The sequence below is a fragment of the Lacibacter sp. H407 genome (assembly GCF_037892605.1).
Taxonomy (GTDB): Bacteria; Bacteroidota; Bacteroidia; order Chitinophagales; family Chitinophagaceae; genus Lacibacter.
In genome coordinates this window covers 3,056,194-3,286,879 of sequence record NZ_JBBKTU010000001.1, presented here as the reverse complement: position 1 = coordinate 3,286,879, position 230,686 = coordinate 3,056,194, and the positions used below count along the sequence as shown (strand labels likewise).

Genomic DNA, 230,686 nt, shown 5'->3' with positions numbered 1-230,686 from the left:
TGTGTAGTAACACGTGGCGATTCATAATTCACCGATGCCTGAAAATCCAGTTCTTTAAAAAAGGTCATTTTAGAAGTGGTTCTGTTTGTCCACGAAACAGTTTTGCTTTGCAGAATTGTAGTATCATATCTTCCATTTGCAACTGCACGGAAAAAATTGACCGTACTGTTTACACTCCACCATTCTGCAAGCTTTATGGCAGCTGTCATTTCAAGTCCGAGTTCCCGTTGTGTAGAAAGATTTACAGGAATAATAATACTTGTGTCAGATTTGACCCTGCGGATCCGTTCTACCACACCTGTTTTATAACGGTAATACACACCCGAAAGTAACGACCCTGAACCCCAGTCAACTAAATGACCTGCTTCCATTGAATGTGTGAACTCAGGATTCAAATTTGGGTTTCCAACAAAATAAACGAGTGGATCAGAAAAATCTGCAAACGGTGTCAGGTTTCTGAAATTGGGTCGGTTGATGCGATAACTATAACTGAATTGAATTGTATTTTTTTCATTCAATTCATACGAAAAACTGGAAGATGGAAATACATTGAAGTAAGTGCGTTCATTTACTTCATTGGTTTTGGTTAAGCCGGTACGCATGGCTGTTAACTCGGCACGTAACCCCAGCTGATACGAAAACTTCTTCACTTTATTTCCAAGCAAACCATACACTGCGTATACCTGCTCCGTAAATTCCATGTTATTATCAAAGCCTGTAAGTGGCGACCAAACTGATGATACACTATCCTGTCCTTCCACTAAAAACTCATTAGTAATGCGACGCATTGCACCCTTCAAACCAGTTTCAAATTTTCCATCTTTCCCAAAGCCATGGATGTAATCAGTTTGCAAAAGCACATTGTCCTCGTAAGCCGGATTTCCTGAACGTTGCAACGAAGGTTTTCTGCCATCGGAAAATGTTTGCAGATAGTCAGAGCTCTCCGTTTCACCACTATTGGTCCATTTAAAATCGGTGATCCATTCACGTTCATGATCGCCGGGAAACTTGCGGGTTAAATTCAACGACACTTCTGTATCACGTTCATTCGCAGTTTCAAGATCTGTTCGCAAGCTACTGCCTGTTAATAAACCAACCTCATTGAAGTTTTCATACAACAGATTCGTTGTATTATTTTCTTTGCCGCCATCGATCAAGAAAGAACCGGTAAAGGTTGTGTTGGTAGAAATATAATAATCGATCCCTGCCATAAAGTTCACCGAAAAATCTCTTCGTGTACGGTTGTTGGTTTGATTATAAATAAAGCTGGTATCGCTATTGTTAATTCGTTGGGTGGATGATCCGTTGCCGGGATTCTGACGATAGTTGCTTCCAAAACTGGAGAACAGATTCATTTTCTGTGTACGGTAATTGATGCTGTATGCGCCGCTGAAATTTGAAGGGAAGCCTGCAGTACCTGTAAGATTTCCGTTGAAACCTCTTGTTTTATTTTTTTTGAGAATGATGTTGATGATCCCGGTTTCGCCTGCAGCGTCGTAACGGGAAGATGGGTTGGTGATCACTTCTATACGTTCGATCATAGCTCCCTGTAAATTACGGAGTGCATCTGTACTTCGTAAACCCGTTAAAGCAGAGGGTTTGCCATCAATCAAAATACGAACGCCCTGGCTGCCACGTAATGCCACATTTCCATCCACATCAACCGTAACAGAAGGAATGTTTCCAAGGATCTCCGATGCATTGGCACCAATATTACTTACATCCTGATTTACATTATACACCCGCTTATCCAGCTTCAACTCCATCATCTTCTTTTCGGATGTGATCACGATCTCTGACATTTCTTTCGCTCCCTGTTTTAAAACAAGCTTTCCAACATTACTATTTTTACCATCCACAGAAATATTATCAACCCTTAATTCATCGTATGATAAAAAGGTAACAGCAATTGAATAGATGCCTGATACAACAGCCAATTCAAATTTTCCTTTTTCGTCTGTTGCTGTAGCAGAAACGAACGACGAATCGCTCATTTTATAAATACTGACAGTAGCAAGTGCGACGGCTTTCCCTTTTTCATCGGTTACAGAGCCATTGATACGAAAATTCTTTTCTGCATTCGTCTGCGCATGGAGTACTCCTGTCAAATGAATCAATAGAATCAATATCGGCAAACACTTCATAATCCGCTTTTTTTATACATTTCTGTTACAACATGCTTTCAAAAGGATTGGCAAATTACCCAAAAAACAAGGAAGCTTTTTTTACACATCCGCAAACTTTAACTTTCGTAAGCATTCCTAACAACACATCTATAAATATGTTCATTCTGCAACAAATCAATCATTTACAGATGTAAAGCGTTGAAGAAACGTGCTTCGGGATATCCATTTTTATTCAATTCCGAAAATCGACTGCTTGTTCAGAATAAATTTTTTTGACGACACCGGCACCCGTTTCTTGCATGAGATCGCCAAATGATACTGCCCGCATCCATTTCAATTGCCGGCATCCGAAACTAACGATGGTTTTGTGAATTACTTGTTGTACCCCGTGGAAAATTCGCTGCTCCCCAAATGAAACACAATGCTTAAATTGCGAATGCATGAAAGCCTATATTTCCATCAGCTATCACAAAAGGCAAAGCTTAAACACCGCACTTACAGCTATCGTTAGCGTGCTGGATGAGTTGAGTATTGAACCATTTGTATTTGTAGATCATTATAAATTTGATACAACCCAGGAAGAAGAAATGATGGCGGCTGCTATTTCCGAATTAGACCACTGCCAGTTACTCATTGCAGAAACTTCACACAAAGGAATTGGTATTGGCATTGAAGCCGGTTATGCAAAAGCATTGAACAAACCAATTGTTTATATCCGTCATAAAGAAGCAGAACATTCCACCACTCTTTCAGGCATCAGCGATTACAGGATCATTTATAAAAGTGCAGACGATCTGCAACAACAGCTTGACCTCATCATCAAGGAAATTATTGCGCCTGTAACTGTTTCAACGCCGCATAGCAACTAACTCTAAGTACTTTCTACTAGTATTCTGAATAAAGGACAAACAATGTCTGGAAAATGCATGTTGCTGTTGCATCAATTCAGGATTACACTTATCTTGAGGTTTGCTATCAAACCAATATGAAGAAACAGAAATTTTTGTTGTTGCTGACCATTCTCCTCGTTTCACTATTGTTGATTGTTACTAATTATTACACCATAAAAGTGCTGTCGGCTGTAAGGGCCTATATAAACGGCGAATCGGAGTATTCCAAAGGGCAAAAAGATGCAACACTATACCTGGTCACTTATGTTGAATCAGAAAACATTGCTTATTGGCATGCATTTAAAAAAGCGATCGCTGTACCAAAAGGAGACAATATTGCACGCAACAGTATGCTGGCAAACAAAGAAGACGAAATTGCAAAACAAGGCTTTCTTACGGGAAGAAATAACATCAGCGATATTCCAAATATGATATGGCTGTTCAAAACGTTCAATAATGTATCGTTTATGAAACGGGCTATTGACATCTGGGCATCGGCTGAACCGCTGATCAATAAACTCGATACAATTGGTGAGAATATTCATTTACAAATTCAGGGCGAGAAACTTTCAGCAGATGCACGGTTGAACAATGTAAAAGAGATCAACTACATTTCATCGCAATTATCAGAAAAAGAAAGTGCTTTTTCAAATGCACTTGGTGAAACCGCCAGAGATATCAACGGATATCTGCTGTTTGTAAATATCTTTTTGATCCTTTTACTCTTAAGCGTGATCGCTGTGTTTACTGTAAAAATGCTGAACAATCAGATCGCTGCTGAAAAAGCATTAACCGCAAAAAATACAGAACTCAATGCTACCAATAAAGAGCTGGAGCAGTTTACCTATGCAGCTTCACATGATCTGCAGGAACCTCTCCGGATGGTATCGGCCTATATGGGATTGCTGCAAAAACGATATGATGGACAGTTGGATGAAAAAGCCCAATCGTATATTCATTATGCTGTTGATGGCGCTAACAGAATGAAAGTGTTGATCAACGACTTGCTTGAATATTCACGAACAAGCAGCAGTACCGTTGCTTACAGCGATGTACTCGTTACGGGTGTATTGGAAGATATTCAAAAAACATTTCGAGAAGATCTGCAAGAACCGGGAGCAGGTATTTTCTTTTCTGAATTGCCAACGATCAAAGCAAACAAAATGCAGATGCTGCAGCTATTCCAAAACCTGGTTGGCAATGCGATCAAATACAGAAATGAAGCAGCACCGCAAATCCATATCTCTGCAACAACTACAAACACCCATTGGATCTTTTCTGTAAAAGATAATGGCCAGGGAATTGATCCAAAATATTACGAAAAAATATTCGGCATGTTTCAGCGCCTGCACAGTAATACAACGCATAAGGGAACAGGAATTGGTTTAGCCTTGTGTAAAAAAATTGCTGAACGTCATGGCGGCGATATCTGGCTTACATCAGAACCCGGTAGAGGAAGTAATTTCTTTTTCTCCGTTGCAAAACCTGCCTGATCGTTATAAATCCGCAGTAGGTATGTAAGGGATGCGGATCACTTTTACAAAACGCTTTCTGTAATGTTCATTTAAAGTAGTGATGGTTACGCCAAAGGCCTTACCCGACGTTGAATGTATAAATTCCAACAACTCATCGCCAACTGCTGAAACAATACCCATATGGCCAACTACTTCAACCAACGTGTCGGTACCGGTAAATAAGATCAAATCGCCTGGTTTTGCTTCAACCGTGCTGATGTTTATTCCATAATTTGTAAAATCAATTGACGATCGTGGCACTTGTATTGAAAAATGATTGAATACATGGGTGATGAACCCGGAACAGTCTAACCCTTCAGCGGGATCAATGGAAGCATATTTGTAGGTCGTACCAATTAAAGTTTTAGCATAAGCCAACAGTTGTTCCGGCGACACTTCCTCTACTGTATCAGCTGACTTATCGGCATCATTCCTAACTATAACAGGATCAAAAATGGTTGTATCATTTGCTATCTCTCCAGGTAAAGGTTCAATGATAACAACGGAATCACTATCACTTTCAACCAATGTATCATTGCTTGTAAAATAGCTACAACTGCCAATAGCATAACAAAGAAAAGCGATGAAATGAAATACAAAGATGGTACGTAGCACAGATCAAGGTAATCCTTTCCCGGTTCAATTGAGTTTCTATTTCCCATAGCTTGAATCCATGTCTTTAAAAGAACAACCTCAATAGTACTGATTGCGATCAAAGAGCACCTTTTTTACATACGTGTAACACGCAGGCTTTTTAGTTGTGAACAATCAATTACCGAAAAGTTATGAATTCTTAAAAGAAGCGATTATTTTAACAATCGAAATGCACACTATACCAGAATAGTCCGCACTAAGCAGAGGTTGACAAGGCCCATCAATTGTAATTAACGTCGGCTACACGCTGGCATCACCATAAACCCAAACAACCAATCATGCGCTATTCATTCAAAATTGCAGCAGCTGTATTGCTCTGCTATTTATTCATCAATGCCTGTAACAACGAGGCAACCGAAACAACAGCAACTACTCCCACAGCTCCAAGCGCTGAAGACAACATCAAAGAAGGGCAACGCTTAGTTGCAGCTCTCGACTGTGAGATCTGTCATTCACCCAAACGTATGGGACCGAAAGGCCCTGAAATAATTCCTGAGCTTCGGTTCGGCGGTCATCAGGCAGGGACGCAACTTCCTCCTTACGATGAAAAAACAGTAAAAGCAGGCTGGGCATTGTTTGCACCTGATTTCACTTCTATTATCGGCCCTTGGGGGCAATCGTTTGCAGGCAATATCAGCAGCGATTCAACCGGTATTGGCATGTGGAGCGAAGAGCAGTTTAAAAAAGTACTCCGTGAGGGAAAGTATAAAGGATTGGATAACACAAGACCCATCTTACCGCCTATGCCATGGGAAGCGTACAAAAATTTAACGGATGAAGAGATCAGTAAAGTATTTGCTTTTCTTAAATCAACATCACCGGTTAAGAATGTAGTGCCAACGGCGATCATAAATCCTCCGCCGCCAATGTAACGGAAGCAAAAAAAGCCGACTATAAGTCGGCTTTTTTTATATCACAAAGTGAGAGAACATAACCACTGCTGAATATTATTTTGATATATTTATTCTATGAATGAAACAGTTGAAAAGAGCCTCAATAAAGATCTTATACTTCGGGAACGGCTCGCCATTCAACGTACAAAAATGGCGAATCAAACAACACTGCTTTCGTTTGTACGCACGGCTCTGTATTTTCTCATCGCAGGTTTAAGTATCAACAGCCTGCTTAAACTTGAACACAGTTACATCTTTGAAATTTCTTTTTTCGTCGCTTCGTTTGGATTATTTGTTACAGGTATTATTAATTATTTCCGTCAAAAGAAAATGATTGATGACAGCGAAAAGAATATTGGCAATTACAAGGTTGATTATCTGAATTGATCACATCAAATAAAAAAGGGGTCAGCAAAGTTTGCTGACCCCTTTGAAATAAATAGCTGTTACTTACTGACCTGCCTGCTTCACCATCAGCGCCTGTATCTGCTTCATGGTTGCTTCCATTCCACTTGCACTGCCATCTAAGAAAATAATATTCCCTTTTCCATATTCTGCAAAGTTCTTCACCGCTTCAGTCCACATACTGAAAAGGATCACATTGGTATCAAGATTGGCTTGTTTCATTTGCTCCGCTGCTTCCGTCATACCCTTGGCTACTTCCTGACGGAAAAGTGCTACACCTTGTCCACGCAAACGGGCGGCTTCACGTTCTGCTTCTGCCGAAATTTTGATGGCATTACCTTCTGCTTCAGCACCTTTTGTTTTGGTGATGAGCAATGCCTGTCCTTCGTTTTCAGCTGCTGCTTTTAAATTATGACTGGCTACTACCCTGCTCATACTTTCCATGATCACCTGATCGAATGTAATATCATTGATCTGCAAATCCTGTAAATGGTAACCCCACTCTTCCAATGAATGATCGATCTCTGCTTTTACATAATCAACGATCTCACGACGCTGACCCAGAATTTCTGCCTGGCGCTTGGTAGCAACATAGCTGCGAATATTTCCTTCAATGGTTCTTACCAACGCCTGCATCAGATCCTTATCACTAAAAAATTTAAACGCTACTTTTTTGATGGTTTCTTCATCTGCATTTTGTACGCTGTACAACAACATGCTTTTGAAATACACATTTGCCTGATCAACGGTTACTGCCTGAAACTCCAGTTCCACTGAACGGTTCTGAATACTGATTCTACGAAACACCTGCTCCACCAATGGTATTTTAAATTTTAAACCCGGCCCGGCAACCCGGCGGTATTTGCCGAACATGGTTACCACAGCAATTGTACCCTGGTTAACAGTGTACAATCCGCCAAAGAAAATAATCAGGATAACAAGAACAAACCAATAATTAGCAAGAAAATCCATAGTTGTAAAATTTATTACAAATTACCATATTCCATTTGATAAACGGATGAAAAACCGACAGAAGATTCAGTATCTTTCTGAAAACAACCATCATGTCACGCTCAAAAAAAGTAATTATCGGCATACTTGCCTTTCTGCCCCTTGTGTCGGCTGCCGTATTTATGATTTATTTCTTTGCAACACTTTTTCCTGAAATACTTCGTATGGAACAGGAGCATGGCGATGTGCCCCCTGAGTTTTTCTTCGGCAATATGATGGGCTTTATAGCATCTATCATCATTCTGGTGTTTGTGCAACTGGCACTCATGATCTATTTTATTATCCATACCATTAACAACAAACGGGTAAAGAATGAAGAACGGATCATTTGGGTACTACTTTTCATTTTTGTAAGTACGATTGCCTATCCTATTTACTGGGGTATCCGCATTTGGCCCGAAGAGAAACCGGAAAGTAATTTTGTAAAAATGTAAAAGAAGCTTCCGTAATAAACGCTTCATTTCATTTTTCGGCTAATTTGCATAAAATATCATTATATGAAAATTGCACTGCTCAGCTTTTTTCTTTCACTTGCAGTTGTATTTGAAAGCAACGCATTTACATCGGCTCCTCTTGCTGCGTCTGTTGTAACAACTGAAACCGTTAACGAACCCGTTACAAGAAACGAAAAACCGGCGTCGTTCAAAAGTGTTCGCAAAGCCACAGAAAAAAAGCTGGGTAGAAAATTGAAGTTGATGGAGCGGCTTGGCCTCTGGTATTATACAACTCTTCCCAATACAGATCCTGATCAGAAAAAGACAAACACGAAAGCCGTTCTTGGTTTTGCATTCGGAATAGCTTCCTTAGTAATATTTCCATTACTGTCAATCCCCGGTTTCATTTTTTCAAACAATGCATTAAACAAAGAGAAATTAGCGCCCGGCACTTTAGAACCAAGTAACAAAACACTTGCGAAAATAGGCCTCATTTTAAGCATAGTCGGCTTTGTGTACCTCCTGCTTGTTATTGCGTATCTCGTTATTGTGTTTAGTGCCTGGGGATGGGGTTGGTAAAAATAAATTAACCAGCTTTCTCTTCCCACACTTGCACCAACTGTACTAACATGGCAGCACTTTGTTCCATGTCGTATACGCCGATCCATTCGTGTTTGCTGTGAATGGCCTGCATACCTGTAAATAAATTCGGGCAAGGCAATCCCATATAACTTAAACGGCTGCCGTCGGTTCCGCCACGGATCGGCTCTTTTACTACGGTTAAGCCACACCGTTGGTAAGCTTCCACTGCATTGGCAACTATTTCGGGATGCTGATCCAGTATCTGTTTCATGTTACGGTATTGTTCCTTCACCACAAACTCCATGGTACAGTTTGAATATTGTTTCAGTATACCTTCTGCAATAGCTTTGAGTTTTGCTTCGTGGGCCAATAAACCTTCTACGGTAAAATCCCGGACAATGAATTCAATAGTTGCCTTTTCAGCAATGCCATTGATACTAAGCGGATGTACAAATCCTTCCCGTTTTGTTGTTGTTTCAGGACTCCACTCTGTTTTTGGAAGAGCCGTTAAAATTTCTCCGGCGATCTTTAATGCATTCACCAGAATTCCTTTTGCATAACCGGGATGTGCACTTACGCCATGCACAATGATCTTTACGCCATCTGCACTAAACGTTTCATCTTCCAAGGTACCCAGCTCGCCACCATCCAAAGTATAAGCAACGGTTGCTCCTAATTTTTTGAGATCAACTTTGTCGGTACCTTTTCCTACTTCTTCATCGGGTGTAAACAATAGTTTAATTGTACCGTGTTTTACTTCAGGATGTTGCACTAGATAATTGGCCATACTCATTATAATGGCTACACCTGCTTTATCATCAGCACCTAACAATGTATTACCGCTGGCTGTAATAATATCTTTGCCGATATGTTGTTTGAGATAACTGTATTTAGATAAACTGATGATCTGCGTAGGATCATCGGGCAACACAATGTCTTCTCCATTATAATTCTGATGCAGAATTGGTTTTACATTGGTGCCGCTGCAATCAGGTGCGGTATCAACATGACTGCAAAAACAAACAACCGGCACATCTTTGTCGGTTGTGGGAGGAATGGTTGCGTATACATATCCGTACTCATCCATGTGGGCATCTTCAATTCCCATTGCCAGCAATTCCGCTGTTAATAGTTTGGAAAGCTCTTTTTGCTTCTCCGTTGTAGGCGAACTGTTGCTTTCCGGATCACTCTGTGTATCGATCTGTACATAACGCATCAACCGACCTGCTGCTCCAAACTTGTTTTCTACTGCCATACGCTTATTTTTGAAGTTGTAAAATAACAGCGTTTCATCGCACATACCAAAACCAACTGCATGCAAACATCTCCTGTGGTACAAAAAGGCTGGCTAAGGGTTCTGCTTTTTATGATCGCTTTCTTGTTGTTTATTTTCTTCGGCAACAGCATACTTGGATTATTGATCGTACTGCTGGGACTGAATGAAAACAACGAAACACTCTTTTACAGCAGCATTCTGCTTAATTTTTTTATTGCGTTGGTATTAGTTTCCACCTTCCGGAAAGTATTTGACCGCAGATCGTTCAAAAGCCTCGGTTTTACGTGGGACGGTTTTGGAAATGAACGGGCTGCAGGTTTTCTTACCGGCATTTTACTCATTACTGTAATGGCAACTGTTTTATGGAGCATGGGACTGCTGCAATGGTTCTTTGCAGAAGTACAATTGCCCGATCTTGTATTGGTAACAGTGATCATGATGGTTGTAAGTATTGCTGAAGAAATGGTGTTTCGTGGGTACATTTTAAACAACCTGATGCAATCGATGCCCAAACAGGCAGCGCTGTTTACATCGGCATTATTGTTTGCAGGATTTCATTCTCTCAATCCCAACTTTAATCTCATTGCATTCATCAATATTTTTATTGCCGGCGTATTGCTTGGCTGCAATTATATCTACACACGCAATCTTTGGTTTGCGATCTTTTTTCATTTCAGCTGGAACTTTTTCCAGGGCCCTGTATTGGGTTTTGAAGTGAGTGGATTGGAACTTCCAACACTGCTCGAACAAAATATCAAAGGTTCGATATTACTTACGGGTGGCGACTTTGGTTTGGAAGCTTCGTGGCTGGCTACATTTACCATGGCATTGATGACGCTTGTTTTATTCAATCTGTTCCAACGCAAGTACAATGGAACTGTTGAATAATTGTTGATAAGCGGCTTGCAATTAGTAAACAGTTTGTCTACTTTACTACTTCATCAAAACCAACGAACATGAAGAAGATTCTTATTGGCGGCCTTGTAGGCGGCATTTTACTGTTTGCATGGCAAACAGTTTCTTTCGCAATTGCTAATCTTCATGACAAAGGACAGGAATACACCTCAAAGCAAGACAGTATTCTGCAGTTTCTCAACAGCACCGGTTTAGAAGAAGGCACCTATTACATGCCCCGTCTTCAAAACGAAAATTCATCGGAAGAAATGGAAAAGTTCATGAAAGAAGTGGAAGGCAAACCATGGGCACGACTTAGTTATTACAAAGCCTGGAACATGAACATGGGTATGAATATGGCCCGTGGCGCATTGGCTGATATCATTATTGTTTGCTTTCTTGTATGGATCTTTTCAAAAATGAGTACGCAAAGTTTCGGCACCTACTTCATTTCCAGTATTCTGATCGGCATTATTTCGTTTACCCATACTGTTTATACAGGGCATATCTGGTATCCAATGCATGATATTACTGCATACTTCGTTGATGCTATTGTCTCCTGGGGATTGATTGGATTATGGTTGGGATGGTGGATGAGGAGGAAGTAGTTTTTTTGAGTTGTAAATTGTGGTTACTGGCAACAGTGCAATTATGTTGCTGTGTTGGCGTCGCACTCTTGTACAAGCTGAATTCTATTCAACAAAAAACGGTTCGCAAAATGCGAACCGTTTTTTTTAATTGCTGCCAATTGAACTTATGTACAAGAGTGCGACGCCTTTGAAGCTGATCAACGAAACGATGCCAGGCTCACAACTCAAAATTTACAACTGTATTACGGCATAATGATCAATCCTTTGGAATCGATCTCGACCATTTCAATATCAAACACCAATTCTTTACCCGCCAACATATGATTTGCATCCAACACTACAATTTCTTCCTGTACTTCTGTAATGGTAACAGGAAATTGCTGACCGGCACTGTTGTTCATCATTAACTGCATCCCAATTTCCGGCGTCATATCGTCGGGGAAATTTGTACGTGGAAACTCAATGATCATTTGCTCATTGCGTTCGCCATATGCCTCATTAGGAGGAATGTTGATTGTTTTTTTATCTCCGATAACCATACCTACCACGGCATCATCAAATCCTTTGATCATCATACCGGCACCCACTTCAAACTCAAGCGGCTCACGACCCGCACTTGAATCAAACTGCTCACCTGTTGTCAATTTACCGGTGTAATGCACACGTACGGTATCACCTTTTTTTGCCTGCTGCATAATTTTAAAATTTCCGCCAAAATTACTGGCAAATGCCAGCCCTGCCAATAAATTTTTTTTACCGCACTATTTGTGCAACTTTGAGCTACAAACCACTTGTAATGAAGCAACTCCTATTATTATTGGCTTTTTCGGCGGTGTTGATGGCCCAGGCGCAACAAAAAAACAAACGATCCGGCTACAACCGTGGTTCCATCAAAAACAGGGAATTCCAGACCGGTGCCGAAAATATGGGGCAATACCTGCATTTGTTGAAAGGTAAAGGCGTTGCCATCTTTGCAAATCAAACTTCAATTGTTGGCAAAACACACCTGGTGGATACGTTGCGAAAACTGGGCGTAAACATCAAAGTGATCTTTGGACCGGAACATGGTTTTCGTGGTACGGCAGATGCCGGTGAAAAAATCGGCAATTACAAAGATCCAAAAACAGGCATTCAAGTAATATCGTTATACGGCAGCAAACGCAAACCATCCAAAGAAGATCTCAAAGATGTGGATGTGATGCTGTTTGATATACAGGATGTAGGTGTGCGGTTTTATACATTCATTTCATCGCTGGAATATTACATGGAAGCGGCAATGGAATATGGCAAGTATATGATCGTGCTGGATCGTCCAAACCCCAATGGACATTATGTTGATGGCCCTGTGCTTGAACCTGCATACAAATCATTTGTAGGTATGCAGCCCATCCCGATCGTGTATGGTATGACGATTGGCGAATATGCACAAATGATCTTTGATGAAGAATGGATCGATCCGAGATTGTATGAAATTGCAGGCAAGCATGGCAAGTTTGAATTAAGCGTAATTCCCTGCAACAATTACACACATAATACAAAATACGAACTGCCCATCAAACCTTCACCCAACTTACCCGACATTCAATCCATTTACCTCTACCCTTCCACTTGTTTTTTTGAAGGCACTGTGTTGAGTGAAGGGCGTGGCACGAATATTCCATTTCAGATATTCGGACATCCCTTATTACCGAAAACATTAAAATCGTTTACACCACGCAGCAGAGATGGCGCAAAAGATCCGAAGCTGAAAGATCAGCTATGTTATGGCTGGGATTTGAGCGGACCAAAGGACAAAGTATTTTATACCGCAGGAAGTAAAGTACAGGTGAAATGGCTACTGGAAGCTTATCAACTTTTTCCGAAAAAAGATGAATTCTTTCTTGCGCCAGCCAGTGGCAAACCCGTTGATTTTTTCTTTAATAAACTGGCCGGCAACAGTACGTTGATGCAACAAATCAAAGAAGGAAAAACAGAAGAAGAAATTCGCAAAAGTTGGGAGCCGGGCTTACAGAAATTTAAAGCAATACGGAAACGGCATTTGATCTATAAAGATTTTGAATAACCCTCAAAAATTGGAAGCGTATTGCAATGGAGTTTTATTGATCAACATTCGTTCAAAGCGTTTGATTTCAAACTCGCCAATTTTAGTTAAAGCATATCCAACAATAATCACTAACCTTCCCTCTGCGATATCTTTTGCAGTCATAGTTTGCGCACCACAGATCACATAAAAAGAGTTGCTTGTTTTATCGCCCAATAAAAAACCGGCCTTCCAAAATTCATTCAGAATTTCAGAAACGCCTGTTTTGATTTTTTTTATAAATAGAGCGCTTTTATCGGCGGTAGCAACCATTGAATCAAGAAAGTGATGAATACGCCCATAGATCCTTTGCGAAGTTGTTACAGGTAATTTCGCAATAGAAGCTGATGATAAAAGACGTGTTTTTTGTGATTCTAACAGTTTAATAGGTTGAACAGTGTCCTGTGCCAAACTTGCAACAGGAACGCTAAACAACATTATCCAAAATATCCATTTCATGGTTACGCTAATGTATAATTAAAGAACAATTTCTGTTGTTTTAAATTTAGCATATACGCTAACTGTCACTCTACAAAAAAATCATCTGTTTTATAAATGCGCCTCCCCTTTTTACAGGATTTTTCCTTCGGAATATCATCGTTTTCAGGGATACCTCACCCTTGTGTTTATAAATATATTTGTTTACTAAAATGAAGCACATGAAAAAGATACTTGTACTTTCTGCCCTTCTGTTCAGTTCGGCACATGCCCAAATTACCACTATCAAGACTCTCCCCACCAATACTTCAATATCTTTCGCAGGAATTTGGACGGGCGTGCAAACAAACGATCTGGGCCAACGAACTCAAGCAGTAAACTTTGAACTAACTGCCACTGGAGAATTTATTATGGGATCTGCTGCCAAGGGGAAATATGTAATTAACAACAATACTATAGAAGGAACCTTTAAACAGTTCAGCAATAATGAAACATATTCCTTTTCCGGTTCTTTTGATGCCCCAAGCAATAAACTTACATGTACGTTAGGTGCCGGGGCAAACGTAAAAGGCCAAGGAATATGGGTTGTTTCAAAACAAAGCACCACCTCTTTAAAAACTTCAACCATTCAAAATACTACTCGCATTACTCAAACAAATGTGCAACCACCAACTACGAATAACACAACTTCTACCACGCCTCCGCCATCGGCCACAAAAAATCCACCGGTGAAAAACTTCAGATGCGATAGAACTGATTATGAAGAATATTATCTTATTTCCACGAAGCTGATTTTTTATACAGGCAATGACAGTAAAGAAGCACCATCAATGGTTTCAATAAATTGCTCAATACCAGGAGCAGCTTCTTTGTACGAGAGCAGCAACCCTTCTTTAATTGGCAGCACAAATGGTCAACAATCTGACCTGAAATACGAGTTCAAAGCAAATAGCAATGTAACAGTGCCTGCGGGTATGATCTACTATCCTTGTGGCAACGGAAAGGAAGCAGATTATATGCCAGATGAGGTTTCACTTAACAGAATAACCCGCTCAGGTCTTATAATTGATGTTTATTATTCTCCGAATTTCTTTATGGATGCATGGAAGGTGGAGCGAATTGATGTTATACTGGAATTTAAACAACCAGACGGAACACTACATAGCACACATGGAACCAAAATCATTCCTTATTACAATTTAAACAAACTATTCACGGCATCAAACAATAAATTGACCTTAAAATCAGACCGGTTTCTGATGCCAATAAATTGATAAGATTCAGTTCAATGATTTGATAAGAATTTGCAGGAAAACATGGAAGTCTGCTTCTCTCCTATCGAAAAAAACATCCTTATTAATTGTCCGTTTTGAAAAAGCAGTGCAGAGTTTCTTTGCACTGCTTTTCTTTTTACCATCCATTTAAAAACTCCCTAACTTCGGCATTAGAAAAAATTGCTCATCACTTCATTACTCAGTATATGATCACAGTTCTTCATCCCTGGCATGGCGCTCATTATGGTCCAAAAGCTCCTGAGCGTGTAAATGCACTCATTGAAATTTCGCAAGGAAGTCGCAGTAAATATGAAATTGATAAAGACACCGGTTTGCTTCGCCTCGACCGGGTGATTTATTCATCGTTCATGTATCCGGTCAACTACGGTTTTATTCCACAAACACTTGGTCAGGATAGTGATCCGTTGGACATTTTAGTGTTGTGTTCGCAAGCTATTCAGCCACTTTGTTTGGTAGAAGCAACAGTTATTGGTAATATGCAAATGATTGACCAAGGCGAACATGATGATAAAATTATTGCCGTAGCAAGTAACGATCCGATGGTGAAACACATCAAGGATGTAAGCGAAATGCCCGAACATTTTTTCAATGAACTGAAACAATATTTTGAGCAATACAAAGTACTGGAGAACAAAGTAGTTGAAATTGATAAGTTTCAACCAAAAGAAGAGGCTTACAAAATTATTAATGAAGCCATCGAGTTTTACAAAGAGAAATACCGAGAGAAACTTTAATTCACCATGCAAACAAAAAAAATGGATACAACAATCATTATTGCAGTGCTCATTATTGGGCTCGCCGCAGGTATTCTTGGTGGCATGGTGGGTGTAGGTGGTGGCTTAATTGTAGTGCCGGCATTGGTTTACTTTCTGGGCTTTAGTCAACACTCAGCTCAAGGCACTTCATTGGGCTTATTGGTATTACCCGTTGCTTTGTTTGGTATGATGAATTATTACAAAGCAGGCCATGTTGATTTTAAAGTAGTGGGATTACTGGCAATTGGATTTGTAGTGGGAAGTTACTTCGGCAGTAAGTGGAGTTTGAGTTTACCACAGGAAACAGTGAAGAAATTTTTTGCGATTCTTTTATTTTATACGGCGTTTAAAATGATTGGCTGGGAGAAAGTTGTAGTCGGTTGGTTCAAGAGTTGACCGTTGATGATGTGATAGTGAATGATGCAAATGATGATTATTGCACAAGAGTTTCTTCTATTCGCTCACAGCTCGAAGCTATTAGCTCGTAGCATTCTTACACTCTCTTTATCACCCGGAGCCGATGCGTTCGCTCACCCGTTTGGCTATGAAGAATTCCTGCACCATCGATATTATCAACACGCACTTTACCTGCTGCATGTACAATTTCATGATCGTTCAGCAACAGGCCAACATGAATGATTTTCCCTTCTTCATTATCAAAAAAAACAAGATCGCCGCAACGGGCTTCCTGTAAAAATCCAAGATCTTCTCCCATCATCGACTGATGTGCAGCATCACGTGGCATTTTCTTTCCAACAAAGCGCATCAGCCCCTGTACAAATCCGCTGCAATCAATTCCAAACACCGAACGTCCGCCCCAGAGATAAGCTGAATTCAAATACGTAAAAGCCAACTGACGAATACTCTCTTCATCAAACACATGCGCTCCTTCCATTACCAACTTACTGCTGCTTTTTATTTTCGTGTCGCCCCACATGGCTTCGCCGTTTTGTAAACCCGGAACTGCACTGCCAAAAGGCACATGCATGGGAAGATCATTCACCATCATTACCCCACTCCATGTACTCACCAATGCAACCTGATCCTGCAACGCAATCGCTTCGCTTACTTCGGTGAGTTGGTTCCGCATACAATAACCCGTATAACCGTCGTAGAGGCAAACCAGTTCAACCCATTCGCCATGGGATGCCAGCAGTTCTACGGCTTCGCCAAATAATAATTGGGATGTAATTTCCGCTTCATGCCGGGGCTCCTTACGGAGTGGGGCAACCGGAACAACACAAAGGGCGTTATTCATTTGAAAAACATTTGAATGAATATATGGAATTTTATGAGCCTGTGCATCTCTTGAGTAAAATAACTAACTTGACCGTACAATCCTGTTTGTGAACGCATCCTACTCCACCATACCCGACCAGGAATTACTCCAACGCTTTTACCATGATGGCGATAATAAATGGCTGGGCCTGCTCCTGCAACGTTATACCCTGCTGCTGTTTGGTGTGTGTATGAAATATTTAAAGAATGAAGAAGAAGCCAAAGATGCGGTACAGCAAGTGTTTGAAAAAAGTATTAAAGAGCTTGGTAAATACAAGGTAGATTATTTTAAAAGCTGGATCTACATGGTGGCCAAAAACCACTGCCTCATGCAACTGCGGGATAAAGGCAAACTGCCCAAGGAATTAAAGGAGCAAATGATCACCACTCCCGCCGAAGACATTAACCATACAGAGCATTGGCAGAAAGATGAACTGCTGGAACAGCTACGCCAGGCCGTTAGCGAACTGATACCTGAACAACGCATCTGCATTGAACAGTTTTACTTAGAGAAAAAAAGCTATACCGATATTGCAACCGGCACCGGTTTTACACTGATGCAGGTAAAAAGCTATATTCAAAACGGAAAACGTAACTTGAAAATGGTTTTGCTCAAACAACAAAAACATGAGCGATAAGTTACTCGACATATTAAACGAGCGGGACGACCTCACCGAACAGGAATTACTCCAATACCTGCAGGGAACACTTACGCCCGAAGAACGCAATGCAGTAGAACAACGACTGGCCGCATCGGAAATGATGAGCGATGCCGAAGAAGGTTTGCGCATGGCCGATGAATCAAAAATGAACCATGCTGTTGCCGATCTCAACAAAAAACTTTCGCTGCAACTCCAGCAGCAACGCCGCAAACGGAAACACAAGCCCGTGCCAAATCAATCATTGATCATCATTACAACTTTTTTGATTTTGGTGTTGATTGTGCTGGCTTTTCTGGTGATTTATAAAATGAGGAACGGGTGATAAATATCGTCGAAGCGAAATCGATTGCCTTTTCCTGAAAAACGATACCTTCAACTAATCACTCTGTAAAAATTCGTGTGATACTCAGCAATAAAAATCCACAAGGTTTGTAAAGCATAAAGACATCAAAATGAAACAAATAATTACTGTATTGATCCTTCTTTGCTACCTACAGTTACACGCACAGGATACAAGTTCTTTCAAATTTGCATTTAACCACCTGGCCTTATCGGTGAAAGATGTAAACCGTTCAGCTACTTTTTATAAAGAAGTTTTACGACTAAAGGAAATCACCAACCGCTCGGCTATTGAAGGTATCCGCTGGTTTGCCTTAAGTGATGATAGAGAACTGCATCTTATTTCGGTAATTAAAGAACCGGTTATTACCAACAAAGCCATTCATGCAGGTTTAACGAGTGGCAACTTTGATGCGTTTCTTGAAAATCTCAAGCGTTTAAAAATTCCGTATAGCGATTGGCCGGGTAAATCAAACACAGTGAACATACGTGCTGATGGTATTAAACAAATATTTTTTCAAGACCCGGATGGCTATTGGATAGAAGTGAACAATGTAACAATGCAATAATAACCGGCTCAAAACCTGTTGGATCAAACGATAAACATTACTACCAGCACCTGCAAACGGTATTTCATTTTAAACTTAGCGAATAAACAAAACCACAAACATTATTGGGGGCTTATTGCCGAGCAACCTGCTAAGGCTGCAAAAGCATTCCTGTTATGTGGCATTTCGCAGAAAATCTTATCTTTCCAACATGAAAACGCAACACTATAAAGGCAATCTGCTCCTCATTATATTATGCTTTCTTTTCAGTTGCGAAAAACCGCCCACGCCAAATTCATTCAAAGAGATTGTTTCATTTGATTTAAAAAAATCGGATGGCACATCGTTCCAACCGGGTGAAGTTGCTATTAAAATCTTTCAGGATTCAGTAATTGTAACAGTTCCATACAACACCAACAGGAACCCATTAACGCCCTATTTCACAATTACAGGTTTAACCATACTTCCCGCAAGCGGTGTAGCGCAAAATTTCAATGTACCGGTACAATACACGGTTACTGCTCAGGACCAAACGAAAAGAATTTATACGGTGGTTGTTAAACCAAATAATCCCCCGCCGGGATTTGTCTATTTTGGGAATGATAATACGTTTTACGCATTGGAAGCTGTAACCGGAAAACTTGCGTGGAAATATGAAAGCAACGCATCCTTTGCTTATTCAAGTGCCACTTACTCAAATGAAACAATTTACGTTGGCGGTATCGACAACAAAGTATATGCTTTTAATGCTAAAACGGGAGCGGTGAGATGGGAAAAAACAATTGCCACAACGGGCATTGAATCAGATGCAGTTTTTGTTGATGGTACAATTTATGTTGGCACAAACGATGATTATTTATATGCCTTAGATGCAGCCAATGGAAATGAGAAATGGCGTTTCCGCACTGGCGCAAATGTGAGTGCAAGTCCCACTGTTTGGAATGGAGCTGTTTACTTTGGAAGCTCCGACGGAAAATTGTATGCATTGAATGCATCAACAGGAGAACTGAAATGGCAGTATCAAACCGGGGCTATGATTAATCAATCGGGGCCTGCATTGGTTAATGGCGTTATTTATGTCGGCAGTCGTGACAGTTACCTGTATGCTATTAATGCATCAAACGGAAGCCTTGTATGGAGATTTTACGCAAACGAAATTTCACTTGAGCAATCATCGCCAACAGTTGCAAATAACATTGTTTACATAGGTGCATGGTACAATATTTCAACTTCGGAAAAAGGTTGCTTCTATGCAATAAATGCAACTACCGGGCAACTGGTTTGGAAACAATTGAGTAATACAGGTGTAAGTTCAAGTCCAACAGTAGCAAACGGAATTGTCTATATTACTGCTGATGATATGAAGATTCATGCGATGAATGCTGCAACAGGCACAAGCATTTGGCAAAAAGAAATTCTACCAAACTCTGCGAGCCCTGCGGTATCGGACAACATTGTATATGTAGGTGGTGGTGGCACACGTTACTTTTATGCATTTGACGCAGCCAATGGAAATGAGAAATGGCGTTTTTTACTAAATGGTGTTGGCAGAACGTCTTGCCCATTAATAATTAAAGTTAACGGAGATCCGGATTACGCCGGAGATTCCGGATTGCTGCAATAAAGCTCCCCCTCACTTGATCATTTCATGATTGTAATTGAGAATAGCTGTCCCATTTTTTCAGATCGCTAAAACACAATATTTAAACCCGAAAACAAAGCGATCAGCAAAGTGTGTATGCTGTGCGAACGAAAACTATTTGGTGTGCCCACTTCTTGAAACACGCTTCATTCGTAAGGATACCTGCTGAATCATTAAGCCGTAACTACATCAACTTCATGCATCTATCCCTCATTAGCAAGCAACAATTGAACTATTCTATACAAAGTGCTCCGTATCGCTGGCAAAGCATTTCGGCACAATCGGCTTAATAAGCTTAGCTTGTGAGTAAAGCGTTGCAAAATGTACGCCATTCAAACAGGTAAAACAAATACTTTTCAGTAAGTAAGGGAAAAACGACAAATGATCATTTATGTAAAGAATATGGCTTGCGAAAGCTGCAAAGTAGTTGTAACGCAGGCATTGGAAGAATTAGAAATTGAAACATACAAAGTTGAGTTAGGAGAAATTCAAACAAAACATGATGTATCAGACGAAGACAAAGAGCGTTTGAGCAAAAAAATTAAAATAGCCGGACTTGAGTTACTTGATAAAAAAAACGGTGTGCTTATTGAGAAGATCAGAACTGTTATGATCGATTATGTTTACAACAGTGATGAAAAGCCTGTGAAAAATTTCTCTACAATTTTGAGTGAAAAACTAAATCACAGCTATGGCTATCTTGCCAACTTTTTTTCGGAAGTGGAAGCAACAACAATTGAACAATACCTGATCTCTTTAAAAATCGAACGCATCAAAGAACTGATCTTATTTGATGAAGCTACACTTTCAGAAATTGCGTACAAATTACATTACAGCAGTGTGGCGCACCTCTCAACTCAATTTAAAAAAGCAACCGGTCTTACTCCTACCCACTTTAAACAGCTGAAAGAAAAGCGAAGAATGACCATCCAGAATTTTTAACATCCTCAATCTTCGATAAACAAAGGCTTTGATCAATTCCGTATGCAAAATACAGGTTCGATCAAAGCCTTCCCTTTTTATTATCATCACCTCAACTACCGGACGATTTGTCCCCTAACAATACCACCAGGAAAAAAATTGGAGTGTGCATTTACATACGCAGCGCCCTCCGTAATTAATGTGTACTGCATATCATTTAACTGGATCACTTTATTAATTCCAAACTGTGAAGCGTTATCGGCAAGACCAATACGTACAGGCCCATTCATACCAGCCATTCCTGCGTGTACGTGAGCGAAACGTAACGCATCACCTTCTGCCAATTTCTGGATGATGATCTTGGAATACAATTTCTTACTTTTTGAAACACGTAAAATAGCAATTCCTTTTGTATCTGTTTGTACAGCGGGAACTTCCTGTGCGCCCTCTAATTGCACTACTTGTGTAAACACAATGGGATCATTGTCCATTTCATGACTCCCAAGATTGGCTTCTGCTGAAAGCTGGCTTTCACTGAGGCTTGCTTTAACTTCTGATTTTTGATCGGCATACTTAGAGCAGGATGCAACGATAAAACCTGCACTCAAAAAGAGTGCAATGGCTTGCAAATTCTTTCTCATAATAATGTTTGTTTGATATATTAACGAATTAATGAGAAGAACGGTTGTCTTTTATCAAAAAAAAATCAAGCTAAAAGCTCACCTGCACAACTGTTGAATCCAATGCTGGTATTGCGGATATATCTTCAACAATTCTTCTTGTTTCGCCATTTCAAAATCAGCAAAATCAAAGCCTGGAGCAACTGTGCAACCAACCAAAGCAAAACTTTGTTCGTTTGCGGGTTTTGATGCAAACCAGCAACCTGCTTTTACCAGTTGCTGAAAACGATAACCGTTGTTCAGATCATTACCGAGCAATAAGATCTCTCCTTTCCCATCGGGATGTATCACATATATCTGCAACCCGCCACCTGCATAAAAATGCCAGAGCTCATCGCTTTTGATACGATGAAAAGCAGAGTAATCAGTTCCTTCCAACAGGAAATAAATAGCAGTTGATATCAATCGATCTGCACCAAACCGTACAGGCAATGCAGCAGCAGGTATCTGTTCTTCGCTTTCGTAGGTGCGACTGTAAAAACCACCTTCCGGATGTGGTTGCAATTTTAATTGCTCAACATAATCAGCAGCTGACAAACTCATACCTGTATCCATTGAAATTGTTTTGAGTTGTATTGAAACAAAGCACGGCGGTTACCGCTGTGATGAAGAAATGTCCAATCCATTTGTTGTATCGTTGTTTCAATAACGCAGAAATTTTTCCAAGCAATATCAATCAGTTCCGGCTCTACTTGTTTTTGATTGAGATCAATCAACTCTGGTGTTGAAAGAGTTGTACCCGAAGCTGACGATGTAGTATACGTTAATCTGCTGGAGAGCCTCGACTCTTCCCATGCTTTGTCAGCAACCTCGTCATCCAGATGAACAATTGCCGTAGCATTTAAGCGAAGCTGCATCCGGATGTCTTTATCATAAAACAACCAACTCATTTGCGCCTGCTTCTGCAACTGATGCACTTTTGGAGAACGTATATCGGTATGGAAAAACAATTTCTTTTGCGTGGCATCTGCATGTCTCAATACAACCGTCCGTACTTGTGGTTGTTGTTGATCCATCGTAGCTACTACACCTGTATGAAAGGGAGCTTTAAAAGATGAAACTGACTCCTGCAACAACTCCCACACCTTGGTTTCAATTGCATGCAGATCATGTTGTAAAAAAAGATAGTCCATACCGCAAAGAAAGAAAAAAGGCTGCAATGTGTTGCAGCCTGTTGAACGATTTAAACGCCGGGGTTCTGTTTCGCTGGCTCATCATCGCCATCAAACTTATCTTTTACTTTGTCCCAAAGCCCGGTGGCTTTTTCTTTCAGATCATCCACCACATCTTCTGCCTTATCCTTGAATTCTTCAAATTTATCTTCGGCTTTGTCTTTCAGTTCTTCAAGCTTGTCTTCCGCTTTATCGGCATACTCCGACGCTTTTGCTTTCAGGTCCTGTAACGTATCCTGTGCTTTGTCGGTCCAACTTTGCTTTTCAGAATCGGTTGTCTGGGTGCTTTTGTTCTCTTCCATTGTTGTAAGTTTTTATTGTTAAAAAAGGCGTTGGTTAAGTTACAACAATAAAACGGTTTCATTCTTACCATTTTGTTATCAAAAAGCCGATGACGGCTGAACATTACAACCGTCCGCTTCTTATCTTGCAGCTGATGTTGTTTCTGAGATCCATTGCACTTACACAATTTAAAAACTACAGCCATCAACGTTTTACGTTTGATGCGCCGATTGTTGCAATAACAGGCGCAAACGGCATTGGCAAAACCAATTTACTGGATGCCATTCACTATCTCTGCTTTACCAAAAGTTATTTTAATTCGGTTGATGCCAACAATGTGCAGCATGGTGTAGTTGGTTTTCGTGTAGAAGGTTTGCTGGATGATAACGGACAGGATATTCCGGTGAGTATTGTACTACGTGAAACAGGAAAAAAAGAAGTGAGTTGTAATGGTGCTGCATATGAAAAATTTTCACAGCATATCGGCAAATACCCCTGCGTAGTTATTGCACCAGACGATGTGGAACTGATCATTGGAGGAAGTGAAGAGCGTCGCAAATTTTTAGACACACTGCTGTCGCAAATGGATGCTGCTTATCTGCAACAACTCATTATCTATACAAAAGTGATGCAGCAGCGTAACAGCTTCCTCAAATCTTGCGCACAAACACAAACAAGAAATAATGCACTGCTTGATGTATTGGATGAACAATTAATCACTGCAGGCAATGCTATCCACACACAACGAAAAAATTTTTTGCCGGAGTTTAATGAGCAGGTCATTCGTTTTTATCAAGCAATTGCAGGAAAAGCTGAACCTGTTTCAGTGAAGTATGAAAGTCAGTTATTGCAACAGTCGTTTGATCAGTTGTTGTTACAAAACAGGGAGAAGGATTATTTACTGCAACGCACTTCTATTGGTATTCATAAAGATGATCTTTTGTTTGAATTGAACGGAGAACCATTTAAGCAAACGGCTTCACAAGGGCAACGAAAGAGTTTGCTCTTCAGTTTAAAACTGGCAGAAGCAGAAGAACTGAAACAACACAAAGGCTTTGCCCCGCTTTTGTTGCTTGATGATGTGTTTGAGAAATTAGACGACAGCCGAATGCACAACTTATTGGACTATGTGTGTACGCAGTTTGGCGGACAGGTATTCTTAACCGACCCTCACCCCAACCGTATTACAACAGCGTTTGAAGCACTGGGCAAAAAGGTGCAATTGATCGAACTTGTTTAGAATAAAACAGGCAATATGCAATCGGCAAAGAACAACAAGCAACCTGAGACTTCATTTTTGCCTATTGACCATTGCCCATTCACCACTCACCAATTTCAATTACCTTCGTACTATGGGCGAGATGAGTTTACAGGAAGCAATGCAACAGTTTTTGAGTCAGAGCAAACTCAAGCAACGGGTGCGTGCACTGGAAATTAAAGACGTGTGGGCCGAGTTGATGGGCACCACCATTGCCAAGTACACCGACGATATTAAACTCATCAATCAACAGCTCATCATTACCACCAGCGTAGCTCCACTCAAACAGGAACTTCTTTTTCAAAAAGAAAAGATCCGTAACCGCATCAACGAAATGTTCGATGAACATGCGGTGAAAGAAGTGATCATTAAGTAACAGGTACACAGCTCATTCACCTTCTCACTGAAAACTCTCATCTTTTCTGCTGACTTCCATCATTTTTTAGTTGCCTGATCTGACGAAACTTTGAAACCGTCAACAGATACAGAAACAATTAAAACGGAATCCCATGAGCTATACTTCAGTACCACATCTCAGCACCGAGCACCAGGATTGGTTAAAAGCAATTGACTTTTATGACAATGAACTTGACATTCTGGAAAAACGACTGACAGAGGTAGCAACAAAAAATACCGGCATCGATGCCATGAAAGGCGTTGAACATTTTCAAAATCAATTTATCATTCAGCGAAATACCATTGATGAGTTACGGCATAACATCAATGAGCATGTTCATAAAACCATGCTTGATGCCAAAGACCACGGCGGAAGAGTTGAAACGAAACAAATACTTGAACACGGAAAAGTAAAAGAAGAGTTTGATGTATTTGAAAAAGTGATCAATGAATTAAGAGATGAGTTCAAACTCTATCTCACAAAATGGATGTGATCCACATAAAAATACTGGCTGTGCAATCGGTCAGCTGTTAATCGTTAAAAGAGCTGCCTTTCCAGGCAGCTCTTGAATTTTATAGAGGCAGCAATCAGAATCTGCCTTCATCTACATCTTTAATAAAATCGATGACACCTGTCATGAACACATGTTGATCGTCCCACATTGCTAAGTGACTTCCGTTGGGGCAATAGAGATAGCGGCCCTTCTGCACCAGCTTACTTTGCTCTTCCATGGCCGCCGGATCCATTGTATCATGTTTTGCTCCGATCATGAGCGTTGGCACTTTTATTTCTTTTAACCTTGCTTTGATATCCCATTTTGCCAATCGTCCACCAACACCAAACTCACTTGGGCCTTGCATCATCGTGTACACTTCACCGTTCACATGCTTCATGGTGCGATTGAATCCATCGGGCCATTCTTCCAGGCGACATAAGTGCTGCTTATAAAAATTCGGCAACAACAATTCCATGTAGCGAGGATTTGCAAAATCAGCTTTTGCTTCAATTGCCCGTATCTCCGCAAGCACAAAAGAATCCATTTGCTTTGCTAATACTTCCTGCGCATATTTTCCATACTCGGGTGCACTCGCCATCATATTGGCGACCAGCAAACCTTTTAAATGTTGTTGATACTTGAGTGCATACTCCATTGCCAGAATACCACCCCATGAATTACCGAGCACATAAAAATTCGTGCTATCAGCACCAATAGCCTGACGTACCTGTTCCACTTCTTCAACAAAGCGCTCGGTGGTCCAAAGACTGCTATCTTTTGGTTGATCGCTGTAATAAGAACCCAATTGATCATATTCATAAAACTCAAAACCTTCTTTCGGAAAAAAACTTTCAAAGCATTCCATGTATTCATGCGTCATTGCCGGACCACCATGCAATAACAATACTTTAATGCGTGGATTATTACCGAATCGTTTTGTCCACACCTTGAATTCACCTACAGGTGTTTTGATGGGAATCATACGTACCCCGGCAGTTTGTACACCGCTGTCGCCGTAATTAAAATAGTCAGCAACGGTTGGCGCTGTTGGCTTTTCCGTGCAGGAAAACAAGCAAAGAATGAATGAAGAAAGCAGAATTGAACGCATATGGTTTTGTTTTAAACTTACAGTTTCCAAATATCCATCTGTCGGAGTGTGCGTACATCGTACATATAACATCGTACATATCATCACCCTACTCTCACTCTCGGATCAACAACTGCATACAACACATCTGCCAGCATATTGATCAACACAAAAATAAACGCACTGATCAGCACACTACCCATCACAACGGGATAATCTAATTTCTCTAATGCTTCCACAGTTACTTTTCCAATGCCCTTCCATCCAAAAATATATTCAACAAAAAAGGCACCAGCCAGTAATTCCGCAAACCAACCTGTCACCGCTGTTATAACCGGATTCAATGCGTTGCGTAATGCATGTTTCCAGATCACCGTTTGTTTGCTCAATCCTTTTGCATAAGCAGTACGCACATAATCCTGGTTGAGCACATCCAGCATTGAACTTCGTGTAAGCTGTGTAATGATTGCCAATGGACGAATGCCCAATGTAATAGCAGGTAAAATGAGATTTTGCAATGTATAATAATGTTCGCCGGTTTGTACATCAATATCAAACCAACTGCCCGTCATGTTAAGCCCGGTGTACTTACTCAATAAAAAACCAAACACATACGCAATCAAAATTCCCATAAAGAAAGAGGGTGCAGAAATACCGATGATGCTGGTAAACACAGCAGAGGTATCCATCCATGTATCTTTTTTAACCGCAGCAACTACACCAAGAAACACTCCCAATATAGTTGCCAGCAACATGGCCGCTACCGCCAGCATAATGGTGCCCGGTAGTGCTTCCATCAACAACTCACCTACTTGTTTTTTTGTTTGATAACTGCGACGCAGGTAAGGTAGCTTAATTGCTAAATTCCTTTCTCCGCCAATAAACAAACCTTGAAGTTGTTTTTTTTCAATTTCTTCTTTGCTGTGTACGGCAATGGGCGACACATCATTTACATACAACAGGAACTGTTTCCATTTGGGTTGATCGAGGTACAGTTCTTTTTTGATATTGGCGATGGTAGCACTATCGCCGGTTTGTCCCATCACCAAACGGGCAGGATCACCAAAGCCCTGGAACATCCAGAACACAACGGTAACCACGCCCATTAAAACGAGCAGACCATAAAATAATTTGCGAAGAAGATAAGCACCCAAATGATCGGTTGTATTGATTAGTTCAATTTGTTGAATGACGCTGCACTCCATTTCTTCATCACCACCGGTCCATTCATTTTATACAATGTTGGAATAGCCCGTGCTGCTGTTTTGATCGCTGTTACATCGCATGTAATAATATCCAACTGACCCAATATAACATCTGATGCAAAAAAATCTTTTGCTGCATCAGGCACACTGGTAACAAGTAATAATTTTTTTGTTTTCGCCAGCTCCGATACTTGCTTTATCCATTCATCAGTTGTTTTCAAGTCATTAAAGCTTTGCACAAATAACAAATAGTATTCGCCTTTTTGTTCCAATATGTCGCCCGATATATCAGCGCCATCCATCGTCTTCAGATCAAAATCTTTGATCTTCGGCTCATTGTTTTTTCCTTTCGCTACCAAAGTTTGTTTACGTTCAACAAATTCCCATGTGCTATCCGGCAGGTTACTCATTGCAAACTCCTGCTCCTTCCCGTCTTTTTTGTATTTGAACTTGTATTCGTATTTATCAGGTACCGCATCAGCCGGAACTTTCCGTAATTCAAGAATGTTATTACCTTTTTTAAATGGCAGACAATCCACTACCGGCAAATATTTCAACGTGAACCATTGAAAAGCCAATGAAAGCACCGCTGCATCTAAAACAAAAATGAAGTTCATGATCTCCTTTTTAAACATTGGCTGAATGCTATTGCGATGTTTGAAAATATAACCAATCAGAACCAAGAGTAATAGATCTTTCAAAAACGATTGTTGTGGTGTAAGTGGAAGGCAATCGCCAAAGCAACCACAGGAAGCAAACTTGGCTGTCCCGTCGGGATTGGTAGCCAGCCATGCATAGCCCGTTAAGAATGTGAAAAACACGATCAGCAATAACAACAACCAGCTGAAGAGTTTCATGCGCCATCCAACAATTACAGCAACACCTGCAATAATTTCAAACGCATTCATGAGGATTGACATTCCCAATGTATAATCATGAAAGCCTGATAATTGCCATGCTTCAAAAAACTCCTGCATCTTATAACTCAATCCAAGTGGATCATTGGCTTTTACCAATCCGGAAAAGATAAACAGAATACCAACGAACCAACGGGCAAGTGTAAGCGATTTATTCATGTTGTGAATTGTTGTAGTGAATAGCAGTTACCAATTGGCAATGGTCAACAGTTAATAGGCAAATAATCTGCAATCGCCAATCTAAAATCCGAAATCCTACATCAGACATCATCTCTTGTGCGTTCCTTCTTCAATCAGGATCAAACCAAAAATTGCATAGTTGATGATGTCGTAATAGTTGGCATCAATTCCTTCACTCACCAAGGTTTTGCCATCGTTCTGCAATATCTGGCGGATGCGTTGCAGCTTGGCCAGCATCAGGTCAACAAAACTTTCCTGGCTCATCTCACGCCATGCCTCACCGTAATCATGATTCTTATCGAGCATGAGCAATTGGGCCTTTGCAATTTTATCGTTGTACAGCTCCATTACTTTTTCAACAGATAACTCATCATTTTCACTGGGAGGAAGCTCCAACTGGATCAACCCCATCACCGCATAGTTCAAGATACCTTTAAATTCAGAAGCAATGGTATCACCGATCTTCTGTTCCTGTTTTTCCTGGATGGTGCGTATACGTTTGGCTTTGATATAGATCTGATCAACAATGGAAATAGTTCGATAAACCCGCCATGAAGTACCATAGTCACTCGTCTTTTTCTTAAAGATATCCCTGCACTGATTTACTGCCTGCGTATATTGCTCGATCGTATTCATGAACGGTTGAAAATTGTTTCGTTAATTCGTGCTGAACTTCAGCTAAGTTCCCAAAAATACAATGTACACACTCAACTGCAAAGGAAGATTATTGGTGCTGGATAAACCGGTGGTAATGGGCATTCTCAACATTACACCCGATTCATTTTACAGCGGAAGCCGTGTGGAACAAACCGATGTGTTACAGAAAGCAGGACAAATGATTGACGAAGGTGCCACAATCCTGGATATTGGCGGACAAAGCACAAGGCCGGGCAGCGATCGTTTAACAGCAGCTGAGGAGTTGAACAGAGTACTGCCCGCCATCAAAAGCATCAAAGAAAATTATCCATCTGTTTTTTTATCGATCGACACCTATCATGCAACTGTAGCAAAAGAAACCGTTGCTGCAGGAGTTGATCTGGTAAACGACATCAGTGCCGGTGATATGGATACAAACATGCTTTCAACAGTTGCTTCTTTAAATATTCCGTTTATTGCCATGCATATGCAAGGCACACCTGATACCATGCAGGACAAACCCACCTACGATAATATTGCAAAAGAAGTGGTGGATTATTTCATTCAAAAAACAGCGGCATGCAAAGCGGCGGGTATAACAGATATCATCATCGATCCGGGTTTTGGTTTCGGCAAAACTATCAATCATAATTTTCAATTACTGAAGCAGATGGAAGTGTTTCATCTGTTTCAGCTACCGGTATTGGCAGGGCTAAGCCGCAAATCAACCATCTGGAAAACATTGCATGTTACACCGGAAGAAGCATTGAACGGAACAACAGTACTAAATACACTTGCGCTGACAAAAGGTGCATCTATTCTACGGGTGCACGATGTAAGGGAAGCAGTAGAAGCTATCAAACTATACGAAGCTTACAGTAACGCATAGCCGAAAAAAAACCGATCAACTATTTCAGAAAATAAGAAAGGAGACAGTAAACTGTCTCCTTTCTCTATTCATTTAAGATCGAATCTTATTGTTGTCCGTTCGGGTTTTGTTGAGGCATCTGCTGTGGAGCAGGCGGCGTTGGAGCACCAATGCTCAACACTTCAATTTCGAAGATCAGGTTATCGTAAGGCTTGATCTTGGGAGGTGAGCCCTGCATTCCGTAAGCAAGCATAGAAGGGATATAAGCTTTCACTTTACCACCAACAGCTACTTGTTTTACTGCATCTTCAAAACCAGGAATACTTCCCTGCTGACCAATTACCAATGGCAATGGATCAACGTGACCAAAACTTGTATCTACGTTTGAATCAAACTTAGTTCCGTCGAAATTCATTCCGGTATACTTTACCATTACCTGCTGACCGCTGTCTGGTTTTGCGCCAGTACCTGCATTCAACACTTCAACATAAGTACCCAAGGCAGTTTTAGTAGCAGTTACATTCTTCGATTTCAGGTAAGCTTCTACATCCTTAAACTCTCTTGTTTTCTGCGCTTCCATCTCAGCGTTAAATTCATTCTGCGCTTCAGTAATGTCTTTCATCACCTTTGTAATGCGGATGGTGATGGTGATCTTATCACCTTTCTTCATACCCGGAGGCATTTGACCCATATTCAATTTTGCAATTGAATCGGCACTTTGCACAATTACAGCACTATCGCCTGCTTTCATCATTGGAATAATTTCAGAAAGATCATACGGACGACCTGCACTGTCAACAGCTGTAAACGCAGGGATCTTACCATATGAATTATAGGTAACAGAATCTTTTTGTTTTACAATAGCGTTGAATTTGATGAATGTACCCGCTTTCAACGGTGCACCTTTTCCATCAGAAATGATCTTGTACAGCAAACCGCTCTTTGCTTTTTTGAAAGAGCCGCCACCGCAACTTGCCAGCACCACTACCGCCAGCATGGCTACAAAAATTGATTGAATTGTCTTCATTGTTTGTTTTTAAAACGTTTCTAACTGCGATTTATATTCTTGAATAACATCTTTGAATTTGCGTAAGGTTGTATCCAGGCTATCATCTGTTTCCCCGCCTGCTGCGTTGAAATGCCCACCCCCGTTAAAATATTGCCGGGCAAATGTATTGCAATCAAAGTCACCTTTGCTGCGGAAGCTCCATTTTCTTTTTTCGTCCCTGTCTATCACAATACAGGCCAATTTAATGCCTTGTATTCCCAACGGATAGTTCACCAAACCTTCTGTATCGCCGGTTTTGATCTGGTAGCGAAGCAAATCCTGCTTGGTTACCCAAATAAGTGCTGTATTCAACTGGTAGTCGATCTCCATCCGGTTGGTAAGCACATGCCCGATAAAGCGGAACCGGTTTTCGAGGAAGTTATCGTAAATATTTTCGTGAATTTGGGTATGCTCCAGGCCACGACGCTTAAAATCGGCCACCATTTCAAACACACTTGCAGATGCAGCGGCAAAACGGAAACTACCGGTATCGCCAATTACACCGGCATACAGGCAGCGCATCATGTCCATGTTCAACTTATCAGCATGTCCGCTTTTTACAATAAAATCGTACACCATCTCACAGGTGGAGCTTTTCGTTGTATCACTAACGCCATAAGCAAACACTTCTGTTTGCGGTTCACGGTGGTGATCGATCAAAATACGTTGCCCCTTTGCCTGCTCAATTACCTGCGCCATGCGTTTAACACGGTTCAGGGCATTGAAGTCGAGACAAAAGATCAAATCTGCATCATTTATAATTGTATTACTCTTATCAATGGTGATCTCGTAATTCAACACTGTTTCACAGCCGGGCATCCAGTCGAGAAAGGCCGCCCAGTTGGTAGGTGATATCACCTGAACTGTATGACCGAGTTGCGTTAATAAATGGTAAAGACCCAGCGACGAGCCCATTGCATCAGGATCGGGCTTTTGGTGGGTGGTGATCACAACCTTGGCGGGCGTGCTCAATAATGGATATAATTCGTTGATTTCTTGCATAAAGACGGTTGCAAATGTAGGGGAAATGGATAAGTTATGAGGTAAGAGTTATGGGTTACGGGTGTCTTGTGCCTTTATCCTTGTGCCTTACTCCTTCTCCCTTATCTTTGCGCCGCAAAAACAAAGAAAATCATGAGCAATCGTACGTTTACAATGATCAAGCCCGACGCAATGAAGAATGGTCATGCCGGTGCTATTTTAGACAAAATTATTAAAGCAGGTTTCCGTGTAGTAGCATTGAAACAAACAAAACTTTCGGCTGAAAGAGCCGGCGAATTTTACGCAATACATAAAGAGCGTCCGTTTTACGGAGAGCTGGTTGAGTTTATGAGCAGCGGTGTTATTATCGCAGCTATTCTTGAAAAAGACAATGCTGTGTCTGATTTCCGCACACTTATTGGTGCAACTGATCCAGCAAAAGCAGATGAAGGAACCATCCGTAAATTGTTTGCAACATCTGTTGGTGAAAATGCAGTACATGGAAGCGACAGTGATGAGAATGCAAAAATTGAAGGAAACTTTTTCTTCAGTGGATTAGAACAAAATTAATCGTTGAGTTTTTCAGTAGGTGATCCCTCTTATTTTACAAGAATAAGAGGGATCTTTTTTTAAACATATGAAGGCTTGTTGGTATTGTTTTTTTATACTTGTAGTATAATTGAAACCACAATCAACATGAGAACCCTTTTCACATTGCTGTCAGCAATCTTCTTTTGTTTACAATCCAACGCACAAAAAATTCCTTCGTTCGGAAAAATTGATAAAGCTGAATTTGAATCGAAAGAATGCAGCTATGATAAAGAAGCGATTGCAGAATACCTGCTTGATGTTGCGGAGGTGAGATATTATTTCACATCATCTGATTTTGTAAACGAAACTACCAATCGCATCCGCATTAAAATATTGAATGAAAAAGCGGTGGACCTTGCCAACGTACGCATTCCCTATTACAGTGTTGGAACTGCACAACGTATCCGCAATATTGAAGGCTATACCTATAACCTCAACGCAAATGGTGAAGTGGAAACCACCAAGCTGGAAAAGAAAGCGGTGATGGAACAAAAGCTGGGCAGTGAATCAGAGATGATGGTATTTACATTGCCCAATGTAAAAGTGGGAAGTATTATTGAATACAGATTTGAAGACAGCAAACGTAATTCAATTGAAATTGAAGACTGGACCTTTCAACGTGCCCATCCTGTTCGTTACAGCGAATACAATGTAGAAATTCCGGAAGTACTTGAGTTTACGTATCTCATCCGCAGAACATTACCTGTAAAAGAAACTACCGAAGGCATCAACAAAGTGAAACGATTTGTAATGACCAATATTCCCGGATTGGATCGTGAACCTTATATGAGCAGTGCAAAAGATTATTTGCAGCGAATCGATTTTCAGTTACGGGCTATTGACGGCAAACCAAGAATGACTACATGGCCGCAGCTAACCGAACAACTGCTGGAGAACGAATACTTTGGTGCACAACTACGCAAAAATGTATTTAAAGGAACCAGTTTGCAAAGCGATCTGAAAACGATCACCGATCCGTACCAACGCATGGTCACCGTTTTAAATTTTGTAAAAAAAGAAGTAACGTGGAACGGACAAACAAGCAGATGGAGCGATGCAGGTGTAAAAAATGCATTGGAAAAACACAGCGGTAACAGTGCAGACATGAATTTATTATTGGTAAACCTGCTGCGTGATGCAGATATTAAAGCCTATCCTGTGTTAGTAAGCACCCGTACAAATGGAAAAGTAAATACAGCCTATCCATTCCTTTATCAATTCAATGATGTGTATGTATATGCAGAAGTAGATCAAAAACCGTACATATTGGACGCTACTAATTATACCAATCCTCCGTTTATTACGCCATGGGATGTTCAGTTTACAGAAGGATATTTAGTTGATAAAGACCTGGCACAATTCATTGTAATGGGCGATATGAAGCACCGCTTCCGTTTAATAACATCTGTATTAGGTGAAATTGATGCAGAAGGAAAATTAAAAGGCAGTGCCAATATTATTGCACATGACTATGCAAAAAATGAACGGATGCGTTCACTCCGCCGAGGCGAAAAACAATACAAGGATGATTATTTCAACAACCCGCATCCGGAGTTTAAGTTTGATTCACTCACGTATAAGAATGAGAAAAACGATAGCCTGCCATTAGAAAACCTTGTACAATTTCAAGGTACACTCAACAGCAGCGGTGAATATCTTTTCTACTCCCCTAACTTTTTAATGGAACTCGAAACGAATGATTTTATTTCAGACAAACGATTTACAGATATTGAGTTTGGATACACGCAGTACTACAACATGTTTACCACCATACGTTTTCCGAATAATCTTGTACCGGAAGAATTGCCGAAAAATATCCGGATGATCATGCCCGACACCAGTATTGTTCTACAGCGCTTCGTAAACAAAAATGAGAACACTGTTTCGATGCGTTATACATTGGAAATAAAACGTCCAACCTATTATGTGGATGAGTATCTCGATTTCAAAACATTCTACGCCAAACTGTTTGAAATGCTGAATGAGCAGATCGTATTCAAACGCAAAACAATCCCCAAACCATGAGAAACCTACTGACACTTCTTTTTATCGTTTTGCTGCAGTACACAGCAGCTTCTCAATCACTTCTAAACTACTCGTCCATCACATTGCCGGATAGTTTAAAGAAAGATGCCGATGCAGTCTATCATTTAGAAGAAAGCGAGATCGACATTGAATCGCCTTCCAAAATGACAATTCGTTCTCACAACATTGTTACTGTGCTTACAAAGGCAGGCTTACGACATTCGGTTGTGCGTATTGGCGTTGACAAATTTCGTAAGCTGGAAGAAATAACCATTAAAGTGTATAATGAACTGGGCATTGAAGTTTCCCGGTTCAAGAAAAAGGATTTTAAACTGGAAGGCACTTACGATGGTATTACACTTGCATCAGATAACAAACTGTATGAACTTGATTTTCCTGTACCCGGAACCCCCTGTACCATCGAAACAGAATATGAGATCAACTGCACAGGAATCCTTGACCTTCAACCATGGTTTTTTGGAAGTACTACAGAATCGTATAAAAAAAGCAGGTACGTAATAAAATCTGCCATCCCTGTTAAATACAAAGTTTACAATTTTAAGCAGGAGCCAACCCTTACAAAAGAGGATAAAAAAACGGTTTATACATGGGAGCTGAATAACAAACCTGTGCCTGCAAAAGAAACATCATCGTATGGCGCCTGGGTTTCACTTCCATGGGTAGATGTATCTCCTACTCAATTCAGTTATGATGGTTATCCCGGCTCATTGGAAAACTGGAAAGAGTTTGGCAAATGGACCTACCCGTTTTATGAAGAAGAAAACCCGTTTAAACCGGAACGTGTTGAATTTTTTAAATCATTAATAAAAGATGCAGCCACAGATCAGGAAAAAATTGCGATCCTTTACCGGTATATGCAAAAAGAATTCCGTTATGTGAGTATCCAATTTGGTATTGGTGGTTTTAAACCTTTTCCGGTTTCGTTTGCCGAGCAGAAGAAATATGGTGATTGCAAAGGCTTAACACATTACATGAAGAACATGCTGAATGCAGTGGGCATTAAAGCATATGCTGCATTGATCAATGCAGGCACGAATGAATTTCCTGTAGATCCAACGTTTGCATCAAGCATCTTCAATCATGTAATACTTTGCGTGCCGTTGAAGAACGATTCTGTTTGGCTGGAGTGCACCAGTAAACAAACACTGCCGGGTGTATTGGGAACATTTACAGAAAACAGAAACGCCTTACTACTTACAGAAAACGGAGGTGTGATCGCTAAAACGCCAAGAAGCAAAAGCACGCTCAACCAATGGCGTGCCACTACCAACGCAGAATTGTATGATGATGGGAGCGCCATCTTACTTAGCCGTGTATACGTTACAGGTGAAATGTGGGAAGCTGTAAATGCATACTTCGACGGTCAAAATAAAGAACAGGTAAAAAAAGCATTGGTCAACGCTTTCGGCTACAAAACACCCGACGACCTGGAAGTAAAAATTCTTGCTGATTCAGCTGATGGTCATTTGGTGGATATTAAACTTGCTTACTCGCAGTTCTTCGATTTTAAAGCCGGCAGTAAATATTTTTATCCGCAGCGGCAATACAAACTAAACGACGAAACCATTAAACCTGCAGAAAGCAGACAGTTTGATTTTTTATTTGATTACCCGTATCTGAAAACCGATAACATCACCTACAAACTACCGGCGGGGTTTGCACGGGAAAGTATTCCTGCCACAAAAGAAGTGACAAACGATTATGTACGGTATAAGAACACGATCAATGTAAAAGAAGACAGTAATGAACTGCATGTGATCACCGAGCTGCAACTGCACAAACACATCATTCCTCCATCGAAGTTTAATGAAGTGGCCGAAAGTTTCGAGCTCATTAAAAAAGATGAGTTGCAAAAACTGGTACTGAAAAAACAATAACTAAAAATGCCTCCCGCAAACGGGAGGCATTTTTTTGAACAGTAGGTTTTGGTTTCGGCCTTTTACTGCAACAGGCAGCAATTATTTATATGCACTGATACACATACTCAGGATGAGTGCCAGCGAAAAAAATACAATAAATAAAATAAGTGGAACGTCTTTGCGATTGTAAACCGGAAGTGTTTTTTCAAATCGTTTCATAGAATTATGTTTTTAATAGTTATTGGAATAATGCTAATATAAAGCATTTTGGCTGAAATCATTGTATTTACAGGGGTTTTCATAGACTGTACTACAAACTCCCGTAGAAATACGATGTATTACAGCGGTTTTTTCAGTAGCCAATCTGTTTGCAGATCTGTACCCAACAAGAACTGGTGATCTCCAAAACGTTCAAAGCCCCAGCGTTGGTAAAAAGCAATGGCCCGTTCATTGTGTTCCCACACACCCAACCAGATCGACTTCATCTGCAACTCATTTGCTTTGTTGATACACTCCTGCATCAACGCCTTCCCCACTCCTTTGCCAATGGCTTTATTTAGTGCATAGATGCGTGCAATTTCAATAGCCTGCTCATGTGCAAGGTTATTCTTAACACGTAACCGTGCATAACCAACCGGTTCTTCATCAATATAAGCAAGCATAAAAATGCCTTCACTTAATTCCACCTCTTTCATCAGCTCCTCTTTGGCAAACTGCTCGCTCATGAAAATATCCATGTCTTCTTTTGTATTGTCTTTTGCAAATGCTTCGTAAAAAGAAGTGCGGCTCATATCAGCGATCAGCTCGGCATCAGCGGCATCGGCATATCGTATTGTGATTAAACTCATGGCTTTTTGTTGAGAAGTTAAGTTACAGGAATACATTTCAATCAGCAACAAAAAATTATCTTTAGCGAAAGACTCATTTATCAAATGGACAGAAATTATTGGGAACGCATTGCACCAAATTACAGTGAAGAAATTTTTGATGTACTTAAGAACGACACCAGTGGCAAGATCGTTGGCGCTATTGAAGAAGTGGCATCAAAAGAAAAAACAGTTACCGACATTGGCTGTGCCATTGGCAAATGGATCCCTTTACTGGCAACTGCATTCAAATATGTTGTGGCAACTGATATCTCAGCCATTAATCTCGACATTGCCAAAGAGAAATGCAAAGACTATCCCAACGTGGAATACCAGCGCATGGATATGAGCGCTTATACGTTAACCGTTACTCCGTGTGATGTGGCCGTATGCATCAACGCCATCCTTACTGATAATTTAAAAAAACGTATCAACTTTTTTCAATCGCTCAATATATGTTTGAATCAGGGCGGCACATTGATCCTTGTTGTTCCTTCACTCGAATCAAAACTCTACAGCAACATTATTGCACACCGCTGGAATGTGGATGATGACAATAAAGAAAAAATTGAATCGGTGGAGAAAGCCTATGCGCTTGCAAAAAATATCAAACAAGGTGTTACTGATATTGATAACGTTCCTACCAAACATTATCTGAAAGAAGAACTTGAACTGCTGCTGACGCTTGACGGGTTTACCGTTGACCGGGTTGAAAAGATCAACTACACCTGGAAAACTGAATTCAACAACCCACCCAAATGGTTGGCAGAACCATATCCATGGGATTGGATGTGTGTAGCCAGAAAGTTATGACTTATGGTTTAAAGGTTATGAGTTTTCCTACCTCTGCTTTGCATCTTGTACCTTATGTCTTATAGCTTGTACATTCATTCTTTTCTCTTGTGCTTTGTATCTTCCCTTCTCAACCTGTTGCTTACCGTTAGTGAAACGTTTCCCGTTCCATCTTTACGAAATAATGCAAATCTTTCTCCTTTGATTTGGCTGGGAATAGCTCTAACTTAATGTCAATTCCCATCCTATCTCAACACTACCCTCTCTTTATTTACATTTTAAAACAACAAAACATGAGAAAGATCTTCCTTCTCTGCCTGCTTGTTCCTGTTATTGGAATGAGCCAGAACAACGTGGTTAGTACATTCAGAGTTTTCCCAAAAACAGACAAATTACTGGAGTTTGAAAAAGCATTAACGTCGCATGTGCAGAAGTATCATAGCGGCGACTGGAAGTGGCGGGTGTTCTATATTGAAACGGGACCAGATGCCGGTGGTTTTCATGTAACAGAAGGGCCGTTGAGTTGGGACCAGTTTGATCAACGTGGCGACCTGAGTGCAGAACACACACTTGACTGGGCAAAAAATGTTTCGCCACATACAAGCGAACGTGGTACAACCGGCTATTCCGTTTACAACACCGAACTGAGTAACGTTGCCATCACGGATTACAGTAACAAGATCATCATCACACATATGTTCATTAAACCGGGAATGATCAGAGAAGCAGGCGACCTGGTACGAAAATTAAAAAAAGTATGGGCCGCCAGTAATGAAAGCGTGGCCGTTTACAATGTAAGTTTTTCCGGTCCGCCCCAAATTGTAACGGTTAACCGATTAAAAAATGGATTGAAAGAATTGAGCCCGGGTTTTCGTAAACCAATGGCAGAACGTTTTGATGAAGTACATGGCGCAGGAGCCTGGAATTATTATCTGGCAGATTATGCGAAAGCAATCGAAAGCCGCTGGATTGAAATGTTGAGCCTGCGTGCAGATCTCAGTTCAAAATAATTTTTGCGCCCCTTTTCATTATAAAAATCAACGATCCCTTTTTATCAAAAAAATAAACAGCGATCGCTGCATTTTTTTCCAATCACATTTTAAATAAATAACAATGAGAAAGATTTTTCTTATTTGCCTGCTTATTCCTGTTATTGGAATTAGTCAGCCAAAAAATATCGTAAACGTCAACCGTGTGTTTCCAAAAGTTGACAAGGTGCTGGAATTTGAAAAAGCATTAGCTACACATGCTCAAAAATATCATACAGGCGATTGGCGCTGGCGTGTATTTGAAATTACAACAGGGCCCGATGCAGGCGGCTATCATATCACAGAAGGTCCAACCAGTTGGGAAGCAATTGATGGCAGAGGTAACCTTGGAACAGAACATAATAATGACTGGAACAGAAGTGTGGCCATTCATTTAACCGATAGAGGTTCCAGTGCTTATTATGCTTTTATTGATTCACTGAGCACAGTTGCCATTGGTGATTATTCCGATAAAATTAACATCACACATTATTTTCCAAAAATCGGTTGGGGAGGCAAAGTATATGAAGGCATCAGAAATTTAAGAAAAGCCTGGCTGGCAGGTGGCGAAACAATGGCTGGCTATTCTTCTAGCTCATCGGGTTCAATGCAATTTGCTGTAGTTACACGTTACAAACAGGGTCTGAAAGAAAGAGCGCCAAATTTCCGTAAGCCAATGAAAGAACGTTATGAAGCCATTAATGGTTCTGATTCATGGGATAGCTGGGTAGATGTTCAAAGAAACTATCTGGATAAAGTATGGAGTGAACTATTAAGCTACAGAGCAGATTTAAGTTCAAAATAATGAACCGTTTTTTCCTAAACAATTTTCTTTTATTAAATAATCAATACAATGAAACAGATTTCTTCCATATACAAAACGACCTTGTTAAGTTTACTACTATTTGTATTTCTGATCACTTTGCAGCAACTGCATGCACAGGTATCAGTATATCAATACCGCCATGTGCCTGCTGATAAAGTTGAAGAATTCATTAAACGGGAAACAACTTACTGGAGCAAGGTTGCACAAAAAGCCATTGATGCAAAGAAGATGAACTTCTGGGGTTTGTTTGAAAAAGTGGGCGGATACGATTTGACTAATTCTTCCAATTTTTTATTCATTAACGGATTTTCCAATATTGATTCTGCATGGAGTGGCGATACATTTGATCCTTCAAAACTATTTCCAAAAATTTCAATGGCACAAATGGAAACCGGTTCGTTTACAACCGTAACCAGTCAGATCTTTTTAAAAACAGAAGATTGGGCAGAAGCAAAAGGCGTGAACCCGGAAAAAGATTTTAATTACGTAGTGATGAACTATCACCTCTCTGAAAATCCGGGAGCTTTTATTAATGCAGAAAAAACAATCTGGAAACCTTTTCTTCAAACAGCCATGGATAAAAAACAAACCCAGCAAATTGGCTGGGGTAATGCCAGCGTACTTTCTCCAACAGGTGGCGATATGAAGTTCAATACCATTTCATACGATCTGTTCCGCACGTTACAGGATGCATTGCTTACGCCCTGGGCTACCGATCTTGTAGTGCCTGACAACCTTGACATGATTGACAAAATGAGAACGCACCAAAGTGCAAGGGTTATTTACAGGATTGTGAAAGTAGTGTCGAATTAAAAACCCTCTCCGTCTCTCCAAGGAGAGTGTCTGCTGTACAGCCCTCTCTAAATACAAGTGTTTACAAATAGAAAGCTCTCCGAAAATTGGAGAGCTTTCTATTATAGATACGTTTAAACAAGATAAAACTGTGTTTTGCAAGTTTCGCTTTAAGGAGATTTAGAGGGTTGTATTTTCTATCACCATTGCACTGGCACCACCCCCACCGTTGCAAATGCCTGCCGCACCATACTTGGCGTTATTTGCTTTCAATACATTAATGAGCGTAACAATGATCCTTGCACCACTTGCTCCCAACGGATGACCCAATGATACTGCACCACCATGCACATTTACTTTAGCTGGATCGAGCTGCATACGCTTGCTGTTTTCAATACCAACCACTGCAAATGCTTCGTTGAGTTCCCAATAAGAGATATCACTCATTTGCAAACCGGCTTTGGCAACTGCCTTGGGCACCGCTAAAGACGGAGTGGTTGTAAACCATTCAGGAGCCTGTTCCGCATCAGCATACGATTTGATTTTTGCAATTGGTTTCAATCCTAATTCATCTGCTTTTTCTTTACTCATCAACAGCAAGGCTGCTGCGCCATCGTTCATCGTACTTGCATTGGCAGCAGTTACAGTTCCATCTTTCTGGAAAGCCGGATTGAGTGTTGGTATTTTATCAAACTTTACATTGTAAGGTTCTTCATCTTTTGCAAACACAATGGGATCGCCTTTGCGTTGTGGGATTTCAACAGGAACAATTTCGTTATCAAACAACCCTTTTTCCCATGCAGCCTGTGAACGTTTATAACTTTCAATCGCAAACGCATCCTGGTCTTCACGGCTGATGCCGCATTCCTTTGCACATAATTCTGCAGCATTGCCCATGGCCTTACCATCGTAAACATCTGTTAAGCCATCTTTTGCCAAGCCATCGATCATGTTGGTATTGCCGTATTTATTTCCCCAACGCATACTATCCACATAAAACGGCACATTGCTCATGCTTTCCATACCACCGGCAATTACAACATCTGCATCACCGAGCATGATGCTTTGTGCAGCCTGCGCAATGGCTTTCATACCACTAGCGCATACTTTATTTACTGTTGTACAATTTACTTCGTTGGGTAAGCCGGCAAATTTTGCAGCTTGTCGTGCAGGCGCTTGACCCAAATTGGCCTGGATCACACAGCCCATTAATACGTCCTGAACTTTGCTTGCATCAACGCCTGCTTTTTGCAAAGCACCTTTAATGGCAATGGCTCCTAACTGTGTAGCGGTTAAACTTTTTAAATTGCCGCCGAAACTACCCATTGGTGTGCGAACGGCGGAGATAACATATACTTCCTTCATTTGGCAAATTAATTTGAGGAGCAAAGATAACGATTGTAAGTGTCCGACGTTTCGCAGAGCGTTTGATCCATTTGAACTACGAAATACTAAGTACGAGGTACGGCTAAGGCTACGTGCCTGACATCTCGCAAAGAGTTTGACACATTGGGGAGAACGGCTGGCTACTGGGTCGGTGATCTTTATTTGTTAAGAGGAACAGGTAAAAAATGAAAAAAGAATTACCACGAGACCAATTCCCCAACTTATAAAGACATCGTATCGCCGTTTGGGCAAGGTATGTTCAGGATATGCCACCAGCCATTTCCCTTCTTTCGCTGATTGCAATAACATTCTTGGTGTAACCGGAATATGCAGTACTCGTTCGTAAGGTGGCTTAAAGAAATGCCGTCCTATATTGCCTAAATGTGCTTCATCTTCAGAATGAAAATACCACAAATATGAATCCATTTGAACATTGAAACGGCTGGAGTATTCAGATAACAACTCATCAAGATCATCGCCGACGCAACCCAGATCATCTACAATATCACAATCAAGTGTAACGTCCTCTTCATTACAACCCGTTTTACTTACAACCAAGTCCTGAATATTTTTGAAAGAATAGTTTGCTTCAACCATTAACTGCAAAAATTTAGTAAAGTTAAGGCGGATGACGCCGATGCTGATACAGGGTTGCCAACCTTTTCTTACTCCCCGCTATTTGTTTTACAGCTTGCAGAAGGTTGGCAACCCTTACGCCCCTTTTACTTTGGCTGCAATGCTTCTTCATCAAAGCCTATACCTTCCCAACCTGTCATCATAAAATTGCGGATGTTGGCATGATTGGTTGCATCAGGATGTTGCAGCACATCCACCCGATAGTAATCACCAAAGCAGGCCAGCGTTTCATCCTTGCTTAACTGTTGCAATTTAGCAAATGAAAATAATTTACATGAACCTGAATTGGCGCCTTCTTCGTTTACAGCATTACCGTTCGTAAAACGAACCGGAGTAAACTCATAATTCGCTTCAATTGTTTCCATGGTATCTGTAAACAAAATGCGTTCGGGTTGTGTACGGAGTTTGTGTAGAAAATCTTCGATGTGCATGACAGAAAAAATTTGAATAATAAAATAGCTGCGAAGATGAAAAGAAATGCGTGAATACGGATAAGAAAAATTTGAGGTTTTGATTTTCATGGCACAAGCGGGACGCTTGCGCTAACAAACCGGAAAAACGTGGGAAACATGTAAATCTGAACCATAGTTATACAACAACGGTTTGCCGAAAATCAATCAACTTCAACCCCTGTATCTGTTACACAAACAGATGAAAAAAACAGATCAACTAAAAAAACAAACATGAATTTTCTTAACCCGAAGTTGGCAGGTAAATTATCGTTCCTGGTAACTTGCCTTGTAATGACCGTTTTCAGTTTTGCACAGGAAACCAAAAAACTGGATATCGACATTAATACAAAAGGAAATGATTCCAATTTCTTTACACAGCCGTAGGTGTGGGTTGTTGGTGGCGCCGTATTTATTTTATTATTGGTTGCCCTTCTCAAAAGCGGAAAAGGCAAATCATAAATCGTTGAAGAAGGAACATTGCTTCTCTTTCCTACGCCCCGGATTCGTGTCTCACGAACCGGAAATATTTTACAAAGGTTCGTGGGTACACGAACCTTGGCTTGAATCGTAAATCGTTGAGCAGGGAAAGCTATGTTGGCTTTCCTGCTCATTGATCATTTCCTGCAATTGATCCATCGTTTCTAACGTTACATGCATCCTCCTGTTTTGCCGTTGATAAGCGCAAACTAGTTTTGATGAAAAATAAAACATCATGAACTACTCGTTGCCTCACACGATTAAAAATATTCACGGAGAAAAACTAGTGTTTCTCTCTACCGAAAAAGGAAAAGAAGGTGATAAATTAATCGTTGAAAATTTTGTTGGTCCCGGCTTTGGGCCAATCATGCATACACACTGGCTGCAAGACGAATGCCTCACAGTTGTAAGCGGACGTATCGGTTATATTGTAAAAGGAGGCACCGAACAATTTGCCGGACCGGGTGAAAGCGTTCTCTTCAAACGTGGTGTATCGCATCGCTTCTGGAATGCAGGTAATGATGAACTGCATTGCAAAGGATGGATCTACCCGGCACATAACATTGTATTTTTTCTTTCGTCCATTTTTGCGGCACAAAACAAATCGGGGAAAGCACAGCCCGAAGTATTTGATGGTGCCTATCTCATTACCCGTTATAAATCTGAATTTGATATCGATAGTATTCCTTCGTTTGTAAAAAAAGTGATCATGCCAGTTACCTGTTTCATCGGCAAACTGTTGGGCAAATACAAACACTTTGAACAAGCACCTGTGCCTGTTCGTAAATAATTTTTCACTCAATTTTCAAATGCGCAGGTCTTCCGACCTGTGCATTTGTGTTACTAAATTTAGCAGTGTGAAGGATTGGTTTAGTAACGGATGACAACAGGTCAGAGACCTGCGCCAGAAAAGGTAAGTTCCACCTGGCTTTCTGTAGAAAAACCACTCTAAAACGACAAAATAACGTTTCCACCAATCTGTCCACTTTTATAACCCGCATCTCCTTTTCCATCAATAGTTCCATTACGATTTGAATAATCAAATTCTGTTTCAACACTTAATGCTATTTTTTTGAATGGAATAGTATAGCCAACGCCGCCCATCAAGGATGTTCCGATTGCGTACTGATGTTTGTATAAATTACTTGCTTCATTAACCCGCTTGGTTGTAAACTGACCAAAACCAAAACTACCACGTACATAAATACCTTTGTTAAATTGACCGCTTATGGCATAATACTTTGCGCTAACTGCAAGGTTATAATAATTGAAAATATAACTATCGTCATTATCGCCTTTTACAGAAGTACCAAACGTTCCCTTAATTCTTGAGCCAATACCCAAGCCCTTCCAATGAACAGGTGAAATATAAAAACCCATCATTAAATTGTTACCTACACCCGGGTTAAAGCTGCCGCCATACGACTGTGTAAGTTGCGCTTTCATATCACCAAAAAAGAGCGTCTGTCCAAAACCTAAACCCAACTCTCCATACACAGGGAATTTTGTTTTTGAGGTAGTTGACATCTGCGCATTTGCAAATTGAACAACAATGCAGGCTATGCTCACTGCAAGAGCTACGAATGACTTTTTCATTTTTGTAATGCTTATTTTTTTCACTACAAAGATGTTTCGTCTATTTCCTTATAACGTTCACCCAGGTTAAGAAATCACTTTGCTTCAACAATTCTTTTTCGAATACGGCTTAAAGAAGGGGGCTTTATTCCTAAATACGAAGCGATGTAATGTTGCGGAACTCTTTCAAATACTTTCGGCCGCTCTTTTATAAGGTTGAGGTATCTTTCTTCTGCCGTTTGATTCGTTAACATCTCATTTCTGTTACGCAAACCCAAAAAAGCATTTTCAGCCATGATGCGGCCAAACTTTTCAAACTTTGGTATATCATGAAACAGCTGCTGCAAATCAGATTTTGCCAGGAGAATTATTTCTGATTTTTCTAATGTTTCAATCGTTTGCTTAGAAGGTTTTCCTGAGAGGTAGCTATCGTAATCTGTATACCAACTATTTTCAAAGAAAAACTGTCCGGTATTCTCTGTGCCATTGATATTGTAAAAATATCTGAAACAGCCTTTGTTTATAAAGAAAGAAAACTTACAAATAGCCCCCTCTTTTAAAACGATCTCTTTTTTTTGAAACTGTTTTATTTGCAGCTTGCTTATAAAATGTGATGTCTCACTTTTATCAAGATTAATTAATTTTATCAGTTGGCTGGTAACTTGTTCGTACACAATTTTACTGTATTAAGTTTATTAATCAGGCCTTTCTAAATGATCCCTTTGTGATTACTATAATTTGGCCAGACATCTCGCTTGTGACTCAAATTAAACTTATTCGTAGTTATTCTCCTGAAAGGGATGTTACGTTTTGCACCGTAGTAAGCAATGTGCCCTGCGGGAGACATTGCTTAGAAAAAAGAAGACAGCACTTCATGTCATGATAGATTTGTTTTGAGCTTTTAAATTGACAGTTTTTAGTTTTAGACTAAGTCCCACTACAAAAGCTGTCAAACAATAAGCGATTGTGATGTCTTGACTCATGCTGCCTTTGATTATTGTCATTGTTACAAAAACACCCAGAACAGCTATTCCAACTAGTATTAGTTTAGAAATAGTCGAACTAATATTATATTTTGATAAGATATAAAAGCTTGTCAAGTAAACTATAAAAGTTGGTAAAGAGAAAAGAATACTAAATATTAAAGTAATTGGATAAACTTCTAATAGTCCGACTACTTGACGTGGGTTTGTCCCCCAGATGTAGAGAATGGCTTGTGATGTAAATGGCGCAAGTAAAAGTGTCAAACCCCAATGCAAAAAAATATATGTTCTTCTCATGAATTAATAAAGTGTCAATTGATATGGTTAGTGATTGTCATTTCATTTAGGCGGTAATGTCGAACTGTATTGCCTACAATGTTCACAGCTTTGCGGTAGGGGGCATTCTTTTACGTCGCATCTGGCGACGAGTGCTGAACTCTGACACTAAAGATAAATTTTTATTCAAAAGCCAAATAGATAAATGTCAACCGTTAAAAAAGCTAAATAGAATTACAGGTGATGACCGACGCTTTGCGTCGCCCCCGCTGCTGCAAAACTGCTTGTTGTATGCCGCTTTTTGTCATCAAAGTTTACTATGCATATCGAAATAATATCGTCGTTTTGTCCTAACGAAATAATAAATGAAAAACCCGATTGCAGCAACTAAAGTAACAAGAAAAACACCTGATAATGATTGTTGGTATTTTTCAAAGTCAACTATAACTATGTCGCCTTTTGCTAAATGGCTTATGTCTCTTGCCTTTTTCATTCCAAAAATTCCCCACAGTTTTTTCTTTGTAAAAATATGTACTGTGTCGCCTATTGAAACATTGCCTGTAATATAACCAAAGTCTTTTGTCGTTATAGAAGTAAAGTATTTGTTATCTGTGTCAATTGTTAGTCTCAACTCTTTTGTGATTTCTTTGAAAAGTGGTTTGTCCTTAACCCTCGTAATCACACTGTCAATTTTCACTAATTGTCCGCTGTGTTTAGTCAAGTCTTCAAAACGATAATTAATGTCATCCAGCAATCCTATTGTAAACCATAAAAAAACCAATGAAGCAAGTAATGCGATTGTGTCTTTATGAAAAATTAGCCTTAGAGTTTGTCTTCTTGTCATTTGTGGGGTGTCCGATAAAGTGGCATACAACGAGCAGGTATTGCCAATGGTGGGGAATTTTATATTCGTCCGCCTAGAACAACTGCCTTGCTTTTGAGAAAGTTAAATATTAAGAACTAAAGCTGGGCTATATGGTCATATCCCGAACAAATGTACGGCATAATTACCGCTGCTGATTGTTCCAATGTCAAGCCCCACTATTGGCAATACCAATGTTGACTGATGTTATTCTTCGTTCACCCAACCGATGAGATTTGAAAGCCAAGGAATGCTTATTGTCGTCCATTTATTTGTTTGTTTTGACCAAGTCATAAATCCTTTTGGATATGCAAGATTAGAACCAATGTCACCAAACTCTACAGCAATTACATCTTCACCGACTACTTCATTTGAACACCAAAGTTTACCTATGTCTATGTTATTGTATTTTAGAACCGTTCCGTCTTGTTCTGCTTTATTGGCTGTCGAAAATCCAAAGCCTAATTCATAAAAAGGATAATCTATTAAAAGTCGATTCACTGTATCTACTAAATGATAAGACCATCCACTACTTCTATAAATTAATTGTCCAACATTGTCAATAAAAAATCTTCCATTTGTTTTTCCATTGCTGACTGAATCCAGAACAAAGAATACTTGGTCAGAATTAGTGGTTATGTCATATTGACGAAATGTAACTTTTGAATAATCTTTTTTCTCATCGTCAAACTTAGTCTCATGTACGGCATAGAGAAAAGCATGATTGTTTAGCCAAGTTGTTTCTATTGTTGGGAACTGACTTGAGTACATTATGTTAGGTCCGTGTCCAGCATCCTGAACTACCAATTTCTTTTTACTGTTGGAATTGTATAACCATATTTTGTATGGAAGTTTTGATTGGTCTATTGAGAGATAATGTAATTTGTCTGGGGAACTTCCCCTGTTTTTGTCTTTATCCAATTTATCTTGATTGATAAATTTGTATTGTCTTGATTTTAAATCCAGCATTAAGTAACCAGTACCAGTAAATATATTATCCCTGTGAAAAATTAAAGTGTCGCCCTGTGCTGATATAAAGTCGTCGCTTTCTTCCATGACAAACGACTTAGTTTTAATGTCAATTACATTTCCTATACCTGATATTACATACCTATTTTTATAAATAAAATTTATTCCAAGATCATACCTAACATATGAGCCTGCAATACCTTTTCTATTGGTAGGCACGCCAAGTATTGTGTCTTTTGAAAGCAAAATTCCATTCGAAAAATTGTAAGAAACGAGATAGGTAAAGTTTCCAATTCGTGGACTGTCTATTCTATATTCTGCGACAATAAGTTTTTGGAGCTTTGTCTGTCCAAAGCAATTTGCACAGAGTAGGAAATATGATATTGATAGCAGGGTTTTCATAATATCAGCCAACACTTATATTTCTGCTATTATACGCAACATCTCCCAATTAACAAAACCTGTATATCAATTACTTATTATTCAATTTTTTGTATTGTTGTTAGTACAACCACCAACATCAATAACTGTGTTTTGATAGTTAATAGCCACTTATTCATGGTTGACAACTCAGTTATTATACTCAATATTCTTGCCCTAAACACCCACCTCCCCACAATTGATTACCTTCGCCGCTATGCAACAAAAACCGGTTTGGCTGGAAGAGGTCCTGACAAACGTAAAAATCAAAGCGTTAAACGAAATGCAGGTGGCTTCCATGGAAGCACAGGCATCAGAAAAAGACATTATCCTGTTATCTGCAACAGGCTCAGGTAAAACACTCGCCTTTCTGTTACCCCTGGTGGAACAGTTACAGGCGGCAGGCAATCAAACAAAAGCAATGATCATTGTGCCGTCACGTGAGCTGGCCATCCAGATCGAGCATGTGTTTAAAAGCATGCAGCTCAATCTGAAAGTGAGTTGTTGCTATGGTGGTCATAAACGGGAGATCGAAGAAAACAATTTAAAGCAGGCGCCCACTTTGCTCATTGGTACACCCGGCCGTTTGGCTGATCATATCCGCCGTGGAAATATTACCGTGGCCAGTATTGAAACATTGGTGCTGGATGAATTTGATAAATCGCTGGAGCTGGGTTTCCAGGAAGAAATGAGTTTCATTATCGGTTCACTGCCTTCCATAAAAAAACGGGTGCTGACGTCGGCCACCAACCTGGAAGAAATTCCTTCGTTTGTTGGTTTGAACGAACCGGTGAAACTTGATTTCCTCAGCGGCAACGAAGATTCGGATACCGGACTTGCCATTAAAACATTACACAGTCCGGAAAAAGATAAACTCGAAACATTGTTTCGCTTAGTATGTATGTTGGGCAACCGTTCAACGATCATTTTCTGCAATCATCGTGAATCAGTAGAACGCACCAGCGAACTGTTGAAAGAACGTGATATTCTCAATGTATTTTATCATGGTGCCATGGAACAACAGGAACGTGATGCGGCCTTGTGTAAATTCAGAAACGGCACATCGAATATTTTGGTTACCACTGATCTTGCTGCAAGAGGTTTGGACATTGCACATATCCGTTACATTGTTCATTATCATTTACCACATACAGAAGATGCGTTTACGCATCGCAACGGACGTACCGCACGGATGGATGCAAGCGGCACTGCTATTGTAATTCTTGGTCCGGATGAAAAAATGCCGGCGTATATTCCTGCTGATGCAGAACAAATTGAATTACCTGAAACTGCAGAAATTCCGGAAAAACCAAAATGGAGTACGTTGTTTATTGCTGCCGGTAAAAAAGATAAGGTGAACAAGGTGGATATTGTTGGCTTCCTGAGTCAGAAAGGTGAATTGAAAAAAGAAGATATCGGTTTGATTGAAGTAAAAGATTTTTTTGCCTTTGTTGCCGTGAAAAAAATAAAAGCCAACCACACACTTCACTTAATTAAAGATCAAAAGATCAAAGGGAAGAAAGTGAAAATTGCAGTCGCAAAATAAGGTTGAAGTTGTAGGGCTTAGGGCAAATACCCTGAGCCACTCTGCATTCTCTTAACCATCAACCATTAACCATGAACTTGTTCACTACTCCCTCCTCCATCATCATCACTTGCCATAAACGCATTGCTCCTTATCTTGAAAATGAAGTAAAGGAATTGGGCTTTGCCATTGATGAAGCATTTGTTACCGGTGTAAAGTTGACGGGCACCATCAACGATTGTATTAAACTCAATTTGAATTTGCGTTGTGCGAGCCAGGTGTTGTACAGTTTAAAACAGTTTGAAGCCAATGATGGCGATGATGTATACAAGAATTTGAAAGATTACGCATGGGAAAACATTTTACCTGATCCCGGTTATTTTTCGGTGACGAGTAATGTAAACAATCCAACCATTAACAACAGCATGTTTGCCAACCTGCGGGTGAAGGATGCCATTGTTGATCGTCTTCGTGACATCAGAGGTACACGTCCATCAACAGGTGCTGAGTTAACCGGCACTGTGATTCATTTGTTCTGGAAGAATGAAGATGCCGAAGTGTTTGTTGATACATCGGGTGATTCATTGGCGAGGCATGGTTACCGAAAAATCCCCGGTCTTGCACCAATGTTGGAAGGGTTGGCATCAGCTACGATTTATGCAAGTGTGTGGGATCGTGTGTCGCCATTCATTAATCCGATGTGTGGTTCGGGTACGCTGGCGATCGAAGCAGCGCTGATCGCTACAAACCGCAGACCGGGTTTGTACCGCACCAATTATGCATTCATGCATGTGCAGGGTTATGATGAGAGTGTGTATGTGAAAGAAGATGCGTTGCTGGAAGAACAGATCATTGATGTGCCTGATTTGAAAATTATTGCGACTGATTATAGTCCGAAAGCAATTGAGAATGCAAAGAAGAATGCGATCGCAGCAGGCGTGCAAAAGTTAATTGAATTTGCTGTTTGTGATTTTGCTGATACAGAAGTTCCTGCTGATGCAAAAGGCATCATGATGGTGAATCCGGAATATGGTGAACGACTGGGTGATATACAGGAACTGGAAGCCACCTATGCACGCATTGGTGATTTTATGAAACAGAAATGCGGCGGTTATTTCGGTTATGTATTTACCGGTAATATGGAACTTGCAAAAAAGATCGGACTGAAAGCGAAACGCAGAATTGAATTTTACAACAGTACCATCGATTGTCGTTTGCTGGAATATGAATTGTATAGTGGCAGCAGAAGGGAAGCGAAGGTTGTGGAGTAGACCAATCCTACCCTGCCGTATATTTGTTGTTCATGCAAACAACACATTATCCCATCATCATCATCGGCGGCGGGCCCATTGGTTTGGCCTGCGGCATTGAAGCAAAGAAAGCAGGTATCCCCTATCTTATTTTAGAAAAAGGATGTTTGGTGAATTCGTTGTACAACTATCCTTCCAACATGACGTTCTTCTCCACTTCTGAACGTTTGGAAATCGGGGATGTGCCGTTTGTATCAGTAAATGCAAAACCAACAAGAGCAGAAGCATTGGAGTATTACAGGAGAGTTACAGTTGCTTACAAACTCAACATCAACTTATTTGAAGAAGTAAAACAAGTTGAACGATCAGCAAATAATTTTTCTATTCAAAGTACCAAACAAAACTATACTGCTGATCATATCATCATTGCATCAGGCTTTTATGATATTCCTTATTTACTCAATGTAAAAGGCGAAGACTTACCGAAAGTAACACACTACTACAAAGACCCTCACTTTTATGCCTTTCAAAAAGTAATGGTTGTGGGTGCAAATAATTCGGCAGTGGATGCTGCTTTGGAAACATGGCGCAAAGGCGCTGATGTTACAATGATGATCCGTGAAAAAGAAGTGGGCGAACGTGTAAAGTATTGGGTTCGTCCTGATGTAGTGAACCGTATTGAAGAAGGATCCATCAAAGCTTATTATGATTCATCGATCATTGAAATAAAAGAACACGAAGTGATCATTCAAACACCTGATGGTATCAAAACAATTCCAAACGATTGGGTAATTGCGGCAACCGGCTATCAACCCAACTTGCGTTTCTTAGAAAAGATGGGGATTGCATTATCAAATGATGATGTACGCAAGCCTGATTACAACGAAGAAACCCATCAAACAAATGTGCCCAATATTTATCTCGCCGGTGTTATTTGCGGCGGCATGAACACTTCCCGTCTGTTTATTGAAAATTCACGGGAGCATGCATTAAAAATTCTGCGATCCATTCAAGAAAAAAACTGATACTCCGGCTGAATGGGCCTGTTTCATTTTCCACTCATCACATTCTGCAATTCCGGGCTTTTCCATCGGCCATCATTCCTTATTTTCGGGCTATTCATTACTAAATTTCAACTGTATCAACATGATCCGATTATTATTTGCGTTGCTGCTGCTCAGCACTGTTGGCTTTGCACAGCAAAAAGATTCTGTGATGGTGAGCCGCATTATCAAAGAGGCTACCGACAATTCACATTTAAAAAAACTGGGACAGGAATTAATGGATGGCATCGGGCCACGTTTGGTGGGTAGTCCGCAAATGCAACAGGCGCATGATTGGGCAGTAGCCAAATACATGAGCTGGGGAATAACTGCACGCAACGAAAAATGGGGCGAGTGGCGTGGATGGCAGCGTGGTATTACACATGTGGATATGATTCATCCACGTGTAAAAACATTGGAAGGCATGCAATTGGCATGGAGCCCCAACACCGGCGGTAAAACTGTTACGGCTGATGTAGTATTGATTCCGGACCTCGCCGATTCAGCTGCGTTTCAAAAATGGTTACCAACTGTAAAAGGAAAATTTGTATTGATCTCCATGTTGCAACCAACCGGCCGCCCCGATTATAACTGGGATGAGTTTGGTACAAAGGAATCGATTGAGAAAATGAAAAAAGAACGCACTGAAGCGTCATCTGCATGGAGCAAACGAATCAGCAAAACAGGCTACACTACAAGAACATTACCTGCAGCGTTGGAAAATGCAGGAGCTGTTGGCGTGATCATGAGTAACTGGAGTGCAGGCTTTGGTGTAAATAAAATTTTTGGTGCCAACACAAAAAAAGTTCCCACCATTGATATTGCACTGGAAGATTATGGCTTACTGTATCGCCTAACCGAAGCTGGAAATATTCCAAGGCTGAGTGTACGTGCCGATTCAAAAGAAAATGGTGTAGTTCCCACATACAATACGGTTGCTGAAATAAAAGGAACCGAAAAACCAAATGAATATGTGATGCTGTCGGCACACTTCGATTCCTGGGATGGTGGTACAGGTGCAACCGATAACGGAACCGGCACATTGGTGATGATGGAAGCGATACGTATCCTGAAAGTATTATATCCAAATCCAAAACGTACGATCCTTGTTGGCCATTGGGGAAGTGAAGAACAAGGTTTGAACGGTTCACGTGCATTTGTAGAAGATCATCCTGAAATTGTTCCGAATATTCAGGCACTCTTTAACCAGGATAACGGAACAGGACGTGTAGCGAATATTTCCGGACAAGGTTTTTTGCATGCATACGATTATATCGGTCGTTGGTTGGCAAAAGTGCCCAACAATATCCGTCAGCAGATTGAAACAAGATTTCCCGGTAATCCGGGTGGTGGCGGATCTGATTACGCATCGTTTGTTGCAGCCGGTGTTCCTGCTTTTTCATTAAGTTCACTCAGTTGGTCGTATGGTTCATATACATGGCATACTAACCGTGATACTTATGACAAGATCGTGTTTGATGATGTGCAAAGCAACGCCATCCTTACTGCTATACTTGTGTACATGGCTTGTGAAGATGAAACTAAAACCTCACGTGAGCGAATTGTATTACCGGTAAATCCAAGAACAGGTGAACCGGGCAGATGGCCTGCGCAAACCAAACCAACCCGCAGAGGTGGTTTAGATTAAAAAAGATCATAAAGAAAACATCCCGCAACTGCGGGATGTTTCTTTATAACACTATCTCAGTTTGAAAATTTCTAATTCAACTTTTCACGCTCCTATCGCTTAGATATTTATCGTAACCGCATTACTATTTCTTTTCCTTTTTTCAGTAACATGCTGTTATTCTCAACTTCGTACCCATCTACTTCTTTCAATACTTCCAGAAAGCGATTTTCAAATGCCTGATCGCCACACATCATTTTTGTAGAGATCACATTTGAAAATGTAATACTTCCTTTCTTTGGTAATGTATAACTGCCTGAAATGCGGTTGCAGCCTCCGGTGCCGTTGAATTGTTTTTGTGAAGGGACAAATAAGAGATTCGCATCTTTTTCGGTACCGCTCAATTGAACAGGTACAGTTTTGAGTTCATACAAGGTCCACCGTTTCATATCCCAATTATGATCGGGAGCAAGTTTCGGGCTGCAGGAAATAATGGCTAACAACAGAACAGAGAGGATAGATAGTTGCTTCATACGCTTCACTTTATTGAGTTAAAAAAACAAAGTAACAGGAAATCAAAACAATCATCAACTATAAAAGTTTAACACAATGCCTTGCAACTTTTTGTATGAAATTATGATTGTCGTCAGCTTAATTGCTATTTATACTCATTCCAACCTTATAACGTCAACTGTACGTTTGTCGACAAATCAAGATCATGCACCCAAACACCAACCATTTGAATCTGTCGAAATATGGTTCCGCCTTACTCATCACCTGTATTTATCTTACGCTCAGTATCATCTGGATACTTTGGAGCGATGCATTGGCCGAACAACTTGCCCACAACAATGCTACCTTATTGGTTCATCTGCAGAATCAAAAAGGAATTGCTTTTGTTGTATTGTCAAGTATCCTTCTTTTCATCATCAGCTACAGCCTCTTCGAACGTTTGCGGCACTCCGATAAAAGAAAAACAACCTTAGAGCAAAAATTTGAAGCGCTCAACGTTGCAGCACGTGGCGGAATGATCGATTATGATACTGAAACAAATACGGCGATCATCAACGAAAAGATGAGCTTCTTTATTCCGGGCAAAAAAACCACGATTGATAATTTCTATGCGTTGTTCCTTGAACGTATTCATAAAACTGATCGTGCACGCATCACTGCAGAGTGTCAAACAGCTATCGAGTCCAGCCAGGATATATGGACAACAGAATACAAGCTACTTGGAATTGATGGAATTTATTATTCTGTGATCAGCAGTTTGTTTCTGTTGCGTGATGCGAAAACAAATAAGACCCAACGTATGGTTGGCGAGATCCAGGACATTACACAGTTACGGAATTTGCAGGCTGATTATTTCAACCAGCGGTTAAAACACAAACAACGTTTGGCCAGCACCATTATTAAAGCACAGGAAAATGAACGGAACCGTTGGGCCGAAGAACTGCACGACAATGTATCGCAACTGCTCACAGTCGTGAACCTGTACCTCAGTAATACAGTAGTAACGCAGGAGAAAAATATCTCCATGATCAGCCAGGCAAAACAGATCGTTACCGAAGCACAACAGGAGATCAGGATGCTGTCGGCTACCATCAAGCCGCCCCAATTTTCATTGATGACTCTACAGCAATCGATCGAAAAACTGATCGCTGATATCAATCGTGTAAAAAACACGTCCATTCATTTTGCATCTGCTGAATTCAACGAAAGCGAACTGAAAGATGAACAACTGCTGATGATCTATCGTATTGTGCAGGAACAACTGAACAATATTTTGAAATATGCTGAAGCAAAACAAATTGACATCAAGCTGCAAACAATCAACGAACAGGTTCATCTTTCTATACGGGATGATGGAAAGGGATTCGATAAAAAACAAATGAAAGCAGGGCTTGGCTTCCGGAATATGCAAAGCAGGTTACAACTTTATAACGGACACATGGAGCTTTCCACATCGCCGGGCAAAGGGTGCAGCGTGAATGTTTCATTTCCTGTTTAGATACACATTAACAACCCTTGTTTAGCGATCAAAACATGTGTACGAACAAACGCTTAACAAAAAAAAATTCATAACAGCATTACTTTCTTTGGTTTGATTTTTGATATTTTCTAACAACGATACATCATCGTCCATCTTACATCTATTCAACGTGAAAATCAACCACCGATCATGAAACTTACCAGCTATGCAGTTGTGTTCGTATTGCTTCTAGGCAACACCGCCTGCGAACGACAAAACAATCCCAACAATGAAAGCGATGGCTCAAGTCCCGTATTTCTCATCATTGATGAAGAAAGCATTGACAACGGCAATGAGCCCAATAATTTTTCAGCCAATGATGTGAACGATCAACTGGCTACTGTTGGTTTGCGCCAACAGCTCCGCTACTTCCAGAATAATGTTGGAAAAACAATTGATCTGTACACCGGTCAGGTTGGTGATGAAGGATGGCATGCACTCAAAACAATTCCTTCGAGCTGGATCAGCACCGGACCCACACCCAATGGAGCACGCAATTTTTTACAGGCAGGTCCAAAACTTGGCGGCGGTGAAGATGATAAAGAAGTATTGCTGGATAAAATTCCTGACATAACACCATTGCGTGCAACAGGGTTAACGATGTTGATTGGCAAAACAGTGCTGGCAGTTGTATATGATGGCGACATCAGCACCAACTATTCACCATTAACCGGAAATTTACAAGGTGCCAATCTCGGCATTGTAGCATTTGATGTATTGGCAGTAACAGAACGCACCGACGGTTCAACATCATCGTTACCAAAAATAACCGTGCGTATTCGCAATGCTGCACAAACGGCAAACGGAACGCTTCAGTTGTTTTCCAACGCACCGGTACCGCAATCATCATCTGAACCATTTGATATTGCACCTCCTGCTTCAGCACCTGCTGCAACATTTACAGCAGCACAATAAGCGTACAAAGCTTCTTTCTCTATACTCCCGGCTTATCGACATGAAAAACTGATACAGCCGGGATTTTTTATTCGCCGGATCGTGCTGATTGCTTTAAAAATACCATTCGCTGAGTTCTTAATCGTATGTTAAGAGCAGCATCATTCAGTTTGGAGTTGTTAAAACAAATCAACAACAGTGCCGCTGAAAATCAGGTAGTTTTTATTCATTTGCAAGATTTCATTAACAATTTCAAATTTTTCTGGCATGCTTTTTCTATTGTACCCGGTATGGTTCGAAACAATTTTTTAAACCTGAAAAGCCAGAAATTATGAAACAAGTATTTACTCTTTTATCGTTCGCAGTGATCATGGTATCCTGCAAGTCAAAAGTTGAAACAACAGATCAAACGAAAGTATTATCTGCCTTAGATTCAGCCGAGTTTGCTGCTTTCCAGGAATGGAAAGAAGAACAGGAAATGAAAAAGATGCAGGCCGCAAATACTGTTCGATATGTTGAACGCAAACAAACAACCGCAGCTCCTGTTGTTTATCAAAATACAACTCCTGCTAAAAAGAAATGGAGTAATGCCACAAAAGGCGCTGTTATTGGTGGTGCAAGTGGTGCCGTAATTGGCGGTGTTGTAAGTAAAAAGAATCGTGTTGCCGGTGTGTTGGTAGGTGGTGTATTGGGAGCCGGTGGCGGTTATGTTATTGGTAAGTCTATTGATAAGAAACAGGGCAATTAGAAAGCTGCCTGTACGTTAATACCAGCGGAGGTCACTTGTATTCATGTTGATCTCCGCTTTTTTATAGCAATCTATTTTCTATGAACGCAGTTGATCTGTTTTTAGCAACATTATTACTACTGTCAACTTTTATCGGCTACCGGTATGGAGCCATGCGTTTATTTTTTGAATTGATCAAATGGGCAGGTTCGGCTGCTCTTGCTGTATTGTTCTACTCAGTAACGGTGAATGAAATGCTGCAACAGGTTCCTGAACTCAAAGAGTGGTACTTACCCATCAGTATTCCGGTCATCTTTATCCTTTCCTATTTACTGTTGTCATTTATACAGCGATTGATGCTAAGAGGCAACTCCAATATTCATCTTGCCGATAAAATCACAGGACTGATCCCCGGTTTGTTAACAGGAATTGTTGTGGTTGCCATTACAGCCCGTTTACTTTCACTTTCTGTTTTTGAGAACATCAGTGCAGAAGCAGACAAGAGTAAAATTGCTGCCGCTCTTTCGCCTTACACAAGCGATGCAGAAACAATGATCACTCCGCTTCTCAATAATTATTTGCCTGCTATCATTCATGATTCAAAAAAAGCAGCAACTGAAAATACAGTTCATGCAACTGAGTATTTTTCTGTTCGACCAGATCTGGAATATCAAATGCTGCTGCTGGTTAATGCCGAACGAAAAAAGAAAGGGTTGAAATTATTGAATATTGACGAAGACCTCAAAAAAGTAGCAAGAGCACATTCGGCCGATATGTTGACGAGAGGATATTTTTCGCACATGACACCTGAGGGTAAAGATCCGTTTCACAGGATGAGGCAGGCGGGCATTACCTATAAAAAAGCAGGTGAAAATCTTGCGTATGCTTCCACCCTTACAGAAGCACACAAAGGATTGATGAATTCGCCCAGCCACCGTGGAGCTATTCTCAACAAATCATTTGGCCGAATTGGCATCGGTATTGTTGATGGTGGAAAAAATGGCTTGATGATCTCGCAGGAGTTCAGGGATTAACTATTGCAGACTGTTCCTTTTTCATCAACGGAAATGTTACACAAAACCTGTTTGTTTTTGTATCGGCCTCGCTGAAATGTATCACTCCATTCATACTCACAACACGATAATACACGATATTACTGATCAGATCTTTCTCCCGTTGTTTTACAAAACGTTTGCTTGCATCATCTTCAATACAAATTTCGATTTGATTTGTAATATGTAACCGGATCGTAACATGCCGGATCTCGTTATCGGCCTGTAATACCTGCAACCATGATTCAGCAATTTTCGCACAGTTCATTGACTGGGCAAAATCAACTGTTTCTGTATCGCCAACTATTTTCAGCTGAACGGTAAATGAATATGTTTCCTGTTTTTGATACAGAAAGTCTTCCATCAGTACACGTATCGGTACTTGATTCAAAGTAGTAGGGCTGATGTTGTACGATAGATTTTTTACATCGTTCAACGCACTGGTGATCGCATTGCTTGCTTCCTGAATATTTTCCAACCTGTTATTTTCACTATCGGCTGCCATATTCAGATACAATCGCCCGGCAGCAAGTTCCTGCGCAATATTTTCATGCAACTCTCTCGCAACCGATAAATTTTCTTCATCCTGCTCCCGTATGAGATGGCTCATGGCCTGGTTTTTCAGTTTGATCAATTCAGCAGAGCGTTGTTCGATCACTTTTGATTTTAACCGTAACTCCAGTAACATGGTTACCTGGTTCGACAATAGCTCCAACGCACGTTCCTGCATTGGGCTGAGTGTACGGGGCTTGGTGTCAAGCACACAAATGGTTCCGAGGTTTTGTCCGGTGGGTGAAACGATTGGAGCACCCGCATAAAAGCGAACATTCATTTCACCAGCTACAAATGGATTGTCGAAAAAACGTTCGTCTTTTGACAGATCGTCAACGATCATTACATCTGTATTTAATATCGCATGTGAACAGAAAGAAAGGTCCCGGCTTGTTTCGGAAATGTCATTATCAATTCCTTGTTTTGATTTGAACCACTGTCGGTCTTTATCGATCAACGTTATCAACGATACAGGGCAATTGCAGATCTGCGCTGCCAGTTCACGCAATTCATCAAATGCAGTTTCCGGTTCTGTATCAAGGATATCGTACAACTGAATATCTGCAAGTCGTATTTCTTCCGAACGGGGTATTTGAGCGATGATCATAGTATTCATATTGGGCACGGAGATAATTAATTCAATCACTTACGTACACTTTTTTGTAACAGGATTTCTGTTATAGCTTACTTTTTCAGGTTCTAAGGATTTCTACTTAGTGCCGGTAAAAACAGTTGGTTCAGGTGGGATTGTTCTACAGGAGAGAAGATCAAGCAACGATCGATGCAGCTTATTTCCTTTCTGTACTGCAAAACTCGTTGTTTCAACAACCATTTATTGGTGCTGGAGGATACTTCACATATATTTTTTTGATTAGTACATATTTCTACTTACAAAAACTGTGAGAATAATCTTTTATTGACAGCATTCTGTTGCAACACATCTAAAATATGAAACAATGATACTATTGATGTTACGGAATAGTTTCTCTACCTTAAAGGAGTAAACCAATTTTAAACATCAAAAAACTTACAGCTATGCCAATTGTTAAAGTAATTGAAGTGATCGCTTCATCTGAAAAAGGAATTGACGACGCCATTCAACAGGCCGTTGCCGAAGCATCTAAAACCGTTCGGAATATTGATTCGGTGTATGTACAGGATATTAAAGCACATGTAAAAGACGGGAAAGTAACAACGTTTGGATGCGTTTGTAAAATATCGTTCAGGCTTGAGTAAGATATTATACAACTGAAAAGCAAAACACTGAGCAGTTACTCAGTGTTTTGTTTTTATAACATGTTTTCGTTTCATTAATCAGTCAGTTCAGTAGAATCTTCCGGTAAATGATCGTACTCACCTTTAAATGCATACCATCCAAAGATCACGAGCCCAACTACAATCGGTGAAAAAATAGTTATGATAATGATCCACGGAATGGGCTTGTTAATATCCTTTGTTCCTGCACTGTCAATATTATACCAGGCTGCGAGTAACAGTAATACAAAAACAGCAGGACCCATGATCATCCAAACTATACCGGCATATCGTTTCAAGTTGTTCATATATTAATCGTTTACGTTGGGATCAATTTTATTATTAAGATATAAAACGCCAATTACAAAACACAAGGCCGCTACCCCAATCGGATACCAAAGCCCCACCAACGGATCAGCAGGAAAACTTGTGGTGAGCAGCAAACCAATGAACGGCACCAATCCACCAAACACACCATTGCCGATATGATATGGTAACGACATTGACGTATAACGGATCTTGGTTGGAAATAGTTCTACCAGAAATGCGGCCACAGGTCCGTACACCATCGTTACAAAAAATATCTGCACAAATACCAGCCACACAAATTTCCAAAACACTGGTGATGGCAAATGCCTGTCGCTGTAGGTTGTTGTGGGTTTGTTGATAATAAGATCCCCTTGCTGTTGTACGGTATCTTTTACTTTTTCTGTATATGCCCAGCCATTAGCTGACGCATACGATGTAGTAACAGAGCGAACAAAACCATTTGTACCGGCAATTGGTGCTGCTTCAATTATTGGTTTTGCTGTAACCTTCAGATCAACGAATTCAATTTTTGTATGATCAACACTATCGAGAAAACTTTGATAGATGGGCCGGTAAAAAATTACACCCAGCAACATACCGATCAACATGATCCACTTTCGGCCGATCCTGTCGCTCAACCAACCAAAAAACACAAAGAAAGGTGTTGCAAACAAAATAGCCCACAATAAAATGGTACGGCTCTGTTCAAAATTGAGATTCACTTTTGTTTCCAGAAAACTTTGCGCATAAAACTGGCCTGTGTACCAGATAACCCCCTGCCCCATTACAGCACCAAATAACGCCAGCAATACCATTTTAAAATTTCCTTTGTGACTGAAACTTTCCTTCAATGGATTTACAGATGTTTTCCCTTCATGCTTCAGCTTTTCAAACAGCGGCGATTCTTTCATCTTCATACGGATATAAATAGAAACACCCACCAACACGATCGATAACCAGAAAGGATAACGCCAGCCACCCCACTCTGCGTCAAAAGCCGCATCACTCATACTTGATTTTACTAATAGTATAACACCCAATGCAACAAATAAACCAAGTGTTGCAGTGGTTTGTATCCAGCTTGTATAAAAACCACGTTTGTTCGACGGCGCATGTTCGGCCACGTAAGTAGCAGCACCACCATATTCTCCACCCAAGGCCAATCCTTGAATCAAACGAAGTAACAACACAAGTATGGGAGCCAGCACACCAATTGTTTTATAACCGGGCACAAGGCCGATCAAAAATGTAGAGGAGCCCATCAGTACAAGTGTTAAAAGAAACGTGTACTTACGTCCGATCAGATCGCCGAGCCGTCCGAATAGTAACGCACCAAACGGACGTACTATAAAACCGGCAGCAAAAATGGCCAATGTGCTGAGCAACGCAGCTACATCATTTCCTTCGGGAAAAAACTGTACAGATATTGTTTTAGCCAGCATACCAAAAATGTAGAAATCGTACCATTCGATCATAGTACCCATCGAAGAGGCGGCAATCACTTTCCAGATAGATGAGGAAGCATTCGTTTGATTCATGTATTCGTTATTATTGTTTTTGCTCCCGATAGTTACCGGGATTATCCGCCAATGAACAGTTCAGTTGGTATCAACATTTGTTATGGCTCATTTCATTCGAGGAAGATAAGAAAATGAATTGTACTACAAAAATGATCTGTCTGGCTTCTGTTCTGCTATTGATTGTTCGTTTTCTTTAGAAACTCATCAATCAAACGGGCTATCATCAAACACACATAGCATCATCACTACAAAAAAAACATTGTTACCGGCAAACATGTGAATTGTGTAACCGATCAGTTTAATTGTGTAACATGTGTTGGGTGTATATGCAGCACCTTTGCAAAGTATTTAAGCTGTTAGTCCGTACAAACGAATAAGCCCAACACTACACAGTAAAATGCAACAAACCACTTCTACCTCTTTTGCTTTAATGCACAGGCAGATTCTCTTTCACGTAAATAACAAGTAAAGTATATGATTCGTTTTTTAAGTTTAGCCCTCATGGCTGTAGTAATTTCAGGTGCGGTTAATGCACAACACATGAACATTGGTATTAAAGCAGGATTAAACCTGTACAATATTAAGAACAGCAACGATGTTAAATACGACCTGAAGCCGGGCATCAATGCCGGTATATTTAGTCATATTCATCTCAGTGATCAATTTGCATTTCAACCGGAAATAGTTTTTTCTGGCCAAGGCGCAAAATATACCACCGGTGGTGTTGAAACCAAATTAAACCTCAACTACATCAATGTACCGTTGATCCTGCAATACATGTTTGATAATGGTTTCCGTTTACAGGCAGGCCCTCAGTTTGGCTTTTTGATGAGTGCAAACTCCGTAACAAATGATGTAAAGACGGATATAAAAGATAATTTAAAAGCACTTGATGTTACCATTGGTGTTGGTCTTGGTTACATACACGTTCCATCAGGATTTGGTTTGAATGCACGTTATAACCATGGATTAACCAACATCAATGAAAACAGCAGCAGTTCGAAATCATTTAACAGAGGTTTTCAACTGGGTGTGTTTTATCAATTCCAGCATAAAGATTAATCAACTAACTATATTTACTGCAAAGCCCCCCGAAATATCGGGGGGCTTTTTTGATTCCTGATGTAGATAACCTCTGACTAGTTCTTTTTCTCCGATGCGGTTTCTTCTTTGGAAAATCCACTTCCAAGTGCACGTATAAAATTCGATAAGGGACCTTCCATTTTATTGGTACGATCGTCCAATGTATTATTATGTAACAATTCGCCCATTTGCAAAACCGCCGGCAGGTATGGAAGTATATGGGGCAGTTGACTGCTCATATACCGCTTTACATGGTGCATGCTTGCATCTTCCGGCAACTCTTGCTTCCAGATAATACCTACTGCACAAGAAGCTATGGTATTTAATTTCTCCGTTACATTTTCTGTTGTGTAGTTTGCATACTCCGCAATGTGTTGTACAATGGCAGTTCTGTTATCGGCAAAGATCTTATCGCCCCAAAGTGTTGCGGGATCGGCTTCCAGTATATGCGTGGCACCTACGTCGCTACAACTGTAATTATACAAAGCAGTAAGCACAGCCGGTATACTTGCCTGGCTGAACCGATGTTCATCAGGTGTTGTATCATCTTCCTTTACAACTTGTGTATTCGGATCAATTTTTTGTAACGGCGGATAACCTAATTCAGCTTGTACTGCTTCCAGAAGAGTGAGTGACATAAAGAATGACGTTTTGTTTGAGTGATAAATAGCAATCACCATTTCAAAACGTTTGTTTGAAACGGCTGTCAATTTGTGTTACGCAGTATATACTCGCTGAACACATACAAAAAGCCGGAGATCAACAGCGCCGTGATCATGATCACAACTACCGCAATGCCCAGCTTTGAGATGTTTTTCATTTTGTTCATACAACAGTAAAAAATACTGTTCATGTAAAACCATTATTAAAAGTAGTTGGCCAGTCCCTTATACACGGATGCTGCCAATAGAACCAAGTAATCCAAATGCTTTTAACAGCCAGATCACGATCGCTATTACAACTACAATATTGAGGATGTTCTTGATCTTACGATCCATCGGGATATAGGTGTTTATCAACCAAAGAAGAACTCCTGCTACAATCAATACTACAACAATGGTCAGCAACGGCATAAACGTATTTTTTATTTGTTGTAAAGATGGGCTGCTTTGATATGGCTTTCGTTACAAAAGTTGCAGAATTGTTTACATGATTCACAGGTTTCAAAATTTTCGGATTCGTTGTGGTAGTTTGAGGAGTGAAAAACAATGTCTGCTTTTGGCTACAGAGGTTTTTATTGCAATCGACAGCAGTAACTAACCATTGTTGCCGGGCTGTCTGATCTGAATCATAAAATGAAGCAGCCGAAAGCGGTAAAATTAGGACTACCTTTATAAGATTACAGAGGTGTGGCTTAGCAGACCAGCTTACCAGGTATTTAGCAAAAAAGTTAAACCAAAACACAGGCAGGTCTATGAAGTTGTATATTAAAAATATGGTTTGCATCCGTTGCAAAATGGTGGTGAAAGAAGAACTCACCAAACTTGGTATCCAATACACAACTGTCGACTTAGGTGAAGCAGATATTACTACTGAATTCACGACCGAACTTCATGATCAATTCAGAGATGCATTATTACGATCAGGACTTGAACTGATGGACGATAAAAAAAGTGTGCTCATTCAACGTATTAAAAATGTGATCGTAGAATTGGTTCATTACTCAGAAGAACCATTGATCGTAAACTTTTCTGTATACTTAAGCGATCAACTGAAACACGATTATACCTATATGGCCAACCTGTTTTCGGAAGTAACAGGCAGTACCATTGAAAAATTTATTATTGCACATAAAATAGAACGGGTAAAGGAATTACTCGTATACGACGAACTCAATCTTACCGAGATCGCCTATCTTATGCACTACAGCAGTGTGGCACATTTAAGTGCACAATTCAAAAAAGTAACCGGCCTTACCCCCTCCCATTTCAAGAAATTAAAAGAAAAGCGACGCAATATGCTGGAGGATGTGTGAATTTTACAACACTACATGTGCATTCTGTAAACAAACTGCCGGCAAATAGCTCCACCTTTACTACGGCATCTACAAGCTTGTTTTGAGGTTATCCATAGCTCTGAACTGATGAAGAAAAGAGCTGGTGGCTTCCAAAAACAACTAAACAGATCTTTTGAAATTTTACATTAAGAACATGGTTTGTATTCGCTGCAAAATGGTGGTGAGAGATGAACTGACTAAACTTGGAATTTCATATGCATCTATTGAATTAGGAGAAGCTGAAATTGTGGGAATGGTAACCGAACAGCAACGGCAGGAGTTTCGAATTGCACTGTCGAAATCAGGGCTTGAGTTGATGGATGATAAGAAGCGTATCCTGATCGAGCGCATAAAAAATATAGTGATTGAAATGGTGCATTATTCAGAGGAACCGTTGACTGTGAATTTCTCGGTTTACCTGGCAGGAAAATTACAACTTGACTATACATATATGGCTAACCTGTTTTCGGAAGTACAGGGTGTTACTATTGAGAAATTCATCATCATACATAAAATAGAACGGGTTAAGGAATTACTGGTGTATGATGAAATGAACCTCACAGAAATTGCTTTTCTTATGCATTACAGCAGCGTAGCACATTTAAGTACTCAGTTTAAGAAAATAACAGGGCTTACACCTACACATTTTAAACTGCAGAAAGAAAAGCGCCAGGTAGTCAGGAAGGAGTTATAGGAACAGTTGGTTACAAAATTGGAACTATTTAATTCAGTAGTATGCTTAATAATATTCTTCTTCTCGCCTTCTTTGTTGTATCAACAGCCTTATTGATCTGGTACATGCTGCGGCGTAAAAAAAGCAGCTCGGTAAAACTGTTCCATGCAGCATTACAAGATGAGAACAGTGGAGAATTTGCTTCAGCTATTGTACAATACGAAACAGCATTGAATGAAGCAGAGAAAAATGGTTTTGATGAGCACCTGCGCAGCCGCATCATTGAAAAACTGAAAGTGCTGCATACCATTACTGAATACGAAAAAGATATGCGTCAGCAGGCACGCATCTTTCAACTTGACCCGGCAATAAAAAAATCATTATAAAATTGTTCATCTTTTTTAATCATTAAAAACAATCACATCATGGGAAATCTTCTTTATATCATTGCCGTTATCCTCATCATTGGATGGCTCGTTGGTTTTTTTGCCTTCAATGCCGGTGGCATTATTCACGTATTACTGGTTATTGCGGTCATCGCCATTCTCATTCGTATTATACAGGGCAGAAAGATCCTTTGATCGTTACCGGAAATACGGGTGTGAATTCTATAATTTTTTGCAGAGATCGTATAACAGAATAACGTAGAAGAGCCTGTAGCTTTACAGTAATGTTCTATTAAAGATAAGATAATCTTCACCCTTTTAGAGTAGGTTTTGGTTAAAGCCTTTGCGTCTGCAAAGGCTTTTTTCGTTTGCATACCCGTCTGAAATTCCTAAAAGTATGAATGATGTAACCCCACCACGGGCTTGTATAACATAACCGGCGTTGTTTTACAGAACTTTAGATGTTGGCTACAGGACACACCACAGCAACAATCAACGAAACAGCAACTTGCATTTAACCCATTTAAACGCCAACTATGAGCACGGAAGAAATCAACAACAAGGTCGACATTTCGGAACTGGAAAAATCGAAAGCCCACATAATTGTGGAAATTATTGAGTACATGCCCAACTCAGTGGTGATCAAAACCATTATTAAAAAATCAACCGGCAACATCAGCGTAATGTCGTTTGACAGTGGCGAAGGTTTAACGGAGAAAACATCACCTTTCGATACGTTTGCACAGATCATTGAAGGCAAAGCGGAAATCGTAATTGATAACATATCACATTTACTTACTTCGGGCGAAGGCATCATTATTCCTGCGCATTTACCCAACTTCATTCGCCCGAATGGACGGTTTAAAATGATCCTGACCATTATAAAAAGCGGATACGAATAAGTGAAGCTATTAGAGCTTCCATTTATTTCAATTAACCCCTCGTTTATATGAACGATCAGCAACTTCATCCTTCTGCCACCCAAGGCCGCACAACTAACAGCAACAGTAAATCAACCATTGCAACCACTACCGTACGGGAAATTCTTACCAATGGTTTTATTGCAGTAGATCAAAATTGGAATGTGATCGAATGGAATACTGCGGCCGAAAAACTGTTACGGGTAGAAGCAAAAAATATAATTGGTCATAATTTCTGGAAAACATTTTCAGGACTACTGCCAGTTGAATTTTATGCGAACTATTACAAAGCATTTCAATTAGAAACACCTGTTCGATTTGAAGAGTATTGGGCAGAGATGGGCGCCTGGTTTCAGGGAGTTGTGTATCCGCAGGGAAAAACAATTTCTATTTCGTTTACCTGCAGCAGTCAACCTGCCAATCCCGAACAGAAGTTGAAAGTGTTGCGGGATCTGTATCTGTTTGTTACAGAAGTAACCAACGACTGTTTATGGGAATGGGATCTTCAGGCGAAACAATTGTTTTGGATCGATGGCGGCCATAAACGCATTTTTGGTTACCCGATTGAAAACGCAATTATTCCGCAGAGTTATTGGGAGAGCCGCATCCATCCCGACGACAGCAATGGCTTACTCAGCAGATTACAAACAATCCTTACAACAGGCACAGAGGAAAAATGGGAAGATGAATATCGCCTGCGGAAAATGGATGGCAGCTATGCGATTGTACACGATTGCGGACATATTTTTTACAACGAGAACAACGTAGCCATGCGAATGATCGGCGCTACACAGGATATTACCGCCCGAAAAAAATCAGAACAACTACTGCTGGCGAGTGAGCAAAAATTATCGCTTATTGCAAAGCAAACAGTGAATGCTGTGATTGTAACAGACGCAGAACAACATATTACCTGGGTAAACGATGCCTTTACAAAAATCACCGGATATTCGAAAGATGAAGCAGTAGGCCAAGTGCCAGGCCATTTTTTGCAAGGAAAAGAAACCAATGCAGAAGTTGTGGCAGCGCTCAATGAAAAAATAAAGAATCAACAGCCCTTTGATTGCAAACTCATCAACTATACGAAAGCCGGTGAAAAATTTTGGGTTCATCTGGAGGGGCAAGCCCTTTTTGATGAACAGGGAAACTGCAACCAGTTTTTTGCGATCCAGGCCGACATTACTGAAACCATGGAGCTTGAATTAAAGTTGATCGAGGAACGCATTACCCGGCAGCGGGAAATTACAGGTGCTGTTATTTCTGCACAGGAAACCGAACGTGCAGAAATTGGCAAAGAGTTGCACGACAATCTTAACCAATTGCTCGCTGTTGCAAAGCTATATATTCAAATGGCAAAGAAATCGGAAAGCAAACGGGATCAATACCTCGATCGATCCTGTGACCTCATCAAAAATGTAATTGATGAAGTACGTCGCATTTCAAAAGCATTGGTAGTGCCGGGTATGCACGAAATTGGCGTGTTGGAAAACATACAAAATCTCATCAACGATCTGTCCGATATCCATCCTGTTAAATTCACATTTTACAAAGATGAAAACCTACACACACTGATTGACAAAAAAATTCAACTGACCATTTTCCGTATTGTACAGGAACAGGTAGCTAATATTTTAAAACATGCCAATGCTACCCGTGCGAACATTGATCTAACCTTACATGACGGGCAGGTATTCCTGCATATCTCCGACGATGGGGATGGCTTTGATCATCAACATCCGGTAAATGGGGTGGGCATACTCAATATTAAAAGCAGAGTGCATGTAAACCATGGCAGCATGCAAATCACTTCTTCGCCCGGGAATGGCTTTACACTCGATGTAAGCCTGCCTCTTCACTATTCTCCGAAAGATTAAGAGCGTTTGCTCATTTAAAAAAATCAGAGAACAGCTGCGTCCTCTTTGCCTCTGCGTGCCAATCAATCACTTTGTATGCAATAAGATTCGGACAGATGTTATCTTTTGCTACATCCTATTCATTGCGCATCGTCAAATTCCTCAACATTTTTTATAGATGCAAAGCACAAAAAAAAGCTCCTGATCAGGAGCCTTTTTGATTGAGTAAACAGCGAAGGGTAATTCCTGCCTATCAATTCTTTGAAACAATAATTTTGGTGGTGGTTTGTTCACCGCTTTCACGTGCAATTACTTTCAATGTATACATACCTGTAACAAGGTTATCAATTTGAAGCGTATTATCAGAAACACCTCTCCACTGCCGCACTTGCTTTCCATACATATCCACTAACAGCATATCACGGATCACTTTGCTTTCGTCAAACACAACCATTACCCGTCCATTGGTACTTGGGTTAGGATAAACGATCATTTTTCCACTCTGCCCATCACCACGAACAACTCTTGTTTCGCTTATACTGGTTTTTCCATCATAGTCAATCTGTTGAATACGGTACTGTGTCAATCCTCTGCTGGAATTCATATCAGTAAACGAATAACTAAGTGGCAGGCTACTGCTGCCGGCTACTGATTTTGAAGGAACAAAAGCCGACTGTTTCCATGCTTCGTTGCCTTGTTTGCTTTGTACAATAAATCCTCTTGTATTTTCTTCTGTAACCGTTTCCCATTTCACTATCACATTCGATTGATTCATTCTGTTGGCAGAAACTGCACCAAAGGTTACAGGTAATGGTCCACATGGTGCCTGTTGCAACATAAATACTCGGGAAGCACCCGATGCTGCACCGGTCGTTTGCGTTACAACAATAAAGATGTTTTGATTTTTATTCGCCTCCGGAATAGCACCCGAAATCGGAATGGTTCCCATTGCTGCAATTGAAAAATCAGTATTTGTAATGAGCAGTGTATCTGTATTGGGAGTGAAATAGCCATCGTTGTTTACATCTGCAAACACACGATAGTAACCATCCAACTGTGCCGCTGTATTATTGCTGATTGCTCCGGTGAACGAATTCGAAAAACAATTCACAAAACCAAATACAGCAAAATAACCGGCAGTTGAACGGATGCCACAATTCACACAATGTGCACGTTGACCACTTGCTGCCTGGCTCGACCAAAGATCAACCACCACAACTGAAGGAGTTGTACAAGCTACAGGCGATGTAGCAATCACCCCATACAAGGTAATCGTAGCTGTTCCATCAGGTAACACCACTTTGCTTGCTGAGTCGATTGCTGCCATTGGCACTGTAGCATCTGCTGGATAAGATGTAAGGATCACGGGTGTTTCACCAAGGTTATCTAATCCAATGTTGAGAAATGATTTTACAAGATCTGATTGCATTGGCGCTGCGATGGCACCATTCTGTGTAGATTGACCATTCTCGCATTTAAAATAATTAGGATAATCATTTTGCAACCATGCATGGATAAAAATGAATTTATTTCCGTTGTTGTCGGCAATATTAAAGGTTACATCAAATTTTACCGTACAGGAAGTTGCAGTTCCGGAAACAACAGTGATGTTCTGTACAATAATGTCGCTCACGGTACACTGTGCCTGTGTGCGGTTACTCGTCACTAAAAAAGTCGCTAAAAAAAGGGCAGAAAGTAAAAAAGTTTTCATGTGTTAAATGATTAAGATGAAAGAGAAATTTCTTTTTTCAGAAGGAATTGGAAGCTTTCATCTATATACATTCAACACAGGTTATAATGTATCAAGGTGCGGTAAGAGCTGCAAAGATTGAATAACTTGAAGAAACCACTGTTACATGAATGAATGAAAAGATTATAACATTCACACGTTAATGCTATAAGTGAGGTGTATTGATATCTTTTGATTTGTGCAGCGTGAGCAGCGGCGGTGTATTATCGCCCATGAGAAATCCAAGCGGTTTCAGCGGATCGATCCGGTCAAATATCAATTTGATGATCGCTGTTATTGGAATGGAGAGAAACATTCCGGAAATACCCCATAACGCTGCACCTGCAATAACAGCCATGAGTGAGATCAATGCATTGAGTTTTACTTTTGATCCGATAATTTTCGGTACAATAAAATTATTATCTACAAATTGAATAACAGTGTACAGGATTGCTACATACAACATGTGCACAGGTGATTTTGTTACCAATGCAACGATCATAAAAAGGATCAAGGCAATTAAACCACCTACATAAGGAATAATGTTGAGTAAAGCACCCGTAAGCCCAAGCAGTAATGCATATTCAATTCCAAGCACTAATAAACCAGCTGTATTCAACACAGCAATGATCAAAAATTCAATAAATAAACCAACCAGGTATCCGTTAATAATAGTTTTTGTTTCAGTTAATATTTCCGTCACATCCGGATTTTGTCCCGAACCAAAAAGTTTATGGAGGAATTGCAACAAATGGGGTTGATAGAACAGGAGCATAAACATGTAGACCGGTGTGAGGAAGATGGTTGCCAAGCCGCTGCCAACACTGCTGATGGTAACTCCAATGGCAGAATTACTATTTGATAACAGATCCGATTTTGATTCTGCGATCCATGTATCAATTTTTGTTTCGCTTATGTTGAAGGTGCGTGATACCCATTGGAGCATCTGTGTAAAAAACTCATTGAACTTTTGCGTGAGTTGTGGCATCGCATCGTTGAGACGACTGGCTTGCGACGAGATCAATAACATCAACCCTGCCAGCAGCAATATCACAACAAATAGTACGATGGCAATGGCCAATGCACGATTAAGCTTTTTGTTCACCAGAAAATTTACGGCAGGACTTAATAACACAGCAATGATCATTGCATATACAAACGGAATAAGCAGGCTTCCTCCAATGTACAGCATGTTGATGAGTACATACAAGCCTACCAATAAAAGAGAAACCCTTGCATAGAAGGGTAATTTGAGAAAACTATTCATTTGCCTTTAGTGAGATTCTTCCGTTCCGTTTGATGATTCTTTTTTAAACAGTTGTTTGCCGATGCTGATCATGGTATTCCCTACCAATCGTACTTTATCGGGATTGTTACTGATCAAATTACTGACACCAAACATTAACCCACTGCCAACGAGTTTGCGAACAGGCCCTGCAGTTTTTCCGGCAAACAGTATTTTGGCAACATAGCCTGCTGCCATACCAACCGATGTGTTGAGAATATTATCTTTTAATTCTGCAGAAGCGGTTGCTTCTTTAAGTATATTTTTAATGATGTTGGCTGGTTGTACCCGCTGGAACGCCTGGTTAAACTCATCAATGATAATACGACCTTCGTGACGGTGACTGCTTTCCATTTCAGCAATCGCCAATTCAAGATCAGTTTCGTTTTCGATGTTCATAAATGCATTAGTTAAGTGTTTGCCTGATGATAAAACGGCTGATCGGTTTGCGCAACCATTTGGCAAGAACAAAATGAAGTACTACGGCTAATAAAAAATAAAACCCTGATACTGCTAAAAAGCCGTACCAGGGTTTACCTAATAGTTCGCCCAGCCACATGGCTATGCCAATGTTGAATAACAATGCAAACAGGGATAATGAGCTGATTACAATTAGTTGAGAGGTGGCTGATGTTGCAACCGGAATCAGTTTTTTAACTGCTTTTAGTTTTGCTAACTCAAAACTTGTTTTTCCATAACCTTCCACTCTTCCAAGTAATTCTTCAACGATGCTTACCGGTTGTTCCATAATTTATAGTTAATTGAATTCCGGATTCTGCACAACGTTGATCTGCTATTATATCCCTGCGTTACAGTTTCGGAAAAAATCCGCTGTTACATATTTTGTTTCGGGTGGATGATCGAATTACCCATCTGCTCTGCCTTGCGTTTTCCGTTTTCCGTCATACGTAATGCATCTTCCTTTACATTTTCATATTTCTCTGTAATGCCATCAATAAACTCATTGGCTTTTTCACCAAGCTCATCTGCATAGTCTTTTCCTTTCTTGGCAATTCTGCGTCTTGTTTCAGAACCTTTTTCAGGCGCAAACAAAATTCCTAAAGCGGCACCTACAGCAACGCCGGCTAACACGGCTGCTACAATTTTTCCTGCACTCATAGTATGTTTTTTTTATGTTGTTTGTAAAGGTCGCTTTGTTTGAACCCGAAAATCTTACACGATTTTCCGATTCATTTGCATATTTCCCACATTGCAGATCATTTACAGGTTAAAATTAAATGCATGATTTTTCTGTTCCACTACCCTTCGTATATTCCGTTGCATCTTTTCAACTGTTAAGCGGGCCATCAGGTAACTTACGGTTGACTCTGCTCCCTGGTTGAGGTTTACATAATCCTCTTCCAACCCATCATAACAACCGCCTGTACATGGGTTGTAAATGATCTGATGCAAATGATTGGCTCCTAAAAACCAATTGAACGCAATATCCATTTTGGTTTTATAATGTTTGGTCTTGAACACATCATAAAATTTATTTAACGCAAGAATGCTGTAGGCTACATCAATGGGCTGCTCTCCCCCATTCTTTTTCTTTACAACCTCAATGCCATCGTGCAGCCAGTTTTGATTTGAAATTACTTTGATCCTACTTGGACTGAATGTTTTCGACAACAAAAAATCAAACGCTTCCACAGCCACTTCTTTGTAAAGAATATTGCCGGTGTGGAGCCAGGCGTACAACATGGCCTCGGGCAATAAACTATTGGCATAGGTAAGATAACTTTCAAACCAATGCCAGCCGTTGCGCCGCTCGTGCCTGTACATTTGTAACAGGCGGTTGGCCAATTCGGTGATCAAACTGGCATTCTGTTCGGTTTTTATTTTCAGATGACGATAGTACAACCCTTTGATGATAAATGCCATGGCACGGGTTGAATGCAACGCATTGAGATGTGGTAATGAATTTTCGATTATACGATTAGCCAGCGCCGTTAGTTGTGCCGGTAAGAGCGGCCGCAAAGAAACCAGATACCCCAATGCCCAGATAGAGCGACCATTTGAATCGGCAAGATTGGTTTCATAATTCTGTGAAGTAAATTTTTTCTCCGTGTTTACGTAATTGAGAAAACTTCCATCATGTTGTTGACAAAATTCAATAAACTTTAAATAAATGTGGATGTATGGAATATCAGCTTTATCACGTGTAAGTTCAAAATGCTGGCACATGGCGATCAATGCCCTTGCATTATCATCAACTGTGTAGCCGGAGTCATGGTCAGGTTGATTGATCTTGGCAAACTGGATCATCCCAAACCTGGTCGTTAGTTTTTTTATATGCTGTAAATGAATTTCCGGCAAGTTATAAGTAAGTGCCATACTATTATCAATGATCGCTTTAAACAACCGTGCATGACAGATCGCTGCATTTTCCCACGCCGTTGATGCCATCCGGTGCAAACCGTTTGAGCTCATATTTTTTCGCAGTTCTTCATTTTGTAATAAACGATTCACTTCAATTGCGAGTTGTTCCGGAGCTTCAAAATCGATGATCACACCGGCATCGTTTTTCAACACTTCCCTTGCATGTGGAATGGGTGTAGAGATAATAGGACAACCGCAACTGATAGCATACGAAAACGTTCCGCTTACTGCCTGGTTACGATCTTTTGATGTAAAAAGATAAATATCCGTAAGCTGCAAATATTCGAGTAACTGAGGCAGCGGTAGAAATGCATTAATGAACTGCACATGCTCCTCCAATTGCAACTCCTTCACCATTTTCTCCAGTTTTTGCCGATAGGCCTCGCCCTGCTCTTTTACAACGGAAGGATGTGTTTTGCCAATGATGAGAAACAACACATCCGGGTTTTTCTGAATAATGGAAGGCAATGCCTGCAATGTAGTTTCAATACTTTTTCCCGAACTAAGCAAACCAAATGTGGAAAGTATTTTCCGGCCGCTAAGATTGTGTTTTTCTTTCAACGTTTCCTCCGCTTCATGCGGCACCAAATGTGTACCGTGTGGAATCACCAGTATTTTTTTTACCGGCAATAGATAATCGCTCACAAGAATTTTCTTTGACGACTTGGTCATTACAACTACCGATGCAGCCAGCATGCTGATTTCCTGTACAAAAAAAAGTAAGGGCTCATCAGGCGATGGTAATACAGTATGGAACACCAGTACAAATGGTTTTTGCAGCAATTTCAAAAATGCAGAAAAATCTTTTTCATTCGCAGTATAAAAACCAAATTCATGTTGCAGTACAACCAGTTCTACTACCGTGTCGGCATTTATTGTTGCCGCCATATTTTGAAACGCATGTACGGTATTGGTGTTCAAAATATACTTGATCGGCTCTGCATACGTATATTGCTCGGTATCTGATTCAAGTGCGCAGATGCTGAAATCAAATGAATGATCGAATTTGCTGCTGAGCATTTTGATCAGATCTTGCGAATAAGTTGCAATTCCACATTCTCTCGGCGGGTAGGATGTAATAAAGAGCACTTCCGGCAATTTCTTTTTTCCCGAAGCAAGATGCAGATCATTACCCCACCCTTCAAATTGTTCGTACGAAAGTGGTAACGGTCGGTGTATATACTCTTCAAATCGTTGTTTCATCTTTTTTTCGGTTTAACAGTAACTCCTCCACTAAGGCCGACAAGCTTACACTTGCACATGCAATCTTGTCATCGGCTGCACCATAATAAATGTAAAGTATATCGTTCACCAACACAGTTCCTGTAGGGAAGCAAACATTGTTTACATAACCTTCCAGCTCCCATACATTATCAGGCTTAAATAAAGCATACGGTAGTCGTGCAATTTCTACAAAAGGATTATTCAGATCGAGTAGTGCCGCACATGCAGTGTACACATATCCTTTGATGGTATCGTGCACACCATGGTAGATCAGCAGCCAACCATGTTCTGTTTCAACAGGCGGACAACCACCACCAATATAACTTACCTCGTGTTTGTATTTTGATGTCAGTACGATCCCCTCTTCTATTTTCAGGAAATAGTTTTGCCAGAATTCCTGTGTGAGATCTTCCAGTTCCTGTACAGCGGCTAACTGAATATCGGGGCGTATCCGGTGAAGAAAATGCAATTTGCCATTGATACGGCGGGGAAAAAATATTACATTCTTATCCCATACCATTATCTTCTGATCTTGTTTGGCAGGAAAACGGAAATCTTCATTAAACCGAAGGTATTTTTCATTGATGATTCCTTTTGATTCAGCCAGAAGTTTGAATGCATCATACATGATTTGCGGCGTGATGATTCCTTTTTTCTCCCATGTTTGCAGATCAGGTGAAACAGCCAATGCTCCTAATGCATTAATGCCATCATACGCTGTGTATGTGAGATAAAAAAGATCATCGATCAAAACAATACGTGGATCTTCAACACCATGTACTTCATAATCATACTGCGGAAATAACACAGGTGAATCAAATTGTTCTTCTATTTGCATTGGGCTGCTCAATCTGCAATAACCAATACTGGAGTAGTTCCCCTTTCCAACTGCCCTGTAAAAAATATGAATGAAGTTATTATAACTGATCACTGCGGGATTCAGTACACCTTCACATTCAAAATCCAATGCTCTTTTCTTAAGAATAATGCCTTCTTTTTTTACCTCAATCATATTTTAACCGGTTAGCTGTTCTTAAATGGCCAAATAGTAATCATACCTCTGTAAAGGTGACAGCTTTCATGCGGCTATTATTTATACATTCAACTGAAACTGTTATATCATTCACACATTTATGATCATAAAAAAAGGGGCTGTTATTCACAGCCCCTAAACTTCAAACCATCTATCTGTCGTTCCACTTCAAAAACTTAGTACGATGTTTTCAACTCTACACGTCGGTTTTTAGCACGGCCTGCTGCAGTTTTATTATCTGCGATCGGAGTACTTTCACCAAAACCTTTACTCATCAAACGTGATTCTGAAATTCCTTTTTCGATTAAATACTTCCGTACAGATGCACTTCGCTTTTCTGAAAGTGTCATATTGAAATCGTCTGCTCCCTGGCTATCTGTATGACCTTCGATCGTTAATTTTGCATTTTCGTATTCACGAAGAATCAAAACCAATTCATCCAATCTTGATAAAGAGGCCACTTTCAACACATCACTGTTTGTTTCGAAGAAAAGATTACGTGCAATAGTTGTGATCTTTGTTTCAACTTCTTTAGTGATCTCAGGACAACCCTTGTTTGGAATTGTTCCTTTGATCGTTGGACAACGATCATCAATATCGGCAACACCATCTCCATCTGTATCAGGACAACCTTTTAAACTTGCAGGTCCTGCTGCATCCGGGCAACGGTCTTCTTCATTAACAAGACCATCTTTATCATTATCAAGTGTGCAACCTGCTGCATCCACTTTGTAACCTGCTTTTGTATCAGGGCATTTATCATCGATATCCGCTACGCCATCAGCATCTGTATCTGCACAACCCTGGAAGGCAGCACTACCGGCCACATCAGGGCAACGATCATCTTTATCTGCAATACCATCGCCATCTTTATCCGGACAACCATTCAACAATTGCGGACCTGCAGCATCGGGACATGCATCCAGGTAATCGGGCACACCATCTGCATCTTTATCAAGCGGACAACCTGTTTTATCAACAGCTACCATTGCAGGTGTGTTCGGACATTTATCTAACCTGTCTGCAACACCGTCATTATCTGCATCTTTCTTTTTACCGAGATTAAATGTTAAACCAGCCGAATGAAAAAGATATTCATCATTTTTTCCCGCATTAACACCATCTCTTCTATCTCTGTTAGAGAATAAAAATGTTTCCTGTAAATTCAAATTTACCACAGGGCCTAATTTGATATTCAAGCCTGCGCCTGCAGTTGGTGTTGCAAAGTCAAGATTTTGTTTGGTGACCTCTAACTTCTTATCGAACAGCATTGCTCCAAATCCTACAAATCCATATGGGCGTACCGGCGAATTTGGACCTAAAACATTTACACGCAAATTCACACTTGCTGTAGTTACATCGCTCACAAAATTTCCTGAAGGACGATTAAATCCGATCTTCCCTCTTGTTCCCATGATTGTAAGATCAAGGTGCGATCCGATATAATGCGACAACGAAAGACCGCCAAAGCCATAAAAAGCCATATCTGTTTTATAGAAATCATTTCCTAAATCACCTTTGTATTGTGCAGCTCCTCCATGCAATCCAATATTCCATTTTTTGTCTTGTGTTTGTGCAATTGCTATGTATGTACAGATCGACAGTATACATAGCATTGTAAGCTTTTTCATTTTGTTGTTTAATATTAATGAACCGCAAAGTTGACCCCGTTTCATTTGGAAAACATTACACAACTACCTGAATACATTACATCATTCACACCCATATAATTCGATTACCAATAAAATAGAATGAACTGATTGTTTACAAACGGTATCTGCTGTAAATAAAAACAGGCAGGATATGATCCCGCCTGTTTTTAAATCACACGTTCTTACTTTATTTATTATCTGTAAAAATATCGTCGATCGCTTTTCCGAGTTCATTCATATCATGATTAAACTCTGATTTGAATTTTTCCCAATCTGTTTGTGTTGTTTCGTATCCTGCGATCTTTGCTCTTAGTTCTCTGTTACGCTCACGTAATGTTGCAATACGATCTTCGTACATTTTGTCTAATAACTTACCCGGCTTTTTCAGTTTCACTTTCAGTTCTTCAATACGTTTCTCATTCGCTTCTATTCGCTCTTCTGCATCTTTTTTGAAAGCGGCCCACTCTTCGGATGTAGCCACTCGAACGGTAACAACCTCTGTGGTTTTTTGCTCGATCACAACAGTATCTTTTACTTCGTTATCAGCTGCATCGTCTTTCGGCGTTGTGTCACAACTGTACAGAAGCACACCTGCAAATAAAGTTATAACGGAAAATAAATAAACGATTTTTTTCATGTTGTTTGTTTTTGATGAATGAACCGGCAGGTTCAATGTTGATTGAAAAATGTCTGTTTAAAAAAAATGCCGCATAACGAATGTTCTGCTACTACGGCATTTTATAAAGAACAAAAGCCGGACCCTGTCCGCATCTTCTGCCATCTTTTGTAATGGGTGTTATTCAAGCATAACTGTTAATGAATGTAAAGGTGCTTCTATTTTATTCATTTACTTTATACGTTTCAGCTATACTATTATAAGATTCACACATCGTGCAGAAACATAACTAAAATCAATTGCCCTTCTTTTTTTCTTCGGCAGCTTTTAATTCTGCCGCCTTTTTATCGGCCTCTCTTTTAGCGGCTGCTTTTTTCTTTCGGTTAAAATAACCTTTCAGTAAAAAATTCTCTTTTGCAGCTTCCATGTTCTCGGTTAGCCCCTGGCTGCTTGTTTTCATATTCTGCATTGTTGTGCTCAGATTATTGGCAATGGTGGGATCAGAAATTAATCGACCCAATGTACCATTCCCATTATTTACTTTGATCATCACTTCAGCCAACTGATCTGTAATAATCTCAGCATTCGCAGCTGTAATTTGCAGGCTTGCCATAATTTCATCTGTTTCAACCGGTTCTTCCGATTCAAGCAGCTGCCCTTCTTTTACAACTGGCGATTCTGAAGTTCCCTGGGAAATAATGACTAACCGATCACCAATAATTCCTTCGGAACCGATAATTGCTTTACTGTCTGCTTTAATAAATTTCCGGATATTATTCCTGATCACCATCACCACTTTTACAGTTGAATCGTTGATGATCTGAATATCATCCACCGTACCAACAGTGATGCCGGAGAAGCGGATATTATTACCTACCTGCAAACCGCTTACATTGTAAAACGTAGAAGTAATTGTAAAAACCGGTGTAAAAAGGTTGTTCTTTTTCCCAATAATAAAAAGTAATACTGCAAGCAACAGTAAACCGCCCAGTATAAAAAGACCGAGTCTTATTTTGTATGATTGTGATGCTGTATCCATAGTTAATTAGTTATTTTTCTTTATTGAAAAGAAAATGATTGAATGTATTCGTCTGTTGACTTTTTAAATTCTTCCGGTTTCCCTTCCATAAAAACAAGTCCCTCCCGTAGCATAACGATACGGTTAGCAGTATGCAACGCACACTTGATATCGTGTGTAATGATAATAGAGGATGTTTTGTATTTTTTTTGTACATCCAGGATCAAGGCACTTATTTCATCGGAGGTTACAGGATCAAGTCCGGTTGTTGGTTCATCGTACAGCATGATCAATGGATCCACTACAATGGTTCGTGCAAGGCTGATGCGTTTGCGCATACCACCGGAAAGTGCAGAAGGCATTTTGTTCAATGAATCAACCAAATCAACATTCTCCAGTACTTCATGTACTTTTTCGGCAATTTGTTTTTCCGTCAGTTCTTTCTTAATTCTTCGCAAGGGAAATTCAATATTCTGTTTTACCGTCATTGAATCATACAACGCACCGCTTTGAAAAAGGAAACCGATCTTTTGTCGTAACTCATTCAATTCTTTTCGTTGCAATGAGGTTACATCCTTTTCGAGTATGGTAATATTGCCACTATCGGGTTTTAATAAACCAACGAGGCATTTGATGAGCACCGATTTACCTGATCCTGATTTCCCCATTACCACCAGGTTTTCACCCAAGCCAAGCGTAAGTGAAACGTCTTTCAGAATTTCCTGTGCACCAAACGATTTTTTCAAATGTTGAATATCGATCACCGGACCTGCCGATGCAGCCTGTTTATCTTCACGAATAATTTCCTGTTCTGTTTCTGTGTTCATGATATGATGAGATCGGTTATTTGTACAGCAATCATATCTACTATAAATACCAGTAACGAAGCCATTACAACAGCCGATGTAGCAGCAACACCAACACTTTGTGTACCACTGCCTGCATTGTACCCTTTGTAACAACCTACAAACCCAATAACCGCACCAAAGAAGAATGTTTTAATTACAGCCGGCAATACATCGATCATGTCAACCGGTGCAAACGCCTGCGAAAAAAACAGTGTGATCGAAACATCGCCTTTAATATTTGCACCGATCCAACTGCCAAACACACCACATGCATCTGCATAAATGGTGAGTAGCGGAATCATGATCGTTGCCGCTAAAACTCTTGTTACCAATAAATATTTAATGGGGTTGATGGATGATACTTCCATTGCATCGATCTGTTCCGTTACTTTCATAGAACCAAGTTCAGCTCCCATACCTGATCCAATTTTTCCTGCACAAATAAGTGCCGTAATTACCGGTCCCATTTCACGGATCAACGAAAGACTTACCATACTTGGCAACATGGACACTGCACCAAAATCGGCCAGTACCGGTCGTGATTGGATTGTTAACACAAAGCCCATGATACCACCCGTCATAGAAATTAACGGAAGTGATTTGTAACCAACCTGGTAACATTGACGGAGAAATTCTTTGAACTCAAAATCACGTGAAAACATTTCACGCATGATACGGCCTACAAATAAAAACACATCCGCAATGTCTGTTAAGAAATTACCGGCTTCTTTTGTATTTGCAATGGCCCGTTCACTGGCAAGCAATGATTGCTTTGTAACAATGGCCGTTAATTTAGTGGCTGGGTTGAATTTAGCCATAATAGCAAACGGATGATGTCCGTTATAATAAAATTGAAATGTTATAATTAATATTTAACCAACAAGACAGCCGGATCAGTTTTGAATTTTTCAGGAAACTGTTTTGCAATACCATTTGCAAAAATGCCCGCCATTTTCAAAACATCCGAATGAGCTTTATCATAAGCAATTACATCAGCGCTGTAATTTTTCTGAATACGATATACAGCCTGATTCGTAGTTAAAATAAGTTGTTCCTTAATGATCAGTTTAATATCATCCAATGCCCAATACGGGTTGGTCTCTGCAAGAAATCCTGCTATTTCTTCGGCATTGGCATACCAGCGTTGATTAGCTTCCTGCAATGCTGTATTTTTTTCTGCTTTCGCAAGTGTGATCACTTCGGCAGAAATCGTTACATGCTCATATAACAGTTTTGTGAGTTGATCACCTGTTGCTTCTCCATAATAAGGCTTAATTGCATCTCCGATCTCAATTTTATTTTGATGAAGACGCTCTACTGCCTGATCGGTTCCGGGCAATTCATCAACAATACACAGCATTACATTTCTGTTCCATGCTACATGCTGTTCCCACAATTCCACCATCTGTGCCTCCAGCTCTCTTGTTGAAGTTGTTTGTTCCATTGGCCTGTTCAGCAAATTTTCTTTTGATTCAGGATTACCTTTTACGGCTGAATAACCAAGAAGAAAGACGACCAGTGTTATTTGAACCCACGTTGAAATACGATCCCTGCTTACATGTTTCATAAATTATATTGATGCACGCACTCGAAAAAAGAAGTTACTTTCTTCAAATGAGTTAAGTTAACAACCCGGCAATATTGCTATTGCCAGGTTGTGTATTTTTTTCCGAAACAGAATATTACTTACTGTTTCAGGGCAGATGTGACAGGATATGTATGACTGATTATATCTGTTTGAGAACAGAACAGCCATTATTGGAAGGAACGATTACAAAAGAATGATCAGCAAAATAAGGATGAGGATCAATGCACCTACAGAGATGTAGACACCGCCGCTTACTGCTTTCATTTCTTTTTTGATCTCAACAACTTCAGAACGAAGTTCTTTTTTCTCCGATTTTGTTAATGATGATTTATCGATCGCTTTAATTTCCTGCAGTCGATCCGACATTTGCTGCACCCGTATTTCATTGGTTGTTACAATAGATGAGTCGGATGTAATGGTGCTTGCACTGGCAGGCAACGTAAACAAAACGAAAAGCGATGCAGTTATCAATTTTACAATTTTCCCTTGTTTCATGTGTTTGTGTTTAATGTAATGAAGTTTTGATATGATCGAAGTTTAATAGACACATAAAGGTGCATTGCTTTCTGTTCTTGGTAATTACAGCTTTATAAGAATATGTTACAGAATTCCCACATAAGGGTCTGATATGGAAACACATAACAGTCTTCTATGCTGAATTACAACTCATCTCAGGTAAAAATCTTCTTCCTGCACTAACTAAAAAACCTGTGAATTATACAATCTTTTACCGGCAGCCTGTAATTCCTGTGTGGCGGATTTCTTTCAACTTTAGGATGTTACCTTACTATAAACATGGGTACACTTTTTATGCAACCTCTTACGAACGAATTAGAAAAAAATGCAGCAGTGATGGCCACGCTTGAATCGGCCGCTTCACGTGCAGTAAATGAATATCTGGTTGATCCGCAACAATGCTGGCAACCAACTGATTTTTTACCCGATATGGCAAGAGAAGATGCAATGGAACAGGTACTGCTCCTGCGAAAACGAACCGATGCTATTCCACCGGAAGTGATCACTTCCTTAGTAGGAAATATGATCACAGAAGAAGCATTACCAAACTACCAGGCTTTTTTCAACTTGTTGAAAGGTGTGAATGAAGAAGGAAATATGGCGAGTGAAAACGGATGGGTGCAATGGTCACGGTCGTGGACAGCCGAAGAAAACAGACATGGCGATCTGCTGAATAAATACCTGTATTTATCGGGCCGAGCCGACATGAAAGCAGTTGAGATCACCATTCACAACCTGATCGCAAATGGATTTGATGGAAAAGTAGAACAGGATCCGTATCAGGCAATGATCTATACATCCTTTCAGGAACGGGCTACAAAAATTGCACATGTAAATACAGGGAAGCTGGCTGCAAAAGCAGGCGATGATACATTGTCACGCATTTGCAAAACCATTGCCGGTGATGAAGCAAGGCACGAGAAAGCGTACAAAAGTTTTATGTCGAATATTTTTGAAATAGACCCCGATGGCGCTTTACTGGCATTTGAAAAAATGATGAAGAAACAAATTACCATGCCTGCGTTGCTGATGGACCACGCAACAACCGACAGTTTGTTTACACGTTTTTCGATGATCTCCGAAAAGATGGGCATTTACACCACATTCGATTATGCAAATATTATTCATCACCTCACTCAGCAATGGAAAATTGAGGGCATGACGGGACTGAAAGATTATGCAGCTAAAGCACAGGAGTATTTGTGTACACTTGCCGATCGATACCGCCGCATTGCGGAACGTTTGCAACCACAGCAAATGGTAATGGCACCGGTGTGGGTACGGTAACAACCGGCCTCAAGTATGTAAATGATCGAAAGTTGTAACACTATCATCAAATTGTGTAACATATCCCGTTTTATACAACGCATTTTTGTTGCAGCGAAACAAATTACTTGTCATTTTAAAATTTAAAGCAATGGAAAAACATCAAACAGTCAACGAACATAAAGAAGACACAGCAAATGCCCTCAAACAAAAGACCAATGAGGATTTCAATGGTAAAAAGCCAATCCCTGATGATCCTTCTTTAAAAGAAGAAAAGCCGGAAACAGAAGTACCGGGCATTGGCGATGATAAGAAAAAAGATTCGGGCGAAATTATAATGGAAGATGAAGAAAGAAATGATACAGATGAGTACAAGACCGAAACACCAATAGAAGAAGAACCGCTCAATCCCAAACCGCAACAAGGGATCGAAGGTGATTCAGATGCACAACAGGTGGTAAACAAAGACGATAACAAAGTTTTTTAATGTAACGGTTTATACAATCATCACTTCAGGGAAACTGGGGTGGACATTCAACAGAGAATTTATGATGAACATTTCAAATTCTATCCGCATAATGTTACTTGCACTAACCACTACCATGTTTAGTTCCTGCGCTGTAGTTGAAGGAATTTTTAAAGCAGGTATGGGAGTTGGTATTTTTATTGTTGTAGCAATTATTGCACTTCTTATTTTCATTATTGTTCGCATTGGACGTGGCAGAAAATAAGAGCTGCCTGAAGAAATAACAGAACAGCAAACGGGTCCTTGGTTTCAATAAAAAAGTGCAGTCGAAAGACTGCACTTTTTGTTTTATGCAAGCATGTTGTTATGCCATCACCTCTTCCTTCGCTACTTTACTGTATTCATCAGCAAGTTTGCGTTGTACTTCAAATGGCAATGGTTCATACTCTAAGAAATGCATACGGAACTTTGCACGGCCTTGGGTAAATGAACGAAGGTTGCTGCTGTAATCCTGCATTTCAGCCAATGGAACTTTTGCGATCACTTTTGTAAAATGGCCTTCCGTGTCCATGCCTTCTACCATTGCCCGGCGTGTTTGCAGATCACCGATCACCGCACCGGTCAAATCTTCCGGACAAAGCACTTCTACATGATACATTGGTTCAAGTATCTGGGGATCGGCCTGTTGAAATGCCTGGCGGAATGCTTGTAATCCTGCGATCTTGAACGAGATATCGTTACTGTCAACAGGATGCATCTTTCCATCAAACACACATACACGTACATCCCGTACATACGACCCCGTTAGTGGACCTTCCACCATTTTCTCCATTACACCTTTCAGAATGGACGGAAGAAACCGCACATCAATGGCACCACCAACCACGCAGTTGTAATACACTAATTTTCCGCCCCAGGGCAATTCATGCGTTTCTCTGCCACGCACATTCAAATCAGCAGGCTCCGGCATTCCTTCATGCCAGGGTTCAATACGCAGATGCACTTCACCAAATTGTCCGTTACCACCACTTTGTTTTTTATGACGATACATACTATCGGCACTACGGCGTATTGTTTCACGGTATGGAATACGTGGACGTGTAAATTTCACTTCCAGTTTATGCTGGTGTTCAATTTTCCATTTGGCAACAGCCAGATGCATATCGCCCTGACAATGGATCAATGTTTGTTTTAACTCGGGTGAGACTTCTACTTTAAACGTTGGATCTTCATGACGCAGATCGTGTAAAGCTGTTGCTAATTTTTCCTCCTCTCCTTTCTTTGTACTTTCAATAGCCATGGTAAGATTGGAAGCCGGAAATTCAATGGGCATCAATTCAATATCTTTCCCTTTGTCGTGAAGCGTATTGTTTACATGCGTATTCCGGAGTTTTAACGTAGCACCAATATCACCTGCCGTTAATTCATTTATCTGTGTGCGTTTGTTTCCTTCAACCACAAACAACTGTGATATTTTTTCCGACACACCGGTTGTTTCATTCACCAACTCCATTCCGGATTTAATTGTTCCGCTGTATACTTTAAAGAAACTCAGTTCTCCCACATGCGGCTCACTCACTGTTTTGTAAATAAAAATACAAGCGGGGCCATTCGCATCGCAGGTAAGTGTTCCTCCTGCTTTTGTTTTTTGCGGCGGCATTTCATTAGCACTCGGGCAAACGTTGTCAATAAAGCCCATCAATCTTCCACTGCCCATGTTGCGTTCGGCCGATAAGCAGAACAATGGAAACAGATCGTGATTGATCATTGCTTTTTTCATTCCGGCTTTGATCTCATCTTCATCCAGTTCACCTTTGTCGAAATATTTTTCCATCAATGTTTCATCGTTTCCTGCAACTGCTTCGATCAATTCTTTATGCAGTTTATCGGCTCTCTCTTTTTCATCATCAGGGATCGAAAGTTTTTCGGGCTTACCACCACTGTCTTTAAATTTATACATCGTCATGCGCAACACATCAATGATTTCGTGAAAGCCGGCACCTTGTTGTCGTGGATATTGCACCACGGTGATGTTTGAGCCAAAATGTGCTTTTGCTTCTGCAACTGCTTTATCAAAATCGGCCGTTTCTTCATCGAGTTTATTCACCGCAAAGATCATAGGCGTTTTAAACTGCTCGGTATAATCCCAAATAATATCGGTACCCACTTCCACACCACGAGATGCGTTGATGAGCATTACACCGGTATCAGCTACCCGCAATGCACTGATCACTTCGCCCACAAAATCATCGTATCCCGGCGTGTCAATAATATTGATCTTGTATCCACGCCATTTGCTGTGTAAGAGTTTGGAAAAAACGGAATTACCACGTTCCTGTTCAAGGTCATGATAATCGGCTACAGTATTACGTTCTGCAATAGAGCCGCGGCGGGTAACAATGCCTGCTTCATACAACATGCATTCCCCTAATGTTGTCTTACCGGAGCCGGCATGGCCCAGCAAGACAATGTTTTTTACGTGTGAGGTATCAAAGTCTGCCATAACATTCAAGTTTTAAATGTAAACAATCACCTGCCCGCATACAGTTGCAGGTACAGGTATTAACTGCACAAGGGCACAGATAGAATTGAATGGGTGGCTGGGAGGTTGTCTTTGACAGATAAGAGAAAGGCTTATGCTTTCGCTACAAAATTTCTGAAATCACTTCGAAGTTCATGCAAGGTGTGTTCAAGCACTTCGTACTGATCGTGCAGTTGTTCATGTTCATGCAATGCTTCTTCAGAAAGTTGACCGTTACGTTGTGTTTCTTCAATTTGTAAGCGTCGGTCGTGCGATTTGATCGCTTGTTTCAGATCGTGGATGTTGATCTGTTGAATGTAGAATTGGTTGTGATAATGTTCCACTTCGGTAAGGACTTCCTTGTCATTTTCGCCGCTGGCCATGAGTTGCAGCTGATCTCTCAGTTGACTCATTTCGTTGCGGTAGGAACGCAGATGCTCCCTCCAGGAGCTGCATTCCCTGTTGAGCTGTGTTGTGTCTGTTGAAACCATGGGAAACAGTTTTAAAAGTGAGTAAATAGTGTATCATCAAAGAGCTACTTAAATTTAGTCATTCATTCTCATAAAACCTATAAAAAAACAATTGAGTTTCGCACAAAAAGAAAACAGGTTTTATACAAATAATCCCGTTTCGAACGTTAATTTAGCGCTCAATTAATTTCTATGAAACCAAACCGCTTACTAACTGCATTTGCACTGTTAAGTATTTTTACGGCAACTGCCCAGCAACCACTGAAGAAACCCGGATTTATTTCCTACAATCTCAGCCTGTCTGATTACCGGTTTCCGCAACTCATCAATGATTCAACACTCAGCAAAGCCTTTACTCAAAACGATTGGTACAAGCCCGGCAATATGTCGTTTGGCTTTGGTGTGAGTTACTGGAAAGGACTAACTGAAAAAGTTGATGCATCCGGTAACCTCAACGGAACCTTCTCCAACTTTCCTGCCAATTTTGTAAAAGACGATAGCATTGGCCAGGCTGGTTTCAGTTTGCAATTAGATGCGTTGCTTCATCTTCGTGCATTCAAAGAAAAAGCAAGAGTAAATCCATTTTTAACAGCTGGTATTGGTATCGGCTACTTTCCTGATAAAGTTGCATTGTATGCTCCGCTTGGCACCGGTTTACAATTCCGGTTCAGTGAAGGCACATATTTGTTTCTGCAGGCGCAATGGCGTAAAAAACTCAGCAACGGGATCAATAACGATTACCTGCATTACAGTTTGAGTTTTGCACAACACAATCCATTTGGTAAAAAGAAAAAAGAAACCGTTGTAGCGGAGCCGGACCCTGTGTTGCCACCTGATGCAGACGGTGATGGTTTTGCAGATGCTAATGATCTTTGCCCGGATGTGAAAGGAACTGTGAACGGTTGCCCTGATACCGATGGCGATGCTGTGGCCGATAAAGATGACCAATGCCCCAATGAAAAAGGCACATTGAATGGTTGTCCGGATACAGATGGCGATGGCGTTGCTGATAAAAACGACCAATGCCCGAACGAAAAAGGAACCTTGAACGGATGTCCTGATTTTGATAATGATGGCATTGCTGATAAAGATGACAAGTGCAAAGATGTAGCAGGACTTGCTCGTTATGGCGGCTGTTTGATCCCGGATACAGATGGAGATGGCGTGAATGATGAAGAAGATAAATGCCCGAATGAAGCGGGTATTACAACCAACAACGGTTGCCCTGAAATTAAAGAAGAGATCAAACAGAAAATAGAATTTGCAGCGAAGAATATCTTCTTCCAGTTTGCAAGTGATGTAATTCTGAAAAAATCATTTGCTTCACTAAATGAGGTGGTGAAAGTGCTGGCGGAAAATCCATCACTGAAATTAAGTATTGCTGCACATGCAGATAATAAAGGAACGCCTGAACGGAATATGATGTGGAGCGAACGCCGGGCGAAAGCCGTAGCTGATTATTTTATCAGCAAAGGAATTGCAGCAGAACGGATCACCTACAAAGGTTATGGCGACACACAACCCATTGCCGACAATAAAACTGAAAAAGGACGGGCACAGAACAGAAGAGTGGAAATGAAAATAGATTATTAAATTATTACCAGTTTGTATAGAAAGGCGACGGAAATGATTTCCGTCGCCTTTTTTAATATACCCGTATTGCTGTAAAAAATTATAATTGGCATAAGGCTTGCAAACACTATATATCGAACAACAGGATGGTTCGATTCCCTCACTCTGAAGACTGCTCAACAATTTTATCATTTAAAAAACAAAAACATGAAACAAACACTTCAGCGATGCCTGGTAGTAATGGTCTCGGTATTGATACTGGGCGCCATCTCCTGTAACAAAAAACCAAAGGATGCCGATATACAGGCAAGCATTGAATCGGTATTGAGTGCAGATGCAGACATGGCCAACATGATGGTGACCGTAACTGATGGCGTTGCCACACTCAGCGGCGAATGTAAAGATGACGCCTGCAAAGCAAGATGCGAAGCAGCAGTAGCAAAAGTAGAAGGTGTAAAATCGGTGGTGAACAATTGTACCGTTGCTCCTCCTCCACCTGTTGTACCACCTGTAAGTGATGCACTTTCACAGGCAGTAGCAGATGCGGTGAAAGATTATCCCGGTGTACAAACGCAATTAACAGATGGCGTACTTACACTAACCGGCGAAATTAAGCGTACTGATTTGCAAAAACTCATGATGAGTTTAAATGCACTCAAATCAATGGGAATTACAAAAATTGAATCAGCAGGGTTAGTAAAAAAATAAACAAGGAGGAAACATCTTATGGCATTACAGGACAAATACAAAGAACTCACCGATGCTGCAACAGCTTCAGGTGTAACCAATCTGCAAATACGTGAGCAAGACAATGTATTATACATTGATGGCGAGGCAACCGGTGAAGTAAAGCAGCAGTTGTGGGATATCTATGAAAAGCTGGACCCTGATTATTCTTCAGGCGATCTGATGCTGAACATTAACAGCGTTGCAGGAGTTGCTGAAGGTGCACGCTTAAAAGTTACCACCAACAACAGCAACTTAAATATCCGCAGCGGACCGAGCACCGAAGATGAGATCGTAGGAAAAGCAGCCCGTCATGAATTGATCACGCTGGTACGAAAAGAAAACGATCAGTGGTGGTATATCAAAACAGATAATGGAGAAGAAGGCTATTGTTTTACACAATACCTTACACCTGTGGCGTAACATCCGCAGCAACTAAAACAACAAAGGCTTTCGATTGAAAGCCTTTGTTGTTTTATTGATTTTTGAATAATTGAATGGTATAATCGAGCAATGCAGTGTTGCCATAAGCTCCATGCCCCGGTACAATCAATTTCAGATCAGGATATGTTGCTTTAATTTTTTCAACTGTACCCGACCAGGCTGCAATCGTTGCATCGCCCAAAAAGCCTTTCGATGCATCCACTTCTTTGATCAAACATCCGCCAAACAAAATATGATCCGCTGAAAAATAACCCACCACGTTATCTTTTGTATGTCCTTCACCAAAAAACTTCACGATCGTTTTTTCATTACCGATGTTCAACACCACTGAATCTGTAAAACCATGCTTCGGCACTGTATAGTTCTTAGCTGCTGCCAGTTCAATTGTTTTTGCATTTGCGTACGAAGGAATTGCGCTTGTATGAAATGCTTGCAGTCCTCCCAGACAATCATCATGAAAATGCGTGGGCACAATCGCATTGATCTTACATTTTAATGAATCGTTGATCCATTTGATCAACTCTGCTGCACTTGTATCGTTGGTGGGAGTATCGAATACAATTGTTTCGTTGCTGTTTCGTATAACCAAACCGTTACAAGGCACATTCCCGAAATCGTTAGTTTGCAAATACGATACATGTACAAATGAATTTGCCGCAATTTGGGTAATGACCAAGCGCTTTGACTTGTAAACCTCTTTAGCTTGAAACGTTTCCTGTTTTGGAGAACTGCATTGGAGATTGGTAGCTGCGATGATAAAAGTCAGTAATGTTTGAAGAATAAGGCTCATGTTTTGTTGTTGTTGATGATTGATTTGGCCGATGCTGTGTGTTGAGCTGCAAATTTATTCTTTGCAGACTTCGGTTAACGTTAAAACAAGATAATAAATTTTGTTTTCCGAATTCCATGCTGCAATCTGGGCTATTTTATTATTTAACAAATGCTCCACCGAGGTGGAACACTTGCTCAAAAAAAACGCACAACTCTTTCGAATTGTGCGTTGAAGAAATTATTATAAAATAACTACAACTAAATTACAGTCCTGATTTTAATGCATTCAACACAGCCTCATATGCTTTCTTCTTTGCTCCGGAAGGATTGTAGAGAAGTGGATAGTCAGCCCCGTTTCGATAGCGCCAGCTTTGGTTATCCAGCAATCCCCAAATCGTTACACCATAACGCTGTGGTTTTGGCACATGTCGCATATACGATGTAATGATATAGTTGTACATCTCTGCCTGTGCATTTTCCAGATCCTGTGTAAACACCAAACTGGTTGCATTATTGGTATTCACACCAATGTCCAGTTCAGAAATATGTACCAGCAAACCGGTAGCCGCCAGTTTTATAAAATGATTATCGATCTGATTCTTGTTGGTATTGATGCTCACATGCATTTGCGTGCCGATGCCATCCACCTTCGCTCCCCTTCCTCTGATCTCTGCAACATATGCAATCAGCGAATCAAGTTTGGCAGCAGAAAATTCAAGGTTATAATCGTTGATAAACAATTTTGCTGTTGGATCAGCTTCCGCTGCGTAGTTAAATGCTTTCACTCCAAAATCACGGCCCAGGTATTCACTCCACACAAATACATCGTTCGCAGTAGCATTGGCAGTATTCGTATTGTTTCGGATTGCTCCTGCAGGACCATCAGCAAACATTTCGTTGATCACATCCCATCCACGTACCTTCCCTTTAAAATGCCCTGCGATCTGTTGAATCGTTGTTTTCAGCAAGCTATCCACTTTTGCATAATTGTTAGAAGCACCACCGGCAGGAATTAATTCGTTTACACTTACATCATCAATAAAATAAGTATTGCTGTTGCGTCCCATATCAAACACCACACGGGTTTGTGCTTCATTGGCAGTGATGAGCCAGGTTACCTGTTGCCAGTTTGTACCAATTGTTTGATCGCCCTGATACAACGCAGTAGGTTGAGTGGACAAACGAATGGAACCATTTGCTGCCAACGCTTTTACCCAATAGCTGATCTGGTATTGTTTTCCTACCTCAAGTGCAATAGGATCTGTTGCTACCTGCACACGCCATTGCTCGGTTGTGTAGGCAGTAGGATTTACTACTTTCAACGAGCGTGTACCTGTTCGTACTTCCGCTACGCCTGCACCAACTGATATGGTGGCTGTTCCCGCAGGATTACCGGAGTTCAACACAGTGAAATTTGTAAAACTTGTAGCGTCGCCATTTTCGAAACCGGCGTTTTGCGTAAGGTTCGTTGTACTTAGAGTGGAAGAATTCAGCAGACTTCTGTAATACGCTCCTTGTGTTTGTGCATGCCATGCTAATACATGCCCATGAATTTGAATGTTTGCCGCTTGCGCCGCAGCAACCATTGCATCAGCCGTGCCGAAATTATATCCGCCGGAACCATTTACGATAGCATTATTTTTCATTTCATTTTCAAACGTAATGCCATTAAAATCTCTCTTGAGTATTCCGGACGACAATGTATTGGTAATAAACGATCCGTTACTTGCAGCAGCAGCAATAGGAAATGTAGCTACCGATTTTAACGGAACCGTTTCCACAATGGGAGGCGGTGTTGGTGGCGTGGTTCCTGCATCGCCGGTTTTCTTTTTGCAGGAAAAAAAAAGTGTTAACAGTAAGATGAATCCACAAATTTTTTTTTTCATATCAAGCATTCTGTTTTTAAGTGTGGAGTGAATTTATGTATTATATGTTTGAAAACTACATTGTGTTGAATGATACTATGCTTGAACGGTAGACAATTGAATTTTGCAGTATTCAAATTATCCATTGCTTGTGATCACTTGCATTGAATCGTTGCATAAAACAGTTACATCAAACCTGTGAACTATGCAACAAATTTCAATAGTTGCATAACAGTTTTTCTCAAATGATGATTCACCTTTAGCGTGTGGCAACTCGATCGATCATGCTGTTGCATGTTTCGAACGTTTACCATTCGCATCAATTAACTATTAAAACAAATGAACGATGGCAACAAAATCAAAAAATGTAAGCGCCGGCAAAACTCCTGCTAAAAAAAGTGCTGCGAAAGAGTTGGAAGATCTTTTTGAAGACAGCTTAAAAGATATTTATTGGGCTGAAAAAGCACTGACAAAAGCATTGCCGAAAATGGAGAAAAACGCTACTTCCCCGAAATTAAAAAAAGTAATTGCATCACATCTTGCAGAAACAATGGAACATGTTGCACGACTGGAAGCCTGCTTTGAGTCGATCGGTAAAAAAGCAGTTGCAAAAAAATGTGATGCCATGGAAGGTTTGTTGAAAGAAGGAACAAGCATTATGGAAGAAACAGCACCCGGCGCCGTAAGAGATGCGGGGATCATTGGAGCTTCGCAGAAAGTAGAGCATTACGAAATTGCAACCTATGGAACGCTGGCCGCCTTTGCAAAAGTGTTGGGCCAAAAAACAGCGTTGAAGAATTTATTGCAAACATTGAAGGAAGAAAAGAAATGTGATGAACTACTTACTTCCATTGCAGATACAGAATTGAACACAGCGGCAATTAAAAATTAATCCTTGTAGTAGCGTTGATCAGTTTGATTGTACGCCGGAATTTTATCGAAAGGTTGTCTTGCAAGGAAGGCAACCTTTCTTTTTTTTGTAGAATGTATTTCGCTTTCGAGGTTTTATTGCACATTTAAAAGATCAAACAGAAATACAAGGCAAAACGCAAAAGCAATATAGATCGCCAGGCTTATTAAACTCACTAAAAAAGCCCTTTCGTTTTTATGATAGACTGCGCCGTTGTTGATATGATCTTGTAGTTTGTTTTCCTGCAAAAAATAAACGCATGCTGAAGCAATGGATGCAAAACAAAGCGGAAATACAATATTGGGGATCTTTTCAATAGCCGGCACAAATAACATCGCCAATGTTATGACCACCGTAAATGCTATCGTGATGATCAGCGTTCGAATATAGCTTGCTTTCTCGCCAATATGTTTAAAGTTTTCAGCTATCATATAGCCTCCAACTAAAGGACCGGCAAGAAACGCACAAATAACGATCACTCTTTTCTTGAACAATTTTGCTGTTGAAATTACCGGTAAGATGTCTTCTGTCATAATTGTGAATATAGGGCTAAAAAATACTATTTTCTTCAGGTCATTAAACAGTGTCACCAGGTGCTGTTATATGCATTGTTATTACTTGGAAACAGTTTGCTGTTGTAAATCTAGTGACGGTTTGCAACAGGTCGGGAGAGCTGCGCCAGAAATTCACATAGCATCAGCTACACAAAATCAGTTTCAAACAAAGAGAGACTGCTATAAATCAGCAGTCCCTCTTTTATCATCAATCGTTTATTCGTCATTTCTCTTTCACCTCTTCTGCATCGGTTACAGCGCCATCTGCTGCTTTTGTTTTACCGAGATAAGTTGGCAGATCCATGCCCGCCATATCAAAAATATCTTTCAACGGTGGTACCGATTTGTATAAGCCGCTCATGAAATTGGCAGTAGAACCTTTTCCATCAGCACCTTGTCCGCCACCATCCCACACCGTTATCTTGTCGATCTTGATATTCTTAATGGCTTCTGTTTGCAATCGAACCAACTCCGGTAATTTATCAACGATCAATAACAGTACTGCATCTTTCGGATCGTTCCCTGCTGATTTTACAATGCGTTCCAAACCATCGGCCTGCTTGGTTAAGATCTCATACAAACCTCTTGCCTCTGCTTCCAGTTTTGCGTAGATGGCGTCAGCTTCACCTTTTGCTTTTTCACGTAACTGTTCAGCAGCTGCCTGTGCTTCAATAATGAGTTTTTGTTTCTGAATATCCGCAGCAACTACAATGGTTGCATTTTGTGTTGCACGGTCTCTTTCCGCACGAGCTTCCTCCGATTTCTTTTCAGCGAGGTACGCTTCTTCCAACGCTTTTGCAGCCTGCACTTTTTCAGCAGCCATCGCTTTTTTCAATGCTTCTGCTTCACGCTCTCTGCGCAATGCATCTGAATTGGCGATCTCGATCTTCGATAAGTTTTCCCCTTGTACCGCAATCGCATTTGCTTCCGCTGTTTTTACACGGGTATCTCTCTCGGCTTCTGCTTTACCGATGTTTTCATCTCTGTTCGCTCCGGCAATTTGAATTTCTTTTTCTTTTACCGCCATCGCCACATTAATATCTCTGTCACGTTGTGTTTCGGCCACTTTAATATCACGTTCTTTTTCGGCCGTTGTTTTACCAATATCACCGGTACGCTCCTGCTCTGCCACACGGATCTTTGCTTCGTTGATGGCTTTTGCTGCCGCTTCTTTACCTAACGCATCAATGTAACCGCTTTCATCTTTAATATCGGTTACGTTTACGTTGATCATCTTTAAACCGATCTTATTCAACTCTGCTTCTACGTTACTCGCAATGTTGGCTAAGAATTTATCACGGTTGTTGTTGATCTCTTCAATATCCATCATAGCTACAACCAAACGCATCTGTCCGAGAATAATATCTTTTGCAAGATCGTGTACAGATGGACGTTGCATACCGAGCAAACGTTCTGCTGCATTTTGCATTACACTTGGTTCGGTGGAAATACCAACTGTAAAACGGGAAGGCACATCCACACGAATGTTTTGCTTACTCAATGCACTGGTAAGATTTACTTCAATGGAAATTGGTGTGAGATCAAGAAACGAATAGTCTTGAATAATGGGCCAGATAAAAGCAGCACCGCCATGAATACATTTTGCTGTACTCGAGCCTTCTGCATTTTTACCTACTTTACCATACACAACAAGAATACGATCCGATGGACAACGTTTGTACCTACGGAACATCGAAAAGATCAAAATAAAAGCGAACAGGATACCACCTGCTACGATCAGCAAAAAATACTCAGCCATAATTGAGGGATTAATTTATAGATCAGGAAAGAGATGAAGTAACTAAGAGAACACTATCGTTGATGATGCCGGTAACTTTTACGAGTTTGCCGGTTGCAATTTGTTCAGCATCGTCGGTGATGGCTTGCAATTCGTGTAACGAACCCTGCACTTTTACATGTACTTTACCAAAACCTCCACGACTTGCGGGAATAAACAAATAAGTTTCTGCAATTACACCTACTGCATTTTTTAATTGCAAGGTGCCGCTTTGTTTTAATTTGCTCATACTACGAAACAGAAAGGCCATCATTACTACCACTACCGAACCGGCAACCACCGCAATAGCAATGGTCAATCCTTTATTGAGTCCGCCGCTGATTCCCGCAACACCTGCCCAGCCAAAGAATGTAAAAAAAGCGATCATATTCCGGATGGTAAAAAACTGATAGCCGATGCCATCATCGCCACTTACATAATCATCTGCATCGCCGGTTGCTTCACTGCCATCGCCACCTGCAAATGAGATCACCAGTTGTACCAGAAATAAGAGTGAAAACAATAAGGCGATTGCCCAGAAAATTTTTGCGAAGAAGTCCATGCCTTGCCACCAGGAAGAAATATCAAGCAATACCATATTGATGTTTTTAAAAGTTGGAGTTCGAATATAAGAAATCTGCGGTTTCTGTTGCTATGAAATGAAGGATAAATAAATCGAGTGCAAAAGACGATAAAACCTCCGGGGTTTTGAAAACCCAAGAAGTTTATTAATACATTTGCCGCAAATACTTCTATTGCATATTCATACTTCACTCCCCTATCTTTCCCAACAGGCTGCCGCCAGACAGGACGAGAACAACCGCTTTGTTCAGTACCTGAAAGAATTAAATGAACAGGAAGTGGATGAAGAAGTACATCGTTTAAATGCTGTGATTGAGCCACAGATCGACTGCACCAGCTGTGGCAATTGCTGCAAAAGTTTAATGGTGAATATTACCAGCGAAGAAGCCGACAGAGCCTCCGCCCATTTACAAATGACACGTGAAGCGTTCGATGAGAAATTTGTAGAAAAGGGAAGTCATGAATTAATGATCATGAACAAAATGCCTTGTCATTTTCTCTCGAACAACGCCTGCACTATTTATGATGTTCGCTTTGCAGGATGCAGAGAGTTTCCTGCACTGCATCTGCCACAATTTACACAACGCCTTTTCACCGTAATGATGCACTACGAACGTTGCCCCATTATTTTTAATGTAATGGAAGAATTGAAACACTCCACCGGCTTTGAACAAACGGCGTCCTGATAGGCTTGCATCTCCGCATCTTTTTTTATACTTTTCTGCTACCAAAAACTTTTACATGAAATTCCGACTGCTTTTGTTGGCACTTCCCGCCTTTGTTACTGCTTTGCTGGCAGTACAGTTGACCTATCGTTATCAAACAACGCAGCAACTGGAAAAGCTAAAAAAATATAAACAGGAAAACGCCATTCGCTGCAGTCCCGATTGGGATGCATTAAAAGAGATGTTGGATGAAGTGGATATTCCACCTATTCCCGGAGCAGGTTCTTACAAGTGGAAGATCACGACTGCCAGCGACAGTGCACAATTCTATTTCAACCAGGGAATAAACATGTACTACGGTTTTCACATTATTGAAGCAATGGCGTCGTTTAAAAAAGCAGAGAAATTCGATCCGGCTGCTGCCATGATCCATTGGGCAAAAGCACTAGCTTATGGACCAAACATTAATGATCTTGGTTATGCAGCTTCACCCGATGCATTAGCGGCCATCCAAAAAGCAAACGAACTTTCAGCGAATTGTACAGTTGTAGAAAAAGGATTGATCACTGCACAATCCGTACGCTACTCAGCAGACAGTACCAAAACAAGGGAGCATTTGAATCAACAGTATGCAGATAAAATGAAAGGACTGTACGAACAACATGGTTCATCAGCAGATGTAGCTGCATTGTATGCAGATGCATTGATGCTGCAACATCCGTGGGATCTTTGGTTTACCAACGGTACACCTAAAGCATGGACACCGCAAATACGTACGGTGCTTGAAAAATTATTAGCTGTTGCCCCACTTCATCCCGGTGCCAATCACTATTACATTCATGTAATGGAGCCATCGCCGTACGCAGCTCTTGCTACAGCAAGTGCCGACAGATTGGGAACGCTAACACCTGCTCTATCGCACATGGTGCACATGCCATCGCATATTTATTTACGCACGGGTGAATACGGTAAAGGTGGTACTGTAAATGAAGTGGCGGTAAAAAGTTATAAAAATGTGTTGCAACTATTTGCTCCCGCCGCCGGTGCTGATTTTTTATATGTGATCCACAATCTGCACATGCAAACCAATCATGGTATCATGAGTGGAAATATGAACTATGCAGTTGAAAGTGCGAAACAAACTGCAGCCAGCATACCTGCTGATTATTTATTAATGGAAGGAGCATTGGGCAATTACATTCAATACATTTATTACACAACCGTTTTGGTTGATGTTCGCTATGCACGTTGGGATGCATTACTCGCCATAAAACAACCTCCATCAGCACAGGTGTATTCAAATGTGCTCTATCATTTTGGAAAAGGAATGGCCTATGCACATCAACAAAAATTATCAGACGCTGAGAAAGAGTACAATGCAATAAAGGAATTATTGAAAGACAATACACTTTCATTACCATTCGCTCCTTTCTCTCCTTCCATTGATGGCGCTACTGTTGCAGCCAACTTACTGGCCGGCAGCATTGCACTTGCAAAAAAGAACAATGCAGCAGCCATTGAACATTTCAGCAAAGCAGTTGCAACAGAAGAACAGATGGTATACAACGAACCAAGAGATTGGTTACTGAATCCCAAACATTATTTAGGGAATGCCTATTTGCAAATGAAGAATTGGAAAAAAGCAGAAGAAGTGTTGCTGAGTGATCTGAAGAATAACAACAATAATATTTGGGCGATGTCGGGCTTACATACTGCTTATAAGATGCAGACAAAAACGAAAGAAGCAACAGCATTACAACAGCAAATAAAAAAAGCAAGTACTAATGCTGATGTAAAAATTACAGCGCCTGTTCTTTAAGTTGTAAGATTGGGTTTTGCAGAATCGCTACGCCGGTGTTGGTCGCCTGACCAACATTTGAATAGTTCTAAAAACCAATTTTCGAAAAGAATAATGGACTATTTCAGTTCACTGTTTGCTTTTACAAAATCACTTACCAGATAACTGATCAGCTTACCGGTGGTTTCACTTTTGCGGCCATCGCTTAAAAAAGTAGCGCCTTCACAAATATGCAGGTACGCCACTTTTGCATCTACCGCAGCAAAATTGATATACTGTCGTGCATGTAGCTTGCCTATTCCCACTGGCGTAACCGCACTGCTGAGCGTGTGTTCAATACTATCAAGGTCGAGTTCAATACCGGTGTAGCTATCTTCTGTAAAGCCGGTGGCATGTGCTACTGCCTGGATGAAGTTTCGTTTCTCATGCACAAAAATATCTTCGTACGTAATCAGATCGAAAAAGGGATTGTTGACAAGATCCATCCACACATTTTGCGGAATATAATTTTCGTGTACACCAATCACACAATATTTCTGCAAATAGCCATCATCTTCTGCATAGCGAAAGGCGTTGCCGCTGTGCCGCCCTTCGGCCGGACGATAATCCGTATGTGCATCGAGGTTGATGCAGTTGATCTGCGCCAACTGAATTTTTTCTGCTTTGTGTAATCCTTTGGCTGTTCCTTTAATGAGCGGATACGCATTATTATGTCCGCCACCAATTGCAATGGGAATTTTTCCGGCTAACGTAATGAGTTTTGCAAGTACTTCCACTTCATCATCAATGGCAATCACTGCATGACGATAGGCTTCAATTTTTTCTTCGTGCCCATGCGCATTTTCTTCGATCAACGATTCCACATATGTAAAATCAAAATGACCCAGCAGTAAAATTTCATCGCCCTGCAAAAAATCATTGCTTTGAATATTTAGAAACGAAGTAAGAAACGGAAACCATGCCGTATCGGAACCACCAACACCATCGTTTGCCTTTACACCAATATCTTCAGGCACTCCAAACAGTGCATATTTTGCGTTCGATTCTTTTAACACTTTTTCAAATTGCTCCCTGCTGCCTGGTAGCTGCACCCGCTCCCCCAGTTTGGTTTCAAAGCGACGGATCTTTGTAAGCGTAAGCACATCTTCTTTATTGTAAAAACGAAACGATTGCATATGGCTGGTTTGAATTGATATGGAAGATAACTTTTTTCGGTTAACCGTTCATCAGGAAAAAAATTCTCCATCGATCATCACTTTATCAATGAGGTTACTGCCAAATGAATACGGAATGTAGGCAAGGGAAGGAATGGAACGGGTAAAGATGAGATTGGCTTTTTTACCCACGGTGATGCTACCCATTTCATCCTGCAGCCCCATTGCAAAGGCCGCATTGTTGGTGGCTGCATTGATAGCTTCTTCCGGTAACATCTTCATTGCAATACAGCTCATAGCCACCACAAGGTTCATATTACCGCTGGGCGATGAGCCGGGATTGAAGTCGCTGGCCAGTGCAATGGCTGCACCTGCATCGATCAATTTCCGGGCGGGTTGAAACGGCATCCGTAAAAAAAAAGCAGCGGTTGGTAATAATGTCCCGATGGTGGACGATTGTGCCAGTTGCTGAATATCATCATCCGTCATTGTCTCTAAATGATCAACTGAAACGGCGTTGAGTTCAATTGCTTTTTGCAAACCACCAATGCTGTTGAGTTGATTCACGTGCAACTTCGGTTGCAACCCGTACTGAAGCCCGGCTTTGCAGATCTGTTCCATTTCTGCAACAGAGAAAAAGCCTTCTTCGCAAAACACATCGATATAATCTGCCAAGCCTTCATCGGCAATTACAGGCAGCATTTCATTTATGATCAGATCAATATATCCCTGATGATCGTTTCTGTAAGCTAACGGATATGTATGAGCGCCGAGGAAAGTTGCTTTGATGGGAATGGGTGATGTTTCTTTCAGCATCTGAATAACCCGCAGCATTTTTAATTCAGCTTCTACACTTAATCCATAACCACTTTTTATTTCAATGGCGCCGGTACCCAACCGGATCAACTCTTCCAAACGCCCCCACGCTTTTCGCAACAACTCCAGTTCTGAAATTGATTCCATTTTTTGTGCTGAGTTTAAGATACCGCCGCCTTTTGCAGCAATGGCTTCATAACTCATGCCCTTCAGTTTGTCAACAAACTCATCTTCCCTGCTGGCTGTAAATACAAGATGTGTATGACTGTCGCACCAGGTGGGCAATACAAATTGTCCGCTGGCATCAACAACATTTTCTACATCATCTTTCCATGCCCCTAAGCTTTTCATTTCACCATAAGCAGCTATCAACACATCATTGATCAGCAGATACGCATTTTCAAGTACAGGCAATTCGGCAAGTGCACTGCCACGCAGCAAACTGCTTTCGTCCCGAATGCCTATTAACTGTTTGATGTTTGTAATTAGAACCGCCATGCGATAAAAGTAACGGATTCTTGTTTCAAAAAGAAAGCCCCGCCAATTCCGGCAGGGCTTTTTGTATGTAGACAGAGACCTTATTGTTTTGCTACTGTTTCATTTACAGGTTGCGCCACACCATCCACAATATGCACCAGTCCGTTAGTTGCTAAAATATCTGCATTGGTTACATAAAATGAATTACCCATTTCGTCGGTAAGCATTACTTTTCCTTCCTGTACAGTTGCTTTCAGTTTATGTCCGCTCAGTGTTGGTAATTGAATAAATCCTTCGCCTTGTTTAATAGCAGCCATCAGTGTTGTTGAAGTCCATGTTCCACCTACAACATGATACTTGAGCACCTTTGCCAATTCCTTTTTATTCTTCATCAGTTTAGCACGATCAGCGGCAGGTATTTTTTCAAACGCAGCATTGGTTGGAGCAAACACTGTGAACGGTCCGTTCAGTTGAAATGTTTTAAGTACACCTGCAGTATTGATCGCTTCCACTAACATGGTGTGATCTTGCGAACCGCTTGCAATGCCAACAATATCACTTGCAGCAACTGCTACAGGTGGCGGTGTAACGGGTGTTTCCGTTTGTGCTTTCACGGTTGCGATTGATGCAATCATGAGAAAAGAGGTTGTAGTAAATGCGAATAAAATCTTTTTCATTTGTTTGAATTTATAGTTTAATTAATCTGAATAAACATGTTAAAGGCAATAGCATCTTCTGCAATAGTTTATCAACTAAAGCAATGTTGTTACATTACATTCGCTACAGAAAAATGTACACAGCGGTACAATAAAGGAAAGTGGGTTTGACGTATTCGTTTACGAAGTTCGAAACAGGAAAAACAAGAACCATGCCAGCGGAAAATAATGTGCATTACTTTCCGCAATTTCAATTTTTCGTTTATGTTTTCTGAGGTGATTTATGCTGATTTTCTTCAGTCGCATGGCGTAACCATAAAAAATTATCTTTGCTCTTATCATACATTAACATCATCATTTTTTATCGACATGTCAATGATCCAGTTTACAGCGGTTCTACAGAAATATAAAACCATGGGCGAAAAAACTGGATGGACGTATATTGAAATTCCCGATGGCATTCCGGAACAATTAAAACCCGGACACAAAAAAGAGTTTAAGGTAAAAGGGAAACTGGATGACTATGCGTTTAAACAAATGCCGCTTTATCCGGTTGGTGGCGGCAAATTTATTATGGCCTTGAATGCCGATGTACGCAGAGCAATTGCCAAGCGCCAGGGCGCAACGGTGAACGTTAAACTTGCTGCCGACAACAGTGCTTTTCAATTCAACAGTGACCTGATGGATTGCCTTAACGATGAACCGGCTGCATTGGATCACTTCAACAGCCTTACCGCAGGGCACCAGCGGTACTTCAGCAAATGGATCGATAGTGCCAAAACAGAACCTACAAAAGCCAAACGCATTGCCATGACCGTTAACGCATTGGTGCGCAAAATGGGTTATCCCGAAATGATCAGGGAAGAAACGGCAAAAAACAAACTACTCCGTTAAGCTTATTCACATAACAGCTGTTAGTTGTGAATAAGAAGCAGGCAGCACAACATTTTTTGCGGGTTACCTTTTTTCGATTCAGGTATAAAGAGCGGGAATCTTTATTCCATGTCAACATCTGCACCACACTGCTTAACTGAAAAATGCCGGATGTTTGACAATTCACTTAAAACTATAAACAACGAAAAATGGTACAAAAAACTTACTTCAAGACAAAGGATTACTGTAAAGTGAAATTCTCTTTTAAAATTGAAGACGCCGAAACAATTGAGATTCTTGGTCTTAACAGCGATTGGCAGAATTCAATCATCATGAGTAAGAAAAAAGACGGAACCTTTAGTGCAGAGGTGAATCTTCCAAAAGAAACCAAGCACGAATTCAAATATTTAGTGAACGCTACTAATTGGGTGAATGAACCCGAAGCCGATGAAGAACAACCTAACGCATTTGGCGGCAGCAACAGCGTAATTGTGCTGTAATTATTTTTCTCCCTTTAACAACGATTGCCTTTTACATGGCAGTATTTCAACTTCGAATCACTGTACTGTAACAGGCATGTCCCTACGCAAACGAATCTTATATAAAAAGGAAAACGAAGCCCCTGCAACTTGCAAGGGCTTTATTTTTTTATCGTTTGCTTTCTTTCTTCTTTAATCGTTGTTTGATGAATTTTTCAAACTCCACTGCATGAAACACGATAGCAGAAACACCGATACAGATCAACAACTCATTTAAGGAAAGCGGTTGTGTTTTAAATATCTTATTTGCAAACGGCAAATAAATCACGCATAGCTGCAACACAAATGTCAACAATACTGCTCCCAGCAACTGCAGATTGCTGAACAATCCCTGCTTGTATAAATATTGACGGTCGCTTCTGATCGACAACACATGTCCCAACTGCGCCAGCGATAACACTGTGAACACCATTGTTTGCCAATGTGAACCGCTGTGATTAATCGCCCATGCCTGTATGCCCAAAGTAACACCCGCCATCAACAAACCCACCCACAAAATATGATAGCCGATTCCATCCGCAAATAAACTTTCATTTGTTTTGCGTGGCGGACGACTCATAATATCGGCTTCTTCCTTTTCACTTGCCAATGCCAACCCCGGTAACCCATCCGTAACCAAATTGATCCACAAAATATGAATTGGTAATAACGGAATGGGCAATCCAATTAACGGCGCAAGAAACAGTGTCCATATTTCTGCACCATTACAGGTCATGATATACTTTACAAACTTGCGGATATTATCATAGATACGTCTCCCCTCTTTTACTGCTTTTACAATGGTTGCAAAATTATCATCCAGTAAGATCATGTGCGATGCTTCTTTGCTTACATCGGTTCCATTGATGCCCATCGCTACACCAATGTTGGAAGCTTTTAATGACGGTGCGTCATTCACACCATCACCCGTCATGGAAACAAAATGATTTTTGCGTTGCAATGCTTTTACAATATTTAATTTTTGTTCAGGCGATACACGTGCATACACACGGATCTTTTCTACCTGTTCATCAAAATCTTCTGTAGAAATTGCTTTCAGTTCTTTACCCGTCATTACCAGATCATTCTTTGTTAAGATACCGATCTGTTTTGCAATGGCTGATGCAGTTGCAGGATGATCGCCGGTGATCATCACCACATGTATTCCTGCTGCTTTGCATTCCTGAATAGCGAGTTTTGCTTCTTCACGTGGAGGGTCGATCATGCCGGCCAATCCTGCAAAGATCAAATCAGTTTCCACCGATTCGTAGGTGAATGGCTCAGGCAATGCATCAACAATTTTAAATGCGTATGCAATTACACGAATACCATCCGATGACCACTGATCAGCTTCATTTAAAATGGATGTTGTATCAGTATTGGATTGCAATGATGCCGTGATCGATTCAACTGCTCCTTTTGAAATAACAAGAAACTGTTGTTGAAAACGATGAACAGTGGTCATGCATTTCCGGTCTGAATCAAATGGTAATTCTGCCACACGTGGCAAATGCTCCAACACTTGTTGCAGCGGTTGTGCAGGATGTTGCGCAATAAAATAGTCGACTAATGCAATTTCAGTTGGGTCACCCACCATTGTACCGTCTTCCGCCTCTTTTACATCATGATTCAAAGCCATTGCAATTTCAAGCATACTCATGTTTTCCAATTGCAGACTTTGTTGTTCATCGCCATGCACCTGCACCACTTTCATTTTATTCTGTGTAAGTGTTCCTGTTTTATCGGAACAGATATAGGTAACCGATCCCAACGTTTCAACGGCAGGTAATTTGCGGATGAGTGCATTCACTTTTACCAATCGCTTAGCACCCATTGCCAATGCAATTGTAATAAGCGCAGGCAATGCTTCCGGAATGGCTGCTACTGCCAGTGAAATTGAAATGAGTAACATGTTCAATGGTTCTTCACCACGCAACAATCCAATCCCAAATAACAGTAAACAAATAAACAGAATGATGTACGATAGCTTACGACCAAAATCGGCCATGCGCTTTTGCAAAGGTGTTGCTGCTTCATCTTCCTGCAACATGCGTGCAATGAGTCCGATTTCTGTTTGCATACCCGTAGCAATCACAATTCCTTTTGCACGGCCATTGGTAACCAATGTACTTTTGAAACCCATGTTCAGCCGGTCGCCAAGAGAAAGATCAACTTCTTTCATTCGCTGCTCGGTTTTTTCGGCGGGCACCGATTCACCTGTGAGCGCTGATTCATCAATTTTCAAACTAAATGTTTCGATAAAACGAAGATCGGCCGGCACCACATTTCCTGCTTCTAATAAAACAAGATCGCCGGGAACCAATTCTGCTGAAGGAAGTGTAACCGGTTTTCCATTTCGCAACACCTGCGCCTGGAATGCAGCAATTTTCTTCAACGCTTCCATTGCTTTTTCAGCACGATACTCCTGCACAAAACCAACCACTGCGTTGAGTAACACGATCACCATAATAATAATGGTATCTGTAAGATCGCCCGCAATTCCTGCAATGATGGCGGCGGCGATCAATACCAGAATCATAAAATCTTTGAACTGATGAAGGAACAATACCCAGGCCGGTTTTTTCTTTTTTACCAGTAACTCGTTAGGGCCGTATTCTGCCAGTTGTAACTGCGCCTTTTCGTTGGTTAATCCGTCAGGAGATGAACCGGTTACTTCAATTACTTCCGTTGCTTCAAGATGATGCCAATTCATAGTCGTTGGTTATGTTTGAATACAATAGAAAGGTACAACACAAATAATTGTACCAGTTACATGATATTGGTATCTGTCAAAAAAAGAGTTGCAAAAATAAAGATGTTCACTGTGGCTTTTTCAGAATGGCGACAGTTAAACGGCTGATGCAAATCAGCTTCTCTCGTTCATCAAAAATTTTGATATCCCACACATGTGTGCTGGCACCAATATGAATGGGTGTAGTGATGCCGGTTACCAATCCGCTTCGTACTGAACGGATATGATTGGCATTGATCTCAATACCAACACAAATAAATTTTTCAGGATCAATTACTTTGGCTGATGCAACACTTCCTAATGTTTCAGCCAATACACAACTGGCACCGCCATGTAACAATCCGTAAGGTTGATGTGTGCGATGATCGACAGGCATCGTTGCTTTTAAAAAATCTGTCCCTACTTCTGTAAAACGAATATCGAGTAACTCACCAATAGTTTGTTTTCCCAACTCCGTAAAATCAGCAAGCGACAGATCTTTTTTGAACCAGATAGCGTTCATACAAGTTGTTATTAGAAATTCAACACTATTTTTTTGAAACAGTGTTATTCACCACATCCGGTAAAAACGGTGATGCATCGCCACCATTGCGGATTACATCACGAACAAGCGTTGATGCGACCGATGTGTATTGCGGCAGACAGGTAAGAAAAATGGTTTCAATATCGTGATCGAGACTGCGGTTCATGTCGGCAATCGCTTTCTCGTATTCAAAATCGTTTACGTAACGTATACCACGAAGAATAAATTTTGCATTGATGCGTTTGCAGCAATCAACAGTTAATCCATCATACACGACTGAATCAACCCGTGGTTCATCTTTAAATATTTCATTGATCCACGATACCCGTTGCTCCTCACTGAACATGGGTACTTTGCCTGCATTGCGGCCAATACCGATATATAGTTTATCAAACAGATCAAGTGACCGGTAAATAATATCGAGATGACCTACGGTAATAGGGTCAAATGTTCCGGGGAATAAGCCAATTCGTTCCATGCAGTTGGTTTAGATGCCGAATATCGAACGAATAACCCATATAAACAAAGCGAAAACCGCAAATGATCGTAAATGAACGTAGAATAAACACACCGTAAAGAGGTATTTTATTTTTACGCTGTAGTTTGTATTTTTCTGCAAACAAACCTAACCATGAGTAACCGCAGTACTTCAAAAATAAGGATCCTCAGTATTGATGGGGGTGGCATCCGTGGCATTATTCCCGGCACCATCGTTCAATATCTTGAAACACGCATTCGTGCAATCACAGGTAACAGAGAAGCAAAGATCGGCGAGTATTTTGATCTCATTGCAGGAACCAGCACCGGTGGTATCCTCACCAGTATTTATTTAATGCCGGATGAAGCAAATGATGGTAAAGCAAAATTTTCTGCTGCCGATGCCGTACAGTTGTATATGCAGCATGGCAATAAAATTTTCAATAAAAATTTCTGGCAGCAATTCAAAAATTTCAATCTCTGGAACGAAGGTTTCCCCGCTGACAACCTGGAAGATTTGTTGCATGGTTATCTCGGTGAAACATTGTTAAGTCAACTGATCAAACCTTGTTTGATCACTGCCTATAATTTTTATGAACGTAAAGCTGCTTTCTTTAACAGCGCCGATACAAAACGAATTGAAGGACAGGTTCGTGATTTTAAGATAAAGCATATTGCAAGGGCCACAAGCGCTGCTCCCACTTATTTCGAACCGGCCATGATCTACAGTTTAAGTGAAGCACCTCAATTTTTAATTGATGGTGGTGTGTTTGTAAACAACCCTTCCCTTTGTGCTTATAGTGAAGCAAGAAGTTTAAACTTCAGTCAACACAATATATTACCCGGCACATTTGCAAAACCAAAGCCTGATACACCCTCTGCAAAAGATATGCTGCTCATCAGCATTGGTACCGGCAGCAGTAAACGAAAATATGAATTTGAACAGTTGCGTGATGCCGGCTTGATCAAATGGTTGCCGGTGCTCATCGATATCATGATGAGTGGCAACAGCGAGACAGTGCACTATCACCTTAGTAAAATGTGGGACACGTTAGATGACAATGATAAAAAAGATTATTACCGCCTGGAGCCTGATTTAAAAACAGCGTCACCTGAAATGGATAATGTAAAAAAGAAAAATCTGAAATTATTAAAAGAAGCAGGTGAGAGTTATGTGTTTGAACATACAGAGAAGTTAAATGAGATTGTAGATAAGTTGTTGTTGCATAATTGATGTCATCCCGAGGCACGAGGGATCTGCTTCATCTGAGTACAAAAGCCAAACAGATTCCTCCTTCGCCGGAAAGACAGCAATCCGCAACATAGAAAATAAGTCCACAAAAAAATGCCGAGGCAATTGCTTCGGCATTTTTAGTATTTATGGTTCAGGCCGCTCCTTCGACTTCGCTCAGGATTCGTCCCGACCCTGTTAATTCAAACTTCTGAAATCCACCGGCACCAGCTTACTTACACCGGCTTCCTGCATGGTAACACCATAGATCACATCCACTGCTCCCATTGTTTGCTTGTTATGCGTTACAATGATGAACTGTGAATTGTTACTGAACTGGCGGATCATATTGGTGAACTTACCCACGTTGGCATCATCCAACGGCGCATCAACCTCATCCAGAATACAGAACGGAGCAGGTTTAATGAGATAGATCGCAAACAACATCGCTGTTGCTGTTAATGTTTTCTCACCACCACTCAACTGAGAGATGCTGCTTGGACGTTTACCTTTTGGCTTGGCAATGATATCAATACCGGTGTCTGCAAGATTTTCCGGATTTTCCAACACCATATCAGCAGTATCTTCTTCTGTAAACAAGGCCTTAAATACTTTCTGGAAATTCTCCCGCACCTGGTTAAAGGTTTCAAGAAAACGTTGGTTGGCTGTTGCCTCCACTTCCTGGATGGTTTGCAACAACGATTCTTTTGCCGTAACAAGATCATTCTTCTGTTCAAGAATAAACTCATAACGCTTGCGCATTTCTTCAAATGCTTCGATCGCTGTCGGGTTTACTTCGCCCAGATTTTCCAAACGCTTCTTCATACGATCAACCTTGGCTTGTAATTCTTCCAATGGTTCTTCGCCTGTGCGTTCTTCTTCAATTACTTCTTCAAGATTTACTTTAAACTCAACCAGCAAACGTTCTTTGGTTCCGCTTAGCTGCAATTTCAGTTCAGTGAGTTTATCTTTTATTTCATTTAGCAAATGATCAACCTGCTCCTTCTCTTTTTGTTTGTGACGAAGCTCGCTTTCTTTTTCACCCAACACATTGCGCAGATTGTAGTAATACTGATCTGCTTCGTTGAGTTTGCGCTCTTCTGTTTCTTTGTTCTGTAACAACGTTACCAAACCATCCTGTGCTTCCAGCAACATCACTTCACTTTCGTTGATCTGGTTAGCAGCTTCTTCCAACGCTGCTGAATTGGTTGTGATCTGCAATTGCAAATCCTGGAATTGATTTTGTTTGAATTCAAATTCCTGTTTCAACGCTGTTACACGACTTTGCTGACGGGTAACATTCAGGTTATAATCGTTGTACGATTGATTGGCTTCGTTGTATTGTTGTTCAGCAGCAGTAAACTCTTGTTCAATTACTTCTAACTTACCGGCGAGTTCATCTAACTGTGAATTGTATTTCTGCAAATCATCACGGTACACCTGTTGATTTTCCAATACTTCTTCCTGTTGCAGTTCAAGGTCTTCCAAACGCTTAACAGCATTGGTTTCCATGCCTCGCAGGTTTTCCATACGGTTGTCAATACCATATACCTGGTTCACCAATTGATTGATAGCTGCTTCGGTTTGCTTGATGGCATTTTCTTTTAGCTGCTCATTAAACCCGATCACTTCATTGTGACGCATTTGAATGGCATGCTTCAGATCCAGCACCACTGTTTCCTGTGCTAAAATTTCTTCGTGTAAACGTTCAAGATTTTTTGCACGACCGAGTTTCTTTCCTTCAAACAAACCAACACTACCACCGCTCAATGCGTATTTACCTTTAAAGAACTTACCGCTCTTTTCCAGTACTACACCATCAAAATCGGTTGGTAAATTATTCTCATCATCTGCGATCACTACCTGACCTAACAGGTAATTGATGAGCGATTGATATTTTGCTTCCACTTCAACAACACTCAATGCAGAAATGGTTCCTGCAGGAACATTGTTCAACACTGCCTGACCATTGAACTGATCGAGCATAAAGAAATTCGCCTTTCCTTTTTGGTTGGCATGTAATAAGTGAACGGCTTTCAACGCATCACTCATATTCCCCACCACATAATAGTTAAGGTATTGTTCCAACAGATTTTCAACTGCTGTTCTGTATTCTTCTTTACAATAGATCACATCACTCAACAATGGCGATTCAACATTCCACTCAGGATTGTTGTGTAAAAATTTTACACTGTCGGGATAACCTTCCATTGAATCAACCAAACTCTTTAACAGATCATGCTCGTTCTTTTTTGAATCAAGCTTTCTGTTTTCATCAGCCAGTTGATTACGTAAACCTTCGAGTGCTTCCTGTGTTTGCAGAATCTGATCTTTGGTAAACGCATGTTGCTCCTGTAACTGTTGCAATTCTTCACGACAGTTATTCAGCTCATATTCTTTCTGCTGCTTTTCTTCCTCGAGTTGATGTAATTGCTGCTTGCGGTTCGTTTGCTCTTCTTTTAACTGGAAGATGGTACGTTGTAAGTTTTGTACCGATGTTTCGCCAACAGCCACATTCTTCTCTGCTTCAAACTGGCTACGTTGAATCGCCTGATTTTCTTTACGAATTTCATCAATGCCACTACGCTTTTCATCAAACACTTTACGTGTACTCTCAACTGAGCTGCGCAAACTATCTAATTGCGAACCAAGATCATTCAACTTCGCATCTTCTTCTGTGATCTGCAGTTGAGTAAACTCAATGCTTTCTTCAATTCCTTTTAATTGTCCACCTGCTTTTTGTAAAAAGTCGTTGAGACTTGTTTCTTTTTCTTTCAGGTAATGCAAACGCTGCTGCGCAAGATTCTTTTCGTTTTCTTTCGAGCGCAAGGTCTGAAGCATATCGTTAAACGAATGCTGCATTATTTGCAATTCTTTTTCCTTTTCAATAAATCCAACTTTCTCCTGCTCAATCGCCGCTTCTTCCGTAGCGATCTTTGCTTCCAATTCCACTTTTTTATTTACTTCAGCATCATGCTGCTCATTCAAGTCTTTCCAGGTAAGATTAAAACCTTCCAATGCAGCTTTCGCTAATTCAATACTCACTTCACGATAATCTTTTTTGATCTCGTAATACTTCTCCGCTTTCTTGGCCTGGTTCTCTAACGTTTTTAACTGGTTATTGATCTCGAACAACAGATCTTCAATACGTGCCAGATCCTGTTCGGTTGCATCCAGTTTATTCTTCGCTTCTTTCTTTCTTGTTTTGTAGATGGTGATACCGGCAGCCTGCTCCAACATGCGGCGACGGCTGTTCTCCTTATCCTTGATGATATCATCCACCATGCCCAATTCAATGATGGCATAGCTATCGGTACTTACACCGGTATCGAGGAAGAGGTTTTGGATATCCTTCAAACGACATTGCACATCGTTGAGACGGTATTCACTTTCACCACTTTTGTAAAACTTACGGGTAACGGTTACGGTACTGAATTCGGTGGGCAGCAGGTTACGGGTGTTCTCAAACGTCAAACTCACTTCAGCCAAACCCGAAGCACTTCTTGTTTTGGAACCGTTAAACACCAGGCTCTCGAGGTTTTCACTACGGAGATGACTGATCTTTTGCTCACCAATTACCCAGCGGATACTATCAATAATATTACTCTTGCCGCAGCCATTGGGGCCAATGATGCCGGTTACACCCTCATCAAAACTAACCACAGTTTTATCGGCAAAACTTTTAAAACCCTTGATTTCTAAGCTCTTTAAACGCACTATTTTTCAATTTAGGAAGGCGACAAATATAGGAGATTAAGGTTGTAATAAAATTTTACCCTTTTTGCTTCTTATCAACAGTTTTCGGTAGGTTTTCAACAAGTGAAAGCTTTTGTTTGCGATATGGCTGCTTTGTCTTAACTGGAGATATTGGAGCATTTTTTGGGTGTGAGCTGCAGGATTTTATGGCATCTTCGTTGCCACGCTCGCTTGTACTGTATCGCTTTCTGCAGCAGGTACACTTTCCACCAAAACCACGCTGCAATTTCAACCCAAACCAGAAAGAACTATTTTGCAGCACAACGGTTATTGAACATATGTATGCAGTTTTAACCATCATTCGCTATAAAAAACGCTTTATCTATTTCGCTCTGCTGGCGATGGCCATTCATCGGTTACCCCTGCTTTTCCGAAAGAATATTCACTTTTCAAAAACATTGGGGTGCGGCAAAGGCGGCACCTTCAGCAAAACGCCCGACTGGCAGCAATGGGGATTATTAGTGGTGACGAATGACGAATCATTACTCAGTACCAACGATCAGCCAACATTACAGCAAAAAGCCTACGGCAGTTTTATCCGTGGCTGGTGGAAGTTCTTTGGCTGCGAAACCTGGACGGTGTTGCTCCAACCCATCGAAGCACATGGAAGCTGGGATGGAAAGCAGGCGTTTGGTGCATTACCCGCCAAATCGGATTACGAAGGCCGGATCGCCGTGCTTACCCGGGCCACCATCCGCCCAAGCAAACGCTCCCGTTTTTGGGAACATGTGGAAGCTGTGTCGAATGATATGCGAAAAGCTGATGGCTTCCGGTTTTCGGTGGGTATTGGCGAATCGCCGTGGTTACGACAAGCCACCTTCTCCATTTGGGACAGCAAAGAACAGATGAAACAGTTTGCCTACAAAATGCCACGCCACACCGATGTAATCCAGAAAACAAGAAAAGAAAACTGGTATAGTGAGGATATGTTTGTGCGGTTTAAAGTATTGAAGAGCTGGGGAACGATTGAAGACGTTGCACCGCTTAGCTAGGCACCCACTCGCTCAAAAGCTGTAATCTTGCAGCCAATTATATGTCAGCAACTTCTCACCGTTATTTCATCATCAACAAACCATACGACATGGTTTCGCAGTTCGTCAGTTCGCATGATGTGCGGTTGCTGGGCGATCTTGATTTTGAATTTCCGGAAGGCACACATGCCATTGGCCGTTTAGATAATCATTCAGAAGGTCTGTTGCTCTTAACGACCAATAAAAAAGTGACACGCCTGCTATTTGATCCCAAGAAAAAACATGAACGTAGTTACCTCATCATGGTAAAAAATATTGTTACACCTGAATTGCTTGAACAATTAAGAACAGGTGTTTCCATTCCTGTTACAACCGGTGAAGATTATGTAGCTGTTCCTACGTCCATTGAAATTGTTGAAAATGTAAAAGATCATTATGTGCACATGGATGATGTGCGGCAGCAATATCCACATACCTGGATGCTGATGACGTTGACGGAAGGTAAATTTCACCAGGTACGAAAAATGTGTTTAGCCATTCACCGTCGTTGCCTGCGTTTGATCCGTATTTCGATTGGTAATTTAAAACTCGGTGACCTGAAACCCGGAGCCGTTAAAGAAATAAATGAGAAGGAGTTTTTTGAGTTGATCGGGATTGATTATGCGGGGTGATTCAGTTATACAACAACTGATCATATGCCTGCTAATTAACTCTCAGACTAATTTACTTTTCAAGAATCATAGTTTTAAAATCCTCGTACGTGATTGTTTGACTTAATAGTTCATAATGTGCATGTAATTTAGATCTAGCTTCTTCATATCTTTTTTGATTCTTTTGCCTACCCTTTTCTGCTTCCACGAAAGAATCAAAAAGCTTCTCCAACTTTTTTACATATTGCTTGTCAGGTTCATTCGAAATATTACCGTAAACCTTGCCATTTGCTAACTCCAATGAATGGCAGCCATGGCTTAAAAGGCCTAAATCTTTTAAAGAAAAGACGTAAGTTTTACCAACCTGATACGGACCTAAAAAGGCAAGTTTGTTTGAACTAGTAGTATCAGCCCCTTTAATCACAACCCTACTTACTCCTGCCATCCCTTTTAATACCTCAATTACCTCAACCTCCATTGTTTGAGGCAGAAACATACCTGTTTGAGACATCGATGAATTAGAAATAATCTTTCCAACGATAATCAAATCGTCTTCTTTTGAAACCTGCAAGAAACTTATCGCAGAATCTTGAGATTTCGCTGCAAAAAAGCCTAAAAAAAATACAACCAAGAGAAACAGGAGCTTGATAGGCATATTTCATCACATTGATTAAATTCAAATTACTATACAATTTTCAAATGAACAGTTAATGAACGGCTCTCTTTTGCCCTTAGGTCTTATTTCCTTATCTTGCAGTATGTTTTTACAGAAACATATCACTACAAATAACCTGCTGCCATATTTCCTCAACCTGATCGCTGCAGGTGAAGGCAGTTTGCCCGATTACTAATTCACTTGTTCCAACTTGTTTTCAGTATAACTGTGCGTAAGCATTCGTATTAATTTTTATTTAATGACCGATGACACGTTACTGGCTGAAGAACTCCCTGTTTTCACTATATTCAAGAACGAAACACTTATCATTTAAATATTTCTTTTATGGCTCAACATAATTATTACGTTGAAAACGAATTAGGACGATTGCGGAAATTAGTTATTCATAGTCCTGATGGTGGCATTGGCAAGATTATCCCGGGTACGTTTGCCGATAACCTCTACGATGATATTGTACACCTCAACAAAATGCAGAAAGAATACAATCATTATGTAAAACTCTTATTGTATTTTCTCGACAAGGAAAAAGTAAACTACATCAACCAATACCAGCAAACTGCCGACGAAGAAAAAAAGTCGTGGTGTTATATTCCCGGCAAAGATGAATATTTCAACAGCGACAAAGTACTTGACACACAACAATTGCTGGCTGAAATTATCAAAGATGAAAAAGTAAAGCTCCGGTTAATATCAGCAATATGCTCTTACGAAGAATCGAGTTACGCCATTCAGCAGGTATTGGAAAATATTAATGATGCTCCACTGCTTGCAAAAATTTTCATTACAGGCATTTTACCTGCCGAAGCAATGGGCACACAGGAAGATCAATACATCTTCCCTCCTATTCCCAACTTCATCTTTACCCGTGATATCGGCATTATGGTGAAAGATCACATTCTGCTGAGTCGCATGGCTACTGTTGCACGCAGAAGAGAATCGTTGCTCACTAAATTTTTATCGCTCTATTATTTCTTTAAAGATGAGCCGCAAAAAGTAATGGAGATCATTGAAGAAAGCGACTTCTTTTTGTATGAAGAAGAAGAACGTAAACACCGCATCATTACCATTGAAGGTGGTGATGTCATGATGATCCATCCCAAACATTTTGTGATCGGCTGCAGTATACGTACCAGCAGCAGTGCAGTAAATGAAATGGTTCACACATTATTCAGCAAACCTGAACTGGGTATTGAAAAAGTATCGGTTGTGAAAATTCCAAAGAACCGTGCACAAATGCATATCGATACCATCTTTACACAGGTGAAACGAAATGTTTGGGTGTTGTATGGTCGTTTTTCAGAACGCATTTTACGGGCTGAACATATCAGCAGACATAGTTATGTAAACAAGCTGTCACATAATCCACGTCAATTGGAAATGGAACAGGTAGAAATTCTGCAATTCCAGAAACCAACGAACGAGCCGTACATTAAAACAAAAGATTACAGTATTCACAAACGGCTTCCCGGTATTGAATCATTATTAAGACAAATAAGTGTGGAGGATTTCGGCGCCAACCCGGAAGATGTAAAAATTATTTACAGCGGCGGCAACCTGTTTCCACACGATGAGCGAGAACAATGGACCGACAGCTGTAATGTAGTTGCCGTTAAAGAAGGTGTTGTGATTGGTTATGATCGTAACGATAAAACAGCAGATGCTTTTAAAGAAGCGGGGTTCAATGTACTCACCACCACCGAAGCGTTTCAGCAATTCGAAAATGGTGTAGATCCTGAAAAAATCGAGAACACATTGATCTTACTGCCAAGTGCTGAACTTTCAAGAGCAAGGGGCGGCAGCCATTGTATGAGTATGCCTTTACTACGAGACAAGTTATAAGTTAAGCGTTACGGGTTATGAGTTAAGGACCCCACTCATAACATTCAACTCATAACCCGTAACCGTATTACTACGAACTATGAACCATTAACAATGAACCAAAATGCAAACAACATCGCATTTATTAATGATCAAACCCGTTGCTTTTGATTTCAATGCTGAAACAGCAGTAAACAATGCGTTTCAGCAAGAAGGCAGCAATGAAAATGCACAGCAAAAAGCCGAAGCTGAGTTTGATGGCTTTGTACAAAAACTAACTGCAGCTGGTGTGGATGTTACAGTTGTGCAAGACACGCCGCAACCACATACACCCGATAGCATCTTCCCCAATAACTGGATCAGTTTTCACCATGATGGCAGTATTGTGCTCTACCCCATGTATGCAACAAACAGAAGAGCCGAACGTAAACAACATGTACTCGATACCATTGCTGCAAAGTTTGACGTGAAGCAGCAGATCGACTTTACTTCAAAAGAAAACGATGATCATTTTTTAGAAGGTACCGGCAGTATGGTGTTAGACAGGGAAAAGAAAATTGCGTACGCCTGTCTTTCGCCACGCACTGATAAAACTGTATTTGAAGAATGGTGCAGCAAGATGAATTACACGCCCTGCAGTTTTTACAGCGTTGATGAAAAGGGAGGCGAAATCTATCACACCAATGTAATGATGTGTGTGGCCGATCAATACGTAGTGATCTGTTTAGACAGTATTCGTGATGAAGCAGAGCGTGACAATGTTTTTGATACAATTACCGATAGCGGCAAAAAGATCGTCGAAATTTCTTACAAACAGATGAATCAATTTGCAGGGAACATGTTGCAGGTTGAAAACAAAACCGGTCAGCGTTATTTAGTGATGAGCAGCCAGGCCTACAATGCATTGACTCCTGCGCAAGTGAAGGAATTGGAAGGCTATAACCCCATCATTCATTCCGATCTTACTACCATTGAAACAAACGGCGGCGGAAGTGCAAGATGTATGATGGCAGAAGTTTTTCTCCCGTTAAAAAAGTAATTGAAAATTTATACAGAAGCCGGTCAATCATTTTTGGTTGGCCGGCTTTTTAATTGCTTGCAACTGCTTCATCACTACTTTTTCTTTCACTTCAATATCCTTCTGCACCAAGGCAAATGCCTTATTGAATTGTTGCTTTACAGATTTCTCTTTACTGAGAAAGAATTGTCCATCCGTTAGCCATTGCTGTAAATCAACCACATCATGCCAAATACCAATATTCTCCTGCAACATGTCCAGCCTTTTATAAGCTGTAACTGTCAGCACTTTTAATTTATCCTGTTCAGTAAGCCAATGATAAGCATATAGTAATTGTTTGATCAACTTGCGCAACGCATGCCAATTGTCCTTTAAAACAATTGGCAATTGCTCTTGAAGTTTTGCTTTCAGCTCTAACGCATACCGGAGCAAATCCTCTTCCTCAACTTTTTTTAAGTACTTATCAATTTCTTCACTGACAGATTTTAGTTTTTTAAGGTGGCCGTGTTTGTTAGTAACAAATAATTCCTCTTCCTCCTTTATTTTCTGATCAAAAGATGAGTGCCGAATTAACAGCAGGAGTTTTTTCTCAGCAAGCCATTTCAAACGAAGTTGCGCTTCACGCAAAGAACCAGCTGCATGAAAAACAAGTTGAAGTTTTTTACGAGTTGACTTTATTTTCTTGGGATGGAGAGTGCGTAGGTGATCAAGAACAGCTTTTATTTTTTTAAGGCTCACTCTTAACTGGTGTAACACTTCTTCATTTGAGGCAGTGTTGTATTGTTCCAGCAGATGGAGAGCAGAACTAATTTGCTTTTCACTATATTCTCTTACCACACTCATGACCTGTTCGTTTTTCGACCGTTCAATTCATCTATTCTGCAAAGTTCCGCTAAAGTCCGAACACACGCTTCAACCCATCTTCTAATTTAACGGGCACATAACCTAACTCTTTTACCGCCTTTGTGATAATAAAACCCGTCTTCGGTGGTCGTTTCGCCGGTTCTGCAAAAGATGCCGCTGTTACTTTTTCAATCAAACTTTCATCGAGTTGTAAAAGATTGGCAACAGTAGTTGCTAATTGATAGGGCGTGCACATCTCCCGCCCTGAAATATGAAACACACCTTTTGCATGCTTCATCAACACCAACAAAATTCCTTTCGCTAAATCTTCTACATAAGTTGGTGTGCGAAATTGATCATCTACTACCTGAATGGTTTCACCTGCCGTGAGTTTATCTTTTACCCATTGTATAAAATTGGGTCGTCCGCCCGGAATTTTTCCGCCATACAACAATACTGTTCTTACAATAGCCCAATGCAAACCACTCATCTCCACCATTTCTTCGGCCAGTAATTTGCTTTCGCCGTAATCATTAATGGGATTGGGAGTTGCCGATTCATCGTACGGACCATCATTCCCATCAAAAACAAAATCGCTGCTGATGTAAATGAAATAAGATTTTGCTTTTTGTGCGGCCTTCAACAAGGTTCTTGTAGCCCCCACATTTGTTTTCCAGCAAGTAGTTTTATCGGCTGCACAATCGTTGGGTTGTGTAACAGCGGCGGCATGAATAAGAATATGTGGAGAAATTTTCTCCACAAGTGCCTGGGATCGTTTAAAATCGGTAATATCTAACTGATGATAAGTAACCCCATTCTTTTCGCCATACGATAAACGGCTGGGGCCTTTACCCGTAGCATGGATCACAAACTTACCCTCATCCACTAACTGGCGAATGAGGTGCTGACCCAACAATCCGTTTGCTCCGGTTACAAACACTTTCATAAACTGAATATAAGAAATGAATTGAAACCTGTTATTAAAAATCAATGCAATACAACCGATTCTGACTGAAAGCCTCATCAAATCGAATTGAATCACTCGAGAAAAGGCATCCGCTAACCGCAAAAGGCGTTTTGTTGTTAATTGATTGCGCTGCAAACGTTTGAAAACCATCAGCGAACAATCGTTATCATGGCATTTCCTTATTTTTGGCACTTCTTGAAATTCAGTACCATGCGAAAACGAAGAAGGCTTTCCTGACACCTGAATGACTAATTGATTAATAATGAGTAAAAAAGTAACGAAGATCGGCGTTTTAACCTCGGGCGGAGATGCGCCGGGAATGAATGCAGCCATCAGAGCTGTTGTACGCACAGGTCTTTATCACAATATGGAAGTGTTTGGTATTATGCGTGGATATCAGGGAATGATCGATGATGACATTGTTCCAATGCACAGCCGCAGCGTAGCCAATATTATTCAACGGGGTGGAACCATCCTCAAAACTGCACGCAGCAAAGATTTCTTTGAACCTGCCGGTCGCAAAAAAGCATTCGACAATTTAAAGAAACATGGCATTGATGGTTTGGTGATCATTGGTGGCGATGGCAGCTTCCGTGGTGCACAAAAATTTTCTAACGAGCACGATATCCCTTGTATTGGTTTGCCCGGCACAATTGATAAAGATATTGCCGGCAGCGATTTTACAATTGGTTTTGATACGGCTGTAAACACAGCAGTTGAAGCTATTGATAAAATTCGTGATACAGCCGATGCACATGACCGCCTGTTTATTATTGAAGTGATGGGCCGTGATGCAGGTTATATTGCCTTGCACAGTGGTATTGCCACCGGTGCAGAACATATTTTAATTCCCGAAACAAAAACCGATCTTGAGTTGGTAGTTGATTCGCTGGAAGAAAAAGAGCGCCGTAAAAAATTAGTGAACATGATCGTGGTAGCTGAAGGTGATGAAACAGGTGGTGCCAATGAAGTAGCCACTATCATCAAAAAACGTTTACCACATCTTGATACACGTGTTTGTATTCTCGGACATATTCAACGTGGAGGCTCTCCTACTTGTCTGGATCGTTTGATCGCAAGCCGTTTGGGTTATGCCGCTGTTGATGCATTGATCGAGGGCAAACACAATACCATGATCGGTATCATGAATAACAAACTTCATTTTACACCGTTGGATAAAGCTGTGAAGGCAAAACAACGCATCAGCGATGAGTGGATGAAGATCGTGAAGATCCTGGCCAGTTAAGAAACACCTCAGCGTTTTTAGTTTACAATTGAACAGGCGATTGCGCCGCACACATAACGATTACACTAAACCAAACAAACTTTCAGACTATGTCGAAGTCAGTTTCAAAATATTTGCACACCGAAATGGATAAGGAAGCAGGAAAACGACACATGGGCCATCGAACAAAGATCGTGGCTACTGTTGGACCTGCATGCGATACATACGATAAGCTTTTAGAACTGGTAAGGGCCGGTGTAAATGTGTTTCGCTTGAACTTTTCACATGGTGCACACGAAGACAAAGCACAGATCATTGAGCATATCCGCAACATCAATAAGAATGAACCGTACAACATTGCCATTCTTGGCGATCTGCAAGGTCCAAAACTCCGTGTAGGTGAAATGGAAGGGGGTGGTATTGAAGTTTCAGAAGGTGATGTATTGACATTCACCAATGAAAAATTGATCGGCACCAAAGAACGCATTTATGTATCGTATCCCGATTTGCATAAAGATGTAAAGCCAGGCAATATCATTTTGATCGACGATGGAAAACTGGAAGTAAAAGTAATTGGCATCACTCGTGAAAAAGATGTGCAGGTGCAGGTTACATTGGGCGGAAAACTTTCTTCAAAAAAAGGGATCAATTTACCCGATACAAAAATTTCTTTACCTGCATTGACTGATAAAGATCTGGCTGATCTTGAATTTATCATCGATCAGGAACTGGATTGGGTGGCGCTTTCGTTTGTACGAAACGTAAAAGACATTATTATTCTGCGTAACAAACTGGATGAACGCAAAAGCAAAAGCAAGATCATTGCAAAAATTGAAAAGCCTGAAGCTGTTGCCAACATCCGTGATATCATTATCGAAAGCGATGGTATTATGATCGCACGTGGCGATCTGGGTGTTGAACTTCCGGTTGAACAAGTACCATTGATCCAGAAAGATATTATCAAGAAATGTATCCATCGTGCCAAGCCCGTTATTGTGGCAACACAGATGATGGAGAGTATGATCGACCGTGTAAAGCCAAACCGGAGTGAAATTACCGACGTAGCCAATGCCGTATTGGAAGGTGCTGATGCCGTGATGTTAAGTGGTGAAACAGCAACAGGTAATCATCCATCGCTGGTAGTGGAGACAATGGTGAAGATCATTGAAGAAGTGGAAGGAAGTTCTTACTATCGTTACGATCGTGAAGAAGATCTGAAACCACAACCCCACTCACCTTCGTTCTTAAGTGATGCGATCTGTTACAACGCCTGCGAAATTGCAAAAGATGTAAATGCAAGTGCATTGATCGGTATGACGCTGAGCGGCTACACCGGTTTTATGTTGAGCAGCTTCCGTCCAAAAGCACCGTTGTTCATTTTTACAAAAGAACGGAAACTTGTAAATCAGTTGAGTTTAAGCTGGGGCGTTCGAGCATTTTATTATTCAGAAGAGATCAGCGTGGATGATATCATTGCTGATCAGATTAATATTTTAAAAGAGCGTGGTTTTGTACAAACAGGTGAAATTGTTGTGAACACAGGAAGTACACCGGTTCATCTGCATTTGCCAACCAACCTCATCAAACTGACCGTAGTCGAATAATCATCGTTTTATACAAATACAATTCAGCGCCCCGTTTTACGGGGCGTTTGTGTTTACTGATTTTGTACTTTCATTGTTCATGCAGGATGTTACATACATACCCGTCAACGAATCGTCGGTACTGCTTTCTTTTGGATCAACCATAGAAAGCAGTATTCATGAGCGTTTGATGCAGGCAAAGCAATTGATTGAGCAATATCCATTTGTTGGTTTTATTGAAACAGTACCGGCGTATAATTCACTGGCTGTTTATTATGATCCGCTGCAGATCGCAAAATCAGAAGAAACAATTGCAGCAACAGTCATCAAGCAATTGAAAAACATCTTACAGAACGAAAGCGTTGCAATTGATTCAGTTGTTGAACGATCAGTGATTACGATCCCCGTTTGTTACGAAGAAAGTTTCGGGATCGACTTGCAGGAACTTTCCGCATCGCTACAACTTTCCATTGAAGAAATTATTCAACTGCATCAAGGTAAATCCTATCATGTATTTATGATCGGCTTTACACCCGGCTTTCCGTATATGGGAACAGTGGATGAACGTTTGACCACACAACGAAAAACACAACCACGATTGCAGGTTCCACCCGGTTCTGTTGCTATTGCAGGAAATCAAACCGGCATCTATCCGTTTGCAACACCCGGCGGATGGAATATTATTGGCAGAACTCCTATCAATATTTTTGATCTGCAAAAAGATAATCCGTTTTTATTAAAAGCAGGTGACGAAGTAAAATTCAAAGCTATCACTATAAATGAATTTGAAAAGTATGATTCGTCAGACGACCTCATGGGACGGAATTTAACAAACAGCATCAATCATCCGAAGAGAATATCTGACAAGAAAAAACAGATTATCCATATTGAACAATGTGGTTTCTTAACTACGCTGCAAAATACAGGACGCACTCGCTACTTGCAGTTTGGCGTAAGCAAAAGCGGAGCAATGGATGAATATACAGCCCAACTTGCAAATACATTGATTGGAAACGATCCAAAAGAAGCTGTATTGGAAATCACACAATCGCCGCACCGTTTTCGTTTTTTACAGGATGCAGTCATTGCTTTTACAGGTTCCGGTTTACAACCACAAACAGAACATACCATCATTCAACTCAATCAACCGGTTTTCATTTCAAAAGGAAGTATGATCGAATGCAAACAACCCATCCATGGTTTTCGGTTATACATGGCCGTGGCTGGAGGTTTTGAGGCTGATGAGTTCTTGGATAGTTCTGCAACTGATTTGTTGGTAAAAGCTGGAGGCTATCAAGGGAGGCCATTGCAAAAGAGCGATGAATTAAAACTAAGAATAAACTTATCTCCTTTACAGAAAACATTAATGACGGTGCTGAAAGCAGGCGCTGTTGTTTCATTAAATATTACAGCGCCTGACTACGCCACGAGCAATATTCGTATCATTAAAGGTGCTGAATGGAATTATATGGATGATGCATCAAAAGCAATTTTGTCGGGAGGCACATTCAGTATCAGTCCGCAAAGCAGCCGCATGGGATATCGGTTAAAAAAAGAAGCATTCAAAACCGAACAAGCATGTGAGATCATTTCTTCTCCTGTTACACAAGGAACAATGCAATTAACTCCTTCCGGTGAGTTGATCATTTTAATGGCCGATGCACAAACAGTTGGCGGCTATCCACGTGTTGCACAGGTATGTGCTGCTGACCGTTCGATGCTGTCACAAAAAAAACCGGGTGATCAGATTCATTTTCAATTGATCGATCTGCAACTGGCAGAAGAATTATATTTGAAACAGGCTGCGCAATTATCAAACATCAAACAAACGCTGGAACAATTATATGCAGGTTGATTTGAATTGTGATTTAGGTGAAGGATTAGCAACTGATGAGCAGATCATTCCGCTCATCAGCAGTGCAAATATTGCCTGTGGTTTTCATGCAGGCAATGTTGAAACCATGAAACGAACGATCGAACTTTGCATGAAGCACGGCGTTTCAGTTGGCGCTCATCCTTCCTGGCCCGATCTCGAAAATTTTGGTCGCACAGAAATGCAACGCTCCACAAATGAAATCTATGCGATTGTTACAGAACAGCTCAATATCATTTCCGGAATCACCAATGAGCTTGGCGGCAAACTGCACCATGTAAAACCACATGGGGCATTGTACAATCAATCAGCAAAAGATAAATCGATCGCTGCTGCCATTGCAAAAGCGGTTTACGAATTTGATGCTGGTTTATTCTTGTTTGGCTTGAGCGGCAGCATTTCATTAACGGAAGCAAATGCATTGCAGTTAAAAACAGTGCACGAAGTGTTTGCTGATCGCACGTATCAGGATGATGGCAGCTTAACACCCCGCTCCCAAGCCAATGCATTTGTTGAGAATGAACAACAAGCAGTACAGCAAATTTTACAAATGATCAATGAACAAACTCTTACGAGTGTAACAGGAAAGATCGTTCCTGTAAAAGCAGATACGATCTGTATACATGGCGATGGAAAAAATGCCGTCGCTTTTGCAACAACCATTTCATCAGCCTTACAACAAGCCCGCATTGACATCAAAGCAAACTAACTGGAAACTATTGGGCGGCAAAGGTGCAGGTGCTGCTTTTCTTATGGCAACCTCTGCTATCGGCCCGGGTTTTCTTACGCAAACTACGGTGTTTACACAACAGCTCATGGCGAGCATGGGCTTTGTGATTCTTGTTTCGGTGATCATTGATATTATTGCACAGCTGAACATCTGGCAAATACTCACGGCTAATAATAAACGAGGATCGGAATTGGCCAATGAAGTGATTCCAGGAAGTGGTCATGCGTTGACTATTTTAATTTGCCTTGGTGGGTTAGCATTTAATATTGGCAATGTGTCGGGTGCAGGGCTTGGACTAACGATTCTCTTTCCTATCAGTTTAAAAACAGGAAGTTTGATCAGCGCAGGAATAGGGGTCGTTCTTTTCCTCTCAAAAGATACAGCGAAAGCAATGGACCTGTTTGTGAAACTGCTTGGAATTGTAATGCTTGGCTTAATGCTCTATGTGGTATTTTCTGCGCAACCTCCACTTGCTGAAGTAGCATACCGAACGGTTGTTCCTTCGATAATTAACTTAACATCCATTGTAACATTGGTTGGGGGCACTGTAGGTGGTTATATTACGTTTGCCGGCATTCATCGCATACTGGAGGACCGATCAACTACTGTAAGTATGAAAGAAGTAAAACGGAGTGCAGTGAGCGGTATAGTTATTACTGCATTCATGCGTGTGCTTTTATTCCTTGCAATTTACGGTGTGCTGTACAAAGGAGTTCAATTGAACCCTTCTAATCCCACGGCATCTGCTTTTCAATCGGCGGCAGGTACAATTGGCTATAAATTATTTGGAATTGTTTTATGGAGTGCCGCCATTACCTCACTCGTTGGTTCAGCATTTACATCTATTACTTTTTTAAAAACATTACATCCTGTATTCAACAGGCAACCACGCATTACCACGATCATTTTTATTTTGATCTCAACCAGTATTGTACTACTATGGCAGAAGCCTGTTTTTATTATGGTGATCGTAGGAACTCTCAATGGTTTTATTCTTCCCTTTTCGTTGGGGCTAATGTTATGGGTGATGATGAAACGAAAGCTGAAGCATTACCAACATCCTGCATGGTTGTTGTGGAGCGGATGGATTGTTGTAGCCGTTATGCTGTGGATGAGCATTGTTACATTTGTGAATGAAATTCCGAAGCTCTTCTAATTGTTTGCCACTAAGACACAAAGGCACGAAGTGCCTCGCTCCCGCCCGACGTAAATCAGAACTATAACTGTTTTTGTTGTAGCTCTTTGAGTCCTTGCGCCTTTGTGGCCACATTCATATTTAAACAGATGAACAATTCTGCAACACATAGCATGTATTTCCTCGCTGTACTTTGTCCGGCATCCATTGATGAAAAAGTGCAGGCATATAAATTATGGATGCGTGATCGGTTTGGATGTACAGTAGCACTAAAATCTGCAGCGCACATTACACTCATTCCTCCGTTCTGGATGGAAACGAATTCTGAAGAGCTACTGTTTGAAACGCTTACTCAGTTTCAAACAACCATTCCTGCATTTCAAATTCAGCTGAAAGGATTTTCGCATTTCAGTAACCGTGTACTGTTTGTTGCGGTAAACGAGAACCATCAACTGGGGAGTTTGCGTAAAGCTGTGGAAGATCATTTCATTCAACCGTTTCATGGCATCATCAAACCCGACGACCGTGCGTTTCATCCGCATGTAACCATTGCCAACCGTGATATCAAACCGGGCGACTTTATCAAAGCCTGGGATCATTTCAAACGCCTGTCGTTTGATGAAGATTTTGAAGCAACCGCTGTTTCGTTACTTAAATTGAGCCCGGGAAAATGGAATGTAATCAGTGAACAATCTTTCTGTTCCCGGTGAGCCACTATTCCTTCAACAAGCGCTGGATAAAGCCAGCAACTACCTTGTAACTATGCGTGCAACCGATTGAACAGAATCCGTGAGCGGTGGCACCCTTTTCAACCAAAATCAATACCTTTCAAACTTAAATTTCAAAGCATGAGAAAACTGGTTTTTATCCTTCTGTCGGTTTTTGTTTTTCAATCCGCATTTGCACAAACGCTCAACCCGCAGGATTCTGCGTGGATAAAAGACAACTACACAAAAAAAGAACTTTACATTCCTATGCGGGACGGTACAAAACTGTTTACAGCTGTGTACACTCCAAAGAATAGCAGTGAGGCACACCCGATCTTGATGAACCGTACGCCTTACTCCTGTGCTCCGTATGGTGAAACAAGTTTTCGTGCATTCTGGGATAATCATTGGCGCTACTACATGCGTCGCAATTATATTATCGTTTTGCAGGATGTGCGTGGCCGTTGGATGAGTGAAGGTGAATTTGTAGATGTGCGTCCTTACAACCCAAACAAGAAAGGAACCGAATTTGATGAAGCGAGTGATACATACGATGCAATTGACTGGCTCGTAAAAAATCTTCCGAACAACAATAAAAAGGTGGGCATCTTCGGCATATCGTATCCCGGTTTTTATTCAACCATGGCTGCATTGAGTAATCATCCTTCACTCGTGGCCGTTAGTCCGCAGGCACCGGTTACCGATTGGTTCATGGGCGATGATTTTCATCACAACGGTGCATTCTTTCAAATGGATGGCTTTTCGTTTTATTCATCATTTGGCAAACCACGTCCGAAACCAACAACAGTTGGCTCACCCGGTTTTCAATTCCCGACAAGAGATGCGTATAAATTTTATTTAGAAGCAGGCTCTACAAAAAAATTAGCAGAGTTGATCGGCGACAGTATTGCATTCTGGCAGGAGATGTACAAACATCCGAATCTGGATGAGTGGTGGAAAGCACGGAACGTTCGCAACTTTGTACAAAACGTTCCATCGCATACCGCAACATTGGTTGTGGGCGGTTTGTTTGATGCAGAGGATACGTATGGTGCATGGCGTACTTATGAAGCCATTGAAAAGAAAGCAAAGAATAATAACCGGATCGTAATGGGCCCTTGGCATCATGGCCAATGGAGCAGGGCCGATGGTAGCAGTTTAGGCAATGTAAAATTTGGCAGCAACACATCAACTTATTATCAAAACGAAATTGAATTGCCGTTCTTCATGCATCATCTCGAGGGGAAAGCAAACATTGATCAATTGGCAGAAGCAACGATCTTTTTTTCCGGTGAAAATAAATGGCGCAATTTTTCAAAATGGCCTGCTGCCAATGTTGAAATGAAATCGATGTACTTACAGGAGAACGGTCAACTCAACTGGAACAAACCAACCGTTGCAAAAAGTTCTACTGATTATGTGAGTGATCCTGCAAAACCTGTTCCGTATACAGAAGATGTACACTTCAGCCGTACCATTGCTTACATGACCGACGATCAACGTTTTGCAAATCGCAGAACCGATGTACTTTCTTTTCAAACAGATGTATTAACTGAAGACGTAACACTCGGTGGTACAGTTATCGCTGATCTGCTCGCCAGTATTTCTACAACCGATGCTGATTTTGTAGTGAAGTTGATCGATGTGTTTCCGAGTGATTTCAGTTATCCGGGCGCAACTGCAGCAGCCGGTCGTGTAGGTGGTGGCAGTTATCCAATGGGTGATTACCAGATGCTGGTGCGTGGCGAAGTAATGCGTGGACGTTTCCGCAACAGTTTTGAAAAACCGGAAGCATTTACTCCCAACAAAGTGGAGAAAGTAAAATTTGAATTACCGGATGTAGCACACACATTTAAAAAAGGTCATCGCATTATGATTCAGATCCAAAGCAGTTGGTTCCCATTAGTGGATCGTAACCCACAGAAGTTTGTAAACATTTATGAAGCTGATCCAAAAGATTACATCAAGAGCACCATTAAAATATGGCACGATGCAAAAAATGCATCCAGCATTATCCTGCCGGTATTAAAATAAAAAACCAATTATTCAGTAAACTAAAATAAACGTCCTCACAGATGAAAAAATTCTTAGCGATCTTGCTTGTATGTTCGTCGTTCATTACCTCCGCACAGGAGATCAACATTATTCCGCAGCCATTTGAAGTAAAACAACTGGTGAAAGGAACCTACACGTTAAAACAAACGATTACGTGGAGCAGCAATTTCCCCGACAATGAAGGTGCAAGCGCTGTTACAAGTTATCTCGCAGAATACTTAAAAAAATATTATAACATCGAAGCAGTAAAAGCAAAAGGCAACAAAGCTGATATTGTTTTCGCATCAACACGCATGCCTACCGGTGGTGCATTGGCTTATCGTTTAAACGTAAGTAAAAGCGGCATCCGCATTGAAGCAAATTTTGATGAGTCGGCATTTCATGCAGTACAATCCCTGATTCAATTGTTGCCTGTTCAACAAAACGGAACTGCGGAAATTCCTTTTGTACAGATCTACGACAAAGCACGTTTCGATTATCGTGGCATGCATCTCGATGTGGGCCGTCACTTCGAGCCTGTTTCATTCATCAAAAAATATATTGATTACCTCGCATTGCATAAGATCAATGTTTTTCATTGGCATTTAACGGAAGATCAGGGCTGGCGTATTGAGATCAAGAAATATCCTGAACTCACTTCAATTGGCAGTAAACGTAATGGCACCATCATTGGCCGTTATCCGGGCAAGGGAAACGACAACAAACCCCATGATGGTTATTACACACAGCAAGAAATTAAAGAAGTAGTGGCTTATGCAAAAAGCCGTTTTGTAGAAGTGGTTCCTGAAATTGAGATGCCCGGTCATGGCAGTGCGGCGATTGCTGCGTATCCATGGTTGAGTTGCTTTCCCAACAGAACCACAAGTATTCCATTGAACATGGTTTCACTGAAAACCGTACAGGAAGCACAAAGCGGACGTGTAAAATTTGTACAGGAAACATGGGGTGTGTTTGACGATGTATTCTGCGCAGGAAAAGATGAAACATTCGGATTTCTTGAAAAAGTTTTGGATGAAGTAATGACATTGTTCCCGTCGAAATATGTACACATTGGTGGTGATGAGTGCCCCAAAACACATTGGAAGCAATGCCCCAACTGTCAGAAGCGTATGAAAGAGCTGAAGTTGAAAGATGAGCACGAACTGCAAAGCTATTTTGTACAGCGCATTGAAAAATATCTCAACATCAAAGGCAAAACACTCATTGGCTGGGATGAAATTCTCGAAGGTGGATTGGCTCCCAACGCACAGGTAATGAGCTGGCGTGGTGAAGCAGGCGGTATTGCGGCTGCAAAAGAAAATCATTATGTGATCATGACGCCGGGCAGTCACATGTATTTCGATCATAAACAAACGGCAAATGAAGACTCCGTAACCATCGGTGGTTTTACAACCGTACAAAAAGTGTACACGTACGAACCAATTCCAAAAGAGTTACCAGAATCGCAGTGGAAGTTTGTGCGTGGTGCACAAGCCAACGTATGGACCGAATACATGAACAACACCAGCAAGATCGAATACATGATCTTTCCACGAATGGCTGCATTAAGTGAAGTGTTGTGGACTGCAAAAGAAAAACGCAATGCTGCTGATTTTGAGAAACGTTTACTTGTTCAGTTCAAACGATATGATATGTGGGGAGTTAATTACAGCAAGGCATACTTGCAAGCAGAATCCAAAGTAACTCCCTCACAATCGCCGAATGCTGTAAGATGGGAAGTGAAAGTTAAAAATCCAGGGGCCTTTCCAGTTGGAATTTTTCGGAATGTAGAATCGGAAAAAATTCCAGATACAATTCCTGTTTATAACTATCAGGGAGATATTACACATTACGAGTACAGGAACAAAAGAACTGCATTTGTAGGTTATATAGATTTAGAGAACCCTTTTATAGAAGTAACCAAAAGTGGGAGCTATGTTGCGTATGTATGCAACTATTCCAGAATTGGAGTACATTGTAAAAGCCCCAAGGATTCTGTTTCTCAAAACTTCGTGTTTACTAAATCAACAGGAACAAAAATTACACTTACGCATCAACCCTCGGAAAGTTACCCCGGTGATGGCGCTTTTACATTAGTAAATGGAATTGTAAATGAAAAAGGTTTGGAGCGTACACATGAATTCATAGGCTTTAACGGCACAGATTGTGAAGCTGTCATAGATTTGGGAAGCAAGCAACCTATCAATCAAGTTACAGCATTCTTTCTTGATCAAAAAGGAAGTTGGATATGGCCCCCCACTGCCCTACAAGTCGAAACGAGTGACAATGGTGTTCAATTTAATAAGATTGGAGAAGCAAGTAAAATGATGGATAATAAATTACAATTTACTACGCCTGAACTTTTAACCCGTTTTGTAAAAATCAATTTACGGAATCATGGCATCATCGATACTGGTTTTGACGGCGAAGGGCACAATGCATGGTTATTTGTGAGTGAATTGCAAATTGATTAGGCAACCAAAAATCTGATATAAACAAAAGCCGATGTTCGTAAACGAACATCGGCTTTTCTCTTGTGCCTTGATTCCTCTTGAAACTTGAACCTTGTGCATTTACTTCAAAATCTCTTCCAGCTTTTTTTCCAATGCCTCTCCTCTTAAATTCCGGGCAACGATAATTCCATTTGGATCAATGAGCATGTTGAACGGAATACCGAGAATGCCATATTGTTGCGATGCGGCATTTTCCCAGCCTTTCATATCACCCACTTGTGGCCATGAATATTTATCATCTTTGATGGCCTTTAACCATTTGTCTTTACTTTGATCAAGCGACACACCAAAAATTTCAAAATTCTTTGGCTTGTACTTTTCGTATGCTTTTACAAGATTGGGGCTTTCAGCACGACAAGGGCCACACCAGCTTGCCCAAAAATCAACCAACACATATTTCCCACGAAAGGAAAAAAGGGAAATAGGTTTTCCATCGGCCGTCGGTTGTGTAAAATCAGCTGCTTCAACTCCCACCATCGACTTTTTACCAATGGCAATCATTTCTGCGATCTGTTTTCCCTTTTCTGAAGTACGCAATTTTTCATTGAGCAATACAAACATGGGCTCAGCAGTTGCCGCATCCATATCCATTCCCAACGATTGCTCCACCATATACAATGAAACCGGTGAAGCAGGATTATTCTTTACAAACTTCAATTGTTCAGCAGCAACTAACACCTGCGACAAGTTGAACATCTCCATCACCTGATTGGTAGCTTCCCTGTTCTTTGCCTGGCCGTAACTGTAATACACATCACCGATCTTATCTTCCAGTTCTTTCAACAATTTGGTTTGTTGTTGATATTTATAATAATCATTCACAAGAGCTGAACCTTTTACTTCTGCTTCACTCAACCATGTTTTCGAAACAATAGTAATGGTTCCTTCATCAAGAAATAATGTGAGATTGTTACGGCGATATTCCGTCATATCGAAAGCTTTACCCGATGGAGGATTTGACTCCTGCAGCATCAATGTAGCTGTTACCGGCTCATTAATGGTTCCTTTAATTTCAAACTTACCATCAACGAGTTTTGCTTCTTCAGCACTGTTGCCATTGTTCCAGCTCAGCAACACATCATACTTTTTTGTGTTGGCAGGTAAACTTCCGCTCACTACAAATTTCTTTTCCTGTGCTGTTGCAGACAAACCGGCAACCAGCAGCAAACACATCATGAATTTATACATACAGATTATTTGAATAGTTCTTCCAAACGTAATTGCAATTCTTCGCCACGCAGATTTTTTCCGATGATCACTCCATCCGGACCGATCAATAAATTTTGCGGGATAGAAGTGATCTTGTAAATACGTGCGGCTTCATTGCTCCAGAATTTGAGATCGCTTACATGCGTCCAACGTAGCCCATCTTTTGCGATCGCCTGCAGCCAGGCATTACGGTCACGGTCAAGCGAAACACCTAACACGGTAAAGTTTTTGGCGTTGTATTTTTCGTAAGCCGCCACGAGATTTGGATTCTCCATGCGACAAGGGCCGCACCAGCTGGCCCAGAAATCAACCAACACATATTTGCCACGGAACGATTGTAACGATACGGGTGCACCCGATGTATCGGCTTGTGTAAAGTCAATGGCTTCTGTGCCGATTGCTCCAATTTTATTTTCTTTTACAATGGCACCTACCATGCGGCCATAATAACTTTTTTGTGATGCTTCGGCCAGTGTAGTAAACCGTTGATCTAAGATTTCGGCCTGTTGAAAAAAGCTATACAGAAAATAAAGCAGCAACGGTGTTACGGCTGATTGATTGTGTGCTGCAATGTACTCATCGGCACGGATATTAATTTCTGCTGCCAAACTGCGAATGAGATCATACAACGAATCCTGTTTCATTTGCATGGCAGGACTCTGCAATTGTTTTCCCAGTTGATCGAGCTTGCCAAAATACGGATCGAACAACCGGCGGAAATTCATAAACTCATCATGTGTTCGGGAGCCACTCACTTGTGCAGTTGCAATAGAATCGATATGTGCAGACACAGTTACCGCCGATGCATCTAAAAAAATACCCAGGTTTTGTTTTGCACCATCCACCGTAAGTACATGCAATGCATTCTCAATTAAATTTCCACGCAATTCAAACTTGCCGTTCTTGATCACCGATTCGGCAAGCGTTTCACTTTCCTGACTGTCGAAACGCACACTGATTTTAGTATTTTCTTTGGCACCCCTGATGGTTCCTTTAATGGAAAACACCTGCTGCGCCTGTAACTGTACAGACGTAAAGATGAGGAATAGGGCAATCAACCTGCTGTTCATATTATCGTGAATGACGTTGTTTGAGTACGTAAATAACGTCTTGCAAAGAAACATTTTTCGCTCTTAACAAAACGATAAAGTGGAAGAGCAGATCGGCTCCTTCATTTAAGAAAAGCTCTTCGTTATTATCCTTGGCTTCAATAATTACCTCCGTTGCTTCCTCTCCTACTTTCTGTGCGATCTTATTGATTCCTTTACCAAAAAGCTGTTTTACATACGACGTTTCATCGCTGCTTTTACGGCGCAGTTCAATGATCTCTTCTAAATACGATAAAAAGTCGTCGCTGTGATTTTTCTCGCTCCAGCAAGTATCCGCACCTGTGTGACAGGTTGGCCCGGCAGGCTCGGCTTTAATGAGCAATGTATCCTGGTCGCAATCGAGCAACACCTGTTTCACTGATAAAAAATTGTTACTCTCTTCACCCTTCGTCCACAGGCGCTGTTTGCTGCGGCTGTAAAACGTAACCTTGCCTGTTTCTTCTGTTTTTACAAATGCTTCTTCGTTCATAAAACCAAGCATCAATACTTTGCTCGTTTTATAATCCTGGATAATGGCCGGTAACAGTCCGTCGTGATATTTTGAAAAATCTGGTTTCAATTTGTTGATTTTTATTTTTGTTTGATAGAAACGCTGATGACGCTGATTTAAAAAGATACAACTTATCAAAATCAAATCCGTTTCATCAGCACTATCTGTGTTATCTGTGACTCTATTGTCTTCATCCGCAAAGCTAAATCCTTACTGCAACATTTCTTCCCTTCAAATAAGCTTTCAAATCAGCAATTTCAATTTCTTTAAAATGAAAAATGCTGGCTGCTAACCCTGCATCCGCATAAGCCAGTTCAAACACATCAGCAAAATGCTGCATGGTTCCGGCTCCGCCACTTGCAATTACAGGTATGGGCAATTCAACTGAAAGCTTCTTGGTAATGTCCAACGCAAAGCCTTGTTTCGTGCCATCATTGTTCATACTAGTCAATAAAATTTCACCTGCTCCCAAATCAACGCCTTGCTTTGCCCAATCAAAACATTTGATGTCGGTTTTGGTTCTGCCGCCATTCAGGTACACATACCATTCACCATCTTCTTCTTTCTTGGTATCAATCGCCAGCACACAACATTGGCTGCCCGCTGCCATCGCAATATCATTGATCAACTGCGGATTTTTAAACGCTGCCGTGTTTACACTCACCTTATCGGCACCGGAGTTGAGCAATACGCTCATATCTTCGACGGTGCTGATACCGCCACCAACAGTGAACGGAATATTTACATGACGGGCAATACGCTTTACCAGTTCGCTTAATGTTTTCCGTTTTTCAACGGTTGCAGTAATGTCAAGAAATACCAGCTCATCTGCACCCTGTTGGGCATACAATGCACCGAGTTCAACAGGGTCGCCTGCATCACGCAGGTCTACAAAGTTGGTGCCTTTTACAGTGCGGCCATCTTTTATATCAAGACAGGGAATAATTCGTTTTGTCAACATAAAATAAAAAAGGCTTCAATCTAATTGAAGCCAAGCTCGTTGCAAAGATAATGCTTATGGTCGGGGTGAACTATTTTGTAATACACGGCCTGCACCCAGCAATTTGCGGCTCCAATAGGTTTCGTTGAGATCGCTGATCATAACGCCACCCGATGTAGATGCATGAACAAACTTATTATTATGGAGGTATACACCCACATGAGATACGCCGCCTCTAGTATTAAAAAACACCAGATCACCTTCCCGTAAATCAGACAATGGTATCCAGGTAGTGGTTTCTTTTTGTTCACGTGCTGTTCGTGGCAATTGCATGGCAAACACGCCCAACATCAATGTTTGCACAAAAGCAGAGCAATCGATCCCTTTTTGCGTAGTGCCGCCAAGTCGGTAGGGCGTTCCCCACCACTCTTCAATTCGGTCGTATAAACTTTTATTTTGGAGTGTTTCGACCGGTACGTCCAACTTGATCGCATATTTAAATTGTAAAAGAGAAAATAACTCTAACGGAGAACTGCTTTCTGCATATTCTTTGGGGTGAAATAAATCCGATGAATTGTTTCCGGAAGAAGCAGCACCAACACGAACCCGTTTGTATTCAGGCTTTACCTCAGCGGTTTCTGAATTGGTTGTTGTTGATTGCGTTTGCCTGGGTTGAAACGCATTCTTTACCGCACTGCAGCTGCTGAATACACATAGAACAGTCAGGTATGTAAGCAAATGTTTCATGGTATTGAAGCTTTCAACTTCGTAAAAGTAACTTTATTGGCTCTTTTTATCAAAAAACAAGCCAAATCGTCTATGCCTTAAAGATAGTTTCTGATAAGCGACTGACAAATTTTCATTCATATTTTTTCTCATTCGTGCCATATTCTTGTCTTTCATCGTTTTAATCAAGAACGATGAATTGCAATTGTGGATTACTTTCTACCTGTTAATTAAAAGCAGAAACCGAAATTTGACGCTTCACTATGACCAAATTTTCCCACTTACACGTTCACACGCAATATTCGTTACTCGATGGAGCGGCGTCCATTCAGGCATTGTACAAAAAAGCAATTGCAGATGAAATGCCCGCATTGGCCATCACCGATCACGGCAATATGTTTGGTGCCTTTCAATTTGTTGCCGAAGCATATAAAAACACCAATGCAGATGGATCGCTGAAAGTGAAACCTGTTGTTGGATGCGAATTTTATTTAACAGAGAACCGGCATATCAAAACGTTCAGCAAAGAACAAAAGGATCGTCGTTTTCATCAGGTGCTTCTGGCAAAAAATGAACTTGGGTATAAGAACCTTGTTAAGCTTACATCACTCGGTTTTATTGAAGGCATGTACAGCAAGTACCCACGTATTGATAAAGAGCTCATCAATAAATATCACGAAGGATTAATAGCCACTACTTGCTGCCTTGGTGCCATGGTGCCGCAAATGATCTTAACCAAAGGTGAAGAAGAGGCGGAGAATGAATTCAAATGGTGGCTCAATATTTTTCAAAAAGATTATTATGTAGAAATTCAGCGGCATGGAATGGCCGAGCAGGATAAAGTGAATGCTGTGCTGCTGAAGTTTGCAAAGAAATATGATGTACGTGTGATTGCCAGCAATGATTCACATTATGTTGATCAAACAGATTTTAATGCCCACGATATTTTATTGTGCATCAACACGGGCGAAAAACAATCGACACCTGCCCTACGTGAATTTTCGGATGATGATGTAAGTATTAAAAACAAACGCTTTGCATTTCCCAACGATCAGTTCTATTTCAAGAACACGGGGGAAATGAAAAAACTGTTTGAAGATATTCCCGATGCCATCCATAACACCAATGAAATTGTTGATAAGATCGATGTGCTAAACTTGAAGAAAGATATTCTGCTTCCTGCATTTCCGATTCCAAAAGAATTTCAGGTGCATGAAGATGCAAACATGAATCAATGGGAATTCTTAAAACACCTCACATACATCGGTGCGAAAGAGCGCTACCATGAAATTGAAGAAACAACCCGTGAACGTATCGACTTTGAATTATTTACTATCCGAACCATGGGCTTTGCCGGTTACTTCTTAATTGTAAGTGATTTCATTAAGGCAGGTCGTGATATGGGCGTGTTTGTCGGGCCCGGTCGTGGATCTGCTGCAGGAAGTGTGGTGGCCTATTGCATTGGTATCACCAATATCGATCCCATTAAATACAATTTGCTGTTTGAGCGTTTCTTAAATCCCGATCGTAAATCAATGCCGGATATCGATACGGACTTTGATGATGAAGGAAGACAAAAAGTAATTGATTATGTAGTTGATAAATATGGCAAAGCACAGGTAGCACAAATTATTACTTACGGTACCATGGCGGCAAAAAGTAGTATTGCCGATGTGGCCCGTGTAATGGATCTGCCATTGGCGGAAAGCCGTGCTTTATCGAAGCTGGTTCCTGAGCGTCCGGGTGTTTCGTTGAAACGTGTATTGCATGCTCCGTTCACTGGTGAAAAAAGTTTAGCCGAGAAAGAAGCCTTTGGTCCTGATGAATTAGAGTTAGTAAAAAAGATACGTCAGATTTACAATGGTGATGATCTGTCTGCAAAAATTTTACATGAAGCAGAAATCTTAGAAGGTTCAGTTCGTAACACAGGTATCCATGCGGCAGGTATCATTATTGCACCAAGAGATTTAACAGACCTCATTCCTGTTTGTACATCAAAGGAATCGGAATTATGGTTAACGCAAATTGAAGGAAGTGTAATTGAAGATGCCGGTGTAATCAAGATGGACTTTCTCGGTTTAAAAACACTCAGCATCCTCAAGAATGCATTGCAGCTCATCAAACAAAACCACGGCGTTGAAATTGATATTGATACGATACCGTTGGATGATAAAAAAACATTTGAACTCTATCAACACGGCTCTACCATTGGTACGTTCCAGTTTGAAAGTGTGGGTATGCAAAAATATTTGCGTGAATTAAAGCCGGATCAGTTTGGTGATTTAATTGCGATGAACGCTTTGTATCGTCCCGGCCCTATTGCTTACATTCCCAACTTTATTGACCGGAAGCATGGTAAAGAAGCGATCAGTTACGATCTTCCTGAAATGGAAGAATACCTTGATGAAACGTATGGTATTACAGTTTATCAAGAACAGGTAATGTTGCTGGCACAAAAGCTGGGTGGTTTTAGTAAAGGTGATGCCGACGTATTGCGTAAAGCAATGGGTAAAAAGCAAAAGGCTGTACTGGACAAAATGAAAAAGCAGTTTATTGATGGTGCTTCTGCAAAAGGACATCCATCTGATAAACTCGAAAAAATATGGACCGATTGGGAAGCGTTCGCTCAATACGCCTTTAATAAATCACACTCTACCTGTTATGCATTTGTAGCGTATCAAACAGCTTATTTAAAAGCACATTATCCCGGTGAATACATGAGTGCCGTGTTGAACAACGCCGGTGCTATTGAAAAGATCACCTTCTTTATGGAAGAGTGTAAACGAATGGGCATAAAAGTATTGGGGCCTGATATCAACGAATCACAAACAGGATTTGCAGTGAACAAAGCCGGTGAAATTCGTTTTGGTTTGGGAGGACTGAAAGGTGTGGGCGAAGCAGCCATCGATAGTATTATTGAAGAACGTGCAAAGAAAGGACCGTATAAGAATATTTTTGATTTCATCAAACGTGTCAACCAACGCACCGTTAATAAAAAATCGTTGGAGAGTTTGGTATATGGTGGTGCATTCGATTGCTTTACCGAATATCATCGTGCACAATATTTTCATGTAATGCCGGGCGACACGGTAAATACACTGGAACGTATCATCAACTTCGGTAACCGCTTCCAGGCAAATGTGCAGAGCAATACCAATACTTTGTTTGGCGAAAGTATGATGATGGAAATTCCAACTCCAAAAATTGTCAATTGTGAAGAGTGGACACTTACAGAAAAACTCGATCACGAAAAAGAAATTACCGGCATCTTCATCAGCGGACATCCATTGGATCATTTCAAATTTGAAATGCAATACTTCAAGATCACACCGTTGGCTGATTTCAATGAATTTAAAGAAGCCATTCTGCTGCATGCCAATCCATTTCAAACATTTCGTTTGGCTGGTTTGGTAACTTCACACAATCAACGTGTAACAAAAACAGGCAAGCAGTTTGGTATTTGTATGATCGAAGATTATACAGGCAACACTGAGTTTGCATTGTTTGGTGAGGACTTTGTAAAATTCAAAGATCACTTTACACCCGGCGCCGTGGTATTCATCACCGGTGTATTTAAAACACGATGGAATAAAGACGATGATTTTGAATTCAAGATCAACCAGGTGCTGTTGCTGGAAACGGTGAAACGCACAATGACCAAACAACTCATTGTTGATATTGAACCACGTTTTCTCACCGAAGAAATGGTAAGCTTCATGGAGAAGAATGTAAAGAAGAATCCGGGCAAGAGTAATTTAAAATTCAACTTATACGAACCGAAAGACAATTGGAAGATAGGTATGTACACGGTGGAGAGAGGCTTTGAAATGAATGATGAAATGGCGGCGTTTTTACTCGACCGCCCGGAAATGGGCGTTACGGTGATCGGCGCTTAACTGAAAATTATATACATCTCACTCAATATTTAGTAACAGCCGGCCCCAAATGCCGGCTTACTTTTACTTCACAATCTGGAATAAACAGTCGAAAAGGCTGTTGAAATTACGAAGCAAAAGGATACGACACTAACTTAAATCAGTAAATGTGTCGATAAAATAGTTATACTTTTGTTACACAGTCAAAATGAAAAAGCTAGTAGTAGCCATATTATCGTTTATCTACATCAGTACTTCAACCGGAGCTACCTTACAAATGCATTACTGCATGGGCAAGTTGGTTGATTGGAGTGTAGGACATGGCGATGAAAAAAATGCCTGCAACAATTGCGGTATGGAAAAAGATGGCGAGGGTAAAAACGATTGTTGTAAAGATGAACAGAAGCAACTGAAAATTGAAAAGGATCAGAAAGTATCTCAATCCATTCAACTTTCGCTTTCCTTAACCGCTGCCCTCCCTGTTTCTTATCTCCCCATTACATTCGATGCTTTTTCTTCCATTACAGAAGAATATCCGCTCAGCAATGCACCTCCCCGAACGGCGGGCTGTCGAAGTTATATCCGTAACTGTACTTTCCGTATTTAATTCTTTTTCTCACATAGAAGCCGGGCAATAATGTTGCCGGGCTATTGGCATTTCTATTCTTTATTCATTAAAATTTTATTCAAATGAAAACAATGAAAATACTGATGATGGCAGTATGTACCATCCTTGCTTTTAACGCTATGGCACAAGACCAGGAAAAGAAAAAACAACAAACGGACAAGGTAACGTACAGCTGCCCGATGCATGCAGATGTTACCAGCAGTAAGCCCGGCAAATGCAACAAGTGTGGAATGGACCTGGTGAAAATGAAAAAAGAAAATATGAAAACAGAGGTAACAAAAACTTATAGCTGTCCTATGCATGCAGAGGTTACAAGTGATAAACCAGGCAAGTGCAGCAAATGCGGAATGGACCTCGTGAAATCGAAAGAGAAAACAAAAACAGAAGTTGCAAAAACATATGTATGCCCAATGCATGCAGATGTAACAAGCGACAAGCCGGGCAAGTGCAGCAAGTGCGGAATGGAATTGAAGAAGAAAGAGCACAAGCATTGATCAGTTCAAAAAGAACAGGAAGTTGAAGAGTGCGACGCAACTAAAGTTGAATAGCAGCACTTCAGCCGGATACAAAAAATAAAAAATATGGTTCGAAAATTAATTGAACTGGCTTTACGAAACAGGCTTGTTGTATTGCTGGTGGCAGCAGGCCTGTTTGCCTACGGCATTTACTCCATCAACAAAAATCCGATAGATGCAATTCCTGATTTGAGTGAAAACCAGGTGATCGTTTTTACGGAATGGATGGGCCGTAGTCCGCAGGTAATCGAAGACCAGGTTACGTATCCATTGGTGAGTAACCTGCAAGGCATTCCGAAAATTAAAAACATACGTGGCTCTTCTATGTTCGGGATGAGTTTTGTGTATGTAATTTTTGAAGACAATGTTGATATCTATTGGGCCAGAACAAGAGTATTGGAACGTTTGAATTTTGCACAGCGTTTATTACCGCAAGGTGTAACGCCTTCGCTTGGTCCTGATGGAACAGGTGTTGGTCATATTTATTGGTATCATCTTGATGCACCAAAAATGGATTTAGGTGAGCAACGTGCTTTGCAGGATTGGTACATCAAATTCGCTTTGCAAACAGTACCTGGTGTTGCTGAAGTAGCATCATTTGGTGGGTTTGAAAAACAATATCAACTCGTAATTGATCCGGTGAAGTTGCAGTATTACAACATTTCATTAATGGATGTAATGAATAAAGTGAAGAGCAACAACAATGATGTGGGCGGACGGAAATTTGAAATGGCAGATATGGCTTACATCATCCGGGGACTGGGTTATATCAAGAATAAAGAAGATGTTGAAAACATCGCCTTAAATAATTACAACGGCATTCCTGTTCGTGTAAAAGATATTGGTTCTGTTCAAATGGGTGGCGATTTACGCCTCGGTATTTTTGATATGGATGGCAAAGGCGAAGTTGTAGGCGGCATTGTGGTAATGCGATACAATGAAAATGCTAACAAAGTAATTGCAGCAGTTAAAGAAAAAATGAAAGAAGTGGAAAAGGGATTACCTGAAGGCGTAACCTTTAAAACATCTTACGACCGAAGCACATTGATACAGGAAGCAGTTGAATCTGTAAAAGGAACGTTGATCGAAGAGATGATCGCTGTATCGATTGTTGTGCTGATCTTTCTTTTTCATTGGCGAAGTGCCGTCATCATTCTTATTCAACTACCCATTTCAGTAGCAGCAGGTTTTATTTTCCTGGAAATGTTTGGCATCTCATCAAACATCATGTCGCTTACAGGTATTGCATTAGCAATTGGTGTAGTGGTGGATGATGGCATTGTGATGGTTGAAAATGCCTACCGACATATCAGTGAAGCACAACTCGAAAAAGAAAGCACAATAGACAACAGACAATAAGCAAACCACATGAAACTACTTAAGCAACATAAAGATCCTTTAACGGCGGCTGAAAAGATGGAGATCATCGAACGTTCGTCGAAACAGGTGGGGCCGGGTGTTTTTTATTCAACTATTATTGTAGTGGCTTCCTTTCTTCCCGTGTTTTTATTAACGGGCATGGAAGGAAAACTCTTTCATCCATTAGCATGGACAAAAACATTTATCCTGTTGATCGATGCAATTCTCGCTATTACGTTAATGCCTGTATTAATTTCCTTTTTTCTGAAAGGCAGACTAAAACCCGAAAGCTCCAACCCAATTACAAGAAGTTTAGAAAAAATATATACGCCTATTTTAAAACTCTGTTTAAAATGGCGCAAAACAACCATCGCTGTTAATCTCATTGCATTGGCAGTTGGTATTATCATGATGACGAGATTAGGTTCTGAATTCATGCCACCATTAGATGAAGGTTCTCTGTTATTCATGCCTGTTACATTACCCGATGTTTCTAATTCAGAAGCAAAACGTTTATTGCAGGTGCAGGATAAATTGATTCGTACTGTTCCTGAAGTGGCGCATGTATTGGGTAAAGCAGGTCGTGCAAATACTGCAACTGACAACTCTCCTATCAGCATGATCGAAACCATCATTCTCTTGAAACCAAAAAGTGAATGGCGTAAAGACATGACCAAAGATGCGATCATCAATGAACTGAATGCGAAGATGCAGATACCCGGTGTAACCAATGGTTGGACACAACCGATCATCAACCGTATCAATATGCTTTCTACCGGTATACGTACTGATGTGGGGTTAAAAGTATACGGCCAAAACCTCGACAGCATTTATGCGTTTGCACAAACCATCAAACAACAACTTGTAGGAATTGATGGTGTGAAAGATCTGTATGTTGAACCGATAACAGGTGGCAAATACATCGACATTGCGGTGAAGCGTGAAGAGATTGGACGATATGGTTTAAGTGTGGACGATGTAAATCTTGTCATTGAAAGTGCATTGGGTGGTATGAAACTCACCACCACCATCGAAGGTCGTCAACGCTTTTCGGTGAATGCAAGATATGGACAGGATTTCCGTAACAACCTCGAAGCATTAAAACGTTTGCAGGTGCAGACAATGGACTTCGGCCCCATTCCATTAGAAGCAGTGGCTGATATAAAGTTGAGTGATGGCCCGCCGATGATCAATTCAGAAAATGCAATGTTGAGAGGAACAGTTTTGTTCAATGTACGTGAACGTGATTTAGGAAGTACTGTAAAAGAAGCACAGGAACGTTTGAACCAGATGATCACCAAATTGCCGAAAGGATATTTTTTAGAATGGAGCGGTCAGTGGGAGAACCAGATACGTGCCAACCAAACATTAAAAACAATTCTGCCCATTGTGATCATCATCATCTTCATGGTGTTGTACTTCACCTATCATTCATTTAAAGAAGCAGCAGTAACCATGCTTACTGTTCCGTTTGCATTGATCGGCGGCGTGTTTATGGTTTATTTCTATGGCATCAATTTATCGGTAGCTGTTGCTGTTGGTTTTATTGCGCTTTTTGGAATGGCGATAGAAACAGCGATGCTGATGACGATCTATCTCAATGAAGCGATGCAGAACATGGTTGCCAAACATGGCAATTCAAAAGCAACACTTACAAATGCTATCATCCGTGAATTTGTAATAGAAGGTTCAGCAAAAAGATTACGTCCCAAGTTGATGACGGTATCAGTTGGATTGTTTGGTTTGATTCCCATTCTATGGGCAACAGGTGTGGGTAGTGATATTATGCGACCAATTACGATCCCCTTAATTGGAGGAACCATATCATCCACCATTTATGTATTACTGATCACTCCGGTGATTTTTGAAATGATAAAAGAACGTGAATTAAAACGTAACGGCAAAATTGAATTGATCGATGTTAAAGAATAAACTACTCCCCGTAATGTTTGTCCTTGCTGCATTTAACAGCAATGCACAAACAATGAAACTCGATGCAATCATTGACAGCATCACCCTATCGCATCCCGTTGTAAAAATGTACAACAATGAGATCCGTTCAATGGACGAAGCAGCAAAAGGTGCAAAAAGCTGGATGCCGCCTGAGTTCAGCAGCGGCTTATGGATGACACCTTACAATCCCGGTCTTTGGAAGAAGATGGATGATGGCATGGGCGGTTTTAAAGAAGGTATGGGGCAATACATGATCGGCGGGCAACAGATGTTTCCCAACAAACAAAAGCAAAGTGCAGATGCGAAGTATATGGAAGCGATGTCTTCGGTTGAAAAAGAAAAAAAGAGTGCAACGCTGAATGAACTGATCAATGATGCCAAACAGTTTTATTATGAATGGGTGATCCTGAAAAAGAAGCTGGCAATTCTAGATCAGAACGAGAAGCTCCTCGAATTCATGATCAAAAATGCGGAGATACGTTACAAGAATGGATTGGAGAAGATCAGTGCTTATTACAAAGCCAAAGCTGCATTGGGCAATGTACAGAACATGCGCTTGATGTTTGAAAGTGACATCAAAGAAAAACGCATCCGCATCAACTCACTGATGGGTCGCAATGCAATGATCAATTTTGATATTGATACAACTTATCAAGTGAATGATTATTCATCACTGGTATTTGATAGTACGCTCATGTACAACAACCGAAGTGATCTGAAAGCAATTGATAAAGACATTACGCTTACCTGGCTGAAGCAGGAAACAGAAAGACAAAGCCTCAAACCGCAGTTCGGTATCCGATACGAGCACATGTTTGGATTTGGCGGATTGCCGATGCAATTTTCATTGATGGGCATGGTGAAGCTTCCGCTTACCAAATGGTCATCGAAAATGAGTAAAGCAAACATGGAGAGTTTGAAATGGAAAGCCAGTGCATTGCAATCGCAAAAAGAAATGATGCTGAATGAATACAGCGGCATGGCTTATGGCATGCGAAATGAACTGGAGTTAAAACGTAAACAACTAAAACTGTATGATGAAAATATTATCCCTGCCTTAAAGAATAATTACAAAACCATGCAACTGGGTTATGAACAGAATACAGAAGAACTCTTTATGCTCTATGATGCATGGGAAACATTGTACATGACACAACTGGAATATACCGAGTTACTCAACCAGGCATTGAAACTACAGGTAACGATTGAACGGTTGATTGAACGAAAGTAAAAATGAAAGGTACAAGGTTCAAAGAGCAAGGCACAAGAAGAAAATCCAATGTCCAAAAAACAAAAGCCAAAAAGAAAAGGCACAATAAAGTAAAACAGATGAAGCATAAACTATTTTATATAATCTCATCATTCCTGTTGATGCTTACTATAGCCTGCAACAACAATGATCCGCATGCAAATCACAAGCAGGAAGTTGCAAAAGACATGTACACCTGCCCCATGCCACAGGATTCAGTGTTTAGTGATAAGCCCGGAACCTGTCCGAAATGTGGAATGGAGTTGATCAAGATGCAACAACCCGTCGCAAAGCAAGATTATGATCATGAAAGCGTAGCAGCAGAATATACTTGCCCCATGCATCCGGATGTGATCAAAGACAAACCGGGCTCCTGCCCCATTTGCGGAATGGATCTCGTTAAAAAAGAAACCGGTGGCAGTGCATCAACAGAAATTGGATTGGATGCATTGCTCAAACCAACCAATGAGTTTGTGGTGTCATCCATTCCTGTAACAACGATTGAAAAGAAAGAAGAGCATATCAACATAGAAACTTTGGGAACAATTGCTTACGATACAAGAGAAGTTGGAACGATTTCAGCAAGAGTGAGTGGACGGATCGAAAAACTATATGTCCGTCACCGTTACCAGAAGATCAACAAAGGTCAACGCATCATGGATATTTACAGTCCGGAAATATTAACTGCCCAGCAGAATTTATTATTCCTGTTGAAGAACGATCCGGAAAATAAAACCTTCATTGAATCAGCAAAACAAAAACTGTTACTGCTTGGCATGAGCAGTGAGCAATTACAACAGGTATTGCAAACAAAAAAAGCATCATTTACCATTGCCGTTTACAGTAACTATAGCGGACACATTCATGAATCAGCAGGCGCATCCATGAATACATCATCTGAAAAAATGAAAGATATTTCTCAATTAACAGAAGAACTTTCATTAAAAGAAGGCATGTACATCAATAAAGGTCAATCGGTTTTCATTGTCTATAATCCAACCAAGGCATGGGCACTTTTGAATATTTTTGGCGACAACCAGGGATTGGTTAAAAAAGGAAACAGCGTACACATTATTCCTGAAACAGCACCGAGCAAAGGCTTTCGGGCAAGTATAGATTTTATTGAACCCTTCTACCGGAAAGAAAATAAAACTTTAACAGCAAGAGTTTATTTCAATAACAGCAGTTTAAAAATTCCGATCGGCAGCCAGGTAAGAGCAACCATCAACGGTAATTCAAAAGATGCATATTGGTTGCCGAAAGAAGCCGTGTTATCGCTTGGGTTAGATAAAGTGGTATTTCATAAGGTGAATGGTGGTTTTAAAGCGCACAAAGTAAATACGGGCATTTTGCACGACCAACATATTCAAATCACCAGCGGATTAACAGCAACAGATTCAGTTGCGGTGAATGCACAATATTTAATGGACAGTGAAAGCTTCATTAAAGTAAAACAGTAATTATGCGACATCTTTTTATACTTCTTCTTTTTGCTTCAGTTCTTACTTCGTGCAAAGACAAAGCAATTACAAAAACAGAAAGCGATGTGTACTACACCTGCTCCATGGACCCACAGGTAGTGGAACAGAAGCCGGGCAAATGTCCCATCTGCAAAATGGATCTTACACCAGTGAAGAAACGAAATGGTGAGAAGAAAGATGAAATACAATTGAGTGATCAACAGATACAGTTGGGGAACATCCAAACCGATACCATCCGCACAGGAACAATCGGCGACAGGTTAGTATTAACTGCCAGTCTCAACTTCGATCAGATGAAAACATCATCCGTGAGTTCAAGAGTGATGGGCCGGATAGAAAAACTTTATTTCAAAAATCTCGGTGATTATGTGAGCAAAGGGGCAGCTTTATATGCGATCTACAGTGAAGATCTCAACAATGCCAAACAGGAATATCTTCTTGCATTGGAACAGAAGAAAACATTTGCAACAGAAACAGTAATCGACTTTGAACAGCTATTGCAAAGTGCCAAAAACAAATTACTGCTGTGGGGATTGAGTGAAGCGCAGATCAATGAACTGGCGAAGACAAAAAAGTCAACACCGCTTACTACCTTCTTCAGTACAGCGTCGGGCTACATCACTTCAATGGAAATACGTGAAGGCGATTATGTAATGGAAGGAGGAACCATTATAAAGCTCGCCGATCTTTCAACGCTTTGGGCCGAAGCACAAGTATATACATCGCAACTTTCGGAAATTGATCTTAACGGAACAGCAACTGTTCAATTACCGGATATGGACGATAAAGAAATCAAAGGCCGTATTGAATTTGTAAACCCGGAAATAAATCCTGATACAAGAATTAATCTTATCCGTGTATCAATTCCAAACACCGGCAACCTGCTAAAACCCGGTATGCCGGCTTATGTGGTATTAAAAAGTACGCAACGCAGATCACTCACTTTGCCTATTGATGCTGTGATCAGAGATGGCAAAGGTGCAACTGTATGGATCAGAACCGGTGAACATTCATTTAAAAGCAAAATGGTGCAGGTGGGATTGGAAAGCAATGATCGCATTGAAATAAAATCAGGCTTAACGGCTGGTGATGTGGTGGTGATGAGTGGCGCTTACCTGTTGCATAGTGAATATGTATTTAAAAAAGGTGCAGACCCGATGGCCGGGCACAACCACTAAAAAAATGTAAGTATTATTGTGCTTCCGCTAAAGCGTGTCGTTTAAACCAATACAAGAAATGAAATCGATTTATAAAATAGCAGTTGCCTTTTTGTTATTGCTGGTAAGCTGCAAGGAAAAAGAATCATCTAACAACAAAGACAAACCGACTGTTGTAACAAAAGTTGAATCCGAGTTTGATAAAATAAAACTCACTGAACTTGATGGCACGCCAATTGACCTGCAGCAATACCAAGGCAAAACCCTCTTTATTAATTTCTGGGCAACCTGGTGTGGCCCTTGTATACAGGAAATGCCTTCCATTCAAAAGGCGAAGGACAGTGTGAAAGATGAGGACATTGTTTTCCTGTTTGCATCAAATGAAGAGGTTGAAGCTATTGAAACGTTTAAGAAAAAGCAGACGTACGATTTTCATTATGTACGTGTAGAAAACCTGGAGCAACTAAAAATTATGGCCTTACCAACTACTTATATTTTTAACCCAAACAGAAAACTGGTTTTTTCAGAAATGGGATACAGGAAATGGGATAGTAAAAACAATATTGACTTAATTCTTAACGCCGGAAAATAATATGTACAAACTGATCACATTACTATCGTTGATTATTGTATTTGCATCATGTGCAGATAAAACAGCCGAAACAAAAACCATTGGAGAAGTTGTAACACTCTCCTCTCCTGCCGCTGATTCATCTGCAGAACCTTATTTGTTTACGGATGCAAAAGGCGTTGTTCATCTGTCATGGGTACAGAAAAAAGGAAAAGAATCATCGCTGCATTTTTCTGCACTTGTAAATGATCAATGGACAGCACCCGTTACAATCAGTTCAGGAAACAACTGGTTTGTAAACTGGGCCGATTATCCAGTTGTATCTTCTGATGCTGCCGGCAATATGCTTGCACATTTTTTAGAAAAAAGTGATACGGCAAAATTCACCTACGATATTAAGTTGGTTGCTTCTGCCGATGCAGGTAAAACATGGGGAACGCCAACTACCTTACATGATGATGGTAAAAAAGCCGAACATGGTTTTGTTTCTATCACTCCTTATAACGATCAGTTTATTGCCACCTGGCTCGATGGAAGAAAAACAGCCATGGAAGGAGATCACAGCAGCCATGAAGGACATCATGGTGAAATGACATTAAGAGGAGCGCTGCTTGATAAGAAAGGAAAAAAAACAAAAGAATGGGAACTCGATGGTAGAATATGTGATTGCTGTCAAACCACCATTGCCATTACAGATAATGGCCCAATCGTTGTTTACAGAGATCGTTCAGATGAAGAGATCAGGGATATGTCGATCGTACGTCTTGTAAACGGTGAATGGACACAACCCAAAACCATCTTCCCCGATGAATGGAAAATTGCAGGATGTCCGGTGAACGGACCAAGAGCCGATGCTGTTGGAAATAATTTAGCGATTGCTTGGTTTTCTATGAAAGACAAGAATGCTGAAGTGAAAATTATTTTTTCTACTGACGGTGGTGCTACATTTCAACAATCGATCCGTATTGATGAAGGCAAAGCAATTGGCCGTGTTGATGTTGTGATGATCGATAAAGAAACAGCAGTGGTTAGTTGGATGGAAGGATCAACCATTAAAGCAATTAAAGTAAATGCTGATGGTTCAAAAGGACAGCCTATTGTTGTTGCAGAATCATCCGATTCAAGATCAAGCGGTTTTCCGCAAATGACAAAAGCAGGTGATAAATTGTTCTTTGCCTGGGCCGATAACAAAGCAAAAACTATTAAGCTGGCAAGTTTGACTTTATAACAAAACCCTCCGGGTTTTCAGAGAGCCGGAAGGTTTGTTTAACCTATTCATTGTTAGTTTTCACTGATCGTTCCACCAAAATCCTAAGATGAAGAATGAAAAATCAAGCGTTAACGGCCCTTTAACTGTCATTCTTGTAGTACATCCTGTCGTTTTTTATTTGTGAACAGCTGTGGATAATGACATAACATCAGATTAACAGGAATGGGCTTAAATTTGTCCCCTCATTAAAAAATTATTAAAAGGATATAAATTATGGCACTCCAATTTACAGATGCAAACTTCCAGAGTGAAGTGATCAGTTCAGATAAACTCAGCGTAATCGATTTTTGGGCAGAATGGTGCGGACCATGTCGTGCAATCGGGCCGGTTATTGAAGAATTGAGCAAAGAATACGATGGTAAAGTAAAAGTGGGCAAAGTAAACGTTGACGAAAACCCACAGGTTAGTATGAATTACGGTATTACTTCTATTCCTGCGATCCTCTTCGTGAAGAACGGCCAGGTAGTTGACAAATTAGTAGGCGCACAGCCAAAAGGTAATTTCGTAAAGAAAATCGAACAGCACATGTAAGATCTTCTTACAACGATCATAGAAACCCGTTTCAGTTTTGAAACGGGTTTTGTTTTTTTGGTCGGTACCGAAGGTCAGACCAAAAATGACAACTATTTTGCTACCGGCATTGGTGCAACGATAATCGTTCCTTGCCACAGTTTATCCCGCACTTTTTCATGCGGGACTCCGTTCATGGTTTCGTATTTCATAGCATCATTCAAAAGCCTGGTAGTTTGCAACCGACGGTGCTGAAACTCATCGCTCATTATTCATCACTCATCTCTCCTCCCCATTTATTCACATTCATTCAACATTCATTAAACCTTCTATACTTTATTAAATCTATTAATTAATTTCAGAGCATTAACACTAAAACCTCTTCATGAATTCAACCACCCTTTCAGCTACCATGGTTACCGGGCACTATGGTTTTGCTGATATCCACAAACAAACCGACAATGATCATCATCTCCTGGTAGCAACCAAAAGCTTTGCAGCCGAACAGGTCATCAGCGCATTCAGCTCCAGCGAAATTCATGCAACGCCTTCCCGTTATACCGTTCAGATAAATGAACATGAACACATTATTCTAAAGCCGGAGTTTCTGCAGTACATCAACCACAGTTGCAACCCCAACGCTTTCTTTAATACAAGCACCATGGAATTGGTTGCATTACGAAACATTGAACCGGGTGAAGAATTTACATTCTTCTATCCATCAACAGAATGGTTCATGGCCGATCCTTTTCAATGCCTTTGTGGTGAAGCAAATTGTATCGGTACCATCAGAGGTGCAATGGAGTTGAATGTTGACGTATTGGCCAACTACCGACTAACTGATTTCATTGCATCGAAACGTAACCATTTAAATGATTAAACTGCTACATTTACAGTATGCTTTCGAACCCGTTTCATTCACTTCCTTCTACTGAACATCCGTTGTTTATCTGGGTACTGGCACCGCATCTGCAAACCAATGATGCAAACCTCGATTACTATTACGATTTCACACAAAGCATCGACGAATACACAAAGGTTTTTGCAGAGTTACAACTCAACTGGAAATGGCAACCGGTTACACAAACCAATTTCAAAGAGATCATTGATGATATCGCAGCTACTACTTCGTTTCAAACACCATTGGTGTTGAATTTATGTGATGGCGATGAAGTAAACGGCACACCTGGTGTTTCTGTGATCCATTATCTCAAAGAAAAGCAACTCATTTTTACCGGAGCCGATGCTGCATTTTATGATAACACTACTTCGAAGATCATTATGAAGGAGTTGTTTGATAAAGCAGGGATTGCACATGCTAAATGGGTACCCATCCATCATGCTAAACAAAAACTCACTGGTATTTGTGAATTTGTTGGTACACCCATGATTGTGAAGCCGGCGGTGAGTGGTGGAAGTATGGGATTAGGAGTAAAGAATGTGGTGCATAACACCGACGAATTAAAAGCATTGGTAAAAGAATTGTTTGATGGGTACCGTGGTTGGGATTTTTCGTTTGGCGGATTAGTGGCCGAAGAATTTATCAATGGTCCGGAATACACCGTGTTTCTTTCCGGTTCGCATCATTCGCCACGTAGCCGCAAAGTATATACACCGGTTGAACGCATTTTTCATAAAGACTTACCGGATACTGAAAAATTTTTATCCTTCGATCGACTTTGGGAAACCTATGAACAGGAAAAGCCCATTGGCGAAGAAGAAGATTTTTATCAATACCACCTGCCTCCCATCGGCTTACAGAAAAAGATCATGGACCTGAGCTGGAAAGCGTATTGTGCAGTTGGCGGAACTGGTTATGGTCGTGTAGACATCCGCATGGATAAAGCAACCGGCAAAATGTATGTGCTGGAAGTAAATGCACAATGCGGATTAAGTGAAGATGAAAATTATACGTCAATCGGTGCTATTGTTCGCTTAAGCAATCAATCGTACACTGGTTTAATTCTGCACATCCTTCAGGATGCCATGCAGCGACATAAACAAAAACAAAAAAAGGCTGTGGCAGTAAGATAATATTGCCGATGTGTTATGAAGATCTGTGTACTGCAACCCGACTATTCTACTTCTGCTGTTGATTATCAATATTACGATCCTGCAAGAAATTTATCGAACCTGTTACCACAAGTACAGTTCGATCACGTGTTACTCAACAAACTCACTACCTACAAACAATTACTCGAGCTTAGTAAAAATGGCTACGATTGTTTTGTGAATTTATGTGAAGGCTACTTAGAATGGGAAGTGCCGTCGATTGATGTGATCTATACATTGGAATTACTCAATCTTCCATTCACCGGACCAAACACGTTACTCTACGATCCGCCCAAAGAGTTAATGAAATACGTTGCCTATACCGAAGGTGTGGCTACTGCAAATTATGCATTGCTGGAAACAGTGGAGAATCTTGAGCAACAGGTAAAGCATCTGATGTTTCCCCTTTTTGTAAAACCCTCCAAGGCAGGCGACAGTTTAGGTATTGATGAACATTCCATTTGCCACAACATCGACGAACTGCAGCAAAAAGCATTTGCCGTATTGCAGCATTATCCGCAATTATTGATTGAAGAATATATTGCCGGCAGAGAATTCACTGTGCTTGTTGCGGCTGATGCAAAAGATGAAAAGAAGTGCAAAGTGTTTCAACCCATTGAATTTATTTTTCCGGAGGGAAGAACCTTTAAAACTTATGCACTCAAAACATCGGAGTTACATCCCGAAAGCAATATTCCTGTTACGGATGCAGCGATCAAGCAACAACTAACGGAAGCGGCCCAGCGCATTTTCCGCAGCTTTGGTGGTGTTGGCTATGCCCGCATGGATTTCCGGATGAACGATGCCGGCAAACTGTTTTTCCTGGAAGTAAATTTCACCTGCTCTGTTTTTTATACAGATGGATACGAAGGCAGTGCCGATTATATTATTAAAGCCGATGGCATTGGTCAGGCTGGTTTTCTGCAACACATCATTGAGGAAGGCATTGCCCGCCACAAACGAAAGCAAAAGAAATATGTAATGAAGGGCAATTCAATTGCCGGCTTCGGTATCTATGCTACCTGTCCGATTGCTCAAGACGAGGTGATCTTCAAGGGCGAAGAACGTCCGCAACGTATCGTTACCAAACGTTATGTGGACGAAAACTGGCTACCCGAAGAGAAGCTGTTATTCCGCCATTATGCCGTTCCGCTCAGTACCGAAGTGTATGTACTCTGGGACAATAACCCGTCTGAATGGGCGCCGCAAAACCATTCCTGCCGACCGAACACTGCTTACAAAGGTCTCAACTTAGTCGCTTTATCCCCCATTTTACCGGGTCAGGAACTCACAATGGACTATGCCGACCTTCTCGATGAAAGTGCTGAAACATTTGAATGCCAGTGTGGTACGCCCGATTGCCGCAAATTAATTTCAGGTACAAAAGGAAACGCTGTTACACAACGGGAACAACACCTCTGGTAACATCAACCCCACTTCCGGCTTATCTTTGCAACGCCTTTACTGATCCATTCTACCGGAAAAGAAATATTCTCTTTCACTAAACTCCGGTGATTCTGCACAGTCTATTTTGAGGATTTTTTAAACCGGAAGGAGGAAGTATATGCCTGGAAAATGGGTGATCAACACAATTGTAAAACAGTATAAGTATAAGTTACTCCTCACTTATTCCTTGTTTGCCGTGGAAATGCTGGGGCTGCTGATGCGTCCGTATTTTCTGGGAGAAGCTGTGAACGATCTCATCAAAGGTTCGTACCACGGCTTGTTTTATCTCGCTGGTGCTCACCTGCTGTGGGTGGTTACAGGTACTATCCGTCACCGTTACGATTCACGTACCTACTCCGATATTTATACATCGCTTGTTGTAAAGTTGATGACCCGGCACAAGAACAAAGAGTTATCGAAGCTCAGTGCACATTCAACATTATCACGTGAGTTTATCGACTTCCTTGAATATGATCTCAATTATATTATTGAAGCAGTGTACAACATTGCCGGCTCATTGATCCTCTTATTCTTTTACGATACGCAGGTAGTATTGCTCTGCATGTTGATGTTGATCCCTGTTACCATCACCAGTTATATTTATGGAAAACGGATGCGCCAACTCAACAAGCAGAAGAATGATGAACTGGAGCAACAGATCAACGTACTCGCCACCAGAAATCCATTACGAATTAACGAACATTACAACAAGTTGCGGAAATGGCAGATCAAGATCAGCGATCAGGAAGCATGGAATTTTGGTGTGATGGAATTGTTGGTAATGGTGATCATCACCGCTTCTTTACTGACGGTATCAGCAGTAAATGGGAAAACATTACAGGCCGGTGATATGATCGGTATCTATACTTACATTCTCAAATTTGTAAGTGGATTAGATACTGTTCCGTACATGATCCAACGAATGGCAACCTTGAAAGATATTTTGCACCGTGTAGAATTACAACCTGAAGAAGTGCATGGAAGGGAACATGATCCGGAGACGGTGATAACTGCGGCATAATTGATATTTAGGAACTGGTAATTGGGGATTTGGAATTAGTAACACCTATTACTTACCCAATTCCCTATTCCTGATTCCAAACTCCTTTACGCCCTTACTTCTTCTCTACTATTTTCAAATCCGGAAGTACAGTCATTGCTAATACAATTACAGAAGCAGCAAAATAAACGTACAGCCAAACTGTTGACTGCGGACATTCTCCGTTACGACAAGTAGATAATAACAACAGATTTCGTAATGCCCATGCAAAATTAATTGCACCTACAAAAGGGTTGATACGTTTAGCCCAAAGTTTTGGAATTAAAAAAAACAGAAACGCCATCCCCAGCATCACCATATTCATCAATACAGGCATACCAAATTTCGAAACGGTATCGGAACCAAATCCTGTTACTGTTGCATTGATCGATGGAATATATATCCAGGTAAAGCGGGCGGCCAGTAACATCAGTAACCCGGCAAGTATGCCAATATAATTTGAATAACGCATAAGCTTACAAACAGAAAAAGCGCAGGATGGTTCCAACGCTTTTCATTTTTTTAGAGGTCCCGAGCGGATTCGAACCGCTGTACGAGCTTTTGCAGAGCTCTGCCTAGCCACTCGGCCACAGGACCAATTTGTGAGGTGCAAATGTAGTATATTCGGGCAAATACTCCCAAAGAACTATGCAAAGAATTGCGGAAAGCGAACTCATCATCAATAACAGAGGGGCTGTTTACCATTTAGATGTGCGCCCCGATGAATTAGCAACTACCATTATTACCGTAGGCGACCCGGATCGGGTAAAAGAAGTTTCCAAACATTTTGATTCCATTGAACATAAATCTCAACACCGTGAATTTGTTACGCATACGGGCTACATCGGAAAGAAACGAATCTCTGTTGTGTCGACAGGTATTGGTCCGGATAATATTGATATTGTATTAAATGAACTGGATGCATTGGTGAATATTGATTTCGAAACAAGAACCATCAAGCCAACACTCACCTCTTTACATATTATTCGCCTTGGCACATCGGGTGCATTGCAGGCCGATATTCCGGTTGATGGATTTGTGGTTTCTACACATGGATTAGGGATCGATAATCTCCTTCATTTTTACCGGCACGACAGTAATGAAGAAGAAAAACAGATCATGCAATCGTTCGTTACACATACGCAGGTGCAGGATAGTTTATCGTATCCTTATGTAACAAGTGCAGGCTCGCAATTGCTCAAACATTTTGTAGAAGGTTATCATCATGGCATTACAGTAACCTGTCCGGGATTTTATGGTCCGCAAGGAAGAGTGTTACGTCTTGGTCTCTCCAATCCTGCCTTGATCGATAGGCTAACACAATTTCAATTCGGTCAGCACCGAATCACCAACTTTGAAATGGAAACGGCAGCCATTTATGGTCTGGGTAAAATGATGGGGCATCAATGCTTATCCATCAGCGCTATTGTAGCTAACCGGGTAAAGAAAGAATTCAGTAAAGATGGCGGAGCGGCCGTTGATCATTTGATAACTAAATCGTTGGCGATAATCGCTGCTATCTAGTTGAAGGTTTAACGTTTAATGTACACCCCTCACGAACCAGCATCAGCTATTTAAGTCGTAATTTTAACCTTCAACCCGAAACATTCAACTTTAAACTTATTAATGACCATTCCTTTCTACAAATACCAAGGCACCGGCAACGATTTCGTTATACTGGATAATCGCTCTGGTAATTTTACGCAATTAACCAGCGTACAAATAGCCTATTTATGTGATAGAAGATTCGGCATCGGTGCCGATGGTTTGATGATGTTGCAGCTCAAAGATGGCTACGATTTTGAAATGCTGTACTATAATGCCGATGGTAACGAAGGCAGCATGTGTGGCAACGGCGGACGCTGTTTAGTAGCTTTTGCAAAGCGGTTAGGTGTGATCGACAAAACCGCTGCATTCCTTGCTACAGACGGGTTTCACGAAGCGGTGGTGAAAGAAAACAGCTGGGTTGAATTGAAAATGAAAGACGTAAACAGCATTGAAAAAAATGCTGATCATGCCGTTTTAAATACGGGTTCACCGCATTATATCCGCTGGGAAAAGGATATCGCAAAAACCGCAGTTTATGATGAGGGAAAACGCATACGCAATTCACCCCCTTTCATAAAAGAAGGGATCAATGTTAATTTTGTTCAGGTTCACGAAGATGCTCTCAGCGTACGTACCTATGAACGGGGTGTAGAAGCCGAAACCCTGAGTTGTGGTACAGGTGTTACAGCCGCAGCAATAGCAGCCAGTAGCGCCACCACCGGACAGCAGGAACAAAAGATCCTGACGCCGGGCGGAGAGTTGAAAGTGAAGTTTAAAAAAATATCCGACTCGTCTTTTGAAAACATTTGGCTTTGTGGCCCCGCCACATTTGTCTTCAGCGGTACGATCGAACTTTAATCCAATATCCAAAAACCCTAACCCTACACCCAATGATCGCAAAACGCTATCATTTAAATAAGTTTCAGATCATCAGCCATGCTGAGAATACCATTGAGGACATTTTAAAACAATGCAGGCAAATGGATGAGGTTCAGTTTTTTTATAAATCTGAACAATGGTCTGTTGCAGAAAATCTCGAACATCTTTCACTCAGTTTACATAAAAGCTGGCTCGGCTTGTTTGCTCCCAAATTTTTATTGAAGTGGAAGTATGGCAAACCCGATCACAAATCACTTTCATACGAAGAACTGTTGCAGGTCTATTACCAGAAGCTCGATGCCGGTTACGAACAGGACAAACGTTATATCCCGGTTGTAAAAGAAGAAAAAGGAGCGAAGGAAAAACTGATCACCCGCTTTGAACATCTTACGATAAAATTCCTTGACCAGATCCGCTATTACTGGGAAGACGATACCATGGATGAATACCAGGTGCCACATCCCGTATTAGGAATGATCACGATAAGGGAACTGCTTTATTTCAACCTGTTTCACAACACCCACCATTACAAAACCATCCGTAACAGGAAAAACGAGGCGCTGGAATTTTCAACTGCAGATTAGAAACCGGCTCTTACCTTTGCGCCGCTATGCTGCAATTCTTCAAAAACGAAAATGGGAAAACCCTTGCAATTGAAAAGCCTGAAAGCGGGGCCTGGATCAATATTGTTCCACCATTAAAACAGGAAGAGTTTACTGAAATTGCAGAAGCACTGGACATCCCCATCGATTTTCTTGCCGACTCACTTGATATTGATGAACGTTCCCGTTACGAACTGGAGGATAATGTAAAGCTGATCGTTATTAAAACACCGGCCGAGAACAACTCCTTTAACGACAGTGATGCGTTTTATATCACCATACCCATTTGCATCATCTTAACGCATAACCAGATCGTAACGGTTAACTCCTTTGATAATGGAGCCATCAAAAAATTCCTGAACACGTTTCAAAACCGCCACCCGGACAAACGGAATATGATGGTGTTGAAAGTGTTTGAAAAAGTGGTGCAGGCCTACATGGAATTTTTGAAAGAGATCAACCATCGTAGAAATTTACTGGAGCAAAAATTATATGATGCCAACCGGAATGAAGAGTTGCTTGACTTGATGCGTATCCAGAAAAGCCTGGTGTATTTTGTTACGGCTTTGCGCAGCAATGAAATGTTGTTGATGAAATTGCAACGCACCAAATTTCTGGCATTGAATGAAGAAGAAGATGAGTTTTTGCAGGATCTGATCGTAGATACCAGTCAGGCCCTTGAGATGGCGAATATTTATACCAACATCCTGAGTTCAACGATGGATGCATTTGCCAGCCTCATCAGCAATAACCAGAATCAGGTGATGAAGCGTTTAACTTCCATTACCATTATGCTGCAACTGCCTACATTGGTAGCAAGTATTTATGGAATGAATGTGCCGATCCCGGGTGCGCATTCATCCTTTGCATTCTATTTTCCGATCCTTATTTCATTGGTATTATCATTACTGCTCGGCATTTTCTTTTTGCGAAAGAAGTTGTTTTAAACAATCATTTCACCACTCATTAATCAGCAGAAAAATGTTCAATATTCGGGTTTACGGCATTATCATTAACGAACAAAAGCAGGTATTGGTAAGCGATGAGTTTATACGTGGAGCCTATGTTACCAAATTTCCCGGCGGCGGATTGGAGTTCGGCGAAGGCACAAGGGATTGTTTGAAACGGGAGATGAAAGAGGAACTGAATATTGAAGCTGAAATTGGCGAACATATTTATACAACCGATTTCTATCAACGTAGTGCATTTAACCCCGAACATCAGATTGTCTCTATCTACTACCATGTAAAGCCACTGGAAACGATCACTGTTCCATTCAAACAAACACTGTTTGATTTTGAACCCCATCAAATTGCTGATCCAAAAGGCGAAGCCGAAGTATTCCGTCTGATTGATTGGAATGTATTTAGTGAAGATGCGTTAACTCTCCCTATTGACAAAGTGGTTGCACGATTGCTGAAGGGAAATAGTTAGTGGTTAGTAGGCAGCCCCGCAAGCGAACACGAACGTACTTATTGCATATAGTACATTGCTTATTGCTATTAAGCCTGCATAGCTGCTTCCTTCATTTCCGTTGCCCGTTCCTTTCCAAGATAACGTTCGATCACCGAATGCATCAGGTAAATAACCGGTGTTAAACAGATAGCCACAATAAATTTATAGATATAGTTCACCACTCCTACTGCCAAAAACAAACTCATGGGCCACACGAAGTCTGTACCATTCTGATTCACTCTTGTTCCAATATAAAACGCAATAAAGAGTACCACAAAACTATCAATGAACTGCGATACCAATGTGGACCCGGTTGCACGTAACCAGATGTTTTTTTCACCTGTTACTTTTTTGATCCGATGAAAAACAAATACATCGATCAGCTGGCCAAGAATGAACGCTGTTAATGAACCGATGATGATAAAGCCACCCTGCCCCAACACACTGTTGTATGCTTTTTCCATATCAGGAACACCGCTCCCCTGTTTGCTGGTGATAAAAAAATCGGCTGGTGTTAGATTCATCGCCATGACAAATACAAGAAAGGCAAACGTGATGAGGCCGGCCGTGAGATACGAAAGAAAACGAACACCCTTCATACCATAATACTCGTTAATAATATCAGTCATGATGAACACAACGGGCCACAGCAATACACCGGCAGTTAAATTCACCGACAACACATTTCCAAACAACTTCAATTCCATGGGCGAAAAGCCCAATGTTTTTTCCAATGAAAAGATCTTTACACCAATAATCTCAGCGATCAATGCATTGGCAATAAAAAAACCAGCCAGCACCAGGAAGAGTTTGGTTGATTTATCGGAAAGCAGTTGTTTGATCATAAAAAGAAATAAAGAAGTTGAAAGATAAAAACCGCCACATTAAAGAAATGGACCGAATAGACCGTGAGTTGTAGTCTTTTCTGCAACAACAGCACAGATAACCAAACACTCACAAGAATGTTCACTAACAAACTCAAAAACCATCCGCCAATGATCAGTACAACGAGTATTGACTGAGAGCTGACGAAAGGGATGTATCGCAGGATCAGGCAAATAAGAAATAATACATTCAAAATGAGGGCAACCTTGCTAAGAAATAAAAATCCTTTCATACAGTTAAAAATGCTGTCAATCCCCCAAAATACCATTATTTTGCCTCACTGAAACTGAAAATTTTCACACATGAGTTAAGCCGTGAAAAATATTCATTCTTATACTTGGTCAGTGAATATTTTCAAGGCGATCCTGTTTGACCAAAAGAAATAAAAAATAGCACATGAAGTTTGATTTCAAAAAGCTGATGCCACATGCCATTGCAGTGGTTGTTTTTATTGTTGTTGCGTTGATCTATTGCAAACCGGTACTTGAAGGCAAGGTGTTAAATGCAACCGACAACCTTGGATGGAAAGGTATGGCCCAGCAATCGTTTGAAGTTCGGGAGAAACAAGGCATTTTCCCAAACTGGTCTAACAGCATGTTTGGGGGTATGCCAACGTACCACTTTGCAATGGAAGCAAAGCACAAGATCATGTTTGCTTATGTACAAGAGATCATTATGTTGAAATTGCCAAAGCCTGCCAACTTCTTTTTCCTGGCATGTATTTGCTTTTACATACTGGGGCTTTCGCTACGCCTCAATCCATGGATTGCCATCATGGGTGCATTGGCCTACGGCTATTCAACATACAATCCGGTTATAATTGGTGCCGGCCACGATACAAAAATGCTGGCAATGGGTTATGCACCATTGATGATCGCAGGTTTATTACTCCTCTTTCAAAAAAGATGGTGGGTTGGTATTGCTGCGCTAATAACGGGCACCAGCTTGCAGATAAGCACCGGCCATTTGCAGATCGTTTACTATACACTCATTATTCTTGCCATACTCTGTATTGGATTTTTGATCGATAGCTTCAGGAAAAAAGAAGTGGCAGCAGCGTTTAAAAGTTTTGCCATTGCATTGTTCGTTGGTCTTGTTGCTTTTGGTAGTAATGCCATCCACACACTCACTAACTGGGATTATGCAAAAGAAAGTATGCGTGGTGGTGTAAGTGAATTAAAACAAACCACCGATAAGAATACAACAAGCGGCGGACTTGATAAAGACTATGCTTTTAAGTACAGTGTAGGCGTAGGTGAAACATTTACATTACTGATCCCCGGTATTTATGGCGGCAGTAACGGTGGCTCAGAGTACAAAAAATCTGCATTTGCAGATAAGTTAATGGAAGTTGGTTATCCCGAAGATCAGGCCTTGCAATCAGCAAACGGTATGTCGTATTGGGGCGATCAACAACCTACTTCCGGTCCGGTTTATTTTGGAGCGATCGTGATGTTACTGTTTGTATTTGCACTCTTCTTTGAAAAAGGTTGGCTGAAATGGAGTTTGCTGGCCGCAGGTTTATTTGGGGTATTACTGGCTTGGGGCAAAAATGTTGAAAGCATCAACTATTTCTTATTCGACTATATGCCGCTCTATAAAAAATTCCGTGCACCATCGATGGGACTTGTAATTCCGCAATTGTGTTTTGTTGCCATGGGAGCAATTACACTCAACAATCTTTTATTCGGAAACAATAGTGCCGATAAAATTAAAAAGGCCTGGAAGAATACAGCCATTGCATCCGTTGCGTTGATCGCTCTTGCAGCCATCATGTATTTCAGTTTTGATTATTCTTCACCAAACGATAGCCGGATCAAAGACAACATGAGCGGTGCGATGTTGCAACAGTACACGCAACAAGGCCAGCAGGTAACGGCTGAAATGCAGCAACAGGCAGAAACATTTGGACGCTCATTCATCACAGCTATTCAAACCGATCGCAAAGGATTATTCGGCGGCGATTTAATGCGTACTGTTTTCTTACTGGCACTTGGTCTCGGTTTGCTGTGGGCGTTTGCCTATCAAAAGATGAAGGCATTTCCTGTGATGATTACCCTGTTACTTATAAGTTCATTTGATGTGATGGCAGTTGGCAAACGTTACATCAATGAAAGTTCATTTGTAGAACCGGATGAATTCGACAACTCGTTTATACTGTCGGAAGCAGATAAAATGATCAAACAGGATACCGGCTATTACCGTGTATTGAATACAACAACTGATTTCACCAACGAATCATTTACGTCGTATCATCATAATTCTATTGGTGGTTATCACCCTGCCAAGCTGCAGATCTACCAGGACCTGATCGAAAACCAGATCGCTAAAAATAATATGCAGGTGTTGAACATGCTCAACACAAAATACTTCATTGTACAAAATCCGCAGAATGGCCAACGGATTGCTCAAATGAATCCTGCAGCATTTGGTCCGGTATGGTTTGTAAAAGCGATCAAATACGTAGCTGATGGAAGAGAAGAAATGAAAGCACTGGACAGCACCAATCTGCGTGATACAGCTGTTGTACAAACGAAATTCAAAGCCAATATTGGCAGCGAACCTGTTGCCGATTCAACAGCAACCATTCGTTTGATTGAAAATAAAAACGATTACATTCTTTATGAATCATCTGCTGCTGCCAACCAGTATGCGGTGTTCAGTGAAGTGTATTATCCACGTGGCTGGAAAGCATTCATTGATGGCAAGGAAGTTCCAATTGTAAAAACAAACTACGCATTGCGTGGCTTACCCGTTCCGGCCGGTAAACATAAAATTGAATTGAAATTTGAACCACGTTCATACGAATTAGGAAACAGCATTACCATGTATGCGTCATTACTTGCCTTCCTGCTTTTATTCGGAAGTCTGTTTATGGAATGGCGCAGCAGCAGAAAAGCAGACTCATGAAACGGGTGCTGACGATTGTTCCTTACCCTTACCTGCCTTTTTTTTCGGGAGGGCAGAAACTCATTGCTCAGTTCACTTCCTTTCTGGGAGAACAATGCGTGTTACATGTAGCGGGTACAAACAATAACGATGCAGCACTTGCAACCAACTATACGTTCCACCCTGTTTTCATCAACAGTCAACTGCGTTATGCAGATCTGTTTGCTTTTTTTCGTTTGAAAAAAATCATCAAAGAGCAACGTATCGAAACGGTCATTATTGAACACCCCTATCTTGGTTGGTTAGGTTGGATGCTGAAAAAGAGTTGCGGAATAAACCTGGTGATTCATACACATAATGTGGAGTATGAACGTTTCAGAACTGTAGGCAAAAGCTGGTGGCCTTTGTTGAAATGGTATGAAGGTTTTGTATTAAGAGCAGCTGATACTGTTTTTTGTATTTCGGCAGAAGACAGAAACCGCATGATTGAACAACTGAACATACCTGCATCGAACTGTGTGCTGATTCCTTACGGCATTACACAAACGCAAGTACCTGCTGATAAGGCTATCTTTAAACAACAGGTATCTGCAAAACACCAACTTGATCCCAATGCTTTGTTCCTCTTCTTTAATGGTTTGCTCGACTACAAACCCAATACGGATGCGCTCCGTACTATTATTGAAAAGATCAATCCGTTGTTGAAACAATCCGGCTTACAGTATAATATTCTTATTGCTGGAAAACGTTTACCCAATGAGTTTGGCGAATTAAAACAATGGAACAGCGAACATATTTTTTATGCAGGTTTTGTAGAGGATATTGATCTGTATACGAAAGCTGCCGACATACTTTTGAATCCTGTAAATAGCGGTGGTGGTGTTAAAACAAAGATGATCGAAGCACTTGGATCAAATACAAGTGTGGTGGCAACGGAAACCGGAGCAACTGGTGTTGATCGAATGGTTTGTGGCAACAAACTAAGTATTGTGAAAGATGGTGACTGGAATGCATTTGTCAAGAGTATAGCAACAGTTGCCAATGCAGGCACAACGGATACTCCTGCCGCCTTTTACGCAACCTATAACTGGACCGCTGTTGTTACAAAAGCATTGCAGCATTTATAGTGTTTATGAAAGCAGTTTCAGCATAGTTTTCACAATCGGTATATTTACAAACAGAAAACAACAGCAAGAAAACTAAAACGGGAAAGATGGTAATCGGGAATGGCATGATAGCGACAAGGTTTGGTTCATACAAGGATGATGAACGTTTTGTTGTATTCGCATCAGGCATTTCCAATTCTACTTTGAATGACGTAGATAGTTTTGTACGGGAATTGAACCTGCTGAAAGAAACGATCCGGAATTATCCAAGAGCACAACTGGTTTATTTCAGCACATGCAGCATTTATGATCCGGCGATGCAGCAATCGGCATATGTATTGCACAAGCTTACTGCAGAAAAACTCATTCAGGAAACACACCCCAATCACATTATTTTCCGTGTTTCAAATCCCATTGGCAAAACAGATAACAGAAATACGATTCTCAACTATTTCATTACACATATTTGTGAGGGACAACATTTCACCGCCTGGAAATATGCTACCCGTAACCTGATTGATCTTGACGACATGTATGCTATTTGCAATTGTATTCTGCAAAAGCAAACACACAACTCGGAGATCATTAATATTGCAAACCCGGTAAACTACTCTGTGATCAGCATCATCCACGGAATTGAACAACACTTTTCTAAAAAAGCCGATTACAGTATTGTTGACAGAGGCAGCAGTCCGTTGATTGATATTACAGCCATCGAAGCTGTATTAAGTGAGTTGAAGCTGGAGTTTGATGAACATTATTTTGCACAATTACTGACCAAATATTTTCCTGCCAATGAGCTACCGGTCAGTTAAACAAAAACTTTTTATTGAACAGTTGCTGATGGCCCCGTTTGTGTGGCTGGGCAAATTGTATGGAGCACTCGTTCCGTTACAAACAAAACACGGTGCCGTATTATTTTTTTCGAATGCTGATATTGGTGGCGCCCCACAAGTGAATATTGATATTACTGAATGCATCAAAGACAAAAAACCGTTGATCATTTTTTCAAAGTATCCTCGCAACAATCAGTTCAGTGATCGCTTTACCATTGAAGGAGCCAGAATTATCGACCTGCATAAAAAAATCGACAACAAACTCTATCACTTCGTCAATTTTTTCTATAGGGGTGTTATCGCTTCGTGGATCAGGCAACAACAAATACCCGTGGTATTAGGAGGGGAATGTCTGTACTTCTATAAAGTGATCCCACATTTACCTGCCAGTGTAAAACGCATTGAGATCTGTCACCTTGATACATGGATGAATTATACCATTGGCTATATCGATGATATTTCAACCCGGATATTCAGCACGGAAGAATTGAAGAAAAAAATTGAAGCCCAATACAAACAGAACGAATTACCTGCACAATACTTCAATCGTTTACTGTTTATTGACAATGCCATTGATATTCCAATATTCGATCCAATTGACAATCCTGTAATGCAGGTGTATTTTATTGGACGTGGTGCTGCGCAGAAACGAGTGCATTTGATTGCTGCCATCGCAACTGTGATTCATAAAAAAGGGCTGCCGGTTCAATTTAATTTTGTTGGCGATGTAGAGAATATCGTTCGTGAAGCCGACTACCCTTTCTGCAAATTCTATGGCAATGTAAAAGACGAAGCCCTGATGAAACGCATTTATCAGGAAGCCGATGTGTTGCTGATGACATCGTTGTTTGAAGGGTTACCTGTGGTGGTGATGCAAATGATGGCGCACGGAAAAACAGTGGTATCGACGGCTGTTAATGGCATACCCGATTACATTCATCATAACGAAAATGGGCTGTTGATCCAATCACAAACGGAAGATGAAATAATATCAGAAGGTGCCGGCTATATTGAACGCCTCCAAGCTAATCCGGAACTGCGGACACAACTTGGAAAGCGAAGCAGGGAAATAGCGATGGAAAAATTCAGTCGGGAGGTGTTTTGCAGCACGTATCGCAAACTCATGTTTAACGAATAAGCTCGCATCTCATGTTCGTTTGCTTCGTAAAAACGAATAACTCATCAACAGTTTGGAAACAACACCGTTCTTCAACAGGGTCATTGGTATTTTTTGCTGAAACCTGAGCAACTGTAATAAAAATTCCGGAACTGCTATTCCATCCGCATAAGAAACTAATTCCTGTTTTGAACGAATGGAAAGATTACGCAGTAACCGCCACCATGCATCGTACGTATAAAGCTGTGCATGCGTTGCAGCCCCAAGCTTTTGATAGTACATGAGCGCTTCTTTGATCTCAACAGCCGCATTCCTGAACACTTCATTTGTTACCTGTGTATCGTTCCTGCTCATGGTGATCAACGACTGCGGAATGTACACAGCTTTATATCGTAACATCATCCTGATATATGCTTCCAAATCGACCAGCCATTTAAACGAAGGATCGTACAACTCATTCATTGAACTTTTGAACAATAACACACTGGGTGGCCCCAGTTCATTCTTTGCAAACAAAAGATAGGGATGTGTTTGAATTGCTTCGAAACGTGCTGTTGAAATTGTTTGATCTGCTAACAGCTTGGTTTTTTCATTGTAGATGGAATAACCGGAAAAAATACAATCTACTTTTTCATTCATATGTTCAGCAAATACTTTCAATGAATCTGCTGCAGCAAACCAATCATCATCATGCATGATCTTGATCCAGGTTCCTGAAGCATACTTCATTCCTTCCATCCAGTTGCGTGGAGTTCCAAGTTGTTGTTGATTACGGATGTATTGAAACGGAAAACGATAGACTTGTTGAGTAAGAAATTGTTCCACCGCATCATTCGTTGAATCGTCTGTAACAATCACTTCAAAATCGGCGAACTGCTGCACAGCAATACTCTCCAGCAATCGTTGCAGAAAAGGCAACCTGTTATAGGCCGGGATGCAAATTGAAAGAAGTGGTTTATGCTCCATTGTACCGCTTACTTTTTAATGAGCCGATGAAGATACTGAAGTCCGGTTGGCCGATAGAGCATAAACTTGGCAATGGCATACCACAGCGAAGTATACTTCCAAAGTTGCTGACGCCATACCCATTGTATCCGATAGCTGAATGAAACGGGCTTATCCTTCAACCAATCGAGCCAGCAGGCTGCAACCTGCAATTCAAAACCGGCAGGAATTTCGCCAACAGAAACAGGAAGATGTTTTTCCTTTGCAGCATGATAAATAAATGCTTCCTTCACCCATCTGCTACCGTAATCACCACCAAGCGTATAATGCACCAATGTTACGTCTGTAACAACCATTACCTTGGCAACTGCCGATGCACGTACAGAGAAATCAATATCATAAAAATGAAATCCTTTTAATAACTGATCATCGAAGCCCACCTGCTCCCACACATTCTTTCGGCACATCATAAAAACACCATCGATACAAACAGCATCATGATAGTGAGTTGATGGGGCGGGGCGGTTGTGCATTTCATTCACATGCTTCCCATCTGTGTGAATAATGTTGAACACATCCATTTCTTTTTTGGACGTATACCAGCCAGAGTACATTTTTCCTTTATACCTGCTGCCGGCTACACCAATTAATCCCACTGCAGCATCTTCCTCAAATTTCTGCGCCAGCTTTTGCCCCCAGTTCATTGTCTCAAACGTAACATCTTCGTGCACAAACAGAAGTAATGGATATTTTGCATCACTTGCCAAACGATTGTACACTTTACAAATACCATCATTACTTGCTTTGTTGTCCCACACCAATATTTCATAGGGCACCCCAACAGTTTCAGCAATATTCTCCTTTACCTGCCTTAGCAACTCCTCATTAATTGAACAAATAAGTACTGAAAGCATAGCTTCTCTTTAAAAATCAAAAAAACCTACATTTGCCTGATACGTAAATAAAAAATGTCGAATAACTCTTTCTTCAATAACCTCCTCAAAGGCTTTAACCACACAGTCAATCGTTTTATACATAACCCATACCGGGAAGTAAATATCAGCTGGCTGAAACTGAAAATACTGAAACACTTACCGGCAGGAAAATTAAGACATCACAACCTATCCGGCAAAAAAGTATATTTCACCAATGCACAGGAATTTTTATTTGGATTGAAAGAAATCTTTATTGATAAAGCTTATAGTCAACAACTGCCACCAAACGCCGTTGTTGTCGACTGCGGATCGAATATCGGGCTTAGCATCATTTATATAAAACAATTGTATCCGGATGCAACAGTGATCGCCTTTGAGCCCGATGAAAAAAACTTTGAATTGCTTCAAAAAAATATCAACTCATTTCAGTTAAACAATGTTACACTCCACAAAGCTGCGGTATGGATCACAAACGATCCGCTTCAATTTACAGTAACAGGAACAATGGGCAGCAGTATAAGCACTTCCAGTGAAAATGGCAAAACTGTAACGGTGCAAGGTTTCCGGTTGAAAGATATCCTGACGAAAAAAGTAGATTTTTTAAAGATCGATATCGAAGGTGCAGAATATGAAGTACTAAAAGACATTGTACCGCAATTACAGCATGTGCAGAATCTTTTTATCGAATACCACGGCACCTATGAGCAGAATAAAGAGCTTGTTGAAATGCTGACAATACTTGAAACAAATGGTTTTTCGTTTTACATCAAAGAAGCCACAAGTATTTATGATCACCCGTTTACCAAACAAAAAAATCCCGTTCACAACTTTGATGTACAACTGAATATTTTTTGTATCCGAAGGAAGGCATGATAACTTTTTGTAATTCGTTTAAGAAAATGGCTGAAAAATCAAGACATAACAGCAGCCCGTATAAACAAGCCCGGGTTTCACTTACTGCTAAAAACTGAGGGGATATAGATGTATTACAGAGGTTAACAACGGCTTTACGAAGCTATACCTATTTCATCTTATATATCGAGGAACCGCTAAAAATTTCACTGCCGTGCTGTATTCGGCAATAGACGTGCATATATGAAGACCGTTAGTAACCAATCCTCTTCAGGAATTCATCTTTTCGACGGGTAGCCACCTCCAGGTATGCACCGTTTTCCATTTCCACTTCCCCTCCCCTTCCTTTGTGATACTTTCTGATTTTATTCAAATTGATGAGGTGAGAATGATGCAGGCGGAAAAATATGCTATCGGGCAAAAGTTCTTCATACTCTTTTAAACTTTTAGAGGAGCCCAGTTTCTGCCCATCGGTTGTAAAAATAAATGTATAGGCTCCGTTGGCCTCACAATAAAGAATTGTATCGGTTTCAATAAACTCCAGTTGATCTTTGAAGGTAGGCACGGCTATTTTTTGCAAACCGGCAGAGGGTTGTTTTAAATTCTGCATCAAGAGACTCAACTGTTGATTAATATTTTTTGCATGCACCCGCTGTTCTGCTTTTGCAATTACGGCTTTCAGTTCATCAATATTCACTGGCTTTAAAATATAATCCAGTGCAGAATACTTGAATGCCTTCAATGTATAAGAATCAAATGCCGTAACAAACACGATCTCAAAATTTACAGGCATAATACTATCGAGCAGATCAAACGCATTCCCATGTGGCATTTCAATATCCAGCAATACAAGGTCGGGCTGTAACTCATTGATCATTTGACGGGCAAGCTCAATGTTGCCAGCTTCACCTATATGCGTTGCATTCGGACAATACACCCGTAACAGCTCTTTAATGATCCGCAGATTTTTTGGCTCGTCATCAACAGTTAATACTTTTACCATATAGCAATTAATTGATCGATTCTTTGATGCGGACAAATGGCATTTTCCATACGCAAAAACATTGCCAAGCGTAAATCTAATAAATAATCATCCTTGCTTTTTACATTGTTCTGCAAAATTGATAGAAAGCATTCCTAAATGGGAAACAAAACCTGTATCCTCGTACCAGAAGCTTTCCCATTTTCATCTTTCAGGTCTTCAATTACTACTTCGATCTTTTTTTCTTTTTCCTCATTCAAAAGTGCAATACGTTCTGCCGTTAATGACATGCCACGTGATTGATATTCGATTGGATTTACTGCCTTTAACTCCATCGCCCTTCCCCTGCCTACTCCGTTATCCTCAATTGTACACAGCAATACTCCGGGATATTCCTGAAACGAAAGTGTAATTAATCCTTCCCCGGCTTTGAGGTAACGAACACCATGTCGCAAAGCATTTTCAACATATGGTTGTAAAAGCAAAGGTGGAATATCAAGCTGCGAAGGTGGCTGCTCCGTTTGTACGATCACTTTATACAGAAAACTGCTTTCCATTCGTGCTTTTTCAAGATCAAGATAATTTGACAGGTAAGCGATCTCTTCTTCCAAACTGATCCGTTCTTTAGAGGAGAACTCAAGCGTTTGACGCATTAGTTTTGAAAACCCTGATATAAAACTATTTGCCCCTTCAACATCTCTGTCAATAACATATTGCTGAATAGAATTAAGACTGTTGAAAATGAAATGTGGATTCATCTGCGCTTTCAATGCCATTTGTTCTGATTCACTGATTCGCTTTTGCAACTCTTTTTCCTCTTTTTCTTTTTGCCGGATGAATCGAATACGGTTCCGGAACGACAGTACTAAAAGAAAAATGATCAGTGAAAAAATAAATATCCAAAACCAGGCCGATGACCAGAATGGGGCATGGCATACGATCGGTAAACTGATAAGATTAGATGAACTGTTCCAATCTTCTAACTCACTCTTGGCCTGTATCTCCAATACATACTCACCATAAGGCAGCGGATTGAATTGCACCTGAAGATCGCTTGTATAAAACCAGGTACTATCGTAACCCGATAAACGGTAACGATAACGGAGTTGTCCAGGGTTATTAAATCGCAGAGCTTCGTATGTAACAGAAAGGTTTCTGTTTTTAAACCCAAGTTTGTTCAACCTGCCAGAATCGACCAAGTTGCCATTTAACCGGACTCCTCTTATATAAAAAGGCAATGGCTCATTTTCCCGCTTAATAAAATAATTTCGATCGAGATAAGAAATGCCTGAATTGGTTCCAACTACAATGTAATTCCCGCTCTTCACCACATCGTTAATTTCGTTGGAAAGCAAGCCATCTTGTACGTTAATATTTTTTATGTTGCAGCTAAATGGATTCGTTGAGAGTACTGTTAAAAGCGACAATCCCTTATTTGTTGCAAGCCAAATACGATCATCATCTATGAAGATCTTCCGGATATTATTACTTACCAACCCATCTGCTTCCGTAACCTGCGTTACACTATCATTGTCTGCTATCAGTAATCCTTTTCCACGTGTGCCAAGAAAAAGCATCTGATCTTTATACTCCACGATATCAGTTATACGGGATTGCAGCAGAGGTTTCGAACTGTCGTACAACAGCAACTCCCTGTCAACATATTTCCACAACCCAAACAGATTGCCAACAAGTAATTCATTTTTATCGTTGAGAAATACTTTCGACACACGAAAACTCACTTTACCAACCATGAGAGTAAGTTCAGGTACCCGGTTTAGATTCACTCTGGTAATATTATCATTCTGTCCGGCGATAACAACAGTGTCCGTCAATAAAATATTTGACAAACTCGGTATAAGCGTATAACTAAACTGGCGTCCATATCGTCGTGTTAACGATTCGGGCCAACCCAGCAATGAAACACCTACATAAAAAGAAGAGTTATCTTTCTGTTTGATATCTACAACTTGTCCTGCTTTTATTTTTACTTCGTCCCAAACTGCACCGGGAATAATCTGCACAACACTTCCGTCAAATGTGCCGGCAACAATACCCGTATCAGCGAGATTGTACAGTACGTTTATTTTTCTGTTGATAATAATGCCGTCCTTCGCCAGGTGTCTGGTACGTGTACTGCTTAAGTAGAAAACCCCATCCAATAAACTTGTAAACCACAACCCACCTTCATGATCTTTAGCCAGGGAAGTAATGTGCTTATTACTAAAATATTCTGCCAGCACATCACCGTTTTTATTTTGTATTAACAACCCTTTCTCGGTTGCCATGTAGAACAATCCATTGATTTCCTCGATATCATAGATGCGGTAGGCCGGCTTTTGTAAATCAAACCTTCCATCAGCGTAGATCCAAATCAACACTTCATTGGAGAAAAAAAGCGCTTTATCATTTGAAAACTGCCTGATACGAAATCGTTCCGGCCTGTAAATAAGAGGTATGGTGATATTCACTTCTTTCCCGCCTAAACGAACGGCAATATTGGTTTTCTGAACCGGTAGCGGCTCTCCTATATTAAATTTTCCGGGATAAGAACTCACGTATGTAAAAAATCTGGTAGCAGTTGTTGGAAAGGCTTTGTACTGAATTTTATTCTGGATTGAGAGCAAATCTTTTATTGTTCCATCCTTTGAAACCATATAGGTATGCGGACCAGTTGAAGAAATGTAAAGCGCATCACTGCTATCAACATACAATGCATTAATTACTCCGGGCTTAATGACATCTACAAGTTTGCTATTCCATTTGTACTCTTCGAATTTGCCGTTTTCATAATAAAAGAGCTGGCCCGAAAATGAATGCACCCATATTCTCTTTTTATAATCCTCGTACAAACCTAATATCGAATTATCAGGCAGATTAAATGTTTCAAACCTGTAACCATTGTAGCGGCACACTCCATGATCGGTAGCAAACCACATGTAATTTTTTGCATCTCGCCATACCTTGTGTACTTCAGAGCTCGGCAGTCCGTCTGATGTTGTATAATTTTTGAATGAATAACGTAACTCCTGCGCATGAAGATTGCCTGTTAAACAAATGAACAGGAATAAAAAATAACAATAGATAATATGTTGCGCCCGTTTACCGGTCATTTTTAAAAATAAACATTACACCTGTAAAAAATCAAGGAAGCGTTTCATTCCTTTCCGCTTTTCATCATCCAACAGGTAACTGATATTGTTTGTATAGTATTTCTTTAAATCATACACAGGATACTTCTGCTGTTCGGCTATTTCATCCAGCAATGTAAAACCTTCCGCATTTGCAGCGTTAAACTGTTTTATCCAATCATTGCTCATTGGCTCAATACTTACCCAAACTGCAAATACAAATGGCAGATCGGTCATAGCACGCCATTCGCTGGCAAGATCGTACACATAAGTAGAGAGTCGACGTTGCTCTAACGCCCTGTCGCCAATGACCACCGCAGCAGTTGTACCGGTTATTTTTGTTCGATAGCTTTCATCGGTAGCGTTGATCAACTCCGGATGTATACCCCAGAACTCTTTCATCAATATTTGCGCCAGTGCTACCGATGTCCGGCTTTGGTAATCGAGATAAACAGTTGTCACTTCTTCCACGGGTACCTCGCTGAAGAGGCAAACAGATGCCACTTCAACATCCGATGCAATACAATAATCGCTTACAATATGATAATGCGGCAACTCAGGTAGCAGGGCCACAGGCACCAACGCCACATCTACTTCTCCCGACTTCAACATCGCCGCCACTTTTGAAGGATAATCGGGCACCAACTCATGCGTCGCCAGAAAACTTGCCGACTGCATCCCATACATCATGGGCTTTGTGTTTAAATAACTGACGGCTCCAATTTTTATCTTATTCAATTCATTTACTTTTGCGCTGCAAAGAAAGGGATTTTTTGTTGGTCAGGCTGTTTGCTGCTATGGAGCTTTCGTTGTGTCACTCACTTGTACCACAACAGCCATATGCAGCAATAACTTCGGCAACCAATTAACTACAAACTGTAAACTATTACATGGAACTTCAAAACCTCACCGCTATTTCGCCTGTTGACGGACGTTACCGCAATCAACTGCAGCATCTTGATCTTTATTTCTCCGAATTTGCGTTGATCCGCTACCGGGTACATGTAGAAATTGAATACTTTCTCTTTTTGGCAGAAAAGAAATTTTTCAAACTTACAGCACAACAGCAGAAAGCATTAAAAAATGTTGTTGTCAACTTCTCCGTTGAACAAGCGGTTGAAATTAAAAATCTGGAAAGCGTTACCAATCACGATGTAAAAGCTGTTGAATACTTTTTGAAACGTGAACTGGACTCCTTACAATTATCACAGCACAAAGAATGGATCCATTTTGGACTTACCTCACAGGATATTAACAACACTTCTATCCCGCTTCTTTGGAAAGATGCGTTGGAGCAGGAATTACTTCCCGCCGTATCAACATTAATCTTAAGCTTGAAAAGTTTTGCAAAAGACTGGAGAAACATTCCGTTGCTGGCACGTACACACGGCCAAGCTGCATCGCCTACCAAACTTGGTAAAGAGATCATGGTATTTGTTGAGCGCCTCGAAAATCAGCTGCAACAATTGTCTGCTTTACCAACGTCAGCAAAATTTGGCGGCGCAACGGGAAACTTCAATGCACATTTTGTTGCCTTCCCAAAGAAAGACTGGGTGAAATTCGGCAACGAGTTTGTGGAAGCGAAACTTGGTTTGCAGCGTCAGCAATACACTACGCAAATTGAGCATTACGATAATCTTGCGGCGCAGATGGACGGCATCAAACGCATCAACACCATTCTAATTGATCTTTGTCGTGATATCTGGACCTATGTATCGATGGATTACTTTAAACAAAAGATCAAGAAAGGCGAAGTAGGCAGCAGTGCCATGCCACACAAAGTAAACCCGATCGATTTTGAAAATGCAGAAGGCAATCTTGGTATTGCCAATGCGTTGTTCGAACATTTATCAGCTAAACTTCCTGTTTCAAGATTGCAACGTGACCTTACTGATTCAACCGTATTACGTAACCTCGGCGTTCCGTTTGCACATTCAATCCTTTCATTAAAATCAATTGACAAAGGGTTGAATAAATTATTGTTGAATGAAGAAAAAATTAAACAGGACCTTGAAAACAACTGGGCCGTTGTGGCCGAAGCGATTCAAACCATTTTACGAAGAGAAAATTATCCAAACCCATACGAAGCTTTAAAAGAATTAACACGAGGAAACGCTGCCATCACACAAAAATCAATGCAGGCGTTTATCAAAGGGTTGAAAGTAAGTGCTGACGTGAAAAAAGAATTGAGTGCTATTACGCCTTATAATTATATCGGCGTTAATCCAAAATATTAATCCAAGCCGATAGTTGGTAGTCGTTAGTATCGAGTAGTACTGGCTATCAACTACAGGCTATCGGCTAAGAAACATCTTCCAAAAAGAAATATTCCGGCGCTTTGAATCGGTGCAGGCGTATACTAAGAATATCATATTGAATGCGTTTCCATTCGGGATGTTGATACAAAAACTCCTCGCCTGCATTCATTAGCCGTTCCAGTTTTTTGGCTGTTACACCCTCTTCGGGATGACCATAGGTATCACTCGTTCTTGTCTTTACTTCAATAAAATGAAGGATATTGTCTTTTGACGCAATTACATCTAATTCAAAATACGAATGCTTCCAGTTGCGGTGAAGAATTACAAAACCCTGTGCCAGCAACCATTCAGCCGCCAACTCTTCCCCTTGCCTGCCGGTTTCCAGGTGTTTTGCCATTGCACTAAAATAATCCTTTCGTCATTATCCACATATCGGGGAAAGACAATTTCCAAAATGGCTTTTCGGGAGCTGTTTTTAGCTATTTTTGTCGCTCAATACAGGATTTATGAAGTTGAATAAAACATTCGTTTTTACATTGGCAGCATTGATTGTTGTGGCAGCGCTTTACCGCATCTTACCAAACCGTCCCCTAGGTTTTGCACCACAAATTGCGATTGCCCTGTTTGCCGGTTCGATCATGAAGGATAAAAAATATGCTTTTGCGTTGCCTATCCTTAGTATGTTCATCAGTGATGCATTGTACCAGGTGTTGTACAGCGCAGGACTTACTTCAATTAAAGGTTTTTATGGCGGACAGATGACTAACTATATTTTATTTGCAGGTTTAACTGTGATGGGTTTCTTTATCAATCAAAAGAAAGCATGGCAGATCGGTTTAGGTGCTTTGGCCGGACCAACGGTTTATTTCTTTGTAAGTAATTTCCTGGTGTGGATCGGCGGTGGTGGTTACCATCATCCAAAAACAATGGAAGGATTGATGCTGACTTTAACAGATGGTATTCCATTTTACACCGGCAGCTTATATGCTACCGTTGTATTCTGCACCATGTTTTTTGGCGGTTATGCATTGTTAACATCAAGTGAATTGAAAACAGCGAAAGCATAAAATTGTTTTTTATCATATTGAAAACCTCATCACAAGATGAGGTTTTTCTTTTTAACAACATAATTAATCCACTCTTAATTATGATTCAAAAGAAACAAAACATACACCTATATTCCATCTTTTTTTTGGCAATAATCGTACCCTCTTGTAACAACAACACAACAACATGTGAAAAAATCCAAGAATGGAAGGTTCAGAATTACAGGATTATAAAATCAAAATGCCCAGATTTAGTATTGGCCAATTATTTCAAATACGAAGTCTATATTGCTGACAAGAAACAGAATACAGGAGCTTCGCAGATTGATAGTTGCATTTTTACTTGGCAAGCCTCGAACGAAAGGTTCCTTACACTAAATATATGCGATAACACAATTAGTGAGCTTAACCCGCACAGAATTTACTTAGACACAAAGCCTATCGATTCGATAATGATATTCTCAAAAAAAGAAAATAAAGCAAAATTGCTAACATCTGATCAAATAGTAAGATTTGTAACAGATTGGAACCATAGCAAAGTACGTGGTTACTCAAGTGAACCGTTCGATTCAGCTTTTTCAATTTCCCCAGCCTATCAATACAAATTGACTGTATTTTTTAAAGAGAAGAAACAGCATTTCTACGGATACAATTATCTAATACTTGATAGCTCTAATTGGAAATACGAAATGATAACCCCTGGCGACCTTGAATATTTCCATAACTTTTGGAAAAAGTAAACTACCCTATATAAGCCCTTACACCTGAAACACTCCCACTCTCAACTCATCCATATCCGGATTATGATCGGCTGCATGAATTCCCTCGCTGATCACCCGGCGGGTTTCAACAGGATCGATAATTTCGTCTACCCATAACCGTGCGGCTGCATAGTAAGGCGTCGTTTGTGTTTCGTACCTGCCTTTTATTTCATCCAGCAAAGTCTTTTCATCCTCTGCACTCACTTCTTTTCCTTTTGCTTTCATAGCAGCAACCTGTATCTGTAACAATGTTTTTGCGGCTTGCTCCCCACCCATCACCGCAATCTTCGCTGTTGGCCATGCATAAATAAAACGTGGATCGTATGCTTTACCGCACATGGCATAATTACCGGCACCATAAGAATTTCCTATTACTATCGTGATCTTAGGCACCACACTATTCGCTACGGCATTCACCATCTTAGCGCCATCTTTAATGATACCACTATGTTCGCTTCTGCTGCCCACCATAAAGCCGGTTACATCCTGCAAAAACACCAATGGTATTTTTTTCTGATTACAATTGAGAATAAAACGGGCCGCTTTATCCGCACTGTCGTTATAGATCACTCCACCCAACTGCATTTCATTCTTTCGATTCTTTACAATGGTTCGTTGATTGGCCACAATGCCCACTGCCCAACCATCAATTCGTGCATAACCACAAAGAATTGTTTTACCATAATCCTGTTTGAACTGATCGAAGTCACTATCGTCCACAATGCGTTCAATAATTTCCAGCATATCATACGGTTTCCCATCCGCAGGAAAAAGCCCGTACAATTCTTCCGGATTCTTTTTCGGAAGTTTTGCTGTAATCCGATCGAAACCTGCTTTCTTTTTTGCACCCAACTTATTCATCAATTTCTTTACTTCATCCAAACATTCTTCTTCAGTTTTGAATTTGTAATCAGCAATACCAGATATCTCTGTATGCGTTACAGCACCTCCAAGCGTTTCGGCATCAACATCTTCACCAATCGCCGCTTTAACTAAATAAGGCCCTGCTAAAAAAATCGAGCCATTGCCTTCCACCATTAATGTTTCATCGCTCATAATGGGCAAGTAAGCACCACCTGCCACACATGCTCCCATCACCGCCGCAATTTGTGTAATGCCCATTGCACTCATCCGTGCATTGTTGCGAAAGATGCGGCCAAAATGTTCTTTATCAGGAAAAATTTCATCCTGCATTGGAAGAAATACTCCTGCGCTATCAACCAAATAGATCACCGGCAAACGATTTTCCATGGCTATCTCCTGTAACCGCAAATTCTTTTTTCCACTGATGGGAAACCATGCACCAGCTTTTACTGTTTGATCATTTGCTACAATTACGCATTGCCGGCCGCTTATATAACCAATACCGGCAACAGTACCTCCTGCCGGACAACCGCCTTGCTCCGCATACATTTCATAACCTGCAAACGCCCCGATCTCAATAAATGGTTTGTCTGCATCACGCAGGTATTCGATGCGCTCCCGTGCAGTTAGTTTATTACGCTCCCGTTGCTTTTCAATCGATTTTTTTCCGCCACCCTCGTAGATCTTTTGCAGACGTTTCCGCATTTCGGTAAGCGATAATTTCATCACGTCCTCATTCTTATTGAACTGAATATCCATAAGGCTAATATTTTAGAAAAGTACAATCGTTAGCGCAAGATAAGGGCAGAAAATGAGAAAGGCGAGTACATAAAAAAAGCCACCCGAAGGCGACTTTTAAAGCTGTGGAGAATACCGGAGTCGAACCGGTGACCTCTTGCATGCCATGCAAGCGCTCTAGCCAACTGAGCTAATTCCCCGAAGGGTGGCAAAGATAACAGTACACATGCTTACAACAAAAAAATTGATAACGGTTGGGTTTGGCGAACACAGTAATCTCTTAGCCGGAAGCGAAAAATGAGTTGAGCAGTAGAGAAGCGATGAAAAACCGGTAGAAAAGAAGTCAGGTAAGAACCTTCTATAAAAGAAAAAGGTCATCTGTAGAAACAGTTGACCGTTAACGATTGCTTGCCATATAAAAAAAGACTTCTGTAAACCTTGTGTAGCTTTTGCTACTTATCAGTTGGGATTCCTCATCTCTGCTTTTAACTTCTTCCATTCCCGTTTGATGATGTAAAAATACCCCACTAACAAAAGGTCGTCAAATCAAGATACGGTCTGTTTTATGACGGCAAATTGATATTCGAAAACCGAAAAGCCCGCCAGTAAAGGTTTTCAGCCAAAAACGCCCCTGATGCCCAACGGGGAAAATGAATTGAATTAATTTGTCAAAATGACAATTTTAACTGGATTTGAAGGCTTCATCCGGTCATTGTCTGTTCTTAAACATTCTTTTCAACATGCAGGAATTTCTTTATCATTGTTACTACTCTTACTGATTGCTATATGAAACTGGAAAAATCACTCTTTCAAAAAAGTTATTTGTATTTCATTGGTTTTTTTCTGTTTGTAATTGCAGGTTTTTGGGTTACGTACTTTACCAAACTGCTTGAGCAGGATAATTATCGTATGCACACGCATGGCATTACTCTTATACTGTGGTGCCTCATGTTAATTCTACAACCATATCTTATTCGTACCAAATGCACCAGGCTGCATCGTACCATCGGCAAATTCTCTTATGTACTTGTTCCATTGCTGATTTATACCACAATGGATCTGTTGAAATACCGGTTGCAGCCGTTGCCGCAACTGGGTACAATGGATTACTTTTTTGTTGCCCTTGCGGCGAATGCGCTGGTTGCCTTTGCAATTCTTTACGGGCTTGCGATCTATCACCGCAAAAAAGCAACTATACATGCCCGTTACATGGTTTGCACGGCATTTACCATGTTTACGCCGGTTACCGATCGCCTGATTCATATTCACTTTCGTGAGGTATTGGCTTTTATGCCAACGATAGAAGGGAATCATATGGCACCGTTCGCCGGATTTTTGCTGGCCGATCTTCTGTTGATCGGTTTATGCATCTGGGATTGGCGTTCGCATAAACGATACAACGTATTTCCCGTTGCATTGCTCATCTTGTTGCTGTATCACATCTCTGTATTTACGTTTCATCGATTTGATTTTTGGCGATCATTCTGCGATTGGTTTGTACACTTGTAAGCCAGGCACCAAATTACCTATTTTCTACTACAAACCATTCCTGAAACTTGGGTTATCTTTATGGCATCCATTGTTCAAAATATGAGAAGCCGATTCCTCTTTTCAATGCTGTGTTTGTTACCGATGTGTTTGTTTTCCCAGCAAACAGATACGCTGCCGTTCAAGAACACGATCACTGTACAATACGACTATTTTCATTTTGATAAACAGTTTACCAACGATTGGCATATTGCCGGCATTGAATACAAACACGAAGCAAAAAATACTGCACTGCTGGGCCGCTTTAATTATGCAAATCGGTTAGCACAAAATGGATGGCAGGCCGAGCTGGAAGCTTATCCGAAGTTTTCAAATAAAGTCTACAGTTATGCAGGTATTGGCTACTCACCTGATATGCCGGTATTTCCTAAATTCCGTGCAGGGTATTCATTGTATGTAAATCTTCCAAAAGCAATAGAACTGGAGGGCGGTTTTCGTTATTTGTATTTTGATAAGAGTTTGTTGATTGGTGTAGCCGGTATTGGTTTTTATACAGGCAATTGGTTTTTACAGGCGAGAACTTTTTTAAGCGACAACAATGGTTTCAACTTTGCCGGTATTGCAAGTGCACGCCGATATTTTGGAGAGATGAATGATTATGCATGGCTGCAGATCGGCACCGGTGTTTCGCCCGATGAATCGAGGAATATCCAGTTTAGCACCAATCAGCGTTTATATTCCAATCGTGTAACGATCGGCATTCGGAAATCGATCCAACGGAAACATTTATTGTTATTTCATACCGGTTATTCAAGAGATGAATACCAGCCAAAAACGTTTGGCAATCAATATTTCGGATCGGTTGGTTATGCCCGACGATTTTAAGTTTTCTTCTTTCCCGCAAAACCTGTTCTCGTCATTTCACCCCATGCATTTTTTTTGCGAAGCAGATCGATATTTCCTTTTACTGCACTCCACACCACAAACGGATGAAAAATAAATGGCTCCAGAAAAGCCGTTAACATCAAACTGAAAATTTCTTTTCGCTTCTTATACTGATTGTAGGTAAGCACTTCCATAAGTATTGCAAATACGGAATATAAAAACCCGAAACAAAGAATAAAGCCAAGCAGCGCCAGAAAAAATTTCCAATCCATTAAGCCCAGCACAACAAATACCAGCAATGCAATAAAGCCTACAAACTCAATAATTGGTGCCAGAAATTCAAAGAAAAACCAATATGGATAACTCAGCATACCCAATACGCCATACTTCGGATTAAAAAACATCTTCCGATGCAACTTTAATGTTTCAATGGTGCCTCTTGTCCATCGGTTGCGCTGACGGCCCAAAATTTTATAACTAGAAGGCGCTTCTGTCCAGCAAAGCGGATCGGGAATATAAGCAACTTTATAGGGCAGCTTCCGTTCTTCCATGTAGCGTCGCATACGAACTACTAACTCCATATCCTCTCCTACCGTGTTATGATCGTAGCCACCGGCTTTAATAGCAATGTCACGATCAAACGCACCGAATGCACCTGATATCAGCAGCAATCCGTTTAAACGACTCCAGGCCATTCGTCCTAATAAAAAAGCACGGATGTATTCAAGCGTTTGCACACGAGGCAAAAACTGTTCGGGCAAATGCACACGTATGATCTTTCCATCTCTCACTTCGCATGAATTGGCAATGCGTACAACTCCGCCTGTTGCAATCACCCTTGTTTCTTTCTCTTCAAGAAACGGTTTTATCAATTTCAACATTGCATCCTGCTCCAGAATACAATCCACATCGATGCAAACCACATAATCGTTTGACGCCACATTAATACCTACATTCAACGCATCTGCTTTGCCGCCATTTTGTTTATCAACCACTACTAATTTGCGATACACAGGATTACTGCTGCGATAAATACCACGCACCGGCTTTGTGGCAATATGTGTCGTGAATAAATACGGTGTTATTTCGAGCTGATAGGCTTCGATCAGTTTTTGCAGCGAATCATCTTTACTTCCGTCGTTGATCACAATCACTTCCATATTGTTGTAGTGAATGTTCAGTAACGACTTTACATTTTCAATCACCGTTGCAGCTTCGTTATAAGCAGGTGCTAAAATGCTGATGGAAGGCGTGTGCGGCGATACAGCCATGATCGAATAATCAGTAAAGCTGCTTTTGCGGATATACTTTCTTGTTTCGCCAATTGAATAAAAGGCGATAAAGAGATAGCATAACAGCAACACTACTGAATAAGCCAGAATTACATACGTAAAGAAATCATATATCCAATCCTGCCAACTCATCAACTTCCCTCCCGTTTTAATTGCGGCAATAATACTGTCCACGGCTCGTCCGTTATTCGAACCTGTTGTTCAATGTAAACCATACCGTCTGCCTGTGTATGATATACGGCTTTTGCTGCAGCTGCTTTTACTTCAACTGCTGCGTGTGAAAGACATTGCAACAAAAACGGCAATTCATTTTCAGTAGCATGAACTTCAAAAAGTTGAAGTATAAGTAACTGTAATTCTTTTTCCTCGGCAGGAAATTGATTGATCAAATATGCAGCAGCATCGGGCTGATAAATTTCATTTAATGCCTGAATGGCTCTTTTGCGAACTGCCACCGATGGATGTGATAAACACCCGATTACCTGCGCATGCAGATCGTACAACTTATACACTTCAATTAGCCGCAACGCAAATTCAATCACACTGTTATTTTTCGAGTTGAGCCACCGATCTATTTGTGCAAACGATTCGGCTTTGTGAAACGACAACTCATGCAATAAACATAATTGCTCCCATGCTGTAATAGGATACGTAATCACATCTAAAAAACGCAAGCCTTCAAAACCGGTTAGTTTTACCACAGCCGTTCTAGCTTCATTACGCACCAGTTCATCAGGATGATTGGTAAGCCGGTATATCTTCGTAATTTGTTTTCGCTGGCGAAGCCCGCTCAATTCCTGAATGGCTCTTGCTTTTACATGCCATGCACCTTGTTGTAAACGATCCAGTGAATCTTTGTCCAGATCGGCCTGTGCATAAAACCAGCAAACGTTGCTGGCTGCACTTCCACTCATGCTTCGTGACGTTTTGAGCAATTCGGTGATCAATACCTTTCTTGCAAAACCATCTCCCAATAAACGATATAAAATTTCTTTTGTAGAAGGCTGCTGCATCAAGGCATATAATTCATCTTCGGTTTCACAAACAGCCAGTTCGCTGATGAGTTCACTATATAATTCCCGTAATTGTAAACGAAGAGTAGTACGTCCAGCACGACGTACTAAGTAGAGTAAAATAAAAAGAATAACTCCTGCAATGATCAGAATAAAGAAAAACATACCAAGCAACAAATGCCACGGTTGTACCAGTACATCCAGTAGCAACTGTTTTCCTGCATAATATGTATGCCCTGTTTCCACTACAACAAAAATAAGGGGCTTGGTTCGAATCGTTCATGAACAATTCGCCGGTTTATGTACAACAGATTTCGTCAGGCTGATTTTGCCAACCGCTTTACACGCATCGACAATTCGTTTGGGCTAAACGGCTTTGTAATATAGTCGTCGGCACCAAGATTAAAGGCTTCAACAACTACATTTTCCTGCCCCATTGCACTCAGAATAATGACAGGTACATTTCGCTGCCCGGCCGCTTTTACTTTTCCTACAATTTCAAGACCGGATGAATAAGGCATCATGATATCAGTGATGATCATATCCGGATCATGCGCATCGATCTGATCCATGGCTTCACGTCCATTATCAGCAACAATTACATCGTGTCCGTCCTTACGTAAACGAAGTGCAATGGTCTTTAACATGATCGGTTCGTCTTCAGCTACAAGAATTTTCATTTTCAATTGGAGTTTGGATTATTATTTATTCAATTATTTACCTGTTTTACTTTTGCTAATTCAGCCTCGATCATCGGGCGTATCAATTCAAACAAGTCCGTTGCTTTCTTCAACCCATCTGGTATACGCTCAACCTGTTGCTGCTCTTTTGCCTGCAATTCAATGGTTGAAATAACGCCAAGCATTAAATTCATTTGTAAAATACCAAGACTGCTTTTCAGCTTATGTGCTTTTCGATATACTTCTTCCCAGTTTTCATACAATGTTGCTTCATGAATTTCATTTAATAACAATGGAGTTGTAGAAAGGAACAACTGCAGCACCTCGCAGAAATATTCCTGATCATCCATTTCGTAAATGTGAGAAAGATTATACAGCTCTGTCCCTTGATATTCTTCTTTGTTACTGTCTGTTTGTTTGCCGGCTGATGGCTGTGCAAGTAAGAAACGGCGCAACTCCGTATAAAGATCAGCAGGAACAAATGGTTTCGTAAGATATTCGTTCATGCCCAATTCGAAACAACGCATTTTTTCATTGCGAAGAGCACTCGCCGTCATAGCAATGATGGGAATCGTTAATTCCAGTTTTTTCCGGATATAAGTTGCGGTTTGAAATCCATTCATCAATGGCATTTGCAGATCAAGAATAATAAGATCGAATTCCTCACCCGCTTCCAGCAGATCAACAGCTTCCTTGCCATTGTTTACGATAGTGGTACTTATGCCAACACGTTGCAACACATGCATGATCACTTTCTGATTGATCTCATTATCTTCTGCAACCAGTATTTTTTTCCCACTGATGTCTTCGTTACGGATCGTCTTTTCCTGATGTGCTACTGTAACGATGGGAACATCTGATGAAATTATGAATGGCAACTTCACCCGAAACGTTGTCCCTTTTCCTAACTCACTGCTCACTGCTATTGCGCCTCCCATTATTTCACACAATTGCCGGGTGATCGATAAGCCTAATCCTGTACCTCCATACTTACGTGATGTTTCACTGGCGGCCTGTTCAAAACTGTCAAAGATATGCTCCAGCTTTTCGCCTGGTATCCCAATGCCCGTATCTGTAACAAATATGTTGAGATTTGTTTTTCCATCGTCTTGTTGCTCTGCTTCTTCACACACCCTGATCTCAATACTTCCCTCTTCTGTAAACTTCATTGCATTGCTCAACAGGTTGGAAAGTATTTGTGTAATACGCAAAGGGTCACCGGTTAATTGTGCTGGTACTGACCGATCGGAAACGATCGAAAGCATAATTCCTTTTTCTTTTGCTTTCAACCTGAATGGCGCCACTGCCTGATCCAATACTTTTTGCAGATCAAACAACACTTGCTCTACTGACAATTTCCCGGCTTTGATCTTTGACAGATCAAGAATATCGTTGATCAACATCAATAAATTATCAGACGATTGACGAATGATCTGTACAAACTCATCCTGCTCTTCAGACAGTGGTGTGTGCTGCAGAATATTCGTCATGCCAATGATCCCATTCAACGGCGTGCGTATTTCATGGCTCATATTTGCAAGGAATTGTTCCTGCAACTGCTCAGCTGATTCGGCTTTTCGTTTTGCTTCAACTAATTTTTCACGTGATTGTACACGTTCTGTAATATCAGTTGCAATACCGCCTACACCATATAAAATATTATCTCTGTCAAACAATGGAAATTTTACAATCAGCAAATTGTGTTCACCATCTGCCATTTGTACTGTTTCATCCGTTTGCACATGGACCATTTCAGCAATTACCTGTTCATCGGCTTCACGATAACGGATCGCTGCATCATCTTCCTCAAAATCAAAATCTGTTTTTCCAATCACTACTTCGTCCGACAATTCAAATGCTTCACGAAATGAACGGTTGATCAATAAGTAACGACCTTCCAGATCTTTAATGAACATGATCAACGGTGTATTGTCCAGAATAGACTGCAACCTGAACTGGTACTCTTCACGTTCTTCACGCAGTTTTTCCCATGCCTGATCAACTAATTTCCGTTCAGTTACATTTTTTACAGATATACAAACAGCAATAACTTTGTTTGCTTCATCACGCACAGGGAAATAGGTATTTTGAATCCACAGATCACCTTCAACCGTTTCAAAAAACAATTCATTTTCTTCTACCCGGCCGTTTAATACATTGGTAAATATTTTTTGAAATATGATCTCACGCTCGGGTTTAATATACTTGAGAATACTATCGCCCTCTCTGCACAACAGGTTTGTAGTAAGCCTCATGATCTGCTTCCCTGCTTCATTTACCAGCACAATCGTATGATCGGGTGCTATCATATAAAATCCTTCGTTGGTACTGGCTAGCATTGCACTGATCTTTTGATTGGCCTGTTGTACCTTTTCCTCATTCAGCTTAATAGCAGTGATATCCGATGTTACAACCGCAACACCACTTACAGTATTGTTGTTCTCCTTTACAGGCGAATGACTGATGCGTAACCATTGGATTCCATTTGCTGTTTCATATTTTGCTTCGTACTCTACTGACTCTCCATTGAACACACGATTAAAATTTTCAGTAGCGGCTTCTACTTTATCTTCCGGAATAAGCGACAGCAAATTCATTCCGACCTCTGCCCGCGTTCCATTCCGCATTTCTATACCTTCCTTTGCCGGCTGATTCATCACAAGAAGATTCATATTTCGATCAACCATAAAGAAACCTTCCTTCGTATTATTCAAAAGCGTTTTAATCAACTCTTCTGACTCTTTCAATTTTGTTTCTGCATCCATTTCATCCGAAATGTCTTTTACCATACATTGAAAACCTACCGGGCGATTTTCATTGGAGATTACTTCTGCATTAAGTTTTACCCAACGTTCCGTTCCATCTTTCGTAATAATAGGGAATCGTAATACTTTTTCACCGGACGAGTTAGAATGATACTGATGTTCAAAATGCTCAAGGATTGGCTTGCGCCAGTTTTCGGCAACCAGTACATCAAATGTTTTTCCCTGCAATTCAGCTGCGCTGTAACCGGTGAGTTGTTTGCATTTTGCTGCTACAAACTCAAACCGTCCGTTGAGATCGGTTGTAATGGTAACCCTGCCTGCACCTTCAATCAGCCTTCTGTATTTCAATTCACTTTCACGAATTTCCTGTTCGGCTTTTTTTCTCCGTATAATATCCCTATTCAATTGCCACAATAAAACGGCAATAAACATGATGATCAAAAGAGCACCTGCTATTGCGATAAGAATAAGTCTGCGTTCTACTTTTGTATTTTCATGTCTCCTTTCCTGTAACAGAAGCTGCTGTCCGTCCAGAATTTGCTGTAGTTTTTTATCTAGCTCATTGCTTGATCTTTTATCAGCCTCCGTCAGTTGCAATGCCTGCTCCCTTGTAAAGCTTGAACCTGATTTCTCAACGATCTTTTTTTGTTCTGCGATCTTGATCTGCAAACTTTTTCTCAGATGCCATATCAACTGCTTCTGTATTGGATCTTTTGCAACGGCACCTGCTGTAATGGCCGACCGGTCAACAAAGAGGTGAATATCATTTAACCGTGCCTGCATGCCTTGATCCTTTGCAAGCAAAAACTCCCTGATCAGTGCTTCACTCTCAGCAATACCTGAACGAACATTACCTACCTGTTCAATTACACGATACGAGGTTGAAACCATTTCATCAGTTGATTTGCTTTCAACACTTACTACATAAATGATCCGGGCAAAAAATAAGAGTACACAAATAGCCAGCAAAAACACCAGCACGATGTTACGGCGCAAGGGAAAAAATTGTTTACCAATGCTTACCATGACCGTTGTATTTTACAGGTTGAAGAAATAACGGTTGCTGGCCAATAGTTAAAAGCCAACAAACCCTCTTTGCAAAAGGACTTTGAATCCGATATTTGAACAGGAAATAGTTTAAAAAATACAGAACGTATTTGATTTGCAGGAATCATGGATACCGGATCAGGATTTGGATTCAATGAATTTCGCTTAAAAGCTTTTACGAATTTCTATTTAACTGGTCGAATTTTAACAAATAAGTGATTTCCCTTACTGGCGACAAGCCGGGTTACTACAAACAGAACGTCCTGCTCTATAGTTAGAGCAGGACGTTGACTTTTTATATACCTGATCATTTACTCCAATTCACCTTACCCATTTTTACATCTTTTGAATTACCACCGATCATTACATGAAATTCACCGGCTTCCCAACCATACTTCAACTCATAATTGTAAAACATCAAATCCTTTGGACTGATAGTAAAAGAAACGGTTTTGCTTTCGCCCGGCTTAAGTTCAATTTTTTGAAATCCTTTTAATTCTTTTACCGGACGTGTAACAGTACCCACTACATCACGAATATAAAGTTGTACCACTTCCTTACCGGTAACAGCACCCGTATTGGTCAATGTTACACTTGCTGTGATCGTTTGATTTCCTTTTGGTGTTGCATTACTGATCTTTACATCGCTATAACTAAAGCTTGTGTAACTTAATCCATAACCAAAAGGATATAACGGATCATTGCTTACATCCAAATAGTTACTACGGAATTTTTCAAACCACTTTCCTTCAGCTAATGGACGACCTGTATTCTTATGATTGTAGAACAAAGGCACCTGACCAATATTCTGCGGAAAGGTCATTGATAATTTACCGGAAGGATTTACATCACCAAACAACACATCTGCTACTGCATAACCTGCTTCACTTCCACCAAACCAAACATTAAGAATGGCAGGTACATTTTTATGTTCCCATGTTAATGCTAACGGACGGCCGGTAAACAATACCAACACAACAGGCTTTCCTGTTTTCAACAATGCTTTTAATAATTCACGTTGTGCTTCAGGTATTTCAATATTGCTCCGGCTGGATGATTCGCCACTCATCTCTGCACTTTCGCCCAGCACCGCCAATACCACATCACTTTGATTAGCGATGGCAACTGCTTCGTTGATCATTTCTTCATTTGTACGTTTATCTCTTCCTATTCCTTTTCCGAACATCGTAGCCCTGTCTTCAAATGCTTCGTCATAATCGAGGTTGCTTCCTTTTGCATACAAAAACTTTACTTGCTTACCTGCAACTTCATTTAGTCCGGTTAACACAGCTGTGGCTTTATCAAATTCAGCAGCCACACTCCAGGTACCGGGCATATTCCGTTTGTCGTTTGCTAACGGGCCAATTACTGCAACTGTTCCACTTTTCTTCAACGGCAATACGTTGTTTTGATTTTTTAACAACACAAAACTTTGTGCAGCGGTTTCCCTTGCGATCTTCCGATGAGCCGTCGTAAAAATTTCTGTTTTTGCACGTTCTTCATTGCAATAACGATACGGATCATCAAACAAACCCAGTTTGTATTTTGCTTCCAGTATTCTTCTGCAGGCTGCATCCAGCATTGCAAGTGTAACTCTTCCATCTTTCAAGGATTGCTTGAGTGTTGTTAAGAATCCTTCGCCCACCATATCCATATCAATACCAGCCCCCAATGCCCTTGCAGAAACAGTTTTGAGATCACCAATACCATGATCCATCATTTCGTTGATACCGGTATAATCTGTAACAAGAAATCCTTTAAAGCCCCATTGCCTGCGCAACACATCCGTGAGTAACCATTTATTTGCTGTTGCCGGAATTCCGTCAATATCATTGAACGATGCCATTACACTTCCAACACCTGCATCAACTGCAGCCTGATAAGGATACAGATATTCGTTGAACATACGATAACGGCTCATATCAGTTGTGTTGTAATCACGACCGGCCTCTGCAGCACCATACAACGCAAAGTGCTTTACACAACTCATGATGGTATTGTTGAGCGACAGGTCCTTTCCCTGATAACCACGCACCATTGCTTTGGCAATTTGTCCGCCTAGATACGGATCTTCTCCATTGCCTTCCGATACACGACCCCAGCGTGGATCACGTGTAAGATCAACCATTGGAGAGAATGTCCAGTTGATACCATCCGCACTGGCTTCTACTGCAGCAATACGTGCACTTTGCTCAATGAGTTGCATATCCCAACTGCAACTCAAACCCAGCGGAATTGGAAACACCGTTTGATAACCATGTATCACATCCATACCAAAGATCATCGGAATTTTCAATCGTGATTCTTCCACCGCAACTTTCTGTACAGCTTTTATTTTAGCGACTGATTTGATATTGAACAATCCACCAACTTTTCCTTCTTTGATCTTTTTTCCAATATCGGAACTGCTCGCCTGCCCCGTTACAATATCACCGGAGCCGGGCAAATTCAATTGACCGATCTTTTCATCAACCGTCATCTTCTTCATGAGTGCATCAATGAAGATTTTCATTTTTGCTTCGTTTGTTTGCTGTGCATTCAACTCCTGCTGTGAGACCATAAGAAATAACACAACTGCTGATACTAACTTTTTCATGTATGTTCGTTTTATTGGCACTTAAAAACTGATTTCACTTTTATTGATCGTGTATTCAATACGACTGTTTCTGTTTTTATCGATGATCTCCATTTTGATAGTTGGATCTTTTGTCCATTCAATAGTAAGTAAGCCGATATGATTCTCCATCACGGGCCCTTCAATACGGTTTTTGTTAAGGGTCGCAAAATCCCAGGTTGAAGTAATACCACTCGAAGTAACATCGTAAATGGGATACAAACCCGGCGATTCTAATTTTGAGATTTCTGCATAATGCACATCACCTGTTAAAAACATAGCGGCATTTGCTTTGGTTGATTTGATGAGATCAAGCATGCGTTGCTGTTCGTGTGGAAAATTGGCCCATGCTTCATATCCGTTGTATTCAATGCTGAATTGCGATCCGCTGCAAATCAAACGCAGATCAGCTGGCTTTTTCAATTCTTCTTCCAGCCACTTCCATTGTGCTTCACCCAACAACAAACTGTCTTTACTTGTGTGCGGTTGATAGTCGGGTGTATAGAAATAATTCTTTCTTGGCAATTTTGCTGTTGTATCATACAACAATAAGCTGTTGCGAAACGTACGGACGTCGAGTAAGATCAGTTGCACCGTTTTATCGCCTTGCTGAATGTATTCTGTATGATAAATCCCTTCGTGTTTTCTACGATTGCTCTCAGCCGGTTCTTTAAAAAATGAGAGAAAAATTTCCTTTGATTGCTCCTTGTACGGATAATATTTGCCTGCATCATTCCAACCGAAATCATGATCATCCCATGTAGCAAATATTTTTGTGGCAGCAGCCAGTTGCTGATACTCCGGCTTCGCACCTAAGCGCTGGTATTTATTACGCAGCGTATCCATGTTATCTGTATCGCCGTAAATATTATCACCGAGAAAAATAAATGCGTCCGGCTTTTGTTCGGCTGCAATGGCTAACACCGGCTGCGGCTCATCTTGATAACCACAGGAACCAAATGCAATTTTTGTTTGTTGCGGTTGTTCCTTACAACTCACAAACAATAACATCAACAAAACAACTGATAAAAAAAATTTCATACTTGATTATTTAAGTAATACTGTTTCTAATTTCTTTTTCCAGATCGCATATCCTTTTGCGTTCATGTGCAAATTGTCAGCAAGAAAAATATCCTGCATGGGTTCACCTGATGCTGTAAGCATAGCACTGTACACATCCACAAACTTTGTATTGGGCTTTGTTGCAAGAAATGATTTGATCCGTTTGTTTGCTTCCTTATACTTCTCAAGCAAGTGTATACGACTCGGGCTTGGTTTCATCGAAACATAAGCCAGCGGTACAGTCTTATATTTCCCACGGATATAATTGTACAGGGTTGTAAAACGCTGCATCACCAGTTCAACAGTTACTGTATCGCTTGAAGCGAAATCATTTTCACCGCAATAGATCACTATTTGCTTGGGTTGATAGGGAAAGATCACATCGTAGCGGTAACGAATCACATCAACCAACGTACTGCCGCCAAACGCACGGTTTAGAATTTTTCGATCAGGAAAATACGAGTGTACATCTTTCCACATGGTGAACGAAGAGCTGCCGATCAACAGAATTTGATTGGAAGCCGGGAACGAAACACTGTCTGTTGTTTTAAACTTTTGCACTTCATCCCAGAAAGGGAATGGACCTTTGTTTTGCGAACGGGCCGCAACTATCAATAACAACAAGACAATATTACATATGATCTGTTTTTTCATCTTACTCAACTTTTAGTACAGGTGAACGTTCGCTCACGCCATTTTCATTAATCGATTCAATACTGTAATAATAAGTTTTTAATGCATCCATCGCTTTCATCCAATACTCATTATTCGAATGGATCATAATGCTCGTGTACAGTTTCTCGGGATGTGTGCCATAATAAATATTGTAAGCAAAGGCATTATCAACGGGTTTCCATTTGATAAATGCGCTACGTTTATCTTTTTCTGTACGCAACACTATAAATCCTTTTACAGCATCAGGCTTGGCACCATTCCCATTACCAAATACACGCAAACCGCTAATGGCAAATTTTCCTGTTGGCATATGAATATTTTCCAACCTGATATAACGTGCCTGCACAGGTTTTTCCAGCTCAACATAATCATGCGGCACATCTTTTTTGTTGTTGCTTTTATCGACCAATACATTCCACTTCTTTCCATCGATCGAATAATATAATTTGTACTGATGATACAAGCCGATGGTTTTACCCAGAAATATGCTATCCATTTCCTTTGGAAAACTTACATCCTGATCAGCATAATTGATCTGTACAGCATTTACTGTTGAAATATTTCCCAGGTCGGTTTGGATCCACTCCCCTTTGTTTCCACTTGCTGCACTCCAATAGGTCTTTATTAATTCATCTACTGCATTATTTGGGTGATAACCACCCAACGTTGATGAAACCTGTACAGGCTTGTTATAGTTGAGCAGCATCCAGCCGGTGAAATAAGGCGACTTACCATCTTTCCCGTAAGCTGAACCATCAAACTTATCGCCCGGAATATAATGCGGATAATCACCAAACGTAGTATTGCAAAACATCATTCCATCTTTATCAAACCCTGTTGGCCAAATGCCAAGTCGGCGTTCGAATGTATTCTTTACTGATATAACGGTTGTTGATACATGCCAGTACTGATCAAACTTATCTATGAATGTTGCACCATGACCAGCTCCTCTTACAAATCCACCAAGCTTAATACTTAACGGATCGCTCTGTGCTTCAAATGAACCCAATGGATCACTGCCAATTAATAACCCATCCGCATAACCGCTGAACTCAGTTCCCGGTGCGCCGTATTGCAGATAATATTTTCCGTTATGTTTCGTCAAATGACTCCCTTCAATAAACGGATCAAGAAAAGTATTATCCATGTGTTCACCAAAACGTTGCCAACCGAAGCGCCATGGTTCCAGCACATACATTTCTTTTCTTGTTCCGATCGGTTGCATGGTCTTTCTGTTGAGTTCAATACCATACATCGGGAATTTATTACTGCTGCCATTGTACATGTAAAGTTTCCCATCATCATCTGTAAAGAATGATGGATCCCATCCTCCTATATCAAATGAGTCGACCAAAGGTTTCCATTCGTTGGCTTTCGGATTGGTACTCATCCAGATGCTGAATTGTTTTGTATAGGTTGATCCAAAAACGATCATGGTATCGCCGATGATACCAACAGCAGGTGCACACAACTCATCGTACGCTTTATTCCACGGACGTAAAAATTTCTTTGATACAAATGTCCAGTTGAGCATATCACTGCTATACCAATAGCCCCATTGATTGGTACTGAACAGATAATAATCACCTTTGTAGGTAACGATCACCGGATCGGCTGTTGCACGGTGCCTGCCCCATTCGCTGAAGTTAGGAATGGGCGTGTAACCGTAATCAATGTTAATGGGATTGCAATAGGTTTTCTGTTGTGCATTCGTCTGCAACACTAAAATGAATACAATGACAATCAAGAATATCTTTTTCATTTTACAGGTTTCCTTTTTTTAATTGCTCCACAGCATAGTTGACAGCCCTTGCTGTAAAAGCCATGTATAAAATTGATGGGCTTTGACTTCCGGTGCTCGTCATACAAGCCCCATCCGTTACAAAAACATTTTTGCAATGATGCAGTTGATTCCATTCATTGAGTAACGATGTTTTGGGATCAGCACCCATCCGCACTCCGCCCATTTCATGTATATCCAGACCAGGTGCTTGTTTATTATCTCTTGTTTGAATATTTTTTACACCCGCCGCTTCAAGCATAGCTTGCCCTTCCTGTAAAAAATCGTTCACCATTTTTTCATCATTTTCATCATAACCAACCGATGTGATCAGTAAAGGTATTCCCCATTGGTCTTTTTCTTCCTTGCTCAACCGCACATGATTACTTTCTTTCGCAATGGTTTCGCCTTGCATATACATATAAACACCCCAGGTACCGGGTTCGCTGATGGCTTCTTTGTAAGCAGCACCCAGCAGCGGTTTGATATTTTTATCACTCAACTTCTCACGATAAGCACCCGAATAAATGACATAGCCGCCATGAAAATCAGTTTCCTTTTTTTCAAGATTCCGAAAATTCGCCACAATACATTCAACGGGTTTTGATACTTTATAATAATATTCTTCAAAACCTTCCACATCACCATTCATACTGCCACGGTAATTATGAAAGCAGATATATTTTCCCAACAACCCGCTGTCGTTTCCCAATCCATTCGGGAAACGTGTTGAAGTTGAATTCAATAAGATCAGATTTGTATTTAATGCAGACGCATTTACAAAAATGATGTTGGCAAAATATTCTTTCGTCTCTTTTGTATTGGTGTCGATCACACGCACGCCAACAGCTTTTTGTTTTTGTTCGTCATAAATAATGGAATGCACAACCGAATGAGGGCGAATCGTCAAGTTACCTGTTTTTGTTGCCCACGGCAATGTAGAAGAATTCGAACTGAAATATCCGCCCAGCGGACAACCACGCATACAAAGATTTCGATTCATACATTGTCCTCTGCCTTGTTCCAGATGTATTTGTTTCGGATCACTGATATGTGCCCAACGGCCACTTACATAATGGCGATTGAATTTTTCTTTGATCACCTTCTGCAGATGACGTTCTACTACATTCAATTCATAAGCCGTTAAAAATTCTCCATCGGGCATCGAATCAATTCCATCTTTATTACCACAAACGCCTATAAATTTTTCTACATGGCTGTACCAATCTTTGATGTCGTTGTAATCTATTGGAAAACTTTCGCCGTAGCCAAATCGTTTCGGCGCAGTAAAATCATATTCGCTCCAGCGTGCACAGGCCCTGCCCCATGTTAATGATTTACCTCCCACCTGGTAACCCCGGATCCAGTCAAATGGTTTTTCCTGTATGTACGGATGATCTTTATCCTGAATAAAAAAATGCTGTGTACTTTCATCATAACCTGCAGCTTTTGTAATAAGCGGGTTGTTTGTTTTGGTTTGCTGCGTAATTTGTCCACGATGCGGCAACTCCCAACGTGATAGTGTTGCCGTTGGATAATCTTTGATGTGCTGCACATCTCTTCCTCTTTCAAGCACCAATGTTTTCAATCCCTTTTCACACAACTCTTTTGCAGCCCAGCCACCGCTAATGCCACTACCGATAACAATTGCATCGTAGCTGTTGGCTTTATTTCCTTTTGTGTTAATATGTATCTGCGAAGTATCGGGCATTGTGATAAATGATGAGTGATTAGTAGCTGCTGTTTATTAATAGCGCCTTCTTTCTTTAAACAGCTTCGCATCTAAACTGAGTGAACCCGGTCCTGTAAAAATGAACATCAATGCGAGCAACACAAACAGGAACGGATGTTGATCGTTGTTCCAGATAATTCCATTGCCCAGCATAAAAGCAATATATCCAAGCGTACCAATGGTAAGTAACGATGCAATGCGTGTAAACAATCCCAACACAAACAATATTCCTGCAATTAATTCAGCTGCTTTACCGGCATAGACCAAAAAAATTCCGCTTGAAGATTGTTTGAATGTATCCCATGTGAGGTATTCATCCATTTTTGCTTTATTGAAAATTTCCCAACCATGATACATCAGAAAAATACCGAGCGTTACACGTACAAGCGTAATACCTGCCGTTTGCCAAATTGGTGACGCAGAAAAGAATTTATTCATACAATTAGTTTTATACGATTGGCCAAGGGAACACGCTCTTCAGTTTCACCTTTCTGCCTGTTGCAGAAGATGTACGTGCAGCTTCAATGATCTCTAACACATGCAATGCATGTTCAACATTAATACGTGGCTCTGTTCCGGTTACAATACTCTCGCCGGTTACACGAGCACCTTCCTGCCATTCGTAACCGCCTTTCTCTGTACTCATCAACACAGCAGGTTTATCCCACGATGTATCCACCATTACACCATTCGTTTCCCAATCATAGCCGATCAAACGCAGGTTGCCATAATCACCATAGATCTGAATAGAGTGTAATGTTTGATTGCCTGCTTCATGTCCATGCGGATCAAAATAATTGAATCCACACATAATGTGACTGATCACACCTTTATCATGCTCCAGCAATACATGCGCATTATCTTCTGCTACTACTTTTACGGTTCCTTTATCATCCACTTTACGTTCCGGTTTTACAATACTCGTCATCGCCATCACACTTCTGGCAGGACCAAGCAAACCTGTAAGCGTTGCCATATTGTACACACCAAGATCGGGCATACTGCCTCCATCTTTCTCATAAAAAAATGAACTCCATGTTGGACCGGTGTGCCCATACTGTCCGTGTGCACTTGCAACACGTCCAAGCTTTCCTTCCTGGATCATCTTACTCATAAATGCAAACTGCGGACTGTTTACAACAGCCGGTGCACCCCAAATACGCAGCTTCTTGCTCTTTGCCAGCGCAAGCAATGCTTTCCCTTCTGCATAGGTATTGGCCATTGGCTTTTCACTCCACACATGTTTACCGGCCAGTAATGCTTTTTTATTCAACTCACCATGTATCTGCATATCAGTTAAGGTGACCAGCATATCAAACGGCACACCTTTCAATTGCTCATCGATGTTACGATAAGTTGCTGCGTTTACTTTGTATTCTTTGTTCTGTGCAACAGCACGTTCGTATTTGATATCGCACAAACTTACCAGCTCAATTAATTTCGACGATAAAAGTTGCGGGATATAACGGTTGCTTACACTACCGCAGCCGATCACTGCAACACGTAATTTTTTTTCGGGCATTGCTGCGGCCCATCCCTCCAATGAAGATACCAGCAATGCGGCGGCTGCCATTGCGGTTGATTTCAAAAACTGTTCACGTGAAAATGTTTCGTTCATGGCAAATCGTTGGTTGTTTTATGTACTAAGCAATTGTACTGCTATATGGCTATTGTTGCGTCGCACTCTTGTGCATCATAGCAAACGCAGCACTACTATTTACTTCAATTGAGGCGATGTAAATCCTAACCGCTTCAATCCTTTCTGCACTTCGGGACAACTCATAAATAAATTCCAAAGCAAACCGCTGCGGTAATTTTCGATCATCACAATGATCGGTCCCTGATCAATGGCCAAATGACTTTTCGCCACCCAGTTCTTTGATTCGTTGAACGCATCTACAAAACCATATTCACTCCAGATGTTATCACCCAGCTTAAAATAAAAATGTTTTAACGCCTGCATTGAATAATCAGGCGTGTAAGGGAACGCACTCAATGCAGCAGTTGGTGTAATTGTTCCAAGATCTTCCGTTGGCGAATGTGCTGCATATCCATTGTAGGTATCGCTGGCCGTTAAACCCCAGCAATCGGCACTGTAGCCTTTGAATTTATTCGGATTGCGTACACTATGTTCTCTGTTAATGAGTGTATGATTTCTGTTTTGTTGCCAGTAATCGGCATAACGATCTTTTAAACCACGTGGATCTAAACCAAGAAACGAATACTGCGAAAAGAATAACGGACCACCATAGTCGAAACCAAGCGGCAATTGAATACCATAAAACTCTTTTCCGTTTTTGAAGAAATTACTTTCAGCCCAACCACGATGATATACGGCCGGACTTACACTGTATTTTTCATTGGAACCTGATGCTGCCAACACATACATTATCAAACACTCGTTGAAACCACGCACAGGAAAATCCATTGCCCAGCCATTATTGGGGCTCCAATGCCAATACAACACATTCTGGCCTCCGTTGGTGAACCAGCTCCATTCAATATCGTTCCACATCCAGTTGATGCGATTGCGAAGTTCCCGTTCCGTTCTGTCGTCGCTATTGAAATATTGTCGTGCACATAGCAAGCCTTGCATGAGATAAGAAGTTTCTACTAAGTCGGCTCCATCATCTTTTCGGCTGAAAGGAATTGTTTTGCCCGTTGCACCATTCAACCAGTGTGGAAACACACCATGATAGGCATCTGCTTTACTCAGAAACTTCACCATGCGTAATAAAAACTTTGCTGCCGTATCTCTGCTGATCCATTTACGTTCGGCAGCAACTAATACACTCATAATACCGAAACCCGTTCCACCTGTTGTTACAACTTCAGCTCCATATTCATACGCTACATTGCTTCGCTCTCTCGACAAACCACTAACCGGATGTGCAAAATCCCAGAAGTAACGAAAGGTTTGTTGTTGTACAAGATCAAGTAACGCAGAATCATTCAGTTGTTTGGGGCGTTTGGTTGCATCAAATACAGCAACGGTCTTTTGCTTTTGTGCAATTGAAATTTGAACAAGCAGCAGCAAACTAGAGGCAAGTAAGATCGTTCGTTTTATCATTTACAAATAAGGTGCGCTGAACCCGAGCAAACGCATTCCATCTTTCACTTCAGGACAGCTGGTGAACAAATTCCACAGCAAACTGCTGCGGTGGTTTTCGATCATCACAATTATGGGCCCTTGATCAATGGCAAGGAATGAATTAGCAAACCATGTTTGCTTTAATGAGAAGGCATCTACAAAGCCATACTCCTTAAATAATTTATCGCCGAGTACATAATAAAAAAACTTGAGCGCCTTCATACTTTCAACAGGCGTATAAGGCAGTGATGAAATAGCAGCCGTAGGTGCAATCACACTTACATCATTTGTTGGTGAGCTGGCGGTATAACTATTGGGGATATCGCTTGCTGTTAATCCCCAAACAGAATCGCTGTAACCGTAATTACCCAGCGGATTGGCTACGCAGTACTGATAATTGATGCGTGAATGATTTCTTGTTTGTACTTCGTAATTCGCATACGTATCGCTCAACCCATTGGGGTTGATCCCAAGAAACGAATAATGTGAAAAGAATAACGGTCCGCCGTAAGCGCTTCCTAACGGTAATGTAATATTGTAGAACTGACTGCCGTTAACAAATCCTGCAGCACCGTCTCTCGCCCAACCATTTTCATACACCGATTTAGGAATACCATGTGTAGAAGATGAAGCTGCCAATACATAAGTTATCAAACATTCGTTCCATCCACGAATCGGCAAATTCATATCCCATGCGAAATTCGGGCTCCAGTGCCAGTACAATACTTGTTCATTGCTCTTACGAAACCAACTCCACTCTACTCCATTGTACAATGCGGTAATATCAGCACGAAGATTTGTTTCAGCAACATCCGCTCCGTTAAAATACTGTCTTGCGGTTAACAGGCCCATCATGAGTAACGACGTTTCAACAAGATCAGCGCCATCATCTTTTGCACTGAAGGCAATCACATTTCCTGTTATACCATTTAACCAATGCGGAAACGCACCATGAAATTTTTGTGCTGTATTTTTCAGGAAGCCTACCATTGTTTGCATGCGTTGCAAACCCTGTGCTCTTGTAATAAAATTCCGGTTGATGCCTGTTACAATCGCCATGGCACCAAAGCCTGACCCACCCGATGTTACAAGGTCGCCGGACGAATTACGTTCTCTTGCAAGACCGCTTACCGGATGACCAAAGTCCCAGAAATATTTAAATGTTTGCTGTTGCACTTTGGTAAGTAATTCATCATCTGTAATTGCGGGGAACTTTCTGCCTGAATCGATCTGTGTAATAAATGCATTATCGACCGAACCAATAAAATTACCACCGGTTGCTGATTTCAAACTTTCCAGAATTTTGAATTGATACCTTGCAATACTCTGCAGTGGTGATGATGCTTGCACCAACAACACCGAATCATTGCTTTGCAGTGTTGTGGTAATTGCTGTTTCAGCACCACCTGATGTAAACAACTTTACTGATTGTGCAATGGTGCTTTGCTTCAACGGTTGTGAAAACTGTAAGCGAATGACCGGCTGCAGACTTACACCATACAGGATTCCATTAAAATCAATATTGTTTAATTTGATCGACTTCAGCGTTACCTGTTTCGGTGGCTCCGGTACAGAGGGTGTTGATTTCTTTTTGCAGGCTGTTACAGCTAGCACAGAAAAACAGATTCCATATAGCAATATTTTCTTCATTCTTCGTTTACAGAAAAAACTGTTCTTTTATTGAATTACATACGTGTTGATCGAATGCGGTAAGGCTTTTGTTTCAGCTGCTTTTCCATCTACCCACAGGAAAAACGGTGCTTCTTTATCAGTCTCATTCATTACCACAACTACCATGCTACCATCTTCATTTAAGAAAGATGTACTTACAAGTTGACTGCGGCTTGGACTGCTGATAATATGTTTTGCACCCGGTTTGATGAATTTTGAAAAATGCCCGATATAGTAAAATGCATTGGTATAGATCAATTCACCACTTCTTGTATCGGCATGTACAGGAGCAAAACAAAAATTCTGTACATGATTCGGGCCACCTGTTTCATCGAGTAAAATATTCCAATCGGTCCAGCCTACAGCGCCATTGTTGAAATCGTTGATCATGGAACGGCCATACTCCTCACCCAAACCCCAATGATTGTAGCGGGTAGAATCAAAACTTTCGGCACAACCTTCGGTAAACAAAATATTTTTATCAGGAAACGCTTTGTTCACCATGGCTACATTGCTGAACATTTGCTTGCCGCCACTCCAGTCTTCGTACCAATGAAAACCGATACCCCATGCGTACTTCGACATTTCAGGATCATTAAAATATGTTTGAGCACGTTGGTACAACAGATCACGGTTATGATCCCACACAATAATTTTTTTATCTGCAAATCCTTCCTTGTGCATGGTTGGCCCTAAAAAGTTTTTCAGGAAATCACGTTCTTCTTCAGCAGTGTATAAGCAACTTTCCCAGCGTTGTGTTGCCATTGGTTCATTCTGCACGGTTAATCCCCACACAGGAATTCCCTCTGCCTCGTATGCTTTAATGAACTTTACATAGTAGTTGGCCCAGCTTTGATAAAAGTCAGGTTTCAGCTTTCCGCCACGCAACATGTTGTTGTTATCTTTCATAAAAGCCGGGGGACTCCACGGACTTGCATATAAGGTTAATGCACCACCGGCAGCTTTGATCGCTTCTTTGATAAAAGGAATTCTGAATTGCTTATCGTGCTCGATGTTGAATGATGTTAATTCCTTATCACCTTCTGTAACATAGGTATAACTGCCACTGCTGAAATCGCAACTGTGAATATTCGTTCGTGCCAATGTATAACCAATCCCTTTTGTTTTATCAAAATAAGCCTGCATGAATTCCTGTTGCTTTGCTTTCGAAAGCTTGGCGTAGGTTTCAGCTGATGCATCGGTCAATGCTGCGCCTACTCCTAAATATGTTTGATAAGTACGCACAGGATCAACAAACACACAAAGCTGTGTTTCAAACGGCTGCCCCATATCCTTAAAGCTGAGCGTATCGGTAACGGTTAACCGATAATTTGTACTGTCGGCAGTTGTGTACACCACGATCTTTTTGCTATCAGTGGAGAACGAAGTAGTGGTTGCTGCCTGTTTACTTTCTTCTTTGCAGGATAGTAGCTGTAAGACCATCACTGCGATCAATAATTTCTTCATATTGCCGGTTGTTTTAGTTGTGGGTTACCAAACATATGTTGCTACTGCACCTGCAGAGAGCATTGTATTTGCATTTGCTCCTTTGTATTTTATATTAAACCGAAGATTGGTTGAACCATCGTTCAGCACCAGTAACACTTTCTTTCCATCATTTCGTAAAAAGGCTGCTGAATATAAATTTCCTGTTTGCGTACTTGCAATACGTTTTGAACCGGTTGGAATAAATTTCGATGCATGGCCAATTACGTAGTACGATACGTTCCTGTTAACAGCACCATCCAATGTAAGAGCACCTTTGCATTGATCACAACCGCCGGGTGTATGCGGATTGTAACTGCCATCGTTCGCCAGGTTCCAGTTAAGTGCTACTTTACTCCAGTTGCGCATGGAACCAATTACTACATTCTTCACGTGCCATTTCAAATCACCATCAAAACTTCCGCTTGCTCCGGTCCATTGTTCTGTGAAGTATAAATTTTTATCAGGATGCGCATCATGTACGGTTGACATCGCTACAATATCGCCAGCGTATAAATGAAAAGCAGAACCATCGATAAACGGTTTTGCTACCGCATCATTCAACACGGCAATGGGATAATCGGGACGATCGCAATTATGATCGTACAAAACGATCTTGGTGGTAATGTTCGCCGTTTGAAATGCCGGCCCTAAATGATTCTTGATAAAATTGGCCTGCTCCACTGCATTCATCAACATACTTGGATTATTACCGCCATGCAACGGTTCGTTTTGAATCGTGATGGCATCAATCGTAATTCCTTTTGCTTTCATAGCCTGGATATACTTTACAAAGTATTGTGCATACACACTGTAGTACTCCGTTTTCAATCGTCCGCCAATACTGCTGTTATTATCCTTCATCCAGCTTGGTGCACTCCATGGCGATGCCATGAGTTTGATATTCGGATTGATGGCAAGTATTTGTTTCAACACCGGAATTACATCCACTGTATCCTGCCCCAATGTAAACTGCGCAAGCGTTAGATCCGTTTGTCCGCTTGGCAAATCATTGTAACTGTAAACTTTGGTGCTGAGATCGGTTGCCCCGATTCCGAGACGCAGATAATTTACATTGATGCTGTTGTCGGCACTGCCGAATAATTCCTGCAACAGGTTATTTTTTTCTGTTGCGTTGAGTTTGTTGATGAGATAAGCACTTCCCTCTGTGAATGTGTAGCCAAAACCATCAACAGTTTGATAGGTTTGTGCACTATCTACTTCAATGGTCAGCACAGCAGTACCGCCGTTGTTAAAAGCAAATGAGGTTTGCTTTTGCAACAACGCTGTGCGGCTACCGGTTGTCATCCACCAATTCACTTCTGCACCAGGTGTTTCAGGATCGGTACCGGAGTTGCCTTTTTTCTTGCAATTGAAATTGAGAGAAAGAAACGCAAAAACGATCAGGCTTCCTGTCATCCAGTTTATCTTTTGTTTCATCTTCATCATAGTTATTATTTCATTGTTTGTAATTCGCCGATATTCTTTAAAAAGATCAGCGGTTCATTATTTCTTGCAATTACCAGTATTTTAGTCCCGCCTTTTACAGTGATCCATTTCATATCACGCACTTCACCCTTGATGGCTGGCATTGTTGCATACAATGAGGCATTTGTTCCGTCAAACGAAAACAGGGATGGGTAAAGAGCATCGTAACGACCTTCGTAAGGAATCACACCATAAAAATTACCTCCGGCAATATAACCTGCCTTTTCTCCTACCGATGTAAAACTCATCACGGGAGAAAGTTGCAGTTCATCACTGAGATCATGTCGCTTGAACGTTCCCTTTCCATCGTTGATAAAAACAGAACTGCTCAGCACTTCCGCTTTCAACTCTTTATAATCTTTGAACAGATCGTAAAAAATATAATCGACTGTTTTACCCGCTACTTCAGTATATGTTACATATGCTTTTTTTAATACCGGCAGTTGTCGCTCCAATTCATCTTTTGCAAGAAAAGGATACTCCTTTCCCGCCATGGTGTAGGCAAGTATCTGTTCCGTTTTCCCGTTGTTGTCAAAATCTTTTACATACAATTTCAACGGACCATCTTTACGTTCCCATAGTTTCGAATTATGTCCCCAGTTTCCCGCCAGCACATCTTTATCTCCGTCGCCATCTACATCTGTCAGCATGATTGTTTGCCACCAACCGGTTGAAGCAGGCACTTCTGTGGCAGTAAATGTTCCTTTGTTGTTAATGAATACTTTTAACGGCATCCATTCACCGGTGACTAACAGATCATCCCATCCATCGTTGTTTACATCAGTAAAGGCTGCTGCGGTAACAATACCCAAACTTGTAAGATCGATCTTTTGCATCGACGCCAACGAAAAACCGGCTTTCCCATCGTTTAGATAGAGATAGGAGGGTTTTAATAAACCATAACCCGTTGGACTTCCTACATTTCCAACGAAAAAATCCATATCACCATCATGATCCACATCAGCAACCGTTACACAGGATTTATTTTCATACTGGATCGTGAATGCATCCATCTTTCTTGTAAAATTTCCCTTCCCGTCATTGAGGTATAAACGATCACTCAAATCGTTAGCACTACGGGGCACCTGGTTACCGCCACTGATCACCAGCAGATCAATTGTTTTATTTCCATCAGCATCAAAAAATACAGCATCCACATCTTCGCAACCGGCATCTTTTAAAAACACGTCGCTGTTACTTGGTTGAAATGATCCATCGCTTTGTTGTATCATTAAAGCACCCGGCTGACCGATGGCACCACATGCATAAAAATCATCCAGTCCATCGTCGTTTACATCTGCAACAGCGAGCTTTGGTCCTCTTGTACTTTGTGCATGGGGAATTAAATATTGTACATTAAAATCAACAAAGTCGTTTTCAACATGCTTCCAGTTGCAAACAATGTCCTTTGTAATATCAGTAAAGTATGGTGCAGGCGCACCAAAAAAATTGTTGTAATTAAATTCACCTGTTGCATTTTTTTCTGCAATGTTGAGTTGTTGATTAATCGCAGGATTTTTTATTGACTGATATGTTTGATCGGGCCAAACGATCAGGATCGAATCGACCGAAGCCAATGAATCCAATCCAAAATGCAAACGTGGTTCTACTGATGACTGGAACCCTCGTGTTAACATCATCTGTTGGTATTGCATTCCGCTTTTTGAAAACAAGTAAGCTTTTGCGCCAATGCCAAATTGATTCAGGCTGTCACCTTTTAATTGAATGCTGAGATAATTTTTTCCAACCGTTTCGTTCTTTAATACAGATGCTTTTGCATTGATGTTATTGATGATCATATCCAGATCACCATCATTATCCAGATCAGCATAAGCTGCACCGTTGAAATATCCTTTCATGTTTGCAGTGCCCCACTCTTTACTTACATCTGCAAAGGAGTTGCCATTGTTGTTCTTAAAGAAAAACGGGTGACTACTGCCATCGGGCATTTTACTGATCGTTTCATCATCGTACGCATCAGTTTTATCAAGCCCCTTGTTCATCTGCATATCCGATACAAAGCGTATATAATCCAGATCAACCGGGCGTTTTACAATTCCACTGCTGATGAACAGATCTTTCTTTCCATCATTATCAAAATCTGCAAACAAAGGGCTCCAGCTCCAATCTGTTGCTGATACGCCGGCCATCAATCCCACTTCACTGAAATTGATACCACTGCCATTGTTGCGTTGCAAACAGTTACGTGAGTACTGATGCTGATAACCATTCATCTCCAGTTTCAATTTGTAGATGTCAGGATTTTCATCACTACCGTAAGTCTTCAATGTTTTTTCATCGGGTGGCAGCATATCAACTGTTACAATATCCGGTTGACCATCGTTGTTATAATCAGCAATATCATTACCCATACTAAAGCGACTGTAATGAGCAAAATGTTTTGCACCGCTTTCGCTGAATGTTCCGTTTTTATTATTGATATAATAATAATCGTTTTCATGAAAATCGTTTCCAATATACACATCATCCCATCCATCGTTATTGATATCTGCAACACTTAAACCAAGACCATACGAAAGATTGGATTGATAAATGCCTGCTTCAGCAGAAACATCTGTAAATTTTTTTTCGCCTTTATTCAAATCATTACGAAACAAACGACTGCCACTGACAGCATCTTTTTTGTTTCGGTTTACCGTATCAACAATATTTGAATGAGGTTGTTTTGAATGATTGATGAGAAAACAATCGAGATCACCGTCTTTATCGTAATCGAAAAAAGCAGCTTGTGTAGAAAGACCTGAAAAACCAAGTCCGTATTCGATCGACTGTTCGGTGAATGTTCCGTTGCCTTTGTTAATGAATAATTCATTGTGGCCCTTTAAGCCACTGAACTGTGCAACTGCTGATACGTAAATATCAAGTAAACCATCACCATTTACATCGGCCATGGTAACACCGCTGCACCAATCACTTGCACCTGCTACTCCGGCTTTTGCTGTAATGTCTTCAAATTGAAAATTTCCTTTGTTGAGATATAATTTGTTATTGCCTTTACTATTTGCCGTGAAATACAAATCAGTAAGTCCATCGTTATTGATATCACCCGCAGCAACACCTCCTCCGTTATAGAAATACAGGTAATAAAGAATATTAAAATGCGATTTGTTTTCAACCTTGTTTTGAAAATCAATGCCGCTTTTTACAGCAGACACTTCTGTAAATAACGCCCCCGGTTTACTACAGGAAAACAAAAACAAAATGGGAAAAAGGAATCGTAAACTTTTCATTGTGCAGCAAAAAATATAATGCGTAGAGTGAAACGCTGAAGTGTTTCAGTTGAAAAAAGGGCTGCATGAATATGCAGCCCCGTCTTGATTATGACCTAAAAACGACTGCTTCTATTTTTTTGAAGTAAACAGTCCGGTAACTTCTGCCGGTGTTAACACCGAACTATACATACGGATCTGATCAATTCCACCTTTAAAGGTTGAACTTAACCAATCGTCTGTATCGTAACCTGTACCCGGACCTGCACCTATGCGCATTTCAGTGATCTTGCTGCCATCAAAATTGATATCACCATGATTACCCCATGTTTTTGTATTGCCGTTTGCAACACCATCCACATAAAGTATCATTGTACTGTTAGTATTATTATAGGTAAGTGTAACATGATGCCAGTTATTGTCTAAGATACCGGCAATGGTTTGACCACCTTCCCATGTAAACCAACTATCAGCATTTGTTTTATCAGCGATCATCACTTTTACAGCACAAGCTGTATTGCTTCCTTCAAGAAATACCAGGAGACTTGCACCTGACCAATGGCCATTGCTTGATTTAAAACTCATGATATATTCCGGACCATTTCCACCGACATTGTTTTTTGTTTGTCCGTTTCTTTTATACCAAAATGAGATACTGAAACTTTTTGATTGCTCTGCCCAATCATTTGGCTTTGCATACTTGATGAATTTTTTATTTTCACCCATTACAGCCTTCCCACTTACACCATCAATTGATGCCAATGGATTATCACCGGCAAAGTTTGCACGAATACTGTCAACCGCATTCATTAATGGATTGGCAGTTGTTCCATCGAACGCTACATAAAATTTAAGCGGCCCGCCGGGAGGGTTGGTATCTTTTGGATAATCACCCAAGCCGGGACGATTCATTTTCTGACATGCAGAAAATAAAAGGATGCATGACACAAGACCTGTGAACAGAATTTGAAATTTATTTTTCGACATAAGAATAGTTTTTTTAAGTAAATAATAATTTAATTATTCAACAATTAATAGTCGGGGTTTTGTACCAATATGCCATTTGCTGCATCAATTGCAGATTGTGGAATCGGGTAGTAACGATGTCTGTTCTGGTAACCTGAAGGTCCCAATACAGTTGAAGCAAGATTCCAACGTACCAGATCGAAGAAACGCTCTCCATCCAATGCCATTTCAAATCTGCGTTCGTTCTGAATTGTTGTGCGCATAGCTGCCTGTGTTGTAAACGTTACATCGCCTAATCCGGCTCTTGTTCTGATCTGATTTACCCAATCTTCAGCCAGTGCAGCATTACCTGCACCACCCACTTCGTTTGCTGCCTCTGCTGCCATGAGCAATACATCTGCATAACGAAGTATTTTCTGATTGGTCCAACCTGCCTGACGCTGACCTTTTGCTGATTGTGTTGCTGGATTTGGATACACTTTCTTATTCCAGTATGCACGTGGCAACACTGCAGGATATGCAGGTAACACACGACCATAAATACCATCTGATTGACCAGAGAATAAAATTGTTCCGTCTTTACGTTTATCACCAGCGGCATAAGCATTTACTAAACTTGCAGTTGGTACATTCCAGCCCCAGCCCAGATCCCATTCTGCAGAACCACGTACACCCTGGCAAATACCAAACCATGAGAATGGTTCACCTGCACTGCTACCTGTATATTGCGGACCCTGATCGGATTGAATTTCAAAAATTGATTCGATGTTATTTTCGCCTTCGTCGCCGAATGTTTTGAAATAATCATCAGCCAATCCATACTTTCCTGTAGCGATCACTTGCTGGCAAAGCGATAATGCTTCAGCCCAACGACCACGATACAATAAAGTTTTTGCATGCAATGCTTTTGCTGCATCGTTGGTTAAACGGCCGGGGAAACGATTGTTTCCGCTGGCATTGTTCCAATCGGAAGGCAGGCTTGCAATAGCAGCTTGCAGATCTGCATCGATCAACGCATAAATTTCGGCTACAGATGCTTTTGGTCTTCTTGCATCAATTGGATTGTACACACGAAAATCAATTTTCGGCACCTGACCATACACACGTACTAAATTGAAGTACGCCATTGCACGAAAGAATTTTGCTTCGCCAATATTGATCAGATCGGGCGGCGTGTTCAGTTGCAGTGAATCTGCAATTTGCAATGCTGTATTTGTCAATGCAATTAAAGAATAATGCTGCTCCCAATAAATAGTACCGCTCCAATGATCTTTCACATACTGGAAGTTGTCGTGGATCAATTCCCAATCAGCACCATCAGCAGGGCTGCTTCCTTTATCCGAATCATCGGAACGGAAGTTGTGCATAGCCATCCAGGGAATACCGCCGAATGCCTGACCGGCAACATTCTCATTACGGATCGCTCCATACAAACCGTAGATCTGTCCTTCCAAACCACCTTCGTTCAAATCGTCCAATGTAGAACGTAATGGCTTACGATCAAGGAACTTTGAACAACCGGCAAATAGTACCAGTGTAGTAATACTCATCAGTACTACCCACGTCATTTGTTTGATTGTACGCATAGGTTCTGATTTATTTAGTTTTTTTATTAACAAGCGTTTCATTAAAACTGTTTATTAAAAGTTCACATTTATACCCGCTGTATAAATAACCGGTATTGGTCCGTTTCCGTCATCAATACCAAACTGAGTTGGGCTACCGCCAAATTCAGGTGAATAACCTGAATTGCGTTTCCAGGTTTTTAAGTTCTGTACGTTGGCAAAAATGCGGAAGCTTTTGATGTTTACTTTCCGTAATGCATCTGCATTCAGGTTGTAACCTACCTGCAGATTTCTGATACGGAAGAAGCTTCCATCTTCAACACCGTATGTTGATGGCAAACGATTAATCGGACGGCTTGATACTGCAGGTTCAAAGTTAGAAGTGCCCTCACCAGTCCAACGATCTAAACGGAAGGTTGGATAATTAAATCTTGTAAAAGGTAATTCTGAACTTCCCCAGTAGCGATAAATTTCGTTTCCGTACACACCCTGAAAATCGATACCTGCATCAAAATTTTTATACTTGAAGTTGGTAGACAATCCGTACATGAAATCAGGTGTTGGGTTACCAATCATTGTACGATCATCGGCATCGATTTTACCATCATTATTCACATCTTTGTATTTCAAATCACCGGGTTGATAATCGTAACCAACCACAGTAGGTGATCCTAATTTATCCGCATAGCTTTGGTAAACTCCTTCTACAACATATCCATAAAAATAACCGATCGGGAATCCAACTTCGGTTACACTTGGACGCTCTTCACCTGCATTCAAACGACCGTCGGCAGGCAAATCCACTACTTTGTTGTTAAACGTTGTAAGGTTACCACTGATGGTAAGTGTTGCATCTTTTGAAAGTTGTTGTGTCCAGCTCGATGTAATTTCAAACCCACTGTTCTTTACACCACCAATATTTCCTAAACGACTACCCGTTAACGGATTTGATTCAAATGCAAGCAGATCTTTTGTGTTTCTTACATAGTAAGAAGCTTCCACATACAATCTGTTTTTTAGTGCATACATTTCAAACCCTACTTCACTCGCTGCAATTTTTTCCCAGTTCAAATTACGGGCAGCTTCATATTCTCTTGAATTAGATGCTACCTGGAAATTTCCAAAGATGGCAGAGTTACCAGACCTGATGGTTGGATAAGCCGGATAAGGAATACCTAATGTATTTTGTACTCCTAATGTACCTGTTGATGCTTTGATCTTCAGAAAGTCAAAGAACGTTTGATTGGTCATGAAATCTTCACGTGTTATTTCCCAGGCCACACCTACAGAATAGAAATTATTCCATTTGTTATTCGGGAATGCAGAAGAACCATCACGACGGAACGATGCGTTCAATAAATACTTTCCACCATAATTGTACAACACCCTTCCCAGGAAGGCAGCGTTTGCACGATCCCACTGATCAGATCCTCCACGTAATGATTGTGGATCGCCAAAACCATTGCTGGTGTACCAGAAACGTGGATCATCAGGTATGGGTGCACCGGTTGGAGATTGACGAACGTTACCGGAAACACTTCTGTATTTTTCTTCGAGTGTTGTAAAACCTGCGGTTGCAGTAAGACCATGTTCACCAAAATCTTTCTTAAAGGTGATCACATGATCCTGTTGAAACTTGCTCCAGCGTTGATTGCTTTGTGAAACAGCTGTAAGCGAGTTGGCAGGAATAAATGTAGAATCGATCAAAGGATTATATCTGCTGATGAGCGGATCGTAGGTTCTTGAATCAAGATTCGACATATCTGCATAGAACGTAGAACGGAAAGTGAAATGGCGGAAGAAATTGAACTCAGTGTACACACTTCCTACGTTTCTGTATTCAATTCTGTTTTCTTTATCCCATTTGTTTTCAAGATTCATAACCGGGTTGGCCATTTGACCACCTTGTATTGCCAGATCATAATAATCTCCGTCTGCATTTTGCACCGGGGTGATCGGCAAAATTCTTCTTGCATCAAACAACAAACCATTCGCCTGGCTGAAAGGAAGACGCTGGCGCATGCTGTTCAAAGTAAAACCAACTTTTATATTCTTGGAAATTTTCAGTTCATCGTTGATGCTGATGAACATTTTGGTTAAACGCTCATTCTTTACCACACCCTCATCAATAGCATAACCAATACCCATGTAAAATTTATTCTTTTCGGTACTTGCGGTTACACTCAGGTTATTGGTGTTGAAGAAAGCAGTACGTGTCATTGCTTCAATCCAATCAGTATTACCGGTCCATGGACTATAATCGAAACGCTCTGGTAAAGGAACGCCGTTGTTCGCCTGCTCTTCATCATACAATGTTTTAAATCCATTTGCATCCACCATATCAATACGATCAACAAGGCGCTTTAAACCTACTGTTGAACTGAAGTTGATATTGATCTGTCCCGCCTTTGCTTTCTTAGTAGTAATTACAATGGCACCGGTAGCACCACGAATACCAAAGATGGCGAGTGAAGACGGATCTTTTAATATTTCAATTGATTCAATATCGTTCGGATTGAGGAAGTCGATATTGTCGTTCAGAATTCCATCAACAACATATAACGGACGAACCTGACCAAAACTGGAAGTACCACGTAAACGGATATCAGGTTGAGCACCGGGTGTACCGCTGTTTACAATGTACAAACCTGCAACCCGTCCTTGCAACGATGCCATTGGGTTGATGTTTGGTTTATCAGCAATGTCTTTCCCGGAAACTTTTACAATTGATCCGGTTAAATCACGCTTACTGGCAGCACCATAACCAATTACAACTACTTCATCCATTTTAAGCGTTACCTGTTGTAATTTAACGTTAATGATCTGTTGGTTATTTACACTCACTTCCACATCTTCATAACCAATTGCAGAAATCACCAACACTGCATTTTCAGGAACAGTTAACGCAAAATTTCCGTTCATGTCGGTTACAGTTCCCTGCGCCGTTCCTTTGATCGTTACAGAAGCAGAAGCAACCCCTTCTCCACCTTCGTTGGTTACTTTACCTGTAACACGCAGATCTTTTTCTGCCGGATTTGAAGATCGGATGGCAACCAGGTTGTTGTCAAGTTGCACATACGTAAGCGTTGTGCCTGCAAACAATTGCCGCATCACATCTTTGATCTCAAGATTTTCGAAATCAACGGATACTTTTTGTTTGAGGTCTTTCAGTTTTGAATTGTAGAGGAACCTGAAATCTCCCTGTTTTTGGATGCTGTTGAGCACCTGGGCAATTTCAGCGTTTTGCGTTTTTAGTGTAATTGTTTGTGCGTTAAGGCCTGCAGTAGCTTGAAACGTACACACAACAACCAGCAGGATCGTTAGTTTCATAATCAATAGCGGCTTTTGGAAGGCACGATGTGCCTTAGCAATCGAAGTCGTTTTTTCCATACTTTTAAGCTTTGGTAGTATAAAGTAGGAAACCGTTTTTTTTATATAGCAACCGGTTTCCAGGTTAAAGAAAAATGTACTACTGATACGGGGAATGTTGGCGCATTTCCCGTTTTTTTTGCCGCTTCTTATGAAGAATTTTGATGTTGGGTCATAATCAGTTGCAGTTTGGGGGTTGTTAAAAAATAATCACAGTTTTTTCTTCTATCCGGTACTTAAAATCGGTGGTGAAGCGTAATGCTTCCAGCGCCTGGCTGAGTGTTTCTTTTCGAAAATCACCATTCAGCAATTCCTCTTCCAGTTTCTTGTTTCGAAAAATGATCTTCACATCGTACCAACGCTCCATTTTCTGCGCTACATCAACAAACGCTTCATCTTTAAATACCAATTTATTTTGTGTCCACGATGTTTCAATGGCTACTGTATCGGTTTCAGTATAGGTAAGGCGCTTAATGGCAATGATCGGCAGGTTGAGATTTGGTCTTATATCCGGCGTTGCCAATTCATTTGCTGCAGCATCAACCGTATTGAGCAGAACCAGTTTTTGATTCGGCTTCAACAAATATTTTTCACCCGGTCTGTTTTTCACAAACACCTCTACGCTTCCCTGCACCAGACTTGTTTCAACCGTTTTATCGTTGGGGTAAGCTTTTACATTGAACCTTGTACCCAATACTTTTACATCAATGCTGGATGTATGTATAATAAAAGGACGCTTCGGATTTTTTACTACATCAAAAAAAGCTTCTCCGGTAAGATAGATCTCCCGGTTGCCCGATTCGCCGATCTTGGTATAATCAAGTTTACTACCCGCATTCAGCCAAACAGTTGATCCATCAGGCAATGTGAATTTTGTACTGGTACCGTTTTTTGTAACCACTTCTTTTGGAACGGTTACATCGGATGCTGCTGTTGCCGCAGCTGTTTCTTTTTTAGGTATAATCAGAAACAATGAAACCGTAACAATAACAGCCAGCGTAACAAAGGCAACGAGTTTGCGACGGTTCCTTCTTAAAAAAGATATTTCATCAGTTACATCGCTTTGCTCCTGCTCAACTTCATCAATGTGGCGGGGTTCTATACCAAGTGCTTTCATTTTCTCATAATGCAGATGGTAGGTTGCTTCGAGGTAGTCTTTGTCTTCGTCAACTTCCTGATCCCAAATTTGCTGCATGGTTTCCATTTGCCTTGAAAGGGCGGGGTACTGATCGCAGAACTGCTGCAATTCAAATAATTCTTCGTCGCTGGCCTCGCCAGTCAACTTTCGGGAAAGTAAATGCCAGATTTTGTCTCTGTTCATGATTGGTATACAGGTAAGGAGTATGGAATGCAGGAAATCCCCTAAAGGATAGTTAACTTTTTTTAACTTTTCTTTCGAAAAGGAGTTCCAACGGCCTGTGCGAGCTTTTTCAAGGCAATGGCAAGCTGGTTATCGACCGTTTTTACGGAAATGTTGAGCAGGTTAGCGATCTCTTTATAGCGCATCTTATCTTCTTTGGCCAATTTAAAAACCAGCCTTGCTCTCGGGGGTAAGCTATTGATGGCCGCTTCAATGTGATGGAGACTTTCAGACGACATGACCTGGTCTTCCGGGTTTTGATAGAGTGAGTCCATTTCCACATCAATTTCATCGATCGAAATGGTTACCCGTTTGTTTTGCTGTTTCAGTTTGCGGATTGCATTATTTTTTACAGCTATAAAAATATAGAGTTGCAGGTCTTCGATCTCATTCAGCCGGGCACGGTCGTTCCAGATGCTGATGAAAACATCCGATACAATTTCTTCAGCTGTTTCTTTTGAATGAACAATGCCCGTTGCAAAACGGGTGAGTGAATGGAACAGGATCATAAATAATTCCTTGTAGGCCGCTTCATCTTCATAAATGGCAATTCTACGCTGGAGGTCCCGCACACTTTTATATGACTTATCGTTTAGCAAAAGCAAGTAATTGAATGTAAATTAATTTTATTTTTCAATAATTGCCAAACTGATTATGGTCAGTGTTTTCACTCATTAATTTCTGGCCATTGAAAAACCGCTTTGTTTTAATCCAGTTACCTCATCCAAAAAATATATTCAACAAAAACGGTTTGCCAACTGACAACCCGTTTCCACTTATAGTATGCGTATTCTTATTCCTTTATTGCTTCCTTAATTTTTTCACCTGCCTTCTTTACATCTTCCTTAATTGGTTCCACTACTTTTTTCTTTAATGTATCACCGGCTGCTTCAAGCAATTTTCCGCCTTTGCTTTGCAATGTATCTATCGCTTCGTTCATCTTCTCCTGTCCTTTATCGATCAGGCTGCTGGTGTCCATTGCTTCAGCTGCCTCAGATGCTTCTGAAGATGTTTCGGCTTTTTCGTTGTCAGATTTTTGTTCGTCACCGCAAGCCACAAATAATGAAGCTGCTAATAAAACAAGAAGTATTTTTTTCATACGAATTTTTTTGTTTCAAATGTATTTACTCAATTCTTTGCAAACAAAAATGATGCTTATTTTTTACGGAAAAATAAACGCATGGGCGTTCCGGTAAAATTAAATGCCTGACGTAGCTGGTTTTCCAGGTAATTTTTATACGGTTGTTTGATATCATCCGGATGGTTACAGAAAAATGCAAATGAAGGAACAGGTGTCGGCAACTGTGTTACATACTTGATACTGATGGGAACACCTCTTACTACCGGTGGGTGATAAGAGTTGAGTGATTTTTGTATTGCTTCATTCAATTCCGATGTAGAGATTCTACGTTGCCTGTTTTCCACTACCTGCAAAGCAACTTCAAGCGCCTGCATGATGCGTGTTTTTTCAACAGCCGAAACAAACAGAATAGGCACATCATTAAAAGGAAGTAAACGTTGCTTCAATTCTTTTTCATAATCACGGGCCGTATTGGTTTCCTTTTTTATAAGATCCCATTTGTTTACCAGCAATACAATACCCTTGCCTTTCTTTACAGCTAATGAATAAATATTGAGATCCTGTTGTGTAATTCCTTTTTCTGCGTCAAGCAATAACATACAAATGTCGGCTTCATCCATTGCACGAATGGCACGGATCACGGAATAAAACTCCAGATCTTCATTCACTTTTGTTTTACGACGGATACCTGCAGTATCAATTAAAATAAATTCTTTATTGAAAAGATTATAGTGTGTATGAATGGTATCTCTTGTTGTACCGGCAATATCACTTACAATAGTACGCTCTTCACCCAATAACGAATTCAGCAACGATGATTTGCCTACATTCGGCTGACCAATAATGGCAATTTTCGGAATAGTTGATTCTTCAATCTCTGCCTGATCATCCGGAATAATTTCAGCAACTGCATCCAGCAGTTCACCTGTTCCGCTTCCCGTCATACTGCTGATAAAGAAAATCTTTTCAATACCCAACGCATAAAACTCACTGGCTTCCATTAAGCGTTCGTGATTATCTACTTTGTTGATTGCGAGAAATACAGGCTTTGTTGTACGGCGGAGCACATCACTCATTGCTTCATCCAGATCGGTGATGCCGGTTGCAGCATCACACATAAACACTACCGCATTGGCTTCATCCAATGCAATTTTCACCTGCTTGCGTATTTCTGTTTCAAAAATATCTGTACTGTCGGGAACAAAACCACCCGTATCGATGAGGTTGAACGATTTGCCATTCCAGTCGGCAACACCGTACTGACGATCACGTGTAACTCCACTAACGTCGTCCACGATCGCTTTACGTTCTTGTAATAAACGATTAAAAAACGTACTCTTTCCCACATTGGGCCTACCAACAACTGCTACTGTAAAACCTGCCATAATAAAACGAATAAAGTTGGCAAAGGTACTGAATTAAACAGAAAGCAAGGGAATCCTTGCCTGTTGCAGTGCACTTGCCGGTAAATAAAAAATGATTAATTATACCCGTACTCCTTCAAAAAAAGATCGCTGTCTCTCCACTTGGGACGCACTTTTACAAACAAGTCAAGGAATACTTTTGAATCAACGAATTTTTCAATGTCCACACGTGCCAGTGAACCCAGCTTTTTGATCATTTCCCCTTTTGTGCCAAGCAGAATTCCTTTTTGGGTTTCACGGTTCACAATAATGTCGGCGGAGATTTTGATCAACGATTGCTTTTGCTCGTAAGCTGTTACAATAACGGTTGTGTGGTAAGGAATCTCTTCTGAAAATAGATCGAATATTTTTTCACGTACCAGTTCCGCTACAAAAAAGCGGGTACTGAGGTCCGTTAGCTGATCTTCTTCGAAGAAGGGCTCTCCTACCGGAACAAATTCGAGTATGTGATTGATGAATGTTTTTTTATTGATGCCCGACAATGCTGAAATGGTCACTACTTTTTTGCAGTACGGCTTTCCTTCAAAAAAAGCTTTCGCTTCTTCGAGTTTAGCAGTATCAACAAGATCGAGTTTATTCAATACAACAATCGAAGGCACTTTTAACCGGAGCGATGTAAACAGGTCTTCATTTTCCTGCCAATTATCTTTCACATCAACCAGCAACAACGCTACATCTGCATCTTCCAATGCACTTTTTACACTACCCATCATTTTTTCCTGCAGCTTGTACTTGGGATCAATGATGCCCGGCGTATCAGAAAACACCAATTGGTAATCGGCTGTTGTAAGAATGCCTTTGATACGATGACGGGTTGTTTGCACTTTCGATGAAACAATTGCCAACTTCTCACCCAGCAGCGCATTCATTAATGTGCTTTTCCCGGCGTTGGGCTTACCAAATATGTTTACAAATCCAACTTTCATAAAAAAAGCTTCTAGCTGCTGGCTGCAAGCTACAAGCAATGATCTGGAAGATAAAACTGTTTGTTGATTGCGGAACCACCGGGTGAATAAAATAAGAAAGGCCCTTTAACGGGCCTTTTGTTGCGAAGGGGAGGATCGAACTCCCGACCTTCGGGTTATGAGCCCGACGAGCTACCGCTGCTCTACTTCGCGGATTGGACGGCAAAAGTAAGGGTATTTTGTATAGCACCCAAAACAAAGAGGCAGAAGTTTTTTTTTCTGCCTCTTTATTCATCATCGGAATATCTGTCGAAACTTACTTTGTACGCTTTTTTAAACTGGATGCTCCTGTTGTTCTGAAATCGCTGATGGAAGCTGTGCCTTTGTATTGCACATCACTTGCTCCACTTGCATCCACTTTCAGATCTCTGTTCACAGTGATCTTTACGTCTGATGCGCCGGAAGCTTCTGCACGACAATTTTCTGCGATGAGATCAAACCCTGTAAAATCGCTGGCACCACTCAGATCCACATCAAGATTAGTTACCACACCTGATAATTTTGAATTAGATGCTCCACTTTGATCTACAGTAACACTTGTATATCGGATAGCTCCTTTTAAACTGGATGCACCACTCAGATCAACTTTCAGATTCGTTCCATTCAATACACCATCAATTTTAATATCGCTTGCACCAGACACATCGAGTTTGTCGATATTTTTTACAGAGATGTAAGCTTTTAATCGCTTGTTCTCATTACTCCACTTCCATACGTTTTCATTATCGTACGAAATCTGAAGGATGCCGTTCACCACGTTTACTTTGATACGGCTTCTGAATTTTTCTTCGCTGGCACTTACAACTACAGCTTCTTCATTTCCCTGTTTAATGATCACATCAAACGCATTGGAAACTTTAATGCCATGAAATCCACTTACAGTTCGTGACTCTGCATTTTTATCATTGATCACCATCACATCCTGCGCAAACAAAGCTGATGCAGTTGCAAACATCAATACGATCGATACAATAAACTTTTTCATTTGAAATAAGGTTTTAAATATTGATTAACTATCTGTACGACGAATAACAGCACCAATGTTTGTGCCTACTTCGCTGATTTTCCCTTTGCCTTTGTAATGAATACTACCACCGCTTGATGAATACAATTTCATTTCATCATTCACGGTTACTTCAACTTTGGCACCGCTTGTTGAGCGGATATCGGCTTTACCCGCTGCCAGATCGTATGCCTTCATTCGGGCGCCGCTGTTAGCGCTGATATGAAACTCGCCTGCTGAACCGGTCAAGGTAGAACTTGCTCCGCTTTCTGTTTCCACAAGCAATTTGCTCACGTCAACTTTCCCTGTGAATTGTGCTCCCGAACGCAGAAACAAATTCAAATTCTCTTCTTTGATTATTCCTTGAACTTTTACATGGCTGCCTGCCGAAGCGGTTAGCTTGTTCAATGTTTTGAACGAAACATACACTTTCAGCTTTTTGCCCGAGCTTGTCCAGTCGGAGAAGGATTCACGATCATAATAGATCTTCAGCAACCCGTCTTCCACTTCCGTTTTTAAACGGTTGCGGTATTCTTCACGGGAGGCGCTGGCCACCACGCTTTCTTCGGTTGACTGAGATAAATAAAGGTCAATCCCATCTCCTACTTTGACAGAATGAAACGGCTTAATGGTTCTTTTTTCGGCGTTGGGGTCTTCGATTTTTGTTTCCTGTGCAGTTGCAAACAGGACGATTGATAAGGTAAACAGGGTGAATATCCACTTTTGCATAAATTTTCTGTTTTTTATGATACGGTCATTGAAAGGAAAATGTTACAGCAAACCTGAAAGAATTTATCTTTGCCCCGTCAAAAAGCGGCGAAGCCGGTTTTGACGCAGATTCCCCGGGGTGCTTCCGGCGTGTACAAGGACCCAGTACATGCTGCGGAGGCTGAGATCAAACCCGTAGAACCTGATCAGGGTAATGCCTGCGCAGGGAAGGAGGTTCCTTTCTATATTTCCTCTTTTCGTTTCGCAGCATTTCCGACTCAATTTTTAACTGTAAAAAGTAAATGATGACGAAAAAATTGATGCTGGGAATGTTGATGATTGTATCACAACAGCTTTCAGTGGCTCAGTACAAACTGAGTGGCACAGTGACAGAAAAAAACAACAGCAATGCAGTAATTGCCGGCGCTACTGTTGAAATTCCAGGCAATGGATTTACACAAACCGACAACGAAGGCCGCTTTTCCATTTCGCTACGGCAAAAAGGAAATTATGTGGTGAAGATCAGTACCGTTGCATTCAAACTGTTTGAACAGGCCATTACTGTTTCAGAAAAAGAAACGATCGTAAATGCAGAGTTACAGCTACAGCCTTTGTTTTTGAAACCGATTGAAGTAAGTGCCATTCGTGCAGGCGACCGTATGCCGTTTGCCAAAACCAATCTCAACGAAAAAGAAATTGAGAAAATGAATCTGGGACAAGACCTTCCCTTCATTCTCAATCAAACGCCATCGGTAGTTGTGAACTCCGATGCTGGAAATGGAGTTGGTTACACAGGCATCCGCATTCGTGGTACGGATGCTACCCGTATCAACATGACGTTGAATGGGATTCCTTTTAATGATGCGGAAAGTCAAGGTTTGTTTTTTGTGAACATCCCCGATTTTTCTTCATCGGTAAACTCCATTCAAATACAACGGGGTGTTGGTACATCTTCCAACGGCGCAGGTGCATTTGGTGCCACGCTCAACCTCAGCACCAATGAGTTTAACGAGCAGCCGTATGCAGAGATCAACAATGGTTTTGGCAGCTTCAATACATTTCGTCAAACTATCAAAGTTGGCTCGGGATTAATTGGTAAGCACGTAACACTCGATGCAAGATTATCATTCATCAATAGTAAAGGATTTATTGAACGGGGTGCATCCGATCTTGGATCAGCGTATTTCTCTACGGCTTATATCAACAACAAAACATCCATCCGTTTTAATGCGATCACCGGTACTGAAAAAACATACCAGGCTTGGAACGGAATTCCGGAAGCAAAGTTGAAAGGTGATGATGCAAAACTGCTGGAGCACTATTATAACAACCTTGGTGTAACTTATTTTACCGCTGCCGATTCGTTCAATCTGTTTCGGAAAGATAATAACCGCAGCTACAATTATTTCCTGTACGATAATCAAACCGATAATTATCAGCAGGATCATTATCAATTATTCTTTAATCAGGAGTTGAATAGTAACTGGAATATGAATACGGCATTCTTCTTAACCCGTGGACGTGGGTATTATGAAGAATATAAAGTGAAAGAGTCACTGGATGATTATGGTCTTGCACCTGTAGCATCAGATCTTGTTCGTCAGTTGTGGTTAGATAATTGGTTTTACGGAACAACGTTCTCTGCCCAATACAAACGCAATGCTGATCAATTGACGATTGGTGGTGCATTTACACGCTACAAAGGATTGCATTACGGAAAAGTGATCTGGAGCGAAGTGCCGGTTGAAAAAGACTATCGCTGGTATGATCTGGAAGCATTCAAAAACGATTTCAATATTTATACAAAGTATCAACGCAGGTTAGGTGTACGCTGGGAAGCATTTGCTGATCTTCAATACCGTTATGTAAAACACAGCATCAGCGGATTCCGCAAAAACCCAACGTTACAATCGGGTAATGATTTCAGTTTTATAAATCCGAAACTAGGTATTTCGTATGCCGACAGTAAGGGCTGGCTTGGCTTTGCATCATTCAGCATCGGAAACAGAGAACCTAATCGTGATGATTTTGAAGCAGGCGTTGCGCAACAACCAAAGCATGAAACGCTTTATGATCTTGAGTTGAACATTGAACACCGGCAACCAACTTACAGCTTGAGTGCAACGGGTTATTACATGTACTACAACAATCAACTGGTACTTACCGGCAAGGTGAATGATGTGGGAGCGTACAACCGAATCAATATTCCGAAAAGTTACAGAGCAGGTGTAGAACTGCAGGTAACTGTAAAACCAACCGCATGGTTTAATGCTGCAGGCAACCTAACGCTGAGCGATAACCGTATTCTCAACTTCACCGAATTTGTTGACGACTATGATAACGGTGGGCAGAAAGAAACATTCTTTAAATCAACACCACTCTCCTTCTCTCCTGCAACTATTGCAGGTGTTACGTTGAATTTTATTCCGGTGAAAAATGGAGAGATCAGTTTGTTGAATAAATATGTATCCCGTCAGTATCTTGATAATACAGGTAGTGAAGCAAGAAGCATTGATCCGTTTTTTGTGACCGACCTGCGTTTGAATTATGCATTCCGCTTTAAAAAGCTGAAAGAACTGAATCTTACATTTCAGTTGAACAATGTTTTGAACATGCTGTATGAAACAAACGGATATACGTACAGTTATATTTATGGAGCACAAACAATTACTGAAAACTTTTATTACCCCATGGCAGGACGAAACTTTATGGCTGGGATCAATTTGAAGTTTTAAAATCAGCAAACCTCATAGGTCTTATAAAAGAGAAGGCGCTTAAATAAGCGCCTTCTCTTTTATAAAATATATCTACTGATCATACACTGTACTTTTCTCTCCAATTCAACATTCCGCCTGTAAGGTTGATCACATTGGTAAAGCCCATTGTTTCGGCAAACATGCACGCTTGTCCGCTGCGGTTACCACTGCGGCAATAAAAGATCACTTCCTGATCTTTCAAACTTTCCAGCTCATCTACATCCATCGACATAATGCGGCCAAGTGGATATAACGTGCCACCAATATTGAACTCTTCATGTTCATGTGGCTCACGCACATCTACAATATTTAATGTTTCACCGGCATCAATTCTTGCTTTTAACTCTTCAGCAGTAATGGTTTTCATCGCTCTGTATTTTGATTGTTGTTGTTTGCAGTTATTTGCTAAATGCTTGTTTTAATATTCGTTTTGTACGGGTTGCTCAGTTACCGGTTTTGGCCGTTGGATACTGTCGATCTTTGAACGATCCATACTGATCCAAAGATCCACCAACTGTCCGCCACGTATACGTATCGGCCTCCCTTCATCATCACGAGCCGGTGGGCTTTGTCTGATCACAAAAGCAGCTGAGCTATCGGCCACTTCACCATCCACCACTACAGCACCCAATAACAAATCGTTACTCTCCAGTAATACTTTTGCTTCTGCAAATGTAAGACCCAGCAAAACGGGTACCGGTAATTCTGTTTGTTTTACGCCACCACCCAGCACTAAACTGATGCGGCTTCCCATGGGTATTTTTGTACCTGCATTGATCACCCTTCCATTATACGTTTGCTCCAACACAGAACCAACTGCAAAATCGGGACGGGATGTTGTATCGCCCAACTTCAATCCCAATGTTGTTAATTGAAGAAGTACACTACGATAGGTTTGTCCAACAAAGTTGGGAACACTTACCAATGGAGCTTCGGAGCGATTGATCGTTAAATAAACAGTACGATTAATTTTTACCAACTCATTTGGTAATGGTGATTGTTTTACCACCGACAAACGGGGCAACGTATCGTAGTAAACACTATCCTGTACTTCTACCTGGAAACCCTGCTCCTCCAATAATCTTCTTGCTTCATCAACATGCTTGCCTTTTATTTCAGGCACTTTGATGTACTTGCCATGTTGTGTGATCCTGTCGAGCAACTGAAAAAAGATAAACAACACAGCTAACCCAAGCACAATGGCTATCAGGAGGTTGACAAAAAAAGAACGGTTCGTAATAAATTGAAACACGGGTATTGAATTTAGTGACAACTATCGTGATGTATGATCGGCCAATGACTCTTCAACCAGGGCTGCATAAAAATCGTCCAGTTTCCATCCCATTGCCCTTACCTGCTGCGGCACAATGCTGGCATCGCTTTGCCCGGGCACTGTATTGATCTCCAACATAAACGGTTCGTTCCGTTCTTCATTGTAGATAAAATCGATGCGTATTACACCACTGCAATTAAATACTGCATATACTTTTTTGGCTGTTTCACTCACTTTTCTAACTATCTCCTCGCTGGCATCAGCCGGTGTAATCTCGGTACTTTTCCCCTGGTATTTGGCAACAAAATCAAAAAACTCCATATCGGCATCGGCTTTCACTTCCGTCATCGGCATGGCTATAATTTCGCCTTTATGTTTAAATACTCCAATGGTGAACTCCCGGCCTGTGATCATTTCTTCCACCAACACCTGGTCGTCTTCATTAAATGCTTTTTGAATAGCATCCGCAAGGTGTTCCTGTTTACTTACTTTACTCATACCAATACTGCTGCCGCCGTTATTTGGCTTTACAAAAACAGGCAACTGCAGATCGATCGAAGTTGCATCAATTGGTTGGTGTTTGAACAAGTGTACACTTTTCGCCACATGGATACCGGCAAAAGCTGCTACTGCAACTGTATAACGCTTGTTGAATGTAATGGCTGATGTGGCAGCGCTGCAGGATGTGTACGGCAAACCCAATACATCAAAGTACCCCTGCAATCTTCCATCCTCGCCAGGCGTGCCGTGCATACCAATAAATACACAATCAAATAGAATCTTATTTCCATTGATCGTTATGCTGAAATCATTTTTATCAACAATGGCCTGGTGGTTTCCATTGTTACTGTAAAACCAACCTTCATTGGTGATATCAATTACATAAACATTGAATTTCGATTTGTCGAGATGATTATAAATGGTTGTGGCACTTTTGTAAGAGATCACCGATTCGCCACTATACCCGCCCGTTACAAGGGCTATGTTCATTGGTTGATTCATCAACTGGATGGTTTTATTTCGCTGTCGACTTTTAGAGAATAGCTTTTTGTTTGATAACTGAACATCGTTTTATTCAAGAATCCTGCCAGCTTACATTCAGTGCTACATTGTTTCTGCATCAATACTGATCCCCTGGTTTCCCGTATCTACTACAAATTTCCAGGTACCATCTTCTTGTTTCCGCCATACGTTCAGGTAAGTTCCCTGTATTGTTGTATCTGCCGTGGCCACTTTATAAACGCCGTAAGTAAACCCCATATCTCCAGATGATGAAATATCAGCTCCTTTTGGCTCCCATGTCATAGTAAATGAAGTGTCTTCCTGCGCATTGAGAAACCTGATCACATCACCTTCAACAATTGGTAAAAAGCCTGGCCGCAGTAACACGGCATCATCGGCTATGTATTCAAGGAACGCTTTTTTCATACCGTTCTTTTCACTTGCGGCTGAAAAAGCTTTATCTGTTTCAACCATTTCCTGTAACCACTGTTCAGTTTCCACCTTCACTTCCGGTTCGGCTGGTTTCTTCAACACCAAATTACAGGAAACAACCAAACTCATTCCCAACACAAGGATCATTAAATTCTTCATGCGTGCAAGATATAAAAAGCAAGGTGAAGGTTTTCAAGCCTTCACCTTTTTTTAACGGGAAATATCACCCGCCGTATTCCGGAATCGTTCTTACGGGAACTCATCCATCTGAGAGAAACTTAAATATGCAGTCGATCTTTACGAGCCAACAGGTCTTCTACCGTTTCTACATACATCTCATCCGGTACGCAACAATCAACCGGACAAACAGATGCACATTGTGGTTCTTCATGAAAGCCCTGGCACTCAGTACATTTATTCGGTGTGATGTAATACGTATCCATACTTACCGGCGCATTTTTGGTGGCTGCATCAACAACCGAACCATCAATTAATGTGTAAGAGCCTTTTACCGTTGTACCGTCAGCTATCGCCCATTCTACTCCGCCTTCGTAAATTGCGTTGTTGGGACACTCTGGTTCACAAGCCCCGCAATTGATACATTCTTCTGTAATTTTTATTGCCATAGAGTTTGAAATTTTTTAGGGTTAGTTTGATTTACTTTTGCGTTTCAAATGTAAACTAAACAGTTGAATGAATTTACAACAAAGGCAGGAAATTTTACAGCAACTCGCACAATATATTTCTGCACAACCGCCTGAATGGGAAATGGCTTGTACCCGGGCGGAGCAACAGAACCATTGGTTCACGCCGGCATTTGTAAACCTGTCAGCAACATCCATTGTTGAAAATTTTCTGCAGAAAGATGCACTTGACAAATGGATCGCTCATTACAGGCTGGATGATAACATTCAACCAAAAACGGTTGGCATTGTAATGGCAGGCAATATTCCATTGGTTGGATTTCATGATTTTCTATGTGTGTTTATCAGCGGACATAAACAGGTGTGCAAACTTTCATCGAAAGATGAAGTATTGTTGAAACATCTGGTTGATAAAATGACGGAATGGAATCCCGCTGTGGCAGAGCATGTTCGCTTTGAATCATCACTCAAAGATTGCGATGCCTATATTGCAACTGGCAGCGACAACAGTTCCCGTTATTTCGATTTTTATTTTGGCCGCTATCCTTCTGTGATCAGGAAAAACCGTACATCTGTTGGTATAATAACCGGTAAGGAAACAGAAGCAGAGCTTTCGTTATTGGCTGATGACATCATGCTCTACTTTGGATTGGGTTGCCGCAATATCACCAAGCTGTATGTACCACAGCAATATGATTTTGTGCCATTGCTGAATGCATTACGGAAATACAGCTGGATGTTCGATCATCATAAATACCGTAACAATTACGATTATCAATTGGCCGTGTACCTGATGAATAATATTTATTACATGACCAACGACTGCATTGTATTGATCGAAAGCGATGGTCTTTTTTCACCGATCGGCAGTTTGCATTACAGCTACTACCAACATGCAGACGATGTGAAAGCTGCACTGGCAGGAAACGAAAAAGTACAAGCTATTGTTGGACTTGATGGTTTAGCATTTGGCCAGGCACAACAACCTTCATTGATGGATTATGCAGATGGTGTTGATGTAATGCAATTTCTGTTGAGTTTGTAACTGTTTATTCTATTCTTGCATAAATTTTACACCCATCAATCGATGGATGTTTTTATGCAGATGCGTTTGTATTTCGCTATGTGGGCTTAATAGACTACCTTTCAGTTCATCGCAAACAGTTCGCAGAACGGAAAACTAAAACCATTTCTTACCTTCTCTCTACTTTCTGCAACCCGCTTCCGACAAAATTTTTATTTATGCAATTTTCAAAAGAAGATCTCAAAGGCTATTACAAGTGGGCCATTGAAGACCGAAGTTTACTTTTTACAGGATCGCCAACACGCAGATTATTCGACCGCTGGAACGGTAACCAGGTATTGTTCATCATTAACTCTATAGCTGCATTATCTGACTCATTTACAATTGAAGATGGGCAAAAACTGGAAGACCTTCTGATCAATCATCTCCCCGTTAACATCAACAGCGAAAAATCGGTATTTAACTGGCTCCAAACTGAGGCTGTATCCTCTTGACGCTATTGTAGTAAGGTGCGGTTTTGTCAATATGATTTTCACATCTCATTATCGTCAGGGTATTTTAGAGCATCACTAAGGGTTTCTGTATATTTTCCGGTTTTGATAGCTCATATGTTAGAAATAGCAAATATTACTTACTAATTTTCTTAGAGGCCTTTGCTATTTTTATCCAATATCCTAAACACCCAACCATGAAAACCAATTGCAAACCGTTTGTGTTGCTTCTGCTAACCTCTCTTCTATTACACAATACCGGCAAAACTCAATGTGATGTTTCAGATGTAAAAAATCCCGCTTCCGTAATCAATAACAATTCTACCGGCAGCTTTGATTGGGATAACGCAACACATGTTTACTCTTCCAATAATACACATGCTTCTGCAGGGTTTCTCTTAGGAGTTCTTGCTACAGTTCATTCAAACTTTATGATGTTGGACGATTTTGATATGTCCATTCCGGCTGCTGTAACAATTTGCGGTATTGAAGTAAGGCTTGAGCGAAAGGCCAGCGGACTTGGTTTGTTAGGAGCATCTGTTCGTGACCACTCTGTAATGCTTGTAAAAAATGGCGGCATTGTTGGCAACAATAAAGCAAATACATCAACAAACTGGACGGGTTCTGACCAAACAATCACATACGGGAGCTCATCCGATCTATGGGGAACATCCTGGACATCGGCAGATATAAACGGTGAAAATTTCGGCTTTGCATTTTCTGCTGAATTGAAAAGTGGTTTGGCTGGTTTGTTTTTATCGGCTGATGTTGACAACGTAAGAATTACTGTTTATTACCAACACATCATATTACCAATGGCAATTCACAATTTTAAAGTTGTAAAAAAGGGTACTACAAGTTTGTTAAGTTGGGATGTAAAAGATGAAGCCGGCAATACAACATTTTATATTGAACGATCGTCCGATCAGCGAAGCTGGATAACCATTGACAGTGTTTCTGCGGTGAAAAATAACAATGCCATTCATTCATTCAACTTTATTGATAAAAAACCACTTGAGCATGTAAATTTTTACAGACTCAAACAAATTGACACCGATGGCAAACATCATTATTCTGCTATCGACCGTGTTACACACTTTCTGAATCAAAATGAGTTAACAGTAAGCATCCAACCAGGATCAAAAACACTTGAACTCTGGAGTCCTTACCCAATTGAACGTTGCATTGTTTATCATACGTCTGGGAAAACTGTCGGCACTTTTATTAACCAGCATGTCGGCAATAAAATGCTGATCTCAACCGAAAAATTACCGGAAGGTCTCTTTGTTTTTCAGGCGTCATCTAACAATCAACGACACTCGAAACAAATTCTGATACGAAAATAAGAAATTAATAAGGCTCATTACAAATACTGAGTATATAGAAGATCGTTACGGTTATTTATTTATACAGGCTCACTATTGATTTGAAACAATGCTGCTTTTTGTTTTTAAAACTAAATGCCGAAAATAAGTCATTGCACTAATTATTCTTCCTGCAAGAATGCCCCACTCTGCTTGTCCATAATAATTCCATTTTTTATTCCTGAAATAATTGCTTAAATTACTGGTAGAAACGGTTTCATACAGCACTTGTGTAACTGCAGATGATGAGGATTGACGATGAATCAGACAGGCAAACCTTCTTCACTCAATAAAAACTTCTGTTATGAAACAGTACCACATCGTTGCCCGATTAGCAATCTATTTGCTGTCGGTTGTTTTGATCGCTTTCGGGATTTTTCATTTCAAAAATCCTTACGATTTACTTGTGTATGTTCCGGACTTTTTGCCCGGCGGAATTCTTTGGGTCTATATCGTAGGCGGGGCATTCATTCTTGCCGGCATTTCGTTTCTCTTCAACAAGTTTGTAAAGCTTACAGGCTATTTACTCGCTGCAATGCTGGTGATCTTGATCCTCACCGTTCATTTACCAAATTCAATGAATGCAGGTGCCAAAGAGATGCGGCAATTTGCATGGATGAATGTGTTGAAAGATACCGCCATCGTTGGGTTTGCACTACTGATCGCATCCGGTGCACATCATCAGAAATTGCACCTTGAAGAAAGTGATTGATTAAAATTCATTGATCTATCCATTTAAAGGTGCTGCAGTTTTTATTTGATCACATGATCGAAACAAAAACTGTTGACGGTCTAGTATTAATTCTGGCAATTTATATGTAAATAATTTGCCCAGCTTTTAGTATGATGAAGGAAAAACAGGCAGTTCCTTAATGCTGAAGAGTTTGCTTTCCTGTTTCGTCCATGCATAGCTGTATGAACCATTACTGATCACCAGATAAGGAACGGGCACAGACATATTATACCGGATGATTTGTTCTAACACTTTTTCCGTCAGCTCCACATCCATTGCTTTACACTCGATCATCATCCATGGTTGGTGATCACGATCATAGATCAGCATATCGAACCGTTTTTTTAATTCACCCAATGCAATTTCTTTTTCGATACCAATGAAAGCGGCCGGGTACTTTTTCTCCTGCAACAAGTATTGAAGAAAATTCTGCCGAACCCATTCTTCAGGAGTCAATCGTACCCATTGCTTACGCAGGTCATCAAAAATCACTTCCTTACCATTCTCCTCTTTAATTCGAAATGAAGGCGCAGGAAAATCAACTTTTATCATTGCTCAAAAGTAAATGATTAATTTAGCAGAATTTAATTGTAAAAAAGATGAAAACAAAAGAAGACATCGTTAAGAACTGGCTGCCACGCTACACGGGGAAAAAACTGGATGAGTTTGGTAAGTATATACTACTCACCAACTTCAGCAATTATGTAAACATGTTTGCAGAGTGGAACAATGTTGAAGTTGTTGGAAAAGACAAACCCATGCAATGTGCAACTGCAGAAGGAATAACGATCATCAACTTTGGAATGGGAAGTGCCACTGCTGCAACAGTAATGGATCTGCTATCGGCCATTCAACCAAAAGCCGTTTTATTCCTGGGCAAATGCGGCGGACTAAAACATA

212 protein-coding genes, 3 tRNA genes, 1 pseudogene and 1 riboswitch (2 of these 217 running past the window's edge) are annotated in these 230,686 nt (G+C 40.7%); of the genes and pseudogenes, 104 read left to right on the top strand and 112 right to left on the bottom strand.

Annotated features, from left to right (window positions below):
• On the bottom strand, window positions 1-2,144 hold the 5' portion of the coding sequence (locus WG989_RS14355) for a TonB-dependent receptor domain-containing protein (RefSeq protein ID WP_340430336.1). The gene continues 262 nt to the left of window position 1, outside the view; the window shows 2,144 of its 2,406 coding nt (coding positions 1-2,144); the start codon lies at window positions 2,142-2,144; its stop codon lies beyond the left edge, outside the window.
• A gap of 422 nt (window positions 2,145-2,566) precedes the next feature.
• On the opposite strand from WG989_RS14355, the gene WG989_RS14350 reads away from it, so the two are divergent.
• Both WG989_RS14350 and WG989_RS14345 read left to right on the top strand, forming a co-directional pair.
• A complete protein-coding gene (locus tag WG989_RS14350; RefSeq protein WP_340430334.1) occupies window positions 2,567-2,995 on the top strand; it encodes a nucleoside 2-deoxyribosyltransferase in 429 nt (142 codons plus the stop codon).
• Window positions 2,996-3,111: 116 nt separating this feature from the next.
• Window positions 3,112-4,509: a sensor histidine kinase gene (locus WG989_RS14345; RefSeq protein ID WP_340430332.1), complete on the top strand. Its 1,398-nt coding sequence runs from the start codon at window positions 3,112-3,114 to the stop codon at window positions 4,507-4,509.
• Between the two features lie 3 nt (window positions 4,510-4,512).
• Here WG989_RS14345 and WG989_RS14340 read toward each other — a convergent pair whose 3' ends face one another.
• A complete protein-coding gene (locus WG989_RS14340; protein ID WP_340430329.1) occupies window positions 4,513-5,145 on the bottom strand; it encodes a C40 family peptidase in 633 nt (210 codons plus the stop codon).
• Between the two features lie 317 nt (window positions 5,146-5,462).
• Here WG989_RS14340 and WG989_RS14335 point away from each other — a divergent pair, with 317 nt between their 5' ends.
• Window positions 5,463-6,056 carry a c-type cytochrome gene (locus WG989_RS14335; RefSeq protein WP_340430327.1) on the top strand — a complete coding sequence of 198 codons (594 nt, stop codon included), beginning with the start codon at window positions 5,463-5,465 and terminating at the stop codon, window positions 6,054-6,056.
• Between the two features lie 96 nt (window positions 6,057-6,152).
• Entirely contained in the window at window positions 6,153-6,464 is a 312-nt protein-coding gene (locus WG989_RS14330) for a DUF202 domain-containing protein (protein WP_340430326.1), read from the top strand.
• Window positions 6,465-6,527: 63 nt separating this feature from the next.
• Here the strand turns inward: WG989_RS14330 and WG989_RS14325 are convergent, their stop codons facing one another.
• Window positions 6,528-7,454 carry an SPFH domain-containing protein gene (locus WG989_RS14325; protein WP_340430325.1) on the bottom strand — a complete coding sequence of 309 codons (927 nt, stop codon included), beginning with the start codon at window positions 7,452-7,454 and terminating at the stop codon, window positions 6,528-6,530.
• Between the two features lie 92 nt (window positions 7,455-7,546).
• Here WG989_RS14325 and WG989_RS14320 point away from each other — a divergent pair, with 92 nt between their 5' ends.
• Entirely contained in the window at window positions 7,547-7,927 is a 381-nt protein-coding gene (locus WG989_RS14320; protein WP_340430324.1) for a hypothetical protein, read from the top strand.
• 63 nt (window positions 7,928-7,990) lie between these two features.
• The gene (locus WG989_RS14315; RefSeq protein WP_340430321.1) at window positions 7,991-8,506 is read left to right on the top strand and encodes a hypothetical protein; all 516 of its coding nucleotides are present in this window, start codon (window positions 7,991-7,993) and stop codon (window positions 8,504-8,506) included.
• A 7-nt stretch (window positions 8,507-8,513) separates the two neighbouring features.
• On the opposite strand, the gene pepT is transcribed toward WG989_RS14315, so the two are convergent.
• On the bottom strand, window positions 8,514-9,764 hold the full coding sequence (gene pepT, locus WG989_RS14310) for a peptidase T (protein ID WP_340430320.1): 1,251 nt from the start codon (window positions 9,762-9,764) through the stop codon (window positions 8,514-8,516).
• Window positions 9,765-9,824: 60 nt separating this feature from the next.
• Between pepT and WG989_RS14305 the strand changes: the two genes are divergently transcribed.
• Together WG989_RS14305 and WG989_RS14300 are read left to right on the top strand one after the other, a co-directional pair.
• A complete protein-coding gene (locus WG989_RS14305) occupies window positions 9,825-10,673 on the top strand; it encodes a CPBP family intramembrane glutamic endopeptidase (protein ID WP_340430318.1) in 849 nt (282 codons plus the stop codon).
• A gap of 68 nt (window positions 10,674-10,741) precedes the next feature.
• Window positions 10,742-11,287, top strand: a complete 546-nt coding sequence (locus WG989_RS14300) for a hypothetical protein (protein ID WP_340430315.1) — start codon at window positions 10,742-10,744, stop codon at window positions 11,285-11,287.
• Window positions 11,288-11,511: 224 nt separating this feature from the next.
• Here the strand turns inward: WG989_RS14300 and WG989_RS14295 are convergent, their stop codons facing one another.
• Window positions 11,512-11,964 carry an FKBP-type peptidyl-prolyl cis-trans isomerase gene (locus WG989_RS14295; protein WP_340430314.1) on the bottom strand — a complete coding sequence of 151 codons (453 nt, stop codon included), beginning with the start codon at window positions 11,962-11,964 and terminating at the stop codon, window positions 11,512-11,514.
• 101 nt (window positions 11,965-12,065) lie between these two features.
• Here WG989_RS14295 and WG989_RS14290 point away from each other — a divergent pair, with 101 nt between their 5' ends.
• Window positions 12,066-13,331 carry an exo-beta-N-acetylmuramidase NamZ family protein gene (locus WG989_RS14290; protein ID WP_340430313.1) on the top strand — a complete coding sequence of 422 codons (1,266 nt, stop codon included), beginning with the start codon at window positions 12,066-12,068 and terminating at the stop codon, window positions 13,329-13,331.
• 3 nt (window positions 13,332-13,334) lie between these two features.
• Here the strand turns inward: WG989_RS14290 and WG989_RS14285 are convergent, their stop codons facing one another.
• On the bottom strand, window positions 13,335-13,808 hold the full coding sequence (locus WG989_RS14285) for a hypothetical protein (RefSeq protein ID WP_340430311.1): 474 nt from the start codon (window positions 13,806-13,808) through the stop codon (window positions 13,335-13,337).
• 200 nt (window positions 13,809-14,008) lie between these two features.
• Here WG989_RS14285 and WG989_RS14280 point away from each other — a divergent pair, with 200 nt between their 5' ends.
• The 3 genes from WG989_RS14280 (at window position 14,009) to WG989_RS14270 (ending at window position 16,233) form a co-directional block, all read left to right on the top strand.
• Complete coding sequence (locus WG989_RS14280) at window positions 14,009-15,061, top strand: hypothetical protein (RefSeq protein ID WP_340430310.1); 1,053 nt, start codon at window positions 14,009-14,011, stop codon at window positions 15,059-15,061.
• Between the two features lie 206 nt (window positions 15,062-15,267).
• Entirely contained in the window at window positions 15,268-15,816 is a 549-nt protein-coding gene (locus tag WG989_RS14275; protein WP_340430309.1) for an inorganic diphosphatase, read from the top strand.
• 6 nt (window positions 15,817-15,822) lie between these two features.
• Entirely contained in the window at window positions 15,823-16,233 is a 411-nt protein-coding gene (locus WG989_RS14270) for a sulfite exporter TauE/SafE family protein (protein ID WP_340430307.1), read from the top strand.
• Between the two features lie 97 nt (window positions 16,234-16,330).
• Here the strand turns inward: WG989_RS14270 and WG989_RS14265 are convergent, their stop codons facing one another.
• On the bottom strand, window positions 16,331-17,095 hold the full coding sequence (locus WG989_RS14265) for a C40 family peptidase (protein ID WP_340430305.1): 765 nt from the start codon (window positions 17,093-17,095) through the stop codon (window positions 16,331-16,333).
• Between the two features lie 88 nt (window positions 17,096-17,183).
• Between WG989_RS14265 and WG989_RS14260 the strand changes: the two genes are divergently transcribed.
• The 5 genes from WG989_RS14260 (at window position 17,184) to WG989_RS14240 (ending at window position 21,248) form a co-directional block, all read left to right on the top strand.
• The gene (locus WG989_RS14260; RefSeq protein WP_340430303.1) at window positions 17,184-17,753 is read left to right on the top strand and encodes an RNA polymerase sigma factor; all 570 of its coding nucleotides are present in this window, start codon (window positions 17,184-17,186) and stop codon (window positions 17,751-17,753) included.
• Complete coding sequence (locus WG989_RS14255) at window positions 17,743-18,099, top strand: anti-sigma factor (protein ID WP_340430302.1); 357 nt, start codon at window positions 17,743-17,745, stop codon at window positions 18,097-18,099. Before WG989_RS14260 ends, WG989_RS14255 begins: the two co-directional genes overlap by 11 nt.
• A 130-nt stretch (window positions 18,100-18,229) precedes the next feature.
• A complete protein-coding gene (locus WG989_RS14250) occupies window positions 18,230-18,685 on the top strand; it encodes a VOC family protein (protein WP_340430301.1) in 456 nt (151 codons plus the stop codon).
• A gap of 190 nt (window positions 18,686-18,875) precedes the next feature.
• Window positions 18,876-20,288 carry an outer membrane protein assembly factor BamB family protein gene (locus tag WG989_RS14245; RefSeq protein ID WP_340430300.1) on the top strand — a complete coding sequence of 471 codons (1,413 nt, stop codon included), beginning with the start codon at window positions 18,876-18,878 and terminating at the stop codon, window positions 20,286-20,288.
• Between the two features lie 399 nt (window positions 20,289-20,687).
• Entirely contained in the window at window positions 20,688-21,248 is a 561-nt protein-coding gene (locus WG989_RS14240; protein WP_340430299.1) for a helix-turn-helix domain-containing protein, read from the top strand.
• 95 nt (window positions 21,249-21,343) lie between these two features.
• Here the strand turns inward: WG989_RS14240 and WG989_RS14235 are convergent, their stop codons facing one another.
• From WG989_RS14235 to WG989_RS14220, 4 genes are all read right to left on the bottom strand, one after another.
• Window positions 21,344-21,868 (bottom strand): CHRD domain-containing protein, encoded by a 525-nt coding sequence (locus WG989_RS14235; RefSeq protein WP_340430297.1) that lies wholly within the window; start codon window positions 21,866-21,868, stop codon window positions 21,344-21,346.
• Window positions 21,869-21,946: 78 nt separating this feature from the next.
• Window positions 21,947-22,462, bottom strand: a complete 516-nt coding sequence (locus WG989_RS14230) for a cupin domain-containing protein (RefSeq protein WP_340430296.1) — start codon at window positions 22,460-22,462, stop codon at window positions 21,947-21,949.
• Window positions 22,447-23,040 carry a pyridoxamine 5'-phosphate oxidase family protein gene (locus WG989_RS14225; protein WP_340430294.1) on the bottom strand — a complete coding sequence of 198 codons (594 nt, stop codon included), beginning with the start codon at window positions 23,038-23,040 and terminating at the stop codon, window positions 22,447-22,449. The genes WG989_RS14230 and WG989_RS14225 overlap by 16 nt, the downstream gene beginning before the upstream one ends.
• Before the next feature lie 50 nt (window positions 23,041-23,090).
• Window positions 23,091-23,381, bottom strand: a complete 291-nt coding sequence (locus tag WG989_RS14220) for a YtxH domain-containing protein (protein ID WP_340430292.1) — start codon at window positions 23,379-23,381, stop codon at window positions 23,091-23,093.
• Window positions 23,382-23,470: 89 nt separating this feature from the next.
• On the opposite strand from WG989_RS14220, the gene recF reads away from it, so the two are divergent.
• The 3 genes from recF (at window position 23,471) to WG989_RS14205 (ending at window position 25,509) form a co-directional block, all read left to right on the top strand.
• Window positions 23,471-24,601, top strand: coding sequence for a DNA replication/repair protein RecF (gene recF / locus WG989_RS14215; protein WP_340430291.1), 1,131 nt, complete (start codon window positions 23,471-23,473; stop codon window positions 24,599-24,601).
• A gap of 64 nt (window positions 24,602-24,665) precedes the next feature.
• Complete coding sequence (locus tag WG989_RS14210) at window positions 24,666-24,995, top strand: DciA family protein (protein WP_340430288.1); 330 nt, start codon at window positions 24,666-24,668, stop codon at window positions 24,993-24,995.
• Window positions 24,996-25,128: 133 nt separating this feature from the next.
• Window positions 25,129-25,509, top strand: coding sequence for a hypothetical protein (locus WG989_RS14205; RefSeq protein ID WP_340430286.1), 381 nt, complete (start codon window positions 25,129-25,131; stop codon window positions 25,507-25,509).
• Between the two features lie 94 nt (window positions 25,510-25,603).
• On the opposite strand, the gene WG989_RS14200 is transcribed toward WG989_RS14205, so the two are convergent.
• The 4 genes from WG989_RS14200 to WG989_RS14185 all read right to left on the bottom strand — a co-directional run bounded on the left by WG989_RS14200 (window position 25,604) and on the right by WG989_RS14185 (window position 29,537).
• Window positions 25,604-26,620, bottom strand: a complete 1,017-nt coding sequence (locus WG989_RS14200; RefSeq protein ID WP_340430284.1) for a proline iminopeptidase-family hydrolase — start codon at window positions 26,618-26,620, stop codon at window positions 25,604-25,606.
• A gap of 83 nt (window positions 26,621-26,703) precedes the next feature.
• Complete coding sequence (locus WG989_RS14195) at window positions 26,704-27,753, bottom strand: ABC transporter permease (RefSeq protein WP_340430282.1); 1,050 nt, start codon at window positions 27,751-27,753, stop codon at window positions 26,704-26,706.
• Between the two features lie 17 nt (window positions 27,754-27,770).
• Window positions 27,771-28,880, bottom strand: coding sequence for a BT_3928 family protein (locus WG989_RS14190; RefSeq protein ID WP_340430281.1), 1,110 nt, complete (start codon window positions 28,878-28,880; stop codon window positions 27,771-27,773).
• 108 nt (window positions 28,881-28,988) lie between these two features.
• Complete coding sequence (locus WG989_RS14185) at window positions 28,989-29,537, bottom strand: DUF1599 domain-containing protein (RefSeq protein WP_340430280.1); 549 nt, start codon at window positions 29,535-29,537, stop codon at window positions 28,989-28,991.
• Between the two features lie 61 nt (window positions 29,538-29,598).
• On the opposite strand from WG989_RS14185, the gene folP reads away from it, so the two are divergent.
• Complete coding sequence (folP, locus tag WG989_RS14180) at window positions 29,599-30,426, top strand: dihydropteroate synthase (RefSeq protein WP_340430278.1); 828 nt, start codon at window positions 29,599-29,601, stop codon at window positions 30,424-30,426.
• A gap of 85 nt (window positions 30,427-30,511) precedes the next feature.
• Here the strand turns inward: folP and WG989_RS14175 are convergent, their stop codons facing one another.
• On the bottom strand, window positions 30,512-31,432 hold the full coding sequence (locus WG989_RS14175) for an FKBP-type peptidyl-prolyl cis-trans isomerase (protein WP_340430276.1): 921 nt from the start codon (window positions 31,430-31,432) through the stop codon (window positions 30,512-30,514).
• Window positions 31,433-31,441: 9 nt separating this feature from the next.
• Entirely contained in the window at window positions 31,442-32,455 is a 1,014-nt protein-coding gene (locus tag WG989_RS14170) for a DHH family phosphoesterase (protein ID WP_340430274.1), read from the bottom strand.
• 132 nt (window positions 32,456-32,587) lie between these two features.
• Between WG989_RS14170 and WG989_RS14165 the strand changes: the two genes are divergently transcribed.
• From WG989_RS14165 to WG989_RS14155, 3 genes are all read left to right on the top strand, one after another.
• Window positions 32,588-33,004 (top strand): nucleoside-diphosphate kinase, encoded by a 417-nt coding sequence (locus tag WG989_RS14165; protein ID WP_340430272.1) that lies wholly within the window; start codon window positions 32,588-32,590, stop codon window positions 33,002-33,004.
• Between the two features lie 126 nt (window positions 33,005-33,130).
• Complete coding sequence (locus WG989_RS14160) at window positions 33,131-35,050, top strand: DUF3857 domain-containing protein (RefSeq protein ID WP_340430270.1); 1,920 nt, start codon at window positions 33,131-33,133, stop codon at window positions 35,048-35,050.
• A complete protein-coding gene (locus WG989_RS14155; protein ID WP_340430268.1) occupies window positions 35,047-36,948 on the top strand; it encodes a DUF3857 domain-containing protein in 1,902 nt (633 codons plus the stop codon). The genes WG989_RS14160 and WG989_RS14155 overlap by 4 nt, the downstream gene beginning before the upstream one ends.
• A 320-nt stretch (window positions 36,949-37,268) precedes the next feature.
• On the opposite strand, the gene WG989_RS14150 is transcribed toward WG989_RS14155, so the two are convergent.
• Window positions 37,269-37,778, bottom strand: a complete 510-nt coding sequence (locus tag WG989_RS14150) for a GNAT family N-acetyltransferase (RefSeq protein ID WP_340430266.1) — start codon at window positions 37,776-37,778, stop codon at window positions 37,269-37,271.
• A gap of 84 nt (window positions 37,779-37,862) precedes the next feature.
• On the opposite strand from WG989_RS14150, the gene WG989_RS14145 reads away from it, so the two are divergent.
• From WG989_RS14145 to WG989_RS14130, 4 genes are all read left to right on the top strand, one after another.
• A complete protein-coding gene (locus WG989_RS14145; protein ID WP_340430264.1) occupies window positions 37,863-38,609 on the top strand; it encodes a methyltransferase domain-containing protein in 747 nt (248 codons plus the stop codon).
• 272 nt (window positions 38,610-38,881) lie between these two features.
• Window positions 38,882-39,598, top strand: coding sequence for a hypothetical protein (locus WG989_RS14140; RefSeq protein WP_340430262.1), 717 nt, complete (start codon window positions 38,882-38,884; stop codon window positions 39,596-39,598).
• A gap of 103 nt (window positions 39,599-39,701) precedes the next feature.
• Window positions 39,702-40,421 carry a hypothetical protein gene (locus WG989_RS14135; RefSeq protein WP_340430261.1) on the top strand — a complete coding sequence of 240 codons (720 nt, stop codon included), beginning with the start codon at window positions 39,702-39,704 and terminating at the stop codon, window positions 40,419-40,421.
• Between the two features lie 48 nt (window positions 40,422-40,469).
• On the top strand, window positions 40,470-41,255 hold the full coding sequence (locus WG989_RS14130) for a hypothetical protein (protein WP_340430259.1): 786 nt from the start codon (window positions 40,470-40,472) through the stop codon (window positions 41,253-41,255).
• Window positions 41,256-41,414: 159 nt separating this feature from the next.
• Here WG989_RS14130 and WG989_RS14125 read toward each other — a convergent pair whose 3' ends face one another.
• The 3 genes from WG989_RS14125 to WG989_RS14115 all read right to left on the bottom strand — a co-directional run bounded on the left by WG989_RS14125 (window position 41,415) and on the right by WG989_RS14115 (window position 43,687).
• On the bottom strand, window positions 41,415-42,599 hold the full coding sequence (locus tag WG989_RS14125; RefSeq protein WP_340430257.1) for an acetyl-CoA C-acyltransferase: 1,185 nt from the start codon (window positions 42,597-42,599) through the stop codon (window positions 41,415-41,417).
• 186 nt (window positions 42,600-42,785) lie between these two features.
• Complete coding sequence (locus WG989_RS14120) at window positions 42,786-43,217, bottom strand: DUF1493 family protein (protein WP_340430255.1); 432 nt, start codon at window positions 43,215-43,217, stop codon at window positions 42,786-42,788.
• Between the two features lie 125 nt (window positions 43,218-43,342).
• Window positions 43,343-43,687 carry a HopJ type III effector protein gene (locus tag WG989_RS14115; protein ID WP_340430254.1) on the bottom strand — a complete coding sequence of 115 codons (345 nt, stop codon included), beginning with the start codon at window positions 43,685-43,687 and terminating at the stop codon, window positions 43,343-43,345.
• A 252-nt stretch (window positions 43,688-43,939) separates the two neighbouring features.
• Here WG989_RS14115 and WG989_RS14110 point away from each other — a divergent pair, with 252 nt between their 5' ends.
• Entirely contained in the window at window positions 43,940-44,092 is a 153-nt protein-coding gene (locus WG989_RS14110; RefSeq protein WP_340430253.1) for a hypothetical protein, read from the top strand.
• 328 nt (window positions 44,093-44,420) lie between these two features.
• On the top strand, window positions 44,421-44,975 hold the full coding sequence (locus WG989_RS14105) for a cupin domain-containing protein (protein ID WP_340430252.1): 555 nt from the start codon (window positions 44,421-44,423) through the stop codon (window positions 44,973-44,975).
• A gap of 158 nt (window positions 44,976-45,133) precedes the next feature.
• Here the strand turns inward: WG989_RS14105 and WG989_RS14100 are convergent, their stop codons facing one another.
• From WG989_RS14100 to WG989_RS14080, 5 genes are all read right to left on the bottom strand, one after another.
• The gene (locus WG989_RS14100; protein ID WP_340430251.1) at window positions 45,134-45,781 is read right to left on the bottom strand and encodes a hypothetical protein; all 648 of its coding nucleotides are present in this window, start codon (window positions 45,779-45,781) and stop codon (window positions 45,134-45,136) included.
• A gap of 74 nt (window positions 45,782-45,855) precedes the next feature.
• A complete protein-coding gene (locus WG989_RS14095) occupies window positions 45,856-46,434 on the bottom strand; it encodes a Crp/Fnr family transcriptional regulator (RefSeq protein WP_340430250.1) in 579 nt (192 codons plus the stop codon).
• A 198-nt stretch (window positions 46,435-46,632) separates the two neighbouring features.
• Entirely contained in the window at window positions 46,633-47,040 is a 408-nt protein-coding gene (locus tag WG989_RS14090; protein WP_340430248.1) for a hypothetical protein, read from the bottom strand.
• A 286-nt stretch (window positions 47,041-47,326) separates the two neighbouring features.
• Complete coding sequence (locus WG989_RS14085) at window positions 47,327-47,863, bottom strand: hypothetical protein (protein WP_340430247.1); 537 nt, start codon at window positions 47,861-47,863, stop codon at window positions 47,327-47,329.
• A 225-nt stretch (window positions 47,864-48,088) separates the two neighbouring features.
• Window positions 48,089-49,264 (bottom strand): hypothetical protein, encoded by a 1,176-nt coding sequence (locus WG989_RS14080; protein WP_340430246.1) that lies wholly within the window; start codon window positions 49,262-49,264, stop codon window positions 48,089-48,091.
• A gap of 223 nt (window positions 49,265-49,487) precedes the next feature.
• Between WG989_RS14080 and WG989_RS14075 the strand changes: the two genes are divergently transcribed.
• The 4 genes from WG989_RS14075 to WG989_RS14060 all read left to right on the top strand — a co-directional run bounded on the left by WG989_RS14075 (window position 49,488) and on the right by WG989_RS14060 (window position 54,736).
• Window positions 49,488-50,816 (top strand): DEAD/DEAH box helicase, encoded by a 1,329-nt coding sequence (locus tag WG989_RS14075; protein WP_340430245.1) that lies wholly within the window; start codon window positions 49,488-49,490, stop codon window positions 50,814-50,816.
• A 71-nt stretch (window positions 50,817-50,887) separates the two neighbouring features.
• Window positions 50,888-52,066 carry a THUMP domain-containing class I SAM-dependent RNA methyltransferase gene (locus WG989_RS14070; protein ID WP_340430243.1) on the top strand — a complete coding sequence of 393 codons (1,179 nt, stop codon included), beginning with the start codon at window positions 50,888-50,890 and terminating at the stop codon, window positions 52,064-52,066.
• Window positions 52,067-52,098: 32 nt separating this feature from the next.
• Window positions 52,099-53,070, top strand: coding sequence for a YpdA family putative bacillithiol disulfide reductase (locus WG989_RS14065; protein ID WP_340430242.1), 972 nt, complete (start codon window positions 52,099-52,101; stop codon window positions 53,068-53,070).
• 121 nt (window positions 53,071-53,191) lie between these two features.
• Complete coding sequence (locus WG989_RS14060) at window positions 53,192-54,736, top strand: M20/M25/M40 family metallo-hydrolase (RefSeq protein ID WP_340430241.1); 1,545 nt, start codon at window positions 53,192-53,194, stop codon at window positions 54,734-54,736.
• Window positions 54,737-54,843: 107 nt separating this feature from the next.
• Here the strand turns inward: WG989_RS14060 and WG989_RS14055 are convergent, their stop codons facing one another.
• Window positions 54,844-55,248, bottom strand: coding sequence for an META domain-containing protein (locus tag WG989_RS14055; RefSeq protein ID WP_340430240.1), 405 nt, complete (start codon window positions 55,246-55,248; stop codon window positions 54,844-54,846).
• A 185-nt stretch (window positions 55,249-55,433) separates the two neighbouring features.
• On the opposite strand from WG989_RS14055, the gene WG989_RS14050 reads away from it, so the two are divergent.
• From WG989_RS14050 to WG989_RS14035, 4 genes are all read left to right on the top strand, one after another.
• Window positions 55,434-56,726 carry an ATP-binding protein gene (locus tag WG989_RS14050; RefSeq protein WP_340430238.1) on the top strand — a complete coding sequence of 431 codons (1,293 nt, stop codon included), beginning with the start codon at window positions 55,434-55,436 and terminating at the stop codon, window positions 56,724-56,726.
• A 171-nt stretch (window positions 56,727-56,897) separates the two neighbouring features.
• Window positions 56,898-57,662, top strand: a complete 765-nt coding sequence (locus tag WG989_RS14045) for a hypothetical protein (RefSeq protein WP_340430236.1) — start codon at window positions 56,898-56,900, stop codon at window positions 57,660-57,662.
• Between the two features lie 310 nt (window positions 57,663-57,972).
• Entirely contained in the window at window positions 57,973-58,389 is a 417-nt protein-coding gene (locus tag WG989_RS14040) for a glycine zipper family protein (RefSeq protein ID WP_340430235.1), read from the top strand.
• 80 nt (window positions 58,390-58,469) lie between these two features.
• A complete protein-coding gene (locus WG989_RS14035) occupies window positions 58,470-59,402 on the top strand; it encodes a CvpA family protein (protein ID WP_340430233.1) in 933 nt (310 codons plus the stop codon).
• Here WG989_RS14035 and WG989_RS14030 read toward each other — a convergent pair.
• Entirely contained in the window at window positions 59,392-60,579 is a 1,188-nt protein-coding gene (locus WG989_RS14030; RefSeq protein WP_340430231.1) for a GAF domain-containing sensor histidine kinase, read from the bottom strand. The two genes, WG989_RS14035 and WG989_RS14030, sit on opposite strands and share 11 nt — an antisense overlap.
• Before the next feature lie 428 nt (window positions 60,580-61,007).
• Here WG989_RS14030 and WG989_RS14025 point away from each other — a divergent pair, with 428 nt between their 5' ends.
• Window positions 61,008-61,208: a dodecin family protein gene (locus tag WG989_RS14025; RefSeq protein WP_340430229.1), complete on the top strand. Its 201-nt coding sequence runs from the start codon at window positions 61,008-61,010 to the stop codon at window positions 61,206-61,208.
• Window positions 61,209-61,282: 74 nt separating this feature from the next.
• Here WG989_RS14025 and WG989_RS14020 read toward each other — a convergent pair whose 3' ends face one another.
• Both WG989_RS14020 and WG989_RS14015 read right to left on the bottom strand, forming a co-directional pair.
• The gene (locus WG989_RS14020) at window positions 61,283-61,534 is read right to left on the bottom strand and encodes a DUF6814 family protein (protein WP_340430227.1); all 252 of its coding nucleotides are present in this window, start codon (window positions 61,532-61,534) and stop codon (window positions 61,283-61,285) included.
• 3 nt (window positions 61,535-61,537) lie between these two features.
• Window positions 61,538-63,073: an MFS transporter gene (locus WG989_RS14015; protein ID WP_340430225.1), complete on the bottom strand. Its 1,536-nt coding sequence runs from the start codon at window positions 63,071-63,073 to the stop codon at window positions 61,538-61,540.
• A 483-nt stretch (window positions 63,074-63,556) separates the two neighbouring features.
• Between WG989_RS14015 and WG989_RS14010 the strand changes: the two genes are divergently transcribed.
• Window positions 63,557-64,117, top strand: coding sequence for a porin family protein (locus tag WG989_RS14010; protein WP_340430223.1), 561 nt, complete (start codon window positions 63,557-63,559; stop codon window positions 64,115-64,117).
• Window positions 64,118-64,194: 77 nt separating this feature from the next.
• On the opposite strand, the gene WG989_RS14005 is transcribed toward WG989_RS14010, so the two are convergent.
• Both WG989_RS14005 and WG989_RS14000 read right to left on the bottom strand, forming a co-directional pair.
• Window positions 64,195-64,776, bottom strand: a complete 582-nt coding sequence (locus WG989_RS14005) for a hypothetical protein (protein WP_340430222.1) — start codon at window positions 64,774-64,776, stop codon at window positions 64,195-64,197.
• A 249-nt stretch (window positions 64,777-65,025) separates the two neighbouring features.
• Window positions 65,026-65,211, bottom strand: coding sequence for a Thivi_2564 family membrane protein (locus WG989_RS14000; protein ID WP_340430221.1), 186 nt, complete (start codon window positions 65,209-65,211; stop codon window positions 65,026-65,028).
• Window positions 65,212-65,552: 341 nt separating this feature from the next.
• Between WG989_RS14000 and WG989_RS13995 the strand changes: the two genes are divergently transcribed.
• From WG989_RS13995 to WG989_RS13970, 6 genes are all read left to right on the top strand, one after another.
• On the top strand, window positions 65,553-66,113 hold the full coding sequence (locus tag WG989_RS13995; protein WP_340430220.1) for a helix-turn-helix domain-containing protein: 561 nt from the start codon (window positions 65,553-65,555) through the stop codon (window positions 66,111-66,113).
• A 154-nt stretch (window positions 66,114-66,267) separates the two neighbouring features.
• Entirely contained in the window at window positions 66,268-66,828 is a 561-nt protein-coding gene (locus WG989_RS13990) for a helix-turn-helix domain-containing protein (protein WP_340430219.1), read from the top strand.
• Between the two features lie 41 nt (window positions 66,829-66,869).
• Entirely contained in the window at window positions 66,870-67,193 is a 324-nt protein-coding gene (locus WG989_RS13985; RefSeq protein WP_340430218.1) for a hypothetical protein, read from the top strand.
• Window positions 67,194-67,232: 39 nt separating this feature from the next.
• Window positions 67,233-67,388 (top strand): lmo0937 family membrane protein, encoded by a 156-nt coding sequence (locus WG989_RS13980; RefSeq protein ID WP_340430217.1) that lies wholly within the window; start codon window positions 67,233-67,235, stop codon window positions 67,386-67,388.
• A 341-nt stretch (window positions 67,389-67,729) separates the two neighbouring features.
• A complete protein-coding gene (locus WG989_RS13975; protein ID WP_340430215.1) occupies window positions 67,730-68,095 on the top strand; it encodes a cupin domain-containing protein in 366 nt (121 codons plus the stop codon).
• 47 nt (window positions 68,096-68,142) lie between these two features.
• Window positions 68,143-69,987: a PAS domain-containing sensor histidine kinase gene (locus tag WG989_RS13970; protein ID WP_340430214.1), complete on the top strand. Its 1,845-nt coding sequence runs from the start codon at window positions 68,143-68,145 to the stop codon at window positions 69,985-69,987.
• A 232-nt stretch (window positions 69,988-70,219) separates the two neighbouring features.
• Here WG989_RS13970 and WG989_RS13965 read toward each other — a convergent pair whose 3' ends face one another.
• From WG989_RS13965 to WG989_RS13900, 14 genes are all read right to left on the bottom strand, one after another.
• Complete coding sequence (locus WG989_RS13965; RefSeq protein WP_340430212.1) at window positions 70,220-71,677, bottom strand: T9SS type A sorting domain-containing protein; 1,458 nt, start codon at window positions 71,675-71,677, stop codon at window positions 70,220-70,222.
• Between the two features lie 184 nt (window positions 71,678-71,861).
• Window positions 71,862-72,962, bottom strand: a complete 1,101-nt coding sequence (locus WG989_RS13960) for an AI-2E family transporter (RefSeq protein WP_340430210.1) — start codon at window positions 72,960-72,962, stop codon at window positions 71,862-71,864.
• Window positions 72,963-72,968: 6 nt separating this feature from the next.
• Window positions 72,969-73,379, bottom strand: coding sequence for a hypothetical protein (locus WG989_RS13955; protein ID WP_340430209.1), 411 nt, complete (start codon window positions 73,377-73,379; stop codon window positions 72,969-72,971).
• Between the two features lie 7 nt (window positions 73,380-73,386).
• On the bottom strand, window positions 73,387-73,728 hold the full coding sequence (locus WG989_RS13950; RefSeq protein WP_340430207.1) for a phage holin family protein: 342 nt from the start codon (window positions 73,726-73,728) through the stop codon (window positions 73,387-73,389).
• An 86-nt stretch (window positions 73,729-73,814) separates the two neighbouring features.
• Complete coding sequence (locus WG989_RS13945; protein ID WP_340430206.1) at window positions 73,815-74,099, bottom strand: YtxH domain-containing protein; 285 nt, start codon at window positions 74,097-74,099, stop codon at window positions 73,815-73,817.
• 102 nt (window positions 74,100-74,201) lie between these two features.
• Complete coding sequence (locus WG989_RS13940) at window positions 74,202-76,565, bottom strand: glycosyltransferase (protein WP_340430205.1); 2,364 nt, start codon at window positions 76,563-76,565, stop codon at window positions 74,202-74,204.
• Window positions 76,549-77,598 (bottom strand): glycoside hydrolase family 130 protein, encoded by a 1,050-nt coding sequence (locus WG989_RS13935; RefSeq protein ID WP_340430203.1) that lies wholly within the window; start codon window positions 77,596-77,598, stop codon window positions 76,549-76,551. Before WG989_RS13935 ends, WG989_RS13940 begins: the two co-directional genes overlap by 17 nt.
• Before the next feature lie 197 nt (window positions 77,599-77,795).
• The gene (locus tag WG989_RS13930) at window positions 77,796-79,250 is read right to left on the bottom strand and encodes an OmpA family protein (protein ID WP_340430202.1); all 1,455 of its coding nucleotides are present in this window, start codon (window positions 79,248-79,250) and stop codon (window positions 77,796-77,798) included.
• 208 nt (window positions 79,251-79,458) lie between these two features.
• Window positions 79,459-79,908, bottom strand: coding sequence for a hypothetical protein (locus WG989_RS13925; RefSeq protein ID WP_340430201.1), 450 nt, complete (start codon window positions 79,906-79,908; stop codon window positions 79,459-79,461).
• A gap of 274 nt (window positions 79,909-80,182) precedes the next feature.
• Window positions 80,183-80,926 (bottom strand): MlaD family protein, encoded by a 744-nt coding sequence (locus WG989_RS13920; RefSeq protein WP_340430200.1) that lies wholly within the window; start codon window positions 80,924-80,926, stop codon window positions 80,183-80,185.
• 20 nt (window positions 80,927-80,946) lie between these two features.
• A complete protein-coding gene (locus WG989_RS13915) occupies window positions 80,947-81,732 on the bottom strand; it encodes an ABC transporter ATP-binding protein (protein ID WP_340430198.1) in 786 nt (261 codons plus the stop codon).
• Entirely contained in the window at window positions 81,729-82,571 is an 843-nt protein-coding gene (locus WG989_RS13910) for an MlaE family ABC transporter permease (protein WP_340430197.1), read from the bottom strand. The genes WG989_RS13915 and WG989_RS13910 overlap by 4 nt, the downstream gene beginning before the upstream one ends.
• Window positions 82,572-82,618: 47 nt before the next feature.
• Window positions 82,619-83,320: a hypothetical protein gene (locus WG989_RS13905; RefSeq protein WP_340430196.1), complete on the bottom strand. Its 702-nt coding sequence runs from the start codon at window positions 83,318-83,320 to the stop codon at window positions 82,619-82,621.
• A gap of 204 nt (window positions 83,321-83,524) precedes the next feature.
• Window positions 83,525-83,836: a hypothetical protein gene (locus WG989_RS13900; protein WP_340430195.1), complete on the bottom strand. Its 312-nt coding sequence runs from the start codon at window positions 83,834-83,836 to the stop codon at window positions 83,525-83,527.
• Window positions 83,837-84,136: 300 nt separating this feature from the next.
• Between WG989_RS13900 and WG989_RS13895 the strand changes: the two genes are divergently transcribed.
• The 3 genes from WG989_RS13895 (at window position 84,137) to WG989_RS13885 (ending at window position 85,854) form a co-directional block, all read left to right on the top strand.
• Window positions 84,137-85,144 (top strand): acyl-ACP desaturase, encoded by a 1,008-nt coding sequence (locus WG989_RS13895; protein WP_340430194.1) that lies wholly within the window; start codon window positions 84,137-84,139, stop codon window positions 85,142-85,144.
• A 130-nt stretch (window positions 85,145-85,274) separates the two neighbouring features.
• Window positions 85,275-85,610, top strand: a complete 336-nt coding sequence (locus WG989_RS13890; protein WP_340430193.1) for a hypothetical protein — start codon at window positions 85,275-85,277, stop codon at window positions 85,608-85,610.
• Window positions 85,611-85,671: 61 nt separating this feature from the next.
• Window positions 85,672-85,854, top strand: coding sequence for a phosphatidate cytidylyltransferase (locus tag WG989_RS13885; protein WP_340430191.1), 183 nt, complete (start codon window positions 85,672-85,674; stop codon window positions 85,852-85,854).
• Window positions 85,855-85,953: 99 nt separating this feature from the next.
• Here WG989_RS13885 and fusA2 read toward each other — a convergent pair whose 3' ends face one another.
• Both fusA2 and WG989_RS13875 read right to left on the bottom strand, forming a co-directional pair.
• A complete protein-coding gene (fusA2, locus tag WG989_RS13880; protein ID WP_340430190.1) occupies window positions 85,954-88,092 on the bottom strand; it encodes an elongation factor G2 in 2,139 nt (712 codons plus the stop codon).
• A 131-nt stretch (window positions 88,093-88,223) separates the two neighbouring features.
• Complete coding sequence (locus tag WG989_RS13875) at window positions 88,224-88,601, bottom strand: hypothetical protein (RefSeq protein WP_340430189.1); 378 nt, start codon at window positions 88,599-88,601, stop codon at window positions 88,224-88,226.
• Window positions 88,602-88,772: 171 nt separating this feature from the next.
• Between WG989_RS13875 and WG989_RS13870 the strand changes: the two genes are divergently transcribed.
• The 3 genes from WG989_RS13870 (at window position 88,773) to WG989_RS13860 (ending at window position 91,301) form a co-directional block, all read left to right on the top strand.
• A complete protein-coding gene (locus WG989_RS13870) occupies window positions 88,773-90,173 on the top strand; it encodes an OmpA family protein (protein WP_340430188.1) in 1,401 nt (466 codons plus the stop codon).
• Between the two features lie 186 nt (window positions 90,174-90,359).
• Window positions 90,360-90,860, top strand: coding sequence for a BON domain-containing protein (locus tag WG989_RS13865; protein WP_340430187.1), 501 nt, complete (start codon window positions 90,360-90,362; stop codon window positions 90,858-90,860).
• Window positions 90,861-90,878: 18 nt separating this feature from the next.
• The gene (locus WG989_RS13860; protein WP_340430186.1) at window positions 90,879-91,301 is read left to right on the top strand and encodes an SH3 domain-containing protein; all 423 of its coding nucleotides are present in this window, start codon (window positions 90,879-90,881) and stop codon (window positions 91,299-91,301) included.
• Window positions 91,302-91,353: 52 nt separating this feature from the next.
• Here WG989_RS13860 and bla read toward each other — a convergent pair whose 3' ends face one another.
• Window positions 91,354-92,112, bottom strand: coding sequence for a subclass B1 metallo-beta-lactamase (gene bla / locus WG989_RS13855; RefSeq protein WP_340430185.1), 759 nt, complete (start codon window positions 92,110-92,112; stop codon window positions 91,354-91,356).
• A gap of 244 nt (window positions 92,113-92,356) precedes the next feature.
• Window positions 92,357-93,979: an endo-1,4-beta-xylanase gene (locus tag WG989_RS13850; RefSeq protein ID WP_340430183.1), complete on the bottom strand. Its 1,623-nt coding sequence runs from the start codon at window positions 93,977-93,979 to the stop codon at window positions 92,357-92,359.
• 325 nt (window positions 93,980-94,304) lie between these two features.
• On the opposite strand from WG989_RS13850, the gene WG989_RS13845 reads away from it, so the two are divergent.
• Window positions 94,305-94,850, top strand: a complete 546-nt coding sequence (locus WG989_RS13845; RefSeq protein WP_340430182.1) for a YciE/YciF ferroxidase family protein — start codon at window positions 94,305-94,307, stop codon at window positions 94,848-94,850.
• A gap of 113 nt (window positions 94,851-94,963) precedes the next feature.
• Here WG989_RS13845 and WG989_RS13840 read toward each other — a convergent pair whose 3' ends face one another.
• The 3 genes from WG989_RS13840 to WG989_RS13830 all read right to left on the bottom strand — a co-directional run bounded on the left by WG989_RS13840 (window position 94,964) and on the right by WG989_RS13830 (window position 97,797).
• Window positions 94,964-95,401, bottom strand: a complete 438-nt coding sequence (locus tag WG989_RS13840; RefSeq protein WP_340430180.1) for a hypothetical protein — start codon at window positions 95,399-95,401, stop codon at window positions 94,964-94,966.
• A gap of 244 nt (window positions 95,402-95,645) precedes the next feature.
• On the bottom strand, window positions 95,646-97,181 hold the full coding sequence (locus WG989_RS13835; RefSeq protein WP_340430179.1) for a flotillin family protein: 1,536 nt from the start codon (window positions 97,179-97,181) through the stop codon (window positions 95,646-95,648).
• Between the two features lie 22 nt (window positions 97,182-97,203).
• Window positions 97,204-97,797: a hypothetical protein gene (locus WG989_RS13830; protein WP_340430177.1), complete on the bottom strand. Its 594-nt coding sequence runs from the start codon at window positions 97,795-97,797 to the stop codon at window positions 97,204-97,206.
• Window positions 97,798-97,936: 139 nt separating this feature from the next.
• On the opposite strand from WG989_RS13830, the gene WG989_RS13825 reads away from it, so the two are divergent.
• Together WG989_RS13825 and WG989_RS13820 are read left to right on the top strand one after the other, a co-directional pair.
• The gene (locus WG989_RS13825) at window positions 97,937-98,467 is read left to right on the top strand and encodes a YkgJ family cysteine cluster protein (protein WP_340430175.1); all 531 of its coding nucleotides are present in this window, start codon (window positions 97,937-97,939) and stop codon (window positions 98,465-98,467) included.
• A 55-nt stretch (window positions 98,468-98,522) separates the two neighbouring features.
• A complete protein-coding gene (locus tag WG989_RS13820; protein ID WP_340430174.1) occupies window positions 98,523-100,265 on the top strand; it encodes a hypothetical protein in 1,743 nt (580 codons plus the stop codon).
• Window positions 100,266-100,363: 98 nt separating this feature from the next.
• On the opposite strand, the gene WG989_RS13815 is transcribed toward WG989_RS13820, so the two are convergent.
• From WG989_RS13815 to WG989_RS13805, 3 genes are all read right to left on the bottom strand, one after another.
• Complete coding sequence (locus WG989_RS13815; RefSeq protein ID WP_340430173.1) at window positions 100,364-101,419, bottom strand: formimidoylglutamase; 1,056 nt, start codon at window positions 101,417-101,419, stop codon at window positions 100,364-100,366.
• A 51-nt stretch (window positions 101,420-101,470) separates the two neighbouring features.
• On the bottom strand, window positions 101,471-102,712 hold the full coding sequence (gene hutI, locus WG989_RS13810) for an imidazolonepropionase (protein ID WP_340430172.1): 1,242 nt from the start codon (window positions 102,710-102,712) through the stop codon (window positions 101,471-101,473).
• An 80-nt stretch (window positions 102,713-102,792) separates the two neighbouring features.
• A complete protein-coding gene (locus WG989_RS13805; RefSeq protein WP_340430171.1) occupies window positions 102,793-103,368 on the bottom strand; it encodes a fasciclin domain-containing protein in 576 nt (191 codons plus the stop codon).
• A gap of 348 nt (window positions 103,369-103,716) precedes the next feature.
• On the opposite strand from WG989_RS13805, the gene WG989_RS13800 reads away from it, so the two are divergent.
• Together WG989_RS13800 and WG989_RS13795 are read left to right on the top strand one after the other, a co-directional pair.
• Window positions 103,717-104,241, top strand: coding sequence for a DUF1905 domain-containing protein (locus WG989_RS13800; protein ID WP_340431701.1), 525 nt, complete (start codon window positions 103,717-103,719; stop codon window positions 104,239-104,241).
• Between the two features lie 188 nt (window positions 104,242-104,429).
• Window positions 104,430-104,720, top strand: a complete 291-nt coding sequence (locus tag WG989_RS13795) for an isoamylase early set domain-containing protein (protein ID WP_340430170.1) — start codon at window positions 104,430-104,432, stop codon at window positions 104,718-104,720.
• A gap of 148 nt (window positions 104,721-104,868) precedes the next feature.
• On the opposite strand, the gene WG989_RS13790 is transcribed toward WG989_RS13795, so the two are convergent.
• From WG989_RS13790 to coaD, 3 genes are all read right to left on the bottom strand, one after another.
• Window positions 104,869-107,451, bottom strand: coding sequence for a cation-translocating P-type ATPase (locus WG989_RS13790; RefSeq protein ID WP_340430168.1), 2,583 nt, complete (start codon window positions 107,449-107,451; stop codon window positions 104,869-104,871).
• A gap of 106 nt (window positions 107,452-107,557) precedes the next feature.
• Window positions 107,558-107,992, bottom strand: a complete 435-nt coding sequence (locus WG989_RS13785) for a hotdog fold thioesterase (RefSeq protein WP_340430166.1) — start codon at window positions 107,990-107,992, stop codon at window positions 107,558-107,560.
• A gap of 25 nt (window positions 107,993-108,017) precedes the next feature.
• A complete protein-coding gene (gene coaD / locus WG989_RS13780) occupies window positions 108,018-108,491 on the bottom strand; it encodes a pantetheine-phosphate adenylyltransferase (RefSeq protein WP_340430165.1) in 474 nt (157 codons plus the stop codon).
• Window positions 108,492-108,644: 153 nt separating this feature from the next.
• Here coaD and WG989_RS13775 point away from each other — a divergent pair, with 153 nt between their 5' ends.
• A complete protein-coding gene (locus tag WG989_RS13775; protein ID WP_340430164.1) occupies window positions 108,645-109,724 on the top strand; it encodes a patatin-like phospholipase family protein in 1,080 nt (359 codons plus the stop codon).
• A 195-nt stretch (window positions 109,725-109,919) separates the two neighbouring features.
• Here the strand turns inward: WG989_RS13775 and smc are convergent, their stop codons facing one another.
• Window positions 109,920-113,438, bottom strand: coding sequence for a chromosome segregation protein SMC (gene smc / locus WG989_RS13770; protein ID WP_340430163.1), 3,519 nt, complete (start codon window positions 113,436-113,438; stop codon window positions 109,920-109,922).
• 317 nt (window positions 113,439-113,755) lie between these two features.
• Here smc and WG989_RS13765 point away from each other — a divergent pair, with 317 nt between their 5' ends.
• Window positions 113,756-114,469 carry a spheroidene monooxygenase gene (locus tag WG989_RS13765; RefSeq protein WP_340430162.1) on the top strand — a complete coding sequence of 238 codons (714 nt, stop codon included), beginning with the start codon at window positions 113,756-113,758 and terminating at the stop codon, window positions 114,467-114,469.
• Between the two features lie 41 nt (window positions 114,470-114,510).
• Window positions 114,511-115,119, top strand: coding sequence for a pseudouridine synthase (locus WG989_RS13760; protein ID WP_340430161.1), 609 nt, complete (start codon window positions 114,511-114,513; stop codon window positions 115,117-115,119).
• A 52-nt stretch (window positions 115,120-115,171) separates the two neighbouring features.
• On the opposite strand, the gene WG989_RS13755 is transcribed toward WG989_RS13760, so the two are convergent.
• On the bottom strand, window positions 115,172-115,753 hold the full coding sequence (locus tag WG989_RS13755) for a hypothetical protein (RefSeq protein WP_340430160.1): 582 nt from the start codon (window positions 115,751-115,753) through the stop codon (window positions 115,172-115,174).
• Between the two features lie 345 nt (window positions 115,754-116,098).
• Here WG989_RS13755 and WG989_RS13750 point away from each other — a divergent pair, with 345 nt between their 5' ends.
• Window positions 116,099-117,613, top strand: a complete 1,515-nt coding sequence (locus WG989_RS13750) for an arginine deiminase family protein (protein WP_340430159.1) — start codon at window positions 116,099-116,101, stop codon at window positions 117,611-117,613.
• Window positions 117,614-117,716: 103 nt separating this feature from the next.
• Window positions 117,717-118,631 carry a citrulline utilization hydrolase CtlX gene (gene ctlX / locus WG989_RS13745; protein ID WP_340430158.1) on the top strand — a complete coding sequence of 305 codons (915 nt, stop codon included), beginning with the start codon at window positions 117,717-117,719 and terminating at the stop codon, window positions 118,629-118,631.
• Between the two features lie 27 nt (window positions 118,632-118,658).
• On the opposite strand, the gene WG989_RS13740 is transcribed toward ctlX, so the two are convergent.
• Window positions 118,659-119,447 (bottom strand): CHAD domain-containing protein, encoded by a 789-nt coding sequence (locus WG989_RS13740; RefSeq protein WP_340430157.1) that lies wholly within the window; start codon window positions 119,445-119,447, stop codon window positions 118,659-118,661.
• A gap of 55 nt (window positions 119,448-119,502) precedes the next feature.
• The gene (locus WG989_RS13735) at window positions 119,503-120,477 is read right to left on the bottom strand and encodes an SDR family oxidoreductase (protein WP_340430155.1); all 975 of its coding nucleotides are present in this window, start codon (window positions 120,475-120,477) and stop codon (window positions 119,503-119,505) included.
• A 205-nt stretch (window positions 120,478-120,682) separates the two neighbouring features.
• On the opposite strand from WG989_RS13735, the gene pfkA reads away from it, so the two are divergent.
• From pfkA to WG989_RS13695, 8 genes are all read left to right on the top strand, one after another.
• The gene (gene pfkA, locus WG989_RS13730) at window positions 120,683-121,666 is read left to right on the top strand and encodes a 6-phosphofructokinase (RefSeq protein WP_340430154.1); all 984 of its coding nucleotides are present in this window, start codon (window positions 120,683-120,685) and stop codon (window positions 121,664-121,666) included.
• An 89-nt stretch (window positions 121,667-121,755) separates the two neighbouring features.
• Window positions 121,756-123,249 carry a pyruvate kinase gene (gene pyk / locus WG989_RS13725; RefSeq protein WP_340430152.1) on the top strand — a complete coding sequence of 498 codons (1,494 nt, stop codon included), beginning with the start codon at window positions 121,756-121,758 and terminating at the stop codon, window positions 123,247-123,249.
• Between the two features lie 79 nt (window positions 123,250-123,328).
• On the top strand, window positions 123,329-125,083 hold the full coding sequence (gene pxpB, locus WG989_RS13720) for a 5-oxoprolinase subunit PxpB (RefSeq protein ID WP_340430150.1): 1,755 nt from the start codon (window positions 123,329-123,331) through the stop codon (window positions 125,081-125,083).
• Window positions 125,073-125,810 (top strand): 5-oxoprolinase subunit PxpA, encoded by a 738-nt coding sequence (locus WG989_RS13715; protein WP_340430149.1) that lies wholly within the window; start codon window positions 125,073-125,075, stop codon window positions 125,808-125,810. The genes pxpB and WG989_RS13715 overlap by 11 nt, the downstream gene beginning before the upstream one ends.
• Window positions 125,791-126,987, top strand: a complete 1,197-nt coding sequence (locus tag WG989_RS13710) for an NRAMP family divalent metal transporter (protein ID WP_340430147.1) — start codon at window positions 125,791-125,793, stop codon at window positions 126,985-126,987. Before WG989_RS13715 ends, WG989_RS13710 begins: the two co-directional genes overlap by 20 nt.
• Window positions 126,988-127,115: 128 nt before the next feature.
• Window positions 127,116-127,676, top strand: coding sequence for a 2'-5' RNA ligase family protein (locus tag WG989_RS13705; protein WP_340430145.1), 561 nt, complete (start codon window positions 127,116-127,118; stop codon window positions 127,674-127,676).
• A 138-nt stretch (window positions 127,677-127,814) separates the two neighbouring features.
• Window positions 127,815-129,707 (top strand): CocE/NonD family hydrolase, encoded by a 1,893-nt coding sequence (locus WG989_RS13700; RefSeq protein WP_340430144.1) that lies wholly within the window; start codon window positions 127,815-127,817, stop codon window positions 129,705-129,707.
• A gap of 41 nt (window positions 129,708-129,748) precedes the next feature.
• Window positions 129,749-132,181, top strand: coding sequence for a beta-N-acetylhexosaminidase (locus WG989_RS13695; RefSeq protein ID WP_340430143.1), 2,433 nt, complete (start codon window positions 129,749-129,751; stop codon window positions 132,179-132,181).
• A gap of 99 nt (window positions 132,182-132,280) precedes the next feature.
• Here WG989_RS13695 and WG989_RS13690 read toward each other — a convergent pair whose 3' ends face one another.
• The 5 genes from WG989_RS13690 to WG989_RS13670 all read right to left on the bottom strand — a co-directional run bounded on the left by WG989_RS13690 (window position 132,281) and on the right by WG989_RS13670 (window position 136,715).
• Window positions 132,281-133,408 (bottom strand): redoxin domain-containing protein, encoded by a 1,128-nt coding sequence (locus tag WG989_RS13690; RefSeq protein WP_340430142.1) that lies wholly within the window; start codon window positions 133,406-133,408, stop codon window positions 132,281-132,283.
• A gap of 5 nt (window positions 133,409-133,413) precedes the next feature.
• Entirely contained in the window at window positions 133,414-134,499 is a 1,086-nt protein-coding gene (locus WG989_RS13685; RefSeq protein ID WP_340430141.1) for a redoxin domain-containing protein, read from the bottom strand.
• A 1-nt stretch (window position 134,500) separates the two neighbouring features.
• Complete coding sequence (gene hisIE / locus WG989_RS13680) at window positions 134,501-135,097, bottom strand: bifunctional phosphoribosyl-AMP cyclohydrolase/phosphoribosyl-ATP diphosphatase HisIE (RefSeq protein ID WP_340430140.1); 597 nt, start codon at window positions 135,095-135,097, stop codon at window positions 134,501-134,503.
• A gap of 133 nt (window positions 135,098-135,230) precedes the next feature.
• The gene (hisF, locus tag WG989_RS13675; protein WP_340430138.1) at window positions 135,231-135,989 is read right to left on the bottom strand and encodes an imidazole glycerol phosphate synthase subunit HisF; all 759 of its coding nucleotides are present in this window, start codon (window positions 135,987-135,989) and stop codon (window positions 135,231-135,233) included.
• 54 nt (window positions 135,990-136,043) lie between these two features.
• Window positions 136,044-136,715, bottom strand: coding sequence for a C40 family peptidase (locus WG989_RS13670; protein ID WP_340430137.1), 672 nt, complete (start codon window positions 136,713-136,715; stop codon window positions 136,044-136,046).
• Between the two features lie 242 nt (window positions 136,716-136,957).
• On the opposite strand from WG989_RS13670, the gene dnaE reads away from it, so the two are divergent.
• The 14 genes and pseudogenes from dnaE (at window position 136,958) to WG989_RS13595 (ending at window position 155,781) form a co-directional block, all read left to right on the top strand.
• A complete protein-coding gene (gene dnaE, locus WG989_RS13665) occupies window positions 136,958-140,590 on the top strand; it encodes a DNA polymerase III subunit alpha (RefSeq protein WP_340430136.1) in 3,633 nt (1,210 codons plus the stop codon).
• Window positions 140,591-140,777: 187 nt separating this feature from the next.
• Window positions 140,778-141,176, top strand: coding sequence for an HYC_CC_PP family protein (locus tag WG989_RS13660; protein WP_340430134.1), 399 nt, complete (start codon window positions 140,778-140,780; stop codon window positions 141,174-141,176).
• An 83-nt stretch (window positions 141,177-141,259) separates the two neighbouring features.
• Window positions 141,260-141,691, top strand: coding sequence for a heavy metal-binding domain-containing protein (locus tag WG989_RS13655; RefSeq protein ID WP_340430133.1), 432 nt, complete (start codon window positions 141,260-141,262; stop codon window positions 141,689-141,691).
• An 87-nt stretch (window positions 141,692-141,778) separates the two neighbouring features.
• Window positions 141,779-145,003, top strand: a pseudogene (locus tag WG989_RS20970) (efflux RND transporter permease subunit).
• 13 nt (window positions 145,004-145,016) lie between these two features.
• Window positions 145,017-146,255 carry a TolC family protein gene (locus WG989_RS13640; protein WP_340430130.1) on the top strand — a complete coding sequence of 413 codons (1,239 nt, stop codon included), beginning with the start codon at window positions 145,017-145,019 and terminating at the stop codon, window positions 146,253-146,255.
• Window positions 146,256-146,353: 98 nt separating this feature from the next.
• The gene (locus tag WG989_RS13635; protein WP_340430129.1) at window positions 146,354-147,733 is read left to right on the top strand and encodes a heavy metal-binding domain-containing protein; all 1,380 of its coding nucleotides are present in this window, start codon (window positions 146,354-146,356) and stop codon (window positions 147,731-147,733) included.
• 2 nt (window positions 147,734-147,735) lie between these two features.
• Window positions 147,736-148,932 (top strand): efflux RND transporter periplasmic adaptor subunit, encoded by a 1,197-nt coding sequence (locus WG989_RS13630; RefSeq protein WP_340430128.1) that lies wholly within the window; start codon window positions 147,736-147,738, stop codon window positions 148,930-148,932.
• Between the two features lie 58 nt (window positions 148,933-148,990).
• Entirely contained in the window at window positions 148,991-149,503 is a 513-nt protein-coding gene (locus WG989_RS13625) for a TlpA family protein disulfide reductase (RefSeq protein WP_340430127.1), read from the top strand.
• 1 nt (window position 149,504) lies between these two features.
• Complete coding sequence (locus WG989_RS13620; RefSeq protein WP_340430126.1) at window positions 149,505-150,710, top strand: sialidase family protein; 1,206 nt, start codon at window positions 149,505-149,507, stop codon at window positions 150,708-150,710.
• Window positions 150,711-150,965: 255 nt separating this feature from the next.
• Complete coding sequence (trxA, locus tag WG989_RS13615) at window positions 150,966-151,283, top strand: thioredoxin (RefSeq protein ID WP_182806069.1); 318 nt, start codon at window positions 150,966-150,968, stop codon at window positions 151,281-151,283.
• A gap of 364 nt (window positions 151,284-151,647) precedes the next feature.
• Window positions 151,648-152,142: an SET domain-containing protein-lysine N-methyltransferase gene (locus tag WG989_RS13610; protein ID WP_340430125.1), complete on the top strand. Its 495-nt coding sequence runs from the start codon at window positions 151,648-151,650 to the stop codon at window positions 152,140-152,142.
• Between the two features lie 17 nt (window positions 152,143-152,159).
• A complete protein-coding gene (locus WG989_RS13605) occupies window positions 152,160-153,296 on the top strand; it encodes a D-alanine--D-alanine ligase family protein (RefSeq protein ID WP_340430123.1) in 1,137 nt (378 codons plus the stop codon).
• 15 nt (window positions 153,297-153,311) lie between these two features.
• The gene (locus tag WG989_RS13600; protein ID WP_340430122.1) at window positions 153,312-154,739 is read left to right on the top strand and encodes an SET domain-containing protein-lysine N-methyltransferase; all 1,428 of its coding nucleotides are present in this window, start codon (window positions 153,312-153,314) and stop codon (window positions 154,737-154,739) included.
• 139 nt (window positions 154,740-154,878) lie between these two features.
• The gene (locus tag WG989_RS13595) at window positions 154,879-155,781 is read left to right on the top strand and encodes an ABC transporter six-transmembrane domain-containing protein (protein ID WP_340430121.1); all 903 of its coding nucleotides are present in this window, start codon (window positions 154,879-154,881) and stop codon (window positions 155,779-155,781) included.
• A 94-nt stretch (window positions 155,782-155,875) separates the two neighbouring features.
• Here the strand turns inward: WG989_RS13595 and WG989_RS13590 are convergent, their stop codons facing one another.
• Window positions 155,876-156,271, bottom strand: coding sequence for a hypothetical protein (locus tag WG989_RS13590; RefSeq protein WP_340430119.1), 396 nt, complete (start codon window positions 156,269-156,271; stop codon window positions 155,876-155,878).
• Between the two features lie 54 nt (window positions 156,272-156,325).
• A tRNA-Cys gene (locus tag WG989_RS13585) sits at window positions 156,326-156,396 on the bottom strand.
• 51 nt (window positions 156,397-156,447) lie between these two features.
• On the opposite strand from WG989_RS13585, the gene WG989_RS13580 reads away from it, so the two are divergent.
• The 5 genes from WG989_RS13580 to WG989_RS13560 all read left to right on the top strand — a co-directional run bounded on the left by WG989_RS13580 (window position 156,448) and on the right by WG989_RS13560 (window position 160,262).
• On the top strand, window positions 156,448-157,323 hold the full coding sequence (locus WG989_RS13580; RefSeq protein ID WP_340430117.1) for a nucleoside phosphorylase: 876 nt from the start codon (window positions 156,448-156,450) through the stop codon (window positions 157,321-157,323).
• A gap of 102 nt (window positions 157,324-157,425) precedes the next feature.
• Complete coding sequence (dapF, locus tag WG989_RS13575; protein WP_340430115.1) at window positions 157,426-158,205, top strand: diaminopimelate epimerase; 780 nt, start codon at window positions 157,426-157,428, stop codon at window positions 158,203-158,205.
• 32 nt (window positions 158,206-158,237) lie between these two features.
• On the top strand, window positions 158,238-158,810 hold the full coding sequence (locus tag WG989_RS13570) for a DinB family protein (RefSeq protein ID WP_340430114.1): 573 nt from the start codon (window positions 158,238-158,240) through the stop codon (window positions 158,808-158,810).
• Window positions 158,811-158,836: 26 nt separating this feature from the next.
• Complete coding sequence (locus WG989_RS13565) at window positions 158,837-159,775, top strand: magnesium transporter CorA family protein (protein ID WP_340430112.1); 939 nt, start codon at window positions 158,837-158,839, stop codon at window positions 159,773-159,775.
• 34 nt (window positions 159,776-159,809) lie between these two features.
• Window positions 159,810-160,262, top strand: coding sequence for an NUDIX domain-containing protein (locus WG989_RS13560; RefSeq protein WP_340430111.1), 453 nt, complete (start codon window positions 159,810-159,812; stop codon window positions 160,260-160,262).
• 68 nt (window positions 160,263-160,330) lie between these two features.
• Here the strand turns inward: WG989_RS13560 and WG989_RS13555 are convergent, their stop codons facing one another.
• Window positions 160,331-161,128: a queuosine precursor transporter gene (locus tag WG989_RS13555; RefSeq protein WP_340430110.1), complete on the bottom strand. Its 798-nt coding sequence runs from the start codon at window positions 161,126-161,128 to the stop codon at window positions 160,331-160,333.
• Between the two features lie 436 nt (window positions 161,129-161,564).
• Here WG989_RS13555 and WG989_RS13550 point away from each other — a divergent pair, with 436 nt between their 5' ends.
• The 4 genes from WG989_RS13550 (at window position 161,565) to WG989_RS13535 (ending at window position 167,137) form a co-directional block, all read left to right on the top strand.
• Window positions 161,565-164,078, top strand: coding sequence for a YfhO family protein (locus WG989_RS13550; RefSeq protein ID WP_340430109.1), 2,514 nt, complete (start codon window positions 161,565-161,567; stop codon window positions 164,076-164,078).
• Window positions 164,075-165,184, top strand: a complete 1,110-nt coding sequence (locus WG989_RS13545; protein WP_340430108.1) for a glycosyltransferase family 4 protein — start codon at window positions 164,075-164,077, stop codon at window positions 165,182-165,184. Before WG989_RS13550 ends, WG989_RS13545 begins: the two co-directional genes overlap by 4 nt.
• Window positions 165,185-165,288: 104 nt before the next feature.
• Window positions 165,289-165,978 (top strand): NAD-dependent epimerase/dehydratase family protein, encoded by a 690-nt coding sequence (locus WG989_RS13540; RefSeq protein ID WP_340430106.1) that lies wholly within the window; start codon window positions 165,289-165,291, stop codon window positions 165,976-165,978.
• On the top strand, window positions 165,959-167,137 hold the full coding sequence (locus WG989_RS13535; RefSeq protein ID WP_340430105.1) for a glycosyltransferase family 4 protein: 1,179 nt from the start codon (window positions 165,959-165,961) through the stop codon (window positions 167,135-167,137). Before WG989_RS13540 ends, WG989_RS13535 begins: the two co-directional genes overlap by 20 nt.
• A 9-nt stretch (window positions 167,138-167,146) precedes the next feature.
• Here the strand turns inward: WG989_RS13535 and WG989_RS13530 are convergent, their stop codons facing one another.
• Together WG989_RS13530 and WG989_RS13525 are read right to left on the bottom strand one after the other, a co-directional pair.
• Entirely contained in the window at window positions 167,147-168,082 is a 936-nt protein-coding gene (locus WG989_RS13530) for a glycosyltransferase family 2 protein (protein WP_340430104.1), read from the bottom strand.
• Between the two features lie 8 nt (window positions 168,083-168,090).
• Window positions 168,091-168,975, bottom strand: a complete 885-nt coding sequence (locus WG989_RS13525) for a glycosyltransferase (RefSeq protein ID WP_340430102.1) — start codon at window positions 168,973-168,975, stop codon at window positions 168,091-168,093.
• Window positions 168,976-169,029: 54 nt separating this feature from the next.
• Between WG989_RS13525 and WG989_RS13520 the strand changes: the two genes are divergently transcribed.
• On the top strand, window positions 169,030-169,869 hold the full coding sequence (locus tag WG989_RS13520; protein WP_340430101.1) for an FkbM family methyltransferase: 840 nt from the start codon (window positions 169,030-169,032) through the stop codon (window positions 169,867-169,869).
• 232 nt (window positions 169,870-170,101) lie between these two features.
• Here WG989_RS13520 and WG989_RS13515 read toward each other — a convergent pair whose 3' ends face one another.
• From WG989_RS13515 to WG989_RS13505, 3 genes are all read right to left on the bottom strand, one after another.
• Entirely contained in the window at window positions 170,102-170,851 is a 750-nt protein-coding gene (locus WG989_RS13515) for a LytR/AlgR family response regulator transcription factor (RefSeq protein WP_340430100.1), read from the bottom strand.
• Between the two features lie 134 nt (window positions 170,852-170,985).
• Complete coding sequence (locus WG989_RS13510; protein ID WP_340430099.1) at window positions 170,986-173,943, bottom strand: sensor histidine kinase; 2,958 nt, start codon at window positions 173,941-173,943, stop codon at window positions 170,986-170,988.
• 15 nt (window positions 173,944-173,958) lie between these two features.
• Window positions 173,959-174,699, bottom strand: coding sequence for a menaquinone biosynthetic enzyme MqnA/MqnD family protein (locus WG989_RS13505; protein ID WP_340430098.1), 741 nt, complete (start codon window positions 174,697-174,699; stop codon window positions 173,959-173,961).
• Between the two features lie 152 nt (window positions 174,700-174,851).
• Between WG989_RS13505 and purB the strand changes: the two genes are divergently transcribed.
• Window positions 174,852-176,198 (top strand): adenylosuccinate lyase, encoded by a 1,347-nt coding sequence (gene purB / locus WG989_RS13500; RefSeq protein ID WP_340430096.1) that lies wholly within the window; start codon window positions 174,852-174,854, stop codon window positions 176,196-176,198.
• A 64-nt stretch (window positions 176,199-176,262) separates the two neighbouring features.
• On the opposite strand, the gene WG989_RS13495 is transcribed toward purB, so the two are convergent.
• On the bottom strand, window positions 176,263-176,616 hold the full coding sequence (locus WG989_RS13495; RefSeq protein WP_340430094.1) for a YraN family protein: 354 nt from the start codon (window positions 176,614-176,616) through the stop codon (window positions 176,263-176,265).
• 109 nt (window positions 176,617-176,725) lie between these two features.
• On the opposite strand from WG989_RS13495, the gene WG989_RS13490 reads away from it, so the two are divergent.
• Entirely contained in the window at window positions 176,726-177,286 is a 561-nt protein-coding gene (locus WG989_RS13490; protein WP_340430093.1) for a DUF6580 family putative transport protein, read from the top strand.
• A gap of 737 nt (window positions 177,287-178,023) precedes the next feature.
• Here WG989_RS13490 and WG989_RS13485 read toward each other — a convergent pair.
• Together WG989_RS13485 and WG989_RS13480 are read right to left on the bottom strand one after the other, a co-directional pair.
• A complete protein-coding gene (locus WG989_RS13485; RefSeq protein WP_340430091.1) occupies window positions 178,024-179,649 on the bottom strand; it encodes an acyl-CoA carboxylase subunit beta in 1,626 nt (541 codons plus the stop codon).
• 105 nt (window positions 179,650-179,754) lie between these two features.
• Window positions 179,755-179,828, bottom strand: a tRNA-Ala gene (locus tag WG989_RS13480).
• Window positions 179,829-180,414: 586 nt separating this feature from the next.
• Here WG989_RS13480 and WG989_RS13475 point away from each other — a divergent pair.
• Window positions 180,415-181,137, top strand: coding sequence for a hypothetical protein (locus WG989_RS13475; protein ID WP_340430090.1), 723 nt, complete (start codon window positions 180,415-180,417; stop codon window positions 181,135-181,137).
• 81 nt (window positions 181,138-181,218) lie between these two features.
• Window positions 181,219-182,001, top strand: coding sequence for a YaiO family outer membrane beta-barrel protein (locus tag WG989_RS13470; RefSeq protein WP_340430088.1), 783 nt, complete (start codon window positions 181,219-181,221; stop codon window positions 181,999-182,001).
• On the opposite strand, the gene WG989_RS13465 is transcribed toward WG989_RS13470, so the two are convergent.
• The 27 genes from WG989_RS13465 to WG989_RS13335 all read right to left on the bottom strand — a co-directional run bounded on the left by WG989_RS13465 (window position 181,998) and on the right by WG989_RS13335 (window position 220,088).
• Entirely contained in the window at window positions 181,998-183,467 is a 1,470-nt protein-coding gene (locus tag WG989_RS13465; RefSeq protein ID WP_340430087.1) for a glycosyltransferase family 2 protein, read from the bottom strand. The genes WG989_RS13470 and WG989_RS13465 overlap by 4 nt on opposite strands.
• Window positions 183,425-184,552 carry a hypothetical protein gene (locus tag WG989_RS13460; protein ID WP_340430085.1) on the bottom strand — a complete coding sequence of 376 codons (1,128 nt, stop codon included), beginning with the start codon at window positions 184,550-184,552 and terminating at the stop codon, window positions 183,425-183,427. The genes WG989_RS13465 and WG989_RS13460 overlap by 43 nt, the downstream gene beginning before the upstream one ends.
• Before the next feature lie 71 nt (window positions 184,553-184,623).
• Window positions 184,624-184,986 carry a response regulator transcription factor gene (locus WG989_RS13455; protein WP_340430084.1) on the bottom strand — a complete coding sequence of 121 codons (363 nt, stop codon included), beginning with the start codon at window positions 184,984-184,986 and terminating at the stop codon, window positions 184,624-184,626.
• Window positions 184,987-185,015: 29 nt separating this feature from the next.
• Window positions 185,016-188,777 carry a PAS domain S-box protein gene (locus WG989_RS13450; RefSeq protein WP_340430083.1) on the bottom strand — a complete coding sequence of 1,254 codons (3,762 nt, stop codon included), beginning with the start codon at window positions 188,775-188,777 and terminating at the stop codon, window positions 185,016-185,018.
• A gap of 328 nt (window positions 188,778-189,105) precedes the next feature.
• Window positions 189,106-191,394 (bottom strand): beta-glucosidase BglX, encoded by a 2,289-nt coding sequence (gene bglX, locus WG989_RS13445; RefSeq protein ID WP_340430082.1) that lies wholly within the window; start codon window positions 191,392-191,394, stop codon window positions 189,106-189,108.
• Between the two features lie 21 nt (window positions 191,395-191,415).
• Window positions 191,416-192,453 (bottom strand): alkaline phosphatase D family protein, encoded by a 1,038-nt coding sequence (locus WG989_RS13440; RefSeq protein WP_340430081.1) that lies wholly within the window; start codon window positions 192,451-192,453, stop codon window positions 191,416-191,418.
• Window positions 192,454-192,459: 6 nt separating this feature from the next.
• The gene (locus tag WG989_RS13435; RefSeq protein ID WP_340430080.1) at window positions 192,460-193,128 is read right to left on the bottom strand and encodes a GDSL-type esterase/lipase family protein; all 669 of its coding nucleotides are present in this window, start codon (window positions 193,126-193,128) and stop codon (window positions 192,460-192,462) included.
• Window position 193,129: 1 nt separating this feature from the next.
• Window positions 193,130-194,911 (bottom strand): family 43 glycosylhydrolase, encoded by a 1,782-nt coding sequence (locus tag WG989_RS13430; RefSeq protein WP_340430079.1) that lies wholly within the window; start codon window positions 194,909-194,911, stop codon window positions 193,130-193,132.
• Window position 194,912: 1 nt separating this feature from the next.
• Window positions 194,913-196,640, bottom strand: coding sequence for a GMC oxidoreductase (locus tag WG989_RS13425; RefSeq protein WP_340430078.1), 1,728 nt, complete (start codon window positions 196,638-196,640; stop codon window positions 194,913-194,915).
• Window positions 196,641-196,676: 36 nt separating this feature from the next.
• Entirely contained in the window at window positions 196,677-197,099 is a 423-nt protein-coding gene (locus WG989_RS13420) for a DoxX family protein (protein ID WP_340430077.1), read from the bottom strand.
• A gap of 10 nt (window positions 197,100-197,109) precedes the next feature.
• Window positions 197,110-198,279: a Gfo/Idh/MocA family protein gene (locus WG989_RS13415; protein WP_340430075.1), complete on the bottom strand. Its 1,170-nt coding sequence runs from the start codon at window positions 198,277-198,279 to the stop codon at window positions 197,110-197,112.
• 99 nt (window positions 198,280-198,378) lie between these two features.
• Window positions 198,379-199,731 carry a glucoamylase family protein gene (locus WG989_RS13410; protein ID WP_340430074.1) on the bottom strand — a complete coding sequence of 451 codons (1,353 nt, stop codon included), beginning with the start codon at window positions 199,729-199,731 and terminating at the stop codon, window positions 198,379-198,381.
• Complete coding sequence (locus WG989_RS13405; RefSeq protein ID WP_340430073.1) at window positions 199,732-201,366, bottom strand: glucoamylase family protein; 1,635 nt, start codon at window positions 201,364-201,366, stop codon at window positions 199,732-199,734.
• A gap of 63 nt (window positions 201,367-201,429) precedes the next feature.
• The gene (locus WG989_RS13400; protein ID WP_340430072.1) at window positions 201,430-202,890 is read right to left on the bottom strand and encodes a glycoside hydrolase family 30 protein; all 1,461 of its coding nucleotides are present in this window, start codon (window positions 202,888-202,890) and stop codon (window positions 201,430-201,432) included.
• A 24-nt stretch (window positions 202,891-202,914) separates the two neighbouring features.
• On the bottom strand, window positions 202,915-204,348 hold the full coding sequence (locus WG989_RS13395; protein WP_340430071.1) for a glycoside hydrolase family 30 protein: 1,434 nt from the start codon (window positions 204,346-204,348) through the stop codon (window positions 202,915-202,917).
• A gap of 14 nt (window positions 204,349-204,362) precedes the next feature.
• On the bottom strand, window positions 204,363-207,647 hold the full coding sequence (locus tag WG989_RS13390) for a VCBS repeat-containing protein (RefSeq protein WP_340430069.1): 3,285 nt from the start codon (window positions 207,645-207,647) through the stop codon (window positions 204,363-204,365).
• A 111-nt stretch (window positions 207,648-207,758) separates the two neighbouring features.
• Entirely contained in the window at window positions 207,759-208,613 is an 855-nt protein-coding gene (locus tag WG989_RS13385; protein ID WP_340430068.1) for a LamG domain-containing protein, read from the bottom strand.
• Between the two features lie 44 nt (window positions 208,614-208,657).
• A complete protein-coding gene (locus WG989_RS13380; protein ID WP_340430067.1) occupies window positions 208,658-210,178 on the bottom strand; it encodes a RagB/SusD family nutrient uptake outer membrane protein in 1,521 nt (506 codons plus the stop codon).
• A 54-nt stretch (window positions 210,179-210,232) separates the two neighbouring features.
• On the bottom strand, window positions 210,233-213,487 hold the full coding sequence (locus tag WG989_RS13375; protein WP_340430065.1) for a TonB-dependent receptor: 3,255 nt from the start codon (window positions 213,485-213,487) through the stop codon (window positions 210,233-210,235).
• Between the two features lie 238 nt (window positions 213,488-213,725).
• Window positions 213,726-214,847, bottom strand: a complete 1,122-nt coding sequence (locus tag WG989_RS13370; protein WP_340430064.1) for a FecR family protein — start codon at window positions 214,845-214,847, stop codon at window positions 213,726-213,728.
• A 62-nt stretch (window positions 214,848-214,909) separates the two neighbouring features.
• Complete coding sequence (locus WG989_RS13365; RefSeq protein ID WP_340430063.1) at window positions 214,910-215,485, bottom strand: RNA polymerase sigma-70 factor; 576 nt, start codon at window positions 215,483-215,485, stop codon at window positions 214,910-214,912.
• A 194-nt stretch (window positions 215,486-215,679) separates the two neighbouring features.
• Window positions 215,680-215,985, bottom strand: coding sequence for a hypothetical protein (locus WG989_RS13360; protein ID WP_340430061.1), 306 nt, complete (start codon window positions 215,983-215,985; stop codon window positions 215,680-215,682).
• A gap of 56 nt (window positions 215,986-216,041) precedes the next feature.
• Window positions 216,042-217,352: a ribosome biogenesis GTPase Der gene (gene der, locus WG989_RS13355; protein ID WP_340430060.1), complete on the bottom strand. Its 1,311-nt coding sequence runs from the start codon at window positions 217,350-217,352 to the stop codon at window positions 216,042-216,044.
• Between the two features lie 95 nt (window positions 217,353-217,447).
• The gene (gene era, locus WG989_RS13350; protein ID WP_340430059.1) at window positions 217,448-218,317 is read right to left on the bottom strand and encodes a GTPase Era; all 870 of its coding nucleotides are present in this window, start codon (window positions 218,315-218,317) and stop codon (window positions 217,448-217,450) included.
• Between the two features lie 120 nt (window positions 218,318-218,437).
• Window positions 218,438-218,509, bottom strand: a tRNA-Met gene (locus WG989_RS13345).
• 103 nt (window positions 218,510-218,612) lie between these two features.
• Window positions 218,613-219,341 carry a head GIN domain-containing protein gene (locus WG989_RS13340; protein WP_340430058.1) on the bottom strand — a complete coding sequence of 243 codons (729 nt, stop codon included), beginning with the start codon at window positions 219,339-219,341 and terminating at the stop codon, window positions 218,613-218,615.
• A 24-nt stretch (window positions 219,342-219,365) separates the two neighbouring features.
• Window positions 219,366-220,088, bottom strand: coding sequence for a head GIN domain-containing protein (locus WG989_RS13335; protein ID WP_340430057.1), 723 nt, complete (start codon window positions 220,086-220,088; stop codon window positions 219,366-219,368).
• A gap of 104 nt (window positions 220,089-220,192) precedes the next feature.
• Window positions 220,193-220,313, top strand: a riboswitch (TPP riboswitch).
• 59 nt (window positions 220,314-220,372) lie between these two features.
• Between WG989_RS13335 and WG989_RS13330 the strand changes: the two genes are divergently transcribed.
• Entirely contained in the window at window positions 220,373-222,802 is a 2,430-nt protein-coding gene (locus WG989_RS13330; RefSeq protein ID WP_340430056.1) for a TonB-dependent receptor, read from the top strand.
• A 79-nt stretch (window positions 222,803-222,881) separates the two neighbouring features.
• Here WG989_RS13330 and WG989_RS13325 read toward each other — a convergent pair whose 3' ends face one another.
• The 5 genes from WG989_RS13325 to WG989_RS13305 form a co-directional block, all read right to left on the bottom strand.
• Window positions 222,882-223,190 (bottom strand): rhodanese-like domain-containing protein, encoded by a 309-nt coding sequence (locus WG989_RS13325; protein WP_340430055.1) that lies wholly within the window; start codon window positions 223,188-223,190, stop codon window positions 222,882-222,884.
• Window positions 223,191-223,241: 51 nt separating this feature from the next.
• Window positions 223,242-224,075 carry a PASTA domain-containing protein gene (locus WG989_RS13320; protein WP_340430053.1) on the bottom strand — a complete coding sequence of 278 codons (834 nt, stop codon included), beginning with the start codon at window positions 224,073-224,075 and terminating at the stop codon, window positions 223,242-223,244.
• A 21-nt stretch (window positions 224,076-224,096) separates the two neighbouring features.
• Window positions 224,097-225,086 (bottom strand): D-alanine--D-alanine ligase, encoded by a 990-nt coding sequence (locus WG989_RS13315; RefSeq protein ID WP_340430052.1) that lies wholly within the window; start codon window positions 225,084-225,086, stop codon window positions 224,097-224,099.
• A 114-nt stretch (window positions 225,087-225,200) separates the two neighbouring features.
• Window positions 225,201-225,689, bottom strand: a complete 489-nt coding sequence (locus WG989_RS13310) for a YybH family protein (RefSeq protein ID WP_340430051.1) — start codon at window positions 225,687-225,689, stop codon at window positions 225,201-225,203.
• Between the two features lie 119 nt (window positions 225,690-225,808).
• Entirely contained in the window at window positions 225,809-226,156 is a 348-nt protein-coding gene (locus WG989_RS13305) for a 4Fe-4S dicluster domain-containing protein (protein ID WP_340430050.1), read from the bottom strand.
• A gap of 67 nt (window positions 226,157-226,223) precedes the next feature.
• Here WG989_RS13305 and WG989_RS13300 point away from each other — a divergent pair, with 67 nt between their 5' ends.
• The 4 genes from WG989_RS13300 to WG989_RS13285 all read left to right on the top strand — a co-directional run bounded on the left by WG989_RS13300 (window position 226,224) and on the right by WG989_RS13285 (window position 229,765).
• A complete protein-coding gene (locus WG989_RS13300; RefSeq protein ID WP_340430049.1) occupies window positions 226,224-227,219 on the top strand; it encodes an acyl-CoA reductase in 996 nt (331 codons plus the stop codon).
• A gap of 197 nt (window positions 227,220-227,416) precedes the next feature.
• Complete coding sequence (locus WG989_RS13295; RefSeq protein ID WP_340430047.1) at window positions 227,417-227,692, top strand: hypothetical protein; 276 nt, start codon at window positions 227,417-227,419, stop codon at window positions 227,690-227,692.
• 194 nt (window positions 227,693-227,886) lie between these two features.
• Window positions 227,887-229,035, top strand: coding sequence for a hypothetical protein (locus WG989_RS13290; protein WP_340430045.1), 1,149 nt, complete (start codon window positions 227,887-227,889; stop codon window positions 229,033-229,035).
• 322 nt (window positions 229,036-229,357) lie between these two features.
• A complete protein-coding gene (locus WG989_RS13285) occupies window positions 229,358-229,765 on the top strand; it encodes a DoxX-related protein (RefSeq protein WP_340430044.1) in 408 nt (135 codons plus the stop codon).
• 126 nt (window positions 229,766-229,891) lie between these two features.
• On the opposite strand, the gene WG989_RS13280 is transcribed toward WG989_RS13285, so the two are convergent.
• Window positions 229,892-230,338: a type I restriction enzyme HsdR N-terminal domain-containing protein gene (locus tag WG989_RS13280; protein WP_340430043.1), complete on the bottom strand. Its 447-nt coding sequence runs from the start codon at window positions 230,336-230,338 to the stop codon at window positions 229,892-229,894.
• 47 nt (window positions 230,339-230,385) lie between these two features.
• On the opposite strand from WG989_RS13280, the gene WG989_RS13275 reads away from it, so the two are divergent.
• Window positions 230,386-230,686 carry the start of an AMP nucleosidase gene (locus WG989_RS13275; protein WP_340430042.1) on the top strand. Its footprint extends 479 nt past the window's final position, so 301 of the gene's 780 nt are visible here — the first part of the coding sequence; its start codon is at window positions 230,386-230,388; its stop codon lies off the right edge, out of view.

What these genes read in the sequence shown, in the direction of transcription:
- WG989_RS14125 (WP_340430257.1), bottom strand. Translation starts at nt 42,599, where the DNA reads ATGAAGGAAGTATATGTTATCTCCGCCGTTCGCACACCAATGGGTAGT.
- WG989_RS13495 (WP_340430094.1), bottom strand. Translation starts at nt 176,616, where the DNA reads ATGGCAAAACACCTGGAAACCGGCAGGCAAGGGGAAGAGTTGGCGGCT.
- WG989_RS13390 (WP_340430069.1), bottom strand. Translation starts at nt 207,647, where the DNA reads ATGAAAAGTTTACGATTCCTTTTTCCCATTTTGTTTTTGTTTTCCTGT.
- era (WP_340430059.1), bottom strand. Translation starts at nt 218,317, where the DNA reads ATGAAAGTTGGATTTGTAAACATATTTGGTAAGCCCAACGCCGGGAAA.
- WG989_RS13580 (WP_340430117.1), top strand. Translation starts at nt 156,448, where the DNA reads ATGCAAAGAATTGCGGAAAGCGAACTCATCATCAATAACAGAGGGGCT.
- WG989_RS13325 (WP_340430055.1), bottom strand. Translation starts at nt 223,190, where the DNA reads ATGAAAACCATTACTGCTGAAGAGTTAAAAGCAAGAATTGATGCCGGT.
- WG989_RS13915 (WP_340430198.1), bottom strand. Translation starts at nt 81,732, where the DNA reads ATGAACACAGAAACAGAACAGGAAATTATTCGTGAAGATAAACAGGCT.
- WG989_RS13410 (WP_340430074.1), bottom strand. Translation starts at nt 199,731, where the DNA reads ATGATAAAACGAACGATCTTACTTGCCTCTAGTTTGCTGCTGCTTGTT.
- folP (WP_340430278.1), top strand. Translation starts at nt 29,599, where the DNA reads ATGTACACACTCAACTGCAAAGGAAGATTATTGGTGCTGGATAAACCG.
- WG989_RS14005 (WP_340430222.1), bottom strand. Translation starts at nt 64,776, where the DNA reads ATGTCACTCACTCTTCTGGAAGCAGTACAAGCTGAATTAGGTTATCCG.
- pyk (WP_340430152.1), top strand. Translation starts at nt 121,756, where the DNA reads ATGTCGAAGTCAGTTTCAAAATATTTGCACACCGAAATGGATAAGGAA.
- WG989_RS14295 (WP_340430314.1), bottom strand. Translation starts at nt 11,964, where the DNA reads ATGCAGCAGGCAAAAAAAGGTGATACCGTACGTGTGCATTACACCGGT.
- WG989_RS14225 (WP_340430294.1), bottom strand. Translation starts at nt 23,040, where the DNA reads ATGGACTATCTTTTTTTACAACATGATCTGCATGCAATTGAAACCAAG.
- WG989_RS14170 (WP_340430274.1), bottom strand. Translation starts at nt 32,455, where the DNA reads ATGCAAGAAATCAACGAATTATATCCATTATTGAGCACGCCCGCCAAG.
- WG989_RS13630 (WP_340430128.1), top strand. Translation starts at nt 147,736, where the DNA reads ATGCGACATCTTTTTATACTTCTTCTTTTTGCTTCAGTTCTTACTTCG.
- WG989_RS13890 (WP_340430193.1), top strand. Translation starts at nt 85,275, where the DNA reads ATGGAAAAACATCAAACAGTCAACGAACATAAAGAAGACACAGCAAAT.
- WG989_RS14030 (WP_340430231.1), bottom strand. Translation starts at nt 60,579, where the DNA reads ATGATCATCGCTCAAATACCCCGTTCGGAAGAAATACGACTTGCAGAT.
- WG989_RS14230 (WP_340430296.1), bottom strand. Translation starts at nt 22,462, where the DNA reads ATGGATACAGGTATGAGTTTGTCAGCTGCTGATTATGTTGAGCAATTA.
- WG989_RS14240 (WP_340430299.1), top strand. Translation starts at nt 20,688, where the DNA reads ATGATCATTTATGTAAAGAATATGGCTTGCGAAAGCTGCAAAGTAGTT.
- WG989_RS14130 (WP_340430259.1), top strand. Translation starts at nt 40,470, where the DNA reads ATGAAACAGATTTCTTCCATATACAAAACGACCTTGTTAAGTTTACTA.
- WG989_RS13595 (WP_340430121.1), top strand. Translation starts at nt 154,879, where the DNA reads ATGCCTGGAAAATGGGTGATCAACACAATTGTAAAACAGTATAAGTAT.
- WG989_RS13815 (WP_340430173.1), bottom strand. Translation starts at nt 101,419, where the DNA reads ATGCAATCGTTTCGTTTTTACAATAAAGAAGATGTGCTTACGCTTACA.
- WG989_RS14245 (WP_340430300.1), top strand. Translation starts at nt 18,876, where the DNA reads ATGAAAACGCAACACTATAAAGGCAATCTGCTCCTCATTATATTATGC.
- WG989_RS13520 (WP_340430101.1), top strand. Translation starts at nt 169,030, where the DNA reads ATGTCGAATAACTCTTTCTTCAATAACCTCCTCAAAGGCTTTAACCAC.
- WG989_RS13700 (WP_340430144.1), top strand. Translation starts at nt 127,815, where the DNA reads ATGAGAAAACTGGTTTTTATCCTTCTGTCGGTTTTTGTTTTTCAATCC.
- WG989_RS13895 (WP_340430194.1), top strand. Translation starts at nt 84,137, where the DNA reads ATGGGTACACTTTTTATGCAACCTCTTACGAACGAATTAGAAAAAAAT.
- WG989_RS14185 (WP_340430280.1), bottom strand. Translation starts at nt 29,537, where the DNA reads ATGAATACGATCGAGCAATATACGCAGGCAGTAAATCAGTGCAGGGAT.
- WG989_RS13545 (WP_340430108.1), top strand. Translation starts at nt 164,075, where the DNA reads ATGAAACGGGTGCTGACGATTGTTCCTTACCCTTACCTGCCTTTTTTT.
- WG989_RS14035 (WP_340430233.1), top strand. Translation starts at nt 58,470, where the DNA reads ATGAACGCAGTTGATCTGTTTTTAGCAACATTATTACTACTGTCAACT.
- WG989_RS13560 (WP_340430111.1), top strand. Translation starts at nt 159,810, where the DNA reads ATGTTCAATATTCGGGTTTACGGCATTATCATTAACGAACAAAAGCAG.
- WG989_RS13970 (WP_340430214.1), top strand. Translation starts at nt 68,143, where the DNA reads ATGAACGATCAGCAACTTCATCCTTCTGCCACCCAAGGCCGCACAACT.
- WG989_RS13940 (WP_340430205.1), bottom strand. Translation starts at nt 76,565, where the DNA reads ATGAAACAACGATTTGAAGAGTATATACACCGACCGTTACCACTTTCG.
- WG989_RS13765 (WP_340430162.1), top strand. Translation starts at nt 113,756, where the DNA reads ATGTATGCAGTTTTAACCATCATTCGCTATAAAAAACGCTTTATCTAT.
- WG989_RS14235 (WP_340430297.1), bottom strand. Translation starts at nt 21,868, where the DNA reads ATGAGAAAGAATTTGCAAGCCATTGCACTCTTTTTGAGTGCAGGTTTT.
- WG989_RS13920 (WP_340430200.1), bottom strand. Translation starts at nt 80,926, where the DNA reads ATGGATACAGCATCACAATCATACAAAATAAGACTCGGTCTTTTTATA.
- WG989_RS13280 (WP_340430043.1), bottom strand. Translation starts at nt 230,338, where the DNA reads ATGATAAAAGTTGATTTTCCTGCGCCTTCATTTCGAATTAAAGAGGAG.
- WG989_RS14110 (WP_340430253.1), top strand. Translation starts at nt 43,940, where the DNA reads ATGAATTTTCTTAACCCGAAGTTGGCAGGTAAATTATCGTTCCTGGTA.
- WG989_RS14290 (WP_340430313.1), top strand. Translation starts at nt 12,066, where the DNA reads ATGAAGCAACTCCTATTATTATTGGCTTTTTCGGCGGTGTTGATGGCC.
- WG989_RS14105 (WP_340430252.1), top strand. Translation starts at nt 44,421, where the DNA reads ATGAACTACTCGTTGCCTCACACGATTAAAAATATTCACGGAGAAAAA.
- WG989_RS13900 (WP_340430195.1), bottom strand. Translation starts at nt 83,836, where the DNA reads ATGAAACAAGGGAAAATTGTAAAATTGATAACTGCATCGCTTTTCGTT.
- WG989_RS13955 (WP_340430209.1), bottom strand. Translation starts at nt 73,379, where the DNA reads ATGAACATCGAAAACGAAACTGATCTTGAATTGGCGATTGCTGAAATG.
- WG989_RS14165 (WP_340430272.1), top strand. Translation starts at nt 32,588, where the DNA reads ATGAGCAATCGTACGTTTACAATGATCAAGCCCGACGCAATGAAGAAT.
- bglX (WP_340430082.1), bottom strand. Translation starts at nt 191,394, where the DNA reads ATGAAAAAGTTAGTATCAGCAGTTGTGTTATTTCTTATGGTCTCACAG.
- WG989_RS13565 (WP_340430112.1), top strand. Translation starts at nt 158,837, where the DNA reads ATGCTGCAATTCTTCAAAAACGAAAATGGGAAAACCCTTGCAATTGAA.
- WG989_RS13620 (WP_340430126.1), top strand. Translation starts at nt 149,505, where the DNA reads ATGTACAAACTGATCACATTACTATCGTTGATTATTGTATTTGCATCA.
- WG989_RS14065 (WP_340430242.1), top strand. Translation starts at nt 52,099, where the DNA reads ATGCAAACAACACATTATCCCATCATCATCATCGGCGGCGGGCCCATT.
- WG989_RS13375 (WP_340430065.1), bottom strand. Translation starts at nt 213,487, where the DNA reads ATGAAACTAACGATCCTGCTGGTTGTTGTGTGTACGTTTCAAGCTACT.
- WG989_RS14160 (WP_340430270.1), top strand. Translation starts at nt 33,131, where the DNA reads ATGAGAACCCTTTTCACATTGCTGTCAGCAATCTTCTTTTGTTTACAA.
- WG989_RS13980 (WP_340430217.1), top strand. Translation starts at nt 67,233, where the DNA reads ATGGGAAATCTTCTTTATATCATTGCCGTTATCCTCATCATTGGATGG.
- WG989_RS13695 (WP_340430143.1), top strand. Translation starts at nt 129,749, where the DNA reads ATGAAAAAATTCTTAGCGATCTTGCTTGTATGTTCGTCGTTCATTACC.
- WG989_RS14155 (WP_340430268.1), top strand. Translation starts at nt 35,047, where the DNA reads ATGAGAAACCTACTGACACTTCTTTTTATCGTTTTGCTGCAGTACACA.
- WG989_RS13315 (WP_340430052.1), bottom strand. Translation starts at nt 225,086, where the DNA reads ATGAACATAGCCCTTGTAACGGGCGGGTATAGTGGCGAATCGGTGATC.
- WG989_RS14305 (WP_340430318.1), top strand. Translation starts at nt 9,825, where the DNA reads ATGCAAACATCTCCTGTGGTACAAAAAGGCTGGCTAAGGGTTCTGCTT.
- WG989_RS13290 (WP_340430045.1), top strand. Translation starts at nt 227,887, where the DNA reads ATGAAAACCAATTGCAAACCGTTTGTGTTGCTTCTGCTAACCTCTCTT.
- WG989_RS13395 (WP_340430071.1), bottom strand. Translation starts at nt 204,348, where the DNA reads ATGAAACAAAAGATAAACTGGATGACAGGAAGCCTGATCGTTTTTGCG.
- WG989_RS13555 (WP_340430110.1), bottom strand. Translation starts at nt 161,128, where the DNA reads ATGATCAAACAACTGCTTTCCGATAAATCAACCAAACTCTTCCTGGTG.
- WG989_RS14090 (WP_340430248.1), bottom strand. Translation starts at nt 47,040, where the DNA reads ATGAGAAGAACATATATTTTTTTGCATTGGGGTTTGACACTTTTACTT.
- WG989_RS14010 (WP_340430223.1), top strand. Translation starts at nt 63,557, where the DNA reads ATGGCTGTAGTAATTTCAGGTGCGGTTAATGCACAACACATGAACATT.
- WG989_RS14300 (WP_340430315.1), top strand. Translation starts at nt 10,742, where the DNA reads ATGAAGAAGATTCTTATTGGCGGCCTTGTAGGCGGCATTTTACTGTTT.
- WG989_RS13635 (WP_340430129.1), top strand. Translation starts at nt 146,354, where the DNA reads ATGAAGCATAAACTATTTTATATAATCTCATCATTCCTGTTGATGCTT.
- WG989_RS14020 (WP_340430227.1), bottom strand. Translation starts at nt 61,534, where the DNA reads ATGAACAACTTGAAACGATATGCCGGTATAGTTTGGATGATCATGGGT.
- WG989_RS13845 (WP_340430182.1), top strand. Translation starts at nt 94,305, where the DNA reads ATGGCAACAAAATCAAAAAATGTAAGCGCCGGCAAAACTCCTGCTAAA.
- WG989_RS14270 (WP_340430307.1), top strand. Translation starts at nt 15,823, where the DNA reads ATGCAAACAAAAAAAATGGATACAACAATCATTATTGCAGTGCTCATT.
- WG989_RS13865 (WP_340430187.1), top strand. Translation starts at nt 90,360, where the DNA reads ATGAAACAAACACTTCAGCGATGCCTGGTAGTAATGGTCTCGGTATTG.
- WG989_RS13625 (WP_340430127.1), top strand. Translation starts at nt 148,991, where the DNA reads ATGAAATCGATTTATAAAATAGCAGTTGCCTTTTTGTTATTGCTGGTA.
- WG989_RS13850 (WP_340430183.1), bottom strand. Translation starts at nt 93,979, where the DNA reads ATGAAAAAAAAAATTTGTGGATTCATCTTACTGTTAACACTTTTTTTT.
- WG989_RS13330 (WP_340430056.1), top strand. Translation starts at nt 220,373, where the DNA reads ATGACGAAAAAATTGATGCTGGGAATGTTGATGATTGTATCACAACAG.
- WG989_RS13535 (WP_340430105.1), top strand. Translation starts at nt 165,959, where the DNA reads ATGAGCTACCGGTCAGTTAAACAAAAACTTTTTATTGAACAGTTGCTG.
- dnaE (WP_340430136.1), top strand. Translation starts at nt 136,958, where the DNA reads ATGACCAAATTTTCCCACTTACACGTTCACACGCAATATTCGTTACTC.
- WG989_RS14115 (WP_340430254.1), bottom strand. Translation starts at nt 43,687, where the DNA reads ATGCACATCGAAGATTTTCTACACAAACTCCGTACACAACCCGAACGC.
- WG989_RS14040 (WP_340430235.1), top strand. Translation starts at nt 57,973, where the DNA reads ATGAAACAAGTATTTACTCTTTTATCGTTCGCAGTGATCATGGTATCC.
- WG989_RS13525 (WP_340430102.1), bottom strand. Translation starts at nt 168,975, where the DNA reads ATGCTTTCAGTACTTATTTGTTCAATTAATGAGGAGTTGCTAAGGCAG.
- WG989_RS13385 (WP_340430068.1), bottom strand. Translation starts at nt 208,613, where the DNA reads ATGTCGAAAAATAAATTTCAAATTCTGTTCACAGGTCTTGTGTCATGC.
- WG989_RS13935 (WP_340430203.1), bottom strand. Translation starts at nt 77,598, where the DNA reads ATGATTGAGGTAAAAAAAGAAGGCATTATTCTTAAGAAAAGAGCATTG.
- WG989_RS13530 (WP_340430104.1), bottom strand. Translation starts at nt 168,082, where the DNA reads ATGGAGCATAAACCACTTCTTTCAATTTGCATCCCGGCCTATAACAGG.
- WG989_RS13840 (WP_340430180.1), bottom strand. Translation starts at nt 95,401, where the DNA reads ATGACAGAAGACATCTTACCGGTAATTTCAACAGCAAAATTGTTCAAG.
- WG989_RS13655 (WP_340430133.1), top strand. Translation starts at nt 141,260, where the DNA reads ATGAAAACAATGAAAATACTGATGATGGCAGTATGTACCATCCTTGCT.
- pfkA (WP_340430154.1), top strand. Translation starts at nt 120,683, where the DNA reads ATGAGTAAAAAAGTAACGAAGATCGGCGTTTTAACCTCGGGCGGAGAT.
- WG989_RS14220 (WP_340430292.1), bottom strand. Translation starts at nt 23,381, where the DNA reads ATGGAAGAGAACAAAAGCACCCAGACAACCGATTCTGAAAAGCAAAGT.
- WG989_RS14055 (WP_340430240.1), bottom strand. Translation starts at nt 55,248, where the DNA reads ATGAAGCAACTATCTATCCTCTCTGTTCTGTTGTTAGCCATTATTTCC.
- hisF (WP_340430138.1), bottom strand. Translation starts at nt 135,989, where the DNA reads ATGTTGACAAAACGAATTATTCCCTGTCTTGATATAAAAGATGGCCGC.
- WG989_RS13550 (WP_340430109.1), top strand. Translation starts at nt 161,565, where the DNA reads ATGAAGTTTGATTTCAAAAAGCTGATGCCACATGCCATTGCAGTGGTT.
- WG989_RS14120 (WP_340430255.1), bottom strand. Translation starts at nt 43,217, where the DNA reads ATGGTTGAAGCAAACTATTCTTTCAAAAATATTCAGGACTTGGTTGTA.
- WG989_RS13420 (WP_340430077.1), bottom strand. Translation starts at nt 197,099, where the DNA reads ATGAATAAATTCTTTTCTGCGTCACCAATTTGGCAAACGGCAGGTATT.
- WG989_RS13820 (WP_340430174.1), top strand. Translation starts at nt 98,523, where the DNA reads ATGAAATTCCGACTGCTTTTGTTGGCACTTCCCGCCTTTGTTACTGCT.
- WG989_RS14330 (WP_340430326.1), top strand. Translation starts at nt 6,153, where the DNA reads ATGAATGAAACAGTTGAAAAGAGCCTCAATAAAGATCTTATACTTCGG.
- WG989_RS14345 (WP_340430332.1), top strand. Translation starts at nt 3,112, where the DNA reads ATGAAGAAACAGAAATTTTTGTTGTTGCTGACCATTCTCCTCGTTTCA.
- WG989_RS13605 (WP_340430123.1), top strand. Translation starts at nt 152,160, where the DNA reads ATGCTTTCGAACCCGTTTCATTCACTTCCTTCTACTGAACATCCGTTG.
- coaD (WP_340430165.1), bottom strand. Translation starts at nt 108,491, where the DNA reads ATGGAACGAATTGGCTTATTCCCCGGAACATTTGACCCTATTACCGTA.
- WG989_RS14335 (WP_340430327.1), top strand. Translation starts at nt 5,463, where the DNA reads ATGCGCTATTCATTCAAAATTGCAGCAGCTGTATTGCTCTGCTATTTA.
- WG989_RS13775 (WP_340430164.1), top strand. Translation starts at nt 108,645, where the DNA reads ATGAGTAACCGCAGTACTTCAAAAATAAGGATCCTCAGTATTGATGGG.
- pepT (WP_340430320.1), bottom strand. Translation starts at nt 9,764, where the DNA reads ATGGCAGTAGAAAACAAGTTTGGAGCAGCAGGTCGGTTGATGCGTTAT.
- WG989_RS13570 (WP_340430114.1), top strand. Translation starts at nt 158,238, where the DNA reads ATGATCGCAAAACGCTATCATTTAAATAAGTTTCAGATCATCAGCCAT.
- WG989_RS13735 (WP_340430155.1), bottom strand. Translation starts at nt 120,477, where the DNA reads ATGAGGCTTTCAGTCAGAATCGGTTGTATTGCATTGATTTTTAATAAC.
- WG989_RS14060 (WP_340430241.1), top strand. Translation starts at nt 53,192, where the DNA reads ATGATCCGATTATTATTTGCGTTGCTGCTGCTCAGCACTGTTGGCTTT.
- WG989_RS13435 (WP_340430080.1), bottom strand. Translation starts at nt 193,128, where the DNA reads ATGAAAAAACAGATCATATGTAATATTGTCTTGTTGTTATTGATAGTT.
- WG989_RS14320 (WP_340430324.1), top strand. Translation starts at nt 7,547, where the DNA reads ATGTCACGCTCAAAAAAAGTAATTATCGGCATACTTGCCTTTCTGCCC.
- WG989_RS13960 (WP_340430210.1), bottom strand. Translation starts at nt 72,962, where the DNA reads ATGAATAGTTTTCTCAAATTACCCTTCTATGCAAGGGTTTCTCTTTTA.
- WG989_RS13830 (WP_340430177.1), bottom strand. Translation starts at nt 97,797, where the DNA reads ATGGTATTGCTTGATATTTCTTCCTGGTGGCAAGGCATGGACTTCTTC.
- bla (WP_340430185.1), bottom strand. Translation starts at nt 92,112, where the DNA reads ATGAGCCTTATTCTTCAAACATTACTGACTTTTATCATCGCAGCTACC.
- WG989_RS13670 (WP_340430137.1), bottom strand. Translation starts at nt 136,715, where the DNA reads ATGAAACATTTGCTTACATACCTGACTGTTCTATGTGTATTCAGCAGC.
- WG989_RS13305 (WP_340430050.1), bottom strand. Translation starts at nt 226,156, where the DNA reads ATGGCAATAAAAATTACAGAAGAATGTATCAATTGCGGGGCTTGTGAA.
- WG989_RS13295 (WP_340430047.1), top strand. Translation starts at nt 227,417, where the DNA reads ATGCAATTTTCAAAAGAAGATCTCAAAGGCTATTACAAGTGGGCCATT.
- WG989_RS14150 (WP_340430266.1), bottom strand. Translation starts at nt 37,778, where the DNA reads ATGAGTTTAATCACAATACGATATGCCGATGCCGCTGATGCCGAGCTG.
- ctlX (WP_340430158.1), top strand. Translation starts at nt 117,717, where the DNA reads ATGCAAACAACATCGCATTTATTAATGATCAAACCCGTTGCTTTTGAT.
- dapF (WP_340430115.1), top strand. Translation starts at nt 157,426, where the DNA reads ATGACCATTCCTTTCTACAAATACCAAGGCACCGGCAACGATTTCGTT.
- WG989_RS14315 (WP_340430321.1), top strand. Translation starts at nt 7,991, where the DNA reads ATGAAAATTGCACTGCTCAGCTTTTTTCTTTCACTTGCAGTTGTATTT.
- WG989_RS13995 (WP_340430220.1), top strand. Translation starts at nt 65,553, where the DNA reads ATGAAGTTGTATATTAAAAATATGGTTTGCATCCGTTGCAAAATGGTG.
- WG989_RS13705 (WP_340430145.1), top strand. Translation starts at nt 127,116, where the DNA reads ATGAACAATTCTGCAACACATAGCATGTATTTCCTCGCTGTACTTTGT.
- WG989_RS13450 (WP_340430083.1), bottom strand. Translation starts at nt 188,777, where the DNA reads ATGGTAAGCATTGGTAAACAATTTTTTCCCTTGCGCCGTAACATCGTG.
- WG989_RS13490 (WP_340430093.1), top strand. Translation starts at nt 176,726, where the DNA reads ATGAAGTTGAATAAAACATTCGTTTTTACATTGGCAGCATTGATTGTT.
- WG989_RS13930 (WP_340430202.1), bottom strand. Translation starts at nt 79,250, where the DNA reads ATGAAAAAGCTTACAATGCTATGTATACTGTCGATCTGTACATACATA.
- WG989_RS13910 (WP_340430197.1), bottom strand. Translation starts at nt 82,571, where the DNA reads ATGGCTAAATTCAACCCAGCCACTAAATTAACGGCCATTGTTACAAAG.
- WG989_RS13285 (WP_340430044.1), top strand. Translation starts at nt 229,358, where the DNA reads ATGAAACAGTACCACATCGTTGCCCGATTAGCAATCTATTTGCTGTCG.
- WG989_RS14075 (WP_340430245.1), top strand. Translation starts at nt 49,488, where the DNA reads ATGCAACAAAAACCGGTTTGGCTGGAAGAGGTCCTGACAAACGTAAAA.
- WG989_RS13540 (WP_340430106.1), top strand. Translation starts at nt 165,289, where the DNA reads ATGATAGCGACAAGGTTTGGTTCATACAAGGATGATGAACGTTTTGTT.
- purB (WP_340430096.1), top strand. Translation starts at nt 174,852, where the DNA reads ATGGAACTTCAAAACCTCACCGCTATTTCGCCTGTTGACGGACGTTAC.
- WG989_RS13510 (WP_340430099.1), bottom strand. Translation starts at nt 173,943, where the DNA reads ATGACCGGTAAACGGGCGCAACATATTATCTATTGTTATTTTTTATTC.
- WG989_RS13335 (WP_340430057.1), bottom strand. Translation starts at nt 220,088, where the DNA reads ATGCAAAAGTGGATATTCACCCTGTTTACCTTATCAATCGTCCTGTTT.
- WG989_RS14265 (WP_340430305.1), bottom strand. Translation starts at nt 17,095, where the DNA reads ATGAATAACGCCCTTTGTGTTGTTCCGGTTGCCCCACTCCGTAAGGAG.
- WG989_RS13925 (WP_340430201.1), bottom strand. Translation starts at nt 79,908, where the DNA reads ATGAAAAAAATCGTTTATTTATTTTCCGTTATAACTTTATTTGCAGGT.
- WG989_RS13715 (WP_340430149.1), top strand. Translation starts at nt 125,073, where the DNA reads ATGCAGGTTGATTTGAATTGTGATTTAGGTGAAGGATTAGCAACTGAT.
- WG989_RS14000 (WP_340430221.1), bottom strand. Translation starts at nt 65,211, where the DNA reads ATGCCGTTGCTGACCATTGTTGTAGTATTGATTGTAGCAGGAGTTCTT.
- WG989_RS14350 (WP_340430334.1), top strand. Translation starts at nt 2,567, where the DNA reads ATGAAAGCCTATATTTCCATCAGCTATCACAAAAGGCAAAGCTTAAAC.
- WG989_RS13455 (WP_340430084.1), bottom strand. Translation starts at nt 184,986, where the DNA reads ATGAAAATTCTTGTAGCTGAAGACGAACCGATCATGTTAAAGACCATT.
- WG989_RS13310 (WP_340430051.1), bottom strand. Translation starts at nt 225,689, where the DNA reads ATGAAGAATTTAATGATCCTTGTGTTGGGAATGAGTTTGGTTGTTTCC.
- WG989_RS13485 (WP_340430091.1), bottom strand. Translation starts at nt 179,649, where the DNA reads ATGGATATTCAGTTCAATAAGAATGAGGACGTGATGAAATTATCGCTT.
- WG989_RS14045 (WP_340430236.1), top strand. Translation starts at nt 56,898, where the DNA reads ATGAAACTTACCAGCTATGCAGTTGTGTTCGTATTGCTTCTAGGCAAC.
- WG989_RS14140 (WP_340430262.1), top strand. Translation starts at nt 38,882, where the DNA reads ATGAGAAAGATCTTCCTTCTCTGCCTGCTTGTTCCTGTTATTGGAATG.
- WG989_RS13800 (WP_340431701.1), top strand. Translation starts at nt 103,717, where the DNA reads ATGTCAATGATCCAGTTTACAGCGGTTCTACAGAAATATAAAACCATG.
- WG989_RS14015 (WP_340430225.1), bottom strand. Translation starts at nt 63,073, where the DNA reads ATGAATCAAACGAATGCTTCCTCATCTATCTGGAAAGTGATTGCCGCC.
- WG989_RS14200 (WP_340430284.1), bottom strand. Translation starts at nt 26,620, where the DNA reads ATGCGTTCAATTCTGCTTTCTTCATTCATTCTTTGCTTGTTTTCCTGC.
- WG989_RS14135 (WP_340430261.1), top strand. Translation starts at nt 39,702, where the DNA reads ATGAGAAAGATTTTTCTTATTTGCCTGCTTATTCCTGTTATTGGAATT.
- WG989_RS13790 (WP_340430168.1), bottom strand. Translation starts at nt 107,451, where the DNA reads ATGAATTGGCATCATCTTGAAGCAACGGAAGTAATTGAAGTAACCGGT.
- WG989_RS13795 (WP_340430170.1), top strand. Translation starts at nt 104,430, where the DNA reads ATGGTACAAAAAACTTACTTCAAGACAAAGGATTACTGTAAAGTGAAA.
- WG989_RS13985 (WP_340430218.1), top strand. Translation starts at nt 66,870, where the DNA reads ATGCTTAATAATATTCTTCTTCTCGCCTTCTTTGTTGTATCAACAGCC.
- WG989_RS13870 (WP_340430188.1), top strand. Translation starts at nt 88,773, where the DNA reads ATGAAACCAAACCGCTTACTAACTGCATTTGCACTGTTAAGTATTTTT.
- WG989_RS14085 (WP_340430247.1), bottom strand. Translation starts at nt 47,863, where the DNA reads ATGACAAGAAGACAAACTCTAAGGCTAATTTTTCATAAAGACACAATC.
- WG989_RS13950 (WP_340430207.1), bottom strand. Translation starts at nt 73,728, where the DNA reads ATGGAACAACCGGTAAGCATCGTTGAAGAATTACTTGGAAGAGTGGAA.
- WG989_RS14070 (WP_340430243.1), top strand. Translation starts at nt 50,888, where the DNA reads ATGAACTTGTTCACTACTCCCTCCTCCATCATCATCACTTGCCATAAA.
- WG989_RS13475 (WP_340430090.1), top strand. Translation starts at nt 180,415, where the DNA reads ATGAAACTGGAAAAATCACTCTTTCAAAAAAGTTATTTGTATTTCATT.
- recF (WP_340430291.1), top strand. Translation starts at nt 23,471, where the DNA reads ATGACGGCTGAACATTACAACCGTCCGCTTCTTATCTTGCAGCTGATG.
- WG989_RS13400 (WP_340430072.1), bottom strand. Translation starts at nt 202,890, where the DNA reads ATGAAGAAATTATTGATCGCAGTGATGGTCTTACAGCTACTATCCTGC.
- WG989_RS13805 (WP_340430171.1), bottom strand. Translation starts at nt 103,368, where the DNA reads ATGAAAAAGATTTTATTCGCATTTACTACAACCTCTTTTCTCATGATT.
- WG989_RS14175 (WP_340430276.1), bottom strand. Translation starts at nt 31,432, where the DNA reads ATGAAGACAATTCAATCAATTTTTGTAGCCATGCTGGCGGTAGTGGTG.
- WG989_RS14255 (WP_340430302.1), top strand. Translation starts at nt 17,743, where the DNA reads ATGAGCGATAAGTTACTCGACATATTAAACGAGCGGGACGACCTCACC.
- WG989_RS13760 (WP_340430161.1), top strand. Translation starts at nt 114,511, where the DNA reads ATGTCAGCAACTTCTCACCGTTATTTCATCATCAACAAACCATACGAC.
- WG989_RS13370 (WP_340430064.1), bottom strand. Translation starts at nt 214,847, where the DNA reads ATGAACAGAGACAAAATCTGGCATTTACTTTCCCGAAAGTTGACTGGC.
- WG989_RS13610 (WP_340430125.1), top strand. Translation starts at nt 151,648, where the DNA reads ATGAATTCAACCACCCTTTCAGCTACCATGGTTACCGGGCACTATGGT.
- WG989_RS13440 (WP_340430081.1), bottom strand. Translation starts at nt 192,453, where the DNA reads ATGAAATTTTTTTTATCAGTTGTTTTGTTGATGTTATTGTTTGTGAGT.
- WG989_RS13430 (WP_340430079.1), bottom strand. Translation starts at nt 194,911, where the DNA reads ATGAAAAAGATATTCTTGATTGTCATTGTATTCATTTTAGTGTTGCAG.
- WG989_RS13380 (WP_340430067.1), bottom strand. Translation starts at nt 210,178, where the DNA reads ATGCGTACAATCAAACAAATGACGTGGGTAGTACTGATGAGTATTACT.
- WG989_RS14145 (WP_340430264.1), top strand. Translation starts at nt 37,863, where the DNA reads ATGGACAGAAATTATTGGGAACGCATTGCACCAAATTACAGTGAAGAA.
- WG989_RS13425 (WP_340430078.1), bottom strand. Translation starts at nt 196,640, where the DNA reads ATGCCCGATACTTCGCAGATACATATTAACACAAAAGGAAATAAAGCC.
- WG989_RS13415 (WP_340430075.1), bottom strand. Translation starts at nt 198,279, where the DNA reads ATGAACGAAACATTTTCACGTGAACAGTTTTTGAAATCAACCGCAATG.
- WG989_RS14275 (WP_340430309.1), top strand. Translation starts at nt 15,268, where the DNA reads ATGATCACAGTTCTTCATCCCTGGCATGGCGCTCATTATGGTCCAAAA.
- WG989_RS13750 (WP_340430159.1), top strand. Translation starts at nt 116,099, where the DNA reads ATGGCTCAACATAATTATTACGTTGAAAACGAATTAGGACGATTGCGG.
- WG989_RS13470 (WP_340430088.1), top strand. Translation starts at nt 181,219, where the DNA reads ATGAGAAGCCGATTCCTCTTTTCAATGCTGTGTTTGTTACCGATGTGT.
- WG989_RS13690 (WP_340430142.1), bottom strand. Translation starts at nt 133,408, where the DNA reads ATGTATAAATTCATGATGTGTTTGCTGCTGGTTGCCGGTTTGTCTGCA.
- WG989_RS14050 (WP_340430238.1), top strand. Translation starts at nt 55,434, where the DNA reads ATGCACCCAAACACCAACCATTTGAATCTGTCGAAATATGGTTCCGCC.
- WG989_RS13875 (WP_340430189.1), bottom strand. Translation starts at nt 88,601, where the DNA reads ATGGTTTCAACAGACACAACACAGCTCAACAGGGAATGCAGCTCCTGG.
- WG989_RS13590 (WP_340430119.1), bottom strand. Translation starts at nt 156,271, where the DNA reads ATGCGTTATTCAAATTATATTGGCATACTTGCCGGGTTACTGATGTTA.
- WG989_RS13785 (WP_340430166.1), bottom strand. Translation starts at nt 107,992, where the DNA reads ATGAACGCTATCTGGTTCAAAAAAGATCTGTCGCTTGCTGATTTTACG.
- WG989_RS14100 (WP_340430251.1), bottom strand. Translation starts at nt 45,781, where the DNA reads ATGAAAAAGTCATTCGTAGCTCTTGCAGTGAGCATAGCCTGCATTGTT.
- WG989_RS13360 (WP_340430061.1), bottom strand. Translation starts at nt 215,985, where the DNA reads ATGAAAAAAATACTTCTTGTTTTATTAGCAGCTTCATTATTTGTGGCT.
- WG989_RS14205 (WP_340430286.1), top strand. Translation starts at nt 25,129, where the DNA reads ATGAGCTATACTTCAGTACCACATCTCAGCACCGAGCACCAGGATTGG.
- WG989_RS13885 (WP_340430191.1), top strand. Translation starts at nt 85,672, where the DNA reads ATGATGAACATTTCAAATTCTATCCGCATAATGTTACTTGCACTAACC.
- WG989_RS14325 (WP_340430325.1), bottom strand. Translation starts at nt 7,454, where the DNA reads ATGGATTTTCTTGCTAATTATTGGTTTGTTCTTGTTATCCTGATTATT.
- WG989_RS13685 (WP_340430141.1), bottom strand. Translation starts at nt 134,499, where the DNA reads ATGAACAGCAGGTTGATTGCCCTATTCCTCATCTTTACGTCTGTACAG.
- trxA (WP_182806069.1), top strand. Translation starts at nt 150,966, where the DNA reads ATGGCACTCCAATTTACAGATGCAAACTTCCAGAGTGAAGTGATCAGT.
- WG989_RS13945 (WP_340430206.1), bottom strand. Translation starts at nt 74,099, where the DNA reads ATGAGTGCAGGAAAAATTGTAGCAGCCGTGTTAGCCGGCGTTGCTGTA.
- WG989_RS14250 (WP_340430301.1), top strand. Translation starts at nt 18,230, where the DNA reads ATGAAACAAATAATTACTGTATTGATCCTTCTTTGCTACCTACAGTTA.
- WG989_RS14285 (WP_340430311.1), bottom strand. Translation starts at nt 13,808, where the DNA reads ATGAAATGGATATTTTGGATAATGTTGTTTAGCGTTCCTGTTGCAAGT.
- WG989_RS14190 (WP_340430281.1), bottom strand. Translation starts at nt 28,880, where the DNA reads ATGAATAAATCGCTTACACTTGCCCGTTGGTTCGTTGGTATTCTGTTT.
- pxpB (WP_340430150.1), top strand. Translation starts at nt 123,329, where the DNA reads ATGCAGGATGTTACATACATACCCGTCAACGAATCGTCGGTACTGCTT.
- hutI (WP_340430172.1), bottom strand. Translation starts at nt 102,712, where the DNA reads ATGGCGGTTCTAATTACAAACATCAAACAGTTAATAGGCATTCGGGAC.
- der (WP_340430060.1), bottom strand. Translation starts at nt 217,352, where the DNA reads ATGGCAGGTTTTACAGTAGCAGTTGTTGGTAGGCCCAATGTGGGAAAG.
- WG989_RS13860 (WP_340430186.1), top strand. Translation starts at nt 90,879, where the DNA reads ATGGCATTACAGGACAAATACAAAGAACTCACCGATGCTGCAACAGCT.
- WG989_RS13835 (WP_340430179.1), bottom strand. Translation starts at nt 97,181, where the DNA reads ATGGCTGAGTATTTTTTGCTGATCGTAGCAGGTGGTATCCTGTTCGCT.
- WG989_RS13975 (WP_340430215.1), top strand. Translation starts at nt 67,730, where the DNA reads ATGAGCACGGAAGAAATCAACAACAAGGTCGACATTTCGGAACTGGAA.
- WG989_RS13660 (WP_340430134.1), top strand. Translation starts at nt 140,778, where the DNA reads ATGAAAAAGCTAGTAGTAGCCATATTATCGTTTATCTACATCAGTACT.
- fusA2 (WP_340430190.1), bottom strand. Translation starts at nt 88,092, where the DNA reads ATGGCAGACTTTGATACCTCACACGTAAAAAACATTGTCTTGCTGGGC.
- WG989_RS13965 (WP_340430212.1), bottom strand. Translation starts at nt 71,677, where the DNA reads ATGAAAACTTTTTTACTTTCTGCCCTTTTTTTAGCGACTTTTTTAGTG.
- WG989_RS13300 (WP_340430049.1), top strand. Translation starts at nt 226,224, where the DNA reads ATGAATTTACAACAAAGGCAGGAAATTTTACAGCAACTCGCACAATAT.
- WG989_RS14025 (WP_340430229.1), top strand. Translation starts at nt 61,008, where the DNA reads ATGCCAATTGTTAAAGTAATTGAAGTGATCGCTTCATCTGAAAAAGGA.
- WG989_RS13640 (WP_340430130.1), top strand. Translation starts at nt 145,017, where the DNA reads ATGTTTGTCCTTGCTGCATTTAACAGCAATGCACAAACAATGAAACTC.
- WG989_RS13755 (WP_340430160.1), bottom strand. Translation starts at nt 115,753, where the DNA reads ATGCCTATCAAGCTCCTGTTTCTCTTGGTTGTATTTTTTTTAGGCTTT.
- WG989_RS14280 (WP_340430310.1), top strand. Translation starts at nt 14,009, where the DNA reads ATGAAAAAGATACTTGTACTTTCTGCCCTTCTGTTCAGTTCGGCACAT.
- WG989_RS13600 (WP_340430122.1), top strand. Translation starts at nt 153,312, where the DNA reads ATGAAGATCTGTGTACTGCAACCCGACTATTCTACTTCTGCTGTTGAT.
- WG989_RS13905 (WP_340430196.1), bottom strand. Translation starts at nt 83,320, where the DNA reads ATGAAACATGTAAGCAGGGATCGTATTTCAACGTGGGTTCAAATAACA.
- WG989_RS13515 (WP_340430100.1), bottom strand. Translation starts at nt 170,851, where the DNA reads ATGGTAAAAGTATTAACTGTTGATGACGAGCCAAAAAATCTGCGGATC.
- WG989_RS13340 (WP_340430058.1), bottom strand. Translation starts at nt 219,341, where the DNA reads ATGAAAAAGTTTATTGTATCGATCGTATTGATGTTTGCAACTGCATCA.